175 protein-coding genes, 1 tRNA gene and 2 pseudogenes (2 of these 178 only partly in view) are annotated in these 230,686 nt (G+C 65.4%); 90 read left to right on the forward strand and 88 right to left on the reverse strand.

All coding sequences use genetic code 11. From position 1 onward, the window contains the following. The 4 genes and pseudogenes from ACQR1B_RS01075 to ACQR1B_RS01090 form a co-directional block, all read right to left on the reverse strand. A protein-coding gene (locus ACQR1B_RS01075; RefSeq protein ID WP_434832698.1) for a CHAT domain-containing protein crosses the window boundary here: on the reverse strand, positions 1 to 3,380 show its 5' portion. Its footprint begins 295 nt before the window's first position; the window shows 3,380 of its 3,675 coding nt (coding positions 1-3,380); its start codon is at positions 3,378 to 3,380; its stop codon lies off the left edge, out of view. Between the two features lie 94 nt (positions 3,381 to 3,474). After that, positions 3,475 to 4,668 carry a S8 family peptidase gene (locus tag ACQR1B_RS01080; RefSeq protein ID WP_434832697.1) on the reverse strand — a complete coding sequence of 398 codons (1,194 nt, stop codon included), beginning with the start codon at positions 4,666 to 4,668 and terminating at the stop codon, positions 3,475 to 3,477. Positions 4,669 to 5,703: 1,035 nt separating this feature from the next. Further along, positions 5,704 to 5,811, reverse strand: a pseudogene (locus tag ACQR1B_RS01085) (Ku protein); the annotation flags it as partial. A 32-nt stretch (positions 5,812 to 5,843) separates the two neighbouring features. After that, complete coding sequence (locus ACQR1B_RS01090) at positions 5,844 to 7,769, reverse strand: hypothetical protein (RefSeq protein WP_434832696.1); 1,926 nt, start codon at positions 7,767 to 7,769, stop codon at positions 5,844 to 5,846. A 161-nt stretch (positions 7,770 to 7,930) separates the two neighbouring features. On the opposite strand from ACQR1B_RS01090, the gene ACQR1B_RS01095 reads away from it, so the two are divergent. The 6 genes from ACQR1B_RS01095 to ACQR1B_RS01120 all read left to right on the forward strand — a co-directional run bounded on the left by ACQR1B_RS01095 (position 7,931) and on the right by ACQR1B_RS01120 (position 30,515). Continuing rightward, on the forward strand, positions 7,931 to 19,663 hold the full coding sequence (locus ACQR1B_RS01095; protein WP_434832695.1) for a hypothetical protein: 11,733 nt from the start codon (positions 7,931 to 7,933) through the stop codon (positions 19,661 to 19,663). Positions 19,664 to 19,667: 4 nt separating this feature from the next. After that, a complete protein-coding gene (locus tag ACQR1B_RS01100) occupies positions 19,668 to 27,248 on the forward strand; it encodes a hypothetical protein (RefSeq protein ID WP_434832694.1) in 7,581 nt (2,526 codons plus the stop codon). A gap of 55 nt (positions 27,249 to 27,303) precedes the next feature. Then, positions 27,304 to 28,173 (forward strand): hypothetical protein, encoded by an 870-nt coding sequence (locus ACQR1B_RS01105; protein ID WP_434832693.1) that lies wholly within the window; start codon positions 27,304 to 27,306, stop codon positions 28,171 to 28,173. Positions 28,174 to 28,189: 16 nt separating this feature from the next. Continuing rightward, positions 28,190 to 28,387: a hypothetical protein gene (locus tag ACQR1B_RS01110; RefSeq protein ID WP_434832692.1), complete on the forward strand. Its 198-nt coding sequence runs from the start codon at positions 28,190 to 28,192 to the stop codon at positions 28,385 to 28,387. Positions 28,388 to 28,754: 367 nt separating this feature from the next. After that, positions 28,755 to 29,834 (forward strand): IS5 family transposase, encoded by a 1,080-nt coding sequence (locus ACQR1B_RS01115; protein ID WP_434832691.1) that lies wholly within the window; start codon positions 28,755 to 28,757, stop codon positions 29,832 to 29,834. Between the two features lie 249 nt (positions 29,835 to 30,083). Beyond that, complete coding sequence (locus ACQR1B_RS01120) at positions 30,084 to 30,515, forward strand: dCTP deaminase domain-containing protein (RefSeq protein ID WP_434871468.1); 432 nt, start codon at positions 30,084 to 30,086, stop codon at positions 30,513 to 30,515. A 474-nt stretch (positions 30,516 to 30,989) separates the two neighbouring features. On the opposite strand, the gene ACQR1B_RS01125 is transcribed toward ACQR1B_RS01120, so the two are convergent. Together ACQR1B_RS01125 and ACQR1B_RS01130 are read right to left on the reverse strand one after the other, a co-directional pair. After that, on the reverse strand, positions 30,990 to 31,160 hold the full coding sequence (locus ACQR1B_RS01125) for a hypothetical protein (RefSeq protein WP_434832690.1): 171 nt from the start codon (positions 31,158 to 31,160) through the stop codon (positions 30,990 to 30,992). Positions 31,161 to 31,220: 60 nt separating this feature from the next. Beyond that, on the reverse strand, positions 31,221 to 31,733 hold the full coding sequence (locus ACQR1B_RS01130) for a hypothetical protein (protein WP_434832689.1): 513 nt from the start codon (positions 31,731 to 31,733) through the stop codon (positions 31,221 to 31,223). A gap of 810 nt (positions 31,734 to 32,543) precedes the next feature. On the opposite strand from ACQR1B_RS01130, the gene ACQR1B_RS01135 reads away from it, so the two are divergent. Continuing rightward, the gene (locus ACQR1B_RS01135; protein WP_434832688.1) at positions 32,544 to 33,689 is read left to right on the forward strand and encodes a hypothetical protein; all 1,146 of its coding nucleotides are present in this window, start codon (positions 32,544 to 32,546) and stop codon (positions 33,687 to 33,689) included. Here the strand turns inward: ACQR1B_RS01135 and ACQR1B_RS01140 are convergent. Further along, positions 33,652 to 34,224: a CDP-alcohol phosphatidyltransferase family protein gene (locus ACQR1B_RS01140; protein ID WP_434832687.1), complete on the reverse strand. Its 573-nt coding sequence runs from the start codon at positions 34,222 to 34,224 to the stop codon at positions 33,652 to 33,654. The two genes, ACQR1B_RS01135 and ACQR1B_RS01140, sit on opposite strands and share 38 nt — an antisense overlap. 188 nt (positions 34,225 to 34,412) lie before the next feature. Here ACQR1B_RS01140 and ACQR1B_RS01145 point away from each other — a divergent pair, with 188 nt between their 5' ends. The 3 genes from ACQR1B_RS01145 (at position 34,413) to ACQR1B_RS01155 (ending at position 37,917) form a co-directional block, all read left to right on the forward strand. Further along, positions 34,413 to 35,324 (forward strand): tyrosine-type recombinase/integrase, encoded by a 912-nt coding sequence (locus tag ACQR1B_RS01145; protein ID WP_434871467.1) that lies wholly within the window; start codon positions 34,413 to 34,415, stop codon positions 35,322 to 35,324. Positions 35,325 to 35,386: 62 nt separating this feature from the next. After that, positions 35,387 to 36,223 carry a 2OG-Fe(II) oxygenase family protein gene (locus tag ACQR1B_RS01150; RefSeq protein WP_434832685.1) on the forward strand — a complete coding sequence of 279 codons (837 nt, stop codon included), beginning with the start codon at positions 35,387 to 35,389 and terminating at the stop codon, positions 36,221 to 36,223. Between the two features lie 5 nt (positions 36,224 to 36,228). After that, a complete protein-coding gene (locus tag ACQR1B_RS01155) occupies positions 36,229 to 37,917 on the forward strand; it encodes a carbamoyltransferase C-terminal domain-containing protein (RefSeq protein ID WP_434832684.1) in 1,689 nt (562 codons plus the stop codon). Here ACQR1B_RS01155 and ACQR1B_RS01160 read toward each other — a convergent pair. From ACQR1B_RS01160 to ACQR1B_RS01210, 11 genes are all read right to left on the reverse strand, one after another. Further along, the gene (locus ACQR1B_RS01160; protein WP_434832683.1) at positions 37,914 to 41,639 is read right to left on the reverse strand and encodes an SIR2 family protein; all 3,726 of its coding nucleotides are present in this window, start codon (positions 41,637 to 41,639) and stop codon (positions 37,914 to 37,916) included. The genes ACQR1B_RS01155 and ACQR1B_RS01160 overlap by 4 nt on opposite strands. 420 nt (positions 41,640 to 42,059) lie before the next feature. Further along, positions 42,060 to 42,136, reverse strand: a tRNA-Arg gene (locus tag ACQR1B_RS01165). Positions 42,137 to 42,449: 313 nt separating this feature from the next. Further along, positions 42,450 to 42,854: a YccF domain-containing protein gene (locus ACQR1B_RS01170; protein ID WP_434832682.1), complete on the reverse strand. Its 405-nt coding sequence runs from the start codon at positions 42,852 to 42,854 to the stop codon at positions 42,450 to 42,452. A gap of 127 nt (positions 42,855 to 42,981) precedes the next feature. After that, a complete protein-coding gene (locus tag ACQR1B_RS01175) occupies positions 42,982 to 46,089 on the reverse strand; it encodes a bifunctional diguanylate cyclase/phosphodiesterase (protein WP_434832681.1) in 3,108 nt (1,035 codons plus the stop codon). Positions 46,090 to 46,291: 202 nt separating this feature from the next. After that, positions 46,292 to 47,362 (reverse strand): branched-chain amino acid ABC transporter permease, encoded by a 1,071-nt coding sequence (locus tag ACQR1B_RS01180; protein WP_434832680.1) that lies wholly within the window; start codon positions 47,360 to 47,362, stop codon positions 46,292 to 46,294. Further along, positions 47,359 to 48,369, reverse strand: coding sequence for a branched-chain amino acid ABC transporter permease (locus ACQR1B_RS01185; RefSeq protein WP_434832679.1), 1,011 nt, complete (start codon positions 48,367 to 48,369; stop codon positions 47,359 to 47,361). Before ACQR1B_RS01185 ends, ACQR1B_RS01180 begins: the two co-directional genes overlap by 4 nt. Next, positions 48,366 to 49,088 carry an ABC transporter ATP-binding protein gene (locus ACQR1B_RS01190; RefSeq protein ID WP_434832678.1) on the reverse strand — a complete coding sequence of 241 codons (723 nt, stop codon included), beginning with the start codon at positions 49,086 to 49,088 and terminating at the stop codon, positions 48,366 to 48,368. The genes ACQR1B_RS01185 and ACQR1B_RS01190 overlap by 4 nt, the downstream gene beginning before the upstream one ends. Further along, positions 49,085 to 49,849: an ABC transporter ATP-binding protein gene (locus ACQR1B_RS01195; RefSeq protein WP_434832677.1), complete on the reverse strand. Its 765-nt coding sequence runs from the start codon at positions 49,847 to 49,849 to the stop codon at positions 49,085 to 49,087. Before ACQR1B_RS01195 ends, ACQR1B_RS01190 begins: the two co-directional genes overlap by 4 nt. Positions 49,850 to 49,912: 63 nt before the next feature. Continuing rightward, the gene (locus ACQR1B_RS01200) at positions 49,913 to 51,121 is read right to left on the reverse strand and encodes a substrate-binding domain-containing protein (RefSeq protein WP_434832676.1); all 1,209 of its coding nucleotides are present in this window, start codon (positions 51,119 to 51,121) and stop codon (positions 49,913 to 49,915) included. A gap of 140 nt (positions 51,122 to 51,261) precedes the next feature. Next, positions 51,262 to 53,040: a putative bifunctional diguanylate cyclase/phosphodiesterase gene (locus ACQR1B_RS01205; protein WP_434832675.1), complete on the reverse strand. Its 1,779-nt coding sequence runs from the start codon at positions 53,038 to 53,040 to the stop codon at positions 51,262 to 51,264. A 189-nt stretch (positions 53,041 to 53,229) separates the two neighbouring features. After that, entirely contained in the window at positions 53,230 to 54,198 is a 969-nt protein-coding gene (locus ACQR1B_RS01210) for a sensor histidine kinase (protein WP_434832674.1), read from the reverse strand. Between the two features lie 157 nt (positions 54,199 to 54,355). On the opposite strand from ACQR1B_RS01210, the gene ACQR1B_RS01215 reads away from it, so the two are divergent. Beyond that, positions 54,356 to 55,198: an SDR family NAD(P)-dependent oxidoreductase gene (locus ACQR1B_RS01215; RefSeq protein WP_434832673.1), complete on the forward strand. Its 843-nt coding sequence runs from the start codon at positions 54,356 to 54,358 to the stop codon at positions 55,196 to 55,198. Positions 55,199 to 55,392: 194 nt separating this feature from the next. Here the strand turns inward: ACQR1B_RS01215 and ACQR1B_RS01220 are convergent, their stop codons facing one another. Further along, positions 55,393 to 56,769 carry a cytochrome P450 gene (locus ACQR1B_RS01220; RefSeq protein ID WP_434832672.1) on the reverse strand — a complete coding sequence of 459 codons (1,377 nt, stop codon included), beginning with the start codon at positions 56,767 to 56,769 and terminating at the stop codon, positions 55,393 to 55,395. 936 nt (positions 56,770 to 57,705) lie between these two features. Further along, positions 57,706 to 57,864 carry a hypothetical protein gene (locus ACQR1B_RS01225; protein ID WP_011923716.1) on the reverse strand — a complete coding sequence of 53 codons (159 nt, stop codon included), beginning with the start codon at positions 57,862 to 57,864 and terminating at the stop codon, positions 57,706 to 57,708. Between the two features lie 685 nt (positions 57,865 to 58,549). Between ACQR1B_RS01225 and ACQR1B_RS01230 the strand changes: the two genes are divergently transcribed. Together ACQR1B_RS01230 and ACQR1B_RS01235 are read left to right on the forward strand one after the other, a co-directional pair. Further along, positions 58,550 to 59,938, forward strand: coding sequence for an aminotransferase class V-fold PLP-dependent enzyme (locus ACQR1B_RS01230; protein WP_434832671.1), 1,389 nt, complete (start codon positions 58,550 to 58,552; stop codon positions 59,936 to 59,938). A 330-nt stretch (positions 59,939 to 60,268) separates the two neighbouring features. Then, positions 60,269 to 60,679, forward strand: coding sequence for a response regulator (locus ACQR1B_RS01235; RefSeq protein ID WP_434832670.1), 411 nt, complete (start codon positions 60,269 to 60,271; stop codon positions 60,677 to 60,679). Positions 60,680 to 60,954: 275 nt separating this feature from the next. On the opposite strand, the gene ACQR1B_RS01240 is transcribed toward ACQR1B_RS01235, so the two are convergent. Then, positions 60,955 to 62,193 (reverse strand): LLM class flavin-dependent oxidoreductase, encoded by a 1,239-nt coding sequence (locus tag ACQR1B_RS01240; RefSeq protein WP_434832669.1) that lies wholly within the window; start codon positions 62,191 to 62,193, stop codon positions 60,955 to 60,957. Positions 62,194 to 62,655: 462 nt separating this feature from the next. Between ACQR1B_RS01240 and ACQR1B_RS01245 the strand changes: the two genes are divergently transcribed. Then, complete coding sequence (locus ACQR1B_RS01245) at positions 62,656 to 64,197, forward strand: extracellular catalytic domain type 1 short-chain-length polyhydroxyalkanoate depolymerase (protein ID WP_434832668.1); 1,542 nt, start codon at positions 62,656 to 62,658, stop codon at positions 64,195 to 64,197. Positions 64,198 to 64,307: 110 nt separating this feature from the next. On the opposite strand, the gene ACQR1B_RS01250 is transcribed toward ACQR1B_RS01245, so the two are convergent. Beyond that, on the reverse strand, positions 64,308 to 64,976 hold the full coding sequence (locus ACQR1B_RS01250) for an MBL fold metallo-hydrolase (RefSeq protein WP_434832667.1): 669 nt from the start codon (positions 64,974 to 64,976) through the stop codon (positions 64,308 to 64,310). Positions 64,977 to 65,129: 153 nt separating this feature from the next. Here ACQR1B_RS01250 and ACQR1B_RS01255 point away from each other — a divergent pair, with 153 nt between their 5' ends. Continuing rightward, positions 65,130 to 66,728, forward strand: coding sequence for an alpha-amylase family glycosyl hydrolase (locus ACQR1B_RS01255; RefSeq protein WP_434832666.1), 1,599 nt, complete (start codon positions 65,130 to 65,132; stop codon positions 66,726 to 66,728). A 29-nt stretch (positions 66,729 to 66,757) separates the two neighbouring features. On the opposite strand, the gene ACQR1B_RS01260 is transcribed toward ACQR1B_RS01255, so the two are convergent. Both ACQR1B_RS01260 and ACQR1B_RS01265 read right to left on the reverse strand, forming a co-directional pair. Next, the gene (locus ACQR1B_RS01260; protein ID WP_434832665.1) at positions 66,758 to 67,087 is read right to left on the reverse strand and encodes a hypothetical protein; all 330 of its coding nucleotides are present in this window, start codon (positions 67,085 to 67,087) and stop codon (positions 66,758 to 66,760) included. Between the two features lie 51 nt (positions 67,088 to 67,138). After that, positions 67,139 to 68,860 (reverse strand): alpha-amylase family protein, encoded by a 1,722-nt coding sequence (locus ACQR1B_RS01265; RefSeq protein ID WP_434832664.1) that lies wholly within the window; start codon positions 68,858 to 68,860, stop codon positions 67,139 to 67,141. Positions 68,861 to 68,984: 124 nt separating this feature from the next. Between ACQR1B_RS01265 and ACQR1B_RS01270 the strand changes: the two genes are divergently transcribed. From ACQR1B_RS01270 to ACQR1B_RS01285, 4 genes are all read left to right on the forward strand, one after another. Further along, complete coding sequence (locus ACQR1B_RS01270; RefSeq protein ID WP_434832890.1) at positions 68,985 to 69,467, forward strand: MmcB family DNA repair protein; 483 nt, start codon at positions 68,985 to 68,987, stop codon at positions 69,465 to 69,467. A gap of 213 nt (positions 69,468 to 69,680) precedes the next feature. Further along, on the forward strand, positions 69,681 to 69,950 hold the full coding sequence (locus ACQR1B_RS01275) for a hypothetical protein (protein WP_434832663.1): 270 nt from the start codon (positions 69,681 to 69,683) through the stop codon (positions 69,948 to 69,950). Then, positions 69,943 to 70,239, forward strand: a complete 297-nt coding sequence (locus ACQR1B_RS01280) for a hypothetical protein (RefSeq protein ID WP_434832662.1) — start codon at positions 69,943 to 69,945, stop codon at positions 70,237 to 70,239. Before ACQR1B_RS01275 ends, ACQR1B_RS01280 begins: the two co-directional genes overlap by 8 nt. A 209-nt stretch (positions 70,240 to 70,448) precedes the next feature. Next, a complete protein-coding gene (locus tag ACQR1B_RS01285; protein ID WP_434832661.1) occupies positions 70,449 to 70,826 on the forward strand; it encodes a hypothetical protein in 378 nt (125 codons plus the stop codon). Between the two features lie 22 nt (positions 70,827 to 70,848). Here ACQR1B_RS01285 and ACQR1B_RS01290 read toward each other — a convergent pair whose 3' ends face one another. Both ACQR1B_RS01290 and ACQR1B_RS01295 read right to left on the reverse strand, forming a co-directional pair. After that, positions 70,849 to 71,403, reverse strand: coding sequence for an ActR/PrrA/RegA family redox response regulator transcription factor (locus ACQR1B_RS01290; protein WP_434832660.1), 555 nt, complete (start codon positions 71,401 to 71,403; stop codon positions 70,849 to 70,851). 168 nt (positions 71,404 to 71,571) lie between these two features. Next, positions 71,572 to 72,933 (reverse strand): ActS/PrrB/RegB family redox-sensitive histidine kinase, encoded by a 1,362-nt coding sequence (locus ACQR1B_RS01295; RefSeq protein WP_434832659.1) that lies wholly within the window; start codon positions 72,931 to 72,933, stop codon positions 71,572 to 71,574. 98 nt (positions 72,934 to 73,031) lie between these two features. Here ACQR1B_RS01295 and ACQR1B_RS01300 point away from each other — a divergent pair, with 98 nt between their 5' ends. From ACQR1B_RS01300 to ACQR1B_RS01320, 5 genes are all read left to right on the forward strand, one after another. Beyond that, positions 73,032 to 73,823 (forward strand): ABC transporter ATP-binding protein, encoded by a 792-nt coding sequence (locus ACQR1B_RS01300; RefSeq protein ID WP_434832658.1) that lies wholly within the window; start codon positions 73,032 to 73,034, stop codon positions 73,821 to 73,823. Then, complete coding sequence (locus ACQR1B_RS01305) at positions 73,820 to 74,632, forward strand: ABC transporter permease (protein WP_434832657.1); 813 nt, start codon at positions 73,820 to 73,822, stop codon at positions 74,630 to 74,632. Before ACQR1B_RS01300 ends, ACQR1B_RS01305 begins: the two co-directional genes overlap by 4 nt. Positions 74,633 to 74,756: 124 nt before the next feature. After that, positions 74,757 to 76,085, forward strand: a complete 1,329-nt coding sequence (locus ACQR1B_RS01310) for a polyhydroxyalkanoate depolymerase (RefSeq protein ID WP_434832656.1) — start codon at positions 74,757 to 74,759, stop codon at positions 76,083 to 76,085. A 208-nt stretch (positions 76,086 to 76,293) separates the two neighbouring features. Then, the gene (locus ACQR1B_RS01315; protein ID WP_434832655.1) at positions 76,294 to 77,133 is read left to right on the forward strand and encodes a M48 family metallopeptidase; all 840 of its coding nucleotides are present in this window, start codon (positions 76,294 to 76,296) and stop codon (positions 77,131 to 77,133) included. 324 nt (positions 77,134 to 77,457) lie between these two features. Further along, positions 77,458 to 80,118, forward strand: a complete 2,661-nt coding sequence (locus ACQR1B_RS01320) for an EAL domain-containing protein (RefSeq protein WP_434832654.1) — start codon at positions 77,458 to 77,460, stop codon at positions 80,116 to 80,118. Between the two features lie 47 nt (positions 80,119 to 80,165). Here ACQR1B_RS01320 and ACQR1B_RS01325 read toward each other — a convergent pair whose 3' ends face one another. Next, positions 80,166 to 82,364 carry a transglycosylase domain-containing protein gene (locus ACQR1B_RS01325; protein WP_434832653.1) on the reverse strand — a complete coding sequence of 733 codons (2,199 nt, stop codon included), beginning with the start codon at positions 82,362 to 82,364 and terminating at the stop codon, positions 80,166 to 80,168. Between the two features lie 155 nt (positions 82,365 to 82,519). On the opposite strand from ACQR1B_RS01325, the gene ACQR1B_RS01330 reads away from it, so the two are divergent. The 4 genes from ACQR1B_RS01330 to ACQR1B_RS01345 all read left to right on the forward strand — a co-directional run bounded on the left by ACQR1B_RS01330 (position 82,520) and on the right by ACQR1B_RS01345 (position 84,630). Then, entirely contained in the window at positions 82,520 to 82,945 is a 426-nt protein-coding gene (locus ACQR1B_RS01330; protein ID WP_434832652.1) for a DUF1330 domain-containing protein, read from the forward strand. 355 nt (positions 82,946 to 83,300) lie between these two features. Further along, on the forward strand, positions 83,301 to 83,615 hold the full coding sequence (locus ACQR1B_RS01335) for an ArsR/SmtB family transcription factor (protein WP_434832889.1): 315 nt from the start codon (positions 83,301 to 83,303) through the stop codon (positions 83,613 to 83,615). Continuing rightward, positions 83,612 to 83,971 (forward strand): SRPBCC family protein, encoded by a 360-nt coding sequence (locus ACQR1B_RS01340; protein WP_434832651.1) that lies wholly within the window; start codon positions 83,612 to 83,614, stop codon positions 83,969 to 83,971. The genes ACQR1B_RS01335 and ACQR1B_RS01340 overlap by 4 nt, the downstream gene beginning before the upstream one ends. A 41-nt stretch (positions 83,972 to 84,012) precedes the next feature. Further along, positions 84,013 to 84,630: an ATP-dependent Clp protease proteolytic subunit gene (locus ACQR1B_RS01345; protein ID WP_284422061.1), complete on the forward strand. Its 618-nt coding sequence runs from the start codon at positions 84,013 to 84,015 to the stop codon at positions 84,628 to 84,630. 183 nt (positions 84,631 to 84,813) lie between these two features. Here ACQR1B_RS01345 and ACQR1B_RS01350 read toward each other — a convergent pair. The 4 genes and pseudogenes from ACQR1B_RS01350 to ACQR1B_RS01365 all read right to left on the reverse strand — a co-directional run. Beyond that, a pseudogene (locus ACQR1B_RS01350) lies at positions 84,814 to 85,008 on the reverse strand (ABC transporter substrate-binding protein); the annotation flags it as partial. A gap of 234 nt (positions 85,009 to 85,242) precedes the next feature. Further along, complete coding sequence (locus ACQR1B_RS01355; protein ID WP_434832650.1) at positions 85,243 to 86,466, reverse strand: ABC transporter substrate-binding protein; 1,224 nt, start codon at positions 86,464 to 86,466, stop codon at positions 85,243 to 85,245. 371 nt (positions 86,467 to 86,837) lie between these two features. Continuing rightward, positions 86,838 to 87,203, reverse strand: coding sequence for a DUF1304 domain-containing protein (locus ACQR1B_RS01360; RefSeq protein ID WP_434832649.1), 366 nt, complete (start codon positions 87,201 to 87,203; stop codon positions 86,838 to 86,840). A 97-nt stretch (positions 87,204 to 87,300) separates the two neighbouring features. Next, positions 87,301 to 90,096, reverse strand: a complete 2,796-nt coding sequence (locus ACQR1B_RS01365; RefSeq protein ID WP_434832648.1) for a [protein-PII] uridylyltransferase — start codon at positions 90,094 to 90,096, stop codon at positions 87,301 to 87,303. Between the two features lie 195 nt (positions 90,097 to 90,291). On the opposite strand from ACQR1B_RS01365, the gene ACQR1B_RS01370 reads away from it, so the two are divergent. The 6 genes from ACQR1B_RS01370 to ACQR1B_RS01395 all read left to right on the forward strand — a co-directional run bounded on the left by ACQR1B_RS01370 (position 90,292) and on the right by ACQR1B_RS01395 (position 95,472). Beyond that, on the forward strand, positions 90,292 to 91,266 hold the full coding sequence (locus ACQR1B_RS01370) for an aliphatic sulfonate ABC transporter substrate-binding protein (RefSeq protein ID WP_434832647.1): 975 nt from the start codon (positions 90,292 to 90,294) through the stop codon (positions 91,264 to 91,266). A 370-nt stretch (positions 91,267 to 91,636) separates the two neighbouring features. Next, positions 91,637 to 92,485, forward strand: coding sequence for an ABC transporter permease (locus ACQR1B_RS01375; protein ID WP_434832646.1), 849 nt, complete (start codon positions 91,637 to 91,639; stop codon positions 92,483 to 92,485). Continuing rightward, positions 92,485 to 93,270, forward strand: coding sequence for an ABC transporter ATP-binding protein (locus ACQR1B_RS01380; RefSeq protein ID WP_434832645.1), 786 nt, complete (start codon positions 92,485 to 92,487; stop codon positions 93,268 to 93,270). Before ACQR1B_RS01375 ends, ACQR1B_RS01380 begins: the two co-directional genes overlap by 1 nt. Before the next feature lie 56 nt (positions 93,271 to 93,326). Continuing rightward, on the forward strand, positions 93,327 to 93,839 hold the full coding sequence (locus ACQR1B_RS01385; protein ID WP_434832644.1) for an OsmC family protein: 513 nt from the start codon (positions 93,327 to 93,329) through the stop codon (positions 93,837 to 93,839). Between the two features lie 213 nt (positions 93,840 to 94,052). Beyond that, a complete protein-coding gene (locus ACQR1B_RS01390; protein ID WP_434832643.1) occupies positions 94,053 to 94,847 on the forward strand; it encodes a hypothetical protein in 795 nt (264 codons plus the stop codon). Between the two features lie 115 nt (positions 94,848 to 94,962). Next, entirely contained in the window at positions 94,963 to 95,472 is a 510-nt protein-coding gene (locus ACQR1B_RS01395; RefSeq protein ID WP_434832642.1) for a TIGR02594 family protein, read from the forward strand. A 16-nt stretch (positions 95,473 to 95,488) separates the two neighbouring features. On the opposite strand, the gene mutS is transcribed toward ACQR1B_RS01395, so the two are convergent. Next, positions 95,489 to 98,221, reverse strand: a complete 2,733-nt coding sequence (gene mutS / locus ACQR1B_RS01400) for a DNA mismatch repair protein MutS (protein WP_434832641.1) — start codon at positions 98,219 to 98,221, stop codon at positions 95,489 to 95,491. 560 nt (positions 98,222 to 98,781) lie between these two features. Here mutS and pcaF point away from each other — a divergent pair. From pcaF to ACQR1B_RS01415, 3 genes are all read left to right on the forward strand, one after another. Continuing rightward, positions 98,782 to 99,990: a 3-oxoadipyl-CoA thiolase gene (gene pcaF / locus ACQR1B_RS01405; RefSeq protein ID WP_434832640.1), complete on the forward strand. Its 1,209-nt coding sequence runs from the start codon at positions 98,782 to 98,784 to the stop codon at positions 99,988 to 99,990. A 106-nt stretch (positions 99,991 to 100,096) separates the two neighbouring features. Beyond that, positions 100,097 to 101,437 (forward strand): IS1182 family transposase, encoded by a 1,341-nt coding sequence (locus ACQR1B_RS01410; RefSeq protein WP_434831192.1) that lies wholly within the window; start codon positions 100,097 to 100,099, stop codon positions 101,435 to 101,437. Positions 101,438 to 101,763: 326 nt separating this feature from the next. Continuing rightward, on the forward strand, positions 101,764 to 102,657 hold the full coding sequence (locus ACQR1B_RS01415; RefSeq protein ID WP_434831597.1) for a dioxygenase: 894 nt from the start codon (positions 101,764 to 101,766) through the stop codon (positions 102,655 to 102,657). Positions 102,658 to 102,705: 48 nt separating this feature from the next. Here ACQR1B_RS01415 and ACQR1B_RS01420 read toward each other — a convergent pair whose 3' ends face one another. Further along, the gene (locus ACQR1B_RS01420) at positions 102,706 to 103,770 is read right to left on the reverse strand and encodes an SDR family oxidoreductase (RefSeq protein ID WP_434831596.1); all 1,065 of its coding nucleotides are present in this window, start codon (positions 103,768 to 103,770) and stop codon (positions 102,706 to 102,708) included. A gap of 180 nt (positions 103,771 to 103,950) precedes the next feature. Between ACQR1B_RS01420 and ACQR1B_RS01425 the strand changes: the two genes are divergently transcribed. The 4 genes from ACQR1B_RS01425 (at position 103,951) to ACQR1B_RS01440 (ending at position 108,950) form a co-directional block, all read left to right on the forward strand. After that, positions 103,951 to 105,012 carry a phosphotransferase gene (locus tag ACQR1B_RS01425; RefSeq protein ID WP_434831595.1) on the forward strand — a complete coding sequence of 354 codons (1,062 nt, stop codon included), beginning with the start codon at positions 103,951 to 103,953 and terminating at the stop codon, positions 105,010 to 105,012. Positions 105,013 to 105,362: 350 nt separating this feature from the next. Beyond that, the gene (locus tag ACQR1B_RS01430) at positions 105,363 to 106,544 is read left to right on the forward strand and encodes a PspA/IM30 family protein (RefSeq protein ID WP_434831594.1); all 1,182 of its coding nucleotides are present in this window, start codon (positions 105,363 to 105,365) and stop codon (positions 106,542 to 106,544) included. A gap of 22 nt (positions 106,545 to 106,566) precedes the next feature. After that, on the forward strand, positions 106,567 to 107,232 hold the full coding sequence (locus ACQR1B_RS01435) for an OB-fold-containig protein (protein ID WP_434831593.1): 666 nt from the start codon (positions 106,567 to 106,569) through the stop codon (positions 107,230 to 107,232). Positions 107,233 to 107,240: 8 nt separating this feature from the next. Continuing rightward, entirely contained in the window at positions 107,241 to 108,950 is a 1,710-nt protein-coding gene (locus tag ACQR1B_RS01440) for a flotillin family protein (RefSeq protein ID WP_434831592.1), read from the forward strand. 51 nt (positions 108,951 to 109,001) lie between these two features. On the opposite strand, the gene ACQR1B_RS01445 is transcribed toward ACQR1B_RS01440, so the two are convergent. Together ACQR1B_RS01445 and ACQR1B_RS01450 are read right to left on the reverse strand one after the other, a co-directional pair. Beyond that, positions 109,002 to 110,339 (reverse strand): dynamin family protein, encoded by a 1,338-nt coding sequence (locus ACQR1B_RS01445; protein ID WP_434831591.1) that lies wholly within the window; start codon positions 110,337 to 110,339, stop codon positions 109,002 to 109,004. 137 nt (positions 110,340 to 110,476) lie between these two features. Continuing rightward, positions 110,477 to 110,854 (reverse strand): hypothetical protein, encoded by a 378-nt coding sequence (locus tag ACQR1B_RS01450; protein ID WP_434831590.1) that lies wholly within the window; start codon positions 110,852 to 110,854, stop codon positions 110,477 to 110,479. A gap of 313 nt (positions 110,855 to 111,167) precedes the next feature. Here ACQR1B_RS01450 and ACQR1B_RS01455 point away from each other — a divergent pair, with 313 nt between their 5' ends. Beyond that, complete coding sequence (locus ACQR1B_RS01455; protein WP_434831589.1) at positions 111,168 to 113,252, forward strand: dynamin family protein; 2,085 nt, start codon at positions 111,168 to 111,170, stop codon at positions 113,250 to 113,252. Positions 113,253 to 113,646: 394 nt separating this feature from the next. On the opposite strand, the gene ACQR1B_RS01460 is transcribed toward ACQR1B_RS01455, so the two are convergent. The 3 genes from ACQR1B_RS01460 to ACQR1B_RS01470 are packed head-to-tail and all read right to left on the reverse strand — an operon-like array spanning position 113,647 to position 116,833. Further along, complete coding sequence (locus ACQR1B_RS01460) at positions 113,647 to 115,206, reverse strand: DHA2 family efflux MFS transporter permease subunit (protein ID WP_434831588.1); 1,560 nt, start codon at positions 115,204 to 115,206, stop codon at positions 113,647 to 113,649. A 6-nt stretch (positions 115,207 to 115,212) separates the two neighbouring features. Continuing rightward, positions 115,213 to 116,361: an HlyD family secretion protein gene (locus ACQR1B_RS01465; protein WP_434831587.1), complete on the reverse strand. Its 1,149-nt coding sequence runs from the start codon at positions 116,359 to 116,361 to the stop codon at positions 115,213 to 115,215. Beyond that, complete coding sequence (locus ACQR1B_RS01470) at positions 116,354 to 116,833, reverse strand: MarR family winged helix-turn-helix transcriptional regulator (RefSeq protein WP_434831586.1); 480 nt, start codon at positions 116,831 to 116,833, stop codon at positions 116,354 to 116,356. Before ACQR1B_RS01470 ends, ACQR1B_RS01465 begins: the two co-directional genes overlap by 8 nt. 172 nt (positions 116,834 to 117,005) lie before the next feature. On the opposite strand from ACQR1B_RS01470, the gene ACQR1B_RS01475 reads away from it, so the two are divergent. The 4 genes from ACQR1B_RS01475 to ACQR1B_RS01490 all read left to right on the forward strand — a co-directional run bounded on the left by ACQR1B_RS01475 (position 117,006) and on the right by ACQR1B_RS01490 (position 121,131). Then, the gene (locus ACQR1B_RS01475; protein ID WP_434831585.1) at positions 117,006 to 117,497 is read left to right on the forward strand and encodes a Fur family transcriptional regulator; all 492 of its coding nucleotides are present in this window, start codon (positions 117,006 to 117,008) and stop codon (positions 117,495 to 117,497) included. 317 nt (positions 117,498 to 117,814) lie between these two features. Beyond that, positions 117,815 to 118,768, forward strand: coding sequence for a DMT family transporter (locus tag ACQR1B_RS01480; protein ID WP_434831584.1), 954 nt, complete (start codon positions 117,815 to 117,817; stop codon positions 118,766 to 118,768). A 13-nt stretch (positions 118,769 to 118,781) separates the two neighbouring features. Next, the gene (gene ispG, locus ACQR1B_RS01485) at positions 118,782 to 120,071 is read left to right on the forward strand and encodes a flavodoxin-dependent (E)-4-hydroxy-3-methylbut-2-enyl-diphosphate synthase (RefSeq protein ID WP_434831583.1); all 1,290 of its coding nucleotides are present in this window, start codon (positions 118,782 to 118,784) and stop codon (positions 120,069 to 120,071) included. A 547-nt stretch (positions 120,072 to 120,618) separates the two neighbouring features. After that, positions 120,619 to 121,131 (forward strand): GNAT family N-acetyltransferase, encoded by a 513-nt coding sequence (locus tag ACQR1B_RS01490; RefSeq protein WP_434831582.1) that lies wholly within the window; start codon positions 120,619 to 120,621, stop codon positions 121,129 to 121,131. Between the two features lie 1,305 nt (positions 121,132 to 122,436). On the opposite strand, the gene ACQR1B_RS01495 is transcribed toward ACQR1B_RS01490, so the two are convergent. Further along, positions 122,437 to 124,044, reverse strand: a complete 1,608-nt coding sequence (locus ACQR1B_RS01495; RefSeq protein ID WP_434831581.1) for a Na+/H+ antiporter — start codon at positions 124,042 to 124,044, stop codon at positions 122,437 to 122,439. Between the two features lie 29 nt (positions 124,045 to 124,073). Beyond that, positions 124,074 to 124,448: a nuclear transport factor 2 family protein gene (locus ACQR1B_RS01500; protein ID WP_434831580.1), complete on the reverse strand. Its 375-nt coding sequence runs from the start codon at positions 124,446 to 124,448 to the stop codon at positions 124,074 to 124,076. A gap of 238 nt (positions 124,449 to 124,686) precedes the next feature. Here ACQR1B_RS01500 and ACQR1B_RS01505 point away from each other — a divergent pair, with 238 nt between their 5' ends. Next, positions 124,687 to 126,597: a caspase family protein gene (locus tag ACQR1B_RS01505; RefSeq protein WP_434831579.1), complete on the forward strand. Its 1,911-nt coding sequence runs from the start codon at positions 124,687 to 124,689 to the stop codon at positions 126,595 to 126,597. Here ACQR1B_RS01505 and ACQR1B_RS01510 read toward each other — a convergent pair whose 3' ends face one another. Both ACQR1B_RS01510 and ACQR1B_RS01515 read right to left on the reverse strand, forming a co-directional pair. After that, positions 126,598 to 127,290: a DUF1345 domain-containing protein gene (locus ACQR1B_RS01510; RefSeq protein WP_434831578.1), complete on the reverse strand. Its 693-nt coding sequence runs from the start codon at positions 127,288 to 127,290 to the stop codon at positions 126,598 to 126,600. A 9-nt stretch (positions 127,291 to 127,299) separates the two neighbouring features. Next, complete coding sequence (locus ACQR1B_RS01515) at positions 127,300 to 128,223, reverse strand: polyprenyl synthetase family protein (protein WP_434831577.1); 924 nt, start codon at positions 128,221 to 128,223, stop codon at positions 127,300 to 127,302. Positions 128,224 to 128,340: 117 nt separating this feature from the next. On the opposite strand from ACQR1B_RS01515, the gene ACQR1B_RS01520 reads away from it, so the two are divergent. From ACQR1B_RS01520 to ACQR1B_RS01530, 3 genes are all read left to right on the forward strand, one after another. Continuing rightward, on the forward strand, positions 128,341 to 129,081 hold the full coding sequence (locus ACQR1B_RS01520) for a transglycosylase domain-containing protein (RefSeq protein ID WP_434831576.1): 741 nt from the start codon (positions 128,341 to 128,343) through the stop codon (positions 129,079 to 129,081). A gap of 186 nt (positions 129,082 to 129,267) precedes the next feature. Further along, positions 129,268 to 129,450 (forward strand): 50S ribosomal protein L32, encoded by a 183-nt coding sequence (gene rpmF, locus ACQR1B_RS01525; RefSeq protein ID WP_006610266.1) that lies wholly within the window; start codon positions 129,268 to 129,270, stop codon positions 129,448 to 129,450. A 217-nt stretch (positions 129,451 to 129,667) separates the two neighbouring features. Beyond that, the gene (locus tag ACQR1B_RS01530) at positions 129,668 to 130,375 is read left to right on the forward strand and encodes a hypothetical protein (protein WP_434831575.1); all 708 of its coding nucleotides are present in this window, start codon (positions 129,668 to 129,670) and stop codon (positions 130,373 to 130,375) included. Between the two features lie 21 nt (positions 130,376 to 130,396). Here the strand turns inward: ACQR1B_RS01530 and ACQR1B_RS01535 are convergent, their stop codons facing one another. After that, on the reverse strand, positions 130,397 to 130,675 hold the full coding sequence (locus ACQR1B_RS01535) for a hypothetical protein (RefSeq protein WP_434831574.1): 279 nt from the start codon (positions 130,673 to 130,675) through the stop codon (positions 130,397 to 130,399). Between the two features lie 309 nt (positions 130,676 to 130,984). On the opposite strand from ACQR1B_RS01535, the gene ACQR1B_RS01540 reads away from it, so the two are divergent. Next, a complete protein-coding gene (locus tag ACQR1B_RS01540; RefSeq protein ID WP_434831620.1) occupies positions 130,985 to 132,652 on the forward strand; it encodes an EAL domain-containing protein in 1,668 nt (555 codons plus the stop codon). Positions 132,653 to 132,692: 40 nt separating this feature from the next. On the opposite strand, the gene phaR is transcribed toward ACQR1B_RS01540, so the two are convergent. Beyond that, complete coding sequence (phaR, locus tag ACQR1B_RS01545; RefSeq protein WP_434831573.1) at positions 132,693 to 133,286, reverse strand: polyhydroxyalkanoate synthesis repressor PhaR; 594 nt, start codon at positions 133,284 to 133,286, stop codon at positions 132,693 to 132,695. A 424-nt stretch (positions 133,287 to 133,710) separates the two neighbouring features. On the opposite strand from phaR, the gene ACQR1B_RS01550 reads away from it, so the two are divergent. From ACQR1B_RS01550 to ACQR1B_RS01565, 4 genes are all read left to right on the forward strand, one after another. Then, positions 133,711 to 134,889 carry an acetyl-CoA C-acetyltransferase gene (locus ACQR1B_RS01550; protein WP_434831572.1) on the forward strand — a complete coding sequence of 393 codons (1,179 nt, stop codon included), beginning with the start codon at positions 133,711 to 133,713 and terminating at the stop codon, positions 134,887 to 134,889. A gap of 271 nt (positions 134,890 to 135,160) precedes the next feature. Further along, positions 135,161 to 135,886 carry an acetoacetyl-CoA reductase gene (gene phbB / locus ACQR1B_RS01555; protein ID WP_434831571.1) on the forward strand — a complete coding sequence of 242 codons (726 nt, stop codon included), beginning with the start codon at positions 135,161 to 135,163 and terminating at the stop codon, positions 135,884 to 135,886. 149 nt (positions 135,887 to 136,035) lie between these two features. Further along, positions 136,036 to 136,908 carry an aromatic amino acid exporter YddG gene (gene yddG, locus ACQR1B_RS01560; RefSeq protein ID WP_434831570.1) on the forward strand — a complete coding sequence of 291 codons (873 nt, stop codon included), beginning with the start codon at positions 136,036 to 136,038 and terminating at the stop codon, positions 136,906 to 136,908. A 217-nt stretch (positions 136,909 to 137,125) separates the two neighbouring features. Further along, a complete protein-coding gene (locus ACQR1B_RS01565; protein WP_434831569.1) occupies positions 137,126 to 139,138 on the forward strand; it encodes a putative bifunctional diguanylate cyclase/phosphodiesterase in 2,013 nt (670 codons plus the stop codon). Here the strand turns inward: ACQR1B_RS01565 and ACQR1B_RS01570 are convergent. Beyond that, positions 139,135 to 139,569: a cupin domain-containing protein gene (locus ACQR1B_RS01570; protein ID WP_434831568.1), complete on the reverse strand. Its 435-nt coding sequence runs from the start codon at positions 139,567 to 139,569 to the stop codon at positions 139,135 to 139,137. The two genes, ACQR1B_RS01565 and ACQR1B_RS01570, sit on opposite strands and share 4 nt — an antisense overlap. Before the next feature lie 16 nt (positions 139,570 to 139,585). Next, positions 139,586 to 140,353 (reverse strand): hydroxyacylglutathione hydrolase, encoded by a 768-nt coding sequence (gloB, locus tag ACQR1B_RS01575; RefSeq protein WP_434831567.1) that lies wholly within the window; start codon positions 140,351 to 140,353, stop codon positions 139,586 to 139,588. A gap of 185 nt (positions 140,354 to 140,538) precedes the next feature. Between gloB and ACQR1B_RS01580 the strand changes: the two genes are divergently transcribed. After that, positions 140,539 to 141,300: a class I SAM-dependent methyltransferase gene (locus tag ACQR1B_RS01580; RefSeq protein WP_434831566.1), complete on the forward strand. Its 762-nt coding sequence runs from the start codon at positions 140,539 to 140,541 to the stop codon at positions 141,298 to 141,300. An 85-nt stretch (positions 141,301 to 141,385) separates the two neighbouring features. Here ACQR1B_RS01580 and ACQR1B_RS01585 read toward each other — a convergent pair whose 3' ends face one another. The 5 genes from ACQR1B_RS01585 to ACQR1B_RS01605 all read right to left on the reverse strand — a co-directional run bounded on the left by ACQR1B_RS01585 (position 141,386) and on the right by ACQR1B_RS01605 (position 148,879). Further along, a complete protein-coding gene (locus ACQR1B_RS01585) occupies positions 141,386 to 142,234 on the reverse strand; it encodes a DUF4167 domain-containing protein (RefSeq protein ID WP_434831565.1) in 849 nt (282 codons plus the stop codon). Between the two features lie 585 nt (positions 142,235 to 142,819). Then, positions 142,820 to 143,707, reverse strand: coding sequence for a peptide chain release factor N(5)-glutamine methyltransferase (gene prmC, locus ACQR1B_RS01590; RefSeq protein WP_434831564.1), 888 nt, complete (start codon positions 143,705 to 143,707; stop codon positions 142,820 to 142,822). Between the two features lie 193 nt (positions 143,708 to 143,900). After that, complete coding sequence (gene prfA / locus ACQR1B_RS01595; RefSeq protein ID WP_434831563.1) at positions 143,901 to 144,986, reverse strand: peptide chain release factor 1; 1,086 nt, start codon at positions 144,984 to 144,986, stop codon at positions 143,901 to 143,903. 63 nt (positions 144,987 to 145,049) lie between these two features. Next, a complete protein-coding gene (gene ptsP, locus ACQR1B_RS01600) occupies positions 145,050 to 147,317 on the reverse strand; it encodes a phosphoenolpyruvate--protein phosphotransferase (protein ID WP_434831562.1) in 2,268 nt (755 codons plus the stop codon). 305 nt (positions 147,318 to 147,622) lie between these two features. Beyond that, positions 147,623 to 148,879: an aspartate kinase gene (locus ACQR1B_RS01605; RefSeq protein WP_434831561.1), complete on the reverse strand. Its 1,257-nt coding sequence runs from the start codon at positions 148,877 to 148,879 to the stop codon at positions 147,623 to 147,625. Positions 148,880 to 149,025: 146 nt separating this feature from the next. Here ACQR1B_RS01605 and ACQR1B_RS01610 point away from each other — a divergent pair, with 146 nt between their 5' ends. Together ACQR1B_RS01610 and ubiG are read left to right on the forward strand one after the other, a co-directional pair. Continuing rightward, complete coding sequence (locus ACQR1B_RS01610) at positions 149,026 to 149,493, forward strand: PH domain-containing protein (protein WP_434831560.1); 468 nt, start codon at positions 149,026 to 149,028, stop codon at positions 149,491 to 149,493. Between the two features lie 30 nt (positions 149,494 to 149,523). Continuing rightward, positions 149,524 to 150,288, forward strand: a complete 765-nt coding sequence (ubiG, locus tag ACQR1B_RS01615; RefSeq protein WP_434831619.1) for a bifunctional 2-polyprenyl-6-hydroxyphenol methylase/3-demethylubiquinol 3-O-methyltransferase UbiG — start codon at positions 149,524 to 149,526, stop codon at positions 150,286 to 150,288. Positions 150,289 to 150,646: 358 nt separating this feature from the next. Here ubiG and ACQR1B_RS01620 read toward each other — a convergent pair whose 3' ends face one another. Continuing rightward, positions 150,647 to 150,928 (reverse strand): GIY-YIG nuclease family protein, encoded by a 282-nt coding sequence (locus ACQR1B_RS01620; protein ID WP_434831559.1) that lies wholly within the window; start codon positions 150,926 to 150,928, stop codon positions 150,647 to 150,649. A 239-nt stretch (positions 150,929 to 151,167) separates the two neighbouring features. On the opposite strand from ACQR1B_RS01620, the gene ACQR1B_RS01625 reads away from it, so the two are divergent. Continuing rightward, positions 151,168 to 152,067: an EamA family transporter gene (locus ACQR1B_RS01625; protein ID WP_434831558.1), complete on the forward strand. Its 900-nt coding sequence runs from the start codon at positions 151,168 to 151,170 to the stop codon at positions 152,065 to 152,067. Here ACQR1B_RS01625 and ACQR1B_RS01630 read toward each other — a convergent pair whose 3' ends face one another. The 5 genes from ACQR1B_RS01630 to ACQR1B_RS01650 all read right to left on the reverse strand — a co-directional run bounded on the left by ACQR1B_RS01630 (position 152,068) and on the right by ACQR1B_RS01650 (position 155,190). Beyond that, positions 152,068 to 152,505 (reverse strand): EamA family transporter, encoded by a 438-nt coding sequence (locus ACQR1B_RS01630; RefSeq protein ID WP_434831557.1) that lies wholly within the window; start codon positions 152,503 to 152,505, stop codon positions 152,068 to 152,070. A 200-nt stretch (positions 152,506 to 152,705) separates the two neighbouring features. Then, complete coding sequence (locus ACQR1B_RS01635) at positions 152,706 to 153,191, reverse strand: DUF1178 family protein (RefSeq protein WP_434831556.1); 486 nt, start codon at positions 153,189 to 153,191, stop codon at positions 152,706 to 152,708. Next, positions 153,188 to 154,066, reverse strand: a complete 879-nt coding sequence (locus ACQR1B_RS01640) for a carbon-nitrogen hydrolase family protein (protein ID WP_434831555.1) — start codon at positions 154,064 to 154,066, stop codon at positions 153,188 to 153,190. Before ACQR1B_RS01640 ends, ACQR1B_RS01635 begins: the two co-directional genes overlap by 4 nt. Next, positions 154,063 to 154,356 carry a glutaredoxin 3 gene (grxC, locus tag ACQR1B_RS01645; RefSeq protein ID WP_434831554.1) on the reverse strand — a complete coding sequence of 98 codons (294 nt, stop codon included), beginning with the start codon at positions 154,354 to 154,356 and terminating at the stop codon, positions 154,063 to 154,065. Before grxC ends, ACQR1B_RS01640 begins: the two co-directional genes overlap by 4 nt. Positions 154,357 to 154,386: 30 nt before the next feature. After that, the gene (locus ACQR1B_RS01650) at positions 154,387 to 155,190 is read right to left on the reverse strand and encodes a ComF family protein (RefSeq protein ID WP_434831553.1); all 804 of its coding nucleotides are present in this window, start codon (positions 155,188 to 155,190) and stop codon (positions 154,387 to 154,389) included. A gap of 79 nt (positions 155,191 to 155,269) precedes the next feature. Here ACQR1B_RS01650 and ACQR1B_RS01655 point away from each other — a divergent pair, with 79 nt between their 5' ends. After that, a complete protein-coding gene (locus ACQR1B_RS01655; protein WP_434831552.1) occupies positions 155,270 to 156,127 on the forward strand; it encodes a methyltransferase domain-containing protein in 858 nt (285 codons plus the stop codon). Between the two features lie 31 nt (positions 156,128 to 156,158). Here the strand turns inward: ACQR1B_RS01655 and ACQR1B_RS01660 are convergent, their stop codons facing one another. Beyond that, positions 156,159 to 156,569, reverse strand: a complete 411-nt coding sequence (locus ACQR1B_RS01660; protein WP_434831551.1) for a (deoxy)nucleoside triphosphate pyrophosphohydrolase — start codon at positions 156,567 to 156,569, stop codon at positions 156,159 to 156,161. Between the two features lie 197 nt (positions 156,570 to 156,766). Between ACQR1B_RS01660 and ACQR1B_RS01665 the strand changes: the two genes are divergently transcribed. Then, positions 156,767 to 158,095, forward strand: a complete 1,329-nt coding sequence (locus ACQR1B_RS01665) for a TadE/TadG family type IV pilus assembly protein (protein ID WP_434831550.1) — start codon at positions 156,767 to 156,769, stop codon at positions 158,093 to 158,095. A gap of 66 nt (positions 158,096 to 158,161) precedes the next feature. Here the strand turns inward: ACQR1B_RS01665 and argJ are convergent, their stop codons facing one another. Together argJ and ACQR1B_RS01675 are read right to left on the reverse strand one after the other, a co-directional pair. Next, positions 158,162 to 159,403: a bifunctional glutamate N-acetyltransferase/amino-acid acetyltransferase ArgJ gene (argJ, locus tag ACQR1B_RS01670; RefSeq protein ID WP_434831549.1), complete on the reverse strand. Its 1,242-nt coding sequence runs from the start codon at positions 159,401 to 159,403 to the stop codon at positions 158,162 to 158,164. A 280-nt stretch (positions 159,404 to 159,683) separates the two neighbouring features. Next, positions 159,684 to 160,586: a peptidylprolyl isomerase gene (locus tag ACQR1B_RS01675; protein WP_434831548.1), complete on the reverse strand. Its 903-nt coding sequence runs from the start codon at positions 160,584 to 160,586 to the stop codon at positions 159,684 to 159,686. Between the two features lie 395 nt (positions 160,587 to 160,981). Here ACQR1B_RS01675 and secA point away from each other — a divergent pair, with 395 nt between their 5' ends. Further along, positions 160,982 to 163,834, forward strand: coding sequence for a preprotein translocase subunit SecA (gene secA, locus ACQR1B_RS01680; protein WP_434831547.1), 2,853 nt, complete (start codon positions 160,982 to 160,984; stop codon positions 163,832 to 163,834). Positions 163,835 to 164,203: 369 nt separating this feature from the next. On the opposite strand, the gene ACQR1B_RS01685 is transcribed toward secA, so the two are convergent. From ACQR1B_RS01685 to ACQR1B_RS01725, 9 genes are all read right to left on the reverse strand, one after another. Continuing rightward, on the reverse strand, positions 164,204 to 165,271 hold the full coding sequence (locus ACQR1B_RS01685) for a glycoside hydrolase family 3 N-terminal domain-containing protein (RefSeq protein ID WP_434831546.1): 1,068 nt from the start codon (positions 165,269 to 165,271) through the stop codon (positions 164,204 to 164,206). 196 nt (positions 165,272 to 165,467) lie between these two features. Beyond that, positions 165,468 to 166,766: a flavin-dependent oxidoreductase gene (locus tag ACQR1B_RS01690; protein ID WP_434831545.1), complete on the reverse strand. Its 1,299-nt coding sequence runs from the start codon at positions 166,764 to 166,766 to the stop codon at positions 165,468 to 165,470. Between the two features lie 200 nt (positions 166,767 to 166,966). After that, complete coding sequence (locus tag ACQR1B_RS01695; protein WP_434831544.1) at positions 166,967 to 167,497, reverse strand: GNAT family N-acetyltransferase; 531 nt, start codon at positions 167,495 to 167,497, stop codon at positions 166,967 to 166,969. Between the two features lie 41 nt (positions 167,498 to 167,538). After that, complete coding sequence (locus tag ACQR1B_RS01700; protein ID WP_434831543.1) at positions 167,539 to 169,455, reverse strand: acyl-CoA synthetase; 1,917 nt, start codon at positions 169,453 to 169,455, stop codon at positions 167,539 to 167,541. Between the two features lie 227 nt (positions 169,456 to 169,682). Next, a complete protein-coding gene (locus ACQR1B_RS01705) occupies positions 169,683 to 170,543 on the reverse strand; it encodes an aKG-HExxH-type peptide beta-hydroxylase (RefSeq protein WP_434831542.1) in 861 nt (286 codons plus the stop codon). Further along, a complete protein-coding gene (locus ACQR1B_RS01710; protein WP_434831541.1) occupies positions 170,540 to 171,382 on the reverse strand; it encodes a hypothetical protein in 843 nt (280 codons plus the stop codon). The genes ACQR1B_RS01705 and ACQR1B_RS01710 overlap by 4 nt, the downstream gene beginning before the upstream one ends. Beyond that, a complete protein-coding gene (locus ACQR1B_RS01715; RefSeq protein WP_434831540.1) occupies positions 171,379 to 172,515 on the reverse strand; it encodes a radical SAM protein in 1,137 nt (378 codons plus the stop codon). Before ACQR1B_RS01715 ends, ACQR1B_RS01710 begins: the two co-directional genes overlap by 4 nt. Before the next feature lie 57 nt (positions 172,516 to 172,572). Then, on the reverse strand, positions 172,573 to 176,541 hold the full coding sequence (locus ACQR1B_RS01720; protein ID WP_434831539.1) for a hypothetical protein: 3,969 nt from the start codon (positions 176,539 to 176,541) through the stop codon (positions 172,573 to 172,575). Between the two features lie 512 nt (positions 176,542 to 177,053). Continuing rightward, complete coding sequence (locus tag ACQR1B_RS01725; RefSeq protein ID WP_434831538.1) at positions 177,054 to 177,497, reverse strand: MarR family winged helix-turn-helix transcriptional regulator; 444 nt, start codon at positions 177,495 to 177,497, stop codon at positions 177,054 to 177,056. Between the two features lie 186 nt (positions 177,498 to 177,683). Here ACQR1B_RS01725 and ACQR1B_RS01730 point away from each other — a divergent pair, with 186 nt between their 5' ends. Next, positions 177,684 to 178,865, forward strand: a complete 1,182-nt coding sequence (locus tag ACQR1B_RS01730; RefSeq protein WP_434831537.1) for a substrate-binding domain-containing protein — start codon at positions 177,684 to 177,686, stop codon at positions 178,863 to 178,865. A 12-nt stretch (positions 178,866 to 178,877) separates the two neighbouring features. Here ACQR1B_RS01730 and ACQR1B_RS01735 read toward each other — a convergent pair whose 3' ends face one another. Both ACQR1B_RS01735 and ACQR1B_RS01740 read right to left on the reverse strand, forming a co-directional pair. Then, the gene (locus tag ACQR1B_RS01735) at positions 178,878 to 180,971 is read right to left on the reverse strand and encodes a putative bifunctional diguanylate cyclase/phosphodiesterase (RefSeq protein ID WP_434831536.1); all 2,094 of its coding nucleotides are present in this window, start codon (positions 180,969 to 180,971) and stop codon (positions 178,878 to 178,880) included. Positions 180,972 to 181,214: 243 nt separating this feature from the next. Then, entirely contained in the window at positions 181,215 to 181,352 is a 138-nt protein-coding gene (locus tag ACQR1B_RS01740) for a hypothetical protein (protein WP_434831621.1), read from the reverse strand. 292 nt (positions 181,353 to 181,644) lie between these two features. Between ACQR1B_RS01740 and ACQR1B_RS01745 the strand changes: the two genes are divergently transcribed. Further along, positions 181,645 to 182,538 (forward strand): hypothetical protein, encoded by an 894-nt coding sequence (locus ACQR1B_RS01745; RefSeq protein WP_434831535.1) that lies wholly within the window; start codon positions 181,645 to 181,647, stop codon positions 182,536 to 182,538. A 79-nt stretch (positions 182,539 to 182,617) separates the two neighbouring features. Here the strand turns inward: ACQR1B_RS01745 and ACQR1B_RS01750 are convergent, their stop codons facing one another. The 8 genes from ACQR1B_RS01750 to ACQR1B_RS01785 all read right to left on the reverse strand — a co-directional run bounded on the left by ACQR1B_RS01750 (position 182,618) and on the right by ACQR1B_RS01785 (position 190,929). Beyond that, the gene (locus ACQR1B_RS01750) at positions 182,618 to 183,946 is read right to left on the reverse strand and encodes a hypothetical protein (protein ID WP_434831534.1); all 1,329 of its coding nucleotides are present in this window, start codon (positions 183,944 to 183,946) and stop codon (positions 182,618 to 182,620) included. 99 nt (positions 183,947 to 184,045) lie between these two features. Beyond that, the gene (locus ACQR1B_RS01755; protein ID WP_434831533.1) at positions 184,046 to 184,753 is read right to left on the reverse strand and encodes a class I SAM-dependent methyltransferase; all 708 of its coding nucleotides are present in this window, start codon (positions 184,751 to 184,753) and stop codon (positions 184,046 to 184,048) included. Beyond that, positions 184,743 to 185,207, reverse strand: coding sequence for an Rrf2 family transcriptional regulator (locus ACQR1B_RS01760; RefSeq protein WP_434831532.1), 465 nt, complete (start codon positions 185,205 to 185,207; stop codon positions 184,743 to 184,745). Before ACQR1B_RS01760 ends, ACQR1B_RS01755 begins: the two co-directional genes overlap by 11 nt. A gap of 72 nt (positions 185,208 to 185,279) precedes the next feature. Next, positions 185,280 to 185,798, reverse strand: coding sequence for a hypothetical protein (locus ACQR1B_RS01765; RefSeq protein WP_434831531.1), 519 nt, complete (start codon positions 185,796 to 185,798; stop codon positions 185,280 to 185,282). A 907-nt stretch (positions 185,799 to 186,705) separates the two neighbouring features. Further along, positions 186,706 to 188,175, reverse strand: a complete 1,470-nt coding sequence (locus tag ACQR1B_RS01770; protein ID WP_434831530.1) for a L,D-transpeptidase family protein — start codon at positions 188,173 to 188,175, stop codon at positions 186,706 to 186,708. Between the two features lie 291 nt (positions 188,176 to 188,466). Further along, positions 188,467 to 189,429, reverse strand: a complete 963-nt coding sequence (locus tag ACQR1B_RS01775; RefSeq protein ID WP_434831529.1) for an acetyl-CoA carboxylase carboxyltransferase subunit alpha — start codon at positions 189,427 to 189,429, stop codon at positions 188,467 to 188,469. A gap of 225 nt (positions 189,430 to 189,654) precedes the next feature. After that, entirely contained in the window at positions 189,655 to 190,611 is a 957-nt protein-coding gene (xerD, locus tag ACQR1B_RS01780) for a site-specific tyrosine recombinase XerD (RefSeq protein ID WP_434831528.1), read from the reverse strand. A gap of 171 nt (positions 190,612 to 190,782) precedes the next feature. Next, positions 190,783 to 190,929 (reverse strand): histidine kinase, encoded by a 147-nt coding sequence (locus tag ACQR1B_RS01785; protein WP_434831618.1) that lies wholly within the window; start codon positions 190,927 to 190,929, stop codon positions 190,783 to 190,785. Positions 190,930 to 191,106: 177 nt separating this feature from the next. On the opposite strand from ACQR1B_RS01785, the gene ACQR1B_RS01790 reads away from it, so the two are divergent. The 3 genes from ACQR1B_RS01790 to ACQR1B_RS01800 all read left to right on the forward strand — a co-directional run bounded on the left by ACQR1B_RS01790 (position 191,107) and on the right by ACQR1B_RS01800 (position 194,295). Continuing rightward, on the forward strand, positions 191,107 to 191,772 hold the full coding sequence (locus ACQR1B_RS01790; RefSeq protein ID WP_434831527.1) for a shikimate kinase: 666 nt from the start codon (positions 191,107 to 191,109) through the stop codon (positions 191,770 to 191,772). Then, on the forward strand, positions 191,769 to 192,917 hold the full coding sequence (gene aroB / locus ACQR1B_RS01795) for a 3-dehydroquinate synthase (RefSeq protein ID WP_434831526.1): 1,149 nt from the start codon (positions 191,769 to 191,771) through the stop codon (positions 192,915 to 192,917). The genes ACQR1B_RS01790 and aroB overlap by 4 nt, the downstream gene beginning before the upstream one ends. 73 nt (positions 192,918 to 192,990) lie before the next feature. Continuing rightward, complete coding sequence (locus ACQR1B_RS01800) at positions 192,991 to 194,295, forward strand: HlyC/CorC family transporter (protein WP_434831525.1); 1,305 nt, start codon at positions 192,991 to 192,993, stop codon at positions 194,293 to 194,295. 67 nt (positions 194,296 to 194,362) lie between these two features. Here ACQR1B_RS01800 and ACQR1B_RS01805 read toward each other — a convergent pair whose 3' ends face one another. Continuing rightward, a complete protein-coding gene (locus tag ACQR1B_RS01805) occupies positions 194,363 to 194,632 on the reverse strand; it encodes a BolA family protein (RefSeq protein ID WP_434831524.1) in 270 nt (89 codons plus the stop codon). A 110-nt stretch (positions 194,633 to 194,742) separates the two neighbouring features. On the opposite strand from ACQR1B_RS01805, the gene ACQR1B_RS01810 reads away from it, so the two are divergent. Next, positions 194,743 to 195,384, forward strand: coding sequence for a J domain-containing protein (locus ACQR1B_RS01810; protein WP_434831523.1), 642 nt, complete (start codon positions 194,743 to 194,745; stop codon positions 195,382 to 195,384). A gap of 44 nt (positions 195,385 to 195,428) precedes the next feature. On the opposite strand, the gene ACQR1B_RS01815 is transcribed toward ACQR1B_RS01810, so the two are convergent. Then, positions 195,429 to 196,514, reverse strand: a complete 1,086-nt coding sequence (locus tag ACQR1B_RS01815; RefSeq protein ID WP_434831522.1) for a citrate synthase/methylcitrate synthase — start codon at positions 196,512 to 196,514, stop codon at positions 195,429 to 195,431. Positions 196,515 to 196,596: 82 nt separating this feature from the next. On the opposite strand from ACQR1B_RS01815, the gene ACQR1B_RS01820 reads away from it, so the two are divergent. Beyond that, positions 196,597 to 197,820, forward strand: coding sequence for a citrate synthase family protein (locus tag ACQR1B_RS01820; protein WP_434831521.1), 1,224 nt, complete (start codon positions 196,597 to 196,599; stop codon positions 197,818 to 197,820). A gap of 5 nt (positions 197,821 to 197,825) precedes the next feature. Here ACQR1B_RS01820 and ACQR1B_RS01825 read toward each other — a convergent pair whose 3' ends face one another. After that, positions 197,826 to 198,482, reverse strand: coding sequence for a DedA family protein (locus ACQR1B_RS01825; RefSeq protein WP_434831520.1), 657 nt, complete (start codon positions 198,480 to 198,482; stop codon positions 197,826 to 197,828). A 309-nt stretch (positions 198,483 to 198,791) separates the two neighbouring features. On the opposite strand from ACQR1B_RS01825, the gene cobS reads away from it, so the two are divergent. The 11 genes from cobS to ACQR1B_RS01880 all read left to right on the forward strand — a co-directional run bounded on the left by cobS (position 198,792) and on the right by ACQR1B_RS01880 (position 213,771). After that, positions 198,792 to 199,790, forward strand: a complete 999-nt coding sequence (gene cobS / locus ACQR1B_RS01830) for a cobaltochelatase subunit CobS (protein ID WP_434831519.1) — start codon at positions 198,792 to 198,794, stop codon at positions 199,788 to 199,790. Positions 199,791 to 199,893: 103 nt separating this feature from the next. After that, on the forward strand, positions 199,894 to 201,795 hold the full coding sequence (cobT, locus tag ACQR1B_RS01835; RefSeq protein ID WP_434831518.1) for a cobaltochelatase subunit CobT: 1,902 nt from the start codon (positions 199,894 to 199,896) through the stop codon (positions 201,793 to 201,795). 60 nt (positions 201,796 to 201,855) lie between these two features. Next, positions 201,856 to 202,932, forward strand: a complete 1,077-nt coding sequence (locus tag ACQR1B_RS01840) for an esterase-like activity of phytase family protein (protein ID WP_434831517.1) — start codon at positions 201,856 to 201,858, stop codon at positions 202,930 to 202,932. Between the two features lie 102 nt (positions 202,933 to 203,034). Beyond that, the gene (locus tag ACQR1B_RS01845; protein ID WP_434831516.1) at positions 203,035 to 204,147 is read left to right on the forward strand and encodes an NADH:flavin oxidoreductase/NADH oxidase; all 1,113 of its coding nucleotides are present in this window, start codon (positions 203,035 to 203,037) and stop codon (positions 204,145 to 204,147) included. A gap of 243 nt (positions 204,148 to 204,390) precedes the next feature. After that, on the forward strand, positions 204,391 to 206,178 hold the full coding sequence (locus ACQR1B_RS01850) for an RDD family protein (RefSeq protein WP_434831515.1): 1,788 nt from the start codon (positions 204,391 to 204,393) through the stop codon (positions 206,176 to 206,178). Positions 206,179 to 206,322: 144 nt separating this feature from the next. Beyond that, positions 206,323 to 207,423 carry an LLM class flavin-dependent oxidoreductase gene (locus ACQR1B_RS01855; protein WP_434831514.1) on the forward strand — a complete coding sequence of 367 codons (1,101 nt, stop codon included), beginning with the start codon at positions 206,323 to 206,325 and terminating at the stop codon, positions 207,421 to 207,423. Between the two features lie 211 nt (positions 207,424 to 207,634). Continuing rightward, on the forward strand, positions 207,635 to 208,060 hold the full coding sequence (locus ACQR1B_RS01860) for a hypothetical protein (RefSeq protein WP_434831513.1): 426 nt from the start codon (positions 207,635 to 207,637) through the stop codon (positions 208,058 to 208,060). Between the two features lie 325 nt (positions 208,061 to 208,385). Beyond that, the gene (locus ACQR1B_RS01865; protein WP_434831512.1) at positions 208,386 to 209,933 is read left to right on the forward strand and encodes an ABC transporter substrate-binding protein; all 1,548 of its coding nucleotides are present in this window, start codon (positions 208,386 to 208,388) and stop codon (positions 209,931 to 209,933) included. A gap of 251 nt (positions 209,934 to 210,184) precedes the next feature. Then, entirely contained in the window at positions 210,185 to 211,156 is a 972-nt protein-coding gene (locus ACQR1B_RS01870; protein WP_434831511.1) for an ABC transporter permease, read from the forward strand. Further along, on the forward strand, positions 211,153 to 211,992 hold the full coding sequence (locus ACQR1B_RS01875) for an ABC transporter permease (RefSeq protein WP_434831510.1): 840 nt from the start codon (positions 211,153 to 211,155) through the stop codon (positions 211,990 to 211,992). Before ACQR1B_RS01870 ends, ACQR1B_RS01875 begins: the two co-directional genes overlap by 4 nt. 168 nt (positions 211,993 to 212,160) lie before the next feature. Beyond that, on the forward strand, positions 212,161 to 213,771 hold the full coding sequence (locus tag ACQR1B_RS01880; protein ID WP_434831509.1) for an ABC transporter ATP-binding protein: 1,611 nt from the start codon (positions 212,161 to 212,163) through the stop codon (positions 213,769 to 213,771). A gap of 30 nt (positions 213,772 to 213,801) precedes the next feature. On the opposite strand, the gene rpsU is transcribed toward ACQR1B_RS01880, so the two are convergent. After that, complete coding sequence (gene rpsU / locus ACQR1B_RS01885; protein WP_434831508.1) at positions 213,802 to 214,122, reverse strand: 30S ribosomal protein S21; 321 nt, start codon at positions 214,120 to 214,122, stop codon at positions 213,802 to 213,804. 438 nt (positions 214,123 to 214,560) lie between these two features. Between rpsU and ACQR1B_RS01890 the strand changes: the two genes are divergently transcribed. Next, the gene (locus tag ACQR1B_RS01890; RefSeq protein ID WP_434831507.1) at positions 214,561 to 214,770 is read left to right on the forward strand and encodes a cold-shock protein; all 210 of its coding nucleotides are present in this window, start codon (positions 214,561 to 214,563) and stop codon (positions 214,768 to 214,770) included. A gap of 211 nt (positions 214,771 to 214,981) precedes the next feature. Further along, on the forward strand, positions 214,982 to 215,224 hold the full coding sequence (locus ACQR1B_RS01895; RefSeq protein WP_434831506.1) for a transcriptional regulator: 243 nt from the start codon (positions 214,982 to 214,984) through the stop codon (positions 215,222 to 215,224). A 143-nt stretch (positions 215,225 to 215,367) separates the two neighbouring features. Here ACQR1B_RS01895 and ACQR1B_RS01900 read toward each other — a convergent pair whose 3' ends face one another. The 3 genes from ACQR1B_RS01900 to rpmB all read right to left on the reverse strand — a co-directional run bounded on the left by ACQR1B_RS01900 (position 215,368) and on the right by rpmB (position 217,724). Then, positions 215,368 to 215,556: a hypothetical protein gene (locus ACQR1B_RS01900; protein ID WP_434831505.1), complete on the reverse strand. Its 189-nt coding sequence runs from the start codon at positions 215,554 to 215,556 to the stop codon at positions 215,368 to 215,370. An 81-nt stretch (positions 215,557 to 215,637) separates the two neighbouring features. Beyond that, positions 215,638 to 216,900 carry a DUF2235 domain-containing protein gene (locus ACQR1B_RS01905; RefSeq protein WP_434831504.1) on the reverse strand — a complete coding sequence of 421 codons (1,263 nt, stop codon included), beginning with the start codon at positions 216,898 to 216,900 and terminating at the stop codon, positions 215,638 to 215,640. A gap of 515 nt (positions 216,901 to 217,415) precedes the next feature. Further along, positions 217,416 to 217,724, reverse strand: a complete 309-nt coding sequence (rpmB, locus tag ACQR1B_RS01910; protein WP_434831503.1) for a 50S ribosomal protein L28 — start codon at positions 217,722 to 217,724, stop codon at positions 217,416 to 217,418. A 648-nt stretch (positions 217,725 to 218,372) separates the two neighbouring features. On the opposite strand from rpmB, the gene ACQR1B_RS01915 reads away from it, so the two are divergent. The 5 genes from ACQR1B_RS01915 to ACQR1B_RS01935 all read left to right on the forward strand — a co-directional run bounded on the left by ACQR1B_RS01915 (position 218,373) and on the right by ACQR1B_RS01935 (position 225,233). Next, positions 218,373 to 219,149: a DUF3108 domain-containing protein gene (locus ACQR1B_RS01915; RefSeq protein ID WP_434831617.1), complete on the forward strand. Its 777-nt coding sequence runs from the start codon at positions 218,373 to 218,375 to the stop codon at positions 219,147 to 219,149. Positions 219,150 to 219,564: 415 nt separating this feature from the next. Beyond that, on the forward strand, positions 219,565 to 223,137 hold the full coding sequence (locus tag ACQR1B_RS01920) for a helicase-related protein (protein WP_434831502.1): 3,573 nt from the start codon (positions 219,565 to 219,567) through the stop codon (positions 223,135 to 223,137). Next, positions 223,138 to 223,455 (forward strand): RNA-binding S4 domain-containing protein, encoded by a 318-nt coding sequence (locus ACQR1B_RS01925; protein WP_434831501.1) that lies wholly within the window; start codon positions 223,138 to 223,140, stop codon positions 223,453 to 223,455. A gap of 113 nt (positions 223,456 to 223,568) precedes the next feature. Next, positions 223,569 to 223,907 carry a ferredoxin FdxA gene (gene fdxA, locus ACQR1B_RS01930; protein ID WP_434831500.1) on the forward strand — a complete coding sequence of 113 codons (339 nt, stop codon included), beginning with the start codon at positions 223,569 to 223,571 and terminating at the stop codon, positions 223,905 to 223,907. A gap of 501 nt (positions 223,908 to 224,408) precedes the next feature. Next, positions 224,409 to 225,233, forward strand: coding sequence for a CarD family transcriptional regulator (locus tag ACQR1B_RS01935; RefSeq protein ID WP_434831499.1), 825 nt, complete (start codon positions 224,409 to 224,411; stop codon positions 225,231 to 225,233). A gap of 279 nt (positions 225,234 to 225,512) precedes the next feature. Here the strand turns inward: ACQR1B_RS01935 and ACQR1B_RS01940 are convergent, their stop codons facing one another. Both ACQR1B_RS01940 and ACQR1B_RS01945 read right to left on the reverse strand, forming a co-directional pair. Continuing rightward, complete coding sequence (locus ACQR1B_RS01940; RefSeq protein WP_434831616.1) at positions 225,513 to 226,979, reverse strand: M48 family metalloprotease; 1,467 nt, start codon at positions 226,977 to 226,979, stop codon at positions 225,513 to 225,515. A 41-nt stretch (positions 226,980 to 227,020) separates the two neighbouring features. After that, entirely contained in the window at positions 227,021 to 227,773 is a 753-nt protein-coding gene (locus ACQR1B_RS01945) for a thermonuclease family protein (RefSeq protein ID WP_434831498.1), read from the reverse strand. A 246-nt stretch (positions 227,774 to 228,019) separates the two neighbouring features. On the opposite strand from ACQR1B_RS01945, the gene ACQR1B_RS01950 reads away from it, so the two are divergent. From ACQR1B_RS01950 to ACQR1B_RS01960, 3 genes are all read left to right on the forward strand, one after another. After that, positions 228,020 to 229,204, forward strand: coding sequence for an ABC transporter substrate-binding protein (locus ACQR1B_RS01950; RefSeq protein WP_434831615.1), 1,185 nt, complete (start codon positions 228,020 to 228,022; stop codon positions 229,202 to 229,204). Positions 229,205 to 229,389: 185 nt separating this feature from the next. After that, positions 229,390 to 230,184: an enoyl-CoA hydratase gene (locus ACQR1B_RS01955; RefSeq protein WP_434831497.1), complete on the forward strand. Its 795-nt coding sequence runs from the start codon at positions 229,390 to 229,392 to the stop codon at positions 230,182 to 230,184. 415 nt (positions 230,185 to 230,599) lie between these two features. Then, on the forward strand, positions 230,600 to 230,686 hold the 5' portion of the coding sequence (locus ACQR1B_RS01960; RefSeq protein WP_434831496.1) for a Shedu anti-phage system protein SduA domain-containing protein. Its footprint extends 549 nt past the window's final position; only the first 87 of its 636 coding nucleotides appear in the window; its start codon is at positions 230,600 to 230,602; the stop codon falls past the right edge of the window.

Genomic DNA, 230,686 nt, shown 5'->3' on the forward strand with positions numbered 1-230,686 from the left:
TTGCCTCCGGCCCGGTGGATTTTACCGAGGATCTGATGCGTGCTCGCAAGCGAGCCGATGTTTGAAGCGTCGATCACCTTAAGCGCTTCGTAGGCTGCCTCGAACGCCGCTTGCAGTTGTTTTTGCTGCGTGCCTATCGGTCGACCGGCTTCCCGGCCTTGCTTGAATCTCTCGTAGAGAATGCTGGAGAGCTGATAGGCGCAGGCGCTCTTTCCCTCAGAATCCAAATGGTCCATGCTGTCCCAAGCTTCGCGTATCCAGCGTTCCGCGCTTTCAAGATTGCGTTCCGCCGAGAGTCGATAGTACGCTTTTCCGAGATTAAACATGCAGGTGCTGGTTTCTCTGTGTGCCCCGAGCAGACGTGAGAGCCGCAGCGCCTCAGCGAATTCCTCGAGGCAGGCGACGTCGTCTTGTTCGAGCAGAGCTCTGCCGAGATTGAGATGCAGGCTCGATTGCGAGCGGATATCGTTGTATTGGCTCCGACTAGACGTATGAGGTTCGGTTAGAGCGGCCTCGCCACGGCGCTGCTCTCGAGCGATCGCCAAGCGGTACAGCCTTTCGGCTCGGCTCCAGTCCTGCTGATCCATGGCAAGCTCGGCGCGGTAGAAGGTCAACTTAGCCCAGGTCTCATCGCGGCCCTTCAGAGGTTCATCTGTGATTGGGTTAATGAGGTGCGGCAAGGTCTCCTCGACGAGCCGGCGCCACTGGGCACGCCAGCCGCGGCCGCTATAGAGCGGCTGAAGCGCTTGCATCGCCAATATAACATTCCAATGAAAACTGGGATCTTTCGGATGTGCGAGCGCCCAATTGTACGCCGCGAGCAGATTTTCTTCTTCTAGTGCGATTAGGCCGAGGCTGACGGGAGAACTAATTTGGCCGGTTAGGTACAAACTGACATATTCATGTGCCATGCGTCCCATCGCCGCCGCGAACGCACCATGCGCGCGTTCGCCCGCGTCTCCTGGGAAATTGCGTTCAAATATGCCCCGGAAGTGCCACGGGAGCGCGGGATGCGCCGCATAGGCGAATGCGGGGAAGCCGATCGGAGCTGTTAACAGGCCCAAAGCGGCGGCACGATCGAGCAGTTCAGCTGCATGTTCATAGGATAGTCCGCTGATGGCATCGACATGCAGATCACCTCGAAGCTGGCCCATGAAGAACAGGGTTCCAGCGGACACGAAGCCGTGAAAGAGATGCAGGACGCTCAGGATCTTGCGATCCTTCTCATTGAAGGTCTCCTCAAAGCCATAGGCGAGCGAAGCACGAAGCGACTTGCTTAAGCCCTCCCGTGGTTGGTTCCCGATCGCGCCAGATCCGGTGCGCAGCTTCCCTAGATATTCCTGGAGCTTCTCGCGGGTGTCGATGCCGCTTTTCAGCGCTTGATCAATTGCCCACCGGATGGTCAGCGGGTTACCACGGGTGAAGCGGAGAAGCTCGTGCACGTCGCGCAGCCTCAATCCTTGCGGACCGCTATCGCGCGCGATCTTTGCGGCAAGAGCGACCCTTTCGTGCCAGGGCATTGGCAACATCCATGTTCGAGCGGGCATTTCGCCCAGCCAGCCTCTTTCCTCTCGGCGTGATGTGAGCAGGAATTTTGCCTTGGTCGCGCGTGCCTCTTCGAGGAAGGCGCGCAATTGTTGCTGCTCCTCCGCCGTCCAATTTGGAAGCACTCCTGTCGGAAAGCCGGTGATCGGCTCGACATTGTCCCAGATCCAGAGCACTGGAACACGAGCCAATTGAGCTAGAGCGAATTCTTGGCGCTCACCCTCGCTCTCGATGGCTCTGAAGCACCGGCCGCTAAGACTACGTACATCAGGAAAGGCGTCCCCGATCTTGTCGAGGACGCGAGCAAGCGGACGATGCCGCCCGAAGCTGGTGAATAGCAATGGACCGTCGATGCCGCCGGTCGCCGCGTACCACCGCGCAAACTCGGCCGCCATCGCGGTTTTCCCGCTTCCGGCATAGCCGTGCAGCAGAACTACTTGGCTTTGCTCAAACGCCCGCTCGAGATCGTAAAAAATCCAGTCCTGACCTTCAAAGCCAACGGTGGGCGGCGGCGGCAGGTCGCGATCGATATAGTGGCACGATTTATCTCTGCCGTGAACGCTATGCTGTTGCGCTGCTGGAGCTTCGGGCCAAAGTCTAACCGGCTCCGACTCCCATACCACGGGCACGCACCAATCCTGCATTGGTCTTGATCCAAGGCCAACCTGACGTTCTGGCTGCTTGGCGAGGTGTCGGCGGGCTCCACTTGTCGCTTCGCCAAGGGTCAAGCCACGCGCTAGCCCGGCGTAGAGCTCGGAAACGAGCCCCGCCGCCGTCGTCACAGAGATCACATAACGCATAGCGACGACACCAGCGGCACCGGCATGTAGCACGGCTTGCGCGAACGAGCCGTAAGATTCCAGCTCTTCGCGGATTTGCGCGGTGCTTCGTGTCAGTGGCTCTACGGGCGGTTCGGCGTACGCGGACTGACACGCGTTCAACACCAGCAGCGGAACGCCCGCGTCCTGCATCAGCTTTCCAACGGCGAATCCATCAACGAGTGCCTCGTTGCTTGGATGATCCGAATTTTCGAACACGACAAAGCCACGCCGGCCGCCGATCGTTTGTGGGTCAGCCGCAAGTCCACTAACCACGCATTGGCCAAGCGGATCGGGATTGGCGTAGGTTCCGTGCCCGTCGAAGTGGACGATGTGGTAAGGCTTCCCGCGGTCCTTCGCCCAAAGGAGCTTCCAGACCAGACGCTCGTATGTCGGCGGTCGCAGGACGTCGATGTCGAACGCGGTACCGCCAAGCTGATCAACGATGCGGCTCGCCACCGAGCGGAACGGAACATCTTCGCCGCCGCGGGGGCGGCAGATCACAAGAAGGACCCGCACTAGACCAGCCTCTGCTGCAACAGAGATTGACGCTGGACCCGTAGATGGCAGTGCTCCTCGTGGGTTGCGGACGAACGCTCGCGCAGCAAGGGCCAACTTCACCCCTGAGGCTGGATCGCAAAGAAATTCCCACGGCGTGGCGGTGGCCTCCGCGATGGAGGCGGTTACCTCGATCCGCGTACCAGCAAGGTGCCGCTCAAGGGCTCCCCATATGCCGCGGGCCTCGTCGGAGGCGCTGAAGATTGCCGAAAAAAGCTGCCTGCCGATATCCTCCATACGCTGTTCGACGCGATTTGCGATCCGGGGCGCAGGATCCTCATCGAAATGCAGAAAATCCTCTAGGTACCAGCGGATGTCCTCGCGGTCTCGGACAGAAAGCGCGAAAGGAAACTCCGCGCTTGCTGCTCGAGCCGGCTCGCCTTCAATGGTGAAATGCAAAGTCACTTTGTGAACATTCGGAGATGTCCCCGGCTGGTCATCGATCCGCAGCAGGCTCACGTCCTGGCTCCGTTAATTCAAGCTTTCAGCCTGTATCCGGCTCCGAAGATCCAATCCAGTTCTGACCAATATGGCGGCCGTTGGCTTGCGCGATTTATCTGGGTGCGGCCACGATGCCCCAGCCGCGATCGACAAAGTCGACATCGGGTCCGAATCCGTCGGTGCGCGCGGTGGCGAATAGCTTAGTGCGAACCGTGACCGCCGTCGCCGGGACTATTCCATCGTCCTTGAGATCTTCCCACCACAGGCATGCGACGCCGGCGACATGCGGAGTGGCCATGCTGGTGCCGCTCAGCGCCAGTAGGCCGCCTCCAAGTCCTGCGGACAAGATATTGACGCCGGGCGCGCTGATTTGTGGGAAAGTGTTCGAGAAGTTCGCGATCTCGAAACCGCCGACGCGTCGATTGAGCGCTGCCACCGAGATCACATCGGTCGCGGCGGCTGGGAGCGAGGCGGCAATCTCCAGAGGCGGCTCGCGGGCGCGATTGCTCTCGTTCCCAGTTGCTGCGACGATCAGGGTGCCGCCGCCCATTGCGGCCCCTCGGGCTGCGGCCATTTGGGTTAGCGAGTCGAAAATGCGGACGTTGGCGCGGTAGTCCTCCAATGCGCGCGAGGTTGCCTGCTCGATGGGCCATTCCAGTCTCTCGACCAAGTTCTTGACGTGACCGGGAAAATCGATGCCGAGCGACATCGAGATAACTTGCGCACCTCCGTCCATGGCCCAGGTGACGGCCTTCAGGATCATCTCCGAAGTATTCGACGCTTTCTTGTCTAAGACTTTGCCGATCATTGCTTTCGTCACGCCTGCAGCGACTCCAATACGGACACCGTGTACGGCGCGGCCGAAGATGGTCCCGGCGCAGTGCGTCCCATGACCGTCGTTGTCGCCGTCGCCTGTGCCGGTGAAGTCCCGTTGCTTGATCTTCACGCCTGCGAACGCCGGATGATTGCTTTCAATGCCGGTGTCGAGAACAGCGACCACAATGCCCTCGCCGGTGCGGGCGGATTTGTCCGCACCTACCGCGCTAACGCCCCACGCATCGCCCGCAACCGGGGCAGTGACAATAAACGGTTTGACAAGCTCAACGGGCATAGGACGCGCGACCCCAAAAACCTTTGGGTTGCGGGCAGCGTCGCGCAGATCCTTCTTGCTTAGTTCGTACGCGTCAATTCTGGGATCTGAATTTTCAAGTCCAGGCGCGCCTGCTCTGGCCCCACCGAAAACGGCGCCAACGGGTGCCGCATTGGCAGGCCTGCCTTCGTCTCGAAGAATGATAAATCTCTCCATTTCCGTCCTCCCAAGACCTGTTGCCGTGTAGCGCGACTTCAGTGATCGCGTTCAGCTCCAAGAGCCTATAGACGCTCTGGAATTATCGATCCGACCATGTCGCTATTGCCTGAGCTCAGTTCGGTCGAGACGGCGGTGTGGCATGGAGAAAAACGTAATGGTCGGCGTACATTTTCAATAGATATTTCGAGCAAAATGCAATCAGAGGTTATCTGGCGGAACTCGCGCGGGCAAATCAACACGAGGTCATTGAACGTTGGGTTGGCCGCGGCAGTCGTCACGAACACGTCAAAATTCGTTTGATATTTTTGCGGGTATCAATCTGGTTGAGACCTCTGCCTCCGACGTCGCCATGCAATCCTCTCGCAGATCGGAAAGCACCCGATTTCATCGAGGCCATCCCGTTCGCCGAAAGTTCTGGCGCGGTTTTGTGACCTTCGCCAAAGTGCCCAGGACAAAGCAGAAGAAGCACCCGGGTGCCTCTTGTTTGTGCGGGTACTGCGCAGCTGCCCTAGATCCCTTTTCTCACCGACTTCTTGATCAATGCGAACTTTGAGTCTGGGAAAAGCTGTCCGCAATGCTCGCGTCAACGAGTGTGGCAATCATCGACGCACGAGACACAGCGAAGCTCGCACCATACCCCGATCAGGCCCCGTTATCCGGCTGCAGTTTGCCGTTATCGTTCGTCGTTTTCCGCTACAATCCGCGGTTCCGATGCGGGTGAGACTATGGGCAGCTAGCACGAAGATCTAGCTAACATACTGAGTTAAAATGATAATTTTAACGGCGAGTGCGGACTCCCTCTCCGCCACTTTAAAACGGTTTCGAGAAAGCCCCGTAAAATCAGGTCTTACTGCACGCCAGAAGGGTCTGGTGTAGCCCCTGGGGTGGCTCAGAATGTCATGCATCCAGGCCAAAGGCAACTTCGGTGGAGCGAGGCCGCAAAGTCGCGACTTGATTGCAGGCCTCGGCTGCCGAATCTGGCGACTGGCTGATTTTCGCGCTTAAACCTTGATGTTCGTGATTCGATCGAGATTTGCGGTTGGTGAGCACCACCTGTCCGGTCGCGACCTTGTCCATCTCGCGGATCGTTTCGCGGAACACGGCGAAGGCGTCATGGCCGACATTGCCAAACATCCGTAGACCGAATCGCTGCGTGCAATCTATTGATGCCCTTACTTTTTTGGATCCTGCGAGGAGCTTGAATCGGCGGCCTTTGCCACGAGATAAGTCGCATGCGAGATCGCGAGCATGACGGCCATCGTTGCGCCGACAGGAGGGATCGCGGCGATCAGGACGTCGGTGTGCTTGATTGCGAGCAAAATCTCCGGGAGCGAGAGGTCGCGGACCTCCGCGAAAAGCGCGTTGCCATAGGTCACCAGCAGGCCCGCCGTGATCAGCACCATCTGCACGCGGGAAATGTCGATCCGGTCCTTGTTGCCTTCGTCCTCGCCGAGGAACCAGTCGGCGACGGACGCCTTGTGCGACGGGTCGGCGCGGGCGATCGGCGCATTGAAGAAGCCGACGCCACCGGTCTGCTTGGTGTTGCCGGCGGCAACGTCGGCGGCGGAGATGTCGTCGGCGGTGCCCTTGATCGATTTGATCAGGACCGACAGCATTGTCGAGCCGAACGTGATGCCAAGCACGGCCCAGATCTGATCGGGGATCGACGGGAAGAAGCCGTTGACCACGGCCACCGGCGTGGTCGCGCCCTTCGGCAGCGTCGGATAGTGCCGGATCATCTCCGAAACCAGGCCGCCGTTAAAGATCGAGATTGCCATCACGCTGGTCAGCACCAGCACGGTCCAGAATGTGACCTGCGCGAGTGACAGGGAGTAGCGGCCATTCGGACTTGTCAGCGCGCCGAACGGCGTGCCGTTGACGCCGAGACCCAATCCGACGAGCACGGCGATGACGCCGAGCATCATCAGCGTGGTCGGGGTTCCCAGCGAGACGGTCTGAGCGCCGCTGGTGGGCACTAGCCAGCCTAACAGTCCACGGGTCAGATGCTGAAGACCCGACGTCAGGGCCAGGACAAATCCGTTCTCGCCCTCCTGTTTGACGACGAGGTTCGCCGAGGCATAGCTGATCGCCTCGCCCAGTAGAGTCTGGCATCGGAGGGCGTCAGGGTTCTCGATGTCGACCGAATTGCCTTGCTTGCGTGCCTCCTTGATGTTGCCGGCCCAAGTCGTCAGGTTGCCGACGCAGAAAGGAGCGAGTTTCAAATAATAGTCCTGCAGCTTTTTGTCGCGATCGTCTCGCGAAGATTGGCGCTCTGCGACCGACGTCCCCGCGACCGTGTTGTCCTGAACGCTAATGCAGTGGTCATTCGGCGGATCGGCACAAGGCGTTACAATTTTCAGCGTCGCGTCTTTAGTAAGACAGGCGCTCTCCTTGGCATCCTGCGTGTTCGCACAGCTTGCGCTGAGTGCTGCGACTTTCTGCTTTGCGAAGTCCTCGCTGAAGCCGCCCTGCTGATGCGTGAGCAGGTTGTAGGACTGCGTGATGCTGCTCGCCGTCCATAGCAGGTTGAAGGCGGCAAGGAAGAACAGGACGCCGCCGCCATAGCCGATCACGCGGCTCCAGGTCGGATAGTAGCGCCTGGTAGAGAGCGGCGCATTGGTGCCTGTTACCCCCGAGACGTAAGCCGCGCCCTGCGGCGATTGGTCCGAGGTCCAGAGCGCGTAGTACGGTCCTATCTTCTCATTGCCCTTGGCAACGTAGATGCCCTGAATCGGCGCGCCAGTCTGCTTGATCCATTGTGCGGCCGCGGGCAGCGGACGTTCCTTGGTCTCGACGGGCGCGTTGTCGCTGATTGGCCACAGCACAGCGCGCTTCGGGAGCGCCTGGCCATTGTACTGACCGCCTTTGACCTCAGGCCCGATGATCGTGTCGAGGCTTTTGTAGAGTTCGACGTTGGGATCGCTCAGTCGAGGCGGTTCTGCCGTTCCCCCGAATGCATTCTCGCCATGCGTGTTGGCGAGATTGCCGAGCACGGCGATCAAGTAGTTCGGGTTGCTGCCGTCCTGTGCAACCAACGGCATCGTCGTCCAGCCGCGCAATTCGTACCAGACGATCCCAAGCAGCTTCGACTGATCCACGTTCGCCCCCCCCCGACGACAATGTCCTTGGCCTCAACGCTAGATTGTGCTTTCTTGCGCGTCAAGCCAATGCCGCCGTCGAGGCATTTCAAGCATTGGTTGAGTGGGCGCGGGGGCGCTTCGTGGTCGATTTTCTTCTGGCTCATCGCAGCCAAGACCAGTTGGTTTTCGATCTGGGCGTCGCGGCCGGGGACGCGCGACACGGATTGCCGCCGCCGTTCGACAGTGCCCTGCCCGTGACGCACGTCACGCTTAAGGTGACGGGAACGGTCGACGGCGCTGCCGTGAATGTCGACGAGCGATACCAGCTCGCGACAGAGTTGCTCGTCCCCGAGCTGTTGTTTGACCAGGAAACCAAGCGCATCCGCTCTTGGGACAGCATCGAGCATGAAGCCGGCGTCCCGGTGCGGCGGTTGCGCCATCAGGCGCTTGATGCACTGCGCTCGGCGCTGCGCTCGCAATCGATCGATATCATGAGCTTTGCGCTTTTCAGGGCCAATAAGATCGCCGGCCAGGCCGTCGCCGCGGCCCATATCGAGATCAATCTGGACGAGTTGCTGCCGCCCGATCCCGCGCAGGGCGGACGCATGTCCGTCGCCATCTACGCCGGCGCCGTCCTGAACGCCCAAGTCTACAATCGTACGGTGCAGGGCACGCTGTTCGCGGCAGTCGTCTTCGATGCGACCTTGCACGCTGAGCTTGAATTTTCCTTCGACGCGCCGCGTCTTCCCGACCTCGACTTCCGCCTCCCGCGCATCAAAATCCCAAAGCTCGACTTCTCGGCCTTGCAGCCGGATCTCGATTTCTTATCCAAACTGTTACCTGCGCGGATACCGCTGCCGCAGTTGGCGATCGAGATGGTGTGGGCGGATCCCAAGCCCAGCTGCGCCGTCGCATTCGCCAATGGCGATCTCACGCTCAAGGTCGAGAACGGCAACGGCGCGATCCGGATGCGCGAGCCGCCCAAGAGCGACATCGCAACCGTCTCCGGCTTCGGACTGTCGATCGACGCCGGTGCGTTCCGGACCGTCGGCACGCTGGCGTCGCATGCGCCTCCGGTCCCGATTGCGGACGTCGTGCTGGACGGCAAGCTCACCGGGCCGGTCACGATACGCGCGACCGGTCTTACGGTCATGCCGAGCCTGCAATTCACGGCCACGCCCGCCGATCCGGTCGTCAGTGGAGCATTGATATTCGAAGCCAAGCGCGTCGAGATCAGGGCCAAGGAGGATCCGGATGTCGTCCTCGCCTTCACCGCAACGGTCGAGCTCACCTACACCGCCGACACGCCGCAAGACGGCAAGCCCGAGATCAAGCTGACCAAGCTCAGCCTGATCGATCCTTATCCGATCGAGCTCATTCGCAAGACGCTCGCCGCGATCGGCACCGGCGCGGACAAGCTGTACCGCCTGCTCCAGCAGATCGAGATGCCGCCGCATCCCGATATCCTGTCGCCGCCAAAGCTTCCCGATCCGAGCGCCTTGATCGAGCGCGTCGAGCGCATGCTGGCGGCGATCCTGAAGTGGATCGCGCGGCAGGCCGGCGCCGGCGGCCGTGCATTGGCGGATCTCGGCAAGGCCGTCGCCGATCTCATGACGAAGCTCATTCGCGCGATTCGGGACACAGCCTCCGACGCGACGCATGCGCTCAGCGGTCTGAGCATCGAAATCCGCCTCGAAGCGAGAACCTACGCGCTGCGGCAAATTGTCGTCATGCCGGCCTATCCGAGCGGAGGATCGCTCGGCACCAAGCCAGTCGACCTCTCCGTTCTCGGACTGCATCTCAGCGTCCCGACCACCTATCGCCCCTTCATCATCCTGGATTTCAGGGATCATTGGGGCGCACTCGCGCTCGGCAGCTCTACGGACAATGTGTCGCTCTGGACCGATCTGTGGCTCGACCGTGCGCCCAGTGACGGCAAGGCCGGCGTCACCGAAGCCGCGCCGGATGCCAAGGCCGCCGACGGCGACAAGCCGGATGCCCCGTTGATCAGCGTGACGTCCGGGCTCAAGGCGAGCCTGGCCCTCGTTGCGATCGAGGGCGGTGAAGCGAAGTTCTTTCGGGCGCTGCGCGAGGGCGCCGGCGGCGCGGCGACGACGGCCGTCTCGTTCGACAACGGCAACGAAAGCCTGACGATCGGCGCGGTCACGCAGCTCGAGGATTTCAACTTCGGCAACGATCTCGATGCGCCGAAGGTGAGCTTCAACAGCGACAAGGCCGAGCGGCTGCTGCCGTTCCTGAAGAAGCCGAGCACCAGTCCGGGCAACGCGTTCACGGACAAGTTGTCCCAGTTCATCAAGGTCAAGAAGGTCGAGACGTCCCGCCCTGTCACTCAAGACGGCGTCGCGAGCGTACCGCTCGAGGTCGAGGTCCATCTCGGCGACCTCGTCACGCAGACCACGCTCGAGCTGCAATTCAGCCTCCGCACGTTCAAGACCAGGATCGAGGGCGAGGGCACCTTCACGGTCAGCGGGCCGCAGACGACGCTGCCCTTCCTCGGCATGGAAGCAACGATCAAGCCGATCGATTCGTCCGTCGCCGGCACCAAGCCGTTCCCGCAATTCCTGCTCGATCTGTCCACGGGCGATCCCCGCCTCTCGCTCGCGAAGGGGGCGCAGATCGAGCTCGCCTTCAACAAGGTTTCGACCACCGGGCGCGGCATTGTCTTCCGCAGCACCGACCTGCTCGTCTCCGGTGACGGCATCGATTTCACGGCGACGACCGATCCGAACGAACCGGTGACGCTCGCCGGCGTCAATACCGCGTTCCGGTTTCGGGCCGGCACGCTTGCGGTCAAGCGCAGCGAAATCCAGTCGTTCTCGCTCCAGGGCTCAGGCCAGCTTCCGCCCGACCTGATCGGCGAGGCGAGCGCCGACGTGCACATCATGATGGGTCCCGACGCGGCGGGACGGCTCAGCGTGTCCAGCGCCGGCGGCGACATTGACAAGAGCGAAGATCCGATCACATGCGAGTCGACGCGGTTTCGCTTTTCGCTCACCCATATCGGCTTCGAATTCGTCCAGAGCGACGGCAGCTATCACTTCTACTTCACACTGACTGGCACTGCGGAATTCCGGCCGCGCCCCGGCGAATTCGACGCCGGCCTGCTCAAGTTCCTCAGCCGCACCAAGATCATCCTGCACAAGGTGCCGCTCGCCGGTGATCCCAGGGTGCTGGCGCGCTATATCGAGTTTCAGGTGCCGGTGGATCCGCCGGTCCGCGCCTCGCTGTTCGACATCTTCTCCTTCGAGCTGCGCGGCATCGGCTTTCATCCGTCATCCGCTGCGTTCGGCGGTGCGCCGGCGATGTCGATTTCCGGGCAGGTCAACTTCGCCGAGTTCGGCGATATTCCGAGTCCGGAGTTCGACTTCCACGAGATGTGGATCGCGCCGCCGCCGCCCGGCGGCAGTTTGCCGCGGGTCCGCTTCGACGGCCTCACCGTCGGATTGTCGCTCGGCAGCATGGCGCGCGTCCGCGGTACGGCGATCGCGGTCGATGACAAGCTGCCGTCGATCTACCCTCCCGATGTGCTGCCGGCCAACGTGACGGCGCAAGGCTTTCTCGCGTCAGGCGAGCTGGCGATCTCGGGCTGGGCCGACATGTCGGCGGCGATGGGCTTCCTGGAGCTGAGGCGGGCCGACGCGGATATCCGCCACGCGTTCTTCCTCTACGCGCAGCTCAACCGCATGTCGCAACCGATTCCGACGCCGATCGGGACTTTCTATCTGCGCGAGGCCGGCTTCGGCTTCGGCTTTCGCTATACTCTGGCGGGCCTCCAGCGTGCTGATACCGTCAGCAAACCGGCGCAGCTGGTGGCGCTGCTCGACGAAGTCTCGAAGTACCAGGGCGACCTCGCCAATGTGAAGGCCTGGCTGCCGGAGCCCGAAGGCAACCGGCTGACGCTGGCCCTGCGCGCGCTGTTCACCGTCAACACGGCCTCGGCGCCGGGCACCTACGACAAGGCTGCCGAGGATCCGCCGGAGGGCGGTCCGGCCAATCCGGTGCTCTTCGATTTCATCGCCGCGCTGCGCTCGGATCTCACCTTCCTGATGTCGGGCCGGGCCTGGATCGCGGTGAACTACGCCGACTGGCTCAAGGGCGAGTCGTGGCACGACAAGCCGATCATGCGCGGCTATCTCTACATCTCGGTTCCGCGCAAGCAGTTTTTGGCGCGGCTGATCGCGGATCCGTCCGGTCACATCGGCGAGCATCCGAAACTGCCCGCGCCGCTCGTGCTGGCGATGAAGAGCGTGCGCTGGTCGTCGACGCTGTACATCGACGAGACCATGTTCCACCAGGAGTTCGGCTGGCCCTACGAGCTCGGCTTCACCCTGAAGGACGACGAGCACGACAGTTTCGCGGTCACGGTCGAAGGCGGCAATGTTCTGCGCATCACCGACGGCGCGGTGCTGTACGGCATCGCCTTCCGTGCCCGCGGCTTCTCGCGCTTCTCGGGCCAGATCGGCGGCAGCAGCCTCGGCGCATCGGTGGAGGCGAGGGCAGATTTTGCGCTCGAGGCCAAGTTCATCGCCTATCTGTCGGTGGCGCATCCGTCTGAAACATTCTTCTACGGCGCCGTGCAGCTCGACATCACGATCAGCTTCTCGGTGCGGGTGTGGATCTCCTTCACGATATTCCGTCACGAGATCAGGCTTGAGGCGGGCTTCTCGATCTCGCTGACGATTTCCGTCGGTGTCGAGCTGGTGGTTGCGGCGCGCTCTCCGGCGCTCGGCGGCCGCCTGCATGCCTCTATCAGCGTCGGCGCATTCGGCCGCACGCTGCGCCTCGGCGTCGGCCTTTCCTTCAACGATGGCCTCCTGGACGACACGCGCGCGCGCGTCGCGCGTTTCATGCAGCTCGGCCTCGGTGCCCAATATCCGGATCCGGAGGCGGGCACACCGGTCCCGCCGCCGGCGCCGCCGCGCAACCAGGTGCAGGACAAGGGCGACCAGATCGTCGATACCGCGGCACAGACCAACGACGCGCTGGCCAACCCGCCGCGGCCGGCGCCGGCTCCCGGTACGCCACCGGATGCGATCGTCGGCGAAACGCTCGACAATGCGGCGTTCTGGGCGATGCTGTTCCCGACCCGGGTCGGCAGCGAGACGTGGTACCTGTTGCAGTTCGTGCCGCGCGATCATTCGGCGCCGGGCGCCGAGATTCCGCCGAGCAGCGCCACGTTCTACGCGCCGCCCGACGTGGCATGGCGCGATCTGCCGGCGAGCGACGACCCCACGCCGCGCGCCTGGGATCATCGCCTGCTGTTCGGCGACGGCTGGAGTCTTCCGGCGGCTGCGAAGTTGGTCGTGCTGACGCCGGACGGCAAAGGCAGCGCGGCCGGATTCGTCGGCCAGACCCTTCCCACCCATGTCGTCTGGGACACGGTGGTCGCGCAGGGCGATGATGCCTCGCTCAAGCTGCACCGTTTCATGCCGGCCTGCTTCCTCGATCCACCTCCGCCGGCGCAAGCTCAGTTCTATACCGAACCCGCGCGACAGCCGCTCGACGGGACCCAGTCGCTGCCATCCGATCCGGATGAAGCCGCAAAGATGCTCGCCGAGGCATCGCGCCATCGCAGCCTGCTCGACCCCAGAGGCGCGCGCGAGGCGGACATTCACGAGCGGCGCTCGGCGGTCATTGCCACGATCTGCGAGTCGGCGGTGCGGATTGCCGCGGCGGGCGCGCCGGCGGATCCCGCCGACGGGTGGCCGACGGCGCCGAAACCGGGCATCGACGCCAGGCAACTCGGCATGACCTTCGCCGTCAACGAGGCAGCCCTCGATGCGTTGTTTCCGACATGGCGAAACCAGGACCAGCCGCCCGAGGGCGCGTTCACGATCGCGACTGCGGGACATGCGGGCAGCGACATCGTTCCCGTACCGGCGCCGACAAACTGTGTGCGCCTGTTCAATCCGCCGGATCGTTTCTTTGCGGCGGCGCAGCCGCGCCTCGCGGGCGCAGTCGGGAGCCGCGCCGACGCCACCATCACGCTCGACTGGGATCTGGAGCCGACATGGGGCAGGTCGAACAGCGTCTATCACGACCCCGAATTCCATCTGAAGCATTACGAGATCGAGCGGCGGATCATCGGCCTGTCGGCACGGCCGCGCTTCCAGACGGTGAAGGCCGGTGCGCCGATCCGTTACGACGCCGCACACGGGAAATGGGTGATCCTGCGCAGCAAGTACCAGTTCGTGGACGATCTGACCGATCTTCCCGAGGATTTCCGCCGTGCGCTCCAAAAGAAGCCGCCGCAAGGCGACGGCGCGGCACCCGTCGATCCCCTGACGTTCTGGAAGCAGAACCGTGAGCTGCAAGGCCTCCAGTCGGTCCAGCTGAGCTACACGGTGGTGGCGGTCGACATCGCCGGAACTCGCGCCGATCCGGAAGTCGTCGTCGTCGAAATCAAGCGCCCGCCGGACGAGGCCGTGCCGCTCAGGCGCGCCAGCATCACGTTCGCTTATCCGCGGCTTCCCAACTTGCAGGATGCCAAACCGGTGGCCCCGGCGCTCGAGCTCGTGGTCGAAGATTCCGAGGTCGATCGTCTGCTGAATGCGAAACCTGCGGATGATCTGAAGCGGCGGCGGACCCGCTACACGATGCGGATTGCGACCGAGCGGGCTGTCGGCGCCGGCCTGTTCGGCATCGACGCCATTACCGAGGCGCTCGGCCGTCCGTCAGTCCCGGCAGCCGGCGACAGGCCGCGCGCCAACGAACAGGATTTCACGCTGATCCAGGACGATGCCAGCCATGATAGCGTGTCGATCACGCACCGCGTCGCCGACAAGACGAGGCCCGACGGCTTCAAGGATCTGCCGCCGCTGAACTACCGTATCGACAAGGCCGGCTTGAACGGACTTGCCAAATATCTCGGCATCGACAGCGATCCGGAGGTCAAGGCCTCGCGCATTTATCTGCGGCCGCAGCTGAACGTCAACGGCAGCGACATCGGCAAGTCGCGCTGGATCGCCGCCGATCTCGTCATCCGCATCCTGTCGGACAAGCAACCGGTCGTCGATGCCGCGGTCGAACGTTTCGAGCATCCGCTCGAGGTCCGCTTCGGCGCGTTGGGTTTCGGTGACATGAAGGTCGAGGCAGGACGGCTGCTGGTGCGTTACCCGCATCCGGACAGCACGCTCGACCAAATGGTTCATCAGCCGCAGGCCCAGGTGGTGTTGCGGCGCGACGGCGACAGGCGCGTCGCCACCCGATTGTTCTGGAACGCGCGGCCGCAACAGCTGCGGCTTGCCGACGCGTTCGCCGGCAAAAAGGGGCTCGCAGCCCTGGTCGGCGGCTTCGACGTCTTCAGCATCGACTACGACACCATGACCCGCGGCATGGTCGATGATGCCAAGGCAAATGATGCCGAGGTGTCGCGCATCGCACGCTACGCCGGGCGTGTGCAGTTGCTGCCGCGACGGCTGGCCGGGCTGGAGCCGTCCGAGACCGGCGATTTCAGCAAGGTCGAGGCGTTCTATCCCAGCGACACGATCCGCGAAGGCGGCACCAACGGCAGCGCGCCACCGCTATCGGGGCGCGATCACCCGTTCTATTCGAGGGCGGAATCGCTCGTGGTGTGGCCGCAGCGGATTCTCCGCCGCATGCTGCTGCCAAATCCGCCGGATGAGGCGATCGACGTCATGTTCGCCCTCGGGCGCCCGCGCACGGTCCGCGCGACGCTCGAGGGATTTCCGAAGCTGCATGCCGGGACCGCCATCACCACTTGCCTCGTGACCCAGGGCGTCCAGTCCGCCCCAGACGCCCCGCTGGAGCTACCGCGGCCGGTGGCCGGCTGGACCGTCGGCGAGTTGCGGCGCGCGCTCCAGGACATGTACTGGAAGCCGACCGGCGGCGATCCCGACCAACTTCTGCGCGACAGCCCCGCGGCGTTCGCGGGCGTCAAGCTGACGCTGGAGGCCTTCAACGCGGATGGCATCAGCGTCGGCACGACGTCGATCCCGCTCGCGCTCGCCGCCAAGCTTCATGCCATCCTCGCCGATGTCCTCGAGCTGCTGCGCTACGCGCCCGGGCCGCGCCCGTATCGCCGCTATGAGCCGGTGCTGGAGAACGCGCCGATGCCGAAGGCGACGACGGTCTCCGGCTATATAGACGAGACCTTGCCGGACCGCGATCCCTACGGCTGGGGTGTCCTGCGCACGGCGGGACTGGCGCTGTCGCTGCGCCTGTTCGATACCGCCGACCGCACCTATCTCAAGGCGCCTGCCGCGCTGGATCGCATCAACGAGACGCTGAAGATCGTATCCGCCGTGTACGCCGCGGCGGCGCCGCAAGCGACGGCCGCCTTGGTGCCATTTGTTGATCTCATTGCGCGTCCGAACGGGCTGTTGGACATCGCCTCGTTCGACGGCGGCACGCCGAACGCCGCCGGCATCGGCGTCGGCGATGACCTGCTCGACAATGAAGCGCTGGCGTTGACGCAGGTGTCGCTGCGCCCGGCCGCCGACCGCCTGGCTCGCGCGCAGCCATCGGTGCACTACGTCCTGATCAGGATGAAGACGTCGCAAGCCGAGCGGATCAAGGCGGTGCAGGAGGCGATCGCAACCGACGCGGCCCTCGACAATCTGCGCAAGGACGCCAGCGTCAAGGACGAGGCGACCGCCAAGGCGAGGGACGATCTCGCTACCGCTCCGGACGATCAGGCGAAGGTCGCTGCGCTCGGGAACGCCGAAGGTCAATCGGCTGCCGCGTGGGACGCGGTGACGAAGCAAGAGGAACTGATCAGGATCAAATTCAACGTGCTTACCGTCAAGCTTCAGCCGTCCGAGCACAACGTCGTGTTTGACGTGATGGATGTGACGCGGTCGGTCACAAGCCCCGTGGTCAGCGTGCTCGCCAGCCCGAGCCTGCTGCCTGCGCAGCAGAACGATCCTTCGCCGCTCGAAGAGACGGTCGCGGCCGAGGTGAAGCTCGATGCCGGGATGGTCGATCGCATCGTCGGCGTTGTGCGCGTCATGGCCTGGAAGAAGGATGGCGGCGGGTTCAGCGAGGACGAAGCGAAGCTCCTGATCGGCATCGAGATCGATTCCCCCCACGCGGTCGAACTCGAATTGGTCGCGGGTCCGCTGTTCGAGGCCGGTGCCGGCACGCTCGATCCGTTCGGTCGTTTCGGCGCCATGCCGGCCCGACGCCTCGCATTGCTCGTGCATGGCTGGCCCGACAAGGACGGCAAGCTGCTCGTTCGGCCTTCGAAGGCCTGCGCCGCCGCACTCGCGAACTTCCTGGGCTATTTCAGCGAGCTCGAGCCGACCAAGCTCGGGGACATCGTTCAGCAGAGCGAATTCTGGACGCGGGTCGCGTCCTGGACCGCACGCTTTATCGACCACGGACCAGCAAAGCCAATTGCGCCGCCGGCGCCTTCTGCACTCGAGCCGTTGATCGCGTTTGCGACGATCACGCGTCCGGATCCGTGGCGTGTCGCGCCGGGGCCCGACGGCAGGGTCGAGATCATGCTGGTCGAGAAGGACCGCTTCGGTCACGTGCGTCGCTATGCTATACGGCCGTTCGGCCGTTACGATAATTTCGTCGAGGCCGTGCACGGCGAGAGCGGTGCGAAGCGTTCGCAGCCGACCCTGGCGGGCGCGTTGCTCGACGATGCCGGCAACTTCACGGCCAATGCGTTTGCCGACGCGGTGCTGCATCGTACCGAGCCGATGGCGCCGCCGGTCGTGCTGCTGGCCCGCCGCGTCGAGGACTTCCTGCCGGACAGCGAGAGCCTGAAGGATATCGCCAGGGCCGACCGATTGGCGCGGCAGCGGCAGCCGGGGCGCGTGCTCGAGCTGACGATCGCGCGTCATGACGAGGAGGTGCTGTCGGATGCCAACCGCCTGACCGAAGGTGCGCTGGGTTTCCGCGAGATCGGCGTCGGCTTCTGGCGTCAGTTCACCTACAAGGCATGGGGCCGGGTGCTCGAGCACAGCACCGATGGTGAGGCCATCGACTACGACGAGCCGTTCGGCCCGTTCAAGGCGACGGGCGATTTGCCGCCGGTACTGCCTACCGCTCCGCCCCTGACGGTCGACTCCAACGCGTTGCTCCCGATCCAGAAGCTTTTGCCCGACATCTGGCGCGGTGCCCATGCGCTGCGACTGACGACGTTGCCCTTCGGCTTCCGCACCCACGCGCTGGCCTATGCGGCGTCCGGCGTGGTCGTCTCCAAGCCGGCCGGCGCGACGCTCGAGGAAACCTATTACGAACTGCACCTGCCATGGGCGAAGTCGGCGGACGAAGAGGCCTTTGACAAGGCTGGCACGGCGCGGCATCGGCGCGAGCTATCGTCCGCACCCACATGGGGCGTGACAAAGGCGGCGGGCAAGCTCGAGGTCGTCGTCAGGCTGCCGCTGGTCCGTGTCATCGACTGCATGGATATCGATGCGCGCAATCTCTGGTTCGGCACCGGACACGAGCCGGACCTGTTCGATGTACCCGATCCCGGCGCGCGCTATCGGGTCTCGATCGAGGCCTCGGGGCGCTCCGTCGAGCCGCAGCTCGAGATTCTCGCATCGCCGCCCGACCCGCTCGCGCCACCCCCGGGCTCGGCGGACGCAAAGCAGGGGCACTATATCGTTCAGTATGTCGGCTCCAGCCTGGAGTCGCCTCAGCATGGACCTGTCGTCAACCGCCGCGGGCGGGTTTGGGAGCTCAACGTCCATGCCTCCGTCAAGGGCGTGACGAAGCAGGAGCTGAAAGGGCTCAACTTCGGCGCCATGATCGCGGCGGCGCTGGACTCGGCTGCGCCGTCATGGCCACCGCGCGGTGCGATCGCGAGTTTCCGGATTCACGACACCGCGATTTCGGCGTGGCTGAAGATCCACAACGGCGCCGCCCACGCGCTGACCATTACGCCCTATCGCAACGGCTCGGATGCGGCGGGCAATCCCGTCTACGACTGGGCCCGGCTTCGCGCCAGCGCCACGGCGTGGCGTCAGGAGATCGAACCCTACGGTGCCGCGGCGACGCAGGCGCTGGACGATGAGCTCGCCAAAATCCTCAACGTCAATACGAATGCGGATTGGCAGACCATCTTCCACACCGCGCCGGACCAGCCGGCGACGGTTCAGGTCGCCAAATGGCTGCTCGGAATTCCGCTGTCGGATGCGCAGCCCGGGTTGCGTCTTGCCGACAGCGAGGTTTGGACGTGGCATTGGAGCTGGGCCGACTTCAAGGATACCGACCGCGCGAACCGCGAGATTCTCGAGGCGGCGTTCGATCGCGCGCAATGGCCAGGCGCTAATCCGAATCTCGACATGGCAGCGCTGTTGCGGCCGCGGCTGCGGGCGCATGCCTTGCAGGCCAAGCGCAACGGCGAGCTCAATCCCTACGACATCCCGAGCTGGACGATGCCGGTTGCTCCCGGGATCGCGCCGCTGTTCGACAAGCTGGCGGACCCGCTGCTCCCGATCCCGGACTGCTTCATGCTGACGCATACGCATGTGCTGAGCGTGCAGGGGACCATGACGGCCGACGAGCGCCGCGATCGGTTGAGCGCGGCCTTTGCCGCATTGGAAAGTCTTCGCGGTGGCGCCGGTGCGATCGAGGCGCTCGGTGCGATTGAGGACGCGACACCCGGCCAGCCGCTCGACATCCGGGTCACCCTGGTCCTGCCGGCGCGCACATCGGCCGCGGCATTGACGGCGCTGGCCGAACTGGGAGCGATTGGTTCGGTCGTTGACGGCACGGCGGTGGTGCTGACGGAGCCGCCGGGCGATGACGATTTCGCCGCCCTCCAATCCGCAGCGATCCAGCTGCCTACGGACGCGGTGGTCTATTTGCGCAGCGCCGCGCAAGACCAATTGCTCGGCGCGGGCAGGCGCCTGATGCTGGATCTGTACCGGGGCCTCGCCGTACCGGCGCAGGCTTTCATCCACCGGAGCTGAAGGCATGGCAGACTGGGGAGTCAGACTTCGCAGGGTCGTCCTCGTTGGACCGAGGACCGGAAAGGACAGCTTTCTGTGGACGGCCCGGCTGTCGACGGCGTTCAGTCGCGGCTCCGTGCCGGCGCCGACCGCCGGCGTGCGCGTGTTGTTGCAGTCGGACCGGACAGCCAAGCTTAGCCCGGCGGCGCTCTGGGCGAGCGGCGGTAACGATCAGGTCGATTTCCACGTGCCCCAATTGCTCCAGTTCACGCTGCGTGGCGAATACAACGAGCCGGATCACAACTCGGACGAACCGTTCGACCGCGACAGGCTCAGTCTCATCAATGCCGCGCCACAGCGCCTCAAGACGTTGTCCTCGGCCGGGCTGAAGCCGTTTGCGACGCCGACCGCCGTTCCGGTCTTCCGCGGTGATGCCGGTTCTGCAGACTGGCCGTCGCAACATCTGTGGGAGCCCGACAGTCACGGCGAAATCGAAGTGCCGCCGTTCCAGCTGACGGACGGCCGCATTCCGGTCTGCATCACCGGCGAGCGCAACGACAGTCCGGGCTCAGCGTCGCAATGGCTGGACGTCGCCAACAAGCTCGCCTTCGGCACGGTGGGCATAAACGTCGACCAGGGCGGCCTCGTCGCCGACCTCGTACCTGACGGCCTTGAGTTCGATGCCGAGATCCGCAACCCGCTCGCACCCTTCATGCGCAAGAGTGGGGCATCCGCTGACGAACTGAAAAAGCTGGAGCGGGTGCAGGTTCGCCTGCGGCTGGTCTATGCCGGCTACAAGGTCGGGACCGGGCTCGACGACTTTGCCGGCGGCCCCTATGCGCTCGACCTGGTTGGCCCGTCCGCCAGGGATGCCACTGCGCTGCCGAGGCTTTGCGCGGCCCTGTCGAGCATGGCCGAGATGCTGCGCCGGGAGGACGACGGGCGTAGTCCGCTCATAATGCGGCCGGATACGACCGATGGCATTCCGCGGTTGCGATGGTGGCTGAAGGACAATATGCGGCTGGCCGGACCGGCAAATGTGTATGGCGCGGATCTGGCCGCGTCCACCGCGCGGCCGTCGATCATCTCGGATCAGGTCGAAGGCGGGACGTTGCAATCCACCGCAGCGGTCGCCGCGCGCCGCGTCCGTTTCGAGCGCAAGGCGCTCGATCGCGACATGGAGATGCGGCTGATCGTGGCCGCGGATGAGCCAAACATCTCGGTCGACGAAGCGTTGCGCATCGCGCGCGAGCCGGTGATCGACATGACCTGGAACCGGCCGGGTGGGGGCGGCACGCCGGGCTTTACCGTCGCCATGCGCGGCGCCGCCGGTGCGGACATTCCGCTCGGCATCGAGCGCGCCGCCTTGCAGGACCGTCTCGGCACGCTCTATCGCACCGCCAAGGCGCTGCCGACGGATGTCGACCAAGCCCCGTTCGTCTTCATCCTGGTTCAGCGCGGCCTGCTCCAGCTCCCGCTGCCGCCGGCCGATGCGGACATCGGGACCGGCAACGACACGCAATCGTCGCAGATCGGCCGCGGCGCATTGATCGGCAGCATCGTCGCGCGCGTGGCCGGCGCAAACGCCGTGCCGCGATGGGCCGAGATCGATTCGGCAGCTTCGGTCGCCGTCACGGCCAGCTGGAAATACATGCAGGCAACGGGGCTCGGCCCGGTCGAAACGGTCGCGATCCAGGCCAAGGCGCCACGCGGCGGTTTGCGCGGGTTCGTTTGGGCCGCGGATTCGAGCCCCACGCCGACCGAGATCGTCCCGACCCTGCGCGGCGGGCCGGCCGCGGTCCGCGATGTCGAATTGCGCTTCGGCGAGGATGCCGATGCCGGGTTCGGCGTCTCGCTCGGCGCGTTTCGGACCGACGCGCCGGACACGCCCGTGACCGTCAAGTTTCAAGGGCCGATCCCAAAACAGACGCCGGTCGGCTGGCCGGCCATTGTGGCGACAGCCTGGCTTGGCCACGAGACGCTGCCGCTGGCGGCGTCGACCGACATGACGCGCACGGCGGCCTCCTCAACCGAGCCGTCACTCTCGCGCGAGCTCGTCGCCCACCGTCTTCGCAACGAAGAGGCCGGCGGCGAGCTGCGCTGGAGCGCCACGGCGAAGCTGTGGCTGCGGCAGTCGCGGCTGTCGTTCGATCCCGGCAGCGCGTTGGACGACAGCGGCTGGCCGTGGCCGCAGAGCGGCGCCGGCAAGCCCGGCTGGTCCGAGACGCCGTCCGTCACCATGGTGATGCCGACATTGCCGGGCACCGAGTTCGCGGCGGCGTCCCTCAGGGCGCTCAACCTCGCCGATATGCGCATGGCGCTGCGCTTCGATCTGCCGATCCTCGACGGCTATTTCGCAGCGGTCGCGCCGCGGCGTTCGACCGAAGCCGATTCCGATTCGACGGACAAGACCGCGCCGCAACCGCCCACCTCGCTCGATCCGGCTGCGCTGACGGCGGCCTGGATGGCCGCCGCCGACAGGCTGGCCTTGACGCGGACGCAGCTGGCCTACGCGACGCCATGGATCAGCGCCTCGGCCACCCCGGTCAATGTCGCGATCACGGGGTTGTACGAGCCCTACACATGGTCGCCGGCATTCGGGTTCGACCCTCGCGTCGAGATTGCGACGTTCTTCGCGCCGATCGGCATGTACAGCCTGTGGCAGGGCGCGGTTGGCGAGAAGGCGTGGGGCAAATCGGCGCTGCGGGGCGTGTCGGGCGTGTTCAAGATCAGCGGCGAGGCGCTGCAATGGTCGGGCCTGATCGAGAAGCCGAAACCCGACAGCGGTGAAGTCAATGCCACGGGATTTGCGATCGCCGCGCGCAGCGCCGACGGCAAATCGATCGACACACGCAATTTCGGACTAGCGTTCGCGCCATGGGACATGCCGAAGCCGCTCGTCTCGGGCGGACGGCTAGCGCTGCGGGCGGCGACGGTCAACAAGGCCGATTGGCAGTTCGCGACGCCCACGGAAGCGTTCGCGGTGAGCCTGCTCGGGGCGCACGGCAAATTCTGGTTCAGCAACTTGCCGCTCAAGGGGCTGAAATTCGCTGGCGCCGACAATCCGCTCGAGAGTGCGTCGGGGCCGGCCGCCAATTTGTTCGACGGCGATACGCTGCCGCTGTCGAACTATGAGTGGCGATTTTTCTGCGACGAGGGCGGCGCACGCGCTTTCGATGTTCCGCTCGGGCCGTATCGGTTCCGGCCGTTGCGGCTGTGGGCGGTGGAGTTCGAAAACCCTGCGGACGACAAGGTCGCGCTGAAGCGTGTCGTCATCGTCGGGCGGCTCGCGATGTGGTCGCCGACCACGACGGACGGCCCTTACGGCTTCGACGGCAATGACGAGCTCGGCAACATAGTCGAGCTGGGCCTCGAAGCGGGCGCCGGCGGCATGGCGGCGAAGACGCTGCGCCGGATCAGCGTGACGCGGGACAAGCTCGGCAAGATGTCGTTCGTCCCGGCGCCGGCGGCGCCGCTGGAATTCGAGCTGCGACCACCAGTCCATTGGGGCGTGTTTGGCAGCGGCGCCATCGACCCGAACAATCCGCAAGATGTGCGCGCGAGGCTCTCGACCGTGCTCCAACTCACGCTGGAGCAGGCCGCCGGCATCGATGCCAACGGGATCGTCTTCAGCGATGCGAGTTTGCGCGCGACGCTATTTGGAAGCGCGATCAAGCTGTCGGGCGGCGCCATCAGCGCCGACGGGCATACGCTGACCTGGACAGCACCGAAGGTGCCATTGGTGAAGGCCGGCATCACGCTGTGGCAGGTCGTCGTGAGCTGGCTGGCCAACCAGGCGCCGGAGATCCGCACGACCGCGTGCGCCACCGTCGCAGTTCGCGGCCATGAGGGCTCGGCCATTCGCGCGGTCGACTGGAGCATCGGCGATGCCGTCCGCTGGTTCGGGCTCGCGCTTCCGGTCGAAGAGCTGAAGATCGATCACGGGCGCGGCGCGCTGCTGGCCAGCATCGCCAAAACGACGCCGAGCGGAACGTTTATCGACGGGCTTGCGCTCGGAGACACCGTGACCGCCGGGTCTGTCGCGCTGGTTGCGCAGTTGCGGCCGGAAGAAGCCTGGCCGAGCTGGACATTCTCGGCGGGCCACGCCCGGTTTCGGGCCGAGGATAGGCACCTCGGCTTCACACTGTGCCAGCGGCTCGATCCGGTCGGAAACGCGCCTTTCGACATCTGGCGCTCTCGGCTCACGGTCGACCTTGCCGTTCGGCAAGCGCCGAGTCCAAGCGGGATCAAATGGCCGACCTCGATCACGGCGTCGCGGTCCGATGGCACGGCAGTTCCCATGGCGAGCGGTGGCATGATCGCCAATCTCAACGGCAAGAACGTCAGCCTCGCCGTCGCGAACGACATGACGCTCACGCACGAGGTCGCATTGCGGTTGCGCGGCCATCTGCTGCCGGCTGAGCTGCTGGCCGAGAATGCGACCAGCAAGACTTTCGCGCTTGCGGGCCCGTGGCGGGTCTTCGCCCTTGCGCTTCACACGCTGTCCGCGGCTGACGGCAGGCGGCTGGAGTGGAAGTCGCTGGATCATGTGGCGATCTTCGACCTGCGCCGGACGATGATGGATGCGCGGGCGTCCAACGGTGGCAAGCCTGAATACGCTTTCGCGGCGCGCTACCTCGGTATTCCACCGGCCGCAGGTGTCAAGCATCCGGGAATTGTCGAGCGTGCGCTGGCCAATGCCGGCTTCCCGATGAAGATGATCGCCCAGGCATTTCACGACGAGACGCTGCCCGTCCAGCCGGTCCTGTTCGCAGTGGGCGCCGGTGTCACCCGCAGCCGGATCGGCAAGATGGAGGGGGGAGTCGTGCTGGCAATGCCATGGGTTTACGGTATTGTCGGCGCCGCGCTTCCGGACCTCCTGAGCTTCGACCAAAGCGGCAGCGGTCCATGGGAGGTGTCAGACGTCGACTATGCGGCCGGCCTGCCCGCAGGGCTCGGCGGCCGCACGCAGGCCCACACGCTCGAGAACGAGAGCGAGGCGAGCATTCATGCCATGCTTGCGGCCGGCTTTGCGCAATCCGGCCCGGACGCGACGTGGCACTGGAAGGCGCTGGTGCCGGTCGACCAGTCGTTCGCCAAGGCCTTGCCCGGCACGGCACTAAGCAAGACGCCGCTGTGGATTCACGCGATGATCGCGGTTCGCGAATTGTGGCAGAGCGCGGCGCCTCTGTTCGCGGCAAGCCGGGTCCAGCTGCTGCGGCCCGATGTCGTCAACCTGATCCCGTCGGGCGACACCGACGGACGCGCGGTGGCGCTGGCGCTCGCTGACCCGCCGGACGCCGCGCCAAGCGCGCTGCCGCAGGCGATCCGCATGCTGGCCGTCGGCCGGTCCGCGTCGATCCGCCCGAAACTGCGCGACTTCAGCAGCCAGAGCGCGGACTGGTCGCAATTGCCCGGGCGGGCACGCGACGGGCTGCTCGATCCGCTGATGGTGGTCGCGCAGCTGAGCGCGTCGCCCGAAGCGCAGACCGCCGCGGCGCGTGCCCGCACGGCGACTGCCGACGAATTCGAGGGCGCCGACGAGTTCGATCTTGATTGGCCCTATGGCGACATCATCAGTGCGGCGGACGATTTTGGCGTTGCTGCGGTGACATCGCTGCGGCGCCTTGACGATGTCGTCTATCCCTCCGGCGCGCTGGGCTGGCCGTCGGCGGCCCGCATCGCCGAGCTTTCCCGACTCGCGCCCGGCATCGGCGATGAGGCGATTGTCCGCAATGAGAAGGCCGGCGTCAGCGGCCGCGTCCGCAGCCACGCCTGGCCGCCGCGCGCGCTCGGTGGGGAGGCGTCCGCACCCGATGCGATCTTCCTGACCATGAATGAACGTCCCGTGTTCGAGCGTCCCAAACTGTCGCAGCTGGTCTCGCAGGCGGCCTTGCATCTGCTGCCGGCTCCGCCGCGTCGGCGCGTGCCGTTGAAGAGCGATCTCGACGACGTCCTCAAGACGCGTGCGCCGGTCTATCCGGGGCAGGTGACCCCGGTACATGACGCGCTGCCGATCATTCCTCCCGGCGTCGAGCATCTCACCGTCGGACAGCGGCCAGGCACGCTCTATGCGACGCGCGACGACGCGACGATTGCGCTGACTGACGATGCGGGCGCCTTCGATCCGCAGTTCTCGCGCTTCGGCCGCCCGGCCGCCGCGGGACCAGCCGTATTGCGTCAAGGCCGCACGCCGCGCTCAAGCGCATTCCCGCGGACCAACAAATTGCCCGAGCGCCGCCGCACCTTCGTCGCGCAAGACGAGACGTTCGGGACGCCGCCATCGGACGAACTGTCTCCATTCCGCTGGATGGCCGGAACGGCCGCGCTGTTGCGCGATGAGAGCCAGATTTCCGAACGCAGCCTGCTGTTCCGGATGAGCACGCCGACGGGCGGCATAATCGACGCCAACTGGAACGGGCGGATCACGATCGATGTCACCTCGGCCTCGGCCGACGACTATGCTGGGCTGCTCGCTCTCGTAACCGCTCTCGCCGCGCGCCCAAGTCTCGACGGGCTGATGCCGATCCTGTCGATCGGACCGGCGGTCTATCGGCTCACGCTCACGTTGCCGACGCAGACGGACCCGCCGCTCAAGTTTGTTGCCGATCTCGCCTCGGCCGATGCCGATTCCGTGCGCAGCGCGTTGCGAACGGCGACGGCCGACACCCGCATTGCGCTTGCAATCACCTTTGCCGCGCCGCCGGGCGCCGGCGAGCTCGAATCGTGGCGACCGACCGTGTCGCTGCCGATGGCGCTCGCGCCGCACGACCGTCCGGCCTTCCCGGTCGCGCTTGCGACATTGCTGTTTGCGGATCCCGCATACGACCGCGAGTTGGCCGGACCGGCGCTGCAAAAGCACAGCAACGAGGGCAGCACGCCCTGGCTGATCGCGATCGACCGCTTCCAGTACGACCGCGCGACGCGTGTGAACTTTGCGTTCGGCGAGATTGATCCCAAGAGCGGCCTGTTCATTCCGCCGAATTCCGTCACTCGCAGTGTCGCCTTCAAGATCAAGCCCGCAGCCGCCCGCTCCGACCTTTCGCCGCCGCCGCGCCTGATCGCGATCCGGGGCAGGCCAGGCGTAGGTTCGCCGAAGACGATCAGCTACACGGCGATGACGGCCCAACATTACAGCGTTTCGCTCGAGCAGTTCGTCGAAACGCGGTCCGACGGCACCAACATCGTGGCCGATGAGACGACGATGGTCGTCTTCAATCCGGGAGATCAGCTGGAGATCTTCGTGCTGGATAGCGAGCTGACCGTCAGCGCGCTGGTCGTTGCCGAGCCGGTTCTGGTGCCGCCGCCGGCCGTCTACGCATTGGTGGTGATCGACGGCTACGAGACGCAGACTCGGCGCTATGCTCACGGCGGAGTGCCGCTGTTTGCGTCGGGGCCCCTGCCGCAGGTGCTCGAATATCCGGACATGGTCGGCGATCTCGCGCGCGGCTTGGTAAAGCGTCGTGCGATCTTCCAATGGAATTACGGTCTCGAGGGCACGCCCGCGCAAGGCGACGGCGCTCCCCGCGCCACGCTCGTCAAGATCGACCGGTCGGGTGGGGGGCAGGTGCCGGAAAGCGCCATCGACTTTTTCTTCATGACGTGATGGCGGGAGTTGAGGCCGATAGTTTGGCGCCATGACCAAACCGGAGAGGGGTTCTATGAAGAAGGCGAAGGCGGTGACGAAGAACGCGGTCAAGTCCAAGCGGCAGACCGGAGCGAAGCGGCCGGGCAAGCCGAAGCAATCGTCCAGTGCCGCGGCGAAGGGGAGACAGGCAAGACTGCAAGCGAGCGGACAAGACCTGTCGATGCGCGCGCTGCTCCGCCGCATCGAGATGCTGGAGGAGGCGGTCGACAGGCTGCGCGGGAGCCAGATCCATCAGGATGCGCATAAACGCCTGCAGCAACACGAGCTGTCGGCGCTTCTCATCGCCCAGGACAAGTTCGTCCGGACCACCGCCGACGGCTGGCTGTTGGTGATGATATCGGGCGCGCGCTCGTCGCTGCCGTCGGGGTTGAAGGTCTCGCTGACGAGCACCTCGGGCGGGCGGGACGCCGGCACAGTGCTCGAAGGCGTCTTGGCGGGGGCCGCCTTCGACGTCTCCTCCGGAAATCTCGATGCGAGCTCCAGGCGGCTCGCCAATCTCAAAATGGACGTCAAGCGCAGGGCGGCCGGTCCGGTCAAGATCGACGGGATCAGCTACGAGCTTGAATTGAACATCTCGTTCAGCGAGGGCGGGACGCCAAAGAGTATCGGGCCGTTTGCCGCGAAGACCGACCAGACCAATCCCCTTCCAGTGGGCAGTCATGATGTCGAGATCGCCGACTTTCCACACGATCTTGGCGAAGGCTATGGGCCGCACGGCAAGGTATGGTTTCGTATCGGACATCACGGCGACCGCTATGTACACCCGGGCCGTGTATCCGAGGGATGCCTCACCTGCGCGCCAACGCAATGGGAGCAGATCTATCCGGTGTTGAACAACTCGCGCAGCGACAATATCAGTATCGGAACGCTGGTCGTGCACTGATGGTCGGAGACGTGCGATGAGGCACGTGTCTATCGCCGTGCATGCCAGCGCGCTGAGCGGGATGCCACCATCTTTGACGGCAGCCGCGTTCGCGGACTATCTTGAGGACGATGTCGGGCTGGAGTCCGGTCTTCCCGCGCTGCAGGAAGTCGTCTCCCGCATCGATGCGGTCGAGTTCGGCAGGTCCGGCCTCGATATCGACATTCCGATGTGACCCGAACGCCGCTGAAGGCGCGCGACTTTGTCAAGCGCGACGGCATCTGGCTGATACGGATCAGGGGCGCCAACGCGAAGAGCAGCAGCTGCCGCGACGTCCCGCTGCACAGCCACCTGATCGAGACGGGGCTGCTCGACTACGCGAAGTCGCGCGGACAAAACCGCTGTCCTACGACCCCGAGCGCAGCCGCGGAGGCAAGGATTCGTCTCCCCACTACAAGACGGTCGGCGAGCGCCTCGCGGAGTGGCCCGACGCCTCTCGCGAACGAAGAATTCTCCCTCTAAGCTCTAGCAGTCCGCTGAAAAACTACCGTTTTTGTCGGATTTTCGTGATTCACTGATCTTAGCGAGTCTCGGAGGCGCGGATGCGGGGCAAGTTCGAGGATCAGGGCGGGCTGTTTTCGTACGTTTCGCCGGAGGCGCGTGTTCCAAAGGATCATCCGCTGCGCAAGATCCGGGAGCTGGTGCGAGACGTTCTTCGCGACCTGAACCGCGCATTGGGCGCGCTCTACTCGAAGGAACGCCGCCCCTCGATCCCGCCCGAGCAATTGCTCAGCGCTCTGCTGCTGCAGGTTTTCTACGGCATCCGCTCTGAGCGTCAGCTCATGGAGCAGTTGGACTACAATCTGCTCTACCGCTGGTTCGTGGGGTTGGCGCCGGACGATCGGGTGTGGGACCCGACGACATTCACGAAGAACCGTACCCGGCTGGAAAACGGCGAGGTGTTCGCCAAGTTCATGGCGAAGCTACTGAACCATCCCGAGGTGAAGCCGCTGTTGTCGAGCGAGCACTTCTCGGTGGACGGCACGCTGATCGAGGCCTGGGCCTCGCATAAAAGTTTCCGGCCGAAGGATGGCTCGGACGACGGCAACGATGGTGCGAACTTCCACGGCCAGAAGCGCAAGAACGACACCCATGCCAGCGTGACCGATCCCGACAGCCGACTGTATCGGAAGGCGCAGGGCAAGGAAGCCCGACTCTGCTACATGGGCCACGTCACCATGGAGAACCGGAACGGCTTGGCGGTCGATGGGCGGGTCACCCATGCCAACGGAACCGCCGAACGCTCCGCGTCGGAAGCCATGCTCAAATCCAAAGCCAACAAGGATGGCCGCCGCATCACCGTGGGCGAGGACAAGGCCTATGACACCGCCGAGCACGTCGCCAAGCTGCGGAAGATGAATGTCACGCCGCACGTCGCCCAATACAACAGTGGCAATCCCAACGGGCGCCAGAGTGCCATCGACGATCGCACCACCCGGCACGCCGGTTACGGCATGTCTCAGACATGCCGGGCCATGGTCGAATGCATCTTCGGGTGGGGCAAGCAGCACGGAACCATGCGCAAGACCAAGCACCGTGGTCGCGAACGCGTCCTCGGCGACTTCCTGCTCAACCTGATCGGCTATAACCTCGTTCGGATACCCAAGCTGATCGCCGCATAACACCGTCCCTCGCGGGCGGACGGTCTTGCGATCCTCGCAACGCCCCCGTCGGCTCAGACTTCAAAAGTCAAACCGTCGGCCTCATGTCGGTTCTTCAGCGGACTGCTAGCGTTGTCGAGCGTAGTGGCGGCCTGGTAGAATGCTTCGTTTCAACATACTGCCGGAAGGACCACGCATGCGAGCCTCGGTAAGGGCCCGTCCGATCGTCAATTTTACGGACGATCGGCTTGTCGCCTGGATGCTGACCCGCTGCGGGTCCAGCTTTGGCCGATTTCCGACGACAAGCAGGGCAATGCCTCGCTGGACATTCGCCTGGGCCGATGGTTCCTCACGCTGCATTCCACAAAGTTGAACGAGCTCAATTTCAATGAGGGGGCTCAGGAGGAGGAGCAACGATACGCCCAGAAGCGCTTCGTTCGGTTCGACGGCCAGTTCTATCTGCACCCGGGGCGGCTTCTGCTCGGAGCGATGCTGGAATGGATCTGGATGCCGAACCAATGCTGCGGAGCCATCGTCGGAAAGTCGTCGTTCGGTCGTCACGGTTCTCATCATCGAGACCCGCGCCGGTCGTCCATTCCGGCTTCTCCGGATGTCTCACTCTGGAACTGGCCAACGTCGGCGAGATTCCGGTCGCGCTTTGGCCTCGCATCCCCAATCGGCTATCCTGCCACCCCGCCGTAAGAAGTTGCACGCAAATTCCAATAGATCTGCTGCACCAACTCGGACTAACGGCACATCAGCCTCAAAGATTCGATGTGCAAGTCGCCCGGGATCGTTCGCCGTTTTCCGCTACAATCCGCCGCTCTGATGTGGGTGAAGCAACGGGTAGCCAGTACGAAAGGCCGACTAAGCAACTGAAACAGTATGGTAATTTCAATTGCGTATGCGGACACTCTCTCCTCTGGATTGGAGATGCTGGTCGGTAACCCTTCAAAGGTCGACTTGGCTCGTGAATCAGGTGAGGTCAGGGCCTTTTCTCATCACGAGAGCTGGCACGAGGGCGTACAGCCATTGGTCCGGGCTCTTTCCACTACTGTCACTGGCCTAATCGCCGCCATCAGTTCACCTGGTCGCCTGGGAGCATCAGCCAGCCCTAGATGTGGGTCTCTTCGGAGAACGCCCAACTATAACTGGATTTTAGAGAATACTACTCGGCTAAGACCGCTTGGGGTCTGTCGCCGACGTGCAGTTCGGATCGCTGCGATATAATGGCGTCTCAAGTTCAGCCGTGCGTTCGATAATGCTGTGGACCATTGTCTCGCAGTCGAGCTGCGTCAGCTCAAGAATGCCGCGTTTGCGCAGTTCATCTTCGAGGATCGCAGCCATGATAGATAAGATGTGCAATCGCGTTCTCCCATTCCAAGTGCGCCTTAATGCGTGGTGTGACTATTCGCCGTCGTCCCAATTGCGAACTGGCAACGGAGTGCGGGCAACGTGGCAGACTGCTTCGATCAGGAGGCGAACCGCTCGGGCATCCCAGTCGATCTGGTCAATGGGGTGCTCCCACCACTGGGACATCACATAGGCCGCATGGCGCGCCTTTACGCCTAATCCGGCAATCGTGCACGCTTGTGTCTGCATGATTGCCCTTTCGATGGGATCGAGACGGGTCAGAACCATCTCGATCTGACTCGTTATGGCCTCATCGCAGGTGTTCGACCGGCTGCTTGGCTTTTTCAGTAACGATCCAGGCCCCTCAAGGGCGGACTCACGACATTTCGTCCGATTGCCGCGCAACTGCTCCAGCGACAGCAGCTCTGCCGAAATAGCGTTGAACTGCCGCTCAAGGGCGATGAGTGCGGCATCGGAAGCGGAAGACGCCGGCTCATCGAGAGACACGGACTTGGCGCCCTCACAATCATTTTCAAGCGGACGGATATCGGCGCGGGTTTCACTCATCGGATCATTCCGCGTGCTTGCGCCTTGCGCCATCCGTGAAGTATGGCTGCCCAAGCGATATTGGGGCGACGATGATTCTCGCGGCCGTCCTCGTCGTTCCGAGGGCTGCGGAGCGATTGCTCGTCACCCAAGCCGTCCGCCTGCCGTTTCCGACGTGGTGGGGCTTGGTTCCGAATGTAAGCCCTGAGGTACTACGGTCCGGGAGCCATGTCAATACCTGAGGCATCAAATGATGATAAAGGTATCGATGCGGTCGAGTTGACCAGCGAGCTCGTTAGGGCAGCCCGCGCACTCCTTCGATGGGAGCAGCGACATCTCGCCGAGACTTCTGGCGTCTCTCTCCCGACGATCAAACGGTTAGAGAGCCAGCGTGGTGCTCTACGCGCACATGGTGTAACTGCCACGGCCATCCGCCGTGCCCTGGAAGCAGCAGGGATCGAGTTCATGAACGGCGGTAAGCCGGGCGTTCGTTTGACGGCTAAAGCACCGCTAAACCCCTCGGAGTGAGCGGAGGAGCGAATCCGGGCGGCAACGCATCTCAGGCGAGACCGTCGCGCTTGGCCGCCCCTTACAGCAGGATCAACTCTCGGTTCACAGGCCGCTCGCATGCTCGGCTACGCCCAATCCCCGTAGTGAAAGCTCCGTTTCGATCTACGTCGCTCACTCGCCGACACGGAGAGCTGTGGGCCTCCAGGTAACCCTCCATCTTCCCGAAATCAAGGGTTGCCAGATTGCGTTTTTCTACCGTGAAGATAGTATCTGAACTATTGAGCGGCTCGTGGGGAGCCAGAAAACACATAACTAGGAATTATGAGCGGTGCAGGAAGAATCGCCGGCGTCCTAAGAACCGGAGGCTTCTCAATCCACTATCTCGTTGGGCGCTGGACCACGTTTGGCTTTGTGGGCCAATGTTGCACGCTGGCGGCGACCGCCGCAGTTGCCATTATTGCCGCTGCCACGTTAGATCACACCTTGTTGCTCCCTGGTCGAGATGTGGGGCTGCTTCAACATCCGGCCATCTGGGCGTTCATTGCTCTGCAAATTGCCCTTCCGCTGTCTATTCGGACGTCCTTGAACAAGGTCGGCACCGATCGAGCGGCGCGAAATGAACTACCGGATCCAGAGTTTGCGAGAGAGTTGCAGGACCAGCTTGTGCGCTGGATGGGACGAAAGGACCCGCTCAGCTTAACAACCGCAAGCCTGTTCTACACGGTAGGATTGGCCGCATTCGCTTGGAACACTTATCAAAATCAGCTTCCCGGCGTCCTATTGCCATATGATTTTTGGGACTCGTCAAACCATCCTTGGGGGTACTGGGTCACGAGGATCTACAAGCTCTATCTGTTTGTATGGTTGTTTCCGTACATAGCTTTCGTGCACGCTGGCATGCTGGCTACGGTGCTTGAAGTGCTCCGCAGACGTCGGCTGGCAGGAACGTTCCTGCTACAGCCCTTCCATGACGACCGCGCCGGTGGACTTGGATTCATACCTGGTCTGGTTACGACACCGATAGTTGTTACGCTCTTCATCACATCAATACCCGTCGGCGCTGCGTTTGCCGTGCATCGCGCGCTCGATGTCACTCCAATAATCGGAGCCGCAATCGTCGTGGTCGGCGCCCTACTCGCTTACGCCATTCCAATCCTCCGTCTTCGTACCGACATCGTTGCAATGAAGCGAACCGCAATAGAAAAGATACGAAAGCTTCAGCAGAATTACTATCATCGGATCGTCAGTGACGAAGAAATCCAGATCGAGACCCTTAGACAGGGAAATGAGGCCCTCGACTATTTCGAGAAAATCTGCACGCAAATTGGAAAGATCTCAAACTATCCTCACTTGATCCGGATCTTGAAGTACTTGGGGCTGGCGATGACGCCTTCTTTCCTTTCACTCGGGCTCAAGTTGTACGACAAATTTAGTCCGGCTCTGCTTCCTCTGCTAAAGCTCTCGTGATGTGTCTCCTGATGGAGAACAGTCGCCTAGCCAAGTCGAGAAAAGAAACTACAGCACACCCCCAAAAAATACCGACTGCGATCGATGTTACCGCTTTGTCGGGTCCGCGCAGAATCACCACGAATGTGTTTCCCCACAACACGGCCGTCATGGTGCCACCAAACCATCGGCTTGTGGGCCACAACGCGCGACCGTCGACCATCACCATACGCAGACCGAGCGAGATAAGCTCGCGGGTGCCGATAATAGCAAGCGGGAAGAGCGGCACCCCTTTCGCTGCTGCGTACAAAAGCGATACGACCGTCAATGATTTATCGCTGATAAGATCCAGAATGCCGCCCGCGAAACTCGTGGCCGCCAGCTTTCGGGCAACAAAGCCGTCAAGCAAGTCACTAATGGCGGCGACGACGTACACTCCGCACAGAAGAGCAGGCGGAACGTTCTGGAAGGCAAGGGCCGTGAATAAGACCGCGCCTAGCAACCTAAAGATGCTAATCGCTTGAATAGCTGCGAGCGTCCGAAGAGAACGGCTCATAATTCCTATTTATGGTCGCTGCCGCTGTTGGCTTCCTCACTGAGATCAAGCTGCGCAATCCACAAGTGGAAGGAGAGCATCGACCCAATTGCAATCGCTAACTAGTTGTAAAGAGTGCCAACCACCAGCGCTAGCTACAATCGGTCGATATGCGGCACATAACCTCCCGATACCTTTCGGAGAGGAAAATGAGCATTGGGAAGTACGCTAAGCTGTTCGTGGATTATTGCGCGATAGAAAGACAACTGTCCGAGAACACACTTCAAGCCTACATGCAGGATCTAACCGACTTCGGCCGATGGTGTCCTGCAACGTGCGACCCGCTCAGGATTCAAACAGATACTTTGAGGGAATACCTCGAAGATATGAAAGGTCGGCGCGCGCTTTCGCCGGCTACAATTAGGCGAAGGATCGCGTGCCTACGCGCGTTTTTTCGATTCTTAGCGGACCAGGGCCAGATGGCCGATCCATTTGTGGGATGGCGCCTCAAATTGCCTCGCCGCAAACGTCTACCTAGAGCGTTGTCTCGTGACGAGACTTCAACCTTGCTAGCGTCAACCCGAGACTTAGAGCGCGCTAAGGCGCTCGAAGTCACCCGACTTCTGCGTACCGAAGTGAGCTTAATGGTCGCAACAGGCATTCGGGTTGGCGAGCTGTGTAAGATACAGACTGGAGATGTATCACACGATGGCTCGACTTTGCGCATTCACGGCAAGGGGTCCCGTGACCGCATCGTGTATGTTGCCAATCCCGACCTCCGCGTTGAACTGACGAAGTTAGTCGCGCTGCGACAGCGCATGCTCGACGGTCCGGGCCCACTTTTTGTTAACCGACACGGCGCCAGCTTGCGGCCTCATGCCTTTCGTTCGAAGCTCCATAGTTTTGTCGGCAAGGTCGGAATAAAGCGACGAGTGACGCCTCATATGCTGCGGCATACCGCGGCGACACTGCTTATCGAGAGCGGAGTCGATATCAGAGTTGTTCAGCGGCTGCTCGGGCATTCGAGTATCGCGACTACCGAAATATACACTCACGTGTCCGATCAGGCTCTACGGACCATGCTTGATCGAGCGAATGTCTTAGGGGGGCTGAGGGCTTAGCTGAAGTCGGCTGCGAGCAGCTCGACCGAGACAGGCGTACGATAACCCTGGATTATCGATCATTGCCGATTGCGCCTGGAATCGAAGCATGCGTCGCCGACATCTCTGACAAGGGCTGGTCCCTATTTGCACTCGGTGACGATCTCCAAAGGCAGGTGTCAACCGCCTATGAGGCCGCCAAGGCCTTCTTTGATCTCGACCAAAAGTCGAAGCAGGCATGTGTATTGCCCTACGGATGCGGTTACACGCCATTTGGCCGGGAGCATTCCGGAAATCCGGCTCTACCAGACCGGGTCGAGATTTTCGCCGCGAGCGCGCGCACACAAAACGTCGCCCTTGATCTGCCTTGCGGCGCCGGATGCGACCTACATGCGCGCATGATGGAGGTCTTTCACTCGCTCGAAATGATAGCCGAGGACATCATGCGCGGTGTGGCGCGAACGGTTGCACTAGATGCTTCGGAGCAAAAGCTAGCGGGTGGTCTACATCGCTGGTCCCAGCTGCAATTCAACCGGACGATCCTCACTGAACCCGGTCAATTCATTAATACCGCGCACGAAGATGGTCACCTCCTGACGTTCGCCCACGCGAATGGTCGCGGACTAGAGATCATGACCGGCTCGTCCGTTCTTGAACCTGATCGCACAAGCACAGCATTCACAGTGATGCCGGGAGCTATCCTGAGCCTTCTCACCGGGGGCGAGATACCGCCGCTCTACCATCAAGTTCGTGCCCATAGCCGATCCGAACATCGCTTGTCCCTGCTTTTCTTTGCAGACCTTGATCCACAGCTCTGCGAACCTTGGAAAAAAACGTCCGCCAATCGCGACATCGACATCGCATCGCGTGTCCTCGGCAACGCAAGGCGATTCGGGATGGACGGATTTCCGCCGGATTGAGGACGATGTTGCGCAAGCAAGGCATATGGCGCTTGGGCCTCGGCGGGTCGGACCACGACTTCTCGGCCGCTCTTGCTCATGACTGTGACATCAAAGTTGCCATCGAGCAGGAGCGGATCACCAGGGTCAAGAACGGTCTATCTGTCTGGTATCGCGAGCCGATGGCGCCCGCCGTCGATTACTGCCTTCGCGCGGAGGATCTGACATTCGAGGACATCGACGCCATCGTCGCGAGCGACACCATCCCGGCCCGAACGCGAGCCGCGTATGGCGGGAAGCGCATGCAGTTATTCTCGCATCATCTCTGCCACGCCGCTTCGGCCTACATAATGATGCCGCCTAACTGCACTGCGGCGTTGCTCGTCTACGACGGATATGGCTCGATCGTCGAGAGCGGCGATCAAGCTGGCGACCGCTCGCGCCGCGAAACTATCTCATTTCATGTGTTCGGCCCCGACGGCGCTCAGACGCTTGGAACGACCACAGGAAGCGGTTATCTCGAGCAAGATGACTTTCCAATCGGGATCAGCAACTCGGTCGGAATGCTCTACGAAATCGCGACCTGCGTCCTTGGGTATGGTCCCATGGACAGCGGCAAGACGATGGGCCTTGCAGCATATGGACAGCCAGACTACGCCGGCCTCCTTCAGGGTTTCGTCACACTTGGCGACGACATGTCCGATTGCTTCCGCTGTCCGACGGATGGTGACGAGATCGTCGACTGTATGGAAAGGATCCTCACGCAGGGAAAGGGAAGCTTTTCGGCCCGGGCGGACCTTGCTGCAAGCATCCAGGCGGTGACGGAAAACGCGCTTTTGCATTGTATGTCGCTGCTCGCGCCGGTGGAGGCCGATTACGTTGCCATCAGCGGCGGTTGTGGCTTGAATACCGTCGCGAACGCGAAGGTCACAGCCAGCCTCGCGGGCGCTCGAAAAGTCTTTATTCCACCTCATTGCGGCGACGCGGGCCTCGGACTTGGCGCCCTTTGGCTCGCGGCGTCGTCCGAGCGAAACGGGCGCGCGCCGTCATTTACGTTCCATTCCGGGCAGATCGCTCCGGCGATCGCCCGTCCCGGCCGCCATTATGCAGACCAAGAGGTCGCCCGGGCCGCCCAGCAATACTATCCCCGTCTGGTCCTCGACCCTAGCGTTTCAACACCCGGTGACCTGGCAAGGATCCTTGCAAAAGGCGACATCGTCGGTGTCTTCAATGGGCGCTCCGAAATCGGACCGCGCGCGCTCGGAGGGCGAAGTCTCCTAGCCGATCCCCGCAATGTGCAGACCCGAGAGCGGATCAACCGTTCGATCAAGGGGCGGGAGCCGTTTAGGCCACTTGCACCACTGGTGCTGGCGTCCGAGTTCGACAACTATTTCCACGACCCCGCTTGTGCCGATGCTTACATGCTGAAGGTGGCCCGCGCGCGCGAGCGTTGCCTTCGTGAAGCTCCAGCGGCTGTCCATGTTGACGGCACTGCGCGGGTCCAAACCGTCGGCAGCGACGGCGATCCATTCCTGATCACTATCTTGCAAGCGTTCGGCGCACTGACAAACGTCCCGATCTTGCTCAATACATCCTTCAACCGGCGTGGCGAACCGATCGTGGAGACGCCAGAGGATGCAATCGACGTTTTTCTCGGGGTGGACCTCGACGGCCTCTATATGAACGGCAAGTATTTCAGGAAGCCGCTCGCCTAAAATGTCTGCTGGGTCAAGCCAAGCCGCCCAAAGATCATCTCTACAGCCTGTTCGAACGTGTCCGCAGACAAAAGGCTGTACAGGCAATCGTACAAAGCCTCTCTTGCGCCGTCTACGGTCAGGAGCAAGTGGCCGACGCGCGCCCATTCTTCCTCGCTGACCTGGCGGCGGCCAAGTCGCGCGTCATTTCGGACCTTGATCTCCAGCAATTCGTCGTCGCTGATGGCGACGCCCGCGACCCGAAGGAAGCGAAGCGTCGCGCTAGGATGCCTGTTGTAAGCCTCAGCAAGAACCCGAACGACGGCGCGCCGTATCCGTTGATCCGCGTGTCCTATGGCCGGTCGAAGCGCGGTCAAACCCTCCATGGGCCATGTGATGATCACGCCGGCGATGGCCTGGAGGAGCTGAAGGGCTTCCTCGATACGATTGTCAGCGAGGAATGTTTCGAGCCATCGTATGTACATTGGAAGCCGATCCGCTTCGAGGTCTGCGGAGGCCTTGGCGTATTCCGCAAACGGCATCGAGCGGCGCCGCGTTGCTGGGAGCAGGATACCGTAGGGATAAATGACGCCAAAACCGTCTTCGAAATTGCGGTCAAAGGGATCGGTAAAACCACGACGTTCGCCTCTCAGCAAACCGGGCCGGTGAAGCAGAATACCGCGCCAGCTTCGCAAAATCGTTTCTTCCCAGACGCCAAACCGGTGTTCGTCGTAATCCAGCCCGTGGAGCACGTGCAGATAGACGATGACTTCCTCAAGGAAGTCGATCTGGACCGGATTTGCGTTTTCGTCGAAACGCGCAAAAAGGTGCTCGGCCAAAATCAGCGTTCCGGGCAAATCATTGAGGCTGCTCATCACAAACAGGGCCGCCGACAGATGGTATTCAATGTCGAACTCGATCGACTGCGTGTAGGCTTCGATCCTCGCGAAGTCCTCGGCATTCAGGGTGGTTCCGGATTGAATGGCCCGGAAAATCTCGAGAAAATCGGCCCTCCTGCTGTTTGAAAAGAAGCGCCGTATTCCGTCGCCCGTCGAATTGAAGAGAAGCCGGTCACAGTTGCGGAGAAAATGATCCGCAAAGGCGAGAGCTCCCGACGGCCTTGGGTCCGCGGCGGCCATCAGCTCTTCCAAAGTGGAGCGCAACGCGGCGCTCGCGGCCTCGTATTCGGGAGCATGCGTATTGTCCGGGCCCAGTTGCGTGGCGAATGCAATGAGACGCCCGATCTTTTGCCACTTGGGAAGCGACGGGTCCGCGAAGAAGGCGCCATAGGGCGCATCAGATATTAAATTCTTTGGCTTGGCCGGAACCTCAAGAAAATGTCTTACGAGCCGGTCTATCGCGTAGATCTGCGCTTCGGTGCGCGGAAGAATGGACGTGGGATGACGTACGCGGCTGAGCAGTTCGACAGACGCCGTATCGGGCAGATAGGCGGCGGCCTGTACCACAGCTCGCAAATGCATTTCGCCAATCTCTGCCTTTGCAGCGGCAGCAATCGCATCGGAAAGATAGGTGATAGCTTTCGGCTCCCCATATTCAGCAAGCTGAACGAGAAGGTCGCGCGCAAATTCGTACAGATGCTGGATGTCACTTGACCCAGACGCTTGGTCAGCCCGGTCGACGAGCAGCATCGCTTCGGAAATCAAGCGAAGTCCCATCTCGGGGTGAAGCGCGAAGTGAAGGCGGGCCGCCGCAAGAGAACGGCCGTCGTTTCGATAATTGCGAAGATAGGTCTGGAGGTCGGTGAGCGTCTCCAGCGGTGGGCCTAGGCCGTTCGCTAGGGCGACAGCCAGAAAATACTCGAATGTTCGGTCGTGATCGAATTGATAGAAGCCCTGTTGCGCTTCCCGCACGAGATCGAGATCGCGGGCTATACGCAGGATGTCGAGACGAAGCGCGGCCGGCTCGATGTCGATTTCGCGGAACCTTTGACGTCCCCCTTCAAGGCTCTGCATGGCTGCCTTGGCCATCGCGTGCTGCATCGTGCTTGAGCTGCCAAGCATGCCGGCCGCGCGCAACTTGGCTTCGATCATGGTCCGCAATTGAGCGGCACTTGGGACGATCTGCAGGCTGCGCGCTGGGCTTTCGGCCACGATGCGCAACATGTAAGGGTCCCTCAGTCGCTCGAACGAGCCCAGAGATACTTGATCGAGATCAGCCGTAGTGAGCGCTTTCGATCCCATGCGCCGGACGGCATCGTAGACTTCGTCCCGGCTGAAGATGTCACACGAAAGCGTCTCAAAACCGTGTTCCGGCGCTGCGGGAGACCAGACCGTCTTCTGCAGTTGTGCCGCGTCCAGTTGCGGCAGCATCGCATTCCACGTCTCTTGCCTGACGGTAGCGATCACCCGGAGCGCGCTGTGTTCCTCGGGGAGAAAGTAGCAGAATCGCAGGATACCGCGCAGAAAGCCGACGCAACGGCTGAGGTCGTCCGCGAATTCGTTGATTCCTTCGATAAATATGACCAGCTGGAGATTATTGTTGGTGAGCCACCGCTCGAACCGGAATAGCGAAAAAGGCGAACGAAATCCAAGGCCGCCCAATTGCTCGCCGACATATTGTTCGACGTCACCGCTTTCGGGAAACGACCGGGCTCTCAACAGGAGTATCCTAGTGGATTCGCGCAGCGACCAGGCTTTCTGCAAACGGAGGCCCAAAGTGGTCTTGCCATAGCCCGACGGACCGGTGACCAGCGCGAGCGGCTTGTTCGGTCGCAGGAAGCGAGTGAGGCCCTCCTCAAGGCGCACCCGGCGGGCGAATGTGTCCACAATGTTCTTGTGCGCGCGGGTACCATAGAGCGTCGCGTACTCCCTGTTGCAATATTCGGTCCGCCACGCAAACAGGCTTTTGATGAATGTTGGTTCGGTCGGAATAAGGGACGGCTTTTCCAGGACAGGACGCGAAATTTCCGAAACCAGCCGATCGAACGAGATCGTTATGTAATCGGCGCGGTCGCGCAACGCAGCTGACAGGGGAGCGGATTCGCTCGGTCTGGTTGGACCACACCAGTAGATCCGCGTTCGGGAGGATTCGATTGCATCGGAGATAATTTTCGAAAGTGCCGTATCCCAACCGCCGTATCCAGCGATGATGAGATCATGCGAGTTTACAATCGACGCGAATAGCTGGGCGATATCTTGGTCATATCGGACGTCGTCGAGTTCCGCGCGCACCAGCGCCACAACCGCGCGGGACGCGAGATCACCGTGCAGCTTGATGTAGGGAACTTTGGGTAGATTGTAGCGATCGTGTACGCCGGGATAGGGCCGGGCAAAGCCCGGTGAAAATACCTGGATCAGATCGCGCCCAAGCACCTGCTGGGCGCGCTCGAGCATGAGATCGAAGTTCGTCGTCACGACAGCATCGATCCCCCCGGCCTCGATCAGCAGGACAACAAGCTTGTAAGCTTCGGAGGGCTCCAGTTCACCGAGCTGCCGGAAGATCGCTTCGACCATCAGCGCCCGCTCGTCGGGCTCGAGTTTCAAAAACAAGCGGTCGAATTCACGGTCGATGGTGTCGGCGGGGGTTAGCTCATACAGCTGGCGCTGAGCGAAGCGCTCCAGAGCTCGGTGTTTCAGCTCGGCAAAAGTCAGGCCTCCCGAACTGATATCGGCGCCAGCTCCCAGGAACAGGCAAATTTTGCGCCGGTGCTCAATCGGATTCGCGGCACGATCAGCAATGACCCTAGTGAGGGATCCCAGCTTCTCAGGGTCTTCGTTCAGCAATGGCTCTTACCCGATCCTGCGCTGCTGACGGTCGGCTCGTTGAGTCCGAAAGGGACACATAATCCAGGGTTATGTGATGTTTCGAGCAATGGTGGAATGTCTCAAAAAATATCGCGGTGAGTGTATCGCTGGATTTATGGTTTGAACAGCCCGCAAAGATGCAGATGCGGGCGTCAACGTCAAAATCATCCACATCGTCTGCCAATCGCAACGGATAGGATCCACGTCGCTCAGCGAGATCGCTTCTGCAGCGCATTGCGCTGTGTGGCCTAGCGGCCTACCGACGAAGCGCGGGATGCGCCACCCGGCTCGCCAGCGAGCTGAAGCGCGATGGCCTCGGATGCCGCGACGTCGGTCCGCGAAAGCTGGCCGACGCCGGCCTACCGCCAAAGGCGGGCCAATCGAAGAATGAGGGAGAGATGGCGCACCCGACACGATTCGAACGTGTGGCCTTCGCCTTCGGAGGGCGACGCTCTATCCAGCTGAGCTACGGGTGCCTGCCTGCTTACGCAGTGCTTACGCGGAAACTTCGTGGCTGTGAAGCGATCCGCGCCGATTTCTCAAGTGTCTGAAATCAAAGTCTCTTTTTACTCTCACACTCCCGGAAAACAGCTTGACATCTGCCTTCGGAGGGCAACGCTCTATCCAGCTGAGCTACGGGTGCGTGCCGCATCCGTTTAGCCGATTGGCCCGTGGTCGGCAACGGCCTTGAACGCTCGATTGGGCCTGGCGGCTTGAGCCTGCCGCCCTGGGCGGCGCCCCGAACGAGGTGGGTGGGCCGGCAGCAGCGGGCTCCACGGCGCCCCGGCGTCAGGCCGGCACGATGGTCTTGCCGATCGGCCACAGCGCGAGGCCGGCCAGCTTCAGATGGGCCCAGGCGAACGGCAGGCCGATGATCGTCACGGCCAGTGCGATTGCGGTCAGGAGGTGGCCGAGCGCGAGCCACCAGCCGGCCAGCACGAACCAGATGATGTTGCCGAGCAGGCCCAGGACCCCGGTTCCGACGTCCTCCATGCCGGTGACCTCGTCGCGGCGCACCGCCCGCGAACCGAACGGCAGCAGCGTATAGGCCGCGATGTTGAACGCGGCGCGTGCCCAGGGCAGGCCGACGATGGTGATCGCCATCACCACTGCGGCGACCAGCCAGCCGAACGCCATGTAGGCGCCGCCGAACACGATCCAGAGAACGTTCAGAAGGAAGGAAACCGGCTGCATGGCGACCTGCTCGACTCCGTTGTGGCCGCCCCGATATAGGAAGGCGGCCCCTCGGCCGGAAGCCGGTCGATCGGCAAAAAGCGCGACGCTCAGCCGCATCGGGTCGGGAGCCTTACGGCGGCCGGAGTCAGCCGGCGGCCTGCAGATCCTCCACCGCCGGCACCGCGCCCGGAGCGAACAGCTTGCGCAACTCGGCCGCCGGCTTGGGCGCGCTGAACAGGTAGCCCTGCATCTCGGTGCAGCCGAGCTGGCGCAGCGCCGTCTGCTGTGCGCCGGTCTCGACGCCCTCGGCGGTCGTCGTCATGTTGCTGGCCGCCGCGATGCTCACCACCGCCTGGACGATCGCCGAGGAGCTGCCGGCGCCGAGATCGCTGACGAAGCAGCGGTCGATCTTGATCTTGTCGAACGGGAACCGCTTCAGGTAGCTGAGCGATGAATAGCCGGTGCCGAAATCGTCCAGCGCGATGCGCACGCCCATGTCGTGCAATCGATGCAGGACGCCGAGCGCGACGTCGTCGTCGCTGATCAGCACCGCCTCGGTGATCTCGATCTCCAGCCGCTGAGGCGAGAGACCGGCCGCCGACAGGGCGCTCGCGATCCGCAGCGCCAAGGTCGGCGATTTCAGCTGCACCGGCGAGACGTTCACGGCGATGCGGATGTCGGCCGGCCAGCCGGCGGCCTCGGCGCAGGCCGTGCGCATCACCCAGTCGCCGATCTCGTTGATGAGGCCGGTGTCCTCGGCGAGCGGAATGAAGTCGAGCGGCGGCACCATGCCGCGCTCCGGATGCCGCCAGCGCAGCAGCGCTTCGCAACCGGTCATGATGTTCTCGCTGAAGCCGAGCAGCGGCTGATAGTGCAGCTCGAACTGGTCTTCCGCGATCGCGCGACGCAGATCCTGCTGCAGCTGCAGCCTCGCGCGCGCACTTTCGTCCATCGACGGTTCGAAGAAGCGGAAGGTGTGGCGACCGCCGGCCTTGGCGGCGTACATCGCGAGGTCGGCATTCTTGGTCAACTGGTCGCGCTCGGTGCCGTCCTGCGGCGCCAGCGCGATGCCGATGCTGGCATCGGTCGACAATTGGTGGCCGAGGCAGCGATAGGGCTTGCGGATCGCCTCGAGGATGCCCGTTGCGGCCACGATGACCTCGTCCTGGTCCGCCACCGTGGTCAGCAGCACTGCAAACTCGTCACCGCCGAGCCTGGCCACCATGTCCTCCGGCGCGAGGCAGCTCCTGATGCGCTGCGCGATCGTCTTCAGCAGCTCGTCGCCGACATGGTGCCCGAGTGAATCGTTGATGCCCTTGAATTCATCGACGTCGATATAGAGCAGCGCAAAGAAGGTGCCGTGACGCGCACGCTCCAGTTCCTGATCGATTCGTTCGCGGAACAGCACGCGGTTCGGCAACTCCGTCAGCGCATCGAAATGGGCGAGATGCGCGATCTTCTCGTCGGCCAGGCGCCGCTCGGTGGTGTCCTCGATCACGTTGATCAGATAGCGCGGCTGGTGGGCGTCGTCCTCGACGGCGATGCGGCGCGAGGTGATGTAGCGCAGACCCAGCGCCGGCGCCTGCCAGGGATGTTCGCCGAGGAACAGCCCGCCCGATTGCTCCAGGGCGCGGTCGTCGTCGGCCGTCACTTTTTCGGCCGCGGATTTCGGCAGCAGGTCGAACACCGTCCTGCCGAGGATGTTCTCGCGTGGCAGGCCAAAACCCTGCTCGGTGGAGCGGTTGATCAGCACGTAGCGGCGATCGCGAGCATCCTTGACCATGATGCGCGACGGGATGTGGTCGATGATCTCGCGCAGGAACGCATAGTTGCGATCACGGTCCTGCTCGAGCCTGCGCTGCTCGCTGATGTCCTCGATCGTCGTGACCCACCCGCCGGACGCCAGCGGCTTGTCGATGACGTTGAAGAAGCGGCCCGAGTTGCCCTCCGCGACCATCTGCGACGTGCCGCCCGTCGCGGCCCTGTCGATGAGGTCTGCGCAGAAATCGACGACGTCGCCATTGAAGGCGCCGCATGCCTTGCAATGCTGGACGACGTCGCTGAGATGAAGACCCGGCCTGATCACGTCGGCGGAGAGGCCGAGCAAATCGATGAAGCGCCGATTGAACATCACGACGCAGGCGTTGGCGTCGAACGAGATCAGCCCCTGCGTCATGTTGTCGAGCGCCGTTTCGACCCGCTGTTTCTCGTTTTCGAGCTGGTACCTCGCGAGCCTGTTCTGCCGGACGATCTGCCGGATCATCAGGCTGAACATGACGGCGATGACGATCACGGCGAGCATTGCAGCTCCGACCAGCAGCACCATTTGTGATCGCCAGTCCGCCAGCGCATCGTTGACCGTCCTGTTGGCCGAGATGACCAGCGGGAAGCGTCCGACCTTGGCGTCCGCCGCGATCTTCTCCAGATTGTCGATGGGACTCGTGATGAGGGCGGTGCCAGCTCCTGCGGCGGGGGTACCCCGCAGGCTCCCGTCGTTGCCGATCCTGGCGCCCATCAGCGATTCAATGTGGGGGTAGTGCGCGAGCATGGCGCCGTCGGCATGGAACAGCGCGATCGACGCGCCCTTGCCGAGGGCCATCGACACCAGGAATTTCTCGTAGCTGTGTGGATCGACCCGCCGGGTCAGCACGCCGAGGAATTCGCCGTTCGCGCCGCTCAGGCGATGGGCGACGATGGTCGCCCATCCGCCGGTGACGCGGCTCACCACCGGCGCGACCACGAAGGCGTCCGTGCGGGAGGCCGATTGCAGATCCCTGAAGTAGGAGCGGTCGATGACGTTGATCGCCGGCAGCGGGTCGTTGGACGACCAGTTGACGAAATTGCCGTCGGAGCCGATGATCGTGAGGTCACCCATGTAGGACAGGCCGTTGACCTGTGACTGCAGCATGTCGCGGATGTCGGGCTGTGACATCCGGGCTCGAAACGCCGCCGGCGATTCGATCGACCCGAGCTGCATCCGGCGGATCGCCTGCGACACTACGGTTTCGGCATCCTCGAACTGCTGCGCGAAATGCCGGCTCAGCAGCATGACGGTATTCTCGAGCTCCCGCGCGGTGTTTGCGATCGCGCGGGCCCGAAAGCCGCTCGCCATGACGATCGTGCCGACGACGATGGCTGCGATCAGCATCGCGCCGCAGACGATCAGCCACGGCACAGGACCGCGCCAGAGGGACGTGGCAACCCGTTCCGGCTCGATTGCGCCGGTCCCCGACGTGTCTGCTGCGCCTTGCATGCCCTGATCGACCCGAAAGGAAATGTCTCGTTGCAAGCAGGCTTGATAGCAAGGCACTGGTGCCGGGGCGGTTAGGAAACGCGGTTATCCGTCGCTTAAGCGAATGACGAAATGTCGTCGAAAGCCGGAATGTCCGCACGGGAATACCGCGCCGTCCTGCCGTGGCGGCAGCTGCGCGGAGTCTCAGGGGGGTGACTGCAGCTCAGCGTGTCGTGCCCGGCCTGTTGCGCAGTCGGCCGACGACGCCGGTCGGGAAGAAATAGACGCTGGCGATGAAAAGCAGGCCGAGCCACAGCAGCCAGCGGTCGGGGTGCAGCAGGCCTGGCAGCAGCGGCAGCCCGGCATCGGCTGCGGCGGTCGAGGCGACGCTCATCAGGGCCTGCAGATAGTTCTGCGCCAGGATGAAGATCGACGCCCCGATAATCGCGCCGTAGATGGTGCCCATGCCGCCGATCACGACCATCAGCAGGATGTCCAGCATGATGGAAAATGAGAGCGAGGTGTCAGGCCCGGCATAGCGCAGCCACAGCGCGTTCAGCATGCCGGCACCGGCAGCGATCATGGCCGCGATGCAGTTGGCGTAGGTGAGATGGAACACGGTGCGATAGCCGAGCGCCTCGGCGCGGAAGCGGTTCTCGCGGATCGCCTGCAGCACGCGGCCGAACGGCGAGTTCACGACGCGCAGCAGAGCCAGGATCATCAGCGCGCAGGCCGACAGCACCAGGTAATAGGTCAGGATGCGGCCGTTGATGGGAAAGCCGAACCACTCCTTGCCGATGAACACCGTGCCGGGGCGCAGCAGTTCGGGCAGCTGGAAGCTGCGGCCGTCCTCGCCGCCGGTGAGCCAGGACAATTGCGAGGCCAGCACGAGGAAGGCCGAGGCGACGGCGAGCGTGATCATGGCAAAGAAGATCGCCTCGACCCGCAGCGAGAACAGGCCGATCGCCAGCGCCAGCAACAAGGCGAGCGGCAATCCCGCCGCAACCGCCACTGCGACCGACGTCCAGCTGGGGCCGAGGCCGTAGAGTGCGATGGCAATCGCGTAGGATCCGATGCCATAGAACATCGTATGCGCGAACGACACCGAGCCGGTGTAGCCGAGCAGCAGGTCATACGATGCCACCAGTGCGGCGAAGATGCAGATCTTGGCGGCGACGTTGAGCGCCTTGGCGCCAGGGAAGACGAAGGGTGTCGCCAGCAGCGCAAGGACGATGACGACGAGCAGGACGGACAACGCGCGGCTGCGGGGCGGATCGCCGGACAGGATCATCATCGGCTGGTCACCGCATAGAGGCCGCGCGGCCGCCACATCAGCACGGCGACCATCAACAGGATGTTGGAGACGAGGGCGAGCTTCGGCACCAGGAAGCCGCCATAATTGGCGACCATTGCGACCAGGATCGCGCCGACGAAGCAGCCGGTGATCGAGCCGAGCCCGCCGATGATCACGACGATGAAGACGAGCACGGTGAGCTCGTCGCCGATCGAGGCGTGGACCTGCTCGCGATAGAGCCCCCACATCACGCCGCCGAGCCCGGCCAGCGCCGATCCCGTCATGAACACGCCGAGGAACAGGCGGCGGATGCGATAGCCGAGCGCCTCGACCATCTCGCGATTCTCGACGCCGGCACGGATCAGCAGTCCGATCTTGGTGCGATTCAGCACCAGCTCGATGGCGACGAAGATCGCGAATCCCACCAGCATCGCCAACAGCCGGTATTTCGAGATCGCGACGTCGCCGATGATGAAGGAGCCGCGCAACGTGGTCGGCAGCGGCAGCGGAATGATCTGAGGCCCGAACAGCGCGTACAGCGTCTGCTCGGCCACGATCAGCCCGCCCGTCGTCATCAGGATCTGCTTCAGGTGCTGGCCATAGACCGGCAGCACCAGCACGCGTTCGACGACGAGTCCGAGCGCGCCGGTCACGCCCATCGACAGCAGCGCGGCCGGAACGAGCACCGCGAGATTGGTCAGCAGCGAATCGGCCTGCGCCCAGCTCGCCAGCGGCAGCAGCACCAGCGTCGCGACATAGGCGCCGACGGCGATGAAGGCGCCGTGGCCGAAATTGAGCACGTCCATCAGCCCGAACACCAGCGTCAGGCCCGAGGCCATGATGAAGATCATCATGCCCATCGCCAGGCTCGCGACCGTCAGCGTCACCCATGAGCTCGCCGAGCCGACCAGCGGGATCATGAGGAGCGCGAGCAAGACAGGAAGCAACAGCGGCGCGATATCGCGCTTCGGCTTCGGCAGCGCATCGGTTGCGGCGATTTCGCTCATTGATGGGTCTCCAGGCTGAGGCCCAGCAGGCGCTCCTGCAGCGGCACGTCGGCCGCGAGCACGGCCATCTCGCCGCGATGGACGATGGTGCCGTTGTCCATCACCAGCACCTGGTCGCCGAGTTCGCGCGCGGCATGGAAGTTCTGCTCGACCAAGAGGATGGTGGCGCCACGTCGCTTGATCTCCTTGAGGCATTCGATCAGCGACATTACGATCGCCGGCGCCAGGCCCTTGGTCGGCTCGTCGATCAGCAGTAGCTTGCGCGGCTCAACGATCGCGCGCGCGATCGACAGCATCTGCTTCTGCCCGCCGGACAGGCTGCCGGCGCGCGATAGCCAGAACTTCTTGAGGGCCGGGAAGAAGCCGAAGATCCAGGCGAGCTGGGCATCGTCGAGTGGCCCGTTGCGCGCCGCCAGCACCAGGTTCTCCTTTACGGTCAGGTCGGAGAACACCGCCATGCTCTCGGGCACGTAGCCGACGCCGCGCTGGGCGATGTCCGGCGTGGCCAGCTTTTCGATCGCCTCGCCGGCGAGCGAGATGGTGCCGGTCTTCGCCTGCCACAGCCCCATGATCGTGCGCAGGGTCGTGGTCTTGCCGGCGCCGTTGCGGCCGAGCAGCATCGTGGTCTGGCCCTCCGGCACCTCGAAGTCGACGCCCTGCAGGATGTGATAGCGGCCGATATCGGTCTCGACGCCGGCAAGTTTCAGCAGCGCGCTCATGCGGCGCTCCGCGGCGCCACGCCCAGATAGGCTTCCTGCACGATCGGCGAGGCGATGACCTCCGCGGGCGGGCCGTCGGCGACCAGCTGTCCGTTGTGAAGCACGATGATGCGGTCGGCCAGCGAGCGCACGACGTCCATCTTGTGTTCGACCAGCAGGATGATCCGGCTCTTGTCCTGTTTGAGCCTGCCGATCAGGTCGAGCACGACCGGCACCTCGTCGATGCTCATGCCGGCGGTCGGCTCGTCGAACATGAAGACCTTTGGCTCCAGCGCCATCATCAGCGCGACCTCGAGCTTGCGCTGGTCACCATGTGACAGCGTCGTCGCCGTGACGCTGCGCCGGCTGCCGAGCGCGACCTGGTCGAGGATCGCATCGGCGCGCGCTATCAGGTCGCGCCGCGCCATCCAAGGCCGGAAAAGGTCGTAATGCACGCCACTCTGCGCCTGGACGGCGAGGCGAACGTTCTCCTCGACACTGAGATTGGGAAACAGATTGGTGAGCTGGAAGGCGCGGCCTAAGCCCGCGCGCGTGCGCAAGGGGGCGGAGAGGCTGGTGATGTCCTTGCCGTCGAAGACGATGGAGCCGGACGACGCCCGCAACTGGCCGGAGATCAGGTTGAAATAGGTGGTCTTGCCGGCGCCGTTGGGGCCGACGATGGCGGTCAGCTCGCCCGGTCGGAAGCTGCAGCTGACGCGGTTGACCGCGACATGGCCGCCGAAGCGGATGGTGAGGTCGCGGGTTTCGAGAGTAAGAGACATATCGCCAGCATGACTTCCAAAGTGGACGTGCCCGGCGCGAGAGCCGGGCACGGATTCGATGGTCTAGCGCTTGTTGCGGATCGGGATGCTCATCTCTTCGATCTTGATCTCGCGCACCGGCTCGTTGACGGCCCAGGCGAGGTTCGGATCGACCTTGACCCGGAAGTGATACATGCTCTGCAGCGCCTGGTGATCTTCTTTCCGGAAGATCATCTTGCCCTTCGGCGTGTCGAACTCCATGCCCTCCATCGCCGCGATCAGTTTCTCGGTGTCGGTCGATTTGGCCTTGGTGACGGCGGCGACGACGGCCATCGCGGCCGAGAAGCCGCCGGCGGTGAACAGGTCGGGCGGCGCATTGAAGCGCTTCTGGTGCTCGGCCACCAGCCAGTCGTTCACGGGGTTCTTGGGAATGTCATAGTAGTAATAGGTGGCGCCTTCCATGCCGGGCAGCCGCTTGTAGGCCGCGAGCGCTGCCAGGATGTTGCCGCCGGTCGACAGCTCGATGCCGTAGCGCTTGGGGTCCATGTCCTGCAGCTTGCCTGGCGGATCGCCCGCACCGGCCCACAGAATCCAGATGATCTTCCGTCCGGGCTTGTCCTTGAGCGTATCGAACAGACGCTGGGCCACGGCCGTGAAGTCGGTCGTCGTGGTCGGCACATATTCCTCCGCGGCCAGCGTCGCGCCGGTCTTGGCCAGCGCCTCCTTGAAGGCGGCGACCCCGTCGCGGCCGAACGCGTAGTCCTGCGCCAGCGTGGCGACTGTGACGCCGGGCTTGCCGATCGCGACGGCGTTGGAGATCGCGTCCTGCGAGGAGTTGCGGCCGGTACGGAAGATGTAGCGGTTCCACTTTTCGCCGGTGATCTGGTCGGCGACCGCCGGCTCGACGATCAGGATCTTCTTGTTCTCCTCGGCGACCGGCAGGTCGGCGAGCGCCGCGGCCGAGGAGGTGGTGCCGATCGCGATGTCGGCACCGTCGTCCTGATAGGCCTCGGACAGTGCCGCCTTCGACAGATCGGGCTTGCCCTGGTCATCCTTGGTGATGATGACGATCTTGCGGCCGTCGATCGTGTTGGTGCCCTTGGTGGCGTATTCGAAACCGAGGCGCAGGCCGGCTTCGGTCTGCTTGGCGTAGGCCTCGAGCGGGCCGGTCTTGCCGTAGATGAGAGCGATTTTCAGATCGTCGGCCTGGGCGGCGGTGGCCAGCAGGGCGGCGGTCAGTGATGAAACGATACCTTTGAAAACAGAGCCTTTGAAAATATGCGACGTATTCACGAGCCTTCCTCCCAGCTACCGGCGGCTGTTGCCTGCAACTGATAGTGTGCAGGCTCGGGCCGGGTCAAGGCGCTTTCGGAGGCAGCCCGGGATCGGTCGGTCCTTGTGCTGACGAACGTGCTTTCTCGTCGTGACGAAGATCAGCGCCGATATCGGCTGCTGCGCGCGTAAGCCTGGCGATTTTCCTGCACCGCGCGACTGCCGAGGCTCATGCGCGCTTCGCTTGCAAGCGGCGCGGCGGGCTTCAGTTCCTCCAGGAAGATGGGGCGCGAGAAGTAGTAGCCCTGGGCGTAGCGGATCCTGGTCGCGGCCTGCAGATAGGCGAGCTCCTCGAACGATTCGATGCCCTCCGCGATCACGGTCATGCCGAGCGCTTCGCTGAGCGATTCGATCGCGCGCAGGATGCCCTGGCTGCGCGGCCGCTTGTGGATGTCGGTGATGAAGGAGCGGTCGATCTTGATCTCGTCGGCGGTGATGTCGGCGAGCGCCGACAGCGACGAATAGCCGATGCCGAAATCGTCGATCGAGATACCGACGCCGATGCCGCGCAGCAGCGGCACGATCTCGTCCTGGAAATGGCTGCGGGTCACGAACGCGTCCTCGGTGACCTCGACCATGAACCGCTCGGGAAAACCGGTCGCTTCGAGCGCGCGGGCAAAAGGCTGCATGAAATCCGGGTTCGACGCCTGCTTGGCCGCGACGTTGATGCTGATCGTCGCCCCGGGGCCGAACGTGTCGTTGATCAGGTCGATCGACTTGACGATCTCGCCCAGCACGAGATGCGCCAGCTCGTCGATCAGCCCGAGCTCGACCGCGAGATTGATGAAGGAGCCCGGCGCCTGGATCACGCCTTCATTGTCGCGCAGCCGCACCAGCGCCTCGATGCCCTTGATCTCCTCGGTGCGGATGTCGACCTTGGCCTGGAACGCGCAGCAGAAGCGCTTTTCGAGAATGGCGAGCCGCAGCGATTGCTCGACCTTCATGCGCGCCAGCGCCTCATGCTCCATCGTGCTGGAGAAGAAGGCCATCGCGCCCTTGCTGCTGTTCTTGACGCGGTACATCGCCAGATCGGCGTTCTGCCGCAGCACGTCGTAGTTCGCCCCGTGCTCCGGGAACAGGCTGACGCCGACCGAGGCGGAGGCGAACACCTCGGCGCCGTCGATGAAGAACGGCGCATTCAGGCGGTCCAGCATGGCTTGAAGGAATTCGGCGACCTCCTCGGTGCGCTCGATCGGATGCAGCAGCAGCAGGAATTCGTCGCCGCTGATGCGCGACAGCAGATCGGATTCGCGCAGGTCCCGGCTGATGCGCTTGGCGAACTCCACCAGCAGCGCGTCGCCGGTGGCGTGGCCGTAATAGTCGTTGATGTATTTGAAATTGTCGAGATCGAGGAAGGCCAGCGCAAAGCGTCCCTCGACCCGGCCGCGCCGGATCAGACGGTCGGCGCGATGCTCGACGACGCGGCGCATCGGCAGGCCGGTCAGTTCGTCGTAATAGGCGGCGCGAAACAGCTGGTCCTCGAACTCCTTCTGCTCGCTGATGTCGGCCGAGCTCGAAATCAGGACGTGGCGGTCGCCGATGCGAGCCGGGTGATGGGCGGTCAGCAGGGTCTGCGCCCCGCGCTCGCCGGCGACCTTTTCCTCGGCGATCACGGTCCGCCCCCGGCCGATGATCTCGGCGCAAGCCGTCCGCCTGACATCGAGATGCGGGGCCGAGACGCCGTCGACGCTGTTGGCGGCGGCGCCGAGCTGAAGTGCGGCGGTGTCGTTAACCAGCAGAAAGCGACCGTGCTCGTCCTGAACCGTGACGCCCGCCGGCAGCTGGCTGAGAACGCCTCGCAGAAAGCGCAGCTCGGCCTCGGTCGCGCCCAACCCGTCGTTCGTGTCGGGGGAAAAGTTGAATCGGTCGCTGCTGTACATGCGCCGATTGTGCAAAGTTCCCGCTTCATTTTAGTTAACCGCCACGTAGAAACACGGAATGCGCTCGCCGGTCGCGGAGAGAGCAGCGCTTCGTGCGCGGTGTCATTAACGGATTCTCAATCAGCTCCGAGACCCTGTCCACGCAGATGCGGCGAAAGTCGTAGGCCAGGACGGCGGTGCGCGGGCGATTCAGCTCGGCGGGACGCGACACTGCATGGTGCAGTGGATACCGGTCTCGAGAAACGCGGTCTCGGTCCTGCCGTCGAACGACGACAGGGCGGCGGCGAGCAGCTTGGTGCCGAAGCCGGGCTTGCCGGTCTGACCGATCGGCGGACCCTCGGCCTCGTCCCAGGTCAGCCTGAGGCGGTCGCCCTGCATCGTCCACGACACCTGGAGGAAGCCGCGCGGCGAGGCGAAGGCGCCGTATTTTCCGGCATTGGTGGCAAGCTCGTGAAAGATCAGCGCGAGGCTGACCGCGAGCTTGGCGGGCAGAAACAGCGGATCGCCATTGAGCTCGAAGCGGACATGGCCGTACGGCCCGAGCTCCGACATCAGCAGATCCTTCAGGTCGCAGCCCTGTCCCTCGGCGCGCGCGATCAGATCGTCGGCGGTCGCGAGCGCGCGGATGCGCTGGTCGATGCGGCTCCAGATCTGCGGCTGGTCGTGCAGCACCTGGTGCAGCACCGCGTGGATGGTCGAGGTCTTGTTCTTCAACCGGTGATGCAACTCGTCGACCAGCAGCTTGCGATACTGCTCCTCCTCGATCAGTCGCCTGGCGACCGCGCGCTGCTTGCCGGCAAGGCAACGATAGTGATCGACGCCCCAGATCACCAGCGCCGACACCGCGAGATACATCAGCATCAGCGTCAGCCGTGCCCCATCGACCGGGCCGCCGCCGAAGTCGATCATGAGGCCGAGTGCGGCGCCGAGGATCGCGGTGGCGAGCCCGATGGCCGATCCGCTCATCGCCGTCGCGAAGAACACTGCCGCCGTGTAGGGCGTGAAGAACACGTCCGGCCGGAGCTGCGCCATGCCGTAGCGGACCGCAGTGGTGACGAGCAGGCACATCGTCGCAAAGATGCAGCTCCACGCCAGCGATGGCTGCAGTTCGCCACGCCAGATCCGGTCGATGTCGTCGATGAGTCGCGTCATGGACATCCATGAGCCTCAATCGCGCAACGAAATTAAGGCCGACGTGGCGGTAATTTGTCCAGCAGATGGATGCAGCTTCGCTTGTGTTGGCATTCGCGGCACGGGATGATGGTTCCGTGTCAGGAACTGGCAGCGTGCAGACGAGCAAGGAGAGGATCAGGGGATGGGACGACTTGATGGCAAGGTGGCCGTGATCACCGGCGCGACCAGCGGGATCGGCTTGCGAACCGCGGAGATCTTCGTCGCCGAAGGCGCGACGGTGATTGCCGCGGGGCGCCGGGCTGCCGAGGGCGAAGCCCTTGCAAACCGGCTCGGCGCGAACTGCATATTCCACCGCACGGACGTCACCGTCGACGAGCAGATGCGCGCGCTGATCGATCTCGCTATCACGCGCTATGGTCGGCTCGACTGCCTGTTCAACAATGCCGGCGGCCCGGCGCAGACCGGCGGCATCGAAGGGCTCGATGCCGATCGTTTCGACCAGGCGATGGCGGTGCTGGTGCGCAGCGTGATGCTGGGGATGAAATATGCCGCGCCTCACATGAAGCGGCAGGGCGCCGGCAGCATCATCAATAACGGCTCGATCGCCGGGCGGCTGGCGGGCTATTCCACCTCGGTGGTGTACAGCACGGCGAAGGCGGCCGTGATCCATCTGACGAAATGCGTGGCGATGGAGCTCGGCGAATCCGGCGTGCGCGTCAACTCGATCTCGCCGGGGCTGATCGCCACCGGCATCTTCGGCAAGGCGCTGGGCCTGTCGACCGAGGCGGCCGAGAAGACGCCGGAGACGATCCGCAACGCCTACGCGACCGCGCAGCCGATTCCACGCGCAGGCCTGCCCGACGACATCGCCTATGCCGCAGTGTTCCTGGCCAGCGACGAGTCCGGCTTCATCAACGGCCACGACCTCGTCATCGACGGCGCCATCACCGGCGGTCGCAACTGGAGCCAGCAGCAGCAGGGCTATCAGGCGATGCGCAAGCTGCTCGGGGATGCGGTGGAGTAGGGGGCGGCGTCTTTCGGCATCAGCTGACGATCTACGAGGACTGCGACATTTGCCCGGATGTCTCCACGCCGTCATGGCCGGGCTTCGACCGCGCAGGCGGAACAAGCCCGGGCATGACAAGTAACTAATGATGAGTGCTCCTTGACGCGATGCGCTGGTCTCACGCAGATGGACCGCGCCAGCGTCATCTCCCATCACACCGCCTTCACCATCACCTTCAGCCCGTCGCGCGGCTTCGGGATCGGCCAGACCTGCCAGTCCGGCCGATAGCCGGGCGCGAACGAGACTTCGATGTTGCTGAGGAAGTGCCGCGCGAAACACTTCGCCTGCATGTAGGCGAAGTGTAAGCCGAGACACATGTGCGCGCCGCCGCCGAACGGCACCCAGGCGAAGCGGTGGCGGCCGCGCTGGGCCTCGTCGGTGAAGCGCATCGGATCGAACCGCTCGGGCTCGGGCCAGATCTCCGGCATGTGATGGGTGAACATCGGATTGATGCCGACGCCGGTGCCGGCCGGGATCGCATAGCCTTTGAAGGTGAAATCGCGGACCGGGCGGCGCGGCAGCGACGGCACCGGCGGCATCAGCCGCAGGGTCTCCTGGAACGCCATCTCGGTCAGCTTCATCTTCTCCAGATGCTCCGAGCTCATCGCCTGGTCCGGGGCGAGGCCGAGGCTCTCGACTTCCGCGCGCAGCCGCTGCTGCCATTCGGGATGCGCCGCGAGCTGGGCGACGAAGGAGGTCAGCGACGAGGTCAGCGTGTCGTGCGCCGCCATCATCAGGAAGCTCATGTGGTCGACGATGTCCTGCGTCGACAGCAGCGCGCCCTGATCGTCGGTGGCGCGGCACAGATGCGAGAACAGGTCGTCGCCGTCGCCCTTGGCGCGGCGCAGCGGAATCTGCACGGAGAAATAGGCGACGATGCGCTGGCGGCCTCTGACGCCGCGCGCCATCTGCGTGCCGGGCAAGGGCTTGCGGATCGGCGCCACGGCGGCGGCGACCATGTCGATGAAGGCGCGGTTGATGGCGTCGACCTCCGGGCCGATCTCGGTGCCCAGGAACGACGTCGCCGCGAGGTCGAGCGTGAGCTGCTTGATCTGCGGATAGAACAGCATCTCGCCCGGACGCTGCTTCCACTGCGCGATGCGCGCGGCGATGCCGCGATCGAGGCCTGCGAGATAGGACTTCATCGGCCCGGCCTTGAAGGCGACCGACAGCGCCTTGCGGTGCATCCGGTGCTCCTCGAAATCGAGCAGCATCAGGCCACGCGGGAATAACAGATTGAGGATGTGGCCCCAGCCATGCGCCGACGAGAACAGCTTGGCCTGGTCGAACAGCACCAGCTCGTTGGCTTCCGGTCCGAGCAGCACCACGTTGACGTCGCCGAACATGTGGCTGCGATAGACGTGGCCATATTTCTTCGCATTGCGCTCGACATGCCCTTTGGGATCGGCGAGCACCTCGAACGTCTTGCCGATGATGGGCCAGCCTTCGTCGCCGGGAATATGGGTCAGGGAATTGCGCCGGGGCGAGGTCAGTCTGATCGTGTCAGAGACCACTTGCTGCATCGACATCGCAGGGTTTCCTCTCGTCTGAACGCCGGTGTATCGCATCCGAATTCGCTTCGGTTCGCGGCGTGCCGCAGACACCGTGACCTGCATTGTTGGGTGGTTGCAGGCCTGATGCAATACGCTCCGGTGTCTCGTGTTCCGTCAATCGTGTTGCAGTGCAAATAATCGCGATCTCGCGGCGTGTTGCTGCGCCCGAGGGATGGAATATTCCGCCCTCTTCCAGATAGAGGGCACGGGGAATGCCGGGCGCTGGCCGCACCCATGGCCCGCCTGCGAAAAGAAATGCAGGCGGCAGGTACCACAGGTTCAGCCGAGGCATCCCGGCATTCCCCGCGCGATGGTTTTGACGGCTGCTTCGCGATCTCCCCGGTGCGCCGGGCTTGTTGGCCACCGTGTGCAACAACGCGCTCACGCACGTTGCGCAGGACACCAGCATCGGGGTGCCAGGACCACGCGACTTGACCGTGCGCATCGATGCCGTTCGTCGGCGTGAGGATCACCCCACGCTGCAACATCGACACGCCCACCGCATCCCGCCTCGACGTTCGTGACGACCGCGAAGCGCCCCTCTTGTGAAACGGGACGGCGACAGAAGATCATGATTTCGGTGAAAAAGAAATTGGATTATTTTTGCCGAGAGGACTGGACAGAGGTGATGTGATTGAGGCGCTTCGCGAAATGAGTTTTTCGGTGCGCGCGTTGAGCGGTGATCGACCCGTCGTCGGCAGGTCGGCGCGACGGAGTTTCGCAATCTCAAAGGCGTTCTATTGAAAGCGATTTGCCCGTCGGCCGGACAGTCCCGGCAGCTGTCGGCTGTCGCTGGCGAGCGACGCCGCGCTATCGGCGATCGCTTGCAGGGGGATCAGCGGGTCATCTGTCGGGCCGAGCAAGCCTCGCCGCAAGAAGCCGCCGCGCGTTCCGACGCGAACGCCCAGATCCTCAGCCGGCCGATTTGTTGATCTTTTTCACCTTGGCGTCGGTAGCCTCGATCGAGGCCGCCAGCTCCAGGATCGCCTTTGCCAGGAGGTCGGCGGCCTCCTTGGGATCCTGCGACCGTTCGGCGCGCAGCGCGTAGTTCTTGGCGGAGGAGAGTGACATTGGCGACCTTTCCCATGGAAAAGCCCGCCGGGTCGAGACGGCGGGCTGCCTGACGCATCACGCGCGCGAGCGGCTCTTGCAGGCCGTGTGCGATTAACCACGAGCATGGCAGGGCCGGGTTAAGAAAATCCTCGTGACGCGCGATCGCTGATGTCCGCCATGTGGCCGCCAGAGTGTCAAGGTGCGGAGATCGGACCGCGATCACATGCCGGCGAGTCGTCGACCGGCGTCCGCAGACGATCCTGGACGTTGCCGGCGATCGACCCGTGCTCTGCTTGCGTGACACGTCTGGATCTCGGATCATTTGGCATCCGTCATGAACGCCTTGAACTCGGCGGTGCTCATGCGAATCGGCGATGCTTCCATCAGCGCGTCCTCGGCCGCGCGCACGATGTCGGTGCCCCAAGGCGTCGATTTTTAGCGGCGCCATCTACCGATTGGTGACTATCTGGGCCAGCAACGCAAAAGTGTATTGTGGCTATAGGCATACTTATGCGAGATTGGCTTTCTTCACTGAGTTGGACCCACGTAGAGAACGCCGCGAGATCAACCTGACCGGCGGCGCCAACCACTCAGATCCGAAAGCCGGCCCTGGCAATCGCGCCACTTCGAATGGTCGCGCAGCGAGGCAACGCGCCTTCCGCGCATTCGACGTCCGCTCCCTCCCAGCGATGAGGAGAAGCCCATGTTCGACGCCGTCGACTACAGCTCCGCCCCGGCCGCCGAGACGGCCCTCCATGCCCTGTTCGATCCGGTCTGTGAGGCGGGGATCCTGACGAAGGATGAGCTGGCGCATCTCAGCGACGAGATCGAGCAGCTCCTGGAGGTCATCCGAAACCGCAACCGTCCGGTCGAGGAGTACTGGAACGCGTTCAGGGGGCAGTTCGGCTTCGCGCAGCAGACGGGCGAGCCATTCCCGATGAATGCCGCCAATCTGTGCCCGGAACCCACCGCGCTGCTCAATGCGGCGAACATGCTGCGGCTGCAATACAACGACAACGTCGCGCAGCAGACGCGAATGGCCAGGGGACTGCGCGTTCAACAATTGGAGCGGGCACGCGCGTTCATTGCCGCCGGACTAGGTGTCGGCCGCCCAGACGATGTCGCGCTGCTGCGCAATGCCAGCGAGGCCAACAACGCGGTCAATTGCGGTTATCGCGGATGGAGAGCGGGACAGCCGGCTGAGAACGTGGTGCTGTGGACGGAGAACCATCCGACCAACCTCGCAGCGTGGGAATTGCGGCGGCGAGGGGCGCCGTTCGAGATCAGGATGGTGAATTTTCAGTACGGCGAGAGCGATGACCAAATCGCTGATGCGTTCATCCGCAACATCGATGTCAACACCCGCTTCGTGTCCTACTCCGCGATCTCGAATGGAAAGGGTTTTCGCATTCCCGACAGGGTGATGAAGAGGATCTGGGATCACGCCGCTGGCTTTGACCATTGCCACGTTCATGTCGATGGCACGATGGTCTGGGGAGCTCGCCCGGTCAATCTCGAGCACGAGCCGCTTTGCCACAGCTTCGTATCGAGCTGTCACAAATGGTTCCTCGGCCCGAAGGAGACCGGCATCCTGTATATGCATCCGAGCAAGGTCCAGAACTTCACGCCGAGCATCTTCGCCTACGACTACAAGATCGAAATTCCGGAACAGCTTCCGAACACCGCGCTGCGCTTCGAATTGCTCGGCCAGCGCGACGACGTGAACATCATCACGCTGGCGTTGACGCAAATCGTGTGGCGGGAGCTGGCCCTGGGCGTGGGGTCCTACAATCCTTATCAGCGCGTCCAAGAGCTCGGCAATTACCTGGTCGACAAACTAACGGGCCGACAGCCGCCGGAGCGGCCCTGGGAGTTGCTCACGCCCGCATCGCCGGATCGACGATGGGGTATCGTCCGCGTCAGCGCTCCCCGCGGCAGCAAGCCGCCGCTCGAGCAATGGTTGTTCGACAACAAGATCGTCGGTGGCGGTGGCGCGGGCGATGAATTTCGACTTTGTCCGCACATCTACAACACCAGGGCGGATATCGACAGGGTCGTGGGCGAGATGGACGCGTGGCGCAACAGCCGCTGATCCCGGGCTCTCGAACCGACATCGTGTTTGGTTTCGATCTTGGCCGGATCGCTGCTGCGCATGTTCAGGACACATTCGGCGGTGCTTTCGAGAATCGGCGACAAGGGTGGATGAAGCACGATCTTCGCCGGTGTCGTCGATTGGCACCCGGCCATTCTCCAGGCGGAGACCCAGTCGCTGCCCGGACCATCGCGGGGCAATCGACGTCGTATTCCGTATAGAGATTGTAATCCGTGAATCTACGGACCCAAATCTTTACCTTGCGGCCATCGGCGCCAGCTAGCAACGTCCAGACCTGACGGCTGGCCAACGGGCAACGAGGGCAAGGGCATGAGCAATCAGTTGCTGGTGATCGAGGATGCCGAGGTTCATCTCTCGATCCTGCGCAAGATCGCCGTACAGTGCGGCTATGAGGCGACCTGCGTGGCCTCGGTCGAGGCCGCCTCCGAGGTGCTGCGCGAGCGGACGTTCGACTGCATCACGCTGGATCTGTCGCTCGGTGAGCGGTGCGGGGCCGACGTCCTGCTGCTGCTCAACGAGATGAAATCGCGCACCCCGGTGATCTTCATCAGCGGGGCCGAGGACGGCACACGCGAGGAGCACGTGCGGCTCGCGACCGTGCTGGGGCTCGTCGTCCATCCGCAATTCCAGAAGCCGGTCGACCTGCCGGCGCTGCGCGAGACTCTGAAGCAGATCGCGACGCTCGCCGACTGCGAGAGGCTGGTCGCGGCGGTGAGGTAGAGACGCCTCTCGGCGTCCAGCCGCGGATATACTGCGTTCGTAATCGATGCCCGCGATCTACGTTGCCGGCGCGGGCCTCATGGTTCGAGACGCGCCGCGTGCGGCGCTCCTCACCATGAGGGTTGAGATCTCGCTCCGACAACCGCCCTCGTCCTGAGGAGCCCGCCGGAGGCGGGCGTCTCGAAGGACGGTGGAAGGCGAGCTGTATGCTATGCGCATTTCAAGTGCGATTGGCCTGCGACCGATGGAAGCCGGCATAGTCCCGTATACTCAACTCATCCCCGCCGCTTCGCCGCCTCCTGCAGGTCCGGCGCATTCACCGCGGGAATCGCGATCCGTCCTGGTCCGGTCTGCGACAGCGCGGCGGCGGCCTTGTCGTTGTCCATGATCTTGGCCATCACGGCCTGGCCTGCGCGCTCGAAGATGGCGCGGTTCTCGATGACGAATTTCTGCGAGCGGCGCAGGCCGTCGATGTAGCCGTTGATCTCCGGCACGACGTAGCGCGCGACCATGTCCCAGCTGCGCCGCGTATTCTCCGGATTGGCCCAGTCGTGCACGAAGCCGATGATGTGGCCGACGCCGCCCGACACCTGAATCAGATTCTTGATCGTCTTGACGAGATCGTCGGGCGTGCCGATCGTCGATGCCGCGCCCTCGACGAAGGCGGTCTTGTCGACGGCTTCATCCGGAGATGAGAACGCCTGCAGGCCGGGACGCTGGAGCGTGCCGACGATATATTCGTTGTGCCAGCGCATCAGTCCGGCGCCGGCCTCGCGGCGCGCCTGCTCGCGCGTCTCGGCGATGTGCCAGGACAGCAGCACGCGCCAGTCGGCGCGGCTCACAGTGGTGCCGTGCTTCTTCGCCGCGTCCTCGGCGAACTCCCATTGCTGCGGCAAAGCCATCAGCCCCTGCGTCGACATCGAGCCGAGCGAGATGATGCCGATGCCGTATTTGCCCGCGAGCGTCATGCCGGACGGTGAGATCTGCGACGCCACCACGAACGGCATCTCCTCCTGCAGCGGCAGGATCTGCAGCGCCGCGTCGTTCATCGTGAACCAGTCGCTCTTTGCGGTCACGCGCTCGCCGTTGAACAGGCGGCGGATGATGGCGATCGCCTCGTCCTGGCGGTCGCGCTGCGTCATCGGATCGATGCCGAGCGTATGCGCATCGGAGGCGAGCGCGCCGGGGCCCGAGCCGAAGATGGCGCGGCCGCCGGTCATGTGGTCGAGCTGCACCATGCGCTGCGCGACGTTGTAGGGATGATGGTACGGGAGTGAGATCACGCCGGTGCCGAGCCTGATGCGCTTGGTGCGTTCGCCGGCGGCGGCGAGAAACATTTCGGGCGAGGCGATCGTCTCCCAGCCGCTCGAATGATGCTCGCCGCACCAGAACTCGTCATAACCGAGCTCGTCGAGCTGCGACACGAGATCGAGGTCGCGGCGGAATTGCAGCATCGGATGCTCGCCGATCGGATGATGCGGAGGGAGGAAGGCTCCGAATTTGAGTCGCGCCATTTTGTTTCTCGCAGCGGAATGTCGTTGTTGCTCGTCGATCAGGCTACGTGGCGCCTCGTTGCGAGGCAATCATGTTGGCGCCCATGTGACGGCAGTGCATGCCTGCCATTTGTTGTTTACTGATCGTCGATCGCTGCGCACAGTTCGAAGCGGATTGGTGCGATTCGCGACCGGATTGCGAAGGGCGTCATCCTGTCGTCATCGTTGCAGCGATCCGCATGAACAGATGTGTGGTCAATTTTGCTCACTTTCTCAGCGATGCCTGGCGTGTTCGGATCGCGTGTCGGTGAGCCCCGCGTGATGCGCCGCGATGGCGTGACATTTAAATCGCAGCAAGAACGAAATTCGCGATCAAATTGACGACGTTAGCGGCCCCGAATGCTTTTCTTTTGCACTGCAGCAACCATATGGGTGATGGTGGGATTGATCCTCGCCTGCCTGACCGTGACTGTGAAGACGTGAATGCCCAAGGAGCTGCCGTTGTCCCTCGCCGAAAATGTTGAGTATTTGCGACGGCTGCGCGAGCTGAACGGTATGAACGCATTCGCGGACTTCCATCGCGCCCCGCGTCCCGCGCCCGAATGTCCGCTGATCGAGGTCGAGAATTTCGGCAGCAATCCCGGCCGCCTGAAAATGTTCGCCCATGTGCCGGCGCAGCGTCAGCCGCTGCTGCCGCTCGTGGTCGTGCTGCATGGCTGCGGGCAGGGCGCCGCCGACTACGATCTCGGCGCCGGCTGGTCGACCCTCGCCAAGCATTTCGGCTTCGCGCTGCTGCTGCCGGAGCAGCAGCGAATCAACAATCCGCAGCGCTGCTTCAACTGGTTTCAGTCCGAGGACATCACGCGCGGCCAGGGCGAGGTTGCCTCGATCCGCGAGATGATCGCGCGCATGGTGGCCGACTACGCGATCGATCACAGGCGCATCTTCATCACCGGCCTGTCGGCGGGCGGCGCGATGACCATGGCGATGCTGGCGGCGCATCCGGAGCTGTTTGCCGCCGGCGCCGTCATCGCCGGCCTGCCGTTCGGTACGGCGCGCTCGATGCGCGATGCCATCATGCAGATGCGGATGCCGCCGGCGCGGCCCGCGGGCGAACTCGGCGATCTCGTGCGCCGCGCCTCGGCCCATCGCGGCAAATGGCCGAAACTGTCGGTGTGGCACGGTACTGCCGACTACACGGTGCATCCGGACAATGCGGGCGAGATCGTCAAGCAGTGGCTCGACCTGCATCATCTGCCGCTGGCGCCGATGGCGGCGGCCAACGTTGACGGCTATCCGCATGAGCAATGGTGGAATGCCGACGGCGAGACCGTCGTGGAGTCCTTCACCATCACCAACATGGCGCATGGCACGCCGCTCGGGATCGCGGCCAACGACAAGCGTTATGGCAAGGCCGGGCCGTTCCTGCTCGAGGCCGGCATCTCCTCATCCTATCACATCGCGAAATTCTTCGGCGTCACCGACTGGATTCGCCAGCCGAAGCCGGCCGTGACCTCGCCGAGCACGAAGCTGATCCCGGAGGTCTCGCCGATCTCGGCGCTTCCGGCCCTGACCCGGATGCTGCGGCGGCCGGAGCCGGCCGCAGAGGTCGCCGCCGCGCCGGAGCCGCCCGCCAGGGCAGCCAAGCCGGCGCAGGCGAGGCCCGCACGAGCAAAGCCGGTTCGGCCGATGCCGGTCGCGGCGCCGAACAAGCCGCCCAAGCCGGCGGCCGAGCCGCTCGCTTCCGCTCAGCCGGCGCCGGTCGTTTCGCGTGCAGCCGAGCCGAAACCGATCGAGCGTGCGCTGCTCGATCCGCAAATGGCCGCTGCAATATCGGTCGACACGCCGGTCGAGGTGAAGCGCCCGGTCGCGAAAGCGGTCGACATGACGCCGGCCGACACGCCCTTCACCGATGCGAAACCGGCGGCCGCGGCCCCTTCACCGCCGGCACCGAAGCCGCGCCGCCGCGTGATCGACGTCGCCGCCGTCATCGATCGCGCCCTGCATGCGGCCGGCCTGAAGTAGAACGTTGCCGCAGAGCGTGGCGGATCGGGCCGCGCGCCGCGATCTCCTTCACCTGTCCCCGTCGGGGAGAGGTGATCGACCTTTGCCCGGTCGACCAACAGATCAGGGCCTCAGGCCATGCCGGTGAGGAACGGGTTCGTCATCCGCTCCTGGCCGAAGCTCGAGCCGGCGCCGTGCCCGCAGATGAAGCCGACGTCGTCGCCGAGCGGCAGCAGCTTGTCCCTGATCGAGCGGAGCAGCGTCTCGTGGCTGCCGCCGGGCAGGTCGGTACGGCCGACCGAGCCGTTGAAAAGCACGTCGCCGACATGGGCGAAGCGCATCTGCTTGTTGAAGAACACCACGCTGCCCGGCGAGTGTCCCGGGCAATGCAGGATGTCGAAGCTGAGCTCGCCGATCTCGACGGTGTCGCCTTCCTTGAGCCAGCGGTCCGGCGTGACGTCGCGAACGCCCGTGATGCCGAAGCGCGCGCCGCTGGCGACCACATTGTCGAGCAGGAACTTGTCGGCGATATCAGGCCCCTCGATCGGCACCTTCAGCGCATCGCGTAGCTCGGCTGCGCCGCCGACATGATCGATATGGCCATGCGTCAGCCAGATCTTCTCCACGGTGACATTGGCCTTCGCGATCGCCGCCTGGATGTTCGGCACGTCGCCGCCGGGGTCGATCACGATCGCCTTCCTGGTCGCCTCACACCACAGGATGGTGCAGTTCTGCTCGAACGGCGTCACCGGCACGATCATCGCGCCGGCCTTCGCCTTGCTGTTGTCTGCGTCTGTCATGGCGCCAGCATGCCGATTTTTCGCACTGCGCCAAGCGAAAAACATCATGTCCCCGGGCCCGCCGCCCGCGTCCGGGCAGCCTGGCGTCGCGGCTTTCTGAACTTGCCGCCGGTTCCTGCGTTGGGCCGGCACAATGGCAGGAAAGCGGTCGAGATGGCGGAGCAGGGCGCGTGGTGGCGCGAGGGGATTTTCTACCAGATCTATCCGCGCTCGTTCCAGGACAGCGATGGCGACGGCGTCGGCGATCTCACCGGCATCATCCATCGCCTGCCGCATCTTCTGACGCTCGGCGTCGATGCGATCTGGCTGTCGCCGATCTTCACCTCGCCGATGGCCGATTTCGGCTACGACATCGCCGACTACACCGGCATTGATCCGTTGTTCGGGACGATGGATGATTTCGACGCGCTGGTGAAGGCCGCGCATGACGGCGGGCTCAAGGTCATCCTCGATCTGGTGCCGAACCACACCTCCGACCAGCATCCGTGGTTTCGAGAGGCGCGCCGGTCGCGCGACGACCCGCGCCGCGACTGGTACATCTGGCGCGATCCCGCCGCTGGCGGCGGCCCGCCCAACAACTGGCTGTCGGAGTTCGGCGGCAGCGCCTGGGCGTTCGATTCGAAGGCCGGGCAGTACTATTACCACGCCTTCCTGGCGCAGCAGCCCGACCTGAACTGGCGCAACCCGGCGGTACGCGCCGCGATCGCCAACGTGATGCGGTTCTGGCTGCGCAAGGGCGTCGACGGCTTTCGCGTCGACGTGATCTGGCACCTGATCAAGGATGCCGCGTTTCGCGACAATCCCGTCAACCCGGACCATCACGCCGGACGGCCGCCGCATGAGCAGCTGCTGCCGCGCTATTCCGCCGATCAGCCGGAGGTGCACGAGGTCGTGGCCGAGTTGCGCGCCGTGATCGACGAGTTCGACGATCGCGTGCTGATCGGCGAGATCTATCTGCCGCTGGAGCGGCTCATGACCTATTACGGCAAGGATCTGACCGGCGCGCATCTGCCGTTCAATTTCGCGCTGCTGTCGGCGCCCTGGCATGCGCGCGACATCGAGACCATCATCGCCGACTATGACGCGGCGCTGCCGCCCGGCGCCTGGCCGAACTGGGTGCTCGGCAATCACGACCGGCCGCGGGTGGCGAGCCGGGTCGGGACGGAGCAGGCGCGGGTCGCGGCGATGCTGCTGCTCACCCTGCGCGGTACGCCGACGCTGTATTACGGCGACGAGATCGCCATGCATCAGGTCGCGGTGTCGCCGGAGCAGGTGTGCGATCCGTTCGAGAAGAACGTGCCGGGCATCGGCGTCGGCCGCGACGGCTGCCGCACCCCGATGCAATGGAGCGCGCTGCCCCAGGCCGGCTTCACCCATGCATCGCCGTGGCTGCCGATCGCGGACGATTTCACCCATGAGAACGTCGTCAATCTGAGCGCCGACCGGCGGTCCATCCTCAATCTCTACCGCGCGCTGATCCGGCTGCGGAAGCAGCATCGGGCGCTGGTCACCGGCAGCTATCGGCCGGTCGCGACGGAAGGTGATCTGCTGCTGTATCGCCGGGACGGAGATGGCGAGGTGATCACGGTCGCGCTCAATCTCGGCGGCGAACCGGTGTCGCTCGCGACCGCGGGAAGCGGCCTGAACGGCGAAATCCTGCTCTCCACCTCGCTCGACCGCCATCATGAGCGCATCGCCGGCACGCTCGATCTGCGCGGCAATGAGGGCGTGGTGATCGGGCGGGCGACGTAGCGGAGTCGAAATGGAGATGTCGCTGTTCGTCACATCCGGTGTCGTCGCGGGCAAGGACGCCGTCGCAACGCGCCCTTGTCCGCCGACCGGGACCCATCATCCCGCAGGGCCATCGCATATGACAATCTGAGAATGCCGAACGACGTGGATGGCCGGGCTTCGGTGCGATCGCGCAGTCGCCGGCGATCACCCGCGATGTCATTTCGGCTGCGCAAAGTCGATTGGATTTGGCGAGATACCAGTTCCAGGCCGACATGCGCAATGTCATCAATTTGACGAATCGCGGAGAGCAATTCGTCGACACCTCCTGCGACATGGCCATGGCAGCTCTGGCGGACCTCACCAAGTTCGTCCACCACCGAGACGCTCAGCCGAACGGCTGATTCATCGCCTCTGGCGCAAAGGCTGTCTCAGTTGCGCCGCGAGGGTCGCGCCGTCTTCCTTCTCCGCTTCACCGGGCTCTCCGTGTCGATGTCGCTGCGACGGAGCAGATAGTCCAGCCCGCCGACGCGGTACCAGCGATAGCCGTAGGGTTCCAGCACCAGCGTATGGCGGCCGCGGTCGTCGGCATGGCTGTGATCCTCCGACAGCAGATTGATCAACAGCTTGCCGGCGTCGTCCGGCAGGCCGGCATCGAACGTGATCTCGCGCGGCTTCTCGTCGAGATTGTGGACGAACAGCACCGAATTGTTGCGCCAGTCGTAGCGCATGATCAGCACGGCGGGGTCCTTGGTGGCGATCACGGCGAAGTCGCCCCAGCCGATCTCGGGCACCTCCTTGCGCATGCGGATGACGCGCTCGGTCCAGTTCAGCATCGAATTCGGATCGCGCCGCTGCCTGGCGGCGTTGACGTGATCATAGCCATAGGGGCCGTGACCGATCACCGGCGAGGCCGAGGTGTCGCTCTTGGTGAAGCCGCCCTGCGGCTCGGTCGACCACTGCATCGTCGTGCGCGCGCAGTTGCGCTCCGGCAGGCTGAGGTCGTCGCCCATCGCAAGCTCGTCGCCATAGCGGATGACCGGGGTGCCGGGGAGCGTGAACATCAGGCTGTAGGCGAGCTCGATGCGGCGGCGGTCGCCGCCGAGCATCGGCGCCAGCCGCCGCCTGATGCCGCGATCATAGAGCTGCATGCTCTTGTCCGGACCGAAGGCTGCGAACACCGCCTCGCGCTGCGGCTTGGTCAGGCGACCGAGGTCGAGCTCGTCGTGATTGCGCAGGAACAGGCCCCATTGGGCCGACGCCGGGCGCGGCTTGGTCGCTTCCAGCGCCTTGGCGAGCGGGCGCGTATCGGACGCCGCCAGCGCATAGAACAGGTGTTGATTGACGTGGAAGTTGAACATCATGTGCATGCGGTCGCCGTCGTCGCCGAAATACTCCATGTCGGTTTCCGGCAGCACGTTGGCTTCGGCCAGGATGATCGCTTCGCCCCGCCGCCATTGCAGGAATTCGCGGAACGTCCTCAGCATGTCGTACTGCTCGACCGGCTTCTTGACCTGCGGCCCCTTGGTCGCGATCACGAACGGCACCGCATCCATGCGGAAGCCGGAGACGCCGAGCTGGATCCAGAAGCCCATGATCTTCAGGATCTCGGCCTGCACCTCGGGATTGGAGGTGTTGAGGTCGGGCTGGAAATCGTAGAAGCGATGGAAGTACCAGGCGCCCGACTGCTTGTCGCGCGTCCATGTCGATTTCTGCACGCCGGGAAACACCATGCCGGTGTCGGCGTTGGCCGGCTTCTTGTCCGCCCACACGTACCAGTCCCGATAGCGCGAGCTCTTGGAGCTTCGCGCCTCGACGAACCAGGGATGCTGGTCCGAGGTGTGGTTGACGACGAGGTCGATGATGACGCGGATGCCGCGCTGCTTGCAGCCGTGGGTGAACTGGACGAAATCGCCGAGCGTGCCGTAGCGCGGGTCGACCCCATAATAATCGGCAACGTCATAACCGTCGTCACGCTGCGGCGACGGCTGGAAAGGCATCAGCCAGATTGCGGTGATACCGAGTCCGTGGAGATAGTCGAGCCGGCGCGTCAGCCCCTTGAAATCACCGATGCCGTCGCCGTCGGCATCCATGTAGGTGCCGACCGATAGGCAGTAGAACACCGCGTTCTTGTACCAGAGATCGTCGATCATGGACGGCGCGCTCCTTGCGCCGCCCCGATGGCGGCCGCTTGATAAGCGGAAGGCCGGCATCGGGTTCCGGTTCCGCGATGGCCGGGTTTGGGACGGCGGGCCGGAATCGGCTATGCTGTGGCTGATGGACTCGTCAGCCGCCCGGATCAGCCTCGTTCCCGTCGACCGCCGCCAGTCGGAGACGGCGTTGGCGATCGCGCGCGGCACCTCGCGCCTGCTGCGCTCGCTCGGCTTCGCCACCATCAGCGAACTGCCGCTGCCATCGGGACGGCGTGCCGATCTGGTGGCGCTCAACGAGCGCGGTGAGATCTGGATCGTCGAGATTAAGTCGTCGGTCGAAGATCTGCGTGCCGACCACAAATGGGAGGACTACCGGGCGCATTGCGACCGGCTGTTCTTTGCCTTCACGCAGGATCTGCCGTGCGAGATCTTTCCGCGGGACACCGGCCTGATCGTGGCCGATGCCTATGGCGCCCATCTCCACTGCGAGGCGCCCGAGCACAAACTGCCGGCGCCGACGCGCAAGCTGATGACGGTGCGCTTCGCGCTGGCAGCGGCGCAGCGGATCAACCGGCTGATCGACCCGCAGGGCCACGCGGAAACCTAGCGCGCCGTCGGAATGGCGGTGATCAGCATTGGTACACCCTGGCTCCTGCAATAGCGAGCACCAAAGCGCGGCGACGCGGTGCGTGAAGGTCCGCCGCTGATCGCGCGTGCCGATGAGAAAGCGGTGGCTATTGCCGATCGTAAGGCGCATGCTTGCAATGAGTTCCGAGTTTACGACAGCGACGGCAGAGGCCGTTGCGAAAGGCAGGCGCAGATGAGCTTCCGCTCGCGGCGCGAATTCGTCACCTTCAGACATCCGTTCCGCATCAGGAGCATCGAGCGTCTCTTGCCCGAAGGAACCTACGAGGTGGTCACGGACGAGGAGATGATCGAGGGCCTGTCGTTTGCGGCCTACCGCCGGGTTGCGACGATGATGATGTTGCCGGTCGCCGGCTCGCGCGCGGCTGCCATGGAGATGGTCTCCATCAGCTCGGTCGATCTTGCAGACGCGCAGCGCGTCGACGCGAGTGCATCGGATGACTGACGAACCGCTCGATCTCGACCGGCGCCGCGGGATGAGCGAGCAGAAGGCCGTGGACCTGCGCCGTGCGTTGGCGGAAGCCGAAAGTCATGCGCAGGAACTGCGCGAGCGGCAGGCGGTTATCGAGCAGCAACTGCTCGCCAATCCGGCGGCATCGTGGCCGGAAGCGGCCGCGAAGGCGCGCTACCTCCTGAACATCTATGCTGCAAGCCTCGCGGAACAGGATACCAGGCACCGGGAGCTGGTCGCCGCCGTGCTGGCCGACTTCTCCCGGCTGACGGAGGAGAGCTGACGCCGGACCGTGCATCGTGGCGCCTCGTGGTCTGGAAACGGCCCGCGCCCGATCCGGACTGTTGCCGGCGCGCGACAGCTTCCGGTTTGTCCGGCCTTCCTGCCAAATTCCTGCGCCTGCCTGATAATTGCCCCGCATGGCGCCCAGCATGTCGTAACATTTTAAGGCTTGAACGTTATCCAGCCCAGGGGTGCAGACAGGGACGGCAGATGCGACGGGTGGTCTCGGCTTTGACGCTGGCGTTGACACTGCTGTTCGCGACCGCAGTCCGCGCGGAGGAGGTGGCATTCTACGTGCTGGGCGTCGGCGCCGATTCCTGCGAGCGGTTCATCACGGCGGCGGAGGAGCAGCCGCCAGGTACCTACAAGGCGATCGGCAATGCCGACGGCCCCTACGTCAACAGCATCTCCAAATATCAGCAATGGATGATGGGCTACGTCTCGGCCGTGAACGCCGCGCGCGGCGATGACGGCCGGCAGATCAAGCTCGACCTGACCGAGCTCGACAGCTGGATGCGCAACTGGTGCAGCCGCAACCAGCGTCGCACGGTGTTTCACGCGCTGCAGGCGTTCGTGAAGTCACATTGACGGAAAGCCCACGGCGGGCTTGCTATTTCGGCGCGCGCTTGGCGAGGATGCGCTGCAAAGTACGTCGGTGCATGTTCAGCCGCCGCGCCGTTTCCGAGACGTTGCGGTTGCACATCTCGTAGATGCGCTGGATGTGCTCCCAGCGCACGCGGTCCGCCGACATCGGGTTCTGCGGCAGCTCGGACTTCTCGCTGGTGGTCGCCAGCAGCGCGGCCATCACGTCGTCGGCATCAGCAGGTTTCGCGAGGTAGTCGACCGCGCCCATCTTCACAGCCGTCACGGCGGTGGCGATGTTGCCGTAGCCGGTCAACACGATGGCCCGGGCCTCGGGGCGCTTGCGCTTCAGCGCCGACACCACGTCGAGGCCGTTACCGTCGCCGAGCCGGAGGTCGACCACGGCGAAGGCCGGGGCAGCCTTGCCGATCTGGGAAATGCCCTCGGCCACGCTCTCACAGGAGGTCACGGTGAAGCCGCGGGTTTCCATCGCGCGCGACAGCCGTTCCAGAAACGGCTTGTCGTCCTCGACGATCAGAAGAGAGCGGTCCGGGTGGTTCGTCAGTTCGGCGATGGCGCCCACGGTCATGTCCTCAAGAAGGCTCGGGATAACGAGACGATCTGTCTTGGTACCATATGGTCCGTCGGCGAGCCGCTGCCAAGATCGCGGCGGCGCCGCAGGCTGCCCGCAATCTGCGGCGTGACGCCGCGCAAGGCTGGCCGTTCCCGTATACCAGCGACGACGCGGCGCCTATTGGGGGTCTGCGTCGGCGCCGTCCTCGCTGGCTTCGAAGCGCCGCCGGGGCCAGGCGATCTGGACCACGGCGCCATGGTCGGGGAAGGTGCGGTTGGAAAACGAAACCTTGGCGCCGGTCCGTTCCAGCAGGGTGCGGGCGATGAACACGCCGAGGCCAAGGCCGCCGGCCTGGTTGCCGCCCTCACTGCCGCCCTGGGCCTCCTCGGCACTGCGCCGGCGCGACAGATAGGGCTCGCCGATTCGCTTGAGGATGTCGGGCGCGAAGCCGGGGCCGTCGTCGGAGATCACGAGCTCGACCGTCTCGTTGTTCCACCAGGCGTTCACCTCGACGGCATTGCGCGCGAAGTCGACCGCATTCTCCAGAATGTTGCCGACGCCGTAGAGGATCGCGGGATTGCGGGTGCCGACTGGCTCCTTGGCTGCGGTCACTGCGACGCGCACCTTGATGTCGACGCCGAAGTCGCGGTGCGGCGCGACGGTCTCCTCGATCAGCGTCGACAGCTTCATCCGGTCGAACATCGATCCGGTCGACGACAGCTGCGTGATCTTGCCGAGAATGTCGCGGCAGCGCTGCGCCTGCTCGCGCAAGGTCTTGATGTCGGACGTGACCTGGCTGTTGTCCTGCAGCGCCCGCTCCAATTCGCGCGAGATCAGCACGATGGTCGCGAGCGGGGTGCCGAGTTCGTGCGCCGCGGCCGCGGCGAGGCCGTCGAGCTGGGTGAGGTGCTGCTCGCGCGCCAGCACCAGCTCGGTCGCCGCCAGCGCGTCGGACAGCTTGCGTGCCTCCTCGGTGACCTGGAACGCATAGAGGCTGGTGACGCCGATCGCGAGCGTGATCGAGAGCCAGACGCCGAACAGGTAGATCGGCGGAAAGATCAGCGGTTCCTCGCCCTCCCAGGGCAGCGGCAGATGCATGAAGAACAGCGCGGTGGAGCAGGTCACGGCGAGCAGGCCGAGCGTGACGGTGTGGCGCACCGGCAGGGCGGTGGCGGAGATCAGCACCGGCGCCAGGAACATGTAGGAGAACGGGTTTTCCAGCCCGCCGGTGAGATACAGCAGCACCGTCAACTCGATGATGTTGAGCGCGAGCAGGCCGCCGGCATGGGCCGGCTCCAGCAGCTGCATCGGGTTGAAGGCGATCTGCAGGCCGAGGTTCAGCAGCGCCGACACGCTGATCACGGCGAGGCAGGGCACGACCGGCAGATCGAACTCCAGCCCCTGCACCACGATGAAGATGGCGCTGAGCTGTCCCAGGGCCGCCAGCCAGCGCAGCCGCAGGATGGTGTCGAGCCGGACACGCTGGCGCGGATGGCGATAGTCCGTGTCGGGCGTGTCGATGATCAGGGCGTCGGTCATGGTGAGGAACTTAATGCCGCGGGGGCGCGGCGACAAATCGGGCCGGCCGTTGGTGACCTGTTGCGATTTGCAGCACAATGCCTCAATGAACGCTCGCCATGACGCAAGATGACGCAGCGCCGACCTCGTCGTCGGCTTCTCCCTCCGGGTCGCCCGCGATCGCAGTGTCGCGCCTGACCAAGATTTACAAGGCGACCGCCGCGGTCGACGGCATCTCGTTTGCGATCCGCCGCGGCAGCATCACCGGGCTGCTCGGCGGCAACGGCGCCGGCAAGACGACGACGATCGCGATGATCATGGGGCTGGTGCAGCCGACCTCGGGCGAGGTCGAGGTGCTCGGTCACAGGATGCCGGACGAGAGCGCCGCGGTGCTCGGGCGGATGAATTTCGAGAGCCCCTATGTCGACATGCCGATGCGGCTCACGGTGCGGCAGAACCTCACCATCTTCGGCCGGCTCTATGCCGTCGATCATCTGAGGGAGCGCATCGCCGAACTCGCCGCCCAGCTCGACCTGACCGATTTCATCGATCGCGCCAACGGCAAGCTCTCGGCCGGGCAGAAGACGCGCGTGGCGCTGGCCAAGGCGCTGATCAACGATCCCGAGCTGCTGCTGTTGGATGAACCGACGGCCTCGCTCGATCCGGACACCGCCGATTGGGTGCGCGGCCATCTCGAGCGCTACCGCCAGCGCCGCGGCGCCACCATCCTGCTCGCCTCGCACAACATGCTCGAGGTCGAACGTTTGTGCGACCGCGTCGTGATCATGAAGCGCGGCCGCATCGAGGACGACGACAGTCCCGCGCAGATCATGGCGCGCTACAACCGCTCGACGCTCGAAGAGGTGTTCCTCGACGTCGCCCGCGGCCGCGACCGGGAGGCGGCACAATGAACGACCTGTCCTTGGCGATCGCCCCGCACCGCATCGGCGCGATGGTCCTGCGCTACTGGTATCTGCTGCTGTCGTCGTGGCCGCGGCTGCTGGAGCTGATGTACTGGCCGACCTTGCAGATCATCACCTGGGGCTTCCTGCAGACCTACATCGCCAGCAATGCCGGGTTCTTCGCCCGCGCCGGCGGCACGCTGATCGGCGCGGTCATCCTCTGGGACATCCTGTTCCGCGGCCAGCTCGGCTTCTCGATCTCCTTCCTGGAGGAGATGTGGGCGCGCAACATCGGCAACCTGATGATGAGCCCGCTGACGCCGCTCGAGTTCCTGCTGGCGCTGATGACGATGAGCCTGATCCGGCTTGCCATCGGCATCATTCCGATGACCCTGATCGCGGTCTGGTTCTTCGATTTCAACTTCTACAGCCTCGGCCTGCCGCTGATCGCGTTCTTCTGCAACCTGATCTTCACCTCCTGGGCGGTCGGCATCTTCGTGTCGGGCCTGGTGCTGCGCAATGGGCTCGGCGCCGAGAGCATCGTCTGGACGCTGATGTTCGCGCTGATGCCGCTGGCCTGCGTTTACTATCCGGTGCAGGTGCTGCCGCATTGGCTGCAGTGGGTGGCCTGGTCGCTGCCGCCGACCTACGTGTTCGAGGGGATGCGCGCGCTGCTGAGCGATCAGGTCTTCCGCTCGGACCTGATGCTGACGGCGTTCGGGCTCAATGCCGCCCTGCTGCTGGCGTCGTTTGCAGCATTCATTGCCCTTTTGCGCAGCGCGCGCCGCGCCGGCTCGCTGCTGTCGTCGGGGGAATAATTGCGCTTTCCCGTGGATTTTCGGGCTCATTTCGCCACTTTGAGGCACCAACTCGTAACACACCGCATTGACGCTTAATTACGCATTCGGCAGTATGCTGCGCTGCAGAGAGGGTTGAACGAGAATGCCGATTGGTGAGTTTGGCGGTGCACCGCCCCTGGCGTCGGAAGGCAGTCCGGTCCTGACGACGCCGATGTACTGGATGTACGAGATGGCGCATGCCTCGCTCAATCCGGCGCGCGCCGTCACGGATGCCACCAAGATCCTGTTTCAGAACCCGCTCAATCCCTGGGCGCACACCGAAATGGGCAAGTCGATCGCGGCGGCCTGCGAGCTGTTCGAGCGCACCACGCGCCGCTACGGCAAGCCCGAATGGGGCCTCGACGAGACCGAGGTCAACGGCGTCAAGACGCCGGTCGAGGTCCGCGTCATCTGGGAAAAGCCGTTCTGCCGGCTGCTCCATTTCGACCGCAAGCACATCCGCCCGCTGCGCAGCCCGCAGCCGCGGCTGCTGATCGTGGCGCCGATGTCCGGGCATTACGCGACGTTGCTGCGCGGCACGGTCGAGGCGTTTCTGCCGACCCACGAGGTCTACATCACCGACTGGGCCGATGCCCGCATGGTGCCACTGGCCGAGGGCCGCTTCGATCTCGACGACTACATCGATTACGTCATCGAGATGCTGCGCTTCCTCGGCACCAACATGCACGTGATGGCGGTATGCCAGCCGGCGGTGCCGGTGCTCGCTGCGGTCTCCGTCATGGAGGCTGAGCGCGATCCATTCGCGCCTGTTTCGATGACCCTGATGGGCGGCCCGATCGATACGCGCCGCAATCCGACCGGCGTCAACAATTTGGCCCAGGAACGCGGCATCGACTGGTTCCGCAACCACGTCATCACCAAGGTGCCGTTCCCGCATCCCGGCGTCATGCGCGACGTCTATCCGGGCTTCCTGCAGCTGAACGGCTTCATCAGCATGAACCTCGACCGCCACGTCGACGCCCACAAGGCGCTGTTCGCCAATCTGGTGAAGGGCGATGGCGACCAGGTCGACAAGCATCGCGACTTCTACGACGAGTATCTCGCCGTCATGGACCTCGCTGCGGAATATTATTTGCAGACGGTGGAGACGGTGTTCATCAAGCACGCGCTGCCGAAGGGCGAGATGACCCATCGCGGCACGCTCGTGGAGCCGTCGAAGATCACGCGCGTCGCCCTGATGACGGTCGAAGGTGAGAAGGACGACATCTCCGGTCTCGGCCAGACCGAAGCGACGCATGGACTGTGCTCGTCGATCCCGGATCATCGCCGGGTTCACTACGTGCAACCGGGCGTCGGACATTACGGCGTGTTCAACGGATCGCGATTCAAGTCGGAGATCGTGCCGCGCATCAACGATTTCATGCTGTCGGCGGCGGATCCCAAGTCGCTGCTCTCGATTGCGGCCGAATGAGCGAAGACGGCGTTCACTGCGCATCCGAATCCGGCTGCGCGGTAACTCTTTGAAGAGACGTTGAAAACCTGGATTCCAGACTGACTCAAGCAGTGAATGTGGCGTCGCTACTTGAGCGACGCTTCTGAATCAAGCTTCATTCTTTGGCGCGCGCTGGAGCCCCAACGCCTAGGGTGCAGAACCCGCCGAGCCCCTGTATGTTGGGCAAATGATTTGTTTTTGCGCCGAGCGCTTTCCCTGGCGCTGGATATGGCAAAATCCGGGCGAGCTCTTACCCCCCGGACTGACAGAAATGGCCACTCGCGCGCTACTCTATCGGCGGCCCGCCGAACCATCGCGTCTCCTCGTCAAGCACGGCTCGCAAATCTACTCGATTAGATTGCGGCGTCACCGTCGTGCGCGACGTTATACCCTGAGAATTCATCCGTCGGATCGCGAAGCGATCCTGACGATGCCGCCGCGCGGCACCATCATCGAGGCGAAGGACTTTGCGCAGCGTCACGGCGCTTGGATCGCCGCGCGTCTCGGCCGTCTGCCGAAGGCGGCGCCATTCCTGCCGGGCACCTTGGTGCCGTTGCGCGGCGTGCCGCACAAGATCGTGCATCGCGCTGGCGAACGCGGCACGGTGTGGAGCGAGACGCGGGACAGCGGCGAGAAAATCCTCTGCGTGGCCGGCGCGATCGAGCACACCGAGCGCCGTGTGCTCGACTTCCTCAAGCGCGAAGCGCGCCGCGACCTGCAGAAGGCGGCCGACGCCTATGCCGAGCAGCTCGGCGTCAAGGTGAAGCGGCTGTCGATCCGCGACCAGTCGAGCCGCTGGGGGTCGTGCACCTCGGCCGGCTCGCTGTCGTTCTCGTGGCGGCTGATCCTCGCGCCGCCCTTCGTGCTCGACTATCTGGCGGCGCACGAGGTCGCACATCTCATCGAGATGAACCACTCGGCGCGGTTCTGGAAGGTCTGCGGCAAGATCTGTTCCTCGGTCGAGCGCGCCAAGAAATGGCTCGACACCTGCGGCAACGATTTGCATCGCTATGGCGTCGACGATTGAGCTGCACTCGCAAGCTCCGACCCTCGCACTGGCCCGGCCTCATGGTCCGGGCCATTTTCCTGCGTCCGCCTCCTGCATCCGCATGCGCGTGTTCCCCACGACCGCGAGAACGTTGCCCGCAGCTATCGAATTCTTAAGCCTTACCGTCTGCAACCAGAGGATATCGGCCATTTCGGCGGCGCTTTAACGTGGCTGTAACGCTGCGCTCGCAGATTTACCTCGATCATCCCGAGGTGACGTTCCGGCCGAGTGTGCCGGGCCGTTCGCTGCAACCCAAGCGCAGATCGTTTCACGCGAAACGTGCGGCGCGCCTTGAATCGAACGATGCTCGCAAGCGAGTTCCAGACGGCCGCATCGGCGCAACTGCTCTCGGCCGCACTTGATCGTGCCTCCGAAGCGATCCTCTTTCTCGGCATGGATGGCCGTGTCCATCACGCCAACCGGTTTGCCTCGATCCTGTTGAGGCGCGAGCCGGCCGCGTTGGTCGGCGCCGATCTCGCAAGCCTGGGCCTGCCCGCAGACCTCGTGCCCGCGATGCCGCGCGACGAAGCCGGCGAGCAGGTCGCCGATGCGGCTGGCGGGCCCCCGTGCCGCGACCTGACGATGCGCCACGACGACGGCTCGCGGACCCGGCTGCGCCTGACCTTGCGCGATCTGCCGTCCGACCATGCGCCCGTCCGGATGCTGCTGCTGATCCGCGACGTGACCGCCGAAATCGAGATGCGCGATCGCAATGCGCTGCTGACGTCGGTGGCTGACCACAGCAATCGCGCCGTCATCGTCACCGATCCCGAGCTGAACATCCTTTACACCAACGCGGCCTTCACCGGCCTGTTCGGCTACCCGCCCGAGGCCGCGCTCGGCCAGCAGGTGGAGAAGCTGCTGGTCGGCCCATGTACCGACCTCGGCACGGTCGAGCGATTGAAGCAGTGCCTGGAGGACGAGCACGGCCTCGATGATGACCTGCTGATTTATGACAAGGATGGCGACGAGATCTGGACCGCGGCCTATGTCAAGGCGCACCGGAACGGGCAGGGTAAGGTCAAGTACCTGTTCGGCCTGCTCACCGACATCCGGGAGACCAAGCAGCTGCGCTCGCTGCAGCAACTGATCATGTCGGCGCTGGCCTCCGATCTGTCGATCACGACGATCGCCGATCAGATGTGCCGCCGCGTCGAGGAACTGGCGCCGGACGTGGTCTGCTCCATCCTGCACGTCGATTCCGGCGGGCTGCTCCATCCGCTCGGCGGTCCCAGCCTGCCGCCGGCCTATTCCGCCGGCCTGGACGGCGTGGCGATTGGCCCCGACATCGGCTCCTGCGGCACCGCGGCCCATCTGGGCGAGCCGGTGCTGGCACAGGACATCGAGAACGATCCGCGCTGGCAGCCCTACAAGGCCGGACCGCTGGGGGCGGGTCTTCGCGCCTGCTGGTCGACTCCGATCCGGGGCAAGGACGGCCGCGTCATCGGCACCTTTGCCTTCTACTTCCGCGAATGCCGCGGCCCCAGTCACTGGCACGAGCAGATCGTCGCGTCCTGCGTCCAGCTCGGTGCGCTCGCCATCGAGCGCCAGGAAGTCCGCTCGACGATCTCGCAGGTCGCCTATCACGACATGCTGACCGGCCTGCCCAACCGCGCCCGCATCCCGTCGCTGATCGACGAGGCCATCAAGGCCTGCCCCCAGGGCAGCCACGTCGCCGTGGCTTTTCTCGACGCCGACAATTTCAAGGACGTCAACGACACGCTGGGCCATGCCGCCGGCGACGAGTTCCTGGTCGGCTTCGCCAATCGCCTGCGGGCGCAGATCCGCCCCGGCGATATGCTGGGCCGGCTCGGCGGCGACGAGTTCGTGATCGTGCTGCAGAACCGCGACGCGCTCGAGGCGTCGCTGGCCGCGGCGCGGATCACGGCTGCGCTGGCGATGCCGCTCACCATCGGCAAGCGGCAGGTGCCGATGTCGGCGAGCATGGGGCTCAGCCTCTATCCCGACAACGCCAAGGACATCGAGACCCTGATCAAGCAGGCCGACGCGGCGATGTACAAGGCCAAGCGGGCTGGCCGCGCCACCTATCGCTTCTTCAGCGCCGACATCGACAAGCTCGCCGAAGAACGGCTGATGCATTCGACCGCGCTGCGCCAGGCGATCGCGAGCGAGGCGCTGACCCTGCACTATCAGCCGCAGATCTGCACCAAGAACGGCGCCATTCATGGCGTGGAGGCGCTGGCGCGCTGGCACGACCCGGTGCTGGGCGACGTCTCGCCCGCCAAGTTCATTCCGCTCGCCGAGGAATGCGGCCTGATCGAGCAGATCGGCGTGTGGTCGATCAAGCTGGCCTGCAAGCAGATGGCGGCATGGCGGCGCGCCGGTCTCGACATCCCCTGCATCTCGGTGAACCTGTCACCGATCAACTTCCAGAACATCAATCTGGCGGCGATGGTGGCGCAGATCCTGGCGGCCAACGACCTGCCGGCGAAGATGCTGATGCTGGAGATCACCGAAGGCGTCATCCTCAACGAGCGCGCCGCGGTCATCGCCACGATGAACGAGCTGCGCAACATGGGCGTCGGCCTGTCGCTGGACGATTTCGGCACCGGATATTCGAGCCTGAGCCGCCTGGCCCACCTTCCGATCAACGAGCTCAAGATCGACCGCAGCTTCATGCGCGACTTCGCCAACGACAGCGGCACGCGGGCGATCGTGACGGCGGTCGTGCGGGTCGGCCAGAGCCTCGATGTGGCCGTCGTCGCCGAAGGCGTCGAGACCGAGGCGCAGCGCAAGCTGCTCGCCGAACTCGGTTGCGACGCGATGCAGGGCTTCCTGTTCGCGCGTCCGATGGCCGCCAGCGCCTTCAGCCGCTGGCTGCTCGACTACAGCGCCCACCGCGCGAGCCTGATGCTGCGGCAGGTCGGGCGCAAGCTGGCCCAGTCTTCCGGCGCGGCAGCGGTCGAGCCGGACACGGGTCCCATCGCCGCGGCCGCCGGCTGATCGGGCGCATCCTCTCGCGGATGCGCCTCTACTCCCATTTCAAGAGCTCAGCGCTGACCGCCGAACAGTCGGTCCACCAGCCAGCCGTCGAGACCGGCGGCGGCTTCCGGCCGCGCGTTGCTGCGGCTCGGCTGAGCGGCGCGGGCGGTGGTGGCAGGATTCGGTGCCGGCGCCGATGGCGCCGTGATCTGCGAGGCGATCTGCGCCAGGGTCGGCACCAGGCCAGCGCCTTGCGCATTCGGCAGTGCCGCGACCGGCACGCCCTGATGAGCTGCGCGCATGAAGCGGGTCCAGACCTCGACCGGCAGGCCGCCGCCGGTCGCCTTCTTGGTCGGTGAATTGTCGTCATTGCCGAGCCAGACCCCGGTGACGAGGCGGGCGGTGTAGCCGATGAACCAGGCGTCGCGGAAATCCTGGCTGGTGCCGGTCTTGCCGGCGGCGACCCAGCCCGGAATCTCGGCCTTCTTCGCCGTGCCGGAGACCAGCGTCTCCTGCATCATCTGGTTCATCATCGCTACGTTGCGCGGCTCGATCACCTGCGCCGGCTGCTCGGCCTGGCGCATGTAGAGCAGCTTGCCGTCGAGCGTCTTGATCCGCGTGACGACATGCGGCGAGACCGCGAGCCCGCCATTGGAGAACGGCGCATAGGCGCCGACCAGCTCGATCATCGACACCTCGGAGGTGCCGAGCGCGATCGACGGATTGGGATCGAGCTTGGAGGCGATGCCGAGCCGGTGCGCGGTGCGCACCACGTTCTTCGGCCCGACCTCGAGGCCGACGCGCACCGCGACCGTGTTCAGAGAATGCGCCAGCGCCTGGGTCAGCGTCACCGGCCCGAAATACTCCTTGGTGTAGTTCTCCGGCCGCCATCCCTTCAGATCGAGCGGCGCGTCCTGGCGCACCGTGTCGGGCGTCAGGCCCTGCTCGATCGCGGTGAGATAGACGAACGGCTTGAACGCCGAGCCGGGCTGGCGCTTGGCGGTGACGGCGCGGTTGAACTGGCTGTCGGCATAGTTGCGGCCGCCGACCATCGCGCGCACGGCGCCATCTGGCGTCATCGCGACCAGCGCGCCCTGGCTGACATTGAACTTCACGCTCTTGGCCGCGAGCTCGTCGATGATGGCGGCTTCCGCCACGCTCTGCAGCTTCGGATCGATCGTGGTCTCGACCACGATCGACTCCTCGACCTGGCCGACGAGATCGTCGAGCACCTCGCCGATCCAGTCGGCGACGTAGTTCACGGTGCCGGCGCCGGCGGGCTTCACCGCCACGCTGGGATGGGCGATCTGGGCCTGCGCCTGGGCCTCGGTGATGAACTTGGCATCGGCCATCGCCGCCAGCACGGTCTGCGCCCGCTTCTCGGCGCCCTCCGGATTGCGGTTTGGCGCCAGCCGCGACGGCGACTTGACGAGGCCGGCGAGCATCGCCGCCTCGCCGACCGTCACCTGGCGCGCCGATTTGCCGAAATAGCGCTGCGCGGCCGCCTCGACGCCATAGGCGCCGGAGCCGAAATAGACGCGGTTCAGATACAGTTCGAGAATCTCGCGCTTGGAATATTTGCGCTCCAGCCACAGCGCGAGTTCGGCCTCCTGCAGCTTGCGGGCGAGCGTGCGCTCCTGGGTCAGGAACAGGTTCTTGGCCAGCTGCTGCGTCAGGGTCGAGCCGCCCTGCGACACGCCGCGATGGAGGATGTTGGCGACCACGGCGCGCGCAATGCCGATCGGGTCGATGCCGTAATGCTGATAGAAGCGGCGGTCCTCGATGGCGATGAACGCTTTCGGCAGATAGGGCGGTAGATCCTTCAGCGCGACATTGGCGCCGGCCATCTCGCCGCGCTGCGCCAGCATGGTGCCGTCGAAGCCGACGATCTCGATCGTGGGGGGCCGCTTTGGGATCTCCAGCGACTGGATCGGCGGCAGATGCGCGCCGGCCCAGATCACGACGCCGACCAGCGCGATCACGCCCCACAGGCCGCACACCAGGCCCCAATAGGCGAGGCGTCCGATCGAAACGCCCCAGCGCGACTTGCCGCGGGCAGGCTTTGGTTTGGTTGGGGTCTTCGGCTCGCGCGCCGGCACATCGTCCTCGTCGTCGGGCTGGACCGGCTTGCGCCTGGCGGATTTCTTCGGAGCGTCCTCGCCGGCCGGAATGCGGTCCTTGGGATCGAGACGCAGATCGGCCATCGCAGCCGCAAGGCCGAATCGCGGCTCCTTGCGCCCGCCGCTCTGTTTCCGTCCCCGCGCCATCCGCAACCCGAGCCCGCGACCCCGCCGTCCGACCACGCTAATGGGCGGAGTTTAAGGGGCAGTTAGGAAGAGATTAACGCGCGATTAGGAGTTTCGCGCTGCTAACGCCGCGCTATGGTTAAGCGGAGGTAAACAACGAACAAGCGAGGGAGCTCATGGGCCATATCGATCCCACCAAGGAGGTGTTCGCGCAGTTCCGGGAGAACGATCGCCCCGGGCCGATCCACATGCTGAACCTGGTGCGGCTGCGCAAGGAGGCCACCTATCCGGACGGGCGGAAGGTCAGCGGAGCGGAAGCCTATGCGGCCTATGGCCGCGAGAGCGGCCCCGTGTTCGAGCGCCTCGGCGGCCGCATCGTCTGGCAGGGCCGCTTCGAGCTGATGCTGATCGGCCCCCAGGAGGAGCGCTGGGACCATTGCTTCATCGCCGAATATCCGAGCGTGCAGGCCTTCGTCGACATGATCCGCGACCCCGTCTATCGCGAAGCGGTGAAGCACAGGCAGGCGGCAGTGGAGGATTCGCGGCTGATTCGCCACGCGGTGCTGCCGGCGGGGAAGAATTTTGGCGAGGTGCCGGAGTGATACTCCTACATGAAAGGACAAGCCGCCTCGGCAGCAACTGCATCCTCGACGACCCGCCGTGACGCTCGCGATCATGGCAAGCTGTCGTCCCGGACAAGCCCGCTGACGCAGCGCGTCAGCGGGCGCAGATCCGGGACCCATACCGCGTGATCCATCGTGGGGCAGGTCGCACGTTGAACCTGTCGTGCCCCAATCTCCTCCGGGGTTATGGGTCCCTGCGGTCGCAGGGACGACACCGGTGGTGGAGCGGCGTCGGGGCAGACCCGGATGGAGATGTCGATAACGGATCTCCCATCGCGGGCCTGTTCGGAATGTCCGCTTGAACATCACATAAGTATGTGCTTATGTCTTGTCCATGATCGAGAGCGACATCTTCAAGGCCCTGGCCGATCCGACGCGATGCGCGATCTTCGAGAAGCTGGCGGACGGCCGCATGAACGCCAGCGCGCTGCGCGAGGGCATGACGATCAGCCAGCCGGCGATGTCGCAGCACCTCGCGGTGCTGCGCAACGCCGGCCTGGTGCGGGAAGAACGTCAGGGCCGTTTCGTCAACTACGAGGTCGATCCCGCGGGCCTGGCGCTGATCGCCCGCTGGCTGGCGAAATATCGCGCCTACTGGCCGTCACGCGTCGATGCGTTGAAAACCCTGCTGAAGGACATGGACCAATGACCGACACCAAGGCTGCGCAACAGGGCGAAGAGTTCGTTCTCGACTACGACCTCGAGGCGCCGCCGGAGAAGGTCTGGCGTGCCATCAGCGTTCCCGAGCTGCGGGACAGCTGGCTGCCGCGCGGCGACCTGGCCGATGCCGCGCCGATCTCGTCGATATCAGGCGAAGAGGTCCGCTATCGGATGCGCGACGACGAACCGCCCTATCTCGAAAGCATCGTGACGTTCCAGGTCATGCCCAATGCCACCGGCGGCACGCGGCTCCGGATCATTCACGGACTGGCCGCCACGAACCTCATGCGGCATTCGCCACCGGCGGCGAACAGCAACACGCGCAGCCTCATGCGCGCGGCCTGACGCTTCACTCATCGACAACCTGCTGAGCCGGGAGCTCGCGCATGCGCGACACGATGCAACTCGTCCCTATGGTCATCGAGCAATCCAGTCGGGGAGAACGATCCTTCGACATCTATTCACGGCTGCTGCGTGAGCGCATCGTGTTCCTCAACGGCGAGGTCAACGACACCGTGTCCGCTTTGGTCTGCGCGCAACTGCTGTTCCTCGAAGCGGACAACCCGAAACGGCCGATCCATCTCTATATCAACTCACCCGGCGGCGTCGTCACCAGCGGGCTCGCGATGTACGACACGATGCAATTCGTCAAGGCGCCGGTGCATACGCTGTGCATGGGAACGGCGCGCTCGATGGGGTCGTTTCTGCTGATGGCGGGCGAGCCGGGCGAACGAACGGCGCTGCCCAATGCGAGCCTCCATGTCCATCAACCGCTCGGTGGCTTTCAGGGCCAAGCGTCCGACATCATGATCCACGCCAAGGAGATGGAGCAGACCAAGCGCCGCATGATCCGGCTTTATGCCGAGCATTGCGGGCGCAGCTACGAAGATGTCGAACGAACGCTCGACCGCGATCACTTCATGACGGCGGACGAGGCGCTTGAATGGGGGCTGATCGACCGGGTCGTGAAGCAGAGAGATCTGGGCAGCGTGAGTAGCGACTGACCGTCTGCCGGTCACCGCATTCGAATGTCTGAGTTTTGCGCATGTTTCACGCCAAGCCGTCATGGCCGGGCCTGTCCCGGCCATCCACGTCGTTCGGCATCCTCAGAGCGACGTGGATGCCCGGGACAAGCCCGGGCATGACGATGGTGTGTGCAGAACCAGCTTGGCCTCAAGCAGCGCGGCCTACCCTGCCGCTCCCGTATCTTCGATGATCGGGCCGAACAGCTCCCACCGCTCGCCGTTGCAGCGCATCATCTGCATCTGCTTGTTGATGCGGAAGTCGGTGGGTGAGGTGTTGATCGAGAGGCCTGGCAGCGCAAGGCTGGGCACGTAGCCCTTGATGTTGGCGGCCTGGCGCATGACGTTCTCGCGCGTCAGTTATGTCGCCATCGCTGCACGCGAGTGTGGAGGAAGCAAGTCGACAACGCAGTCTTTCAGGGAGCGGCGAGAGCGCGCAACCTGTGCCGCAATGCAAACGGGGCCGCGCCATCGCGCAGCCCCGCACCAGTGTTGTTGATCGCGTCATTCCGGGGCGATGGTCAGCATCGAACCCGGCCTCTCGAGGTTCCGGATTCGTCGCTGCGCGACGCCCCGGAACGACGGTTTCTCGAACTAGCCCGCCGCGCCCTTGTCCTCCAGGATCGGGCCGAACAGCTCCCAGCGCTCGCCGTTGAACTTCATCATCTGCAGCTGCTTGTTGACGCGGTAGTCGGTGGGCGAGGTATTGATCTTCATGCCCGGCAGCGAGAGGTCGCCGACGACGTCCTTCAGCGACGTCGCCTGCTTCATGACGTTCTCGCGCGTGAGATTGTCGCCGCACATCCGCAGGATGGTCACCAGCAGTTCCGCGTTGCCGTAGCCATAGGTGTTGAAGTTCGAGTTCTTGTCGCCGTCCGGATAGTACTTGGCCATGAAGTCGAGATAGCGCTTCATGCCGGGATCGTCCTTCCAGGTCGGATCGAGCGGGTCCTTGCCGTAGTTGACCGAGATCACGCCCTTGGAGGCTTCGAGGCCCGCCGGCTGCAGCACGGCGCCGACGGAGGTCGCGTTGATGTCGACGATGTGTACGGGCTTCCAGTCGAGCTCATGCAGCTTCTTGATCGCCTGTGCGGCCTGCTTCGGCGTCGCGGCCGAGAACAACAGGTCGGCGCCCGCCGATTTGATCTTGAGGATCTGCGAATCGATCGTCGGGTCCGCGACCTCGTAGGAGGCTTCGGAGACGATCATCGAGGCCTTGTCGCCGAGGCCGGCCTTGATGCCGTTGAGGTAGTCCTTGCCGAGATCGTCGTTCTGATAGAGCACGCCGATCTTGGCGTTGGGATACTCCTTCAGAATGTACTGGCCGTAGATGCGGCCTTCCGTGAAGTAGTTGGGATTGTATCCCATGGTCCAGGGGAAGTTCTTCGGATCGGTGAACTTGGTGGCGCCGGTCGCCGCGAACAGCTGCGGCACCTTCTTGCCGTTGAGGTATTTCTGGACCGCGGCGTTGGAGGGCGTGCCGATGATCTGGAAGGTCAGCAGCACCTCGTCGTCCTCGACCAGCTTGCGCACCTGCTCGACCGCCTTGGGCGGCGAATAGGCGTCGTCATACTGGACGAGCTTGATCTTGCGGCCGTTGATGCCGCCCTGCTCGTTGATCATGTTGAAATAGGCGGCCTGGGTCTTGCCGATCGAGGCATAGGCCGAGGCGGGACCCGAGAACGGCACGGTCTGGCCGATCTTGATCTCGGTGTCGGATGCGCCGGGATCGTACTTCTTCTGGGCCGAGGCAGCCGTGGCGGAGAGGGTGACGGCCAATGCGGCCGCTCCCGCGAGACGGAAAAATCCCTGTCGCATGGGGTGAACGTTCCTCCTGATTTGTTATGCGGCTGGTCTGCCCGGACGGGCGCCAGCGCTTTCGGCAGTGTGGAGGAAGGGCTTGGCGGACGCAAGGCGAGGGGAGCACGGGCGGCGGTTCCGTCGATGTCGCTACGACGGGCCCAGCTGGCTCAACACGTTCGGTGTCGTCCCGGCCAAGCCCGGCGTCGCGCAGCGACGTCGTGCGCAGAGCCGGGATCCATAGCCACAGGCCGTTGTGTGGCGACGGCTCGGAGTGGCGATCCTGCCCCAAACGCTGCCCGGGATTGGGCCCCGGATCGGCGCCGCGACGCGCTTGTGCGCGTCACGGCTTGTCCGGGACGCCGCCGCGGATGGAAATACGGCCCGCCTCAGCCGGCCAGCCAGACCAGCACCAGGCCGATCGCGGCCGGCACGCTCTGGATGAACAGGATCTTGCGGCCCGCGGTGGCGGCGCCGTAGAGGCCGGCGACCAGCACGCAGAGCAGGAAGAACACCTCGATCTGGACGCCGAACGCCGGCGTCGGGTGCGCCAGGCCCCAGAACAGGCCGGCGGCGAGGAAGCCGTTGTAGAGGCCCTGGTTGGCGGCGAGCACGGCGGTCTCCGCGGCGCGCTCCGGCGTATTCCTGAAGGCTTTCAAGCCGGCCGGCTTGGTCCAGAGAAACATCTCGAGCACGAGAATGTAGACGTGAAGCAGGCCGATCAGTCCGACGACGATGTTCGCGATCAATGCCATGATGTGGCTCCCCCAAGCCTGTCTGGACCGCGGTGGCGCCGCGCCCCTTCGTCAAATCTGCGCCATGCGACGGCACCGTCTGCCGGACGCGCGCCCCTCACGCAGCCGGCTGCGCCGCCGCCTCGTCCGTTGCCAACAGATGCAGCAGCGCGCTCTTGATCGCCGCCTGCCGGGTCGGCGCGTTGATCTGCGCGCCCAACAGATCGGTGACGTAGAACACGTCGCGGGCGCGCTCGCCGAAGGTGGCGACATGGGCCGAGGCGATGTTCAGGTTGAGCTTCGAGATCGCCGTCGTCAGCTCATACAGCAAGCCGGGGCGATCGAGGCCGGAGACCTCGATCACGGTGTAGAGCTCCGACCATTGGTTGTTGATGGTGACTTCCGGCTCGACCGAGAACGCCTTGTGCTGCTTGCCGCGGGTGGTGCGCCGCGCCACCGCGTCCGGCAGCCGCAGCTTGCCTTCCAGCACCTGCTCGATGGTCTCGCCGATCCGCGTCGCGCGGCGGCCCTCGTCCTCGTCGCGCTCGTACTCGCGGGAGATCGCGATGGTGTCGAGCGCGCGGCCGTCGGTGGTGGTGTAGATCTGGGCGTCGACGATGTTGGCACCCGCCGATGCGCAGGCGCCGGCGATGATCGACAGCAGCCACGGATGGTCCATGGCGAAGATCGTCAGCTCGGTGACGCCGCGCGCCGGATCGAAGCCGACATTGATTGCCAGCTTGTGCCCGGCATCCTCGCTCGACCGCACGAAGCGGGCATGGCGGATCTTGCGCGGCAGTTCGACCTTGAGCCAGTAGGCCGGATAATGACGGCCGATGTAGGTGTTGAGTTCGTCTTCGGGCCAGTCGGTGAAGGCGATGCGGAATTCGGCCTGCGCCGCGGTGATGCGCTTGGCGCGGTTGACCTCGGAGAAGCCGCCGGTCAGCACCGGCTCGGTCTCGTAGTACAGCGTGCGCAGGAGCTGCGCCTTCCAGCCGTTCCAGACGCCCGGGCCGACGCCGCGGATGTCGGCGGTGGTCAGGATCGTCAGCAGCTTCATCTGCTCGACCGACTGCACCACGGCGGCGAAATTCTCGATCGTCTTGCGGTCGGACAGATCGCGCGACTGCGCCACCGTCGACATCGTCAGGTGCTCCTCGATCAGCCAAGCGATCAGTTCGGTGTCGGCATTGCTGAAGCCGAGCCGCGGACACAGCCGGCGCGCGATCTTGGCGCCGGCGACCGAATGGTCTTCGGGCCGGCCCTTGGCGACGTCGTGCAGCAGCACGGTGATGTAGATGACGGCACGGTGCTCGGGCCGGATCTTGCGCATCAGGTCGGAGGCCAGCACGAACTCGTCGTGGCCACCGCGCTCGATCTCCTGCAGGAAGCCGATGCAGCGGATCAGGTGCTCGTCGACCGTGTAGTGATGATACATGTTGAACTGCATCATCGACACGATGCGGCCGAAAGCGCGGATAAAGTGGCCGAGCACGCCGGTCTCGTTCATCCGCCGCAGCACGACCTCGGCATCGTTGGAGGTCAGAATCTCCATGAACAGCCGGTTGGCCTCGGGATCGTCGCGCAGCTCGGTGTTGATCAGATTGAGCGAGCGCGTCACCGCGCGCATCGCGTCGGGATGGAAGGCGAGGTTGTTCTTCTGCGCGAGACGGAAGATGCGGATCAGATTGACCGGATCGTGCTTGAAGACGTCGGGCGCGGCGAGGTTGATGCGGTTGTTGTCGACGATGAAGTCGTCGCTCTCGGGCACCCGCCGCCAGGTGTTGCCGGTCTTCAACCGCGAGATCACGCGGCTCAGCACCGGCGCCGGCTTGGCCTGCTGGTCCTCGAGCTTGGCGCACAGGATCGCGGTGAGATTGCCGACCTGCTTGGCGACCAGGAAGTAGTGCTTCATGAAGCGCTCGACGTCCTGCAGCCCGGGATGGCTGGTATAGCCGAGCCGGACCGCGATCTCGCGCTGCAGGTCGAACGACAGCCGCTCCTCCGGCCTTCCGCTGACGAAATGCAGGTTGCAGCGCACCGACCACAGGAAGTCCGAGCAGCGCCGGAAGGTGCGGTATTCATGCGCGTCGAACACGCCGCGCTCGACCAGCTCGGCGGTCTCGCGCACGCGGTAGACATATTTGGCGATCCAGAACAGCGTGTGCAGGTCGCGCAGGCCGCCCTTGCCGTCCTTGACGTTGGGCTCGACCAAATAGCGCGACTGGCCGCCGCGGCGGTGCCGCTCCTCGCGCTCGGCGAGCTTGGCGGCGACGAACTCGGCCGCCGTGCCCTGGACCACCTCGGTGTCGAAGCGCTGGACCAACTCGTCATAGAGCGGCCGGTCGCCGGCGAGGTAGCGCGTCTCCAGGATGGCAGTGCGGATGGTCATGTCGCCGCGCGCCTGGCGGATCGATTCATCGACCGAGCGGGTGGCGTGGCCGACCTTCAGCCCCATGTCCCACAGCGAATACAGGATGGCTTCGGCGACCTGCTCACCCCAGGCGGTCTGCTTGTAGGGCAGGATGAACAGGAGATCGATGTCGGACTCCGGCGCCATCAGGCCGCGGCCATAGCCGCCGGTCGCGACCACCGCCATGCGCTCGGCGCCGCTTGGCACGTCCGAACGGTAGAGATGCTCGGTCGCTGCCGCGTAGAGAATGCGGATGATCTCGTCCTGCACGAAGCAGAGCTGTTCGGCGCAGCGCCGGCCGTGGCGGTCCTTCAGGAGCTGGTCCTGGGCGGCCGCGCGCGCCTTGACCAGCTCGGCCTTGAGGAACTGCACCACGGCGGCACGAAACATGTCCTCCCGGCCGGAGTGCTGCTTTGCCAGCGCATCGACGGCTGCCGCGATGCCGGCGCTGTCGAAATCGGCCGGGTCTGCGAATCTGGAGTCTGTGGTGACGTTGTCCATGGATGCAACCGGATATCGAACAAGGCGCGTGCTGTCACGAAACTTCCGATGCAGCAATCGTTCCGTGCTGTCACTGGCCGCCGTCGGATGATGATCGTGTTGGAGGGCCCGGTCGAAAGGAAAAACAATTCTCGTTGAGCCCTGGCATAACCCGTTGAAACAACGCTGGTGTTTTTAAACTCAGGAGGGTTGACGATGGGTGGATTGTCGAGGCGGGGATTGGCGGGACTTGCTGCCGTGTTTCTACTGGGATGCGGCGTTGCAGCAGCCGCGGAACAGCCCAAGGAAATCCGGATCGATTGGGCGACCTACAATCCGGTGTCGCTGGTCCTGAAGCAGAAGGGGCTCCTGGAGAAGGAGTTCGCGAAGGACGGCATCAGCATCGTCTGGGTGCAGTCGGCCGGCTCCAACAAGGCGCTCGAATTCCTCAACGCCGGCTCGCTCGATTTCGGCTCGACCGCAGGCTCCGCGGCGCTGGTCGCGAGGATCAACGGCAACCCGATCAAGTCGATCTACGTCTATTCGCGCCCCGAATGGACCGCGCTGGTTACGGGCAAGGACTCCAAGATTGCCTCCGTGGCCGACCTCAAGGGCAAGCGCGTCGCGGTGACACGCGGCACCGATCCGCACATCTTCCTGGTGCGGGCGCTGCTGTCGGCCGGCCTCACCGACAAGGACATCACGCCGGTGCTGCTGCAGCATGCCGACGGCAAGGCGGCCTTGATCCGTGGCGACGTCGACGCCTGGGCCGGACTCGATCCGATGATGGCGCAGGCCGAAATCGAGGAGGGCGCAAAACTGTTCTACCGCAAGGCCGACGCCAACACCTGGGGCATCCTCAACGTCCGCGAGCCGTTCCTGAAGGACAATCCCGACATCGTCCGCCGCGTGCTCGCGACCTATGAAGTCGCCCGCAAGGACGCGCTGGCCAATTACGACGACCTGAAGAAGACCTTCATCACGGTGACCAAGTTGCCGGAAACCGTGGTCGACAAGCAGCTCAAGGAGCGCACCGAACTGACCCACAGCCGCATCGGCGCGCCGCAACGCGAGTCGATCCTGGCTGCGGGCCTGGCGCTGCAGCAGGCTGGCGTGGTGGATGCGAAGGTCGACGTGAAGGCCACGCTGGATGCCCTGATCGACGACCAGGTGCCGCTGCCGACGAACTGATGTCAGCCCACGCCTACGCAAGCGCTTCTGCTCGCGCGTGCCGCAACTCGCGCTCCCCCGCAAGGTGAGCGCAACAAAACCGGTGGCGCGATAAACAACCGGTGTCGTCCCGGACAAGCCCGGCAACGCGCCAGCGTTGGCGGGCGCCGATCCGGGACCCATACGCCGCGAAGGTGTTTGAGGCATGCTGGAGCGGCATCTCGCCTCGCCACGACGGCCGCGGAGTATGGGTCCCGGCGCGGAGGCCGGGACGACACCGAATTTGTGGCGCCGCTGTTGGCTCAACCCTGACAGGTGTGCGCTCACAACCGTCAGCGACATCCGCAGCCCACCCCCGACTTGCATTCCCACGCGAGACGCTGTTCTCACTATGGTCATGACCGTCGAATTGCAGGCCCCCGCCGCGGCGGCCACACCGCAGACCGCCAGCCAGCCATGGGCCACCCGCTTGGCGCGGCCGCTGCTCGGCCTGCTGTTGCCGCTGTCCCTCGCGCTGGCCTGGGAGTTCGCGGTCTGGGCCGGCTGGTCGAACGGCCGGCTGGTGCCGCCGCCGTCGAAGGTCTTCACCACCATTGCCGAGCTCGCCCGCTCCGGCGAGTTGACCCGCCACGTCGCCACGACGCTCTCCCGCGTTGGCGTCGGCTTCGGCCTCGGCGTGGCCGCTGGCACCTTGCTCGGCGGCATCTGCGGCTATTGGGGCCTCGCCCGCCGGCTGGTCGACCCCACCATCCAGGCGCTGCGCGCGATCCCGTCGATTGCCTGGGTGCCGCTGTTCATCCTCTGGCTCGGCATTTTCGAGACCTCGAAGGTGGCGCTGATCGCGGTCGGCGTGTTCTTCCCGGTCTATCTCGGCTTGACCGGCGCTATTCTCTCGGTCGACCGCAAGATCGTTGAGGTCGGCCGCATCTTCCGCCTGTCCGGGCCGGCGATGATCCGCCGCATCCTGTTGCCCGCCGTGCTGCCGGCCTATGTCGTGTCGCTGCGCGTCGGCCTCGGCCTCGGCTGGATGTTCGTCGTCGCTGCCGAATTCATGGGCGCATCCGAAGGCCTCGGCTATCTCCTGATCGACGGCCAGCAGCTCGGCAAGCCGGCGCAGATCGTCGCTGCGATCGTGATCTTCGCCATCATCGGCAAGGCCACCGACTGGCTGCTGGAGATCGCCACCGCGCCAATGCTGCGCTGGCAGGACAGCTTTGCGCGCCAGAGCGGGGCCGCCTGATGCTGCAGCTCGCCTCCGTCAGCAAGGTCTATCCCAACGGGGTCCACGCGCTGGAGCGGTTCTCGGCCGAGATCCAGCTCGGCGAGATCATCGCCATCATCGGCGGCTCCGGCTGCGGCAAGTCGACCTTGCTGCGCGCCGTCGCCGGGCTCGACCGCGCCAGCGCCGGCAGCGTGACGCTCGACGGCGAGGCGATCACGGCGCCGCATGCGAAGGTCGGCATCATCTTCCAGGAGCCGCGGCTGCTGCCCTGGCTGACGGTCGCCGACAATATCGGCTTCGGCCTCTCCGAACTGCCCGCCGCCGAGCGCCGCGACCGCGTGGCGCGGTCGCTCGAACGTGTGGGTCTCACTGAGAAGGCCAGGGTCTGGCCGCGCGAATTGTCCGGCGGCCAGGCGCAGCGGGTCGCGATCGCCCGCGCGCTGGTGGCGCAGCCCGAGGTGCTCTTGCTCGACGAGCCGTTCTCGGCGCTCGACGCCTTCACCCGCAAGGACCTGCAGGACCATCTGCTCAATCTCTGGGCCGATACGCGGCCAACCCTCGTTCTGGTGACGCACGACGTCGAGGAGGCGGTGGTGCTGGCCGACCGCGTGCTGGTGATGCGGCCGCATCCTGGCCGGCTGTTCGAGGAGATCACCATCAATCTGTCGCGGCCGCGCGACCGCACTGCGCCGTTGTTCGAGCAGTTCAAGCGGCACGTGCTGACCGCGCTGGACCGCTCGCTCGACCGGACGATGCCGGACATGCAGGGCAGGCGTGAGCCCGGCGGCGGCCTATGGTGGTGACAGCGGCGGCGCGGCCCGGTACACGTCTTGCGAAATGACTCCGGGAGAGAACGACGATGGATGCTGCCGAACTGCGCGCCATGCAGGCGCCGATCAAGGAACGCTACAAGGCCGACCCGTCGGCCGCCGTGATCACGCTGAAGGCCAAGGGCGAGGTCGGCGGTGACGGCCTGACCTGCAAGCTCGAGACCGGCCGCGCGCTGGCGGTGGCCGGCCTGCATCCTGCCACCGGTGGCTCCGGCCTCGAACTGTGCTCCGGCGACATGCTTTTGGAGGCGCTGGTCGCCTGCGCCGGCGTCACCCTGAAATCGGTCGCGACCGCGGTCGAAGTGCCGCTGCGCAGCGGACGCGTTCTCGCCGAAGGCGATCTCGATTTCCGCGGCACGCTCGGCGTCGACAAGGAGGCCCCGGTCGGCTTTCAGGAAATCCGCCTGCGCTTCGAGATCGACACCGACGCCCCGCAGGACAAGCTCGATCTGCTGCTCAAGCTCACCGAGCGCTATTGCGTGGTGTATCAGACCATCAAGAACGGCCCGAAGGTGTCGGTCAGCCTGAAGCGGGTGGCGTAGCGCTCGCTCTCTTGCTGTTGACGACGAGCTGTTGAGGCTTGCTCGGTCAGCGCCTCCCCCGCGTGCGGGGGAGGTCGCCGCGCATCGCAGATGCGCGGCGGGTGGGGGCCTCTCTCCACACGACGCACTCATCAATCACCACCCGAACCGCGCCCCCACCCCAGCCCCCCCGCAAGCGGGGGAGGGAGCACACCGCCCGCGCAGCATGAGCTGATGTCCCTCGATCCCTCCTTCCTGCTGCTGCTCGGCCTGCGCATGGCAATCGCGGCTTCGTTCGTGGTGTCGGCGTCAATGATCGCCGAGCGCACCGGTCCCGTGATCGGCGCGCTGGTCGCGACCCTGCCGATCTCGGCGGGACCGACCTACGTCTTCCTGGCGCTCGACCACGACGCGGCTTTCATCGCGGAAGGCGCCCTGACCAGCCTGCCGATCAACGCCGCGACGATCTTCCTCAGCCTCGCCTACGCAGTCCTGGCGCAGCGCCACAGCGTGTGGGTGGCGAGCGCTACCGCGGTCGCGGTCTGGCTCGGCCTCGCATCGCTGATCAAGAGCGTGCAGTGGACGCTCCTGATGGGCGTCGTCGCCAACGTCGTCACCTTCGCGATCTGCCTGCCGCTGCTGCAGCGCTATCGCCACGCCAGGATGCCGCTGATCACGCGGCGCTGGTACGACGTGCCCTTGCGCGCCTCGCTGGTCGCAACCCTCGTCGCCACCGTCACCTCGGTCTCGGGCTGGGCCGGCCCCAGTGTGTCCGGTATCCTGGCGCTGTTTCCGATCGTCTTCAGCTCGATGATGCTGATTCTGCAGCCGCGCATCGGCGGGCCTGCCACCGCCGCCGTGCTGGCCAACGGCGCCTACGGCCTGATCGGCTTCTCGCTTGCGGTGGTCGTGCTGCATCTCGGCAGCCTGCATCTCGGCGCGGCGGCGGGCCTCGGCGGCGCGCTCGCGACCTGCGTCGGATGGAATATCGGCCTGTGGTGGCTGGGACGGCGGCGCCGACCGGCCTGACATCGACCAACTAGATCCCGGTTGCAAGTTGATCCGCGTTGAACCTGTGCGCGGGGCGCGAAGACAATGCAACTGTGAGGTGGATCATCGGTCGAAATGCAGCAGGAGGTGCGATATGCCGACCGCAAATGGGACTACCAATGAGCAGCCGAAATGGATCGCGAACGGCTTGAAGGATCTCGGCTTTCACGAGACCGGCAACAACCGCGGCATCAAGAAGTTCATCGATCAGGCGCATTGCGGCTCGGAAGGCGATCCGTGGTGCGCGATCTGGACCAACGCCAAGCTCGAGCAGAGCGGTGTGCCCGGCACCCGCAGCGCCTCGTCGCAATCCTTCCGCACCAACAAGAATTTCGTGAAGCTCGACAAGCCGGCGCTCGGAGCGATCGCGGTCTATACGCGGGGCAAGCCGAATTCGGGCCTCGGTCACGTCGGCTTCTACATGGGCGAGACCAAGAATCAGGTGTTGACGCTGGGCGGCAATGAAAGCGATGCCGTTCGTGAGCAGTTCGAGCCGAAGACCCGCCTGGTCGGCTATTTCTGGCCGAAATCGGTCGAGCTGCCGAAGCTCGGCGCCGTGAAGGTCGCGTCCGAGGATGGCCACCCGGTGGGCTCGAACGATTGAAGCACCGGCCGGCCGCTCAGGTCGGCCGCAGCTTCGCCTTCAGCGCATAGAGCGCGTCCATGGCCTCGCGCGGGGTCATCTCGTCCGGATGCAGCGCCTTGACGGCGGCGATCAGCTCGTCCGCCTCCTTCGACATCGCGGGCTCCGCGGCCGCGCGCGAGGGCACGGCGAACAGCGGGAGATCGTCGACCAGAACGCGCGCGCTCTGGCCGCGGTCCTGGGCTTCCAGCTTCGCCAGCACCGATTTGGCGCGGCTGATCACCGCTGGCGGGAGCCCCGCGAGCTTCGCCACCTGGATGCCGTAGGAGCGGTCGGCGGAGCCGGGCAGCACCTCGTGCAGGAACACGACGTCGCCCTGCCATTCCTTGACGCGCACCGTGGCGTTGAACAGCCGCGGCAGCTTGGCTGCGAGCGCGGTCAGCTCGTGATAATGCGTCGCGAACAAGGTGCGGCAGCGGTTGCTCTCGTGCAGGTGCTCGATCGCCGCCCAGGCGATCGACAGGCCGTCGAACGTCGCGGTGCCGCGCCCGATCTCGTCGAGGATGACCAGCGCGCGCTCGCCGGCCTGGTTGAGGATCGCCGCGGTCTCGACCATCTCGACCATGAAGGTCGAGCGTCCGCGCGCGAGATCGTCGGCGGCGCCGACGCGCGAGAACAGCCGGTCGACGATGCCGATCCGCGCGCGGCTCGCCGGCACGAACGAGCCGATCTGGGCCAGCAGAGCGATCAGCGCGTTCTGGCGCAGAAAGGTCGATTTGCCGGCCATGTTCGGACCGGTCAGCAGCCACAGCTGGCCGCTCTTGTGCCCCGGCGTCGGCGACAGATCACACGAATTGGCGATGAACGGCTGGCCCTCGCGCTTCAGCGCCTGCTCGACCACCGGATGGCGGCCGCCTTCGATGGCGAAACCGAGCGAGCCGTCGACCTCCGGCCTCACATAGTTGTCTTCGACCGCGAGCTTGGCCAGCGCGGTCGCGACATCCAGCATCGCAAAGCCGTGCGCGGCCGCGCGCAGATCGTCGCCGATCGCCAGCGCCTGGGCGCAGAGCCGGTCGAAGATCTCCAGCTCGAGATTGAGCGCGCGCTCGCCGGCGTTCGCAATCTTCGCCTCGATCTCGCCGAGCTCGGATGTCGTGAAGCGCACTTGTCCCGCGAGCGTCTGGCGATGGATGAAGGTCGCGTTCAGCGGCGCCGACATCAATTTGTCGCCGTGCTGCGCGGTGACCTCGACGAAATAGCCGAGCACGTTGTTGTGCCGGATCTTCAAGCCCTTGACGCCGGTCTGGTCGGCGTAGCGCGCCTGCATCGAGGCGACGACGAGCCGCGAGGCGTCGCGCAGATTGCGCGTCTCGTCGAGCGTCGCGTCATAGCCGGATCGAACGAAGCCGCCGTCGCGCTTGATCAGCGGCAGCTGCTCGTCGAGCGCGCGGGCGAATTCCTCGGCGAGCGCGCGCGTCGGCCGCGCCAGCGCGGCCATCACCGAGGCGATTTCCTGCGGCGGCTGGTCGAGTACGGACAGCCGCGCCAGCGCCTGGTCGGCGGCGAGGATGCCGTCGCGCAGTGCGGCGAGATCGCGCGGGCCGCCGCGGCCGACCGACAGCCGCGCCATCGCGCGCGTCATGTCCGGCGCGCCGCGCAGGATGGAGCGGATGTCCTCACGCGCGGCGCTATCGGCGACGAACGTCGCGACCGCATCGAGGCGGCGTCCGATCTGCGCGGCCTCCGTGAGCGGCGCGGCGAGCCGCTGTGCCAGCAGCCGCGAGCCGGCCGAGGTCACCGTGCAGTCGATGGCATCGAGCAGCGAGCCGCGGCGCTCGCCGGCGAGCGTGCGCGTCAATTCGAGATTGGCCCGGGTCGCCGGATCGATCGCCATGGTGCTGCCGGTCGCCTCGCGCGCCGGCGGCGCCAGCGGCGGACGCTGGCCGACCTGCGTGCGCTCGACATAGGTGACGCAGGCGGCCGCCGCCGTCGCCTCCAGCCGCGACAGCACGGCAAGGCCGTCCATGGTCGCGACCGCGAAATAGTCGCACAGCCGGCGCTCGGCGGTGGCGCCGTCGAACACGTCGCGCGTCAGCGGCGTGATCGCGGCGAGTTCGCGCAGCACCGGCTCGAACGCATTATCCGAATACAGCGCATCCGAGATGATGACCTCATTCGGATTGATGCGCGCGAGCGTTGCAGTCAGCTCTGCGAACGCACACTCCGTGACGATGAAGTCCGAGGTCGAGATGTCGATCCACGCGAGCCCGAGCCGGTCGCCGCCGGACGAGCCGCGGCTGCGCGCGATCGACAGCAGATAGTTGTTGGCGCGCGCATCGAGCAGATTGTCTTCCGTCAGCGTGCCCGGCGTCACCACGCGCACCACGCCGCGCTTGACCACGCTCTTGTTGCCGCGGGCGCGTGCCGCCGCCGGATCCTCCATCTGCTCGCACACGGCGACGCGGATGCCTTGCGCGATCAGCCGGTGTAGATAGTCCTCCGAGCGCTCGACCGGCACGCCGCACATCGGAATGTCCTGGCCGAGATGCTTGCCGCGCTTGGTCAGCACGATGCCGAGCGCCTTCGAGGCGATCTCCGCGTCCTCGAAGAACAGCTCGTAGAAATCGCCCATCCGGTAGAACAGCATCAGCCCCGGATGGGCCGCCTTGATCTCCAGATACTGCTCCATCATCGGCGTGAGCTTGGCCGGCGCCTCGGCGGGCGCGGTGTCCTGGGGAACCGGGGCGGAGATGGGCTGCTGGATCGTCATGGCGCGGAAACTAGCCAATTTGCCCGGACGGTCCTACCGCTTTGCAGCCGATGTCCCGGTTTTCCACGATGGCAATGTTGCCCCAAGTCGACCCGGAGATGATCGATTGCGTGTCGCTGCTCTCTCGGCTCGTCATTCCGGGGCGTGCGCAGCACGAACCCGGAATCCATCGTGCGGCAGGTCGTGCAGCCCAATGGATTCCGGGTCGCCGCGCTTGCACGCGCCGCCCCGGAATGATGGAGAGTTTGACGCGGGGCCTGTGGCAAACCTGGGACGGTGGCAGCTTTTGCACCTCCCCCGCGTGCGGGGGAGGTCGCATCGCATCGGAGATGCGATGCGGGTGGGGGAATTCTCTCCGCTCGAAAGATCTCGCTTGGGGCTGCCCCCACCCCGACCCTCCCCCGCAAGCGGGGGAGGGGGCGCACCGGCCGCGCCGAGATCGCGCGCATCCGCCTTTGCCACGCATACCTCCCCGCGTCTCCGTCATTTGACCTGCCTTCGGCGCACTCCTAAAACCGCCGTCAATTCTGACCAGAAGCAGTGAGATCCGGGAGAGCGCGATGCGAGACGTCTACATTTGTGATGCGGTGCGGACCCCGATCGGGCGCTTTGGCGGCGCGCTGGCGAAAGTGCGCACAGACGATCTCGCCGCGACGCCGTTGAAGGCGCTCAAGGCCAAGCATCCGAATCTCGACTGGGCCGCGGTGGATGAAGTGTTTTTCGGCTGCGCCAACCAGGCCGGCGAGGACAATCGCAACGTCGCGCGCATGGCGCTGCTGCTCGCGGGCCTGCCCGAGTCCATTCCCGGCCAGACCTTGAACCGTCTCTGCGCCTCCGGCCTCGACGCCGTCGGCGCGGCGGGCCGCGCGATCCGCGCCGGCGAGGTCGATCTCGCGATCGCCGGCGGCGTCGAATCGATGACGCGCGCGCCGTTCGTGCAGGGCAAGGCGACCGAGGCCTTCTCGCGCGCGGCCGAGATCTTCGACACCACGATCGGCTGGCGCTTCATCAATCCCTTGATGAAGAGCCAATACGGCGTCGATTCGATGCCGGAGACCGGCGAGAACGTCGCCGAGGAATTCCAGGTGTCGCGCGCCGACCAGGACGCGTTCGCAATCCGCTCCCAGCAGCGCGCCGGCAAGGCCATCGCGTCCGGCTATTTCGCCGCCGAGATCACGCAGGTGTCCGTGCCGGGCGGCAAGGCCGGACCCGTCATCGTCGACAAGGACGAGCATCCGCGCCCCGAGACCACGCTGGAAGGTCTCGCCAAGCTGAAGCCGATCGTCCGCAATCCCGGCACGGTGACTGCCGGCAATGCGTCCGGCGTCAATGATGGCGCGGCCGCGATGATCCTGGCCTCGGAAGCCGCGGTGAAGAAGCACGGCCTGACGCCGCGCGCGCGCGTGCTTGGCCTTGCCTCCGCCGGCGTGCCGCCGCGCATCATGGGCATCGGCCCGGTGCCCGCCGTGCGCAAGCTGATGGAGCGGCTCGGCCTCAAGATCACCGATTTCGACCTCATCGAGCTGAACGAGGCGTTCGCGTCGCAAGGCATTGCCTGCCTGCGCCAGCTCGGCGTCGCGGATGATGCCGATTTCGTCAACCCGCACGGCGGCGCGATTGCGTTGGGACATCCGCTCGGCATGAGCGGCGCGCGCATCGCGATGACGGCCGTGCACGGCCTCGAAGTGCGCGGCGGCAAGCGCGCGCTCGCCACCATGTGCGTCGGCGTCGGCCAGGGCGTCGCGCTCGCGGTCGAGACGATCAACTGACGCCACCCCTCGTCCTGAGAGGGTGTGAATCTTTCTCAAAGATTTCGGGTTTGCCAGGGGATGACCGGTGTGATTCGCTGTCAATCGTAGCGGTGGTGGGCGGGCCATGGGTGACGAGCAATTGTTCGAGAACTTGCCTGAGCAGGATAAGTCTCAGCCCGGCGGGCGCGGTTCGGTTCGGCTGCGGGTGCCGGAGCGTAGCCAGATCGCCATGCAGGTAGCGGCATTGGATGATCTGATTGCAGAGGATCATCCGGTGCGTTCGGTCTGGGCGTTCGTCGAGGGTCTGGACCTGTCGCATCTGTACGACCTCGTCAAAGCCCGGGAAGGTCACCCCGGACATCCTCCGGCAGCGCCGGAACTGATGGTTGCGCTTTGGCTGTGGGCGACGGTCGAAGGTGTGGGCAGCGCCCGTCAGTTGGATCGGCTGTGCCGCGATCACTTGGTCTACCGCTGGCTCTGCGGCGGCGTATCGATGAACTACCATACGCTGTCGAGCTTCCGGATTGCCCACATGGCGGTTCTGGAGCGGCTCCTGGCGCAGGGCGTCGCCGCGATGGTCCAGGCAGGATTGGTGTCGGCCGACACTCTGGCGCAGGATGGCTTGCGGGTTCGCGCGGGTGCTGGCGCCGGATCGTTCCGGCGGCATGAGCGACTTGATAAGCTGCTCGCCGCGGCACAGGAGCGTGTGGAACGCCTGCGTGCGGAGGTCGAGACGGATCCAGCTGCCGGGGATCGGCGACAGCGCGCGGCAAAGGAGCGGGGCGCTCGCGAGCGCGAGGCGCGGATCAAAGCGGCCCAAGAGCGAATGAAGGAGCTGGAGGCCGAACGGGAGCGGCGGGAAAAGACCAACAAGAAGGAAGTGGCCAAGCAAAAGGAGCCACGCGCTTCCACCACCGACGCCGAGGCACGGGTCATCAAGATGGCGGATGGCGGCTGGCGCCCCTCCTACAATATGCAGATCATATCGGCGCCCGCGTATCAGGTAATCGTCGCCGTCGACATCGACACCACCGGTTCGGATCGAGGTCTGGGCCGGCCAGGGATCGAGACCGTGCAGGCCCAGGGTTACAATCCCCGCAACTATCTGGTCGACGGCGGCTTCACCAAAAAGGACGACATCGAGTGGGCACATGCCAACGGCATAAAAATGTGGTGCCCGCCGGGGCAGACTAAGCACGGAAGCGACCCTTATGCTCCGAAGAAGGATGATGGTGTCGGCGTTGCGGACTGGCGAGAACGCATGAAGGCCGAGCAAGGGAAGAAAGACGAGGCGCTCTATCGGCTGCGTGCTCAGCACGAATGCATCAACGCCCAAGCCCGCCGCATGGGCCTTCGGCAGCTGTCCCTCCGCGGCCGGGTCAAGGCTCGGATACAGTTGCTCTGGTTTGCGATCGCTCACAACATGATGCGTCTCTTTGCCTTGAGCGCGGAAGCAACGGCATGACAGCGGAAACGAATGCCAAAAGCGCAAACCAAGCATCCCACCACCTCGTTCCACGAGGCATGCTGCCTCGCAACCCGCTTGACCGAGAGTTTCTTGGAAAACCCCACCCAACAGTCGCAAACTGGTGGAAACGACAAAACATTCTCACACTCTGAGGAGCCCGCCCCTTGGCGGGCGTCTCGAAGGACGAGGCCCCCGCAGTGGCCTCATGGTTCGAGACGGCGCTTCGCGCCTCCTCACCATGAGGGTCCGGCTCCGACATCGGAGCTGCACGTTGACCATGAGCAGCGTGCTCATGGAGAGGAGAAGCAGTGGAGTGCGCTGCCATGACCATCTCTCGCGAACAGGACGTCACGCCGGCGGTGCTGGCGGTGATGGAGCAGACCACCAATCCACGGCTGCGCGAGATCATGATCTCGCTGATCAAGCACCTGCACGGCTTCGTCCGCGATGTCCGTCTCACCGAGGCCGAATTCCGCGAGGCCGCGGCCATCATCGCCGAGCTCGGCCAGCGCACCAACGACACCCACAACGAAGTCGTGCTGATGGCCGGCTCGCTCGGCGTCTCGCCGCTGGTCTGCCTGCTCAACAATGGCGACGGCGGCAACACCGAGACCGCGCAGTCGTTGCTCGGCCCGTTCTGGCGGCTGAACTCGCCGCGCACCGACAACGGCGGCTCGATCGTGCGCTCAGCCACGCCAGGTCCTGCGCTGTTTGTGCACGGTCGCGTCGTCGATCCCAAGGGGGCGCCCGTCGCCGGCGCCGAGGTCGATGTCTGGCACGCTTCACCCGTGGGCTATTACGAGAACCAGGACCCCGAGCAGGCCGACATGAACCTGCGCGGCAAGCTCACCACCGATGAAGACGGCCGGTTCTGGTTTCGCTCGGTGATGATGGTCGGCTATCCGATCCCGACCGACGGCGTCGTCGGCCGTCTCCTGAAGGCGCAGGGCCGCCATCCCTATCGCCCGGCGCATCTCCATGCGCTGATCGTCAAGCAAGGCTTCAAGGTGCTGATCTCGCAGGTCTACGATCCCAACGACCCGCACATCGACAGTGACGTGCAGTTCGGCGTCACGAAAGCGCTGCTCGGCAACTTCATTCGTCACGACGCGCCGCATCCGACCGCCGCCGATGTGGGCGCGCCGTGGTACTCGCTCGATCACGTCTACCGAATGGAAGCCGGCGAGACCGTGCTGCCGCGCGCACCGATCAGGTAGCAGGGCTCTGCCGTCACGGTTTCTGGAATGACCGGGAGCGAACGCGGCTCACGGGATGATCCTGGTCTTACGCAGTCTCTCGAACAGATCGAAGAAGCTGTCGTCGGTCGCCTGATAGTCCAGGAAGCCGAGCTTGCGGCTGCGGGTCATGTCGGTGACCACCTCGATCGGACGCCCGAGATCGGCGTCCGTGTGCCAGGCGGATGCGAGTATGCCGAGATCCGGCTCGATCAGCTGCTGCCTGCGCGCGATGTCGGCCCAGATCGGGGCGGCATCGGCGAGCTGCCGGGCCAGCGGCGTGCCTTCGCCCGGGAACGGCGCCAGCTGCAGCCCGAACCACTCGGCCAGCCGGCCCCACATCCAGCTCCAGCGGAAAACGTCGCCATTGACGACGTTGAAGGCGAGATTGCGGGCGCTGTCGGTGGTGGCCGCCCATTCCAGGTGCCGCGCCAGCAGCCGCGCATCCGTCATGTCGGTGAGGCCGTTCCACTGCGCAGCCGATCCCGGGAACAGGAAGGGGCGGCCGGTCTCGCGGCAGATCGTGGCGTAGACCGCCAGCGTCGTCCCCATGTTCATCGCATTGCCGACCGCATAGCCGACGATGGTATGCGGCCGGTGCACGCTCCAGGAAAAGCCGTCGCGCTCGGCGGCCGCAAACAGCTCGTCCTCCTGGGCGTAATAGAAATTGTCGACGTCGAGCCGCGGCTGCGCCTCGCGAAACGGCGTCGCCGGCAGGCTGCCTTTGCCGTAGGCCTCGAACGGGCCGAGATAGTGCTTGAGCCCGGTGACCAGGGCGGCATGCTTCACCGAGCGCGCCTCCGACAGTGCGTGCAGCACGTTGCGCACCATCGCGCCGTTGACGCGGATGTTCTCGGCCTCGGTCGGCTGGCGCAGCCAGGTCGCGAGAAAGACGTGGCTCGGCGTCACGCCCTGCAGTCCGTTGCGCAGCGCGCCGGGATCGAGCAGGTCGGCAGCGATGGGGCGCAGGCCTTCAACGTCGGTGGGCGGCCGGCGTGCCAGGCCCAGCACGTCCCAGCCGCGCTCGCGCAGCCGGCGCGCCAGCGTGTTGCCGACAATGCCGCTGGCGCCGACCACAAGGGCGGTGTTCGTCATGATGATGTCTTTCTGTATCTGCCGTCTGCTCCCAGCCGGGGCCGCGCCTCGGGGGACAAGGCATTATGTTCGAGATGTCACTTGGTTCCGAAATGGCCGCGTGCCGTCCCACCGCGATCGCCCGCGAGGCCGGACCTCATGCTATCTTGCTGCGTGCCGTAACCGGGTTGGACGAGGGCCATGACAATCGCGCTGCCGCCAGGCGTAGATCCATCGTCGCTCGGCACGGCGTTGCGCGCCTCCGGTCTGCTCGGTGAGAGCGCTGTGAGAGATGTGACCGTGCTGAGCGCGCGTGACATCATCGTGTCGCGCATCATCAGGCTCGGCCTCAGCTATGACGGTCCGGCCCCCGCTGCGCCGCGGACGCTGATCCTGAAGATCGCGCAGGAGAATTTCGCCACGACGCTGTGGCAGGCCGGCCGGCAGGAGGTCGCGTTCTATACCGACATCGCGCCGCATCTTCCGGCGCAACTGGTGCCGCGCTGTTTCGGCGCGCATTGGGACGACGACAGCCATGACTGGCATTTGCTACTGGAGGACTTGACCGACACGCACGAGATCGCGACCGAATGGCCGCTGCCGCCGACATCGGCGCAAGCCGGAGCCATCGTCGAGGCGCTGGCGCGGCTGCACGCGGCGTGGTGGGATCATCCGTCTCTCGGTCGGACGATCGGTCGGTTCATCGCGCCCGCGGCCATGGCGCAGGTGATGGTGCAACTCGACGGCCATCTCGAACGTTTCGCCGCGCTGCTCGGTGATCGCCTCAGCGCAGAACGGCGCGATGTCTACCGGCGCTTCATGGCGGCCACGCCAAGACTGCTCGCGCGCTATCATTCGCGGCGTCACCTCACGATCGCCCATGGCGACGCACATAGCTGGAATTTCCTGCTGCCCAAGCCGGGCGTGGCGGATCGCGCGCGGGTATTCGACTTCGACCAATGGCGGGTCAATGTCGGCGCCAACGATCTCGCTTATCTGATGGGCTTGCAATGGTATCCGGACCGCCGGCAGCAGGTCGAGCGGGAGCTGCTCGACCGCTACCACGCCGTTCTCGTCAGCCACGGCGTGACCGGCTACAGCCGCGCCGCGCTCGATGATGATTATCGCTATGGCGTACTCTGGCAGATCACCAAGCCGGTGTGGCAATGGACCGCGAACATTCCCCCCATCATCTGGTGGAATAATCTCGAGCGGATCTTCCTCGCCGTCGACGATCTCGGCTGCCGAGACTTGCTGGACTGATTGCGCGTCGTCCTGCCGGAATTGACCTGCTCATCTCGCGGCGAACCTCAGTAAATCTCTTCCCCGCTTGCAGCCTCGTCGCAACGGGTAGACGGAGCGCGCCCTGCAGTCTGAACGCGAGTGCGCGCGGTTGGCGAAAATCATGGCGTCGTTCCGTGCGAGCGCATCGCATTTGCTATCCAGCCTCCCAGTGTCCTTAACGATCACCAGAGATTGTTCGCCTGACACCAAACCGCCCGGTGGGGTCAGCGCGACCAATCGGCATGGGCATGGCGTTCGGCGTGGTCACGGCAAAGTGCGGCGTCCTCGGCTGGGAGGATCGCTTGCTAAAGTACATAAATCGTGCTTTCATGTTCCCCATGGCCGGAAGTCCGTACGATCAGGCTGTTCGCTACCGTCTCCTTCTCACGACGGAGGCGCGGGACGCGATTGAGGCGACCTTCGCCGACTATGCCCGGATGATGGACATGCTCGACGAGATCGCCGTGGCGAAGGGCGTCGGCGCTAACCTCGTCGTCCTCCATGGCCTCGCCTATGAGCCGATCCGCAAGGCCACGCGGCTGCCGTCGCGTCTCGTGACGCTCGGCCTGCGCGATCGCGCCGCCTATCGCGCCGCTTCGAACCCGCGGCTGCCTCTCGACGACCGATTGGTGAATGTCAGGGACGCCGGCACCTTGTCGCTCGGCACCGCGCTCGGCCGCGTCACGATCCGGTTCGAGGTCACCGGCTACACCGCGGGCTGGACGCATGCCACGCCGGCGCAGCTCGTGCGCTCCGACAACGGCGACGTCGAGGTCCACTTCGGCGTCACTGCAACTTCACACGCTCATGTCAGCCCAACAGTCAGCTCACGAAAGGACCACGTCATGCTCGCCGAACACGCGCCGGCTCCCGACACGCTCCTGTCACGCGCCGGGCGACTCATCGCCGGCATCGCCTATGGCGCGATCGAGAAGGCCGAGGACAAGAATCGGGTCGCGCTGGTCAGCCAGGCGATCCGCGAGATCGAGCAGGCGGAGCGCGAGGCGCGCGACAGCCTCTCGCACGCCCGTGCCGAGGAGTACCGGCTCAACGCGCGCCGCGCCGAGATCGAGCGCGAGACCACCGTGCTGGCCGAGCAGATCCACGTCGCCATCGCCGAGAACCGCGACGATCTCGCCCGCGCCGGCATCGCCCGGCAGATGGATCTCGAAGCCCAGTTCGAGGTGCTGTCGAAGGCGATCGACGAGAATGCCGAGCGCATCGACGCGGTGCTGACGACCCTGCGCGCGATCCTGTCGAGCCTGCAGGACGCGCAGACGCGTCTCGCCGAGCTCGAACGCAGCGAGGCGCTGGCCGATCAGCCGAAGGCGGGATCGCGCAAGGGACATGATGCCGGCCTCGCCAAGGCGGCGCGCGCCTCGCGCGTCGTCGCCCGCGCGACCGGCGTGCCGCAAGGCATCGCGCCGTCACCGGATATCGATGAACTATCGAAGCTGAAGCGCGACAAGGACATTGCCGAGCGGCTGGCGCGACTGAAGTCGCAGAACTGAGCGGGCAGGGGCGCATCGTCCCATGACCATTGTCGACCATTTCATGCAACCCGAGGTGCGGCCGTTCGCCGTCGCCGCCATGATGATCGTGCTGGTCGGCGGCGTCGAAATCAGCTCGATGCTGCTCGGCCTGTCGATCAGCGAGCTGCTCGGCCAGAGCGTCGATCTCGGGCATGACGGCAACGGCAGTTCGCTCAGCCATGTGCTGTCCTGGATCAATGTCGGCGGCGTGCCGCTGATGATCTGCATCCTGCTCGGGCTCGGCATCTTCTCGATCACAGGCTTCCTCATCCACGATGTCGCCCGGCTGGTCGCCCTGCCGCTGCCGGCCTCGGCCGCGGGCGTGCTCGCGGCCATCGCCACCGTGCCGCTGCTGCGCAGTTCGACGCGCTACGCGGCACGCCTGATCCCGCAGGATGAGAGCTACGCGGTCGGCCTGTCCGATCTCGTCGGCCGCACCGGCGAGGTCGCGGTCGGCCCGCTCGATGACGGGCTGCCGGGCCGCGTCCGCGTCAAGGACGTGCACGGCAATTGGCACACGGTGACGGCCACGGCCGCACCCGGCTCGCCACCACTGCCGGTGGGTGCCTCGGTTCTTCTCGTCGACCGCAAGGAGGGACGCTTCATCGCGATCGCCGCGGCCGACGAACTCGTCTCGTCACAACCGGACTGTCAGTCCAGAAAGTGATCTCTTCCATGATCGATCTCATCGTCCCCGCCACGATCGGCGTCGTCCTGCTGGTCGTCCTCGGCACGGTGTTCGCCGTGCTCTATCACCGCTCCACCCGCGACGAGGCGTTCGTGCGCACCGGTCTCGGCGGCAAGAAGGTGGTGCTCGACGGCGGCGCTGTGGTGCTGCCGATCTTCCACTCGATCGCGCGCGTGAACTTGAAAACCTTGCGGCTGCGCGTCGAGCGCTCCAAGAAGGATTCGCTGATCACCAAGGACCGCATGCGCGTCGACATCGATGCCGAGTTCTATGTCCGGGTGAAGCCGGACGTCGATTCGATCGCGCTCGCGGCGCAGACGCTGGGTGCCGTCACCAACAATGCCGAATTGCTGCGCGACCAGGTCGAGGCCAAGTTCGTCGACGGCCTGCGCTCGGTCGCGGCGACGATGGAGCTTTTGGACCTGCAGGAGAAGCGCTCGGATTTCGTCAAGCACGTGCAGGCTGCGGTCGAGGCCGACGTGCAGTCGAACGGACTGGAGCTGGAATCGGTGTCGCTGACCAAGCTCGACCAGACCGACATCTCGTTCTTCAACGCCGAGAACTTCTTCGACGCCGAAGGCCTGACCCTCTTGAAGACGGTGACCGAGACCAGGCGGCGCGACCGCAACGCCATCGTGCGCGACAACGAGGTGGCGATCGCGCAGAAGGATCTCGAAGCGCGCCAGCTCACCTTGACGATCGAGCGCACCAAGAAGGAGGCCGAACTCAGCCAGGAGCGCGACATCGCCAACAAGACCGCGAGCACCCGCGCGGAGGTGGCGAGCGCGACGCAGACGGCGTGGCAGACCGAGGAGAATGCCCGCATCGAGGCGCAGCAGAAGATCGCGCAGCGCGAGGCCGAAGCGCTGAAAGTACGCGAGACCGCCGCGATCGAATCCAGCCTCGCGATCAACCGCCGCAAGACCGACGCCGACCGCGAGATCCAGATCGCAACGCAAGACAACGACATCCAGATCGCGACCAAGAGCAAGGAGACCTCCGAGGCGCGCGCGGTCGCCAAAGCGGCCGAGGCGCTGGCAGTGTCCGCGGAGGAAAAGGTGACGACGGCCCGCGCGATCGAGATCGCCGACCGCGAACGGCAGACCGCGGTGATGGCGGCGCGCAAGGAAGCCGAGCAGCGCTCGACGGGAATCACCGTGGCGGCGGAGGCCGAGAAGCGCGCGGCAGTCGATCGCGGCGAGGCGGCGCGGACGCTGGCGACGGCCGAGGCCGATGCCAACAAGATCAAGGCGGTCGGCGTGCGCCAGATCGGCGAAGCCGAGGCCGCCGTCATCCTGATGAAGAACGAGGCCCAGAACAAGCTCGGCAGCAACGTGATCGACTTCGAACTCGCCAAGCAGCGCATCGCGACCATGCCGGCCGCGCTCGGCGAGATGGTGAAGCCGATCGCGAACCTGAAGGACGTGCGCATCCTGCACACCGGAGGCGCCTTCGGTGGCAGCGGCAATGGGAGCGGCGGCGGCAATGTCGGCTTCGGCGAAGGCCTCGCCGGCGAGCTCCTGCGTGTGCATGCGCTCAAGCCGTTGATCGACGAGATCCTCGTGCAGTCGGGCTTCAAGCCGGGCGACGATCCGGTCAAGGCGCTGACCAGCGTGATCCTGCCGCATGCAGAGCCGAGGAGCGCCACGGGTGGCGCAAAGATCGAGCCGCTCGCGGTTACGAATCCGCAGGTTTGATCGCTGGAGGTGATCGGATCTGCGTCATCGACAGCGACGGGGTGCGCCGCGCTACGGCCCAAACTCCGTCGCCGTCGAATTGATGAGATTGCGTGCGATCGAGAGCAGCGGGCCAAGGTTTTTGCTCTCGCTGACGATCAGCAGGGCATGGTCGCTCTCTCGCGGGCTCCTCAGCATGAGGCACTGCCAATCTGAACCGCTCACCACGATCTCCCTCAGGCCGCCGCGATCCGCGGCCGCCGTGGTCGAAGATGTATCGAGAATGCCGGCTTCGAAACGAAGTAGCCGCTCGCCCCGAAGAAAATCGGCGATGGCCGCTCCCGCCGCCGCTTCGATCGCTTCGTTTCCGCTGGCGCTGACGGAGTTCTGGACGCGGCCTCCGTCGAGATCGATCCAGGCCGCCAACAGACAGGATGGTACCGCCGCCACCACCTTGAGAAGAAAAGCGTGTACGTCGATCTGGCGAGCCGCCGCCGCTGCAGATGTGATTTCGGGCGCGGCAGGGACGGCGATCGATACGACGTCCGCCGATGCCGGTGTCGACGCCGCCACCGCCGGTGCGGCGAGGAGGTCGACGACTTTGGAGATCATCTCCCGATCCGCGCTGACCTCGTCTTCTGTGATGATCCTTCTCACAGTGCCCTGAGAGATGGCCCGTCGTATCGCCGCCAGCAGAGGGCCTCCGCCGCTGCTCGCCCACAGGACCGGATCGACGATGACATCTCCTGGGCCGCGCGCCCTCATCGCGTCCGGCGCGGAGAGCAGTACGATAGTATGGAAGAGCCCTTCGGTCTCGCGTTGCAGACGCGCCTCGAGACGACGAAAGTCTTTGCCGTTCACAATATTGTCAATGTGAGTGACGACGAGGATGCTGTTGGCGCGGAGGTGATCCGGCAGGCTGTGCCAGGTTTTCCGTTCGCTCTCGCGCCATGCTTGCGTCGCAAGGGTGCACCAGACGCAGGCGTCGACCTCGTCGGCGACCAGAAGTGTCTGGCTCGTATCGTGATGGGGATCGGCAAAACCCGCCGTGTCGAGCAACTCGAAGCTGCGCAGAAGTTCACTGGGCAGGCCGATGTCGATGCAGCTGATATTCTCGCGATCGAGCGAATCCAGCGTGTCGTGCGACAGCTCAACGCGGGAGCCGTCCTCTCTGATGGCTCGAATTTCGAGTTGCTGTGCGAAGCGAGCTATCGTCGGCCGTCGCGTGCTTGCGAGTACGGCCGTCGGCAGCATTTCGCTACCGAGCAGAACGTTCGCCAACGACGACTTTCCGGAGCTGAATTCGCCGAACAGGCCGAACCGAAGCAGCGGCCGCGACGGCGGATGCGGAAAATCATCCGTCAGTCGCGGCGAGGTCATTTCCGGTGCACCGGATTCAGGCTGCTCCACGTCGCCTTCCCGCGTCCGCGACGCTCGATTGAACTTCGAGTACAGGAGTCTGCCAATGCGCTCCATGATACCGCGCCCGCCTGCTTGCTGGGTAGTGCGCCGGTTCCGTCACACGGTGGTCGGCAAATCTGGCCTCACTAGAGTGCCGCCTCCACGCTTGGAACGGCCATTCGCGATCTTGCTATGACCATTCCGATGTTGGCGTTCTTCCGGGTTACGAACGCCAAGACGTGATTGCTGTGTTTCTTACATCTCAAGAAGAGATGAATCATATTGTCGCTGAAGACCACGATCTCCTGAAAATAATGGTCATCACCCCCTCCCTTCGTACCTCTGAGGCGTCTGAAACTACCTTCGAGAGTCGTAACGTTGCTGCCCTGAAAAAGGTCGGCCGTTGCTGCCGAGAAGAGGTCGACGACTTCCTGTGGAAGCGAGTTCAACATCTTGGCAGATAGCAGCATTCCAGTATCGAGATCGATGTAGCCGGCAGCGACGCACTGCGGCACCTGGTTCATCGCTTCCTGCAGTGCGTTATCCAAAGCTTGTGGCATACCGTACAACCTCACTTGTGGTACCAGACTGATACCTTCGCCAAAAACCGTCGCAATTCATGTTAGTCACAGATGCTACTAATTATGTCAAAAATCCGACGCGGAGTTTCGTCGTATTCGGAATTTGGTTATCGCCTCAATTACTGGTTGGTTGCCGAGCTTTCCCGACTTACAACAAATAGGGCAGTCGTTTGCAGGCGGCGCGCCGGTTCCGATCCTAACGAGCGGTGTCGTGGTGAGGAGCGATTCGAAATTACGGCCGGAGGCTCTGGGCACCGTGATTGGCAACATCTATTCCAAACGTGGTCACGATCTTGAAGCAATTTTGACCGCTACTCTCCAGAGAGCGACACGGCTGCGGCCGTTGCTCGACGAGCGCAACGCCGACATGGTCGATGCGTTGATGGCCGAAGCGAAAGCGAATGCGTGCCGTATCGCCGTGGTAGGCCAGGTCAAGGCGGGCAAGAGTTCCCTGATCAATGCGTTGATCCGCCGGCCACGGTTCCTGCCGACCGACGTCAATCCGTGGACCTCCGTCGTAACCAAACTCCATTTCGGGACCGCGCATGAGTTTGGCGCGGTCTTCCAATTCTTCGACGAGGGAGATTGGGACCGCCTCGCATCCGGCGGCAGGTTGCTCGAGCTCAGCCGGCGCCTCGGTGTCACGCTCGACGCCGACACGTTGGGCCGTCAAGTCCGGGCGATGCGCGAAAGCGCCGAACTCCGCCTCGGCAAGGAGTTCCGGAAGCTGCTTGGCCGACAGCATTGTTTTGAGACTGCGTCAGCCGAAGTTCTGGCGCGCTACGTGTGCGTCGGCGAAACCTTCGAAGGCCAGGAGTTGGCTCGGTCGCGCGGATTCGTGGGGCGCTTCGCCGACATCACGAAATCCGCGGATCTGTATTTCGATCAGGCTCCGTTCGCCTTGCCGACCGTCGTCATCGACACGCCGGGAACGAACGACCCGTTTCTGGTCCGCGATCAATTGTCACGCGAATCCCTCGACCACACGGACGCATGCATCGTCGTTCTGAACGCGCAGCAGGCGTTGTCCTCGAGCGACCTGGATCTGCTCAGACTCCTGCGCGGGCTGCAGAAGGAAAAGCTCGTGGTCTTCGTCAATCGCGTCGATCTGCTCGGCCGGCCGATCGAGGAGGGGCAGATCGTCATGAGGCACGTTCGCGACAAGCTCGCCGACGAATTTCCCGGCCATGAAATCCCGATCATCATCGGAAGCGCGCTGCAGGCAGAGCGTGCGATTGCCGCGGAGCTCGGGCTCGCGGATCCGATGGAACAAGGCACGCCGGGCGTGGCGCGCAGTGCCGCGGGCGATCTGACGGACGAGGCGCGCAGTCTCGGGCCCACGGGACTCGAGGAGTTGTCCGAGGTGCTCTCGGGTCTCATCGTGCGCGGGCCCGCGCAGCGCCGACTGACGCGCATCCAGCTCGAGCTGATCGAATTGATCGCCGGCGTCGACCTCGCCGCGCGCGACGAGATGGCTCTGCTCGATCAGCGTATCGCTGCCGCGCGCGAGGACGTTGCGACGACGATCGCGCGGCAAGAGAACGCCGCGCGGGCGCTCAAGCAACTGGAGGCGCTGGCCGTCAGCATCGGCACGGACATTCGGGAGGGCTTCGACGCGATCCAAGGCATGAAGGACGCCGGCATCGCACGTCTCGACGAGTCCCTGCGCGACGTGGTCGCGGAGGAGGCGGCTGCCGCGCGCGAAAAACTGCTGCAGACGAGCGCCAAACGCGAACAGGTCGTGCAATTTGACACGGCCGATCTCCGGCTCCGGTTGGAGGGTCAATTCAAGTCGCTCTATGACGAATTGGCCCGCCAAGTGCAGGAGGCGGAGATTGAGATGCACGCCCGGTTGCTCGATCGCATCAATCCTGTCCTGCCCGACGAGGCGCTTCTTGCGCGCTACTCGCGGGTGGAGCCGATCGATCCGTCGCCTTCGATCGCGGCGCTCGGTTCCACCATTGCGCTCGAGCTCGACGATCAATGGCGATCATGGTGGCGGCTCTGGACCAATCAAAAGCAGCGGTCGCGCCGGCTCGAGGAACTCATCGTGCAGGAATTCCAGCCGCTGCTCGATTCGCTCGTCGCCAGCGCTGCCGGGGCGCTCGACGACCATCTTGCGCGGGTGATGGCCGGGCTGACGAATTTCAGCGAGGAGCTGGGTGGGGTGCTGCGCCGTCACAAGACGCATGCCGTGGCCCAGCGCGGATTAGGCGTCGCGCCGTCGGCCGCACAGATCCAGACCCTTCAGAAGCGTCGCGCCGTGCTGGAAGACCGCGTGAATTTCTGCGTCGAGGCTGCGACCGATCTCGACTATATGAGCCGCCGCGTCAACTCGTAGTCCAGCCGCCTCGTTCGGTGCAGGCAAGAACGAGTCACGCGTGGACGTCATCGAAGGTCGGCACCGGGGCGTCTCGCTGCCGCTGCGTGGATCGCGGCGCGCCGTCTCGACCGCCAGCCGGACGATCTCAAAATCGGGGGCTGGGGGCGGCGCTGGAGGAGCCACCGCCCCCGCCCGGCACATCACGAGTGGGGCGCTCGTGACGCGCAGTCCCTGCGCGCAACTCATACGCAGAGAACCGAGTGGGGTAACAACAACATAGTCGGAAACAGACAAAATTGAAGTTACAAATTCATCACGGGGCGGTCACCTTTTTGCTATCCTTGTCCCCTGCGTCCGAATGGCGCAAGTCGTTGTCAGCCGCGCCACCCAAAATTAATCCGAGGTTAAGAGGCTACTCGATGACCGCGTGATCGGCGGGAGCGGCTTGCGCGCGCAGCGCCTTTTTGGTGGATCCGATCATGACCGCGAGCGGGATCGACACCAGGATGAACGTCATCACCAGTTGGTAGTCGTGCGAGAAGGCGAGGATCTGCGCCTGCACCGTGATCATCGCATCGGCCATCGCGCGGCCGGCATCGGTCGAGAGATTCAGGAGCCCGGAGACGTTGGGCATCTGCAGGGCCTGGTTGAACGGATTGATGTGCTCGGCCAGGATGGCGTGGTTCCGCCGGGTTCCCTCGGTGAGCTGCGCGATCGCAATGGAAATGCCGATCGAGCTGGCGACGTTGCGCACCAATGTCAGCATCGATGTTCCGTCGGTGCGCAAGTGGCCGGGTAGAGTGAGGAACGCCACCGTCGACAGCGGCACGAACACGAGGCCGAAGCCAAAACCCTGCATGATGCTGATGGTGATGATCTCGGGGGCGCCGGTCTGGTCGGTCCATGCCGTCATCTGAAACAGCGACAGCGCCGTCAGCGCCAAACCGACGATGATCAAGGTGCGCGCCTCGATATAGCGCAGCATCCGCCCGACCAGCATCATCGCCACGAAGGTGCCGCAGCCGCGCGTGGCGAGCAGCACGCCGGCGGTGATGATGGGATAGCCGATGACGTTCTGCAGATAGGGCGAGGACAGCGCCATGGTCGAGAACAGCACCAGCCCCATCACGGTCATGAACACGCAGCCGCCGACGAAATTGCGGTCCTTGAACAGCGCGAACTGGATGAACGGCCGCTTGGTGGTCAGCGAATGCGCCAGGAAATAGTAGAAGCCGACGGCGGCGACGATGAACTCGATGATGATCTCGTTGCTCTCGAACCAGCCTTGATCCTCGCCGCGGTCGAGCGCGATCTGCAGCGAGCCGATGCCGATGGCGAGCGCCATGAAGCCGAACCAGTCGAAGGTCAGCGCGCTGTTCGGCTTGGTCTCCTCCATGAACGCCATCAGGCCGAGCACGGTGACCGCGCCGAACGGCAGATTGACGAAGAACACCCAGTGCCAGGAATAGGTCTCGGTCAGCCACGCGCCCAGCGACGGCCCCATGATCGGGCCCAGCATCACGCCCATGCCCCAGATCGCCATTGCCTTGGCGCGCTCGTGCAGCGCGTAGGAGTCGAGCATCACGGCCTGCGACAGCGGCACCAGCGAGGCGCCGAACACGCCCTGCAAAAGCCGGAACAGAACCATCTGGGTGATGTCCTGGGCAAGCCCGCACATCACAGACGCAATGGTGAAGCCGGCCGAGCAGACGATGAAGGTGCGCTTGCGGCCGAAGCGGTTGGCGATCCAGCCGACCGGCGCGGTCATGATCGCGGCCGCCACGATGTAGGACGTCAGCACCCAGTTGATCTGGTCGGTCGAGGCCGACAGCGTGCCCTGCATGTAGGGCAACGCGACGTTGGCGATGGTGGTATCGAGCGCCTGCATGATCGTCGCCGTCATGGCGCAGATCGTCACCATGTTGCGGCGGAATCCGGGAGCCGCCGATGATGAGGCTGCGGGCGCGGTCATGACGGCCTACTCGCCCTTGTCGGCCGCATGCGCCGACCCGAACAGTCCGGCCAGCGTCCGCTCGTGCCCGGTGTCGATCGCGACGTTGACGCTCATGCCGGCCTTGAGCTTCGCGACGAACTTGTCGGTCTTGTCGAAATAGATCCGCACGGGCACGCGCTGCACGACCTTGACGAAATTGCCGCTGGCGTTCTGCGGCGGGATGATCGCGAACTGCGCGCCGGTGCCCGGCGACAGCGACCCGATCGTGCCCTTGAAGCGGTGGTTCGGAAACGCGTCGACGTCGAGCTCGACGCTCTGGCCGACCGCGACATAGGTGAAGTCGCTCTCCTTCGGATTGGCGTCGACCCAGGGATTGGCGACGTCGATCACCGAGAACACCGGCGTGCCCGCGGCGACGAAGCGGCCGAGCTGAATCTGGTCGACCTGGGTCGCGACACCCGGCATCGGCGCGCGCAAGGTGGTGTGGTCGAGGTCGCGCTGGGCGTCGTCGAGCTTGGCCTTGGCCTGGATGTAGGGCGGGAACTGCTCCAACGGCAGCTCGGGATTGCCGAGCAGCTGCGTCCGGGCGTTCGACAGCTGCTGCTTGATGAACTGCGCCTGCGCGCTCGCCGTCACCAGCGCATTCGCGGCATTGTCGAGATCGAGCTGCGAGCCGAAATTGTTCTTGGCGAGCGTCTGCTTGCGCTCGACATCCTTCTGCTTCAGGTCGATGCCCTGGTTGGCAAGGTCCAGCATCTGGCCGTAGATCTTGATGTTGGCGACCAGATTGTCATAGCTGGTGCGCGCCTGCTCCAGCGCCGCCTTGGCCTGGTCGACGGCGAGGCGATAGGGCACAGGATCGATCTCGAACAGCTCGTCGCCCTTCTGCACCTGCTGGCCTTCCTTCACGACGACCTTGATGATCTTTCCCGAGATGTCCGGGGTGATCAGCACCTTCTGCGCGCCGACATAGGCGTCGTCAGTGGTCACGTAGCGGCCGCCGTTGAGGTAGAAGACGAAGCCGCCGACAGCGGCCAGGACGGGCAGCGCCACCAGCAGCAAAGTGCGGCGGTAGCGGCGCAGGACGCCGGCGCGCGCGGGCTTCGCGGCCGCCGCAGCGGCGTCGGGGCTGGCCTTCTGGTCGGGGGCGAGTTTCAGGGCTGGCTCAGCCATAGCGCTGCTCCTTTCGCTGCTCGTCGCACAGGGACTGCAGGGCGTTTCTCACGTTTTCTTTGATGGTTTCGAGTTGGGCCGTCAGTCGCTCGGCATCGGCGGGACTGATGCCGTCCAGCGCAGTCTCGGTGATCTCGCCGCGCAGCACCGCGAGCTTCGCGAGCAGCGGGCGTGCCGCCTTCTTCAGATACAGCCGGTTGACGCGCCGGTCGGTATCGTCGCCGCGACGCTCGATCAGCCCGGCATCCGCGATCTTGTCGATCAGCCGGGTCAGCGTGATCGGCTGCATCTCCAACTGCTCGGCGAGCTCGGACTGCTTCATGCCCTCGTTGCGCTCGACCTTGGCCAGCACGGCCCATTGCGCGCGGGTCATGCCGAAGCGCGCGGCCTCCTTGTCGGCATAGGCGCGCATCAGGCGCTGCAGCTCGCCGAGGGTAAACAGAAAGTTGGCGTCCGCGGAGGTGCGGCTCATGCGGGTCTCGATTCGGGAGCGGAGGAGCTAAGCTTTGGCTGTAATGAGCCTAGGATATGATAAGCAAGCTTATGAATATTTCATGTCCTTTCGAAGCGGGTCCATTCCGCGAAAATGCATGGCTCGGCCGCGGCCTTTGGCGAGACCGGTCCGAGATGCTAGATTGCAGGCAATGACCCTCGCGAAACCCACCTTTCCGGCGCCCGACCACGATCATGGCCGCTGCACAGCCGATGCCCTCGATCATGCCGAGCGCGTTTGCGCCCAGCGCGGCCAGAAGTTCACGCCACAGCGCCGTCAGGTGCTGGAGGCGCTGCTGTCCAGCCACCGGCCGCTCGGCGCCTATGAGATCATCGAGGAACTCGCCAAGGTGGCGCCGCGGCCGGCGCCGATCACGGTGTATCGCGCGCTCGAGTTCCTGATGGCCAACGGCCTGGTGCACCGCATCGAGAGCCGTAACGCCTTTCTCGCCTGCGCCCACGACCACGAGCATACCGCGCTGGTGGCATTCCTGATCTGCGAGAGTTGCGGCGCGGTCGGCGAGGTTCCGGCGGCGCCGATCGCCGAGAGTCTGAAGCTCGCCGCGGCCGCATCGGGCTTCACGCCGAAATTGTCGGTCGTCGAGATCACGGGGCTCTGCGCCCATTGCCAGAAGGCGGCGTGAGATTCGTCACGGCAGGGTCGGCTGTACACGCGCTAAGCAGCGTCGTATCCGAGGGGCTCACTGCGATGGCGGTGCGCTCCCTCGCCCCGCTTGCGGGGAGAGGGTTGGGGTGAGGGGGGCTCTCCACGCGCACCGTGCTCGCGGAGAGCCCCCCTCACCCGGATTGCATCTGGCGATGCAATCCGACCTCTCCCCGCAAGCGGGGAGAGGTGAACACCGCTGCCGCTGATCCGTTCGCCTGATTTGGCTCGTCGAATCGAGCCGCTCGCACGCCATGGCGATCCAAAAACAAAACGCTTCCGGGAGCCAACGTCCTCGTGTCCGCAACGTCCAACTCATCCGCCGCCACCCGGCCGCTCGGCCCGGGCGCGATTGCCGTGACCCTCGTGCTCTGCCTGTCCTGGGCGTTCAACCAGATCGCGGTGAAGCTGGCCCTGCCGGAAATTCCGCCGCTGCTGCAGGCGACCTTCCGCTCGCTCGGCGCGCTGCCGGTGCTGCTGGTGTTCGCGCAGCTGCGCGGCGTGAAGATGTTCGAGCGCGACGGCACGCTGGGTCTCGGCCTGATCGCGGGCGCGCTGTTTGGTTTCGAGTTCGTGCTGATCTACCAGGGCCTGCTCTTGACCTCGGCGTCGCGCGCGGTGGTGTTCCTGTACACGGCGCCGTTCTTCGTCGCGCTCGGCTCGTTCCGTTTCCTCGGCGAGCGTCTCGGGCCTGCGCAATGGGGCGGGCTGGCGCTCAGCTTCGCCGGCGTGGCGCTGGCGATCGGCGTGCCCCAGGCCAATGTCGACGGCCGGGTGCTGCTCGGCGACCTCCTGGTGGTCGGCGGCGGCCTGCTGTGGGGCGTGACCACCGTGTTCGTCAAAGGCACCCGCCTGCGGTTCGTCGCTCCGGAGCGGGCGTTGGGGTATCAGGTCGCGGTGTCGGTCCCGATCATGGCGGCGGCGGCCCTGATCGCCGGCGAGCGGATGGCCCAGGTTCCGAGCCTGTTCGTGCTCGGGCTCCTGGCCTACCAGTCGATCTGGGTGGTCGGGACCACGTTCACGATCTGGTTTGCGCTGATCAAGGCCTATTCGGCCAGCAAATTGTCGGCATTTACCTTCATCACCCCTTTATTCGGGGTCGTGGCGAGCTATTTCATCCTGCATGACGCCCTGACGCTGGCCTTTGGCCTTGCCGCCGTGCTTGTGATCGTTGGGCTTTTTCTCGTCAACCGCCCGAACCGCGTGGCCCTGGCTGCGACTGATCCATTGCTGAACGTCACCAAAACCTGATATCCGAGCCCCCATGAACAAGCCCGAGATCCTGACCCCAACCGATGTCGCCGGACCCGCTCCCCGGCATCAGACCACCCGCGTCATGGTCGGCAACGTCGCCGTGGGCGGCGGTGCCCCGATCGTGGTGCAGTCGATGACCAACACCGACACCGCCGATGTCGACGGCACGGTGGCCCAGGTCGCAGCGCTGGCGCGCGCCGGGTCCGAGATGGTCCGCATCACGGTGGACCGCGAGGAGGCCGCCGCGGCCGTCCCGCACATCCGCGAGCAGCTCGACAAGCGCGGCATCACCACGCCGCTGATCGGCGACTTCCACTATATCGGCCACAAGCTGCTGACGGATTATCCGGCCTGCGCCGAGGCGCTGGCGAAGTACCGCATCAATCCCGGCAATGTCGGCTTCAAGGACAAGCGGGATACCCAGTTCTCGACCATCATCGAGCTCGCCAACAAATACGGCAAGCCGGTGCGCATCGGCGCCAATTGGGGCTCGCTCGACCAGGAGCTCTTGACCAAGCTGATGGAGGAGAACGCCGTCTCGGAGACGCCGCGCGAGGCGCGCGCCGTGACGCGCGAGGCCATGGTGCAGTCGGCGCTGCTGTCGGCCGCCCGGGCCCAGGAGCTCGGCATGCCCAAGGACCGCATCATCCTGTCGGCCAAGGTTTCGGCCGTGCAGGACCTGATCGCGGTGTACCAGGATCTCGCCGCACGCTCGGACTACGCCATCCATCTCGGCCTCACCGAGGCCGGCATGGGCTCCAAGGGCATCGTCGCGTCTTCGGCCGCGCTCGGCATCCTCTTGCAGCAGGGCATCGGCGACACCATCCGCATCTCGCTGACCCCCGAGCCCGGCGGCGACCGCACCCTCGAGGTGCAGGTTGCGCAGGAGCTGCTGCAGACCATGGGCTTCCGCACCTTCGTGCCGCTGGTCGCGGCCTGCCCGGGCTGCGGCCGCACCACCTCGACCACGTTCCAGGAACTGGCGCGCTCGATCCAGGATTTCATCCGGGTGGAGATGCCGGGCTGGAAGTCGAAATATCCAGGGGTCGAGGAGCTGAACGTCGCGGTCATGGGCTGCATCGTCAACGGCCCCGGCGAATCCAAGCACGCCAATATCGGCATCTCGCTGCCGGGCACCGGCGAGGCCCCGGCCGCCCCGGTGTTCGTCGACGGCAAGAAGTTCCGCACCCTGCGCGGGCCCACGATCGCCGCCGACTTCCGGGCGCTCGTCATCGACTACATCGACCAGCGCTACGGCAACGGTGCGAAAGCGCCGGAGAGCGTGACCGCGGCGGAGTAGGGCTGCGCGGCTATACTTGAACCTGCGGCGACTTCCGCGCCGCAGATGTTCGCCTGTGCATGCGAGCGTTGATCGAAAGTGTCTTAGAAAGCCTTCAGGCCGAGAGGGATCTGCGCCTGCGCGCAGGCAAATCGGACTCGATCTGCCCTTGGAATGACAGCGCGCTCCCTCGTCCGTTCTTCACGGCCGCCGCGACGAGCTCGCGCTGAGAGGGCCGGGGTGAGGGCAGCCGCGAGGGTGGTGTGTGTCGTGAGACCAGCACCCCCTCACCCCGATCGCATCGTCGACGCAATTCGATCTCTCCCGAACGGAGAGGTGAGCAGCGCCCCAGCCGCAACATGTGTCATCGAGCCGACTCCGCTCGGCGAGAACAGACGGGCTTTCTGCAACTCATAGCTGCTTGTGTGATACTACTCATTCTGGAATTGTCCGGCGACGCGCCGCGGTTGCGACATCTACCGCCATCGTGACCACACGATCCGTCTCCTGGCGCCCCACTGCTGCCTGCATGATCGGCACCTTGAGGCCTGCTGAAGAGGACGCCTCGATGAAACTCGACGTCAGTGAAATGGAACTCGCCGAGACCGCTGTTGTCATCGACTACTTCTATTCGTCGAGCATCGAGCAGCTCGATCTGATGGGCATCGATCCGACCCGAATGCCGACCAAACCGGTGTGGGCCGGGCTGTTCGAGACGCTCTACGCGACGCCGCTGGCCGAGCGCGCGGCGCTGCTGGTGACCTGGCGGCTCGACGGCCGGCCGATCGGCTTCTCCAGTTGCGACCGCATCGTGTTCGGCAATCGCGCCCACATGCACCTGCACGTCACCGAGCCGGAGCTGCGCGGCCGCGGCCTCGGCACCGAATACGTCCGCCGCAGCATCGATTTCTATTTCGAGCGGCTGCGGCTCAAGCAGCTGTTCTGCGAGCCGCACGCCTACAACATCGCCCCCAACCGCGCGCTGCAAAAGGCCGGCTTCCGCTATTTGAAGACCTACAAGACCGTGCCCGGCCCGATGAACTACCACCAGGCGGTGACGCGCTGGATGATCGAGCGGTGAGGTGAGAGCCGGGGCAAGTCCAGCCCTGACGCACCTAGATCCGTCGGCGCCTTCGCTTTAGATTCAGATTACGTCGTTGCCTGTTCCGGAATGAGAGGCAGAGGCTTCACTTGTGCGGAGGCAATGGCGTCGCGGCGCGGTAGCGGTCGAATACGGCAGAGACCGCGGCCTCGTCGGCAAACTTCCGTTCGCGCATCTCCTGCAAGCCGCGCCCGATGGCCTTGCGCTCGTCATCGCTCAGGCAATACGCCCTCAAAGACCGTGTCTCGATATCGTTCCGGATCATGCCATGGTGTTAGCATAAACCGAGATCCCTGCATCAAGCGGCTCGAACCGTTCGGCGCGACGTCCCGATTTTGCCCGTCGCGTTACCATGTCGCATCTCATCAGCCTTGTGTCGTCGGGCAAATCAGATCGATCTTTCCGCCCGTCCCGCCTCGCTCACGAGGGGCGCTTCGCGGTCGTCACGAACGTGGAGGCGGGATGCGGTGGACGCGACGTGGCGCAGTGGGCCCTTGGGCTCGCGGACGAACGTCATGGCGCGGACGGTCAAGTCGCATGGTCCTGACATCCCGATGCTGATGCCAAGCTGGCGGTGATGATCCGCTGGTGACGGGGGCAAGAAAGCCCGGTCCCCGGGGAGAGTGCGAAGCAGCTGTTAAAACCATCGCGCAGGGAGGGCCGGGTCTTGTCCGGCTGAACCTGTGGTTCCTGCCGCCTGCATTTTTTTCCGCAGGCGGGCCACGGGCCTCAGCCGAGGCTCGGCCTTCCCTGCGCCCTCCGATGAGAGAGGGCGACATCGGGATCAATGCTCGGACGCGAGATGCGGGCGCGAGGATGAGAACGCTTGCCACGAATTCAGCTGTCGTCCCCGGCAAGCGATGCCAACGCGCATGCGTTGGCGTCGCGCCGACCCAGGACCCTAACTCCCGCAGGGCTATCGCATTTGACGATCGAAGTGTGCGCTCGTCTGTTTCCACGCCGTCATGGCCGGGCTCGTCCCGGCCATCCACGTCGCCCGGCATGCTGGGAACGACGTGGATGCCCGGGCCTTCGCCGCGCCGAAGGGGCTACGGCCCCGCAGGCGGGACGGAGCCCGGGCATGACGATGTGGAGACGGTTTCGCGAAAAACTCAGATTGGCCATATGCGATAGCCCTGCATGATCCCAGGAGGGAATGTGAGGCACGCTGGAGCTGCCAGCCTTCGTCGCCATGACGGCCGGTGGTTATGGATCCCGGCGTGCGCCGGGACGACACTGAATGTGGAGAGGCAGACTCCCAACTCACTCCTGCCAACGGTCACCCTACAGGGGCACTTCGCCATATTCCCTGTTGGCGAGGCTCGCTTCCTCCAGATCGAGATCGCGCTCGATGCGGCGGCGGGTCTCGTCGGTGATCTTGCCGTCGCGCAGCATCACGTGGATGAATTTGCGTTCCACCGTGATCAGTTCGCGGGTCAGCTCGATGCCGAGCGCGGAGGCGTCGTTGTCGTCGGGCCTGAGACCCTCCGGCAGCTGGTTGGTGCGCACCTCGTGGCGGGCCCGCAGCAGCCGTACCACCTCGTCGGAGAGTTCGCGATCGCTCGTCATCATCTCCAGCGACTGCAAGGCGCTGTCGAGCGCCTCGCGCCGCGCCGCGATCTCCTGCTCGTGCTCGACCTGATGTTCGGCACGGCCCTGGTTTCCGACCCCGAGCCAGCGCACGACGAGCGGCAGCGTCAGGCCGAGACCGATCAGGGTGAAGAAGATCACGCCGAAGGCGATGAACAGGATCTGGTCGCGATAGGGAAACGCCTCGCCGGTCGAGAGCGTCAGCGGCAGCGCCAGCGCGGTGGCGAGCGAGACCGTGCCGCGCACGCCGGTGAAGCCGATGATGAAGGTCTGCCGCCATGGTGGCAGCGGATCGCGGGCGCGCAGCGAACTGCTCAAGAGGCGCGGCAGGATCGTCGCCGGAAAGGTCCAGGCGAAGCGCGCGATCGCCACGATGGCGACCACCAGCACGGTCGCGATGATGATCTCACCGAGCGGAAAGACCTTCGACTTCTCGTAGATCAGCCGCATCTGGAGGCCGGTCAGCAGGAACAGCATGCCCTCGATCAGATAGATCATGAGGTCCCAGAAGAAGACGCCCTGCAGGCGGGTCGCCGAGGAGATCCACAGCGGTCCGTTCCAGCTCATGTAGAGGCCGCAGGCCACCGTCGCGATCACGCCGGAGCCGCCGACATGCTCGGGGATCCAGAATGCGAGATAGGGCGTCAGCACCGACAGGGTGATCTCGACCTGCGGATCGCGCGAATAGTGACGGGCGCGCAGCATCAGCCAGCCGACGCCGATGCCGAAGGCGATCTCGCCGACCACGATCGCCACGAATTCGCCGGCCGCGACCGGCAGCGAGAAAGCGCCGGTGGTGATCGCCGCGACTGCGAAGCGATAGAGGATCAGCGCGGTCGCGTCATTGGCGAGGCCCTCGCCCTCGAGGATCACCATGACCCGGCGCGGCAGATGCAGGCGGCGGGCGATGGCGAGCGGCGCCACCACGTCGGGCGGTGCCACGATGGCGCCGAGCAGAAAGCCGATGCTCCAGGGCAGGCCGAGCAGGACGTGAGTGGCGATGGCCACCATCGCGGCAGTGAACAGCACGCAGCCGACTGCCAGAAACACGATCGGCCGCAGATTGCGCTTGAACTCCCGCCAACTCATCGCGACGCTGGAGGAGTAGATCAGCGGCGGCAGCACCATGAGCAGCACGAGCTCCGGCGGCAGCGCGAACGCGGGCATGGTCGGCACGAAGGCCAGCGCGATGCCGGCCAGCATCAGGAGGATCGCCGGCGCGAGGTTGGTCCGCCGCGCGATCAGGGCGGTTCCCGCCAGCACGGCCAGCAGGATCAGGAATATCTGAAATTGGGCTTCCATCGGGGCTTGCCGGCGTCGACGCGCCGGACTCAGTCCCGCAGGTCGTAGCGGTAGGATTTGGAGACGATCTGCCAGCCGTCTTTGAGCCTCATCGCGACGAGATAATCGGTGAAATAGCGCGGCGGCAGCTGGCAGCGGACCTTGATGAAGGCGGTCTTGTCGTCCGAGCGGTCGATGGTGACGATGAAATCCTCGCGCGGCTTGCCCTCGCCCTTCGCCGAGGGCCGCTTGCGCACCCAGGCGAGCCAATCCGGCACGGTCAGGATCTTGAGTTCGCCGTTCTCGACCCAGCGCAGGTCGGCGCTGGGGTGGAACACGGCCCCGAGCTTGTCGGCATCGCCCTCGTAGAGCGCGTCGAAATAGCCCTGGACGACGGCTTCGACGGTCGAACGATCTGTGCTCACGGCCAACTCTCCCTGGGAACCCCGGACAAACAAGGATCGCATTTTCGATGCAAAACCGAGCTTGGCAAGCCATGAACTGCGGCAGATGCTTCGTCGACATAAATATAGTGGCCGAAGCGGGATCGTTCGGGAATGAAGGCTGCGTGATTCCGATCACAAGGCGAAGGGCCCGCGATCTGATACGCAGAGCCAGCAGGTCTCCAAGGCTGCAGGTCTCCAAGGCTATGGGGTAGTTTCGATGTCGTGGTCAGTTCGATTGGGCGGTTTCATTCTGGCGGCAGCGCTGCTGCTGGCGGGCCACCCTGCGCTCGCTGAGAAGCGGGTGGCGCTGGTCATCGGCAACTCCGCCTACCAGAACGTGCCGCCGCTGACGAACCCCGCCAATGACGGGGCAGTCATGACCGCGACCTTCAAGAATGCCGGCTTCGACGTCGTCGACTACCGGCGTGACCTGACCGCGCGGGAGACCCGTCGGGCGCTGCGCGATTTCGCCGACGCCGCCCGCGATGCCGACATCGCCGTGGTCTATTATGCCGGCCACGGCATGGAGGTCGAAGGCTCCAATTACCTGATCCCGATCGATGCCCGGCTCGAGCGCGACACCGACGTCTATGACGAGACGCTGTCGCTCGACCGCATTCTGGTCGCCGTCGAGCCGGCCAAGAAGCTGCGGCTGGTCATTCTCGATGCCTGCCGCGACAATCCCTTTACCCGCAGCATGCAGCGGACGGTGGCGACCCGCAGCCTCGGCCGCGGCCTCGCCAAGGTCGAACCGACCAGCCCCAACACCCTGGTCGCCTATTCCGCCAAGGCCGGCTCCACCGCGCAGGACGGCGACGGCAAGAACTCGCCGTTCACCCTGGCGCTGTCGCGGCACATCGCGACCCCCGGCCTCGACGTCCGCAAGGCGTTCGGCTTCGTGCGCGACGAGGTGCTGAAATCGACCGGCAACCGCCAGGAGCCGTTCGTCTATGGTTCGCTGGGCGGCGAGGACGTGCCGCTGGTGCCCGGCGTGCCGCGCGTCGTGACGCAGATGCCGGCGGCCCCCGCGGCGAACCCTCAGGCCGACATGCGGCGCGACTACGAGCTCGCGATGCAGGTCGGCAACAAGGGCGCGCTGAACGCCTTCCTGGCGCAGTATCCCGACGGCTTCTATGCGAGCCTGGCCAAGCTGCAGCTCGAAAAGCTCAGTGCCGAGGAGAATCGCGCCGCGGCGGCCGAGAAGGCGCGCGCGACCGAGGCCGAGCGGGCACGGCTTGCCGCGGAGGGCGCGCGCAAGGACACCCTCGCCAAGGCGGAGGCCGAAGCCAAGGCGGCCGAGCAGGCGCGTCTGGCGGCTGAAAAGGCCAATCAGCTGGCGCAGCAGCAGGCGGCCGACGCCGAGAAGAAGCGCCAGGAGCAGCAGCTCGCGGCCGTCGACAATCCGCGCGCGGCGACCTCGCCGGGCGCGCCGGTGGCCGCAGCCCCGCCGCAGGGGCCGCAGGTCGCCTCGCTCACCCCGCCGTCGCAGCCCGCCGACCTCGCCAAATCGGTGCAGCTCGAGCTGCGCCGCGTCGGTTGCCTCACCGAGGATGCCGACGGCGATTGGGGCTCGGCCTCGCGCCGCTCGCTGTCGCAGTTCAACCGCTATGCCGGCACCCGGCTCGACACCCAGGCCGCGTCCGCCGATGCGCTTGCTGCGATCAAGCTCAAGCAGGCGCGGGTCTGCCCGCTGGTCTGCCAGCACGGCTACAAGTCGGACGGCGACCGCTGCACCCGCATCGTCTGTGCCGAGGGCGCGTTCGTGAACGACGACAATGAATGCGAGAAGCGGCGCGAGAAGAAGCCGGTGGCCAAGCGAGACGGCCGCGACGACGAGGACGCGCCGTCTCGCCGCCGTGCCCGCGCGGCTCCCGAGCCCGGCATGCCGTTGCCGGCTCCCGGCGTGGGCGTCGGGATCGGTGTTGGCGGTGGCGGCGTCGGTGCCGGCATCGGAATGGCGCCCAGCATCGCCCCTCCGAAGCCGCAGGCGCAGGCCCGTCCCAAGCCGTCGTCGGGCCAGATCTATTGCGACGCCTATCTGTGCCGCGCCGTCAGGCCCGGCTGCCGCCTCGAATATCGCGGCGGCGGCGGCCCGGGCGTCAACGCCAACTCCGAGGTGTGCAACTGATCAGGACGAGATCGCGCTAGCGGCGATGTTGACCATCAGGGCGACGAGCGCGGTGTTGTAGATGAACGAGATGATGCCGTGGACGGTCGCGGTGCGGCGGATGACCTTGTCGGTGATGCCGACGTCGGAGACCTGGGCGGTCATGCCGATGATGAAGGAGAAGTAGACGAAGTCCCAGTAGTCGGCGTGCTCGTCCTTGTCGCCGCTCGGGAATTGCAGGCCTCCCGGCTTGGCGCCGCGGTAGTAGTCATGGGCGTAGTGCAGCGCGAAGGTCGTATGCACCGCGGCCCAGGACAGCGAGACGGTGAGCAGCGCCAGCGTCAGCGCCGGGGCGTCGCGCTTGGAGGCGCCGAGTTCGAGCACGATCGCGGCGATGCTGGCGAAGGCGCCGAGCGCGGTCACCAGCAGGATCACGAAGCGGCCGTCGTCCTGCTTGATGGCGTCGCGGCGAATGTGATGATGCTCGCATCTGAGCATCATCAGCGCGACCAGAACGAGGTAGATCGCGGTGAAGATGTCCCAGCTGATCAGGAGCCGCGTGATCAGCCGCAGCGCCGGCGGCAGCAGGAAGAACGCGACGATCGCGATCCCCAGCGAGACGAAGGTGCGCGGCCGCGCATAGATAACGCGCAGCGCAGCCGGCAGCCTTGCGAAACGGGCGAGGTCCGGATCGTCGGGATGGAGTCCGGCCAACGCCTCGCCTCAGCTCTTGCGCTCGGCGACGAAATGCGCGGCGGCGCGCAGCACGTCGCCCTTGGCGCCGAAGATCGACAGCGCGGCGTCTCCCCGGGCGAGCAGGTCGCGCACGCGCTGCCTGGCGCCTTCGATGCCGAGCTGGGTGACGAAGGTGGTCTTGCCGAGCTCGGCGTCGGCGCCGGCCGGCTTGCCGAGCGTCGCGGCATCGCCCTCGACGTCGAGCAGGTCGTCGGCGATCTGGAACGCTTCGCCGAGCGCGCGGCCGTAATCGTCCAGCGCCTGGTACTCGGCGGCCGAGGCCTGGCCGAGCAGGGCGCCGGCGATGCAGCCGAAGCGGAGCAGGGCGCCGGTCTTCATCTGCTGCACCCGGGCGACGTCGACCGGGTCGCGGTCGCCGAACCGGCCCTCGCCGGCGAGATCGAGGATCTGGCCGCCGGCCATGCCGCCAACACCGGCGCAGCGGGCGAGCGCCCGGGTCAACGCCAGGCGGACGCCGGCGTCGGGATGGATCTCGTCGCGGGTGATGATGTCGAAGGCGATGGTCAGCAGCGCGTCGCCGGCGAGGATCGCGGTGGCGTCGTCATAGGCCTTGTGCAGCGTCGGACGTCCGCGGCGGAGATCCGAATTGTCCATCGCCGGCAGGTCGTCATGGATGAGGGAGTAGCAGTGGATGCATTCCAGCGCCGCGCCCGCCATCAGCGCGCCGCGGCGGGGCACGCCGAACACGGCGGCGCTCTCGACCACCAGGAATGGCCGCAGCCGCTTGCCGCCGCCGAGGCTGGAATAGCGCATCGACTCGATCAGCCGTTTCGGCCGGGCAATCTCGTCGGCCATCGGCGCGTCGGACAGGAGCTCGCCGAGCAGGGCTTCGGTCTCTTCCGCGGTCTTGTCCAGGCGATGGGTGAAGTCGGTGAGGGCCGTCGCAGTCATTTAAGAAGAGCTCCAGGGGGCGAAATTCGCCGGACAATCGTTGATGGCGGCGACTTCGTCAATTGCGGGGACGGCGGCGGCTTTCGGCCGCAATCGCGGAAAAAAGCAGGAAACCTCATGGAGATGTCGGATAATCCCGGCCAATCGTCCGCCCCCGTGGCCGTCCAACCCGAGCGACGCCTGCCTTTGCGTACCGTCAGACTCATCCTGCTGATCGTGGTGCTGGTGCTGCTCGTGCCCTACGCGCTGACGCCGTTCTATGCCGTGGGTCACCCGGGCTCGGCCCTGATGCTGTGGCGGACGGTCACCGGCCGTCCGGTCGAGCGGCGCTGGATCGACCTCGCGGCGATGTCGCCCTATCTCCTTCGTTCGGTGGTTGCGGCCGAGGATGCCAAGTTCTGCAGCCATCATGGCATCGACTGGGGCGCGCTGCGCGAGGTCATGGATGATGCCGAGGATGGCGATGTCGCGCGCGGCGGCTCGACCATCACCCAGCAGGTCGCCAAGAACCTGTTCCTGTGGCCGGGCCGCAGCTATGTCCGCAAGGCGCTGGAACTGCCGCTGGCGCTGTGGATCGACCTCGTGCTGAGCAAGCGTCGCATTCTGGAGATCTATCTCAACATCGCCGAGCTCGGCCCCTCCGGCCAGTTCGGGGTCGAGGCGGGTGCGAATTACGCTTTCAACCGCTCGGCGGCCGGCTTGGGTCCACGCGAGGCGGCGCTGATGGCCTCGATCCTGCCGAACCCCGTCCGGCGCAGCGCCCGCAGTCCGGGTCCCGGCGTTCGCCGGCTGTCCGCCACCTACATGGTGCGGGCGCAGTCCAGCGGCCTGCAGACCTGCTGGGGAGAGCGACGTTGAGGATCGTGCCACGGGCGCCCTGGCAGGCGCAAATTTTGGCCAAAATGCCTCCGAGAGGCCTAGCCATACCAGACCCCTTCCTCTATAAGCGCGGCCTTGATCGGCATCCGGGCTCGCCAGCTGCATGGCTGCAGCCGCCTCCCTTTGTGGACGATGCCTTCCGAAATACCCCTAGAGGATACCGATATGGCCGTCCCCAGAAGAAAAACTTCGCCGTCGCGCCGCGGCATGCGCCGTTCGGCTGACGCCATCAAGAAGCCGACCTATGTCGAGGACAAGGACTCCGGCGAGCTGCGTCGTCCGCACCACCTGGACCTGAAGACCGGCATGTACAAGGGCCGCCAGGTCCTGAAGAAGAAGGACGCCTGATCGTCCTCCAGGCAGCTTTCGAAAAGGCCGCTTTCCAAGCCGCCCGAATTCGGCCATCGATGGGGTTGAAATCGGTCCTGCGCGAATTGATTCGCCGGGACCGACGCGCATGCGTCGTACGTGATCGGGGTGCTGCGTGATCCCATCTCGCCGACGCATCTTCGGACCAATTGTCTTCGCGCCGGGCAGCCGCCTGCGCCACCCAAGGCTATGACCGATGTCCATGGTCGGTTTCCCGCTGCTGCTGATCCCCCTGGCGATCTACAACATGATCGTCTTCCTGATGCCGGGGGTCGCGTTCAGCGAGACGCTGCTGCGCCTTCAGCTTCCGTCCGGCGAGGTCTGGACGGTCTCGCTCGGCGACATGCTGCTGGCGCTCGGCGTGTTGCTGCTGCTGCTCGAGGTCATCAAGGCAGCCAAGCCGAACGGCAAGTACCTGACCGATCACCTGCTGTCGCTGCTGGTGTTCGGCGGCGCTGCGGCCGAATTCGTGATGTGGCCGAAATTCGGGAACTCGACCTTCCTGCTGCTGACCCTGTTGGCGATGGTCGATTTCTTCAGCGGCATCGCGCTGCGCACCAAGCGTCGCGCCCGCGCGGTCGTTGCGGCGCCCGCTCCCGCTCCCGCCGAAGAGCCGATCACTCATCTCGAGCCTGAACCGATCGAAGAGCCGGCCAAGGCGGAGGTCGAGGAGCCGGTTGCGCCCGCCGCACCCGCTCCGCTCGTCGAAGAGCCCGCCGACGCCGTTCCGGCCGCGGCCTCGGTCGCCGAATCCGTGCTGCTCGATCGTTCGGTGCCCCGGCCTGCTCCTGTCGAGGCGCCGGCTCCTGCCGAGCCGAAGCTCACGACCCCGGCGGCGGAAGAGCCCGAGCCGGCCGGCCCGAGCGCTCAAGAGCCCCATAAAGCCGACATCCCGAAAGCCTGACGCGCCCCGGCGAACGTTGGATCACACCACTTGCCGGGTGCGTTCTCCGGACGTCGTGGACGGCTGAAGCCGCGCCGCATAGGCGCTGTGGACGTCTGCCGGCGCGGCGCGCCGGAGCGTGCGGGTCTGCGGCAGCTGCTCGGCGGTGGCGATCAGATGGGTCACGAACCCGGCGTCGGGACGGGCAGGAACGACGCGCGCGCGCCGGTCGTAGGCCGTGCCGTCCGGCAGCCGCACGACGGCGTGGGACCTCTCCTCGCCCCCGTCGGGACCGCTCTCGTCCTGTTCGATCGTTAACATCGTCCCACCACACCCGGCGCAATTGTCACATTATGGCACACCGGAGCCTTTCGCCATTCCAACTCGCAAGGGCAATGCCGCGCCGGGCCCCTGGGTGCCTATCCGGTGGAAAGATGGTTGATGCTCGTCCCGACACGCGTCCGTCGTCGCTTCATGCTCTCCGTTAACCAGAGATGCGTAGTCTGATTCGCGAAGTCTGCTGTCGCCGCTCGCGTGGGTGGGTGGCGGCTGTCCTTGAAATCGACGCCGGGCCGCACCGGCTTGTTCCAGAACGAGGCGATCTTGACATCCGATTTGCCGCAGACCTCGATGATCCTCGCATCCCTGGGCCAAGCCGCCTTCGTCTGGGATCTGGCGAGCGACGTGATTGTCTGGAGCGATCACGTCGGTGCCGTATTTGCCGACGTGCCGCTGCCGCAGCTCTGCAACGGCACCGAATTCGGCAAGCTCATCGAGCCGGATCGCGGCGTCCGCTCCGAGGTGATGTGTCAGGCCGCGCCGCTGCACGGCGCCGGCGGCACGCCCTACCGGATCGAATATGGCGTGCGAACCCATGCCGGTGCGCCGCTGATCTGGGTCGAGGAGACCGGTTGCTGGTTCGTCGGCCCCGATGGACGGCCGTCGCGGGCCCAGGGCATCGTGCGAATCAATAATGAGCGCCACGCCCGCGAGGAGCAGCTGCTCAAGCTGTCGCGTCACGACCCGCTGACCGGCGAATTGAACCGCACGCATTTGTTGGCCACGCTCGCCGAGGTGATCGAGGAATCGCAGCGCTTCCGCTTCTCCTGCGCCTTCATGCTGATTGGCATCGACCATCTCGCGCGCATCAACGATGCGTTCGGCTTCGACGTTGCCGATGGCGTGGTGCTGGAGATCGCGCAGCGCATAAGGGCGCGACTGCGCGGCGGCGACGCGCTCGGGCGATTCTCGGGCAACAAGTTCGGGCTGATCCTGAAGAATTGCACGATGGACGACATGACGATTGCGGCCGAACGCTTCCTCGCTGCCGTTCGCGAAGAGGTGGTGCCGACCAAGTCCGGGCCGGTCGCCGTCACCGCGACGGTCGGGGCGGTCAGCGTGCCGCGCCATGCCCGTTCGGTCGAGGAGGCGGTCAATCGCGCCCACGAGACGCTCGATGCCGCCAAGCGGCGGCGCATCGGTTCATTCTCGACCTGGCGGCCGAACGTCGAGCGTGAAGCGCAGCGCAAGGTCAACATCCGCGTCACCGACGAGATCGTCACCGCGCTCAACGAGCGACGCATCGTCACGGCGTTCGAACCGGTGGTGAATGCCCACACCCTCGCGCCGGCCTTCTACGAATGCCTGGTGCGGATGGGGCAGGATGACGGCCGTGCCCTGCTGGCGCCGGATGTCGTGCCGGTCGCCGAGCGTCTCGGCCTGATCCGGCTGGTCGATCACCGCGTTCTGGAATTGGTCGTTGCCGAACTGGCGAGCACGCCGGGCGTGACCCTGAGCCTCAACATCTCGCCGGAAACGACGATGGATCCGGACTGGTGGGCCTCGATGGAATCCATGATGCGCGCCCATTCCGGGGTTGCCGAGCGGCTGATCGTCGAGATCACCGAGACGGTCGAAATCCAGGACATCGACGATCTCCGTGGCTTCGTGACGCGGCTAAAGGATCTGGGCAGCCGGATCGCGATCGACGATTTCGGCGCCGGCCACACCTCGTTCCGCAACCTGCGCAAACTCGGCGTCGATATCGTCAAGATCGACGGCGCCTTCGTGCAGAATCTCGTGCGCTCGGCCGATGACCGCGCCTTCGTGCAGACGCTGGTCGAGCTGGCGCGCCGGTTGCGGATCAAGACCGTGGCGGAATGGGTGCAGGACGAGGCATCGGTTGCGCTGCTGCGCGATTGGGGCTGCGACTACATCCAGGGCCGGGTGATCGGCCTCGCCTCGGTCGAGCGGCCGTGGATCGGACACAGCAGGAAAGAAATGCCGGCGGCGAGCTGATGCCGCCGGCCTTCTCCGGAAAGGGTCCCCACGGCGGGTCTCAGCCTTGCTGCTCGTCCTTCTTCGGCTCCGACAGGCGGTCGAGCCGGTCCTGCATGTCCCGCATCTGACGGCGCAGATCGTCGATGTTGTCGTCGACGGCGGCAGCTGGCTCCGCAGCCTTCTCCTCGGTGCGCGCGGCCGGCGCGAACGGCTTGAACATCGAGAAGGTCTGCTGGAACAGCTCCATGTTGCGGCGCACCTGCTCCTCCAGTGGCGCGAACGGCGTCCCGCTGAACGTGTCGGCGATCTGCTTGCGGAATTTCTCCTGCTCGCGGGTCAGCGTATCGATCGACTGTTCCAGGTACTTCGGCACCACCATCTGCATGCTGTCGCCGTAAAAGCGGATCAGCTGGCGGAGGAAAGTGGTCGGGAGCAGGTTCTGGCCGGCCTTGTTCTCCTGCTCGAAGATGATCTGCGCGAGCACCGACCGGGTGATGTCGTCGCCAGTCTTGGCGTCGTAGACCAGGAAATCCTCGCCGTTCTTAACCATCGAGGCCAGGTCTTCCAGCGTCACGTATGTACTCGTCCCGGTATTGTAGAGCCGCCGGTTCGCGTATTTCTTGATGGTCGTGGGTTGATCAGATTTCGCCATGGAGCTCACACATGCAAACCGAGAATAGGGAACCCTGCGACGCTGCCGCAGAGCAAACGAGCTGCGCAATGCAATAACGTAATCACTTTCGAGCGAGTTCGGCTACGGTTTTGTGCGGAACGGTTAATCCCGCAGCAGAAATCTTGCTCACGAAACGGCCATGCGCGCCAATTTGAGTGCGCCGCAACAGGGATTGCGCATGGCGGCAATTGACATGTCGCAACGACGTTAACAGGATGACGGGCGAAGGTTGCGCACTTGCCAATCCGGGGCTTGCGGACGGCCGGCACGACCGTGAACGGAATTTTTCGCTTTCGTTTAAAAATTCTCGCAAGATCTCAAGCCCTCGCTTCACGCCCAAGATCCACGCAAAAGATCCACGCAAAAGATCCACGCCCAAGATCAAGAACCTCAGGAGATGCCCATGTCAGACGATGTCGTCATCGTCAGCGCCGCCCGCACCCCGGTTGGAAGCTTCAACGGTGCCTTTGCCAGCGTTCCGGCTCACGAGCTGGGCGCGATCGCCATCAAGACCGCGCTGGAACGCGCCGGCGTCGAGCCGGGCCGCGTCTCCGAGGTCATCATGGGCCAGATCCTGACCGCGGCGCAGGGCCAGAACCCGGCGCGCCAGGCCTCGATCGCGGCCGGCCTGTCGGTGGAAACTCCGGCCTGGGGCATCAATCAGCTGTGCGGCTCCGGCCTCCGTTCGGTGGCCCTGGGCTATCAGGCGCTCGTCAACGGCGACTCCGACATCGTGGTCGCCGGCGGCCAGGAGTCGATGAGCATGGCCGCGCACGCGCAATATCTGCGCGCCGGCGTCAAGATGGGCTCGCTCGACCTGGTCGATACGATGATCAAGGATGGCCTGTGGGACGCCTTCAACGGCTATCACATGGGCAACACCGCCGAGAACGTTGCGAAGCAATATCAGATCACGCGCGCGCAGCAGGATGAGTTCGCGGTCGCCTCGCAGAACAAGGCCGAGGCCGCGCAGAAGTCCGGCAAGTTCAAGGACGAGATCGCGCCGGTCACGGTCAAGAGCCGCAAGGGCGACACCGTCGTCGACACTGACGAATATCCGCGTCACGGCGCGACGATCGAGGCCATGGCCAAGCTGCGTGCCGCGTTCGAGAAGGACGGCACGGTGACGGCCGGCAACGCGTCGGGCATCAATGACGGCGCCGCGGCCGTGGTGCTGATGACCGCCAAGCAGGCGGCCAAGGAAGGCAAGACGCCGCTGGCGCGGATCGTGTCCTGGGGCCAGGCCGGCGTCGATCCGAAGATCATGGGCACCGGCCCGATCCCGGCCTCGCGCACCGCACTGAAGAAGGCGGGCTGGAATATCGCCGACCTCGATCTGATCGAAGCCAACGAGGCGTTCGCGGCGCAGGCCTGCGCCGTCAACAAGGATCTCGGCTGGGATCCGGCCAAGGTCAACGTCAACGGCGGCGCCATCGCCATCGGCCATCCGATCGGTGCGTCGGGTGCGCGCGTGCTGGTCACGCTGCTGCACGAGATGCAGAAGCGCGACGCCAAGAAAGGTCTTGCCACGCTGTGCATCGGCGGCGGCATGGGCATCGCGCTGTGCGTCGCACGCGACTAAAAAGACGGCACCGACTGCGAACCATTCGGCCTTCGCAATCGCGTCCGGTTCAACTAAAGACCAACGCCCGGCGATTTCGCCGGGCGTTTTGTTCTTGATGTCCGTCAAACACATCGCATAATCGATCGTTAAAAAAGTAGTTGAACGAACATGGACGTCTCGGCGGCGACGTGATTGCCGCAACGACGGACGTGAACCAAAAAACAATGGGTATGCACGTCGGCATCCACAAATTGTCGTCGTGCGACGGTCATCCAGGGAAGGATTCGACATGGCACGTGTGGCATTGGTGACGGGCGGAACGCGCGGGATCGGCGCTGCGATCAGCAAGGCGCTGAAGGCGGCGGGATACAAGGTCGCGGCGAATTATGGCGGCAACGATGCCGCGGCGGAGAAGTTCAAGAGCGAGACCGACATTCCCGTCTACAAATGGGACGTCAGCTCGTTCGAGGCCTGTGCCGAGGGGATCAAGAAGGTCGAAGGCGACCTCGGCCCGATCGACGTGCTGATCAACAATGCCGGCATCACCCGCGACGGCGCCTTCCACAAGATGACGCTCGAGCAGTGGAGCGCGGTCATCAACACCAATCTCGGCTCGCTGTTCAACATGACCCGTCCGGTCATCGAGGGCATGCGCGCGCGCAAGTTCGGCCGCATCATCAACATCTCCTCCATCAATGGTCAGAAGGGCCAGTTCGGTCAGGTCAACTACTCCGCGGCGAAGGCGGGCGACATCGGCTTCACCAAGGCGCTGGCGCTCGAGACTGCGAAGGCCGGCATCACCGTCAACGCGATCTGCCCGGGTTACATCAACACCGAAATGGTGCAGGCGGTGCCGAAGGATGTGCTCGAGAAGTCCATCCTGCCGCTCATCCCCGTCGGCCGCCTCGGCGAGCCCGAGGAAATCGCGCGCACCGTCGTGTTTCTTGCGGCCGACGAGGCGGGGGCCATCACCGGCTCGACCCTGTCCGTCAACGGCGGCCAGTACATGGCGTGATCCGCCGGCGGCGTTGCCACCGGGTGTGGTGTGCGGTTAAGACAACGCAGTGCCCGCGTTTGCCGCGGGCATTCACGTCTTTGGAATTGCCCGACGCGGGCGCAGGCGTGAATGGCCGATGAGCCGGCCGCCACGGAGCCTGCCGCCTGATGTCCCAGCGAACTGCGACCCTGATCGGCCTCATTGCGATCATGATGTGGTCGCTGCTTGCTTTGTTGACGGTGGCGAACGGCAAGATCCCGGCCTTCCAGCTTGCCGCGATGACGTTTGCAGTCGGCGGCTTCGTCGGCATGCTGACCTGGATCGGCCGGCCCGAGGCCATGCGCGCCCTGCGCCAGCCGGCCGTTGCCTGGGTGGTCGGGGTCGGCGGCCTGTTCGGCTATCACGCACTGTATTTCCTGGCGCTGCGCTTCGCGCCGCCGGCGGAAGCCGGGCTGTTGAACTATCTCTGGCCGCTACTGATCGTGCTGTTCTCGGCCTTCCTGCCCGGCGAGCGCCTCGCGACCCATCACGTCATCGGGGCCGCGCTCGGGCTCATCGGCACGGCGCTGCTGTTCGTCGGCAATGGCGCCAGCTTTGCCGCGAGCCAATTGCCGGGACTTGCCGCCGCCTTCGTCGCGGCGTTCGTGTGGGCGATCTATTCGGTGCTCTCGCGCCGGCTGAAGGCGGTGCCCACGGATGCCGTCGCCGGCTTCTGTCTGGCGACGGCCCTGCTGGCCGGCGTGGCTCATGCCGCGATCGAGCCGACGATCTGGCCGGAGGACGCGATCCAATGGCTCGCGGTCGCCGCGCTGGGTATCGGTCCGGTGGGCGCTGCGTTCTATGCCTGGGACATCGGCATGAAGCGCGGCGACATTCGCGTGCTCGGTGCGGCGTCCTATGCGACGCCGCTGCTGTCGACCGCCTTCCTGATTCTCGCCGGTTATGCCCGACCCAGTGCCGCCATCGCGCTCGCCGCGCTGCTGATCGCCGGCGGCGGCCTGGTTGCGGCCAAGGACATGTTCCTGGCGCGTCGCCGCTGACCCGATCGGGCCCGGGGGTCGGCGGCGCGCGGGCCGACGCCGCCGCTGGAGGAGTTCCCCTGTTATCCTTGATGCGCACTTAACCACGAGGCGAAAATGTTCGCCTGCCGGTCGTCTGCAACCGCCGATTTGGGCTCGGCGCCATATGCACCTAACTTGGCCTTTACCCGGGCTGGGCGAGAATTCCTCCGAATTGGTGCTGACAACGGGGCGGCGGATGCCGGACGTGAGACGTTACATTTCTCGCGCGGGAGGGTTGTTTCGCGTTCCCGCCGACAATCCCGAACTGACGCGCGCGCAATTCAAGGCCTTCTCCAAGCAGGTGCCGCTGCTCTATTTCATTCTGATCACCAACAGCCTTGCGCTCACCTACACGTTCCTGCCGCTGGCGCCGACATGGCTGACGATGGCCGTGCCGGCGCTGCTGTCGACGATCACCGGCCTGCGCATGCTGTGGTGGTTGCGGCAGCGAGACGTCGACCCCAGCAGTGAAGAAGCGCTGCAGAATCTGCGCCTCACCAACCGGATCGCCGGACCGATCGGCGCGCTGTTCGTCGTGTGGTCGTTCGCGCTGTTTCCCTATGGCGATCCCTTCGCCAAGGGGCAGGTCGCGTTCTACATGGCGGTCACGGTCATCGGCATCATCTTCTGCCTGATGCATCTGCGGTCCGCGGCCCTGATCGTCACCCTGGTGGTGATCGTTCCCTACGTGATCTTCTTCGTGTCCACGGGCGTCCCTGCACTGCGTGCGATCGCGGTCAATCAGCTGCTCGTCTCCGGCGCCATGGTCACGGTGCTGTTCATCTACTATCGCGACTTCGCGGCGCTCGTCGCCAGCCGCAAGTCGCTGCTGGCCGAGCAGGCCGCGACCCAGGCGCTCTCGGACGAGAACCTCCGGCTCGCGAATCTGGATTCGCTGACCGATCTTCCCAACCGCCGCCGGTTCTTCTCCGAGCTCACGCAGGCCTTCGCCGATGCCGAGCGCGACGGCACGCGGCTGGCCGTCGGCATCATCGATCTCGACGGCTTCAAGCCCATCAACGACACCTATGGACACACCGTCGGCGACCGCGTCCTGATGGAAGCCGCGCGCCGGATCCGTGATGTCTGCGAGAGCCGTGGCTCCCAGGTGCATCTGGCGCGCCTCGGCGGCGATGAGTTCGGTCTGATCGTCTTCGGCGCTCCGAGCGATGACGATCTCCTCACGCTCGGGCGCGAGATCACCGATTTCATCAAGCTGCCGTATCAGTTCGACACGACGCATACCGGTCTGTCGTGTTCGACCGGTTTCGCGCTCTATCCGCGTTCGGCCACGGCGGCGGATGCGCTCTATGAATGCGCCGACTACGCGCTCTATCACGCCAAGCGCCACGCGCGCGGCCAGGTCATCATCTTCTCGACGGAGCTGGAAGCGGAGATCCGCAGCCGCGGCGTGATCGAGCATCTGTTGCGCACGGCGGACTTCGAGGCCGAGATGGAGCTGGTGTTCCAGCCGATCATGGCTGCCGCGAATGCGCGCACCACCGGCTTCGAGGTCCTGGCGCGCTGGCACAGCCCCAGGCTCGGCCTGGTGTCGCCGGCCAGTTTCATCCCGGCCGCCGAGCGGATCGGCGTCATCCGCAGCCTCACCCGCGTCCTCCTGGTGAAGGCGCTGGCGGCGGCACGGACCTGGCCGGACGACATCCGGATGTCGTTCAATCTCTCGGCGCACGACATCTGCGCGCCGGAAGGCATCCTGCCGCTGATTCCCATCATCCAGGGCAGCGGCGTTCCGCCTCGCCGCATCGAGTTCGAGATCACCGAGACCGCCGTCACCTTCGATTTCGCCCGCGCCGAGCAGTCGATCTCGACGTTGAAGGCGATCGGCTGCGGCATCTCGCTGGATGATTTCGGCACCGGCTATTCGTCGCTCAGCCATGTCCACCGGCTGCCGCTGGACAAGCTCAAGGTCGACCGCAGCTTCGTGCGCGACATCAATGTGAACCCGATCAGCCACAAGATCATCAAGTCGTTGACCGGCCTGTGCGCCGACATGGAGATTGCCTGCGTCGTCGAGGGCGTCGAGACCAAGGAACAGCTCGACAGCCTGCGCCGCGTGGGCGCCGACTACATCCAGGGCTACTACTTCGCCCAGCCGATGCCGGCCGATGCGATCTTCGGCTTTCTCGCCAAGGAGCGTCAGCGCTTCGCCGAGCCGGCCGGCGTCAAGGTCGCCGGCGCAGGCGGCTAGGCTCCCGGCTCCCAGCCCACGGGCGCCAGTTCGAATCCCTCGAACCTGAATCCGGGCGCGACCGTGCAGCCGACAAGGGTCCAGTCGCCGGTGCTCTCGGCGGCCTGCCAGGCATGGGCGGGGACCACCGCCTGAGGCTGCTGGCCGGCCGCGAGGTCGATGCCGAGCGTCGTCGTCTGCGGCGTCTGGCCCGTCCCGGCGATCCGCAGGACCAGCGGCGCACCGGCATAGTAGTGCCAGGTCTCGACCGCATCGACCCTGTGCCAATGCGAGCGTTCACCTCGAGCGAGCAGGAAATAGATCAGCGTCGATGCGGCGCGTCCGGAGGCATCGACGGCCGGATCGCGAAAGGTCTCGCGAAAATGTCCGCCCTCCGGATGCGGCTGCAGCCCGAGACGCGCGATGATGTCGGCGGCGGAGAGCGCGGTCATCGTCGTGCTCCGCCCTTCAAGACTTGTTCTTGCGCTCGCGCAGCTCGCCGAACACCTCTTCCGCGCTTGCGCCCTTCATGCGCAGCCGGGCCGCGACGGCGGGATCGTCGGCGCGCAGGAACACGTTGGCCATCTTCTCATCGCCGAGCAGCACCGGAATGGTCGGCTGGTTGGCGGCCCGCAGCCGCGTCACCTCGGTGGCCCGCGCCTTCAGCGCGTCATTGTCCGGATCGACCATCAGCGCGAACTTGACGTTCGATGCGGTGTATTCGTGGCCGCAATACAGCCTGAAATCGTCCGGCAGCGCGCGCAGCTTCAGCAGCGAATCCCACATCATCGGGTAGCTGCCTTCGAACACCCGGCCGCAGCCGATCGAGAACAGCGTGTCGGCGGCGAACACGGCCTTGTCGGCATCGAACACGTAGGACACGTGGTCGAGCGTGTGACCGGGCGTCTCCAGCACGCGGGCGAGCAACTCGCCGATCTTGACCACGTCGCCATGGGCCACGCGCAGGTCGACATTGGCGATCGCCGCCGTCTTGTCGTGCGGCGCTACGACGCGGCAGCCATATTTCTGCTTCAGCTCGGCGACCGCGCCGACATGATCGTGGTGATGATGGGTGATCAGGATGTCGGTGAGGGTCCATCCCGCAGCCTCGAGCTGCCGCACGATCGGACCGGCCTCCGGCGCATCGATCGACGCGGTGGCGCCGGTGGCGGGATCATGGATCAGGTAGCCGAAATTGTCGGACAGGCAGGTGAAGACGCGGATGTCGGCGGCCATGATGTCTCCGTCGGCGGTGCCTGGCGAGGCGCGGTCGTGCTGCTCGCGATGTCGGAAAGTCGAAAGGGCCGGGCGCGGACGCAGCGTTGCGGGCGACCCCTCGCGCAGAGATATGGCGTTAACGCTGCAGGCGCAACGCTATATTGGGCGCGCGGTGGGCCGTGTCCGCATGGTAGGTTGACGTCATGGACGTGATTGATCTGCGGAATTTCTATTCGGGTCGCCTCGGGATCGTCGCGCGGCTCCTGATCAACCGCGGCATCCGTGCGCGCTGGCCGAGCGCGACCGGGCAGCGCGTGCTCGGCATCGGATATCCGACGCCCTATCTCGGCCTGTTCCGTGAAGATTCGGAACGTTGCATCGCCTTCATGCCGGCCGCGCAGGGGGTGTTGAAATGGCCGACGGCGCGGCCGACACTGGCCTCGCTGGTGGACGAGTTCTCGCTGCCGCTGCCGGATTCGGCGGTCGATCGGATCCTGGTCGTCCATGCGCTCGAAATGTCGGACGATCCGGCCGGGCTGCTGCGTGAAGTCTGGCGCGTGCTGGCGCCGGCGGGGCGCATGATCATCGTCATTCCGAACCGGCGCGGCGTCTGGACGCGGACCGACAACACCCCGTTCGGCCATGGCCGGCCCTATTCGCGCTCGCAGATCACGCAGCTCCTGCGGCAGACCTGGTTCACGCCGAGCGCCTGGGGGGAGGCGCTGTTCATGCCCCCGGTGGGCGGCTGGTTCCTGAAATCGGCGATGGCCTGGGAGCGCGTCGGCGCGGCGCTGTCGCTGCCCTTCGCAGGCGTCCACATCGTCGAGGCGACCAAGCAGGTCTACCGCGTGATCCCCGCGCGTCGCGAGCGCATCAGGCTGATCCCACGGCTCGAGCCGGTGCTGGCGCCGGCACCGTCGGCTCAAGGTTCGCGTTTCGGCGCTGAGAGCGCCTCGGATGATTGATCCTACACCCGCGGACGAGAACAGGACGAAACGAAAACGGGCGGGCATGATTGCCCGCCCGTTTCGCTAACCGGGATGGTACCGGCTACTCGCCGGGATTGATGTCCTCGCTCGGCGCCGGGGCGGCAGCCGCGGCTTCCGGACGCGGACCGTGCGGACGGCGGCGGCGGCGCGGATAGCGCTCGGCCGCGCCCTCGAAGGCGGCGGGCGCATTGGCGATCTGCGGCTGCGGACCGGTGATGAAGGAGGGCAGGCGATCCACGCTGCTGTCGGCGATGACCGGCTGCGGTTGCGGCTGCGGCTGATACTGCACCGGCTGCGGACGCTCGCGATGTTCGCGCGGCTCCCGCTCGCGGTGCTCACGCGGTTCGCGCTGCTCACGAGGTTCGCGCTGCTCACGAGGTTCGCGGTGTTCACGCGGCTCGCGATGCTCTCGAGCTTCGCGGTGCTCGCGCGGTTGTTGCTGCTCGCGCTGATAAGGCTGGTTGTCGCCACGCTCGCGCTGGCCGCCTTCGCGGTCGCGCATGAACGGCTGAGGCTGCGGCTGTGGCTGGGCCGGAACGAAACCGGGCTCCTGGCCGAAATTCGAGAAGCTCTCGCCCTCGTCGTCGAGGTCGTCGACGGTCAGGTCATCGGTGTTGCGCGGCTGCGGCTGGTTCTGACGGAACTGTTCCTGGGCAGCGGCGATCAGGCGGAAATAATGCTCGGCATGCTGATAGTAGTTCTCAGCGGCCACGGGGTCGCCCGAGGAGCGGGCGTCGCGGGCAAGCTGGACATATTTCTCGGCCACATGGGAGGCGGTGCCGCGGATCTTGATGTCCGGCCCGTTGGACTCGAACACCCTGGTCAGCGGGTTCTGGCCGCGCCGGTTATTATTGTTGTTGTTACCGCTGTTACGGTTGCGCATCCGCTTGTTATTTTGACCGTTTCTCATGTCCTGCCTTTATTCCAACCCTGCGTGAGGAGCACTGATTGTCAGAGCACTGATTGCCGTGGGACTACCGATGCCGTATTGAAATACCGTCGTTTGGCCCGGGCGCATTGCGCGCGGCCTGATGGCCCATTGTCCGATCCATGTCGGCTCCGATCCATGTCGGCTCCGATCCATGGCGGTTCCGACCCACGCCGGCCCGACCCATGTCGATATGTTCGACAGCCGATTTTCTCGACAAAAGCGCGTTCAAAACGCGTTCCCCACCCACCGGCCCTTTCGGCCAGCGAACCACGTCATTCAGCCAGCCCGGGCGACATGCGCCACGACCGACTCAGTTTGCTTAGCGTAAGACGTCAAGTGCAAAGTCAGGCTTTCGTTCGCTTTGCAGTCGCGGGCCGCGCAGCCATCCGGCTCTCGCGCTCAACAGATCTGCGTTCTGGAACCAATCGCCCGGCGCGGCTCTCTGGCATCTCTCCGCCGCGGTATTCCGTGAATACCGCTCAGCGGGGCCTGCGCCGATGCTATGGATGGAACGTAGTCGCTCCCGGAGGATATTCCAAGAGCTTTTTCTGGGTCTGCCGGCCTTTACCGGCGCTTTTTTAGGGCCATCACGGCCCTCGGAATACCGGCCAGATCGGCCCTGATCACCACCGAATCGGCCATCAGGCCAGCCTGCGTCATCAGCGCGGCGACGTCGCCGCTCTGGCCGAGACCCACCTCCAGGATGAGTGCCGCGCCGGGCTGCAGCAGGGCTGCGGCCTGCGGGATCAGCGTGCGATAGGCGTCGAGCCCGTCAGGGCCGCCATCGAGGGCGCGGAGCGGGTCGTGGTCGCGCACCTCGGCTGCGAGGCGCGCGATGTCCGCCGCGGGGATGTAGGGCGGGTTCGACACGATCAGGTCGAACGAGGCCGCGAGCGCGGTCGCATAGGAGCAGGCGACGAAGCCGGCGCGGTCGCCGAGCCCGAGGTCGCGCGCATTGTCCCGCGCAGTCCGCAGCGCGACGATGCTGATGTCGGTGCCGATGCCGGAGGCCTGCGGCAGCTCGGACAGCAGGGCGAGCAGGATGGCCCCCGAGCCGGTGCCGAGATCGGCGATGCGCAGGCTGCGTTTCAGGTCGCCGACGGCCGCGAGATGCTGCAGCGCCAGCTCGACCACCGTCTCGGTGTCCGGCCGCGGCACCAGCGTGTCGGCGGACAACTGCAGCTCCAGGCCCCAGAACTCCTTGGCTCCGAGGATGCGGGCGACCGGCTCGCCGGCGAGCCGGCGCTGCACCAGCGTCTCCAACCGCGCGGCGTCCGAAGCCGAGAGCGCGCGTCCGCCATGCATCACGAGGCCGGTCAGGTCGAGCTGCAGCGCGTGACCGACCAAGAGCCGCGCGTCGAGCTCGGGCGAGTCGAGACCTTCGGCGGCAAAACGCGCTGCCACCATGCGGCGTGCCGTGTCGATGGTCACGCCGGCGATGATCTCCGTCATCGCGCAGACTCTCTCCACGGGTCATCCCCGCGAAAGCGGGGATCCATACGCCGTGGAAGCGCGGGACGGGCGGTCGGAGTGACCGTTCGTGAAAACCACGGATGTCTGTGGTTTTGGGTCCCGGCGTTCGCCGGGACGACACCGCGGGTGTCGCGGCTGCGCCGCATCGCCTCGCGCAATGTGCGCAGGTTCATCACGCCGCCGCACCTTGGGCCGCGAGTTGCGCCGCCTGGTGCTCCGTCGTCAGCGCGTCGATCAGTTCGCCGAGCGCCTCGCCGGCGATCACCTGGGGCAGCTTGTAGAGCGTCAGATTGATGCGGTGGTCGGTGACGCGCCCTTGCGGGAAATTGTAGGTGCGGATGCGCTCCGAGCGGTCGCCCGATCCGACCTTCTCCTTGCGCTCGGCGGAGCGCGCCGCGTCCAGCTTCTGCTGCTCGGCGTCGTAGATGCGCGAGCGCAGGATGTTCATCGCCGAGGCGCGGTTCTTATGCTGCGAGCGGCTGTCCTGCATCATCACGACGATCCCGGTCGGGATATGGGTGATGCGGATCGCCGATTCGGTCTTGTTGACGTGCTGGCCGCCGGCGCCCTGCGCCCGCATGGTCTCGATCCGCAAATCGTCCTGCTTGATGTCGACGTCGACGTCCTCGACCTCGGGCAGCACCGCGACCGTGGCGGCGGACGTATGAATGCGCCCTTGCGTCTCGGTGTCGGGAACGCGCTGCACCCGGTGCACGCCGGATTCGAATTTCAGCTTGGCGAAGGCGCCGCGGCCCTGCACCTCGGCGATGATTTCCTTGTAGCCGCCGACGGTGCCTTCGGACGCCGAGATCACCTCGACCTTCCAGCCCTGCAGGGCGGCGAAGCGCTCATACATCCGGAACAGGTCGCCGGCGAACAGCGAGGCCTCGTCGCCGCCGGTGCCGGCGCGGATTTCCAGCACGACGTTGCGGTCGTCCATCGCATCCTTGGGCAGCAGCGCGACGCGGATCTTCTGCTCCAGCTCGCCGCGGCGCGCGATCAGCTCGTCGCGCTCGGTCTCGGCCATCGCGCGCATCTCCGCATCGGTCTCGGGATCCGCGATCAATGCCTCGGTGTCGGCGAGTTCCTTCACGCCGGCGCGATAGGCCTTCACGGCCTCGATCAGCGGATTGAGCTCGGCCAATTCGCGGGTGATCTGCACGTAGCGCTCGGAATTGACCTGGCCGAGCAACTCCGCCTCCAGCGCGGCGTGATGTGCCAGCAGAACATCCAGTTTGGCTTCGGGAAGCGACGACATCGGGCGATCTCAGGGCGTGCGAATTTCAGGACAAGGGCTCGGCGGGCAGGCGCGACGGGCCCGCTACAGCGCCAGGCCTTCGCTCTCGGCGAACTCGGTCAGCTTCTGCCGCATCGAGAAACTGCCGGCCGGCGCCGCCAGCCATTCGGCCATCTTCGCCTCGGCCTTGGCGGCGTCGAGCTCCAGGATCATCGCCTTCACCGGGCCGTGCGCGGTGGCCGAGAGCGACAGCGAGCGGTAGCCGAGCGCGATCAGCGCCAGCGCGCCGATCGGCTTGGACGCCATCTCGCCGCACAGCGACACCGAGCGCTTGGCCGCCTTGGCCTTGCGCACGATCTCCTGCAGCGCCCGGAGAATCGGGGTCGACAGCGTGTCGAAGCGCTCGGACACCTTGGCATTGCCGCGGTCGACCGCGAACAGGAACTGGAACAGGTCGTTCGAGCCGACCGAGATGAAATCCACTTTCGAAAGCAGCTCGTCGAGCTGGTAGAGCAGCGCCGGCACCTCCAGCATGGTGCCGACGTCGACGCGTTCCGGCAGCGTGTGGCCGTGCTGGCGCAGATAGGTCAGCTCGCGCTCGACGATCGCCTTGGCGGTGTCGAATTCGGCGACCTCCGAAATCATCGGGAACATGATGCGCAGCGAGCGGCCGCCGCCGGCGCGCAGCAGCGCCCGGATCTGGCCGCGCAGCAGGCCGGGACGATCCAGCCCGAGGCGGATCGCGCGCCAGCCGAGCGCGGGATTCTCCTCGATCACGGTCTCCATGTAGGGCAGCGCCTTGTCGCCGCCGATGTCGAGCGTCCGGAACGTGACCGGCTTGTTGCCGGCGGCATCGAGCACCGAGCGGTACAGCGCGAGCTGGTCGCTGGAGCGCGGCAGGCTGGCGGAGACCATGAACTGCAGCTCGGTGCGGAACAGGCCGATGCCGGCGCTGCCGGTGTCCTCGATGTGCGGCAGGTCGATCACCAGGCCGGCATTGATCATCAGCTCGACCGGCTGGCCGTCCTTGGTGACGCAGGGCTTGCTGCGCAGCTCGCTGTATTGCGCCTGGCGGCGGGCGCGGAAGCGCACCCGCTCGGCATAGGCGGATTCGATCTCGGCCGACGGCCGCACATAGATCGAGCCGGAGGTGCCGTCGACGATGATGGCGTCGCCAGGATCGGCGATGCCGGGCGCGTTCGGCACCTCGCCGACCGCGGGAATGCCGAGCGCGCGGGCCACGATCGCGACGTGAGAATTGGCCGTGCCCTCCTCGAGCACGAGGCCGCGCAGCCGCTTGCGGTCGTAGTCGAGCAGCGCCGCCGGACCCATCGCGCGCGCGATCAGGATGGCGTTGTCGGGCAGATGCTCGCGGCTCGGCGCGTGGTCCTGGCCGACCAGCTGGCGCAGCAGCCGGTAGCCGAGGTCTTCGAGGTCGTGCAGGCGCTCGCGCAGGTAAGGATCGGTCGAGCGCAGCATGCGGGCGCGGGTGTCGGACTGCACGCGCTCGACGGCGGCCTCCGCGGTGAGGCCGGTCGCCACCGCCTCGTGCAGCTTGTGCGACCAGCCCTGGTCGTTGGCGAACATGCGGTAGGCTTCGAGCACCTCGCGATGCTCGCCGCCGTCGGCGACGTCGCCGCGCTCCAGCATGCGGTCGAGATCGGCGCGCAGCTTGACCAGCGCGGCGTCGAGCCGCTTGATCTCCTTCGGCAGATCCTCGGCGATGTAGTTGTTGACGACGACGCGCGGCTCGTGGAGCACGACATGGCCGAGCGCGATGCCGTCCGACAGCACCGCGCCGGTCTTGTGCACCGAATGGCGGACCGCCGGCTCGGCGCCGGGCTGGGCCAGGGCTGCGAGCTCTCCCGAGGCGATCATCTCGGCGAGCACCATCGCGGTGGTCTGCAGCGCCTCGACCTCTTCCTCGACATAGGTGCGCTTGGCGCGGTTCTGCACCACCAGCACGCCGAGCGTGTTGCCGGCGCGCAGGATCGGCACGCCGAGGAAGGAATGGTAGATTTCTTCGCCCGTTTCCGGACGGTAGGAGAAGGCGGGGTGGCTGTGTGCGTCGCTCAGGTTGAGCGGGGTGGCTTCGCTGGCGACGAGGCCGACCAGACCCTCATGCGCGCTCATCACCGTAATATGGACAGCGTCGCGGTTCAGACCTTCGGTGGCATAGAGCTCCAGCGTATTGTCGACGCGCAGCACATAGACCGAACAGACCTCCGCGACCATGTTGGCCGCGATCAGGACCACGATCTTGTCGAGCCGCTCCTGTGCCGAGACCTGCTCCGCCATGGTCTCGCGAAGCCGTCTGAGCAAGACGCGGGGGCCTCCCGACGTGCTTCGCATGTGGCACAATCCCCCTTCCTGGGTCCAGCCCCGGCGCGTGGCCGAAACTGGCGGTAAACTCGCGAAATCGATCAGCTTTCTTGATTCGTCACCACAGCACGCTGGGGGTGCCGGCCCGAATCAGGACAATCATCACTGGAGCACACTTCGCGGCAGCCATCCTGCGAGGCGTATAGCGAATTAGGGCTTGTTTTGCCAAGCAAAACGCCTGCCACGGGGGACGGCGTCAACGGCTTTCGCGCGCGTCGGCGCGATGTCCTGCTGTTGCAAAACGGGACATCGGGCCTCGGCGGGGGGAGATTTTTCTAGGCTTGGTCCAATCCGTAGAGCGTATGCAGCGTGCGGACGGCCAGTTCGGTATAGGCGGCGTCGATCAGCACCGAGAATTTGATCTCGGAGGTCGTGATCGCGCGAATATTGATGTTGCGGGCGGCCAGGGCCGTAAAGCCCTTGGCGGCCACGCCGGCATGGCTGCGCATGCCGGAGCCGATCACCGACACCTTGGCGACGTCGGTGGCGGTGTCCAGGCGCTGGTAGCCGATTTTGTCCTTGGCCGCCGTGATGGTTTCGCGCGCCCGATTGTAGTCGGTCGCCGGCACCGTGAAGGTGAGATCGGTGGTCTTGCCGTCCTCGGAGACGTTCTGGACGATCATGTCGACATTGATGTTGGCGTCCGCCAGCGGCCCGAAGATCGAGGCAGCGACCCCCGGCTTGTCTTCGATCTGGCGCACCGAGATCTGGGCCTCGTCCTTGGAGAAGGCGATGCCGGTCACGACGTGATTTTCCATGATTTGTTCCTCGCTGCAGATCAGCGTCCCGGGCGGCTGGTTGGCGTGCGGGTCGATATCCTCGGGCTTGTCGAAGCTGGAGCGCACGAAGATCGGCATGTTGTGCACCATGCCGAGTTCCACCGAGCGAACCTGCAGGACCTTGGCGCCCTGGGAGGCCAGCTCCAGCATGTCCTCGAAGGCGATCTTGTCGAGCCGCTTGGCCTTCGGCACGACCCGCGGGTCGGTGGTGTAGACGCCGTCGACGTCGGTATAGATGTCGCAGCGGTCCGCCTTGATGGCGGCGGCGATCGCCACCGCCGATGTATCCGAGCCGCCGCGGCCGAGCGTGGTGATTCGGCCGGTCTCGGCATTGATGCCCTGGAAACCGGCGATGACCGCCACTTCCTTGCGCTCCTGGAAGCGCCGGATCAGTTCGGAGCCGTCGATGTCGACGATGCGGGCCGAGGCATGCGCGTCGCTGGTCAGAATCGGGATCTGCCATCCCTGCCAGGAGCGTGCCTGGATACCCATGCCCTGCAGCACGATCGCAAGCAGGCCCGATGTGACCTGCTCGCCGGAGGCGACCACAGCGTCGTATTCGCGAGCGTCATGCATGGCTGATGCTTCGGTGCACCAGGCCACCAGCTCGTTCGTCTTGCCGGACATCGCCGACACCACGACGGCGACCTCGTGACCGGCATCGACCTCGCGCTTGACGTGGCGCGCGACGTTGCGGATGCGGTCGATGTTGGCGACGGATGTGCCGCCGAATTTCAGCACGAGGCGACCCATGACGACGCGCTCATTCCCATCAGGAGGATAAGTTGACCGGCCCGCGCGGAAACCGGAGGCGCGCCAGCCGAAACGCGCGTATACATAGCGCCGCGGCTTCGGGCAAGCCGGTTCCTTGTGGTGATGGAGTGGGGTAGAGGATTGGTATGGCGCGTTATATCGACGAAATCCTGCAACCCGGCGAGAAGGTGCTGTATTCGACCAATGCGCATTGGATTTTTTATCTGCCGGCGATCGGGGCCTGGATCGTCGTGTTCGGCCTGCTCGTTCTCTCCCGCATGACCTTGAACGACAACCTCGTGATGCTGTGCCTGGCAACGGCGGCCGTCATGGCCCTGGTGGCGTTGTATTGGACGGTCCGCGCCTGGTTCCACCGTCTCACCACCGAGACCGACGTCACCAATCGCCGGGTCGTTCACAAAACCGGCTTCATCCGGCGCCGTACCTTCGAGATGGCCCTCGACAAGGTCGAGAGCGTGGACGTCAACCAGACCATCATGGGACGGCTTCTCAATTACGGTGACGTCACCATCAAGGGTGTAGGCGAAGGTCACGAGAAGATCCCGACGATCGCGGAGCCGTTGGCGTTTCGTAACGCCATCACTGTGCGCTAGATTCGATCATTTGAGTATTCAGCAATGACAATGCCTCAGGATTCTCGCAGCACCCCTGGTTCTCCGGGCTCCACGGTCGATCCGGCCGAGATCGCCAAGTTCTCGAAGCTGTCAGAGACCTGGTGGGATCCCAAGGGCAAGATGGCGCCCTTGCACAAGATCAACCCGCTGCGCCTGACCTACATCCGCGACGCCGCCTGCCGGAAGTTCGAGCGCAACGCCAAGAGCCTCAATTGCCTGGCGGGGCTGCGCATGCTCGACATCGGTTGCGGCGCCGGCCTGCTGTGCGAGCCGTTCACGCGGCTGGGCGCGCAGGTCGTCGGCGTCGATCCCTCGGCCAGCAACATCGCCGCCGCCAGGCTGCATGCCGAAAAGGGCCATCTGTCGATCGACTATCGCTGCACCACGATCGAGGAGATGGACCCGCGCGAGCGCTTCGACATCGTATTGGCGATGGAGGTCGTCGAGCACGTCACCGACGTCGGCGCCTTTCTCGGTCGCTGCGCCGCGGTGCTGAAGCCGGGCGGGATGATGGTGGTCTCGACCCTGAACCGCAATTGGAAGAGTTTTGCGCTCGCCATCGTCGGCGCCGAATACGTGCTGCGCTGGCTGCCGCGTGGCACCCATGAATGGAGCAAGTTCGTCACTCCTGACGAACTGACGAAGTACCTGCTCGACAACCGCCTCGTCATCACCGAGCAGAGCGGTGTCGTCTACAGCCCGTTCGCCGACCGCTGGAGCCTGTCGACCGACATGGACGTGAACTACATGATGGTCGCGGAACAGATGGTGTGAGGCCAGATTTATTCTGGTCAGCCCGGATGTTGCTCCACCAATAGTGTCGTCCCTGCGAACGCAGGGACCCATAACCCCAGGGAGGGGTTTGGGGCACGCTGGGAGATTGGTCGCTAGCGGGCTTTCCCTGGCGCGACAAGTTCAATGTTCATCCCGCCTCAAGACAGATCACGCGGTATGGGTCCCGGGTCTGCGCCCGCTGACGCTTCGCGTCACCGGGCTTGCCCGGGACGACAGCTTTGTTTCTTGCGCGAGCTTCGCTTTCGGTGTCGCCGGCCCAGTCCGCATGTTGCTCCACAACCGGTGTCGTCCCTGCGAACGCAGGGACCCATAACCCCAGGGAGGAGTTTGGGGCACGCTAGGAGATCAGATCGCTGAGATCTCGCCATTCGAGATTGTCGCGCTCGATCAACTCGATCTTCCAGTCGCGCTTCCAGCGCTTCAGTTGTTTCTCGCGGGTGATCGCCTCTTCGGCGACAGCATGGGGTTCGACGTAGACGAGGCGAAAGACCGCGTACTTCTTGACGAACTGCGAGCCTTCGCCTTTGCGATGCTGCTCGAGCCGTGTCTGCAACGAGTTGGTCACGCCGATATACAAGGTGCCGTGACGGCCGCTTGCGAGAATGTAGACATAATACATAGCCGCGCCATCGCTTGGATGGATTGTCCAACCCAACTGAAGCCGGTGGTTATGGGTCCCTGCGTTCGCAGGGACGACACCGGTTGTGCGGCGAGAGTGTACCACAAGCCTTGGAAATGCGCCGACCGGTCTGCCGCGATCTGCAATCCTGACATGCGGCTGAATCTCCGCCTGCACGGTTGACCCGGCGCGCCGCGATGGTCACGGTGGCCGGCCCTCACAGCCGCACCGTGCCCCGCATGTTTTCCATCGCCTCGCTCTGGATTCCCTTCACGCTGGTGGCCGCGGCCGGTCAGGTCGCGCGCAATGCGATGCAGCGGTCGCTGACGGCGAAGCTCGGCACCTGGGGCGCGACCAACATCCGCTTCCTGTTCGGGTTTCCGTTCTCGCTCGTGTTCCTGACCGCGGTGTTGCTGGCCACCGGCGATCGCCTGCCATGGCCCTCGGCCGCGTTCTGGCCGTGGCTGCTGCTCGGCGCGCTCAGCCAGATCATTGCCACCGGTTTGATGCTGCTGGCGATGACCGACCGCTCCTTCGTGGTCACGACGGCCTATCTGAAAACGGAAGCGATCCAGACCGCGATCTTCGGCTTCATCTTCCTTGGCGATCCGCTGTCGGTGCCGAAGGTGATCGCCATCCTGATCGCCACCATCGGCGTCGTCATCACCGCGCTCAGGCCCGGCGGCGAAAAGAGCTTTGCCGAGTTGAAGCCGACCGTCATGGGGCTCGTCGCAGCGGCCGCGTTCGCGCTGTCGGCCGTCGGCTTCCGCGGCGCCATCATCACTGTCGACGGCGTATCTTTCGTCACCGCCGCGTCCACCACGCTGGTCTGGGGGCTGTTCGTGCAGACGGCCATCCTCACCGTCTATCTGCTGGCGCGCGCTCCGGACGTCTTGCGCGGCATCCTGTCGCTATGGCGACCGTCCATGATGGCCGGCTTCGTCGGCGCCTTCGCCTCGCAGTTCTGGTTCCTGGCGTTTGCGTTGACCGCGGCGGCCAACGTCCGCACCCTGGCGCTGGTCGAGGTGCTGTTCGCGCAGGGCGTCTCGTACTATTCGTTCAAGCAGCCGGTGTCGCTGCGCGAGGTCTGCGGCATCGTGCTGATCGTCGCCGGCGTGGCGCTGCTGATCGCAGTGTGATCAGCCCTTGATCGCGATCAGCACGGCGCCGCCGGCGATCAGGGCGATGCCGATCCAGCCCTGCGGCGAGGGCCGTTCGCCGAGAAACACGACGCCGAACAGCGCCACCAGGACGACGCTGAGCTTGTCGATCGGCGCGACCAATGTCGCCGGTCCGAGCTTGAGCGCGCGAAAGTAGCACAGCCAGGAGGCGCCGGTGCCGAGCGCCGACAGCGTCAGGAACACCCAGCTTCGTGGCGAGATCGGTCCGGGGCTCGTGAGCTGCCCCGTCGCAAACAGGATCATGGCCAGCGTCACCAGCACGATCGTTGTACGGATGAGGGTGGCGAGATCGGAGTTGATGCCCTCGACGCCCACCTTGGCGAAGATCGCGGTCAGCGCCGCGAACAGCGCGGACAGGAGAGCCCAGAGTTGCCAGGAGGAGGAGAGAGGGGACATCAATGTCGCTCTGACGGATGTGTTGCTCAGACGACGGAAGGAGGAGAGAGGCTGAGCTCTTCCTCCGTCACTGCGAGCGAAGCAATCCGGAGTGTTCGCTTGGCTGCTGGATTGCGTCGCTTCGCTCGCAATGACGCAGAGTCATCGAGAGTTGCGCTTGGTTCGCGCGCGAGCGCTGCGGAACTGGCCGGCTCTAACCCTCAATTCCGGTCGTCCGGCAGCACCGGGATCGGGGCGACCTCGATGCCTTCATCGATCAGTTCGCGGGCCTCGTCGAGCGAGGCCTCGCCATAGATCGGCCGGTGTTCGGTCTCGCCGTAATGCATCTTGCGCGCTTCGGTCGGAAAGCGCTCGCCGACGTCGTCGGCGTTCTTGACGATGTGGTCGCGCAGCTCCTTGAGCTTGGCGCGCAGCTCGCGCTCCTGCGCCATCATGAGCGACGTCGATCCCGGCGGGATCACCTCCTGCGTCGGCGGCGCGGACGCAGGCACGGCAGCCGCCGGCGCGACATCGCGGCCCTTCTTGCTGACGATGCGCGGTGCCATGATCGCCTTTTCGACCTTGGTCGAGCCGCAGGTCGGGCATTCCACCAGCTTTCGCTTCACCTGCTGGTCGTAGGCCGACGAGCTCTGAAACCAGCTTTCGAAGGTGTGATCACGCTCGCAGCGCAGCGCGTAGCGGATCATGCCGAACCCCGCACCAGGTGCAGATAATCCGGACCCGCGTTGGGATCGGCGAGGCCGAACCGGCGGCCGTGCTGCAGCGAGGGAATGGTCTGGCGCACGCTCTCGACCCGCGCCGGATCGATGCGCGCCAGGATCACGCCGGGCTCGACGCCGCCCTCGGCGAGAATCTCGCCCCAGGGGTCGATGATCAGCGAATGACCGAAGGTCTCGCGCTTGTTCTCGTGCAGCCCGCACTGGGCGGCTGCGAACACGAAGCAGCCGGTCTCGATGGCACGGGCGCGCAGTAACGTGTGCCAATGCGCCTCGCCGGTCTTGCGGGTGAAGGCGGAGGGCACGCTGATGAAGGAGGCGCCGCTTTCGGCCAGCGCACGGTACAACGCCGGAAAGCGCACGTCGTAGCAGATCGTCAGCCCGAGCCGGCCCCAGGGCAGGTCCGAGATCACGGCCGTCTCGCCGGGCTGATAGTTGGCGGATTCGCGATAGCTCTCGCCGCCCGGCAGGTCGATGTCGAACATGTGGATCTTGTCGTAGCTCGCCAGCACCTGGCCGTCGGGCCCGATCAGGAACGAGCGGTTCACCGCCTTCTCTGCGGAGAAGCGCAGCGCCAGTGACCCGATGTGCAGATGGATATTCAGCTCCTTGGCCAGCGCGCGGTAGGCCCTGAGCGAGGGATCGTCCTCCTCGCTCTTGAGCTGCTCGAACAGCGCCGTGCGGTTGAGCTGCATCATGTTGCTCACTTCCGGCGTCTGGACGTATTGCGCGCCCTGCGCGACCGCTTCCCGGATCAGCCTGGTGCCCTGCTCGAGGCTCGGCTCGGGCAGCAGCGCGGTCCGCATCTGCACCATGGCGGCGGTAAAGCTGCGGTCGTTGCTCATGATGTCGCCTTGTCTTCGGCCAGTTTGTCTCCCGTCAGCATGGCGTCGAGCCTGCCCTCGCGATCGAGCGCATAGAGATCGTCGCAGCCGCCGATATGGGTCTGGCCGATGAAGATTTGCGGAAAGGTCGAGCCCGGGCCGACACGATCATACATCTTTTGCCGGACCGTCGGATCCTTGCCCGCGTCGTGCTCGGTGAAGGGGACGTTCTTGCGGGTCAGGAGCGATTTCGCGGCCGTGCAGTAGCCGCATCCGGGCCGGGTGTAGATTTCGATCGCAGCAGTGGTCATGTCGCGCTCAGCTGTTACGGAATTGTCAGATTATATGGGAGCGCGGGGCGCATCGACAACCCGGGCGAAGACCAGCACGCGGACCTCGGTCGCCTTGGCGCGCAGCAGAGCGCGGGCGCAGGCATCCACCGTGGCGCCGGTGGTCAGGACATCGTCGACGATCACGACGCGGCGCCCCTGCACATCGTGCAGGCGGTCCGCCGATACCTGGAATGCGCCCTGCACATTGCTGGCACGCTGGGAGCGCGACAGGCCGATTTGCTGCTCGGTGGCGCGCACGCGGCGCAGCGCGTCGCCCTGCAGCCTGACGCCGCTCGCGCGCGCGACCACCCGCGCCAGCGCGCCGGACTGGTTGTAGCGGCGGGAAAAGCCGCGCCGCCAATGCAGCGGCACCGGCACCAGCAGGTCGGCATCGGCCAGCAGCTCGCGGCCGGCGCGCGCCATCCAGCGGCCCATGATCGGCGCCAGATCGGTGCGGTCCTGATATTTCAGCTGATGCACCAGGGTCTGCGCGACCTCGTCATAGCGCACCGCGGCGCGCGCCTTGGCATAGGCCGGGGGCGCCGCGATCGCCTCCATCGACAGCAGCTCGGGACCGGGATCGTAGACGAAGGGGATGCCGAGCTTCGGGCAGTAGGGCCGCTCGATGAACGACAATTTGCCCCAGCAGGCTGCGCAGACGCCCTCGCCGTCGACCGGCTCCCGGCAGGCGATGCAAAGGGTCGGCAGCGCGATGTCGAGCGCGAGCTTGGCCATATGAGCAAGGCCGCCATGCAGCGCGCTGGCGGCTGCACGGAGTCGTCCGACGCTGATGGGGGCAAACGTGACGTACATCCGTCGAGGCTACCGCCGCAGCCAGCACGGCTCAAGCGGCGCATTGCCCGGCCGCGAGGATCGTCGTAACCAGCCCCGCATGACTCAGCCCGCTTCTGCGCCCATTGTGTTCGATCGAAACCTGCTTGCGCGCCGGCAGCGGCGGGCTGCAATTGCGCCGGAGACGTTCCTGCTGGACCGCGTGGCCGAGGATCTTGCGGATCGCCTCGCCGCCGTGAACCGGTCCTTCACGCAGGCGGCCGACGTCTGGACGCCGGGCACGGGCTTGCAGCCGTATCTCGCGGGACGCCTCTCGCAGCTCGCGCCTATCGCTGCGCCCGACACGGGGGACGAAACGCTGCCGCTGGCGCCGCAGTCGCTCGAACTGGCGCTGTCGGCGCTGGCGTTCCAGTTCGTCAACGATCTGCCTGGACTGCTGGTGCAAATCCGCCGCGCCCTGCGCCCCGATGGCCTGCTGCTCGCAGCCATGATCGGCGGCGACACGCTGACCGAGCTGCGGCAGAGCTTCGCGGCCGCCGAGGCCGAAATCGAGGGCGGCGTGTCGCCGCGCGTCGCGCCGTTCGCCGATCTGCGCGATGTCGGCGGGCTGCTGCAGCGGGCCGGCTTTGCGCTGCCCGTCGCCGACGTCGACCGCGTCGTGGTGCGCTATGCCAGTGCGTTCGCCCTGATGCAGGATCTCCGCCGCATGGGCGCGACCAACAGTCTGGTCGAACGCCGCCGCATGCCGCTGCGCCGCGCCACCTTGCTGCGCATGGCCGCGATCTATGCCGAGCGCTTTGCCGATCCCGACGGCCGCATCCGCGCCACCTTCGACATCATCTGGATGTCCGGCTGGGCCCCGCATGACAGCCAGCAGAAGCCGCTGAAGCCGGGGTCCGCGACGGTGAGCCTGGAGGCGGCGGTGAAGCGCAGCCCAAGCATGGGGAACGACGAGTAGCGAAACTCGTCATCGCCGGGCGCGGCGCGCCTCACATCAGTAGATCGATCAGGTGCGGCAGCAGCGGAATGTCCGCGGGCGGCATCGGATAGTCGCGCAGTTTGTTGGGCCGCACCCAGGCCAGTTGCTGACCCTCGCGTGCCGTGGCCAGTCCCTCCCAGCGCCGGCAGATGTACAGCGGCATCAGCAGATGGAACGTCTCATAGGCGTGGCTGGCGAAGGTTAGCGGCGCGAGACAAGCCTCGCGCACGGTGATGCCGAGTTCCTCGTCGAGTTCGCGGATCAGGCTGGCTTCCGGGCGTTCGCCCGGCTCGAGCTTGCCGCCGGGAAATTCCCAGAGCCCCGCAAGCGTCTTGCCGGGCGGCCGCTGCGCCAGCAGCACGCGATTATCGGCGTCGACGAGCGCGCAGGCGACCACGAGGGTAAGTTTCAAGTCGGGCATGATCCGGTCGGTCGAGCCTGGAATGTGCGCTGTCCGCTCGATCGAACCGAAACAGCCGGACGCGCCTGTTGAGGGATTCTTAACCTAGGCTGTTTCGAGCCCTGATTCCACGATGGAAATAAGCCAACCTTAATGGGCCTGGACGTATTTTCACGGGTGTCCGCCGTGACACCCTCATGGTTCTCTAGGCATATTTCATGCGCATTCTTTTTGGTCTGCTCGCCCGCCTGCGTCGCGACGTCAGCGGCAACGTCGCGGTGACGTTCGCCATCGTCTGCGTCCCGCTGATCACGGCGGTCGGCTGCGGCATCGATTACAGCCGCACCAACCAGATGCGCGCCAAGCTGCAGTCGGCGGTGGACGCCGCCTCGGTCGGCGCCGTGTCGAGGACCTCGCCGGCCTTCATCGCGGCGGGCTCGATGACGACCGACGGCGTCATCCCCGCCGGAAATGACGACGCCAGGAAGATCTTCAACGGCAACATGTCCGGCACCACGGGCTATACGCTGAACAGCATCACGCCCGAGGTGAAAAAGTCGGGCTCCGTCGTGACCGCCACGGTATCGTTCTCGGCCACCGTGCCGACGATGTTCATGAGCATCGTCGGCTTCAAGACCATGTCGCTGCAGGGCTCATCGACGGCGAAGGCCTCGATGCCGAAATACATCGACTTCTATCTGTTGCTCGACAATTCGCCGTCGATGGGCGTCGCGGCGACGCCGGCCGACGTGACCAGGATGATCAACGCGACCTCCGACAAGTGTGCCTTCGCCTGCCACGACTACAACGATTCCAACAACTACTACAATCTCGCCAAGACGCTCGGCGTCACCACGCGGATCGACGTGCTGCGCAGCGCCACCCAGCAACTGATGGACACGGCGCAGCAGATGCAGACCTATTCCAGCCAGTTCCGGATGGCGATCTACGATTTCGGCGCGGCGTCGAAGACGATCGGCCTGCGTGCGCTGTTTTCGCTGTCTTCGAGCCTGTCCAGCGCCAAGAGCGCCGCCGGCAACATCGACCTGATGGGGGTCTACGGCAACAACGATTCCTATACGGCCGACAAGGACACGCCGTTCACCACCGTCTTTCCCGCGATCAACAACGATATCTCGACCCCGGGCGACGGCACGTCGGGCTCGCCGCTGAAATATCTGTTCTTCGTCTCGGACGGCGTCGCCGACGAGAGCAATGCCGCCTGCCTGAAGGCCAAGGCCAGCGGCAACCGCTGCCAGTCGCCGATCAATCCGGCACTCTGCACCGCGTTGAAGAACCGCGGCATCAAGATCGCCGTGCTCTACACCACCTATCTGCAACTGCCGACCAACAGCTGGTACATGACCTGGATCGACCCCTTCAACAAGGGCCCGTTCGGTCCGTCGCCGAACAGCGAGATCGCGCAGAAGATGCAGGCCTGTGCCTCGGACGGGTTCTACTTCGAGGTGTCGCCGACCCAGGGCATTGCGGATGCGATGAACGCGCTGTTCAAGAAGGCGGTCGCGGACGCCCGCATCGCGAGCTAAGCGGAACCAGTATCCCCGGAGAGCGCAACGGCGCCGACCGGGGTCTCAATCCGGATGCGGCAACGTTTAGGACCTGTAGTCGCCGTTGATCGCGACATATTCCTTGGTCAGGTCGCAGGTCAGCACGCGGTCGCGGCCCTTGCCGAGGCCGAGTGCGACCTTGATCTGGATGGTCTGCGCCTTCATCGCCTCCGAGACCTCCTTCTCGTCATAGGACGGATCGCGCGCGCCCTTCGACGCCACGCGGATGCCGTTGAAGGAGATCGAGAGCTTGTCGCGGTCGGCCGGCTCGCCGGCCTTGCCCACGGCCATGACGACGCGGCCCCAATTGGCGTCCTCGCCGGCGATCGCGGTCTTCACCAGCGGCGAGTTGGCGATCGACATCGCGATTCTGCGGGCGGACGGCTTGTTCTTGGCGCCCTCGACGATGATCTCGACCAGCTTGCGAGCGCCCTCGCCGTCGCGCGCGACCTGCTCGGCGAGGTCGGCCAGGACGGCGTTGAACGCCTTGACGAAGGCTTTCGCACGGGGATCGCCGGCGCGGCTGATCTTCGGCGCACCCTTGGCCGCGGCGGCGCCGGTGGCGAAGGCGAGCAGCGTGTCGGAGGTCGAGGTGTCGCCGTCGATCGTCACCGCGTTGAACGTGTCCTCGACGCCGGCCTTGAGCAGCGCCTGCAGGGCAGGGGCCGTGATCGGCGCGTCGGTGAAGATGAAGGACAGCATCGTCGCCATGTCGGGCGCGATCATGCCGGCGCCCTTGGCCATGCCGTTGATCGTCACCTTGGCCTTGCCGAGCTTGACGGTGGCGGTCGCGACCTTCGGGAAGGTGTCGGTGGTCATGATGGCGCGCGCCGCGCCCATCCAGTCCTCGGGCGCCGCGGTGCCGGCGAGGCCCTCCAGCACGCCGTCGAACTTGGTGGCGTCGAGCGGCTCGCCGATGACGCCGGTCGAGGCGAGGAAGATCTCGTCCTGCTTGCAGCCGACTGCCTTGGCCGCGATCGATGCCGTCAGCGCCGTCGACTGCTTGCCGGTCTTGCCGGTGAACGCGTTGGCGTTGCCGGAATTGACCACCAGCGCGCGGGCCTTGCCGCCCTTGAGCTTCGCCCGGCACCATTCGACCGGGGCCGATGGGCATTTCGACAGCGTGAACACGCCGGCCACCGTGGTGCCGGGATCGAGCAGCGCCAGCAGCACGTCGGTGCGGTTCTTGTAGCGGATGCCGGCCGCCGCGGTCGCCAGCTTGACGCCCGCAACGGCGGGCATGTCGGGGATTTCGGTCGGGGCGAGCGGGGAGACGGCTGAGGACATCGAGAAGCTTCCGGCAGGGATGAGCGGGAAGCGCTCTGTATCATCTCGGTCAATGATACGGGAGAGGCTTGCAACACCCACAGTGTCATCCCCGCGAACGCGGGGATCCATAACCACAGGATTTAGTCGTGATCCGCGGTATTGGCCGCGTGCCCATTCCACACATCACGCGGTATGGGTCCCGGCGCGGAGGCCGGGACGACACCCTTTGTGACGCGACGGTCACGGCTGTCTGACAACTCTGTTTCGAGCCGACGACGTCGCGTTAGAAGCGAACCGCTTACTTCTTCGCCGGCTCGGCCGGCTTCGCGTCGGCCGGCTTGGCAGCGTCGGTGGCAGCCGGCTTGTCCAGGCGCTCGATCTTGGCGGCCTCGCGCAGCTTGCCGACGTAGTCGGCCTGGGCCTTGCGGGTGACGTAGGTCTCGATCTGGCCCTTGACCTGGTCGAACTCCGGCGGCTTGCGGCTGCGCTTCTCTTCGACCTTGATGACGTGCCAGCCGAACTGGGTCTTGACCGGATCGGAAATCTTGCCCGGCTCCAGCGCGAAGGCGACGTTGGCGAATTCCGGCACCATCTGCTCCTTGGTGAAGAAGCCGAGGTCGCCGCCGTCGGAGGCGCCGGGGTCCTTGGACTTCTTCTTGGCGAGCTCGGCGAAATCGGCGCCCTTGGCGAGCTCGGCCTTGACGGCCTTGGCCTCGTCCTCGGTCTCGACCAGGATGTGGCGCGCATGCACCTCCTGCTCGCCGCCGATCTGCTTGGAGGCCTCCTCATAGACCTTCTTCATCGCGTCCGGCGTGGTCGCGGCCTTGCCCTCGCTGGCGAGCAGGCTGTCCATCAGCAGGCGGCTACGGGTGAAGGCGAGGCGCTTCTTGAAGTCCTCGCTGTCGGCGACCTTCTTGTCCTCGGCCGCCTTGGACACGAGCTTCATGTCGATCAGGAACGACAGCACGTTCTCGTCCTTGGTCGCCGGATCCATCTGCGCAAGGCTCGGCCCGAGTTCCTCCTCGGCGAGCGCGACGTCGCTCTTGCGGATCTCGGCCCCGTTCACCTTGGCCAGCACCGGGTTGGCATCGTCGGCCGCGCGCACCGGGCTGACGAGCAGGGACAACGCGAGACTGCCGGCAAGAGCGGTGGCAAGTCCGAAGCGCAGGCCGGTTTTCGTAACCGGGAACGACGTGGTCATGGAAAATCCTTGTCTTGAAGAAGGGGGCTCCAGGGGGCGAGGCCTTTGGGGCGGCGGCGACACTCGCCCAATCGCCGTGCCTTGGCAACGCGAAAAGTCTGTCAATTTCGTGAAATCGGGGCCATGTTCGCGGGCGCCGTCGCGGCGCCGGGCGCCGTTGACAACGTTCCCCCCCAGCCATATCTCTGCCCGATCGCTTCAAGGGCGATAGCGCTTATTTTGCTGCGTTTTTGGCCGTTGACCCTGGTTTGCTCGTCTCCCACTCATCTGACGGCCGCCCGATGGCGCCGACGTTCGAGCCTGGCGCGGGTGCTGCGGTGCATCATGCCGGGAACAGCAAACCCAAACCATGAGTTACGGCTGCAACGCAGACCTACAGAGGCAGGATTTCAGCAATGATCGGCGCGCTCGCCCGTAAGCTTTTCGGCTCCGCCAACGACCGTCGTGTCAAGGGCTACCAGGCCCGTGTCAACGCCATCAATGCGCTGGAGCCGGAGCTTGCCAAGCTGTCGGACGAGGCGCTGAAGGCGCGCACCGCGGAGTTCAGGACGCAGCTCGCCGACGGCAAGACGCTCGACGACATTCTGGTGCCGGCCTTCGCCACCGTCCGCGAGGCCTCCAAGCGCACCCTCGGCCAGCGCCATTTCGACGTCCAGCTGATCGGCGGCATGGTGCTGCACGAGGGCGACATCGCCGAGATGAAGACCGGCGAAGGCAAGACCCTGGTGGCGACCCTCGCGGTCTACCTCAACGCGCTGGCCGGCAAGGGCGTCCATGTCGTGACGGTGAACGATTACCTCGCCCGTCGCGACGCCGGCTGGATGAGCCAGATCTACGGCTTCCTCGGTCTGACCACCGGCGTCATCGTCCACGGCCTCGACGACGCCGAGCGCAAGCAGGCCTATGCCTGTGACATCACCTACGGCACCAACAACGAATACGGCTTCGACTATCTGCGCGACAACATGAAGTACCGGCTGGAGGACATGGTCCAGCGCGGGCACTACTTCGCGATCGTCGACGAGGTCGACTCCATCCTGATCGACGAGGCGCGCACGCCGCTGATCATCTCCGGGCCGCTCGACGACCGCTCCGACTTCTACAACACCATCGACACCTTCGTGCCGCAGCTCGACAAGTCCGACTACGATGTCGACGAGAAGCAGCGCACGGTCACGTTGACCGAAGCCGGCATGGAGAAGATCGAGACCCTGCTGCGCGACGCCGGCCAGCTCAAGGGCGAATCGCTGTACGACGTCGAGAACGTCTCCGTCGTGCACCACATCAACCAGGCGCTGCGCGCCCACACGCTGTTCACCCGCGACAAGGACTACATCGTCCGCGACGGCGAGGTCGTCATCATCGACGAGTTCACCGGCCGCATGATGCCGGGCCGGCGCTATTCGGAAGGCCTGCACCAGGCGCTCGAGGCCAAGGAGCACCAGCCGGTGCAGCCCGAGAACCAGACCCTGGCCTCGATCACCTTCCAGAACTACTTCCGCATGTATTCCAAGCTCGCCGGCATGACCGGCACGGCCGCGACCGAGGCCGACGAGCTGTTCGACATCTACAAGCTCGAGGTGCTGGAGATCCCGACCAACCTGCCGGTGGCGCGTCTCGACGAGGACGACGAGGTCTACCGCACCCAGCAGGAGAAATACGCCGCGATCCTGGCCGAGATCGAGCGCGCCAACTCGCGGCTGCAGCCGGTGCTGGTCGGCACCGCCTCGATCGAGAAGTCGGAAGTGCTCGCCGCCTATCTCAAGCAGCACGGCTACAAGCAGATCGATTTCGGCAGCGAGCGGGCGCTCGACAAGCTCTATGCGGCGGCCCGCGCCGGCAAGCCGGCCAAGCTGTTCGCGGTCCTGAACGCGCGCTTCCACGAGCAGGAAGCCTATATCGTGGCCGAGGCCGGCGTGCCCGGCGCGATCACGATCGCGACCAACATGGCGGGACGCGGTACCGACATCAAGCTCGGCGGCTCGCTGGACATGCGTCTGCAGCAGGAGACGGCCAGCATCACCGACGAGGCCGAGAAGGCCGCCAAGATCGAGCAGCTCAAGGCCGAGATCGCCAGCTTCCGCGAGATCGTGCTGAAGGCCGAGGAGACGGTCGAGATCGAGCCCGCCAAGGGCTCGCGTCCGGCCAAGACCGTGACCAAGCCCGGCGGCCTCTACATCATCGGCTCGGAGCGCCACGAATCCCGCCGCATCGACAACCAGCTGCGCGGCCGCTCCGGCCGCCAGGGCGATCCTGGCCGCTCGAAGTTCTTCCTGTCGCTGGAAGACGACCTGATGCGCATCTTCGGCTCCGACCGGCTCGACAGCATGCTGACCCGGCTCGGCCTCAAGGAAGGCGAGGCCATCATCCATCCCTGGATCAACAAGGCGCTGGAGAAGGCACAGCAGAAGGTCGAGGCGCGCAACTTCGACATCCGCAAGAACCTCTTGAAGTTCGACAACGTCCAGAACGACCAGCGCAAGGTGATCTTCGACCAGCGCGTCGAGCTGATGCAGGACGAGAGCGTGGTCGAGACCATCACCGACATGCGCCATGCCTTCATCGACGACCTCGTCGCCAAGCACGTTCCGGAGCATGCCTATGCCGAGCAGTGGGACGTGGCCGGCCTGAAGGAAGAGCTGAAGCGCGTGCTCGACGTCGAACTGCCTGTCGACGACTGGGCCAAGGAAGAGGGCATCGCCGACGAGGAGCTGCTCAAGCGCATCGAGACCCACGCCGACGAGCGCATGGCCGCCAAGGTCGCGCAATGGGGCCCGGACGTGATGCGCTACGTCGAGAAGACGATCCTGCTGCAGACGCTCGACCACCTCTGGCGCGAGCACCTGATCATGCTCGACCATCTGCGCCAGGTCATCGGCCTGCGTGGTTATGGCCAGCGCGATCCGCTGCAGGAGTACAAGTCGGAAGCGTTCACGCTGTTCGAGGCGATGATCGCGCATCTGCGCGAAGCGGTCACCGCGCAGCTGATGCGGGTCGAGATCGTGCCGCCGGAGGAGCAGCAGCCCACGCTGCCGCCGATGCAGGCGCACCATGCCGACCCGACCACCGGCGAGGACGAACTGGCGTATGCCAACGTCTCCCTGGCGCCGTCCTCGGCCGCCGCCCCGGTCCCGGCCGAGGCGCGCAACCCGAACGACCCCACCACCTGGGGCAAGATCGGCCGCAACGAGGACTGCCCCTGCGGCTCCGGCAAGAAGTACAAGCACTGCCACGGCAGGTACGCGTAAGCGCGGGCCGGGTCGTCTCTCCGTCGTCATTGCGAGCGTAAGCGAAGCAATCCAGAATCCCATCGGGACTCTGGATTGCTCTGGCCTGCGCTCTCCGAGCTTAGGTGGACAAGTCGCTACGCTCGCAATGACACTGTTGGTCGAGCTGTCCGCCAAATCATCACTGTCGTCCCTGCGAACGCAGGGACCCATAACCACAGGGCGACATAGTGAGGCACACTGGTAGCTCCAGTGTGCTCATTCAAATTGGCCGGTGGTTATGGGTCACCGCGTTCGCGGGGACGACCCTGTGAGTTCGGCACGATCCGGGCAAACCTTCCAATGTCCTCCCGGCGAACGCCGGGATCCATAGCTACAGACTCCAGCGTGCTACTTCAGGTCCGCTTGCGAATATGGGAAGCCGGTTCTACGCCCAACGGCGTTGGCGTGGCGCTGGGAATGTTTGCGGCCGTGCTGCGCCCAGCCTAATCTCCATTTTCGAATGCGCGCGGCGGAGCGCTGCAGCGCGGCGGTCTCGAGTTCGCCGGAGCAGACGGCCGCGGTCAGCGCGCCGTTGATCTCACGGCCGACATCGGAGGTCTGGTCCTCGTCGCTGAATTTCGTGAACATGATGATGTCGACCCCGGCCTTGACCGCATCGATGGCGGCGGCGGCCGGCGACTTCGCGTCGAGGATGGCCTTCATGGCGAGGTCATCCGTCATGACCACGCCGTCATAGTGGAGGTCGTGGCGCAGCAGACGATCGACCGCATGCGCGCCGCTCTGGGTTGCGACATCGCCCCATCGCCGGGCGTTGGCGAGATGTCCGACCATGACCGCCTCGGCCAGCCCTCGCCGGATCAGGCGCCTGTAAGGCTTCAACTCGGCTGATGACCAAGTGGTGGTGACGTCGGCAATGCCGGCGTGGCTGTCGGCGGTCGACGATCCATGCCCCGGAAAATGCTTGAGCACCGTCAGGACGCCCTGCTGGCGGTGCGCCTGGATGAAGGCCGCCGCATAGCGGACGACGGTGGCAGCGTCGCTGCCATAGCTGCGTTGCCGCTGTCCGATGATCGGGTTCGACGGGTTGGTGTTGAGGTCGACCACCGGCGCGAGGTTCACGTTGATGTGCAGCGCCGCGAGCTTCTCGGCAAGAGCTGCATAAGCCGCGCGCGCCGCCGGAACCGAGCCGTGGGCGATCTCCGCGGCCGAAGGCGTTGCCGCAAGGCCAATGTTGGGGCCGAGGCGCTCGACGGTGCCGCCTTCATCGTCGATGGCGATGAAGGGAGGAGCCGCGCATTTGCAGGATCGGATCCGGTCGATCATCGCGATGAGATCATCTCGCGTTTCGACATTGCGGCCGAGGATGACGACCCCGCCGATCAGCCCCTCTTCCAAATCGGCCAGGACCTGATGAAATCCAGGATCCGATGCCTTGGTCCCGAAGAAGCCGGCCATGATCATTGGCCCGACCAGCTGTGAGGTTGCCCGCCTGTTGCTGCAGTCGGCGGCAACCCCGGACTGATCCGACAGGATCAGGGACGCGAAGACCAGGGAAAGTCGGCCCCATCGTCGAATCATCGCGGTCTCTGGCTGCCGTTTCGGCGACTGGCTCGTATGCACCGCTTCAGATCACGCCGCTGACGGAAGCGGCTCAGATCGTGGCCAGGCTGTCGACGCGCGCCCCTTCCGCAATCGTCCGCGGCGCCGCGTTGAGCTGCTCGATCGCAAAGCCAGCGGCCTTCTTGTAGCCGGCCATGAAGGCGTCGCGCTCGGCCGGCGGGATGACGTCGTCGATATCGGTGAACGTGCCGCCGCAGCGTTCGTCGACCATGTTGAGGAGGCCGAACGGGCCGGCGCCGCGGTTGCGCAGGATGACCTGCGAGATCGGGCCGCACAGCTTGTCGTCATAGGCCGCGAGCGCGGCCGGCGTCACGCCGTGGGCCAGCAGCATGGTGCCGAGCACGCGGGCGTCAACGATGGCCTGACTCGCGCCGTTGCTGCCGGTCGGATACATCGCATGCGCGGCGTCGCCCATCAGCGCCACCGGGCCGTCGACCCAGGTCGGCACCGGATCGCGGTCGATCATCGGGTTCTCATAGGCGCCGTCGGCACCCGCAATCAGTGCGGGCACGTCGAGCCAGTCATAGGTCCAGCCGGCAAAATGATGCGCGAATTCGCTGACAGGCACCTGCCGGAACCAGCCGGTCTGCTTCCAGCCCTCGGTGTTGTCCATCGTCACTTCGGCGATCCAGTTGATCAGCGCCAGCCCCGTCTTCGGGTCGGGATGCGAGATCGGATACACCACGACGCGGTGGCGATGGGTGCCGAGGCCGACGAACGACGAGCCGGTGCGCATCGGCTTCGCCCGGGTGACACCGCGCCACATCACCGCGCCGCCCCAATGGATCGGCGGCTGCGCCGGGTGCATCTGGGCGCGGATCGCCGAATGAATGCCGTCGGCGCCGATCAGCAGCCGGCCGCGCTGCTCTGACCGCGAGCCATCGGCATGCTCGACGCGCGCCGTCACGCTGCCGTCGGCGTTCTTCTGATAGCCGCTCACGCGGCTGCCGAGCCGCACGGTCTGTGCGCCCGCGCGCTGCACCAGCCGGCTGTACAGCAGCATGTGCAGCTTGCCGCGATGCACGGCATATTGCGGCCAGTTGTAGCCGGCAAGCAGCCCGCGCGACTCGGAGTAGATGTCGTTGCCGTTCAAGCCGACGAGCGCCCATTCCTGCGCGGGCACGCCGACCTGGTCGAGATCATCAGGCCCGATGCCGAGATCGTAGAGCTCGCGCACCGCATTGGGCTGCAGATTGATGCCGACCCCGAGCGGCCGCATCTCGCGCACGCTCTCATAGACGATGCAGGGCACGCCGATCTGCTGCAGGGTGAGTGCGGTTGCGAGACCGCCGATGCCGCCGCCGGCGATGAGGACAGGAAGGTCGGTCATGGGCATGGGTCCGTCACGCGTGAACTCGAAAGCAGGTCAAGGGAATGCGGGCACGGCGCTACGCGTGCGGATCGCCTCCCCTTCGATCCCCGGCCAGCATTGTCGGCTGGTCTGATGGTTAAGGCCTAGTTCAGAAGGCCAGCCGAGACAAGGGGGATGGGCTGCTCGCAACCCTTCGGTAGCTTAGTGCCATTCGGCATTCACACCGATTGTTCAATCGCGAGATCAAGCCGCAGCCGTTTCGTCATGAAGAGGCTGAGCGGATCGGCTCTGTATTGGCCAAAAGGCCCGCAATCCTGATAGCCGGAGCTGCGATAGAGCTCCATCGCTTGCGGCTGTCTGATGCCGACTTCGAGACTGACGCGGTCGATCCCGCGAGTTCGGGCTTCGTCTTCCAGAGCCGTGACCAGCTTGCGTCCGAGCCCACATCCGCGTGCCGTTTCGCGCACGAACAGCCGCTTGATCTCTGCATGTCCCGGAGCAATCGGCCGAAGAGCGACCGAGCCGAGCAGCGATCCGTCGCGACGCGCCGCGAGGAAGACAACGCCGGGCGGCGCAAGGGCGTTGGCGTCGACAGGGTGTCGCTTTTGGGCAGGGTAAAGCGTCTGCAGATAGCCGTCGGCCTCCGCCATGAGGGCCGCCACGCCAGGCTGCCTGGCATCTTCGACCGCGATGGTGATGTCGGTTTCGTTCATCTGCGTGGAGCCGAGCGGAGCAAATCCCGTCGCCATGATGTCAGAACGCGACCGCCGCGATCAACGCCGGGCAGGCCTCACCCCATCACCACCTCATGCCGGATCACGAACGGCGCCAGCAGCGTGTGCACTTCGTTCTCGATCGCCTCGCGTTGTTCCGCCGGCACGTTGCGCAGGGTCACCGTGGCGAGGCTGCCATGGCTGCCGTGGGCGCCGACCTTGACGCTGCAATCGATGCCGCGGTCGGTGAGCTGTGACAGCACCTTGGTGAACACGCGCGTCGCCGCGTCCCAGCGCAATTGCGGCTTGAACACCTTGCCGACACCGGTCACCGGCATCGGGTCGATTGGAATGATCTGCACCGGCACCGCGGCGCGCTCGGGGGTGCGCGCGCGCACCCAGTCCTCGAGTTCGCCCGGCTGCACGGCAGCGCCCGGCTTGAGCTGGACGTAGCCGATCGGCAGCTCGCCGGCATAGGCGTCGGGCTGGCCGACCACCGCGGCGAAGCCGACCGCCGGATGCTGGAACAGGATCTCCTCGATCGGCGCCGGATCGATGTTGTGGCCGCCGCGGATCACGAGGTCCTTGGCGCGGCCGGTGATCCAGAGGAAGCCGTCGGCGTCGAGCCGGCCGAGGTCGCCGGAATTGACCCAGTGGCCGTCGATGAAGGCGCCCTTGTTGTGGGCGTCGTCGAGATAGCCTGAGAACACGCCGGGCCCGGCCATGATGACGACGCCGATCTCATCCGCCGCGCAGTCGCGCTCGTAGCGCCCGTCGGCATCGAGCTTGACGATGCGCACTTTCGCGTAAGGCACGGGCAGGCCGACCGAGCCGAGCCGGATCGGCTGGTCCGGATAGGCCATGGTGTGGACGCTCGCCGTCTCCGTCATGCCGTAGACCTCGACCACCGGCAGCTTCAGCTTGTCCATGATCGCCTGGCCCACCGCGACCGGAATCGCGGAGCCGCCGCCGGCGGCGTAGCGCAGGCTGGAAATGTCGGCGTTGCCGCGGGGCACCGCGAGCGTCGCCGCCAGCACCGTCGGCACGCTCGACAGCGTCTCCGGCTTGAAGCGTTCGACCAGGCCCCAGATGTTGCGCACCGCATTCGGATTGCGCCAGCCGGCGCCCGACAGCACCACGAGCGAACCCCCGGCGGAGAGCGTCTGCAGCGCCTGGGTCAGCGATCCCCCGACATGGAACAGCGGCATGCCGAACAGCAAGGTGCCGCCGGGCTTGGCCTTCAGCACCAGGTTGATCGCCCAGGCCTGATAGACTTGGTTGCCATGACTGTGACGCACCAGCTTCGGCGTGCCGGTGGTGCCGCCGGTGTGGAAATAGGCGGCGGTGTCGCCGGCCTTGATCTGCCGGCCGCTGACGAGATGATCGCTCGGCTGCGGCCCGATCAGGTCGTTGAAGGCGTGGATGCCGTTGCCCGGGTCGCCGCCACCATGTACCTGCACGATCGCCGTGAGGTGTTTCAGGCGGCCGCGCACCTTCTCGACCTTCTGCCAGATGTCGGTGCCGGGCAGGGGGCCGAGCGTCACCAGCACTTTGGTCTTGGCAGCATCCAGAATCTCGGCGATCTGGTGCGGCTCCAGCAGCGGATTCACCGGGTTGGCGATCCCCGCGGCCTCGGCGCCGAACAGCGTGACGAAGGCGTCGGGCACCAGCGGCAGCATGAAGCTGACGACGTCGCCGGGGCCTATGCCGAGCGCATGAAACATGTTGGCGGCCTGCGTCACCCGCGCGACGAAGTCGCGATAGGAGATCACGACCGGCGTGTCGGCCGGGTCGGCGTTGGGAAGAAACTGGATCGCCGGCGCATCCGGATTGGCCGAGGCGCCGCACTTGAGCGCCTCATAGGTGCTCTGTGCGGCGATGCGCTCGTTGTACGGCGTCTGCTCGAAGGCGCGGATGTCAGCCGTGCTGGCGAATGTCGGATAGTCGCTGCCGATGCCGCGATCGAGCAGATGAATGCCCATAGGAATCCGCATGGCCTGTCCTCCCTGTGTCGTGTCCTCGTCCGGCCGATGCGGCCGCCGATCGCGCGCAGGCTCTCGGGCCCGTTCGTCGCGATCATCAACTGGCAGGATGAGGGAGGATTCGTCTTGCGTCCATCCCGGCGTTGCCGGTCTCAAGGGCACATTTGCCGCAGGTGGGCAGCGCCGCGCTGAGGCCGCCCTGTTGTTCGATCCGTCAGTCGGATCTCGTTGTTGGTCGGTCACAGGGCCGGCGTGCCGAAGCCGTTGACCTCGAGGATGGCGCGGGCGCGGGTCAGGACCTGGCTCGACCAGGTCATGAAGGCGTCGATGAAGACCGCGCCGTTCGCGTCGGTCTGCACGTGCGCCCTGATTTCCTCGAACCCGGCTTCCATGCGGGGGACGTTGCGGGCGAGCAGGAACAGGGCGAGGCGCTTCTGATCCGCGGGCGTGGCGGTCGCATCGTGGATGGCGACGTCGAGTGCGGTGACGTGGATGAACGAATATTGCGCGTGCAGCACCGCGGTCATCGGCCGCCTGCGGGTGGTGATGATCGGGCTGCGATAGAGCGCGGCGGGGTCGTTGGTGATCAGCCGCTGCGCCTGCTCCAACGAGACCCCGAGCGCGCGCAGCTTGTGATGAGCCATCTCGTGGACGATGGCCTGGGCCAGCGCGATCGGGCTGTCGATCGTGACCATGATGGTGCCGAACTCAGCTTCCAGCGAATGGCTGGAGGAGCCGGGCACGCGCAGCCAGATGTCCGGTGGCATGCTGGTGTCGGTGTAGACCTCGATCGTGTCGAGCAGCCGCGGCACCTGCGCCGCCGCTTCGGGCCAGGCGTCGAGCAACGCTTCGGCGATGGCGAGATGCGGATGATCGGGCGCAGCCGGAGCGTAGCGCGGCGGGGCCAGACCCGGCTCGGCGCGGTTGCGGATGGCGACCCTGCCGCCGAACAACGTCGGTGCGCCGTCGGGGGCCCGCCGCTGCCAGGGCATCGGCCGCAGCAGCGACGGGCCGGAGCTGGCCAGGGCCACCACGATATCGGTGTCGTAGCCGTCGGCCTGCGGCGCGGCGATACGGCGCCAGTCGATGTTCGTGCTCATGCCCGGCTCCCGGCGCGGGTGCGGAAGGGATGGCCCAGGCCCCGTGCGGCATGGTCGGGCATCGCGCCGCCATCATGGTCGACGCGCAGCAACTCGCCGGTCGCAACGGTGTCGCGAACGAGACGGAACACCGGGGTCTTGATCTCGGCAATCCCGTGCAGAGCGGTCCAGCTCATCGGCCAGGACAGAATGTGCTCCAGCAGGGCCATGGTGTCGGCATGGCCGTGGGCGCTGCCGAGCGCGATCAGCGCGCGCGCGTCGGCGGCTGCCGTGGGGCAGCCGAAGCAGCACGGCCAGCGCAGCGAGAGCATCAGGCCGAGCGGGGCGAGCAGCGGGTTGGCGAGCGGCGTGCAGGGAATGTGAAGGGTGTGCGAGGCGGCACAGTCGGTCGGTGTTGCGGTTGCAGTCTGCCAAATCGGGTCGGGGCTGCTCCAGCCGGCGGCGGGATGGCCGCAGCAGGGGTCGCGCATGCCGCCGTCGACCTCGCCCTGCTGCGGGCTGCAGGCCGGGCGGAGTTGCACCAGCATCCGGCCGGAGAGGCCGCGGGCGGTGGCGTGCGGGATCAGAGCCGGATTGATCGGCCGGGTCGTGAGACCCACGGCGTGGTGCGCTGCGAGGTCGCGCAGCCGATCGAGCGAGCAGGGGCGCACGGCGGCGGTGAGGCCCGCAGGGGCATCGCGGGCCGCGAGCACGGCGAGATCCTCCAGCGAAGTCTCGATGGCCGCGAGCTTCGGTTGCCACTGGGCGCGCGCGGCGTCGCTGACCCAGGCGGTGCGGCAGAACGGCGACAGCCGGAAGCCGAGCGGCACGCCGTCGGCGCGCGCTGGGAGCGCATTCATGCTCGAACCTCCACGCGGGTCTGCGTGCCCCAGCGCGACAGCGCCGCGATCTCGCGCTGTTCGCGCAGCGGGTGGATCGACAGCGGCGTCTCGCCGGCACGGATCAGCTGATTCTCGATCGTGGCGAACAGCGCCATCCAGATCGCGCAATGCTCGGTCCTGTTGCGCCAGTCGCCGCCGATCGCGGTGCCCGGGCACTGGCCTTTGCACATCAGGAAGAATCGGCAGCCGTGGCAGCCGCCATAGGCTTGCGGCGTGTGATAGAGCGCGATGCTGCGCTCATAGCCGCTGCTGTCCGCCTTGAGGTAATCGACGCCATCCTTGTTGGTGCGGCCGCAATTGCTCGACTGGCCATTGCCTTCGATGCCGCGCACCGCCGCCGTCGCCAGCGGATCGCAGGCGCGCCACACGCAGGAGACGCCGCGCTCGTCGCCGGACAGCAACCGCTTCATCTCCTCGATCAGATCGAAGCGAAGACCCTTCAGTTCGTCCTGCAGCCGCGCAAAGCCCAGGATCGCCGCGACATTCTCGCGCACGGACAGCGCCAGCGTGTCGCGGGTGGTGGCGTCGTCGACCTCGAGCAGATGCAGCCGCGCGCTGCGCACGCCGGCCGCATCGAGTTCGCGCATCCAGTCGAACATGCGCGGCAGCATCGCGGCGGAGGCGTTGCCGCGATGCAGCGTGACGATCAGCCCCGGCGGCTGGTGCTCGCGGCACAACCGCTCGATCGCCGCCTGCACCGCCGCGGTGCTGTGGCGGGTGCCCGCGCGCTTGCGGTCGGCGCGGGCATCGTTGAGTTCGTCTGGGCCGTCGATCGAGATGCCGACCTGCACGTTGTAGCGCTTGAACAGCGCGACATGCGCGTCATTGATGAGGACGCCGTTGGTCTGGACGCCGCTGCCGCCATGGCGCGCGTGGCCATAGGCCAACAGCTCCTCGAGATCGGCGAGCTTCATCAGCAGCGGCTCACCGCCGAACAGGATGAAGCGCGATCCCTCGCGATCGAGGGCGGCCTTCATCTTCGCCATGTCATAGCTTTGGCGCAGATTGCCGGCTTCACGCAGAGGGTTCTGATAGCAGTAGGTGCAGGCGAGGTTGCACGCCACCCCGAACGGCCGCAGCTCGACGCCCATGGTCAGTCTCCCCGGCCGCTGATCATGGACTGGCGATGCATGATGGAATCTCCGCGCTCACGTTCGGACATCGACATGGCCGACATCGCCGTGCGGTGGCACCGCACCATCGGTATGCGGCCCTGCCGGCGTATCGATATGCGGACGGGTGTCGACATGCGGCGGCACCGCCGAATCACCGTGGCCGGTGTCGACATGGATGCCGAAATGCGAGGTATCGCCATGGGCGTCGACATGCGGGCCTGCCGGCGTATCGGCATGGGGCGCGGTGTCGCCATGCGGCGGCGTCGCGGTGTCCACATGCGGGCCGCCAGGCGTATCGAGATGCAGGCCGATGTCGATGTGGACGCCCTTGAAGATGCTCTCCACCGCGCTGACGGCGTCCTTTGCGAGATAGCCTGCCTGAGTCATCGCGCGGATCGCGTCGTCGGCGCCGACATTGGCGGCATGCAGCGCGGTGGCGGTGGCATCGGCGGGATAGTTCAGCACATTGCGCGTCTCGCTGGCGATGTTGTCGGCGCCCTGCTTGAACACACCGCCAAGAACCGCGCCGACCTGCTGGGCATTCTGCTTCACCGACGGGATGACGGCGCTGTTGACCCAGTTCAGCCACCGGCTCGGATCGAGATTGGCGGTGAGCCAGTTGGTGATCGCGGTCGAGGCGGCGGCCGCGACGGTCTCGGCGAGATTTTTCAGCGACGCGCCGTCGATGTCGAGCTTGACCGGACCCACGCTGAAGCCCTGCGACTGGAAGGTGAAGTTGCCGGAGAATCCCGCACTGGCATCGCTGCCGTTCAGCGCCGCCGTGATGCTGCCGCCGACATGGGTGTCGATCGTGACGCTGCCGAGCGGCCCGAGATTGAGCATGCGGTTCAGGCCCACCGACGCAGTGCCGCCGGCATTCATGGTGGTCGGCCCCGTGATCGCGCCCTTGATGTCGTAGCTGTAGACGGGCGCGTTGGAGGCCAGCTCGAATGCCGCTCCGCTCGGCGAGATGGTGATGTCGACGGAGGCGCCGACGAGGCCGAGCAGATCGATCTTGCCGTGGGCGACCGCGTGCGGCGGCCTGCCGTTCTTCGTGTAGCTGCACAGCGACAGGAACGGCCCCTTGCCGGCGTCGCGATCGTCGGTGACCGACAGCAGCTTGCCGCCGGCAAGCTTGATCGGCGACAGGCTGGCCTCGATGCTGAGGCCGGTCTTCGGCTCGATGTCGATGTCGACGATGCCGGTGATGCCGTAGACATCAAGTTCGCCGGACATCGCATAGCCCATCGCGACCGGTGGCAGATTGCCGATCTGCGTGGTCTGCGGCACGAACTTCACCTGGGCTTCCCTGGTCACGGTGATGGTGTCGCCGGACTTGGCGAGATGGTAGTGCGTCAGCGACGCGAGGTCGGTGAGCGACCAGCTTGTCTCCGAGCCGCCGCTCAGGATCGAGATGTTGCGCGGGTCTGAATTGAGGATGACCGGCGGATTGGCCTCGGCAAACGCCTTGATCAGCGCCGCGCCGTCGCGGTCCTTCAGCGCCGACGACAACGCGCCGTCGATGGAAAACCGCGCGGTGCCCTTGAGCGCGAACAGCTTGAGCAGATCCTGGACCTGCGGCGGCACGCTCTGACGGGCGAGGCCGGCGATCGGCTCGATGACCTCGAGCAGATCGACGTCGCTGATCGATCCCGCCAGCAGGCTCTGGGCTGGATTCTGCGAGTTGAAGAAGATCGCGATCGAGCTGTCGAAATCCGCGACCTTGATGCTGCCGGCGACGCCGATGCTGGGAATGCCCTCGTCGTCGACGCCGAGCTCGATCGCCAGTGCGCCCAGGCTCACCACCACGAAGGTGATGCTGTCGGGCGTGCTGCCGGAGATGAACAAGCCGTTCGCCTCGAAGTCGGCTTCGACCGTGAAGGTGAGCTTCTGCTCGGCGATCGTGGTCGGGATCGTCGCCTGCAGGCCGAGCGTGAGATTGCCGGCATTGAGCTTGGCCACGAGCTTGGCGCCGGCGAGCGCCATGTTGGAATTGATGCTGCCCGCCAGCGCGACGCTGAGCTGGCTGGTCGATGGGTCGGTCGGCACCCACAGCGTCGCCGCGAAGGTGCCGGAGAAGTCGACGAGCTTGCACAGCGCGCCCAGCGCCTTGCTCTCGGCCGGGTTCATCAGGGCGTAGATGTTGAGGCCGGCCACGACGCCGCTGGTCCAGGCCGGCGAGGTGATCGCCTTGGACTTGATCGCGGGGTTGTCGAATTCCGACAACGCCGGAAACGAGAAGCCGCTGTCGGTGACGCTGCCGACGATCAGCAGGATCTCGGTCAGGCCGAAGGCATCGTCGATCAGCTTCAGCACCGACAGCGCCGGCAGCTGGTCGAGCTTGCCGAGCGCGAGGTCGATGCCGAAGGCATAGCCCCAGCCGGCATTGTCCTGCACGACGAAGGCGGCGCTGCCATAGGATGCCAGCTGGGTGCCGAGCAGCAGCTTGAACTCGTCCTTGGTCTTCTGCAGCAGCACGGAGCTGTCGGTCAGCGTAAAATCGAAGCCGTGCGGCGAGACGTCGAGTGGCTTGCACAAGGCTGCGACCACGGTCGAGAGCGCGATCGTGGGGATCTGCGCCGAGATCGAGAAGCTGCCCGGCAGCGTATAGGTCGCCTCGAACTGATTGTTGCTGTCGAGCACCAGCGTGCCCTGGACCTGGCCGGTGATGCCGTCGCCGTCGTTGCCGAGCTGGATGGAGGCGCCGGTGATCGCAAGGCCGTGCGCGCCGATCTGCAGGCTCCAGGTCGAGGTGAAGGAGGCGGAGAGGGAGTAAGTGCGGGTCTTCGGCGTGGCCGAGAAGGCGAGGGCGCTGAGGTCGATCTCCGGCAGGCCGGCATCGCCGATGAAATAGCCGGCCAGCGCTGCGACGTTGGGCGTCCTGCTCGCGGCATCGAGGCTGCCGCTGAAGGTGCCGTCCGGCAGCGCGGCGCTGGCGTCGAGCGTGCAGATGTTGCCTTGATTGCCGATCGCAATGACGCCGTCGATCGTACCCGATGGCTGCGGCTGCCCGGAGCTGGCGTCCACCTTGAGCGTCATCCCGATGCCGCTCACCGCGACCTTGCTGTCGAAGTTCCAGGTCTTGCCGGTCGCGAGCTCGAACGTCGCCTCGTTGAGTTTCGGCACGGTCGGGTCGATGGTGAAGGCGAGGCTTTGAAGCGTCAGCGCGCCGGTCGGGTCGAACTGGTCCGGCGGCGGCAGCAGCGCGTGCAGATTGCCGCCGAGCGCCCACGGCAGCAGATTCTCGATCGACACCGCGGAGGCGCTGGGTGCAGTGATCACCAGATCGACCGGGCCATTCCCGGTGACGTTCAGGGACGCAGGCAGCGTCACCTGGCCGCCGGCGAGATCGATCGCGATCGTGGTCTCGAGCGCGATCGTCGCGGCGGCGCTGCCCGCCGTCAGCAGCGCGGTGAAGCCGAGCTGGTGCAGCGGGCCGAGCGTGAACGGCGCGGCCACTGGCGCCTTCAGCACAAAGGCCGGCGTGCCGGACGCGTAGGTGATCGGCCCGCCGAAGGTGAGGCTGGCAACGGATCCGACCAGCTTCGCCACCTGGGACAGCCCGCCCGCCACATTGACCGCGCCGTCGAACACGAGCGCGCCAGTCGCGCCGTCAGGCGGGATCGTTGTCAGCACCAGGCTTGCGCCGCGCGGCACGATGAGACTGCCGAGCGGAGAATCCTTCAGGCTCGGAAACGCCGACGCGAAGTCCCAACCGCCGGTGCTGCGGCCGGTCACGACCACCGCGACGTCGTCGTCGCCGCTCGGGGTGAAGGTTGCCGTGACCGCCATCGTGGCGAACGGACCCTGTCCGACCCCGGTGATGCTCACCGAATCGCTGCTCTCCGCCAGCATGGCCTCGCCGATCACCAGCCGGCCGTCCGGCAGCGACGCATCGAACACCGCCTGCAGCGTCGCGGATCCGAACAGCGTGTCCGGCCCCGTGAACGTCTTGCCGACGACACACGCCGTCAGCGCCTGTTTGATCTCATCAGGAGTCATCGCGTCAGCTCCGCGGCGGACGAAAAGGAGGGGCCGTCGATCAGCCCGTGACCGCAGCCCTTGTGAAATCAGTTCGTATCGAAGTGGGTCGAAGCAGCTCGTGACGAACCGGCCCGATTGGATCGGCTGTGTGAGCAGTATCAACTCTTACGTCTTGGCCGGTTGTCGGCCAGTTCACAATCTCAAGATTATAATTGAGAGATCGCATCCTCTGGATGCTGGCTGCACCGCTCCCTTGGCATCGAGATGGTGGGCATGGCGGGAGGCGCGAATTCGCATGCGGAGGCAGCACGGCTCGGTCGGCCTGCCACCCTCGTCCTCATCGAGAATTCCGGAGGTCCAATCTCGCTTGACCGATCGAGCCCGGCTTGTCGAGGCGCCATCGAGCCGAGCTCACCAACAGCTCGGCGCGCGCCGCACCGATGCGGGCGCCTGCGCCGCAGAGTCTCCGCGTCGCGACCATCCACACCATCGATCGGTCGTGATCGCCGCCGTCTACGGCAGGTTGCCGCTCAACTGGCGGCGTCGATCAGGTTTTCCAGCAGCCGCTTCAGCTCGCCGGTGGCCTTGTCGCCGTAGTTCTCCAGGATGTGCGCCTCCTGGCTGGCCGCCAGCGAGTTCAGCCGCTTGCACAGCGCCTTGCCGCGGTCGCTGATGAACATCAGCACCTTGCGGCGGTCGTGGGCATCCTGGCGGCGGTAGACCAGCGAGTCCGACACCATGCGGTCGATCATCTTGGTCAGGGTCGGATGGTTCAAGAGCACCGCGTCGGCGAGATCGCCCATCGAATGCCCCTCGCCGTCGGACAGCACTTTGAGGATGCGCCATTGCTCGACGGGCACGCCCTCCGTGCTCAGGCGCGTCTCCAACTGCCGGTTGATCTCCCGGTTGGCCTGCGCGAGCAGATAGGCGAGATGTTCGGTGAGGGGGGTGTTGGGATGGTGCGGTTTGGCCACGATGAACTTCGCTTGCGGGTCCCGAATTGAATGATTGTCCGGCAGTTGCTGCCCGATCTATATGCATCCCAATTCTTGAACATTCAATATTTTCGAATAGGATATTTGCCGGCCCCATGCCGATTTTGACGGCGGGTGACCGCCGGCCCACAGTGGGTCAACCCCGGGTGCGGCCAAGGAGTGGGTGTGCTCTCGACAGGATTCGTCACGGCCGGACGCTTCGGCCTGCCGCCATCGCTGCTGTTGCGGAGCCCGCCGAGTCGGGGCGTCACCCCGTTCCCGTCAGCCTTCGATCCCGATCGCGCCGAGCGGCGGGGCGCGCGCAGCAAGCTGCGCATCGGCAACTTCCTCACCTTCTCCGGCTCGCCCGGCATCTGGGGCCCGGCCGCGGCCAACAGCGCGCTGCTCGCGGTGGCCGAGATCAACCGCCGCGGCGGCATTCTCGGCCGCGAGATCGAATTGTCGTTCTATGATTCGGGCGGGCCGGTCGAGGACGTCGTCGCCCGCGCGCGGGATGCGCTCGCCTTCGACGACATCGACGTCCTGGCGGGCTCCCATATCAGCGCGGTCAGGCTGGCGCTGCGCCGGCTGACACGCGGCCGCATCCCGTATGTCTACACCCCGGTCTATGAAGGCGGCGAGCGCACGCCCGGCGTGATGGCGATCGGCGAGACGCCGCACAGCCAGACCCGGCCCGCCATTCACTGGCTGTCGGACAACAAGCGCGCCCGGCGCTGGTACCTGATCGGCAGCGACTATGTCTGGCCGTGGCAGGCGCACCGTTCGACCAAGACCTACATCACCGAGGCCGGCGGCCAGGTCGTCGGTGAGGAATTCGTCCCCGTGGGCTGTGACGATCACGAGGCGCATCTGGCGCGCATCCGCGCCGCCCGGCCGGACGTCGTGCTGATCTCGCTGATCGGCACCGACGGCATCATCTTCAACCGGGCGTTCGGCGAATCGGGTCTTGCCGCGACCACCCTGCGACTCGCCGGCGCGATGGACGAGACCGTGCTGCTCGGCATCGGCGCCGACAATACCGAGAACCTGTACTCGGCCTCGGGCTATTTCAACTGCATCGGCTCCGCCGCCAACGACGACTTCATGAGCCGCTATGCTGCGATGTTCGGCGCGGACGCGCCGCCGGTCGGCTCGGTCGGGCAGTCGAACCATGAGGGCCTGAGCTTCCTGAAGGCCGCCGCAGAGCGCGCCGGCTCGCTGGCGCTGCGCCCGCTTGCCGCCGCCGGCCGCAACCTCGTCTATTCCGGTGCGCGCGGCGACGTGACGATCCGCCAGGGCCGCGCCGACATGGCGATACATCTCGCCGCCGCCGACGGGCTGGATTTCAAGATCATCAGGACATTCTGATCGCTCGGCGCGTCACGCGGCTGCCGCCTTGTTGGTCGGCTTGCCCGGCGCAGTCGCCTTGTTCGGTGCAGGCGTCTTGGCCTCCGGCGCGTCGCGGATCAACCGGCTGGTCGCCTCCTGCGGCATCGGCTTGCCGAACAGATAGCCCTGCACGCTGGTGCAGCCTTCCTTGCGCAGGAAGGCGAGGTGCTGTTCGGTCTCGACGCCCTCGGCCAATACGGGAATGTTGAGGCTGCGTCCGAGCAGCAGGGTCGCCTTGACGATGGCGGCGGCGTGCACGCTGGTCTCGACCGACTGGATGAAGCTCTTGTCGATCTTGATCTTGTCGAAGGGAAACACCTGCAGGGTCGACAGCGACGAATAGCCGGTGCCGAAATCGTCCATCGCCACGGTGACGCCCTGTGCCTTCAGCGCCAGCACGACCTGCAGCGCATGCTGGCGGTCGGCGATGATGCCGGTCTCGGTCAGCTCGATCTCGAGTCGCTCGGGCGCCAATCCGGTCTCGCGCAGCACCTCGGAGACGCGCCGCGGCAGATCGTGGTTGAGCTGCATCGGCGCGACGTTGACGGACACCTTGAACGGTTTGCTCCAGCTTGCCGCGGTGGTGCAGGCGGTGCGCAGCACCCAGTCGCCGATGTCGACGATCACGCCGGTCTGCTCGGCCAGCGGGATGAAATCGTTCGGCGGCACGCGGCCCTTCACCGGATGGTTCCAGCGCAGCAGCGCCTCGAAGCCGATGATGTCGCCGCTCTGCGTGTCGTTCTGCACCTGGTAGTGCAGCTCGAACTCGTCGCGCGCCAATGCGTGCTTGAGGTCGATCGCGAGTTCGGCGCGGCGCCGGCTGGTCTCGTCCATCGACGTCTCGTAGCTGCAGATCCTGTCCTGGCCGAGACGCTTGGCGCGATCCATCGCCAGATCGGCCCGGGTGCAGAGTTCGTCGGCGGTGAGGCCGTGATCGGGATAGAGCGCGATGCCGATGCTGCAGCCGACCGAGAAACTGCGCTCCTCCCACTCGACCGGGCTGAGCACCAGCGCGCGCATGCGCTCGGCGAAGGCCGTCACCTCGGTGCGCGCGAAGATCCTGCTCTTGACGGCCACGATTTCGTTGCCGCCGATCCGCGCCAGGAATTCATCGGGCTGCAGCGTGGCGCAAATCCGTTCCGAGATCGTCGTCAGCACGGCATCGCCGGCACACCGGCCGTGCGCGTCGTTGATGTCCTTGAAGCCGTCGAGGTCGATGGCCAGCACGGCGAGCTGCGCAGCCTCGTCGCCGTCGCCGGACGTCAGTGGCGCCAGCCGCTGGCCGAGACCGTTGCGGTTGGGCAGGCCGGTGAGCGGATCCTGCAGTGCCAGCTGCCGATAGCCCTCGACCGCTTCCTGCGTCGCCTGCAGGTCGATCGCATAGGCGGAGGCCGCCATCGCCATGATCAGGCCGATGCCGGTGACGACTGCGACCAGCATGACGCTGTCCGACAGCGACGGCGCCGCTGCGGCAGGGCCCGCCATCGGCGCCAAGGTCAGCGCGACCATGCCGGTGAAATGCAGGCTGAAGATCGCGAGCACCATCGCGAGCGAACCGGCATATTGGCAGAAGCGCGTCACCGGACGCGCGATGCGGTTGGCGGCGAGAGCTCCGAAGCCCACGGCAAGGGCGACCGACAGCCATACCAGCGGCATGTTCCAGGTCAGCACGCCCTGGAGATTGAGCGCACTCATGCCGGTGTAGTGCATGGCGGCGATGCCGAAGCCGAACACCGCGCCGCCGGCTTCGATCTGCAGGCCGCGTTGCGTCCGTGTCGTGATGAAGAAGCCGAGCCACGCGAACACGACCGCAAGGCCGAGGGAGATGAACGTCATGCCCGGTTCGAACGAACGTTGTCCCGGCGCCTCATAGCCGAGGATGGCGGCGAAGTGCGTGGTCCAGACCGTGCCGCCGGCGACGAGCCCGGTCAGAAACAGCAGATGGAAGCGGCGCAGGCCGGTGTTGCGGCGGACCCGCGCCAGCAGCCGCATCGCCAGCAGCGAGCCGAGCACGCACACCAGCAGCGCAGCGGCGACGATGCGCAGATCGTGATCTGCAGGCAGGCAGGACAGGATCGTCAACATCAAACCAGACCTCTCTTTCGGGCGAGCCGCGCGCTGCGATGCCGCCCCCGCTACCGTCGCGATAGCCGAAGCGTCCATCCGCGCCGAAGTTGCGCCCGGAGTCGTGATGCACGAGGTCGGACGATCTCCAGATTAATGCGTCTGCCCGGGCCGGGGGATGCGTTCACAGAACCGAAAACAGCGTGACGAAAGTCCCAACGGCGAACGGCGAATACCGCGCGTATCGCAAGCCGCGCTACCGATCTACCGGCTCGCGACGTTGCCCGGCAGCGCATAGGCGCGGACGTAGTCGCCGAGCCTGGTGCCGAACGAGCCGTGGCCGCCATCGACGGTGACGACATACTGCCTGCCTATGGTCGGCGAGCCAGCCGCCTCCGGCAAAATAGCGCCAGGCCCATCAGGCCTGCGGTGACAGTGGTGACGGTGAGCAGCAACGTTGCTGGTGGCAGGCGGCGGCCATGCGAGGCTCCACGCTGCAGGGGACGAGGCGTGGCGGGACGCCGCAATCGCGTCATGAACGGCGCGGCGGGACGGAAGTTCCGTGTCGCCCCGGCCGTCATGGCTCGCTGGCGGGGACACGGCCTTTTGTCACCCTCCGTGCCCGCAACGGGTTGCCGTTGCGTGACGGAATTAATACGCTCGAATGTCATTCACATGAAATTTGGAGTGCCGGATGCGTGCGCAGTCGCGAGCCTTGTCGAACCCGGTCAGCCTGTGGTGGGCGATGCTGACCCTGGTCAGCCTCGCCAACATCGTGTTCTGGTTCATCCTGTACCGGCAGCTCAACGGCGGCAGCAGCGGCACGCTCGGCCAATCCTCCGACACCGGATCGATGCTGATGCTGTCGGCGGCCTATGTGTTCGGCTGCGCCTTCCGCTCGGTGCTGCCGCGCGCCGACGTGCAGCGCATCTGCCTGGTCGACAGCTGGCTGTCGAGCATCTTCGTCGGCCGCAGCGTCGCGACCATCGCCGAGATCGCCTTCGCGGCGCAATGGGCCATCATCCTGGCGCAGCTCGGCGCGATCGCCGATGCCGAGACGGCGGTCAACATGGCCCGCATCATCGTGCCGCTGATCGTGGTCGCCGAGATCTGCTCCTGGTACGCCGTGGTGACCAGGAACTTCCTGTACAACGCGATCGAGAACTCGCTGTGGGCGGTGGCCTTCCTGTTCGTCGGCATAGGGCTCGGCCGGCTGCTGCCGGAGTTCGACGGCCTGGTGCGCTGGCTGCTGCTCGCTGGCCTCGTCGGCATCGCCTGCTATCTCGCCTTCCTGATCGTGGTCGACGTGCCGATGTATGTGAAGCGCTGGCGGATCGAACACGCGGCCGGCACGCCGCTGCTGCATCCGCTCGACGGCCTGCGTGACTCGGCGACGCGCTGGATCGTCACCCACGAGTTCGATCATTGGAAGGAGGAGATCGCCTGGATGTCGCTGTATTTCAGTGCGGCCGTCTGGGGCTCGCTCGCGCTGTGCGCATTGTCGGCGATGAACGATCGTCTGCCGCAGGATCGCGCCCAGGTCTCGGTCACGCCGCCCGCGATCGTGCAGTCCGCCACCGTGCGATGAGGTCCGGCGTCTCGCCATAACATCCGGACGATGAACAACCCGCGGTGACCTGCACCGCGGGTTTTTCGTGTCGGCCACCTTAGCCGTGCATCGCGAAGTGATGCGAGTCGTCCATCTGGGCGACGACGTGGCTGTAGTCGGCATGCGGCGCGTCGTGGCTGACCGGGCCGTGCTCGAAGGCCGGCGGAACGATGCCGGTATTGCCGCCGTGATCGCCGAGGCCGTGGTCGCCGAAATTGTCGACCATGATCGGGTTGTGCGACGAGCCCTCGCCATGCAGCGGGGTATCGAAACCGAGGCCCGATGCGACGTTGCCCTGGCCGTTGTCGCCGGCCTGGTGGATCGCCTGCGCGATCGAGTCCCAGAACCCGCCATGGCTGCCGCCGTCCGGCCCTGCATGGGCGATCTGGATGCTGCCGTCGCTCCGCAGGCCGTCCTGCGCCAGCTTGAAGATGTCGCCGATCGCAGCGCCGAGATCGCCATGGCTGAGATCGTTCACCAGCGCGCCGAGATCGTGGCCGATCGCCGCGACCTGGTGCCCGATGGTCTGGGTCATGTCGCCCGCCGTCTCCATCAGCCCGCTGGCGCCCTCGCCGACGAAATGACCGACGCCGTCGACGATGCCGGTGCCGACCGCATCGACGCCGTGCGCGACACCGGAGATCGCCTCGCCGATCGGCCCGCCGATCAGGTGGCCGGCGGCGGAGGCGGTGTCGGTGACGACGCCGATCGCGCCATCGGCGATCGCCACGCCGGCATCGAAGCCGCCCTTGATGACCGCGCCTGCGGCATCCAGCGCATCGGTGCCGACATCGGCCGCGGTGCCGACGATCGTGCCGGCCATGTCGAGTGCACCTTGGCCGACGGCACCGGCCGCCTCCAGTCCAGCCTCGCCGAGGCCGACGGCGGCGTGGGCGGCATCACCGGCGACATCGAGCGCGCCATGCGCCACGTCGCCCGCGACGTGCAGTCCGCCGTCGACGATGTCACTACCGATGTGCTTGACGTCGTTGACGACGCCGTCGAGGTCACCATGCACGAGATGGCCGACACCCGACGCGACGTCGCTGACGACGTGGATGCCGGTGTTGAGCACGTCACCGCCGACATTGACCACGGTCGACGCCACGTCTCCGACCGTATGCAGCAGGCCGCCGCCGATCGCCTCGGCACCGTGCTCGATCGCGCCCAGGACGCCACCGACGGTGTGAATGGCCTCGCCACCGAGGGCGCCGATCCCATGCACCACGCTGCCCACGGCGTGCACCGCATCGCCGGCCACGTGCTCCACCGTGTCGACCACGGCGCCCGCGGCGCCGCCCACCGCACCAGCCACGTCGCTGGCCACATCCTTGACGTCATCCACGACCGAACTGACGGCATCGGTCACGCTGTCCCAAAAGCCCATTGCTCTGCTCCTTGTTGCGTCACCTCGCCTCGGGTGACGGCGCCGTTGTCGCAGATGCCGGGCGCGCGCTCCGTGCGCGACGTCACGCAAGGCTCTCGCTCAGGCGTGACCGATCCAGCCATGCCACGTCAGCGCGGCGAAGAACGGGCTGCTGTCCCGAAAGCCGCCATCACGCAGAAGGGTTCTGTCCTCATCGGGACTGAGCATGTTGACGCTGCTCTCGACTGCCGTGCGCATCGCGTTGGCCTGCGCAGGATCAGCCCCGGACACGACGGCATAGGCTACATAACGATCCAGCCATAGGTCCCTCTCGATCTGCTCCCTGGGCAGGCAGCCATGGGCAACGACGAAAGGCGCTCCCGGGTGGAGCCGGTCGTGCACGGCGCGCACCGTCCTCAAGCGCTCTGGAGCCCGAAGGAAGTGGAGCGTCAGCAGGCAGGTCGCTGCGTCGAACGGGCCGGCGGGCGCATCGTCGATGGTGCCTTCGATCAGTTCGACCCGGCTCATCCGCTCGCCGAGCGTGCGTTCCGCGAGTTGCAGCATCTGCGGCGCCGGATCGACGCCGACGAATGTCCAGGATGGCTGGGCGTCGGCCAATGCGCTCAGTTCGAGCCCTCCGCCCGCGCCCAGCACCAGCACCCGCGCATGCTCGGGTGCCCGTTCGGCCAGCAGGATGGCCGTCATCCGATGCAGCCCATCCAGGCCCGGGACGAAGCGCCGTGGTCCATCGGTGTAGCGCGCGACGAATTCGGGATCGGAAAACGCGCGCATGAATTGTTGCGCGCCGTCAGCGATGTCAGCCGTCATGACAAACGTCTCCTTTGCGAGGCCGCTTTCGTCGTTCGAGACGAGCGTGGAAATCAGCGCTGAGGGCCGCCAGCGTGATGGCGCCGAGGCGGGACAACAGCAGCGTCTCTGCAGCCTGCAGGGAGGTGTCGAGCGCTGCGTTGACGGCCTGCTCGACAAGGCAATCCGGATTCTCGGTTCGATTGGCGATGGCGAACAGCGATGGCCGCCCGAGTGAATCGTAGACGTCGCGCAGGGTGACGGTCGCCAGATCGCGGGCGAGCGTCCATCCGCCGCCATGGCCTTTCTCGGAGCGCACATGGCCGCTGTCGCGGAGGCCGGCCATGATTCTGCGGATCACGACCGGATTGGTCTGCATCATCGATGCGAGGGCCTCGGACGTGACCGGACCGTCGTGCTCCGCCATGTGGAGCAGGACGTGCAGGATGCCGGACAGCTGGCTGTTGGATCTCATGTAACTTTTAGTATTGCATGATATCCCTGCGGTCAACCCGGCAGCCGGGGCGCGGCGGCGGCGCATTGCACGTCAGGGTTCGATGGGCGGATTGACTTTGACGACGCGTGCATCGACGACACGCGTGCCCTCGAGCTCGCGCACGATACGGTCGTCGGGGCCGAGCTCGCCGAGATCGAAGTCGCGCTCGGGCGTGATCAGGATCACGCGGCGGCCGGTGATGACGATGACGGTGACGTCGTGCTGCTCGCCGGAGATCGCCCATTCGCGGATCTCGGCCTGGTAGGGCGCGCGGCGCCATGCGTCGGGATAGCCGGGATCACAGCGCACCTCGATGCCGTCCTCCGACATCGTCAGCACGAACTTCGCCTTGCTCGGCTGCCAGTCCGCGTCGAGCCGATCGTTCACCAGCCACAGGCAGCTGAAATCCCGGCATTCGGCGTGGCGATCCTGATAGATCGTGCAGCCTTGCCGGGGTCGGCAATGCGGGCACCAGGCATGCGCGGGTTTCGCGAGCTGCTCGATCTCCATGACCTTGCAGCACAGCGTGCAATCGCCGCAGCGTTTCGAACTGTCGATCGAGGACCTCATGCCGACATCGTCTCGCCGATGCGGCCGCGCATCAAGGGCGTGCCCGTCGGGCGACTCGGGTCCCGCGCCTCACCGCGGCGGGCGTGTCCATGCCTCGCCACGATGAGAAACGTCGTGCGCGGAAAAACTGATTTCGCCAGCGCATTCAAGCTGATTTGGGTTGTCCAGTCCCGCCGGCGAAAATATTGCGCTTCGCTTTTTCGGAATTATATGGTTTTCTCCCTTCGTCCCGCCTCATCGACGAGGGGCGCTGCGCGGTCGTCACGAAGCGTGGAGTGCGGGATGTGATGGGCGTATCGGGTCGCAGTGTGTTTCGCACCGACGAACGATCCCGATGCGCACGGTCAAGTCGCGTGGTCCTGATACTCCGATGCCAGTATCAAGCCTGCGATGGCGCTGATGGCGCCGCGCGGGTGACGGTGACCAGAAAGCCCGGCGCACCGGGGAGAACGCGAAGCAGCCGTAAAGCCGTCGCGCAGGGAGGGCCGGGTCGTCCGGCTGGACCTGTGGTACCTGCCGCCTGCATTTTTTCCGCAGGCGGGCCACGGGCCTCAGTCGAGGCCTGGCCTTCCCTGCACCCTCGCTTCGAGAGGGTGAGATCGATGCATCACTCGGACGCCAGGGGCGCCGCGAGACTGCAGATGCACATCCCGATATGCGGCTCGAGATCGTTGATGATCATATTGCCACGAGCTCCCCGCCCACCCTCCCCTGGAGGGGGAGGGTCGATCGCCCGCGCAGCGGGCGAGCGGGGTGGGGTGAAGCCGCGGGCGATGGTGCTGATGGAGAGATCACCCCACCCCGCCTCACGTGTCGCTTTGCTCCCCGCGAGGCGACCCTCCCCCTCCAGGGGAGGGGGGCACCGAGCGTACGGCGCGCAAGAACGCTTCGCGCCGTGGATGGGGTCCTACTTGAACCCGGCGAACCGGCTGTCGAACGAGTTCGACTGCAGCACCGGGGCGGCGCCGGAGACCAGCGCGGCCTGGGTCTGGACGGGGGCCGAGGCCGTGGTCGCCGGGGCGTCGCTGGCGGACTTGAATGGCGGCCGTGCGGCGGCCTGCCTGGTCTCGGCGGGCTTGGTGGCGGCGACCGGCTTCGGCGCGGGCCTTGTCTCTGCCGGCTTGGCCTCCGCGGTCCTGCCGTCGGGCTTCGCCGTGGCCGTGGCGTCGGCCGACGCGGTGGCGCCGACGCCGACCTTGCGGGCGAGGCTCGAGATGAAGCTCGCCTTCTCCGGGGCAGACACCGCAGCCACGCGGGGCGGTGATGCTGCGGCGGGCGCCGGAGCCGCACTGGCTGGGGCCGCCGCGATTTCGTCGGCTGAGAGCGCCCGCGGCGGGTTGACATGACCCGGGATCGTGCCCGGCGCCGGCGAGAAGTTGGCGAGCGACAGGCCCGGCGCTTCGCCGGCATCGGACAGGCCGGTGGAGGCGCCCGGGACGCGGCTGGCGAAGATCGGATTCATGCCGCCGTCGATGCCGGTGTTGAGCTTGGCGACCGGCGTGCCCTTGGCGACGAGCTTGGCGTATTCGGCCTCGTCGGATCGCTGCTTGTCGCGCACCGCGGCGGTGATGTCGTCGGGCACCACATAGGCCGGGCACTTGGCCGATGCGTCGAACACCGGATCATGCGTCGCGCCCGGCGGCTTCTGGGCGTTGAAGACGTATTTCTTCTCGCAGAAATCGACCTTCGGCTCCTGGCGAGTGACCTCGAACTGGTCGTAGCCTTCCTTGATCATGCGCCAGAACGGCATGTTCGGATTGTTGCGGTGACGCGCCATGTTCACGGGCGTCATCTTGAAGGGGAACGCCTGGAACTGGAAGGCGCGCTGGCCACCGAAGAACGACTCGCGTCCGAGCGCATAGATCTCGGCGATCTGCTCGTCGGTCATCGCGAAGCAGCCGCGCGAGGAGCAGTCGCCATGCACCATCAGCTGCGAGCCGGTGCGGCCCAGCGCCTTGTCGAACGCGTTGGGATAGCCGGTATTGAAGGAGAGATAATAGGCCGATTGCGGGTTCATCTGGCTCGGATTGATCGAGTAGAAGCCCTCCGGCGCCTGGCGGTCGCCCTCGCGCACCTTCGGTCCGAGATCGCCCGACCAGCGGCAGATCGGATAGGTCTTCAGCAGCGCGAACTTGCCGGAGCGGTCCTGCTTCCAGACCTCGAGCTCGGCTTCCTGCTTGAACACGCGCACCAGGATTGGCGACTGCGTGTCCATGTCCTTCTCGGCGATGGCCGCCACGAGCTTGGGCGGAACGGGCTGGTTGGCCTTGGCGCTGGTGGCGAGCGCGACCTGATCGCTGTTGCAACCGGTCAGCAGCGCACCGGCGGCCAATGCGGCCGAGGTCATGAGAACCCGGACGAAAGCGCGGTTGATCAAAGCAAAGCTCCCCGCAAACCCGGCATGCCGCAACACCCCAGTCTCATCTCACCAGATCGGCCCGAAAGCTGGAAAAAACACGGGCCGACCCTGCGTCATGCCGTCAAACCATTCATTAAAACTGTAGCCTTTGGCCCCGAGCGCCGCAACCCGCGGTGCGGAGCTGCCACGGCCCCCCGGCCGCCTTGGTCAACAAGTCCTAAACAGCAGACCCCGCCGGCGGGGCCGAAATGCGGCCAAACGGCTGGAAAGACTCACAAAACCGCGAGCCGCGCGGCGCCCTCCGGCGGTTCAGCCGAGCTTGCGGCCGATATCGATGAATTTCTGCCGGCGCTGCTTGCGAATGGCGGCGCCGTCGAGCTCCTTCAGCTCGTCGAGCGCCTGGGCGATGGCCTCGCCGGTCGCCGCGATCATGGCGGCGGGATCGCGGTGGGCGCCGCCGACCGGCTCCTTGAGGATGGTGTCGACCACGCCGAAGCGGAGCATGTCCTGGGCGGTGATCTTCATGCTGGTGGCGGCTTCCTGGGCCTTGGTGCCGTCGCGCCAGAGGATCGAAGACGCCGCTTCCGGCGAGATCACGCTGTAGATCGCGTGCTCCAGCATCAGCACGCGGTTGGCGGTGGTCAGCGCGATGGCGCCGCCCGACATGCCCTCGCCGGTGATGATCGCAACGTTCGGCACACCGAGCGCCAGGCAGGCATCGGTCGAGCGGGCGATCGCCTCGGCCTGGCCGCGCTCCTCGGCGCCGATGCCCGGATAGGCGCCTGCGGAATCGACCAGCGACAGCACGGGGATGCCGAAGCGTTCGGCCATTTCCATCAGCCGGACCGCCTTGCGGTAGCCCTCGGGGCGGGCCATGCCGAAATTGTGCTTCAGGCGGGACTCGGTGGTGGCGCCCTTTTCCTGGCCCATCACGCAGATCGGCTCGCCGCGGAAGCGGCCGAAGCCGCCGACCAGGGCGGCGTCCTCGCCGAACTTGCGGTCGCCGGCGAGCGGCGTGAACTCGGTGATCAGCCCGTTGACGAAGTCGGTGAAGTGCGGCCGCTGCGGATGGCGCGCGACCATGGTCTTCTGCCATGGCGACAGATTGGCGTAGAGATCGGCCAGCGCCTGCCCGGCCTTCTCCTCGATCCGGCCGACCTCCTCGCCGATATCGGTGCCGGAGGCGGCCATCGCCCGGAGTTCGTCGACCTTGGAATCGAGTTCGGCAACGGGCTTTTCGAAATCGAGGTAGCTGCGCATGGGATCCGGCATGGGGAAGCTGAAGGAAGAGCGCTGGGTAACGAGATCGGTTCGGCCTTCGGACCTGAAGATGAAGCGCTTCAGGAGCGTGGGGTGGGATCGGTGTCCGGCCTCCAGACATCACGCCTGGATTGCGGACAGGATGGCGCTCTTTCGGGGCAGACGGGCACGAAGTCAAGCGGGCGGGGCGTCGCGCCGGGGGATTTGGTTTCGAGACGGTGTGCCGGCGAGGCGGGTTCAGGTCTCGGCCAGGGGATGCAGGTCGCGCACCAGGCTCTTGAGGCGCTCCTCGACCACATGGGTGTAGATCTGGGTGGTCGAGATGTCGGTGTGGCCGAGCAGGGTCTGGACGATGCGCAGGTCGGCGCCATTGTGCAGCAGGTGACTTGCAAAGGCGTGCCGCAGCACGTGGGGCGAGACGAGCCGGGCTGGCAGGCCGCTCGCCGCCGCGAGCTCCTTGAGGTCGCGGGCGAAGTGCTGCCGGGTCAGATGACCGCTCTCGCCGAACGACGGAAACAGCCATTTGCCGAAGGTGGCGCTGGCCTTCTTCTCCGGCTTCTGCACATCCAGCGCGGCGAGATAATCCGCCATCGCCTGGCGCGAGGCCTGGTTGAGCGGCACCAGCCGCTCCTTGTTGCCCTTGCCGCGCACCACGATCATCCGGGCGTCGTTGCGCGCCGCCGTGCGCGGCAGCGCCACCAGCTCGGAGACGCGCAAGCCCGTCGCGTAGAGCACCTCCAGCAGGCAGTACAACCGCAGCGCGCGCAGCCGCTGCGCCGGCGAGGCGTCGGCCGTCTCCGTCAGGTCCTTGGCGCGCGTCAGCATGCGGTCGACGTCGGCGATCGACAGCACCTTGGGCAAGGGACGGCCGCGCTTCGGGCCGGACAGGATCGCGGCGGGATCGTCGCTGCGGATGCGCTCGCTCAGCAGGAAGCGAAACAGGTGCCGCATCGCCGACAGCCGCCGCGCCACGCTGGAGGACTTGAAGCCCCTGGTGTCGAGATCGGCGAGATATTCACGCAGCGCCTGGGTGTCGGCAGTGGCCAGGCCGCTGGCCTTGCCGCCGAGAAACTCGGAGAGATCGGAGAGGTCGCGGCGATAGGCATCCAGCGTGTTCTGGCCGGCGCCCTGTTCGGCGGCCATCATGTCCAGGAACAGGCTCATCAGCCGGGCGTCGGAGGCCTTGACCTTCATGTCGTGAAATCCGCTGCGTCCGAGGCGATCGAATCAGTTCGAGGAAGTCGCGCCGGTGCATCGAGCGGTGGCCGCAAATCTGGCCGATATCGCGGCACCGGGCCGCTTCAGACAATCGCAAAAATCTTAATCAATGCCCTGTGGCTTTTCGGTACGCCGCAGCGACGCCGATCACTTCTTCTGGAACCTGTCGGGCGGGATCGACACCGTCATCTCCCGCTGTTTCGGGGTGACGAAATTGGCCAGCGCGTAGATCGCGCCATAGACCACGCCGACGATGACGGCGATTGCGGTCAGGAAGCGGAACAGGCTGGGCATCAGGCTCGCGCAGGCCACCAGGGAGGGAACGGTTTCATCCAACATGTTCGCACCCGGCTGGCAAGTCCGGCTGAGAGTCCGTCCCGCACGTCCGCCTCGTGGGTCAGGCAGCCGCAGTTGCGCGTCGTGGAACGGGATGCCTTTGAAAGCAGCAGGGCCTGGGTTAGAAACCTGGAGATGACGGATATGACGCAACCCGCACCCAGCCCGGCCGCGCCGGAGGCCGCGATTCTCGCAGGCCTCGGCAAGCGGCTGATCGTGCTGGTCGGGATGATGGGTGTCGGCAAGTCGACCGTGGGCCGGCGGCTCGCCGCCCGGCTGCGGCTGCCTTTCGTCGATGCGGACACCGAGATCGAGACCGCAGCCGGCATGACCATACCGGAAATCTTCGAATCCCGCGGCGAGGACTACTTCCGCAACGGCGAGGCCCGGGTGATCGCCCGCCTGCTCGAAAGCGGCCCAGCGGTGCTGGCGACCGGCGGCGGGGCCTTCATGCGCGAGGAGACGCGGCGGCGCATCCACGACAAGGCGGTGTCGGTGTGGCTGAAGGCCGATGCCGACGTGATCATGCGCCGGGTCCGGCGCCGGGCCGATCGGCCGCTGCTGCAGACCGCCGATCCCGAAGGCACGGTGGCGCGCCTGATCGCCGAGCGCGAGCCGGTCTATCAGCTCGCGGACCTGACGATCTGCTCGCGCGACGTGCCGCACGACCGGGTCGTCGAGGACTGCATGGAGGCGCTGCGGACGTTCTTCCCTTCGCCGCAGGCGGAGCCGCCGCAGTCTGACCCGCCGGCCGATCCCATTCAACCAGATCCCCCGCAGGCGATGGGCGCGTTCCGATGACGGCACCACTGAAGCATTCCGATCCCATCATCGTCGACGTTGCGCTGGGCGAGCGCGCCTATGACATCGTCATCGGCCGCGGCGTATTGGCCTCGCTCGGCCAGCGCATCGCGGCACTGCGTCCCGGCGTGCGCACGGCCATCGTCACCGATCACACCGTGGCCGCGCACTGGCTGAAGCCGGCCGAGGCAATCCTGGCCGAGGCGGGAATCCCGACCTCGGCGATCGTGGTCGAGGAAGGCGAGGTCTCCAAGACCTATGCCGGCCTGCAGAAGGTCAGCGAGGCGCTGATCGCGGCGAAGATCGAGCGCAACGATCTGGTGATCGCGCTCGGTGGCGGCGTGGTCGGCGATCTCGCCGGCTTTGCGGCCGCCATCCTGCGCCGCGGCGTCGATTTCGTGCAGGTGCCGACCTCGCTGCTGGCGCAGGTCGATTCCTCCGTCGGCGGCAAGACGGGCATCAACTCGCCGCAGGGCAAGAACCTGCTCGGCGCCTTCCACCAGCCGGTGCTGGTGATCGCCGACACCGCGGTGCTCGACACGCTGTCGCCGCGCCAGTTCCGCGCCGGCTATGCCGAGGTCGCCAAATACGGCCTGCTCGGCGATGCCAGCTTCTTCAGCTGGCTGGAGGCCAACCACGCCGACATCGTCAAGGGAGGAGCGGCCCGCGAGCACGCGGTGGCGACCTCCTGCCGCGCCAAAGCGGCGGTCGTCGCCCGCGACGAGCGCGAGACCGGCGACCGGGCGCTGCTCAATCTCGGCCACACCTTCGGCCACGCGCTGGAGGCCATCACCGGCTTCTCCGACCGGCTGTTCCACGGCGAGGGCGTCGCGGTCGGCATGGTGCTGGCGGCGCAGTTCTCCGCCGAGCTCGGCATGCTGCCGCCCGACGACGTCACGCGGATCGAGCGTCACCTTGCCGCGGTTGGTCTGCCGACCCATCTGCAGGACATCGCCGGCTTCGCTCAGGAAGGCATCGGCGACGCCGACCGGCTTTTGGCCCTGATGGCGCAGGACAAGAAGGTCAAGCGCGGCAAACTCACCTTCATCCTGATGGAAGCCATCGGCCGCGCCGTGATCGCCAACGACGTCGATCCGTCGCGGGTGCGCGACTTCCTGCACGCCAAATTGCGAGGCCGCGGCTGATCTCGGCCTTTACGCCGTGTTGAGCGGTGCCAGCGCATCATCGGCGGCTTCCATCGAGAGCGACATCGGCATCATGGACTGGATCACACTCACCGTCGTCATCGCCTGTCTCGCTGCCTCCGCGTTCTTTGCGCTGAGCGAGACCGCCCTGACCGGCGCCTCCCGCGCCAGCATGTTGCGGTTGTCCAAGCAGGGCAATCGCGAGGCCGACGTGGTGTCGAGCCTGTTCGACATGCGCGAGCGGCTGATCGGCGCGCTGCTGCTCGGCAACAACATCGCCAATATCGGTGCGTCTGCGCTGGCGACCGGGATTTTCACGGCCTGGTTCGGCGAGGTCGGCGTGCTCTATGCGACCGGCGTCATGACCGCGCTGGTCGTGATCTTTGCCGAAGTGCTGCCGAAGACGATCGCGATCAACGCGCCGGATCGGGTCTCGCTCGCGGTGGCGCGGCCGATGCGGGGGACCGTGATCGTGCTCGGTCCGGTTCTCGCGGTCATCGAAGCGATCGTGCGCTTTTTGATGCGGCTGATCGGCTTCAAGGTCGGTGCCAACCAGCCGATCCTGTCGCCGACCGAGCGGCTGCGCGGCGCCGTCGATCTCCTGCACCATGAAGGCAAGGTCGAGAAGCTCGATCGCGACATGCTGGGTGGCCTGCTCGACCTGAGCGAGCTGCAGGTCTCCGACGTCATGATCCACCGCACCGAAATGGTGATGGTGAACGCGGACCTGCCGCAGGAGGACCTGGTGCGCGAGGTGCTGGCCTCGGAGTACACGCGCATCCCGCTGTGGCGCGGTACGCCGGAGAACATCATCGGCGTGCTGCATGCGAAGGATCTGCTGCGCGCCATCCGCGCCGCCGAGGGCGATGTGACGCATATCGACGTCGCATCGCTGGCATTGCCGCCGTGGTTCGTTCCCGAGATGCGTTCGGTGTCGGAGCAGCTCAAGGCGTTCCGCCGCCGCAAGACGCATTTCGCGCTCGTCGTCGACGAGTATGGCGAGGTCGAAGGCATCGTCACGCTCGAAGACATCCTGGAGGAAATCGTCGGCGACATTTCCGACGAGCAGGACGTGCAGGTCGCCGGCGTGCGCGTGCAGCCGGATGGATCGGTCGTCGTCGATGGCTCGGTGCCGATCCGCGATCTCAATCGTGCGATGGACTGGACGCTGCCTGATGAGGAGGCAACGACGGTCGCGGGGCTCGTGATCCACGAGGCGCGCTCGATCCCGGAGCGTGGCCAGAGCTTCACGTTCCACGGCTTCCGCTTTCGCGTGCTGCGCCGGGAACGCAACCGCATCACCGCACTCCGTATCGTGCCGGTGCCGCGCGGCGAGATCGAGGAGACGAGGCCGCGCCGTGCGGGCACGGCGTTCTAATTGGTATCAGGCTGCTTGAGTATGGGCTGCCTGAGTATAGACTGCTCGAGTATCAGGCTGCTCGGGGTCAGGATTCGCCCGGCGCCTTCGCATGCAGCGCCAGCGCATGCACCGAGCCCGCAAGTTCCGCCGACAATGCGGCGTTGATCAGGCGATGGCGATCGATCCGGCTCTTGCCGGTGAAGGCCTGCGACACGATATAGACGCGGAAATGGGTCTCGCCGCTCGGCTGATGACCCATGTGGCCTTCATGCAGATGTGATTCGTCCTGCACATCGAGGCTTTCCGGCGAGAAAGCTTCGCGCAACTTTTCGATGATAGCATCTCGTGTTCGCATGGTCTCTGGAAATACGCATCAAATTATTTTTCGTCAATCGGCGGTCCCCGCCCGAGGTATTCGGAATGTCAAGACTTGAAGCTTTCGGCGTTGCGTAGTCAAAGTCCGCCATGCCGATCGATTCCTCCAAATTCTTCGACTCCATCCGCATCAAGCCCAAGAAGCAGGCTGCGCGGCAGCCGGTGCGCGAAGAGGTCCAGCCCTGCCAATGGCCGGACTGCACCAACCGGGGCTCGCACCGCGCGCCCAAGGGACGCGAGAACGCGCGTGAATATTGGCACTTCTGCCTCGACCACGTGCGCGAGTACAACCAGTCCTATAATTTCTTCTCGGGCATGAACGCCGAGGCGGTCGCGCGCTATCAGAAGGATGCGCTGACCGGACATCGTCCGACCTGGAAGATGGGCGCGAATACGTCAGCCAAGCGCGGCGCCGGCACGCCCGAGGGCGAGCTCGGTGACGCCTCGGATCCGTTCAGCGTGTTCGCCGAGATCAATGGTCGCGGCAGCTGGCGCCCGAATCCGCAGGCGGCGCCGAAGGCCGAGACGCGCAAGGTCTTCAACGCCGAGCGCAAGGCGCTGCAGGTGATGGGCCTCGGCCCCGACGTCACGCTGGAAGATGTGAAGGCCAAATACAAGGCGCTGGTGAAGCAGCATCATCCCGACGCCAATGGCGGCGACCGCTCCACCGAGGATCGCCTGATCGAGATCATCAAGGCCTACAACTACCTGAAGACGGTGGTGAAGGGCTGACGCGCGGCAGCTTGTGAGGCTGCCGCACCGCTCGTTAATAAAGGTCAGGGCTTCGGTCCGATATAGGCCGAACTCGGCCGGATCAAACGTCCCGTGCGCTGCTGCTCCCGTGCATGCGCAGTCCAGCCCGCGGCACGCGCCACCGCGAAGATCGGCGTGAACGCCTGGCGCGGAATCTTCAGCGCATCGAGCAGGATGGCGGTGAAGAACTCGACATTGGTGTCGAGCACCCGCTCCGGATTCTTCTGCCGCAGCGCGTCGCGAATATAGGCTTCCACCTCGCTCGCGAACGGCAGATCGGCGCCGCTGCCCGCCAGCCGCTCGATCGCACTCCTCAGCACGTCGGCGCGCGGATCGCGCACCCGGTAGATGCGATGACCGAAGCCCATCAGCCGCTCGCCGCGGCCGAGCGCCGCATCCACCCAGGGCTTGATATTGTCGCGTGTGCCGATCGCATTCAGCATCTCCAGCACCGGCTCCGGCGCGCCGCCGTGCAGCGGGCCGGTCAGGGCGCAATAGCCGGCGGTGATGGATGCGAACAGGTCGGCCTGGGTCGAGGCGACGACGCGTGCGGCAAAGGTCGAGGCGTTCATGCCGTGGTCGCTGACCGTCACGAGATAGGTGTCGAGGGCGGCGACCTCGCCGCTGTCGGGCGTGCCGCCGCGCACCATGCGCAAAGTGTCGGCGGCGTGGCTGGCAGCAGGGTCGGGCGCGACCGGCTGTGCCCCGCGGGCGCGCTGGACCAGTGCGCCGGCGATCACCGGGCAGGCGCCGACGATGGTGGCCTCGTCGTCGAGCCCGGCCTCGGGCCGCAGGGCCGCGACGGCGGCGCGGAAGCCGTCGATGATCGACAGGCCGGCGGTCGCGGCGAGCAGTTCGGGCAGCCGGGCAAAGGCGCGCTGACGAGCAAGGCCCAGCCTGGCGCGGACGTCGGCTTCGCTGACGGCGCGCTTCGTCGCCGCGCTCCATAGCCGGGCCGTCACGCCCTCGAAGCCGATCGAGGCGAGATCGGCCACCCTTGCGCCGGCGATGATGAGCTCGCCCTGCTGGCCGTCGACATGGCTGAGCACGGTCTCGGCCGCGGCGATGCCATCGAGGCCGACGGGGGTCTTGCCGAGGTGAATGGTCATGGCTTGATCTCCTGCGTGAATAGTCACGCCGGCAAGATCCGCCCGCTCGACAGATTGATCAATCTTGATTAGGCTGATCAATATGAAAAAAGACAGCGGCCTTTACCTTTCCGCCCGTGAAGCGTCCGCCGAGCTGGCGATCTCGCCTGCCACTCTCTATGCCTATGTCAGTCGCGGCCTGATCCGCTCCGAGCCGGCGCCGGATTCGCGCAGCCATCGCTATCGGGCCGAGGACATCAGGACCTTGAAGGAGCGGCGGGTGACGTCGCCGGAGCCGCGCCCCTTCCGCAGCTTCGACGCCGAGCTGCCGGTGTTCGATTCCGCGGTGTCGACGATCACGGAAGCCGGTCCGATCTATCGCGGTGTCAACTGCGTCGATCTGGCCGAGCAGGATGCGCTGGAACACGCCGCAACCCTGTTGTGGGACGTGACCGCCATCGACCCGTTCGCGCCCGACAATCTTCCGCGTGTCTCGGACGAGATGCGCCTGATCGCCGAGGCGGCGCGCCGCGCGGCACCGATCGATCGCGCCATCGCCGTGCTGGCGTTGGCGGCGAATGCCGATCCCGCCGCCTTCAACCGCGCGCCGGATGGTCGCGCGCTGGTCGGCGCGCGCATCATCCGCCTCGTCGTCGCGACCATGCTGAACACCGCGCCGTCGACGGAGCCGCTTCACATCCAGGTCGCCAAGGCCTGGGCGCCGGACCACAAGCATGCGCCGGATCTGATCCGCCGCACCCTGGTGCTGCTGGCCGACCACGAGCTGAATGCGTCGACCTTCACCGTCCGCTGCGCGGCCTCGACCGGTCTCAGCCTCTATGACGCCGTCATCGCCGGACTGGCGGCGCTGAAAGGACCGCAGCATGGCGGCGCCGGCGTGCTCGCCTCGCAATTGGTGAAGACGCTGATCGACCGCGACGTCGCGCCGCTGATCCGCGAGCGGGTGGCGCTCGGCGAGCGTTTCGCCGGCTTCGGTCATGGCATCTACAGGCGCGGCGACCCGCGCGCGGTCTCGCTGCTGGAGGCGCTGACGCGGGCCGGCGCGCCGCGTAAATTCACCCGCGAGGTGCCCGAGCGGATCGCGGAGGCGACCGGCGAGTTCGTCAACATCGACTACGCGCTGGCCGTGCTGGTGCACAGCCTGCGGCTGCCTGCCGGCAGCGAGCTGGCGCTGTTTGCGATGTCGCGCTGCGTCGGCTGGATCGCCCATGCCTGCGAACAGCTGCAGTTCGGCCGCCTGATCCGGCCGCGCGCGCGCTATACCGGACCCTCGCCCGGCCGCGGCGCCATGCTGGACTCGCTCTAGCGGTCTCAATCCGCCGGGCTGGTCGTGAGCTGGGCTTCGCGCCGCTTCCGCCACAGGTGCAGCGCCAGCCAGACCACGATCGTGCCCGCAACCGCCGCAAGGATCCAGGTCGACTTGGCGATGTGGCTGTGGTGCGGGATGCCGCCGTAGCGATGCAGCAACTGCACCGCGAATACGCCCGGCAGCACGTGGGCGCAGGCCCACAGCACGATGGCAGGAATGTTCACGGCGTAGAACCGGGCGGGCGGGATGTCGAGCGCGCCCGCCGTGATCGGGACCACGGCGCGGATCGGCGCCACGAACCTGGCGAAGAAGATCGCGAGCGTGCCGAAGCGGTGGAAGAAGGCTTCGCTCTGCGCCACCAGGCGCGGATAGTTCGAGAACGGCCAGGCCGTCAGGATCTCGCGCTGCTGGCGATGGCCGACCCAGAAGGCCGTGCCGTCGCCCAGGACCGCGCCGAGGATCGCCGCCGCGAGCATCCATGGCAGCGTCAATTCGCCGCCCGGGATCAGCGCGCTCAGCGCCAGGATGATGGTCGTGCCCGGAACCACCGAGCCCACGATCGGGACGGCCTCCAGCAGCGCCGCCATGAACAAGGTGAGATAGGCCAGTCCCGCATGATCCGAGACGAAGGCGATGAGGGGGTCGAGCAGATGGGTCACTTGGGTCCTGCTGGTGAAGAGGGGGAGTGACGAGCTTGTCGATAAGTAGGAACCCCGGCCCCGAGTGCCACTTGGACCGCGGAAGACCGGGTGGGGCGAAAAGGTGGCGCTTTCCGCAGGGCAGCCTTTCGAAAACGGCCACCCAGGCCTATCTCGATGATATAACGACGGAACTTTGATCAAGGCTTAGGCTTCTGCCCGCGCGAGCTCTCTGCTAGGCTGGCGGTAAGCCCTTCAACCGCAGCCACCCTTCAACCGCAGCCACACGTGAAATCTGGTTTCGGGAATGCCCGGAACCTCGGAGGATGAATGACGACCGCCGCTACGACCAATGCGCAGGAGATCACCGGTGTGCCCGACATGAAGGTGTCGGTGCGTCAGGTGTTCGGGATCGACAGCGACCTTGAGGTGCCGGCCTTTTCCGCAACCGACCCTCATGTCCCAGAAGTCGACGCCGACTACCGCTTCGACCGCGCCACCACCCTTGCGATCCTGGCCGGCTTCGCCAAGAACCGTCGCGTGATGGTGACCGGTTACCATGGCACCGGCAAGTCGACCCATATCGAGCAGGTCGCGGCCCGCCTCAACTGGCCCTGCGTGCGCGTCAACCTCGACAGCCACATCAGCCGTATCGACCTCGTCGGCAAGGACGCGATCGTGGTCAAGGACGGCAAGCAGGTCACCGAGTTCCGTGACGGCATCCTGCCCTGGGCGCTGCAGCACAACGTCGCGCTGGTGTTCGACGAATACGACGCCGGCCGCCCGGACGTGATGTTCGTGATCCAGCGCGTGCTGGAGGTCTCGGGTCGGCTGACCTTGCTCGACCAGAACAAGGTCATCAAGCCGCACCCGTCGTTCCGCCTGTTCGCGACCGCCAACACCATCGGTCTCGGCGACACCTCGGGCCTCTATCACGGCACCCAGCAGATCAACCAGGGCCAGATGGACCGCTGGTCGATCGTCACGACGCTGAACTACCTCGCCCATGACGAGGAGGTCGAGATCGTGCTGGCGAAGGCCAAGCATTACCAGAACGCGCAGGGCCGTGACACCGTCAACAAGATGGTGCGGCTCGCCGACCTCACGCGCAACGCCTTCGCCAATGGCGATCTGTCGACGGTGATGAGCCCGCGCACGGTGATCACCTGGGCCGAGAACGCCGAGATCTTCGGCGACATCGGCTTCGCCTTCCGCGTGACGTTCCTCAACAAGTGCGATGAGCTCGAGCGTCCCCTGGTCGCGGAGTTCTATCAGCGCTGCTTCAATGCGGAGCTGCCGGAATCCTCCATCAACGTGGCGCTGAGCTGACACCCGCGCCGTCCCGGCCTCGCGCCGGGGCCGCGAGTGCGAACAAATGAACGCCGGTGGTTGAGCGTCCGGCGTTCGCCGGGACGATAGCCGCAGGGATCAGATGACCACACCGAGCAACAAGCCCCGTCCTGGAGTGAAGGAAGCGCCGACCGAGCCCTTCAAGAGGTCGGTCACGGGGTGCCTGCGCGCCATTGCCAGGGCCCCTGAGCTCGAAGTCTCCTTCGCCGCCGAACGGCCGGGCCTTGCACCGGGCAAGGCGCGGCTGCCGGAGCCGGCGCGCAAGATGACCAAGCGTGACGCGGCCGTGGTGCGCGGCCATGCCGACTCCATCGCGCTCAAGATCGCCTGTCACGACCCGAAGATTCACCGCAAGCTGATGCCGGGCAACCCGCAGGCGCGCGGCGTGTTCGAGGCGGTCGAGCAGGCCCGCGTCGAGGCGATCGGCGCCAAGCGCATGGCCGGCGTCGCCAAGAATCTCACGGCGATGCTCGACGATCACTTCCACCGCGGCAAGTATGACGAGATCACCGACCGCGCCGACGCGCCGCTGTCGGATGCGCTGGCGATGATGGTCCGCGAGCGCCTCACCGGCATGGCGCCGCCGAATGCGGCGCGCAAGGTGGTCGATCTCTGGCGTCCGTTCCTCGAGGACAGGATCGGGCAGCGGCTCGATGAGCTCAACCGCTTCACCGAGGACCAGGCCAAGTTCGGCGATCTCGTGCACGATTTGCTGTCGGCGCTCGATCTCGGCGACGAGCGCAACGCCGACACGGAAGAGGACGAGGACAACGACGACAACCGCGACGGCGACAACGACCAGTCCGGCGCCGAAGGCTCGCCCGATTCCGACGCCGCTCAGGAGATGAGCGCCGACCAGGCGCAGACGACCTCGGACGAGATGTCCGAGAGCGCAATGGAGGCGGCGCAGGCCTCGGCGTCCGATACGCTCGACGACGGCGAACTCGGCGACGACGAGACGCCGGGCGAGGCGACGCGTCCGAACCGCGGTGGCGCCAACGAGCCACGCGGGCCGGAATATCACGCCTTCGCGCCGAAATTCGACGAGATCATCGCGGCCGAGGACCTCTGCGACCATGACGAGCTGGAGCGGCTGCGCTCCTATCTCGACAAGCAGCTCGCGCATCTGCAAGGCATCGTGGCGCGGCTCGCCAACCGGCTGCAGCGCCGGCTGATGGCGCAGCAGAATCGCGCCTGGGAGTTCGATCTCGAAGAGGGCATCCTCGATCCGGCGCGGCTGTCGCGCGTCGTCATCGATCCCTACCAGCCGCTGTCGTTCATGCGTGAGAAGGAGGCGACCTTCCGCGACACCGTCGTCACGCTGCTGCTCGACAATTCCGGCTCGATGCGCGGACGGCCGATCACGGTGGCTGCGACCTGCGCCGACATTCTCGCGCGCACCTTGGAACGTTGCGGCGTCAAGGTCGAGATCCTCGGCTTCACGACGCGGGCCTGGAAGGGCGGGCAGTCGCGCGAGGCGTGGCTCGCCGCCGGCAAGCCGGCCAATCCCGGCCGCCTCAACGATCTCCGCCACATCATCTACAAGGCGGCCGATGCGCCCTGGCGTCGTGCGCGGAAAAATCTCGGGCTGATGATGCGCGAGGGGCTCCTGAAGGAGAACATCGACGGCGAGGCGCTGGACTGGGCGCACAAGCGCCTGCTCGGCCGGCCCGAGCAGCGCAAGATCCTGATGATGATCTCGGACGGCGCGCCGGTCGACGACTCCACGCTGTCGGTCAATCCGGGCAACTATCTCGAGCGCCATCTGCGCCACATCATCGAGGAGATCGAGACCCGCTCGCCGGTCGAGCTGATCGCGATCGGCATCGGCCACGACGTCACGCGCTACTACCGCCGCGCCGTGACGATCGTCGACGCCGAGGAGCTTGGCGGCGCCATCACGGAGAAACTCGCCGAATTGTTCACGGAGACCCACGCGGCGCCGCAGCCTGCGCCCGGACAGAAGCGCAGGCTGCATTCGTAAGTGGCCATCGGCCGTGCCCTCCTCCGCCCGGAGGAGGTGGGGGAGGGGGCTTCGCTGACGATGTCGCTGCAGGCGATCGCCGACCGCAGGCGCTTTTTCGCGCTGACCCTCGGCGGAGTGTCGGCATTCGCTGGGGCTAGGACGGCGCGTGCGCAGCTTGCGCCGACGCCCGTCCGCAGGCGCGTCACCATTGACGGGCACTCCGCCACATCGGCGGTCGAGATCGAGGTCAGGGCGCGACCGTTACCCTCGTTCGACCTCCGCGATCGGACGCATCTGCGCTTCGGGATGCTGCAATATCGCAGCGGCGTGGCGCTGACCTCGTCCTTTCCCGGCTTCGGCGGCCTGTCCGGCATCCGGCTCGATGCCAAGGGCGAACGCTTCCTCGCGATCAGCGACAAGGGCGGCTGGTTCACCGGCCGCATCGCCTATTCCGGCAGCGAGATTGCAGGACTCGCCGATGTCGAAGCGGCGCCGCTGCTTGGCCCGGACGGCCGGCCCATCACCGATCGCGGCTGGTACGATTCCGAGTCGCTCGCGCGCGACGGCGACATCGTGTTTGTCGGCCTCGAGCGCGTCAACCAGATCTTGCGCTACGACTTCGCCAAGGGCGGAACCGGCGCGCGCAGCGAGATCGTGCCGCTGCCGCCGGCCGCCAAGCGGCTGCCCTACAACAAGGGACTGGAAGCGCTTGTGGCGGTGCCGAAGGGCCTGCCACTTGCCGGCACCCTGATCGCGCTGTCCGAGCGCGGTCTGGATGCGAACGGCAATCTGCTGGGCTTCCTGATCGGCGGACCAGCGGCGGGACAGTTCAGCATCGTCCGCAGCAACGATTTCGACGTCAGCGATGCCGTGCTGCTGCCATCAGGCGATCTGCTGGTGCTCGAACGCAAGTTCTCCCTGTTCAGCGGGGTCGGCATTCGAATCCGCCGGCTGAAGCTTGCGCAGATCGCGCCGGGCGCGCTGGTCGATGGTCCGGCGATCTTCGCCGCCGATCTCGGCCAGGAGATCGACAATCTCGAAGGCATCGATGCGCATGTCACGCCCGAGGGCGAGACGGTGCTGACCCTGGTGTCCGACGACAATTTCTCGATGATCCAGCGGACCCTGCTGCTGCAGTTCACATTGCTGGAATGAGGCCTGCCGTCGCCATGTCGCCGCGTTGACCGCGGCTTCTCCATCGCCGACACTTGCGGCCGTCAGACCATCGCCATCAACCGCCCAGCCTGGAATTCAGCCATGAGCGCCCTGTTCAGTCCGATCAAGCTGCGCAATCTCGCGCTGGCCAACCGCATCATGGTGTCGCCGATGTGCCAGTACTCGGCCGAGGAGGGCGTCGCCACCGACTGGCATTTCACGCACATCAACATGCTGGCGCTGTCGGGCGCGGCGATGGTCTGTATCGAGGCGACCCATGTGGAGCCGATCGGCCGCATCACGCCCGGCTGTCTCGGGCTGTGGGACGACGCGACCGAAGCGGCGCTGAAGCCGATCCTGGCGTCGGTGCGCAAACATTCGCACACGGCGGTCGCGATGCAACTCGCCCACGCCGGACGTAAGGGATCGAGTCACAAACCGTGGGATGGCGGCCAGCAGATTCCCCTGGCCGAGGGCGGGTGGCAGACGGTCGCCCCGTCGGCCATTGCGCACAAGGATGGCGAGCTGGCGCCCGAGGCGCTCGATGCCGCGGGCCTGGCCCGCATCCGCGCCGCGTTCGTTTCCGCAGCGCAACGCGCCGACCGCCTCGGCATCGACGCGATCGAGCTTCACGGCGCGCATGGCTATCTGCTGCATCAATTCCTGTCGCCGATCGCCAACCAGCGCAGCGACGCCTATGGCGGCTCGCTGGAGAACCGCATGCGGTTTCCGCTCGAAGTGTTCGATGCCGTTCGCGGCGCATTCCCGGCCGACAAGCCGGTCGGTATGCGTGTCTCGGCGACCGACTGGGTCGACGGCGGCTGGGATCTCGACCAGACCATTGCCTTTGCGCAGGAGTTGAAACGCCGCGGCGTGGATTGGATCGACGTGTCGTCGGGCGGCGTCTCGCCGTTGCAGAAGATCACGCTCGGCCCCGGCTATCAGGTGCCGTTCGCGGAAGCCGTCAAGCAGGCGACGGGACTTCCCACCATGGCGGTCGGTCTCATCACCGAGGCGCGGCAAGCCGAGGAGATCGTCGCCTCAGGGAAGGCCGACATGGTCGCGCTCGCCCGCGGCATGCTCTACGATCCGCGCTGGGGCTGGCATGCCGCGGCCGAACTCGGCGGCCAGGTCTCCGTGCCTCCGCAATATTGGCGCTCGCAGCCGTCGACGCAGAAGGAGCTGTTCGGCAAGACGACGTTCGGCGCACGCTAGGTCACGACGCGCTGCTTCGGATCGCATCGCGTGATCGCATCATCCTTTGCGACACGATCATTTCGGAAAGCGAGTAGTTGCTTTCCGGATCCTGTCCGGCCGACCTGCAACATCTTGTAACGATCCTCGAGTCCAGGTAATACATAGCGACCTGCACAACCGCACTGTCCGGCGCAACTCTCAGCAGTCCTTCGGCGTAACGTGTCGAACCCGAGTCTCCAGGACGAATTCGAGCGCGCTGGCGTGTGGCGTCGGGCAGCGGCGCTGTTCATCGATGCGCTGCTGGTCGCGATCCTCCTGCAGGCCGCCGCGATCGTTCTGTTCCCGCTGACCCATGGCAGGGTGCAGTTTGCCGACGGCATCTACGCGACGACCTGCAGCAAGCGCGAGGCCGTGCCGGATGGCGTGGCGATCCCGCCGCAGTTCAATCCCAACGTGATCCTCGACTGCCAGCAGCACCTGTTCGGATTGCCGTCGGCAAGGATCCTGCGCGTGGCGCGGGTCACCAAGGATGGGGCGATCACCAAGGAAATTCATGTCGACAGCATGCTCGATGCGGACGGCGTGCCGGTCAAGGGGCTGTCGCTCGGGATCGTTCTGCTGCCCCTGCTGCTCGGCTGGCGCTTCATGCTCGATGGCCGGCGCGGGACCCCGGGCCGCCGGATCTGCCGCATCCGGCTGGTCTCGGACAACGGGGCCGGTCCGCCGTCCGCGCGCGCCGCCCGGCGACGCTATGCGATGCTGCTGCTGATCTTCGCTCCGGTGATCGTCTGGGCACTGGCGCAGTCCTTCACGGCGGTCACCGCGCTTCCTGAGAATCTCCTGGTCGGGATGGCGGTCGCCGTCCTTTGTCCGCCTCTGATCGTGGGTCTGGCCGCTTTGCGGCAGGTCTATGTGCGGACGGAGACGTGGTACGATCGCTTTGCCGGCACGCGCGTGGTTCGCGTCGGACGGGATCGCCTGCCGATGACGGCGGTGACCGGCGTCATGGCGCCGGCGACGGGCCCCCTGCGGCAGAGCTACATCATGCGGCATTGGCGTGGCCAGTTGTCGCTGCCGCTGTCGTACTGGGTCAACGGGATGCTGCTCGGGTGTCTCGCCGGTTTCGCGATCGCCGCCGCGGGCGCCTTGCTGTTCGATGGCGAACTCGATGGCCGCCCGGTCGCCGGGCTGATTGGGGCCCTGGCGATTTGGCTCACCCTGGCGCTGCTGATGCTCTGGCAGAACGTCGGCATCTGGCGATCGGCGAAGGCCTATCGCGCGTCCGGGGGACGCGGCTGGGACGTCGTCGCCAAAGGGATGGTCGTGCTCGCCATTGGCGCAGGGCTCTGGAATTTCGTCAGCTACGGCCTGCCGCAGATCGCCGAAATCGAGGACGTCGCAACGGGCGACCAGCGCATGGGTCCGCATCGATTCCAGGTGCTGGCCTATGGCGAGATGCTGGAATTTGCCGGCGGCATCAAGTTTGGCGTCGCCCGAGAGATGGCGGACCTGCTCGATGCGATGCCCGACGTGAAGACGGTACGCCTCAATTCGCAGGGCGGCCGGATCCGCGAGGCGCAGCGCATGTCGGACCTCATCAAGGCGCGGGGACTGTCCACGCTGGTCGAGCAGAACTGCCTCTCGGCCTGCACGATCGTCTTCCTTGGCGGCACCGATCGGGCGATCATGTGGAATGCGCGACTAGGTTTCCATCAACCGTTTTATCGCGGGCTGAGGGCCGCCGATCGCCGCGCCGCGATCGAACTGGAGGAGAGCCGACTTCAGAAGTTCGGCCTCAGCCGCGACTTCGCAGTCCGCGCCAACCAGGCTGAGCCGAGCTCGATGTGGTATCCCGAGACGCGTGAGCTGCTGCGCGAGAACGTTGCCACGCGCATCGTGGGAGGCCCGCCGAGTCCGGCCGCGACGACGCCATCTTCGCCCTTTACGTCGATGCAGCAAGGCGCGGCGCCTCGGGCCGCCGTGATTCCCGCGGACGTGCTGGATCGTTTTCGCACCAAGCCTGCATCCTCCTCCGCGGACGTCAAGTAAGCCCACGGCCGCGCAGGCCCGTCCATGACGTTGTTAGTCATGCGCGGCTGGGCGATGATCATGCGCGCATCGCGTGCTATGCTTGGTGGCGCGCAACGATGCGTGCAGCGCAATGGAAAACAATAACAGCGAGAGGAAAGCGCCATGGAGATCGGATATTTCACGATGCCCTCGCATCCGCCGGAGTGCGGATTGAAGGAGGGCCACGATTGGGACCTGCAGGTCCTGCGCTGGCTCGATGAGCTCGGTTATCAGGAAGCCTGGATCGGCGAGCATCACACCGCGCCCTGGGAACCGCACCCGTCACCCGATCTGCTGCTCGCGCAGGCCTTTCGCGAAACCAGGAACATCCGCCTGGGGCCCGGCGGCTTCCTGCTGCCCTATCATCATCCGGCCGAACTCGCCAACCGCGTCGCGATGCTCGATCATCTGTCCGAAGGCCGGCTCAATTTCGGCATTGCCGCATCCGGCCTGCCGAGCGACTGGGCGATGTTCAACGTCGACGGCATGAGCGGCCAGAACCGCGAGATGACGCGCGAGGCGCTGGAGATCATCCTGCGGCTGTGGAGCGAGCCGGCGCCGTTCACCCATAAGGGCAAATACTGGACGGTGACCAAGCCGGAAGTGATGTTCGATTTCCTCAAGCCGCACCTCAAGCCGATCCAGGCGCCGCATCCGCCGATCGGCGTCGCCGGGCTGTCGAAGAACTCCGACACGCTGAAGCTCGCCGGGGAGCGCGGCTTCATTCCGATGAGCCTCAACCTCAACCCGGCCTATGTGTCGTCGCACTGGGACTCGGTCGAGGCCGGCGCCGCCAAGTCCGGCCGCACGCCCAATCGCAACGATTGGCGGCTGGTACGCGAGGTGTTCGTTGCCGACACCGACGAGGAAGCCTGGCGTCTGTCTTCCGGCGACATGATGGGGCGGATGATGGGCGAATACTTCCTGCCCCTGCTCGGCCATTTCGGCTTCAAGGACTATCTGAAGCATGCTCCCGACGTGCCGGACTCCGACGTCACCGTGGACTATTGCGCCAAGCGCAACTGGATCATCGGCTCGCCGGCCACGGTGACCGAGAAGATCGAGAAGATCTGGCACGAGGTCGGCGGCTTCGGAACGCTCTGCGTGTTCGGCTTCGACTACAAGCACAAGCCGGAAGCCTGGCACAACTCGTTGCGCCTGTTGAAGCAGGAGGTGCTGCCGAGGTTGCGCCATCTCAATGTCGGCATGACCAAGGCTGCTTAACAAGGCTGCCTAACAAGGCGACCTAATATTCCGCTCGCCGACATTCGCTGGCCCGGACAAGGTCAGCGGATGCAGGCGCCGCGGAAAACTAGCTAAAATTTTCGTGCGAGTGGAGCTTCGGATTTGACGCCCGGGTGACGGTCTTGCCGTTAGAGGACCCGGGTGCCAAATCCGCCGCACGGTGTGGCGGATCCGACTTCGGGGGCAGGTCATGCGGTTTCGCGTCCGGAAGTTTGCCCATATTCTCGAACGCTCGGGGCTCGCCTTGGCCGGCGCGGCCTGCGGCGTCTTCGTCGGAGCCCATGTCGGCTCCAGCGTGCCGTTGCTGACCACCCAGGGCTTCCTGGTCGCGATGATGTTGTCCGGCGCGTTGGGATTCTACCTCGGCATCGACACGCCGCAGCTTCCGTTTCATCCGCCCGATCACGACGCGCAGGGGACGAACAAGATCGATACGGCCGAGTTTCTGAGTGCCGTCGGAACCTTTCTCGCCACGCTCACCGCGTTCTTTTCCGTCAGCATCATCATTCTCCGCGACGATCCGCATATCCTCTGGACCTCGCTGATCATGGTCGGCTGGATCATCGGCGTGATCATGCAGATCGTCGCCGGCGCGATCGCTCGCATGCGGCAATGACGACACTGTCCATATTTTGGGCGGTGCTTGTCGTCTCTTTCAGCTTGCGACGGCAATCGCGACCATGTGAGCCTTCGCCTTAAGGGGGCTCGACCTGCGACGATCATCGGCTGCGGCGCAATGCACGGCCGATACAGGTCCTGATGGCGTTTCCAACGCGTCGTCAGTGCGACAATCGGAGCCCGTTTTCATGACGCTGCGCGTGGGGTGATCCAACAATCCATGCGCCCAGAGCAAGCGTCACGTCAGAGGCCGCATGGCGATGGCGTGCGCGTTGGCGCGCTAGATGCATTGCGGTCGGCACTCACATTTTGGGAAGTTCATCATGTTGAAACGGGTGTTGCTGGGTATTCTCGTCGGGTGCGGCCTGTCTGCGGCGCAAGCCGAGGAGCCGAAGATGGGCGGGGTCGTCAATGCGGTGATCCAGCCCGAGCCGCCCGGCCTGATGCTGGCGATGGTGCAGAACGGCCCGACCCAGATGGTATCGGGCAACATCTTCGAAGGCCTGCTGCGCTACAGCCCGAAGCTCGAGCCGCTGCCCGGCCTGGCCGAGAGCTGGACCATCAGCCCGGACGCCAAGGTCTACACCTTCAAGCTGAAGAAGGGCGTGACCTGGCATGACGGCAAGCCGTTCACCTCGGCCGACGTGCTGTTCTCGATCGAGATGCTGAAGCAGACGCATGCGCGCGCCCGCAACAATCTCGTGATGGTCGAGAAGGTCGAGGCGCCCGATGATCTCACGGTGGTGTTCACCCTGAAGGAGCCGTTCGGCCCCTTCCTCGGCATCTTCGAGGTCGGCTCGCTGCCGATGGTGCCGAAGCATCTCTACGAGGGCACCGACTACAAGACCAATCCGAACAACAACGCGCCCATCGGCACCGGCCCCTTCATGTTCAAGGAGTGGCAGAAGGGCTCGTTCATCCGCATGGTGAAAAATCCGAACTACCATGAGAAGGGCAAGCCCTATCTCGACGAGGTCTACTGGCAGATCATTCCGGACGCGGCGGCGCGCGCCGTCGCCTTCGAGACCGGCAAGGTCGACGTGCTGCCGGGCGGCTCGATCGAGAATTTCGACGTGCCGCGCGTCTCGAAGCTGCCGGGCGCCTGCGTCACCGGCGCCGGCTGGGAATTCTTCTCGCCGCTGTCGTTTATGTGGCTCAACAACCGCAATCCGGTCCTGGCCAACAAGAAGGTCCGGCAGGCGATCATGTACGCGATCGATCGCGACTTCGCCAAGGACGTGATCTGGAACGGCCTCGGCAAGGTCGCGACCGGCCCGTCGGCCTCGACCATCAAGTTCTACACCGACGACGTGCCGAAATATCCGTATGATCCGGCCAAGGCCAAGGCGCTGCTCAAGGAGGCCGGCTACAAGGGCGAGAAGATCCGCATGCTGCCGCTGGCCTATGGCGAGACCTGGCAGCGCTGGGGCGAGGCGGTGAAGCAGAACCTGCAGGATGTCGGCATGACGATCGAGACGATCGCGACCGATGTGCCCGGCGGCAACCAGAAGATCATGGACTGGGACTACGACCTCGCGTTCACCTACGTCTACCAGTATGGCGATCCCGCGCTCGGCGTCTCCCGCAACTACCTGACCTCGGCGATCGCCAAGGGCCAGCTGTTCAACAACGTCGAGGGGTACTCCAACCCGGAGGTCGACAAGCTGTTCGCCGAAGGCGCGACCGCGCCGACCGACGCCCAGCGCAAGGCGGCCTATGACAAGGTGCAGAAGATCCTGGTCGAGGATGTCCCCGTGGCCTGGCTGCTCGAGCTGCAGTTCCCGACCATCACCAAATGCAAGGTCAAGAACCTGATCACGACCGGCGTCGGCGTCAACGACGGCTTCCGCGACGCCTGGCTCGACAAATGATTGAGGTGCTGGGCTGTTGCGACGTCTGATCCTGAAGTTCGTTACTCCGTCATGCCCGGGCTTGTCCCGGGCATCCACGTGGTTCTCAGCATGCCGGACGACGTGGATGGCCGGGACACGCCCGGCCATGACGACGTTGAGGCAGACGAGCGCAAAAATCCGATGATAAACGATAGCCCTGTGTCCGCAGCGGTGTGCGCTGTGCCCCAGGTGCTCCACCTGCTTCTTGAGCTGACCATCACGGGCCCTCTATGCTCTCCTTCATCGCCCAGCGCGTCGCGAAGGGCGTCATCGTCCTTCTCGCCATCATCGTGCTGAACTTCTTCCTGATCCGGCTGGCGCCGGGCGATCCCGCCGTCGTCATGGCCGGCGAAGCCGGCGCCTCCGATGAGATGTTCGTCGCGCAATTGCGCGAGAAGTTCGGCCTCGACCGGCCCCTGCCGGAGCAGCTTCTCATCTACGTCAAGGGCATCGCCACGCTCGATCTCGGCTTCTCGTTTCGCCAGCAGGCGCCGGTCGCCAAGCTGATCGGCGAGCGGCTGCCCGCGACCCTGCTGCTGACGCTGTCCGCATTCGCGATCTCGCTCGCGCTCGGCGTGCTGTTCGGCGCGTTGGCGGCGCGCTTCGCCGGCACCTTCCTCGATACGGCCATTACCGTGCTCGCGCTGGTGTTCTATGCGACGCCGCTGTTCTGGATCGCGCTGATCGCGATCCTGCTGTTCTCCGTCTGGGTCGATTGGCTGCCGAGCTTCGGCTACGAGACGGTCGGCGCCGGCTATACGGGCCTGCGCCACGCGCTCGACGTCGGCGCGCATCTGGTGATGCCGGCGGCCACGCTCGGGCTGTTCTTCATGGCCACCTACACCCGCATGACCCGCGCCTCGATGCTCGAGGTCAAGCGGCTCGACTTTGTCAAGACCGCCCGCGCCAAGGGCTTGCGTGACGGTGTCATCCTGCGCCGCCACGTGCTGCGCAATGCGCTGCTGCCGGTGGTGACGCTCGCGGGCGTCCACGCCGGCACGCTGGTCGGCGGCGCGGTGCTGACCGAGACGGTGTTCGCCTGGCCGGGCATCGGCCGGCTGATGTATGACGCGCTGATCCAGCGCGACTACAACCTGTTGCTCGGCGTGTTCGTGGTGTCCTCGGCGATGGTGCTGATCTTCAATCTCGTCACCGACCTCGTCTACCGCCTGGTCGACCCGCGCATCGAGTTCGCGTCATGAAGCAGTTCTGGCGCACCATGCTGCGCAGCCCCAGCGGAATCATCGGGCTCGTCATTCTCGTCCTGGCAATCCTGATCGCCGTCGCCGGGCCTTTGTACTTCCCCAATTCGCCCTGGCGCATGGTGCAGCGGCCGTTCGTGCCGCCCTTCACCTTGGCAAAGGTTCCGCTCGGCACCGACGCGCTCGGCCGTGACGTGCTCGCGGGCCTGATTTTCGGCGCGCGCGTCTCGCTGCTGGTCGGCCTGGTCTCGACGCTCATGGCGCTGGTCGTGGGCGTGCCGCTCGGCGCCATCGCCGGCTATTTCGGCGGCCGTGTCGACGACGCCCTGATGCGCTTCACCGAGTTCTTCCAGACCATTCCGAGCTTTGCGCTCGCGATCGTGCTGGTCGCGATCCTGCAGCCCTCGATCTATTCGATCGTCGCCGCCATCGGCCTCGTCAGCTGGCCGCCGGTGGCGCGTCTGGTGCGCGGCGAGGTGCTGTCCTTGCGCACCCGCGAATATGTCCAGGCGGCGATCGTGACCGGCCAGAGCAATTCATGGATCATCTGGCGCGAGATCCTGCCCAATGCGCTGTCGCCGGTGATCGTGCTGGCCTCGCTGATGGTCGCGACCGCGATCCTCTTGGAGTCCTCGCTGTCGTTTCTCGGCCTCGGCGATCCCAATCTGATCTCCTGGGGCTACATGGTCGGCGCCGGCCGCACGGTCATCCGCCAGGCGTGGTGGATCACGGTGTTTCCCGGCGTTGCCATCCTGCTGTCGGTGCTCGGCCTCAATCTGATCGGCGAGGGATTGAACGACGCCCTCAATCCGCGCCTGTCGCGCGAGGGCAGGTGAGAATGGCTGATCAAGGGTCTCGTATGGTGGGCAAAGGCGCAACGCGCCGTGCCCACCGATTGTCGTTCTCGTTTGCTGATGGTGGGCACGGTGCGGCAGCGAGCAGTGCAAACAAGGCGCAGCATCGGCGCGCCTTTGCCGACCCTACGGTGCCGGCGGTGGTTAGCAATGTCTGATCCTGTGGTCGCGATCAAGAACCTGCGCATCGCCTTGCCCCAGAGCGGCGAGCGCGCGCATGCGGTCGATGGCGTGTCGTTCGATCTCACGGCCGGCAAGATCGTCTGCGTGGTCGGCGAGTCCGGCTCGGGCAAGTCGATGTGCGCACATGCGCTGCTCGGGCTGCTGCCCGACACGGTGAAGGTCGAAGGCGGCGAAATTCGTTTCGAGGGCCGCGACCTGCTCACCGTCGACGAGGACGGCTGGCGCGATTTGCGCGGGCGGCGCATCGCGATGGTGTTCCAGGAGCCGATGACCGCGCTCAATCCGCTGATGCGCATCGGCGATCAGCTGATGGAGGTGTTCGAGGCGCACGATCTGCTGACGCCCAGGGAGCGCCGCGCCAAGGCGCTGGCGCTGGTGCGCGAGGTCGGACTGCCGGATCCCGAACGCATCATCCGCGCCTATCCGCATCAGCTCTCCGGCGGCCAGCGCCAACGTGCGATGATCGCGATGGCGCTCGCGCTCGAGCCGGCCGTGCTCGTCGCCGACGAGCCGACCACGGCGCTCGACGTCACCACGCAGGCGCAGATCCTCAAGCTGATCCGCAACCTGCAGGCCAGCCACAACATGGCGGTGATGTTCATCACCCATGATTTCGGCGTCGTCGCCGATATCGCCGATCAGGTCGTGGTGTTGCGTCACGGCAAGGTGGTGGAGGAGGGCACGGCGGCGACCGTGCTCGGTAACCCGCAGCACGACTACACCAAGGCGCTGCTTGCCGCGGTGCCGTCCTTCGATCCGCCGCCGCGCGCGACGCGCGAGGATGCACCAAGGGCGGTCGAGGTGATCGGCCTCGACAAGACCTATGTGACGCCGACCGGCTGGTTCCGTCCGAAGCGCGAGACGCGCGCTGCGCATGCGGTGAATTTCGCGATCCATCAAGGCGAGACGCTCGGCCTCGTCGGCGAATCCGGCTCGGGCAAATCGTCGGTGGCGCGGCTCGTGATGCGGCTGATCGAGGCCGATCGCGGCACGGTGCGGATCGGCGACGTCGATCTCACGGCGCTGGAGGGCCGCGCACTACGCGCGCAACGCCATCGCATCCAGATGATCTTCCAGGATCCGTTCGCCTCGCTCAATCCGCGCCGCAAGGTCGGTCGCATCATCGCCGACGGCATGGTCGCGCGCGGCACGCCGCTCGAGGCCGCGCTGAAGCGCGCGCAGGAATTGTTGGGTCTGGTCGGGCTCGATGCGGGGGCCATCGGCCGCTACCCGCATGAATTCTCGGGCGGTCAACGCCAGCGCATCGGCATTGCCCGCGCGCTGGCGCTGGATCCCGAAATCATCGTCGCCGACGAGGCGGTGTCGGCGCTCGACGTCTCCGTGCAGGCGCAGGTGCTGCGCCTGCTGGAAGACCTGAAGGCGGGGCTCGGCCTGTCGATGCTGTTCATCACGCATGATCTGCGCGTCGCCGCGCAGATCTGCGATCGCATCGCCGTGATGCAGAGGGGCGAGATCGTCGAGCTCAAGCCGACCGCCGCCCTGTTCGCCAATCCGGAGCACGCCTATACGCGCGAGTTGCTCGCGGCCGTGCCCGGACGACGCCATGAGGTGGCGTAGTTGCGTGGCACGACGTGGTGCCGTGAACGATCAGCGGTCCTGGATCGAACTCGCCGTGCGCGCGGGAGCAGCACTCGCGGCGCCGGCGGACGTCGCCGGCAACCCGGCGCGGGACCGCGGCGGCAGCACCTTCTTGACGGGCGCGGGCAGCAGACCTTCGCGGATGGCCTGCTTGCGCGCGACCTTGCGGTGGCGGCGGATGGCGTCGGATTTTTCGCGGGTCTTGCGTTCCGACGGCTTCTCATAGGATCGGCGGCGCTTCATCTCGCGGAAGACACCCTCACGCTGCATCTTCCGTTTCAGGATGCGCAACGCCTTCTCGACGTCGTTGTCACGAACAAGAACCTGCAAAAGCTTCCTCCTATTCTTCATCTCGATCGATGAAATCATACGGGCGAAGTCGATCGTGCGGCGCTCACGCGGCGCTGCGTGTCACGAGCGGGGCGGCTTCAGTGGAATGAGCTGCGCGCTTGAGACATCGTGATCTCCTTCGCGGGAAGGCGGGAGCGCGACATGTCTCTCAGCCATCGATGGCCGGGCCTTTACCGATGGTCCGGCCAAGATAGGACGTGGCGGCGGGGAACGCCAGCGTGTTGGTCGCGAGGCTCGCCCGGCAAAACAAATTCCCCCTCGGCCTTGTATTTTCGCGAAAAGTCTCTACCTTGCGGTTGTTCGATTAGCCGCTGTGCCTTTCTGAATGTGCCCGCGGGCTATTTCCCAAAGTCATCGCTCAGTCTTAGTTGAATGAGATCGCGTGATGGTCGCGCGATGATTGCTTTGGAGAAAGACATGCCGCAGGGTACCGTTAAGTGGTTCAATGGCCAGAAGGGCTTTGGCTTCATTCAGCCGCAGGACGGCGGAACTGACGTGTTCGTTCACATCAGCGCCGTCGAGCGTGCTGGTCTGGGTGGCCTGGCCGAAGGTCAGAAGGTCAATTACGACGTCAAGACCGACAAGATGCGCGGCAAGACCAGCGCAGAAAATCTCTCGCTGATCTGATCAGCTTGATACAATCGCATTGGGCCATTTCACGGATGTACTGAAATGGCTGGACTGCCCGCTCGATCTGATGATTGGGCGGGCTGCTCGCGTTTCTGCACTGACTTGGTACTCGACTGACTTGGTACTCGACTGGCCCGGTACGCGAGCGGATTCGTGCTCGCGTGGCTTGGTGCTTTAATCATGTGATGCTTTGCACGGGGATCGGTCAATGGCAGTGAAGAGAGCGTCGGCGCCTTCGGCTGAAAGCATCGCCCGCGCGCAGCGCCGGCAGGTCGCCCAGGAAGAGGGCGCCAAGGCGATGGTGGACGCGGATCAGCGCGCGGCCGCGGTCCGCAAGAACATGGAGCGGCTGCGCGCGCTGAGGCTCGCCAAGGAGGCCGAGGATGCAGAGGCCGACCGCCTTGCGCCGCCCGCACCGACCCCCAGGCGGCGGAAGAAGGTGGCGCGATAGCGTGACCCGGCGGCGGTGTCGCCCGTCGTCATTCTCTGCGTTTGCACTTGAGATCCGCGTTTAGCGTACAGATTCACCGTCTTGCCGAGGAGGCTGACGTGGCCCCATCCACCGCGCCAAACGTTCGTATCGCAAAGGATGATTCAGGCGACGGAGGAAAGACGATCGCGTTCGCACTCGCGATCGGTTCCACGCGGCAGGTCTGTCATCTCGAAACCAGCTTCTGCACCCGCAATCAGGCGCTCGCCTATCTGCAGCGAAATCGGACGGCGTTCGAGCAGCGTGCCCGTGAGCTGTTCGCGCGCGGCGAACTCACTGACGGCGTGATTCATCTGAAGATGATCTGAAATCTGCTGCAAAGCGGTTCGGGGCGGTGCGGTTTCGCTGCTCTCCGCGCGCAATTCCGTCCTTCGCTATTCCGCCTTCGGCTTCACCGGCAACGGTACTCGCTCATACGAAGCCGGCAGATTGACCGGCCGGTAGTCCGTGGATTCCGCGATCCGCATCAGCACGCTTTCGTGGATGAAGGCGCCGTCGGGAATGAACCGCGGCTCGCAATCGGGAATGTAGAACCCGAAATGCGCCTTGCGTTCCGGCCATTCCTTGTACGTCGCGCTCTTGGGCAGCCATTCGAGCAGCCGCCAGGCTGGCGTCATCGAGTTGTGCAGGGGCCCTTGGATGCCCGGCGGAACATATTTGAACGGGCTGTTCTTGCGCTGGATGCCCCAGCCGAGTTGATTCACTGTTCGTGGGTTGACCGCGAGCCCGGCCTCGACCGCTTCGTCGATCATCCACAGCAGCGGATATTTGGAGGCCGCCGACTGCGCCTCGGGATAGCCGCCGCCGACGTCGCAATGCACGCCTGCGAACCACACCTGCTTGGCGTCCTGCGGCCTTGCCTGCGCCTTGTTGAAGCGGTTCGGCGTGAACATCTGCGGCATGTTCCAGGGCTTGAGCCGAAACATGCAGCGCCGCTCGTCCATCGCCGCGGCCTGGCGGAAGATCCTCACGCTCGGATTCTGGATCGTGAAGGCGAGCTCTTCGAGGCTCGGCAGCGCGAACAGGCGGTCGGTCCGCGGCACGATCACGCTCGCCACCGTGTCCCACACGCCGACGAAATGGATCGTCGGCCAGCGCGTCGAGGTGATGCGCGCGAACTGCGCGGCCTGATCGTCGCGGCTTTCCGGGACCGGTCCCTCCTCCTCGGTGCTCTCGACCTCGTGGGTGACGCCTCGCCCGGCCTGCGGATTGTCGGAGGAGTATTTCTTGTAAGCGATGACGCCGGAGCCTGCGAGATTGACCTGCTCGGGGGAGATCAGTCCGACCTTGTGGATCAGGCCTGCCAGGACGCGCACGGTATAGGCGCCGCGCGAGAAGCCGAACAGGAAGATGCGGTCGCCGTCCTGATAGTGCGTGGCGAGAAAGCAGTAGGCGTTGATGACGTTGTCGTCGAGGCCGTAGCCGGTCGCGAGCCCGAGCACGAGATTGAAGTTCGCCTTGAAGCGATGCCAGCTGTCGGGCTGCGTCAGCGTGCCGACGCCAGGATCATAGAAGACGGCCTGATGCGGCGTGGTCTTGTCAGTCTTGCGCAGACAGCGATAGAGCTTGAGGACATTCGAGATGTTTTCGCTGATCTCGTTACCGGTGCCGTCGCAACAGATGACAATATTCTTCATGGCAAAGGAATGTCCGGGATAATGCTACCAGAGCGAGTGTAGAGCATCCGGTTGGGATTGGGGAGTAGACTTTCGCCGCTCGGGGCCGGCTCCGCATGATGCCGATGGATGTCGGCTCGAATTCGTGCGGAGCTTGAACGCACCGCGCGAGCGCTGCCGTCGATGACCTTCTATCACTCCGGAATTTTGTACGGCGCCTTCGCTGTGACGAGAATACGGCTCGCTTGGCTGCGCGCTGCGGCATCGCCGGAGAAGAGAACCAAAGCGCATGGGATTTCACCTTGGTTGCGGTTGAAGCTGCAGATTGACCAGGATGGTGAGCGACGGCGCGGGCCGGACACTGCGGAGAGCTGCCGCCAGATCATGCCGTTCGATGGGCGCGCGGAAGGCTGCGGCACGGCTGGAGACGATGACGTTTCGCCAAACGAAAACGGCCGGGTCCTGCGACCCGGCCGTTCCGTTAGCTCACGTCGCCGAAAGCTGCGCGCGATGCGCACAGCTTCAGCGCAAGACGCTCAGCTCGCCTTGGCGGCCGGCGCTGTGTCCGCCGCCTTCTTCTCGATGGCGCGCTTCAACTCGAGGGCGCGCGGCGACAGCACCGCGGCGTTGGCCTTGCGCAGATAGGCGTCGAGGCCGCCATTGTGGTCGACGCTCTTGATCGCGTTGGTCGAGACGCGCAGGCGCACGTTGCGGCCGAGTGCATCCGAGATGAAGGTCACGTTGCACAGGTTCGGCAGGAAGCGCCGCTTGGTCTTGATGTTCGAATGGCTCACCTTGTGGCCAACCTGGGGGCCCTTGGCCGTCAGTTCACAGCGCCGCGACATGGCAATAAATCCTCTCTCATCCCCGCACCCTTCGTCCACCTGTGTGTTGGTGGGCCGTGTCGGTGGGCCGCGGGGGTCCAAAACTCGTCCAGCTCGTCTCTGGGAGATGCGGTCCTATAGGGGGGATGCGGCTTTTCGTCAAGGTTTTGAAGGCCGCAGCAAATCGCTGGTGTGCCGGGGCGCCAAAGCCGGTGACCGGCGCCGTTGCGCGGCCGATACTGCCTCCGCATGGTGTCCGAGCGGCCGATGGGCGTAAAAGCGGGCGTATAATCAAGGGTATAGCCCCCCGCTTAGACCATATAAACGGCGTATTCGGGCGAGATGGATGATGGTAACCCGTGAACGATCCCCAGTGCCGGACAGACGGCGTGCTTGGCGGGGTGCCGGAGATTTGTGCGTGACTCCGGGCGGGGCTGATAATGGTCGTTCAGGTGCCGTCCAGGCGCAAAGTGCTGGACAAACCGACATTGACGGACGGTTCGCGTTGTTCGAAGGCGTTTTTGGCTTAAGTAGCAAGGACGGCGCGCCGGATCGGTCCGGTGCTGAGGCAGGCGGATCGGCAGGATCATCCCTCACGTGACCAACATTTCGTCTTCCCTTCTCTCCTCCCGGCGCCTGATCGCGGCCGCCTCGGCCCTTTGCCTGGTGCTGCTGGTGCAGACCGCTCAGGCCCAGGCCCGGCTCGACGCGCAATACGAGGCGTCGCTGGCCGGCATTCCCATCGGCAAGGGCACCTGGGCGGTCGAGATCGGTGACGATCAGTATGGCGCGTCGGCCCAGGGCGGCACCGCCGGCCTGCTGAAGAGCTTCTCGCAAGGTTCGGGCAACGGTTCGGTGCAGGGCCGTGTCGTCAATGGCGCGCTGGTCGGCCAGAGCTACCAGGCCTCCACCACCGCCGGAAAGAAGTCCGAGCAGATCCGCATCAATCTGCTGAATGGCAACGTCAAGGATTCCACCATCGAGCCGGCACCGCCGGTCGATCCCGATCGCATTCCGGTGACGGACGCGCACAAGCGCGGCGTGCTCGATCCGATGACGGCCTCGCTGCTGCGCGTGCCCGGCAATGGCGAATTGCTGTCGCCGGAGTCGTGCCGCGGCGCCGCGCCGGTGTTCGACGGCCGCATGCGCTACGAGCTCAAGCTCGACTACAAGCGCATGGAGAACGTCAAGGCGGAGAAGGGCTATCGCGGCCCGGCGCTGGTGTGCGCGGTCTACTTCACGCCGGTCGCGGGCTACATCCCGGACCGGCCGGTCGTGAAATACCTGGCGCAGGCCCGCAACATGGAAATCTTCTTCGTGCCGATCGCGGGCACGCGCGTCCTGGTGCCTTTCCGGGTCGTGATCCCGACCTCGTTCGGCACCGCGATGCTGGAGGCGACCTCCTTCATCACGCAGCCGACGCCGCACGTCGCCAAGACGCAATAGCGCGCGGCAATTACCTCGCTGCAGGCCTCGTGCATGTCGCTCCCGGCAGCCTTTGCCAGGAGCTCGCATGAATCCGTTTGACTCTGTGCCGATTCTGATTCGACTCCGGACCAGCAGAGAACGCGCCGGTTCCATCGCAAAAGCGTTGCTTGTCGAGCCCGGCAAAACTTGATCTAGTGCCGGCCTTATTGCAGGGCGCGAGATGTTGCGGTGAACGAAGCCGGAAGGACGACAGAGTCAGCGATTCCTTCGCGATTCGTTCTCAAGGCGTTCCGAAGCTTAAGCTGCGTCACCATATGCGTCACAATGTGAGACAGGAGTGGGGATCGCAGCCTCCTTGAAAACCGAGAACTCCGCATTCATCGCGCTTGAACGGCGCGCCTTCAACGCCGGCTTCGAGACCCAAATTTAACGAATGGCTTTTTCGTCTTCTTCGGCTGGCTCGCCTTTCGAGCGCATGTCCGACCGTGCTCCTGGAAGCGGCGTCACTGCCGTGCTCGGTCCCACCAACACCGGCAAGACCCATCTTGCGATCGAGCGCATGCTCGCGCATTCCTCCGGCATCATCGGTCTGCCGCTGCGGCTGCTCGCGCGCGAGGTCTATAACAAGATCGTCGATCGCGTCGGCAGTGAGGCCGTGGCGCTAATCACCGGCGAGGAGAAGATCAAGCCGAAGAACCCGCGCTACTGGGTCTCGACCGTCGAGGCGATGCCGCGGGATATCGACGTCTCGTTCCTCGCCGTCGACGAGATCCAGATCGCTGCCGATCTGGAACGCGGGCACGTCTTCACCGATCGCATTCTCAACCGGCGTGGCCGCGACGAGACGCTGCTGCTGGGGGCTGCGACGATGCGCCCCATCATCGAACGGCTGCTGCCGGGCGTCTCCACGGTGACGCGGCCGCGGCTCTCGCAGCTCGAATTCGCCGGCGACCGCAAGATCACGCGACAGCCGCGCCGGACTGCGATCGTCGCCTTCTCCGCCGACGAGGTCTATGCGATCGCGGAATTGATCCGCCGCCAGCATGGCGGAGCAGCCGTCGTGCTGGGCTCGCTGTCGCCGCGCACCCGCAACGCCCAGGTTGCGATGTTCCAGAACGGCGACGTCGACTATCTCGTTGCCACCGATGCCATCGGCATGGGCCTCAATCTCGACGTCGACCATGTCGCTTTTGCCTCCGACCGCAAATATGACGGCTATCAATTCCGCCGGCTGACGCCGTCGGAATTTGCCCAGATTGCAGGCCGCGCCGGGCGTGCCACACGCAACGGCACCTTCGGCACCACCGGGCGTTGTGCGCCGTTCGAGCCCGAACTCGTCAACGCGCTGCAGAACCACACCTTCGATACAGTGAAGGTGCTGCAATGGCGCAATTCGAAGCTGGATTTCTCCTCGCTGAGCGCGCTGCAGGTGTCGCTGGCGCTCGCGCCGGGGCATGAGGCACTGACGCGCGCGCCGGCCGCGGAGGATCTGCGCGTGCTCGACCACGCCGCCCGCGACGCCGAGGTCCGCGATATGGCGCATGGCGCTGCCGCGGTCGAGCGTCTATGGGAAACCTGCCAGATTCCCGACTATCGCCGGCTGTCGCCGGCCGCGCATGCGGAGCTGGTGACCACCCTGTTCGGCTTCCTGATGCAGAAGGGACGCATTCCCGATGCCTGGTACGCCGCCCAGGTCGATCAGGCCGACCGCGTCGATGGCGATATCGACACGCTGTCGGGGCGAATTGCCCAAATTCGCACCTGGACCTTCGTCGCCAACCGGCCGGATTGGCTGCGGGACCCCGATCATTGGCAGGGGATTGCCCGCGAACTTGAAAATAAATTGTCAGACGCCCTTCATGAACGGCTCACGGAGCGTTTCGTTGATCGTCGTACCAGTGTATTGATGCGGCGCCTGCGGGAGAACAGTGTTTTGAATACGGAAATCGGCAAGACCGGCGAAGTGATCGTTGAAGGGCACGCGATCGGCCGCCTCGATGGATTCACCTTTGCGCCCGACGCCGCCGAAGCCGGCTCCGAGGCCAAGGCCTTGCAGGCTGCTGCCCAGAAGGCATTGGCCGGCGAGATAGAGGCGCGTGCCGAGAAGCTGTCCAATGCGCCGGACGAGCACATCGTGCTCACGGCCGACGGCACCATCCGCTGGACCGGCGACGCCGTGGCCAAGCTGGTCGCGGCGGACGACGCCCTGCATCCGCGACTGCGCATCATTGCCGACGAGCGCCTCACCGGGGCCGCGCGGGACAAGGTCCAGGCGCGGCTCGATCTGTGGCTGAAGACGCATATCGAGAAATTGCTCGGCCCGCTGTTCGAACTGTCCAAGGCCGAGGACATCACCGGCATCGCGCGCGGCATCGCCTTCCAGCTGGTCGAGGCGCTCGGCGTCATCGAGCGCACCAGGATCGCGGCCGAGATGAAGGATCTCGACCAGCCTTCGCGGGCCGTGCTGAGGAAATATGGCGTGCGCTTCGGCGCCTATCACATCTACGTTCCGGCGCTGCTCAAGCCCGCCGCGCGCGCCCTGGCGGCGCTGTTGTGGGCGGAGAAGCAGGGCAATGTCGACATGTCGGCGCTGACCGGCGCGCAGCATCTGGCGAGCTCCGGGCGCACCTCGTTCCCGGTCGACAAGGCGCTGCCGCGCGACGCCTATCGCGTGCTCGGCTACAAGCAGGCGGGCGAGCGCGCAGTCCGCGTCGACATCCTGGAGCGGCTTGCTGATCTGATTCGTCCCGCTCTGGCCTGGCGCGAAAACGCGCAGGGCGAGAAGCCGGCCGGCGCCTTCGACGGCCGTGGCTTCGTGGTGACGCAGGCGATGACCTCACTCACCGGCTCGGCCGGCGAGGATTTCGCCTCGATCCTGCGCGCCCTCGGCTACCGCATGGAGAAGCGCGCGCCGCTGCCGCCCAAGGTCGTGGAGAAGCCGGCGGAGGCCTCCGCTCCTGAAGCGGCGTCCGCCGAAGCGGTTCCGGCCGATGCCAGCATGACCGATGCCAGCACGGCCGATTCCAGCGCGAGCGAGCAGGCGCCGACCGTGGCGGAAGCGGCCGTTGCGCCGGTCACCGAGCAGATCGTCGCGGCGCCGGATGTCGTTCCGGAGCCAGCCGCCGAGCCGGCGCCGATCTCGGCATTGTCCTCGCTGCCGACCGTCGAATTCGTCACCCCGACGCCGGCCGATGCAGCGCCTGCGGTCGAAGCCGTCGAGGCGGAAGCCGCGGTCGCCGAAACTTCCGACGGCGAGACGTCGAGCGTCGAGACTTCCAGCGTCGAGACGGTCAACGAAACGGCGTCCGAAACCGTCGCGGCCGAGATGCTGCAGTCCGACATACCGCAGTCCGAGGCCGTTACGGCATCGCCTGCTGACGCAGGCGAGCCGGTCGCTGCGGCCGAGCCCGTTGCCGCGGCCGACTCTGCGCCGGCTGGCGAGCCCGTCCTGGTCGAAGTCTGGCGGCCCGGCGGACGGTCGGAGGAGCGCCGTCCCCGCCACGAGCACCATCAGCGCAATCGGCACCAGCGTCCGCAGCACGAGCGCGGGCAGGCCGCGGGTGGCGGCGAAGCGGCGGCGGCTGGTACCGCACCGGCCGAGGGCGAGGGGCGCGAGCGTCACCATCGCGGCCATGGCCGTCGCGACCGGGTCAAGGAGTTCGGCAAGGATTTCCGCAAGGGCCCGCCGCGGGAAGGCGGCGAGGCTGCCGCCGCGGCTGCGCCGGCGCGCGAGGATCGTGGACCGCGCCGCGATCAGGACGGCAAGGGGCGCGACCAGAATCGCGATCGCAACAAGGGCAAGTTCGGCGGCGACCGCGAGGGACGCGGCGGCCGTGACTTCGGCAAGGGCGGCCGCGACAAGCGCGACGGCGGTCCGGCGCTGCGGCCCTATGCGTCGAGCGGTGGCGGTGGCCGTGATCGCGACCGACCGGTCGACCCGAACTCTCCCTTCGCCAAGCTCGCTGCGCTGAAGGAGCAGCTCGCCGCGAACAACCGCAAAGACTGATTGCAGAATCGGTTTGGAAGGACTGCGCCGACGTCCGAAGCCCCGTCAGAGCGACAGCGTCTCGACAAATGGCTGTGGCACGCGCGGCTGGTCAAAGCCCGCACCAGCGCTGCGGCGCTGGTGTCGTCCGGCCACGTCCGTGTCAACGGCGTGCGCGAGACCTCGCCCGGACACGGCGTGAAGACGGGCGACGTCCTGACCATCGCGCTCGACCGCAGCGTCCGCGTGCTCAAGGTGACGGGGTTTGCCGCGCGGCGCGGCGACGCTGCCTCGGCGCGTGGACTGTATGATGATCTTGATGGCGAGGGGCGGACATGATGGGTTGCGCGGGCGCAACTCCTGCCCTGTTCTTCACCCTGCTTCACTTGCGGCACATCACGTCCTGCGCTAGTGCAGGCCTGCCGAATTGTTGATCCGTTCCGGAGCGCTGGATGACTTACGTCGTCACCGAAAACTGCATTAAATGCAAATATACCGACTGCGTTGAGGTCTGCCCGGTAGACTGCTTCTACGAGGGCGACAACATGCTCGTCATTCATCCGGACGAATGCATCGATTGCGGCGTGTGCGAGCCCGAATGCCCGGCCGACGCGATCAAGCCCGATACCGAGCCGGGGCTCGAGAAGTGGCTCGGCGTCAACGCCGAATACGCCAAGTCCTGGCCCAACATCACCCAGAAGAAAGATCCGCCCGGCGACGCCAAGGCGCACGACGGCGAGAACGGAAAATTCGAGAAATATTTTTCGTCGAAGCCCGGCGCCGGAGACTGAGGCGCCACGCAGGTACCGGCGCCGGAGCAGCGCCGGCGGACTGGCCGCAACGCGTCGGCTGATCGGAATCGTTGCGCGGAAACAACGGCCTAGGACACATCTTGCGGTGCGGAAGCGAACGCTGCGGAAGTGTTCGCTTCTGGGACGCTTCACTTAACCCTAACTTCGCGGATCCGTCACAATACCGACCGGGAGGCCTCTAAATCATTGATTTTTGCGGGAAATGTGCTATATATGGCACATTCTCAGAGCCGAACCCGGCCATGCGTCTATTTTGTTGGCCGCCCTTTTAGGTTCCCGCAACATCAAACAGGGGCGTGGCAGTTCCGCGCGCAGGCTGTGTCACAGAAAACGCGTAAAAAGAGTGCTTCCAAGAGTACAAAAAAAGCCGCCGCGGCGAGCCGCAGCGTTTCCAAGGGCCGTGCTCGCGCTCCTGTAAAGGAGATTCGGGCTGCCGCAAAGGCCTCGGCTGCCAAGTCCACCAAGAACAAAAGAAGCGCAATGCCTGAAAAGACTGCCAAGACTGCCGCGAAAGCATCCGCCGCAAAGACCACTCTTGCAAAGGACTCGGTTGGCAAGGACTCTGTTGCGAAGACCGTGACTGCCAAGGCGGCAGTGGCGCCCAAGGCCACCAAGACGGCCATGCCGGCTGCTGCAGCTCCCGTCGCCAAGCCGGCGGCTCCCGCTGCCCCCGCGCCGCGCGTCGAGGAAAAGAAGCTGCCGACCCAGCGCCAGGGCTTCAAGACCAACGAATTCGTCGTCTATCCGGCTCACGGCGTCGGCCAGATCCTGGCCATCGAGGAGCAGGAGATCGCGGGCGCCAAGCTCGAGCTGTTCGTCATCAATTTCATCAAGGACAAGATGACGCTGCGCGTGCCGACCGCCAAGGTCGCCAATGTCGGCATGCGCAAGCTGTCGGACCCGACGCTGGTCAAGAAGGCGCTGGAGACGCTCAAGGGTCGTGCCCGCGTCAAGCGCACGATGTGGTCGCGCCGCGCCCAGGAATACGAAGCCAAGATCAATTCGGGCGATATCGTCGCGATCGCCGAGGTCGTGCGCGATCTCTACCGCTCGGAGTCGCAGCCGGAGCAGTCCTACAGCGAACGCCAGCTCTACGAAGCGGCGCTCGATCGCCTGTCGCGCGAGATCGCCGTCGTGCAGCACTCGACCGAGACCGAGGCCGTCAAGGAGATCGAGACGCAGCTCGCCAAGAGCCCGCGCCGCGGTGCCAAAACCGAAGCCGACGCGGTCGCCGAGGGTGATGCCGAAGGCGAGGCGGATGACATCGACGGCGACGACACCGCCGTGGCAGATGAAGCGGCCTGATCGATCTTTAGCGCGTTTTCGAATTAGTTGCTTCTTCCAAAAGCCCGGCCGCGAGGTCGGGCTTTTTGCTTGTGCTTTCGGTGGTTCTCGCCTCGCGTCCTGTTGGACTCGGCCCTGGTGCGATCTGGCGTCAAGAACGCCGCTCCAGCGTGTCCATCGAGATTGGTTATGGGTCCTCGCCTTCGCGGGGACGACACCAAGTGCGGCGCGTGGCCTCACACGCATCTGGCGGGGTTGGGGAGAGAAGAGCTACTGCGAGCAGGGCCACCGCCCCGCCGCTCACTCCACCACGATCTTCACCCGGTCACGCACCCTGACCTGGGCGCGGGCATCCAGGCCGTTCAGCACGCGGAAGCGCTCGATCGGGCGGTCGACGCCGATCATGCGGTGCGCCAGCGATTCGACCGTATCGCCCGGCTGCACGGTGATGACCTTGATGCGCAGCGGCCGCGCCGACTGGATCTCTTCCAGGCTGAGGCGGCGGAACGAGTTGACGGTCTCGCGCGCGTTGCGCTCGCTCTCCGTGGTCTTCTGGCGGGAGGCGAAGATGAAGCGGTACACGTCGGTCCCGACCCGCAGCGCATAGACCTTGAATTGCCAGGGATCGCCGCTCGCCGTCGTCGCCGCCGCCGGGAAGCCGTTGATGGTCATCTCCTCGGTCGCGGACTTGTCGACGTTCTCCATCCAGCCGGAATTGAGATAGTCGCCCAGCGTCTGCTGGGCGGGCACGCGGACCACGTCGAAGCGCATTGCCTGGGCGCCGCCCTCGCGCACGCCGATCACGGCCTGCGCGGTGTTGTCGAGCGTGAAACTCTCGGGCGCCTGGAAGGTGAAGCCGAGCTTCGGATGCAGGAAGCGCCGGCCGCGGACGAAGCCCTCGCTCGGGTCCTCGCCGTAGACGATGTTGTCGACCGCGGCGAGATAAGTCTCGCGATCGTGCTCCTTCGCCTCCGGCGACATGTATTGCTTGGCGATCGCCGCGGCGTTCTGCACCCGCTCCGGCGTCGCCGGATGCGACGACAGGAAGTCCTGCGCCCGCGGGTCGAGCGCGACCTTGCCGGCCTTCAGCTCGGCGTTGCGCTCCATCGACGCCAGGAAGCGCGCCGCACCGTAAGGGTCGAACTTGGCCTTGGCCGAGATGCCGACGCCGATCCCGTCCGCCTCGAACTCCTGGGTGCGCGAGAAGCTCGCCATCGTCAGCTTGGTCTTGGCCAGCGCCAGCGCCGTCAGGTCGGGATCGTTGCCCATGTCGGACACGACGCGGGTCACCACCGCGGCCTGGCGGGCCTGGTCCTCGCGGATCGCCGCATGACGCGCCAGTACGTGAGCCATCTCGTGGCTCAGCACCGAGGACAATTCCGAGGTGTCGTTGGCCAGCGCGATCAGGCCGCGGGTGACGTAGAGCTGCCCGGTCGGCAGCGCGAAGGCGTTGACCGCACCGGAGTTCAGGATCGTGACCTTGTAGCCCTGGTCGGGACGGTCGGAGACCGCCACCAACCGATCGACGATCTTTCCGATCAGCCCTTCGAGCTGCGGGTCCTCGTAGGCCCCGCCATAGGTTGCGAGAATTCGTTCATGCTCGCGATCGCTGGCCGGCGTCGACTGCACCATCGCCGGCTTCGGCCGCGGCGTCGGCATCGGCGCCGTCGCCTGCTGCAACTTGCCCATGTCGCTGCAGCCGGACAGCGCCAGCCCCAGGCACAACAAGGCCGGTGCGATCCGCGAACCGCAGTTCATCGTCACCATGCGCCTTCGAACAGACAGGTTCACGTCGCTACTCACGTACCTTAGCGGTCATTTCCGCTCAAAATCTCGATCTGCGCAGTCCGCGTCAGTTCCAGTCTCGGACCCGCATGCGCCTCGATCCAACCGCGCACGCGAACCTTCCGATTCGCAAGTGATTTGACGTCGATACCGGCACCTTCCAATACCGCCATCATACGCTTTGGAATAATCACAGCGAAGCCCCGTGTCCAGCTACGAGCGAAGTTCAAATAAGTTGTCGTCCCTGTCTGTCGTACGGACAACACCTTCCCTTCGACAACCGTAAATTGCCCTAGGCCAGCCAAAATATCGTCTGGACTTTCCGCGTTTTTTATGACGGCCCCGCTCTTCCAGAGACCGCGCCGTTCGGCCCGCGCTTCGGCCTCCGCCGCACCCAGGCTGACGGCGCACTCCCGGTCCGGCACATCGATTCCCCGGAGAACGGCGCCCTGCCTGAGCAGTTCGCTCTGCGCCGGCTGCTCGGTACCGGCGACGAAGGCAAAGGCCCGCTGCCGGCCGTAGCGGTCGGGCCCGTCGTCCTCGCCGCGCAGCACGACGTCGCGGTCGCGCAGGACGGCGCCGAGGGTCTCGACGGCAGCGGGCGACAATTCCGGCGGCGGCGCCTCGATGCCCGCGAGCCGGACCTCGCGCCCGTCGCCGAGGCGGACGCTGCGCGCATCGATGATCTCGGTAACGCGGCCCTCGCCGAGTTCGGCGAACATGCAGGGCGCGGCACGGCACGGCGTCACGGCCGCGCCGATCGCGATCAGCGTCATGACCTGGAATCGGCGCCGCGCTCTGCAGCGGATCATACGTGCATTCGCCATGACGCATCATTGCATGTTTTCTCCATTCCACTGAGCGGAAAACAGCGGCTTCCGATGTCTTTGCTACATGCTTGCCGCTGACCTGCGCGTGCGTCATGATGCGAACTATCAACGAGGCCCCGCCATGTAGCGGCTCGCCCGCAGGGAGAAATATCGATGAGCAGATCCGTCTGCGGCGCGGCGGCGTCGCTGTTCATGCTGGCTCTAGCGCTGACGCTGTCTGCGGACGCCGCGCATGCGCAGAGCAAGCCGCCGCTGAAGATCGGCGGCATCCTCGACATGTCGAGCCTCTATGCCGACATCACCGGGCCCGGCAGCGAGACTGCTGCGAAGATGGCGGTCGAGGATTTCGGCGGCGAGGTGCTGGGACGCAAGATCGAGGTGCTCGCGGCCGACCATCTCAACAAGGCCGATCTCGCCGCCAACATCGCCCGCGACATGCTCGACAACCAGGGTGTCGAGATGATCTGGGACGTCGCGGCTTCGGCCACGGCGCTGGCCGCCGGCGAGATCGCCAAGGCCCGCAACAAGATCATCATCTTCAACGGACCGGGCTCGGTCCGTCTCTCCAACGAGGCCTGCGGCCCGTACACCGTGCACTACGTGTTCGACACCTTCGCGCAGGCCAACGTCACCGGGCTGGCGGCGGTGAAGTCCGGCCTCGACAGCTGGTTCTTTCTGACGGCCGACTACGCCTTCGGCCAGGACCTGGAAAAGGACACCAGCGCGGTCGTGGTGAAATCCGGCGGCAGGGTGCTGGGCAGCGTGCGTCATCCGCTCAACACCTCGGACTTCTCGTCCTTTCTGCTGCAGGCTCAGGCCTCCAAGGCCAAGGTGATCGGCCTCGCCAATGCCGGCGGCGACACCATCAACGCGATCAAGCAGGCGGCGGAATTCGGTCTGACCAAGGGCGGGCAGAAGCTGTCGCCGCTGCTCGCCTTCGTCTCGGACATCGACAGTGTCGGGCTGGAGACCGCGCAGGGGCTGCTCGTTGCCGAAGCGTTCTACTGGGATCTCAACGACGACACGCGCGCCTTCACCAAACGCTTCATGGCGCGCACCAAGCGGGTGCCGACCTCGGCGCAGGCCGGCGTCTACTCCTCGGTCACGCACTATCTGACGGCCGTCAAGGCCGCGGGCACGACCGATGCGGACGCCGTCATGAAGCTGATGCGTGCGACGCCCATCGACGACATGTTCGCTCGCGGCGGCCGCATTCGCGACGATGGCCGCATGGTGCACGACATGTATCTGTTCGAGGTCAAGAAGCCTGGAGAGTCGAAGGCGAAGTCCGACGACTACAAGCTGCTTGCGACAGTATCGGGCAACGAGGCGTTCCAGTCGCTGGAGGCGTCGCGCTGCCCGCTGGTGAAGAAGTGACGGCCGCAAGGGCGCCAATGCAGGCAGCGGTACGGAGGCATCCGCGACCTCGGTCGTTCCGGGGCAACGCGCAGCGTTGAACCCGGAACCTCGACATGAGTCCATCATCTCCGGATTCCGGGTTCGACGCTGACGCGTCGCCCCGGAATGACGCGGACGCAATCACGACAAAAGGAGCACCGGCCATGACCACCGACACCACCGTCCTGCAGCATCTCGAGTCCGGCCTGCTCACGATCGCCATGAACCGCCCCGAGCGGCGCAACGCGCTCAACAGCGACATGACCAAGGGGCTGGTCGAGGCGGCGCAGCGCGCCGCCGATGACCCGGAGGTGCGCGCCGTGCTGCTCAAGGGCGCCGGCGGCACGTTCTGCGTCGGCGGCGACGTCAAGGCGATGGCGGAAGCCAGGACCGCGCCGTCGTTCGAGACCAAGGTGTCGACCTTGCGCGCGCGCATGGAGGTGTCGCGGCTGTTGCACCAGATGCAGAAGCCGGTGGTGGCGCAGATCGACGGCGCGGCCGCCGGCGCCGGCCTGTCGATCGCGCTGGCGTGCGACCTGCGCGTCGCCGCCGCATCCGCCAAGATCACGACGGCCTTCGCCAAGGTGGGGTTGTCAGGCGATTTCGGCGGCACCTATTTCCTGACCCAGCTGCTCGGCAGCGCCAAGGCGCGCGAGCTCTATCTGACCTCGCCGATCCTGACCGCGCAGGAGGCGCTCGCGCTGGGCATGGTGACGAAGGTCGTGCCCGACGCCGAGGTCGAATCCGCCACACGCGAGCTTGCCATGTCGCTGGCGCAGGGGCCGAGCGTCACGCTCGGCTACATCAAGCGCAACATCAACAACGCCGAGACGATGACGCTGGAGGCCTGCTTCGATGCCGAAGCCGTGCACCACTCGCGCTGTAGCGACACCGAGGATCACAAGGAGGCGGCGAAGGCTTTCGTGGAGAAACGCGCGCCGGCGTTCCAGGGCAGGTAGTTTCGTCGAACCTCTCTGGTCCGAGGGTTCAAATCTTGCTCCCCTCTTGTGTCGGCGAGGGCGCGAGAATAGCTTTGGCAACAGTACTGCGGCGGCTCGCCGCGAGAAAATCGGCTGGTTGCTCATGGAATGCCCAATGCGCCCATCTGGTGCCGCATCAACTTGGTGAGAGAAATGGCTGAAGGAAAAGTTGTCGTTTCAGCTAACTCCGCTGTGACCATAAACTCCTCGTCCCATGGCACGCAGGACGTCATTTCGGCTGCTTTGAAATCGTTGCGGGAAGGTGATCCGAATACGCTTTCGGCTGAGAACGGCCTCTATGTCACTCGGGTAGATGACACGCGGATTGTCTGGAGGCGAGGGCAGGACGGAACGATCGTCGTCCAGTCAATCTTCGTCCCCAACGGATGATCCGATGCCTTCGATATTGCAGCCGATCCGCTTGGATTTTGCCAAGGCTGAGAAGGAGTGTGCGGAGTTTCGGCGCTTTCTCGACAAGAAT

The sequence above is a fragment of the Bradyrhizobium oligotrophicum genome, from assembly GCF_051168495.1.
Classification (GTDB): Bacteria; Pseudomonadota; Alphaproteobacteria; order Rhizobiales; family Xanthobacteraceae; genus Bradyrhizobium; species Bradyrhizobium oligotrophicum_A.

Excerpts from the sequence above, each read along its gene's own strand:
- ACQR1B_RS01080 (WP_434832697.1), bottom strand. The coding sequence starts at position 4,668 with ATGGAGAGATTTATCATTCTTCGAGACGAAGGCAGGCCTGCCAATGCG.
- ACQR1B_RS01100 (WP_434832694.1), top strand. The coding sequence starts at position 19,668 with ATGGCAGACTGGGGAGTCAGACTTCGCAGGGTCGTCCTCGTTGGACCG.
- ACQR1B_RS01105 (WP_434832693.1), top strand. The coding sequence starts at position 27,304 with ATGAAGAAGGCGAAGGCGGTGACGAAGAACGCGGTCAAGTCCAAGCGG.
- ACQR1B_RS01110 (WP_434832692.1), top strand. The coding sequence starts at position 28,190 with ATGAGGCACGTGTCTATCGCCGTGCATGCCAGCGCGCTGAGCGGGATG.
- ACQR1B_RS01115 (WP_434832691.1), top strand. The coding sequence starts at position 28,755 with ATGCGGGGCAAGTTCGAGGATCAGGGCGGGCTGTTTTCGTACGTTTCG.
- ACQR1B_RS01125 (WP_434832690.1), bottom strand. The coding sequence starts at position 31,160 with ATGGCTGCGATCCTCGAAGATGAACTGCGCAAACGCGGCATTCTTGAG.
- ACQR1B_RS01130 (WP_434832689.1), bottom strand. The coding sequence starts at position 31,733 with ATGAGTGAAACCCGCGCCGATATCCGTCCGCTTGAAAATGATTGTGAG.
- ACQR1B_RS01135 (WP_434832688.1), top strand. The coding sequence starts at position 32,544 with ATGAGCGGTGCAGGAAGAATCGCCGGCGTCCTAAGAACCGGAGGCTTC.
- ACQR1B_RS01140 (WP_434832687.1), bottom strand. The coding sequence starts at position 34,224 with ATGAGCCGTTCTCTTCGGACGCTCGCAGCTATTCAAGCGATTAGCATC.
- ACQR1B_RS01145 (WP_434871467.1), top strand. The coding sequence starts at position 34,413 with ATGAGCATTGGGAAGTACGCTAAGCTGTTCGTGGATTATTGCGCGATA.
- ACQR1B_RS01155 (WP_434832684.1), top strand. The coding sequence starts at position 36,229 with ATGTTGCGCAAGCAAGGCATATGGCGCTTGGGCCTCGGCGGGTCGGAC.
- ACQR1B_RS01170 (WP_434832682.1), bottom strand. The coding sequence starts at position 42,854 with ATGCAGCCGGTTTCCTTCCTTCTGAACGTTCTCTGGATCGTGTTCGGC.
- ACQR1B_RS01175 (WP_434832681.1), bottom strand. The coding sequence starts at position 46,089 with ATGCAAGGCGCAGCAGACACGTCGGGGACCGGCGCAATCGAGCCGGAA.
- ACQR1B_RS01180 (WP_434832680.1), bottom strand. The coding sequence starts at position 47,362 with ATGATGATCCTGTCCGGCGATCCGCCCCGCAGCCGCGCGTTGTCCGTC.
- ACQR1B_RS01185 (WP_434832679.1), bottom strand. The coding sequence starts at position 48,369 with ATGAGCGAAATCGCCGCAACCGATGCGCTGCCGAAGCCGAAGCGCGAT.
- ACQR1B_RS01190 (WP_434832678.1), bottom strand. The coding sequence starts at position 49,088 with ATGAGCGCGCTGCTGAAACTTGCCGGCGTCGAGACCGATATCGGCCGC.
- ACQR1B_RS01195 (WP_434832677.1), bottom strand. The coding sequence starts at position 49,849 with ATGTCTCTTACTCTCGAAACCCGCGACCTCACCATCCGCTTCGGCGGC.
- ACQR1B_RS01205 (WP_434832675.1), bottom strand. The coding sequence starts at position 53,040 with ATGTACAGCAGCGACCGATTCAACTTTTCCCCCGACACGAACGACGGG.
- ACQR1B_RS01210 (WP_434832674.1), bottom strand. The coding sequence starts at position 54,198 with ATGTCCATGACGCGACTCATCGACGACATCGACCGGATCTGGCGTGGC.
- ACQR1B_RS01215 (WP_434832673.1), top strand. The coding sequence starts at position 54,356 with ATGGGACGACTTGATGGCAAGGTGGCCGTGATCACCGGCGCGACCAGC.
- ACQR1B_RS01220 (WP_434832672.1), bottom strand. The coding sequence starts at position 56,769 with ATGTCGATGCAGCAAGTGGTCTCTGACACGATCAGACTGACCTCGCCC.
- ACQR1B_RS01225 (WP_011923716.1), bottom strand. The coding sequence starts at position 57,864 with ATGTCACTCTCCTCCGCCAAGAACTACGCGCTGCGCGCCGAACGGTCG.
- ACQR1B_RS01230 (WP_434832671.1), top strand. The coding sequence starts at position 58,550 with ATGTTCGACGCCGTCGACTACAGCTCCGCCCCGGCCGCCGAGACGGCC.
- ACQR1B_RS01235 (WP_434832670.1), top strand. The coding sequence starts at position 60,269 with ATGAGCAATCAGTTGCTGGTGATCGAGGATGCCGAGGTTCATCTCTCG.
- ACQR1B_RS01240 (WP_434832669.1), bottom strand. The coding sequence starts at position 62,193 with ATGGCGCGACTCAAATTCGGAGCCTTCCTCCCTCCGCATCATCCGATC.
- ACQR1B_RS01245 (WP_434832668.1), top strand. The coding sequence starts at position 62,656 with ATGCCCAAGGAGCTGCCGTTGTCCCTCGCCGAAAATGTTGAGTATTTG.
- ACQR1B_RS01250 (WP_434832667.1), bottom strand. The coding sequence starts at position 64,976 with ATGACAGACGCAGACAACAGCAAGGCGAAGGCCGGCGCGATGATCGTG.
- ACQR1B_RS01255 (WP_434832666.1), top strand. The coding sequence starts at position 65,130 with ATGGCGGAGCAGGGCGCGTGGTGGCGCGAGGGGATTTTCTACCAGATC.
- ACQR1B_RS01265 (WP_434832664.1), bottom strand. The coding sequence starts at position 68,860 with ATGATCGACGATCTCTGGTACAAGAACGCGGTGTTCTACTGCCTATCG.
- ACQR1B_RS01270 (WP_434832890.1), top strand. The coding sequence starts at position 68,985 with ATGGACTCGTCAGCCGCCCGGATCAGCCTCGTTCCCGTCGACCGCCGC.
- ACQR1B_RS01275 (WP_434832663.1), top strand. The coding sequence starts at position 69,681 with ATGAGCTTCCGCTCGCGGCGCGAATTCGTCACCTTCAGACATCCGTTC.
- ACQR1B_RS01280 (WP_434832662.1), top strand. The coding sequence starts at position 69,943 with ATGACTGACGAACCGCTCGATCTCGACCGGCGCCGCGGGATGAGCGAG.
- ACQR1B_RS01285 (WP_434832661.1), top strand. The coding sequence starts at position 70,449 with ATGCGACGGGTGGTCTCGGCTTTGACGCTGGCGTTGACACTGCTGTTC.
- ACQR1B_RS01295 (WP_434832659.1), bottom strand. The coding sequence starts at position 72,933 with ATGACCGACGCCCTGATCATCGACACGCCCGACACGGACTATCGCCAT.
- ACQR1B_RS01300 (WP_434832658.1), top strand. The coding sequence starts at position 73,032 with ATGACGCAAGATGACGCAGCGCCGACCTCGTCGTCGGCTTCTCCCTCC.
- ACQR1B_RS01305 (WP_434832657.1), top strand. The coding sequence starts at position 73,820 with ATGAACGACCTGTCCTTGGCGATCGCCCCGCACCGCATCGGCGCGATG.
- ACQR1B_RS01310 (WP_434832656.1), top strand. The coding sequence starts at position 74,757 with ATGCCGATTGGTGAGTTTGGCGGTGCACCGCCCCTGGCGTCGGAAGGC.
- ACQR1B_RS01315 (WP_434832655.1), top strand. The coding sequence starts at position 76,294 with ATGATTTGTTTTTGCGCCGAGCGCTTTCCCTGGCGCTGGATATGGCAA.
- ACQR1B_RS01320 (WP_434832654.1), top strand. The coding sequence starts at position 77,458 with ATGCTCGCAAGCGAGTTCCAGACGGCCGCATCGGCGCAACTGCTCTCG.
- ACQR1B_RS01325 (WP_434832653.1), bottom strand. The coding sequence starts at position 82,364 with ATGGCGCGGGGACGGAAACAGAGCGGCGGGCGCAAGGAGCCGCGATTC.
- ACQR1B_RS01330 (WP_434832652.1), top strand. The coding sequence starts at position 82,520 with ATGGGCCATATCGATCCCACCAAGGAGGTGTTCGCGCAGTTCCGGGAG.
- ACQR1B_RS01335 (WP_434832889.1), top strand. The coding sequence starts at position 83,301 with ATGATCGAGAGCGACATCTTCAAGGCCCTGGCCGATCCGACGCGATGC.
- ACQR1B_RS01340 (WP_434832651.1), top strand. The coding sequence starts at position 83,612 with ATGACCGACACCAAGGCTGCGCAACAGGGCGAAGAGTTCGTTCTCGAC.
- ACQR1B_RS01345 (WP_284422061.1), top strand. The coding sequence starts at position 84,013 with ATGCGCGACACGATGCAACTCGTCCCTATGGTCATCGAGCAATCCAGT.
- ACQR1B_RS01355 (WP_434832650.1), bottom strand. The coding sequence starts at position 86,466 with ATGCGACAGGGATTTTTCCGTCTCGCGGGAGCGGCCGCATTGGCCGTC.
- ACQR1B_RS01360 (WP_434832649.1), bottom strand. The coding sequence starts at position 87,203 with ATGGCATTGATCGCGAACATCGTCGTCGGACTGATCGGCCTGCTTCAC.
- ACQR1B_RS01365 (WP_434832648.1), bottom strand. The coding sequence starts at position 90,096 with ATGGACAACGTCACCACAGACTCCAGATTCGCAGACCCGGCCGATTTC.
- ACQR1B_RS01370 (WP_434832647.1), top strand. The coding sequence starts at position 90,292 with ATGGGTGGATTGTCGAGGCGGGGATTGGCGGGACTTGCTGCCGTGTTT.
- ACQR1B_RS01375 (WP_434832646.1), top strand. The coding sequence starts at position 91,637 with ATGGTCATGACCGTCGAATTGCAGGCCCCCGCCGCGGCGGCCACACCG.
- ACQR1B_RS01380 (WP_434832645.1), top strand. The coding sequence starts at position 92,485 with ATGCTGCAGCTCGCCTCCGTCAGCAAGGTCTATCCCAACGGGGTCCAC.
- ACQR1B_RS01385 (WP_434832644.1), top strand. The coding sequence starts at position 93,327 with ATGGATGCTGCCGAACTGCGCGCCATGCAGGCGCCGATCAAGGAACGC.
- ACQR1B_RS01390 (WP_434832643.1), top strand. The coding sequence starts at position 94,053 with ATGTCCCTCGATCCCTCCTTCCTGCTGCTGCTCGGCCTGCGCATGGCA.
- ACQR1B_RS01395 (WP_434832642.1), top strand. The coding sequence starts at position 94,963 with ATGCCGACCGCAAATGGGACTACCAATGAGCAGCCGAAATGGATCGCG.
- mutS (WP_434832641.1), bottom strand. The coding sequence starts at position 98,221 with ATGACGATCCAGCAGCCCATCTCCGCCCCGGTTCCCCAGGACACCGCG.
- pcaF (WP_434832640.1), top strand. The coding sequence starts at position 98,782 with ATGCGAGACGTCTACATTTGTGATGCGGTGCGGACCCCGATCGGGCGC.
- ACQR1B_RS01410 (WP_434831192.1), top strand. The coding sequence starts at position 100,097 with ATGGGTGACGAGCAATTGTTCGAGAACTTGCCTGAGCAGGATAAGTCT.
- ACQR1B_RS01415 (WP_434831597.1), top strand. The coding sequence starts at position 101,764 with ATGACCATCTCTCGCGAACAGGACGTCACGCCGGCGGTGCTGGCGGTG.
- ACQR1B_RS01420 (WP_434831596.1), bottom strand. The coding sequence starts at position 103,770 with ATGACGAACACCGCCCTTGTGGTCGGCGCCAGCGGCATTGTCGGCAAC.
- ACQR1B_RS01425 (WP_434831595.1), top strand. The coding sequence starts at position 103,951 with ATGACAATCGCGCTGCCGCCAGGCGTAGATCCATCGTCGCTCGGCACG.
- ACQR1B_RS01430 (WP_434831594.1), top strand. The coding sequence starts at position 105,363 with ATGTTCCCCATGGCCGGAAGTCCGTACGATCAGGCTGTTCGCTACCGT.
- ACQR1B_RS01435 (WP_434831593.1), top strand. The coding sequence starts at position 106,567 with ATGACCATTGTCGACCATTTCATGCAACCCGAGGTGCGGCCGTTCGCC.
- ACQR1B_RS01440 (WP_434831592.1), top strand. The coding sequence starts at position 107,241 with ATGATCGATCTCATCGTCCCCGCCACGATCGGCGTCGTCCTGCTGGTC.
- ACQR1B_RS01450 (WP_434831590.1), bottom strand. The coding sequence starts at position 110,854 with ATGAACCAGGTGCCGCAGTGCGTCGCTGCCGGCTACATCGATCTCGAT.
- ACQR1B_RS01460 (WP_434831588.1), bottom strand. The coding sequence starts at position 115,206 with ATGACCGCGCCCGCAGCCTCATCATCGGCGGCTCCCGGATTCCGCCGC.
- ACQR1B_RS01465 (WP_434831587.1), bottom strand. The coding sequence starts at position 116,361 with ATGGCTGAGCCAGCCCTGAAACTCGCCCCCGACCAGAAGGCCAGCCCC.
- ACQR1B_RS01470 (WP_434831586.1), bottom strand. The coding sequence starts at position 116,833 with ATGAGCCGCACCTCCGCGGACGCCAACTTTCTGTTTACCCTCGGCGAG.
- ACQR1B_RS01475 (WP_434831585.1), top strand. The coding sequence starts at position 117,006 with ATGACCCTCGCGAAACCCACCTTTCCGGCGCCCGACCACGATCATGGC.
- ispG (WP_434831583.1), top strand. The coding sequence starts at position 118,782 with ATGAACAAGCCCGAGATCCTGACCCCAACCGATGTCGCCGGACCCGCT.
- ACQR1B_RS01490 (WP_434831582.1), top strand. The coding sequence starts at position 120,619 with ATGAAACTCGACGTCAGTGAAATGGAACTCGCCGAGACCGCTGTTGTC.
- ACQR1B_RS01495 (WP_434831581.1), bottom strand. The coding sequence starts at position 124,044 with ATGGAAGCCCAATTTCAGATATTCCTGATCCTGCTGGCCGTGCTGGCG.
- ACQR1B_RS01505 (WP_434831579.1), top strand. The coding sequence starts at position 124,687 with ATGTCGTGGTCAGTTCGATTGGGCGGTTTCATTCTGGCGGCAGCGCTG.
- ACQR1B_RS01515 (WP_434831577.1), bottom strand. The coding sequence starts at position 128,223 with ATGACTGCGACGGCCCTCACCGACTTCACCCATCGCCTGGACAAGACC.
- ACQR1B_RS01520 (WP_434831576.1), top strand. The coding sequence starts at position 128,341 with ATGGAGATGTCGGATAATCCCGGCCAATCGTCCGCCCCCGTGGCCGTC.
- rpmF (WP_006610266.1), top strand. The coding sequence starts at position 129,268 with ATGGCCGTCCCCAGAAGAAAAACTTCGCCGTCGCGCCGCGGCATGCGC.
- ACQR1B_RS01530 (WP_434831575.1), top strand. The coding sequence starts at position 129,668 with ATGTCCATGGTCGGTTTCCCGCTGCTGCTGATCCCCCTGGCGATCTAC.
- ACQR1B_RS01535 (WP_434831574.1), bottom strand. The coding sequence starts at position 130,675 with ATGTTAACGATCGAACAGGACGAGAGCGGTCCCGACGGGGGCGAGGAG.
- ACQR1B_RS01540 (WP_434831620.1), top strand. The coding sequence starts at position 130,985 with ATGATCCTCGCATCCCTGGGCCAAGCCGCCTTCGTCTGGGATCTGGCG.
- phaR (WP_434831573.1), bottom strand. The coding sequence starts at position 133,286 with ATGGCGAAATCTGATCAACCCACGACCATCAAGAAATACGCGAACCGG.
- ACQR1B_RS01550 (WP_434831572.1), top strand. The coding sequence starts at position 133,711 with ATGTCAGACGATGTCGTCATCGTCAGCGCCGCCCGCACCCCGGTTGGA.
- phbB (WP_434831571.1), top strand. The coding sequence starts at position 135,161 with ATGGCACGTGTGGCATTGGTGACGGGCGGAACGCGCGGGATCGGCGCT.
- yddG (WP_434831570.1), top strand. The coding sequence starts at position 136,036 with ATGTCCCAGCGAACTGCGACCCTGATCGGCCTCATTGCGATCATGATG.
- ACQR1B_RS01565 (WP_434831569.1), top strand. The coding sequence starts at position 137,126 with ATGCCGGACGTGAGACGTTACATTTCTCGCGCGGGAGGGTTGTTTCGC.
- ACQR1B_RS01570 (WP_434831568.1), bottom strand. The coding sequence starts at position 139,569 with ATGACCGCGCTCTCCGCCGCCGACATCATCGCGCGTCTCGGGCTGCAG.
- gloB (WP_434831567.1), bottom strand. The coding sequence starts at position 140,353 with ATGGCCGCCGACATCCGCGTCTTCACCTGCCTGTCCGACAATTTCGGC.
- ACQR1B_RS01580 (WP_434831566.1), top strand. The coding sequence starts at position 140,539 with ATGGACGTGATTGATCTGCGGAATTTCTATTCGGGTCGCCTCGGGATC.
- ACQR1B_RS01585 (WP_434831565.1), bottom strand. The coding sequence starts at position 142,234 with ATGAGAAACGGTCAAAATAACAAGCGGATGCGCAACCGTAACAGCGGT.
- prmC (WP_434831564.1), bottom strand. The coding sequence starts at position 143,707 with ATGACGGAGATCATCGCCGGCGTGACCATCGACACGGCACGCCGCATG.
- prfA (WP_434831563.1), bottom strand. The coding sequence starts at position 144,986 with ATGTCGTCGCTTCCCGAAGCCAAACTGGATGTTCTGCTGGCACATCAC.
- ptsP (WP_434831562.1), bottom strand. The coding sequence starts at position 147,317 with ATGCGAAGCACGTCGGGAGGCCCCCGCGTCTTGCTCAGACGGCTTCGC.
- ACQR1B_RS01605 (WP_434831561.1), bottom strand. The coding sequence starts at position 148,879 with ATGGGTCGCCTCGTGCTGAAATTCGGCGGCACATCCGTCGCCAACATC.
- ACQR1B_RS01610 (WP_434831560.1), top strand. The coding sequence starts at position 149,026 with ATGGCGCGTTATATCGACGAAATCCTGCAACCCGGCGAGAAGGTGCTG.
- ubiG (WP_434831619.1), top strand. The coding sequence starts at position 149,524 with ATGCCTCAGGATTCTCGCAGCACCCCTGGTTCTCCGGGCTCCACGGTC.
- ACQR1B_RS01620 (WP_434831559.1), bottom strand. The coding sequence starts at position 150,928 with ATGTATTATGTCTACATTCTCGCAAGCGGCCGTCACGGCACCTTGTAT.
- ACQR1B_RS01625 (WP_434831558.1), top strand. The coding sequence starts at position 151,168 with ATGTTTTCCATCGCCTCGCTCTGGATTCCCTTCACGCTGGTGGCCGCG.
- ACQR1B_RS01630 (WP_434831557.1), bottom strand. The coding sequence starts at position 152,505 with ATGTCCCCTCTCTCCTCCTCCTGGCAACTCTGGGCTCTCCTGTCCGCG.
- ACQR1B_RS01635 (WP_434831556.1), bottom strand. The coding sequence starts at position 153,191 with ATGATCCGCTACGCGCTGCGCTGCGAGCGTGATCACACCTTCGAAAGC.
- ACQR1B_RS01640 (WP_434831555.1), bottom strand. The coding sequence starts at position 154,066 with ATGAGCAACGACCGCAGCTTTACCGCCGCCATGGTGCAGATGCGGACC.
- grxC (WP_434831554.1), bottom strand. The coding sequence starts at position 154,356 with ATGACCACTGCTGCGATCGAAATCTACACCCGGCCCGGATGCGGCTAC.
- ACQR1B_RS01650 (WP_434831553.1), bottom strand. The coding sequence starts at position 155,190 with ATGTACGTCACGTTTGCCCCCATCAGCGTCGGACGACTCCGTGCAGCC.
- ACQR1B_RS01655 (WP_434831552.1), top strand. The coding sequence starts at position 155,270 with ATGACTCAGCCCGCTTCTGCGCCCATTGTGTTCGATCGAAACCTGCTT.
- ACQR1B_RS01660 (WP_434831551.1), bottom strand. The coding sequence starts at position 156,569 with ATGCCCGACTTGAAACTTACCCTCGTGGTCGCCTGCGCGCTCGTCGAC.
- ACQR1B_RS01665 (WP_434831550.1), top strand. The coding sequence starts at position 156,767 with ATGCGCATTCTTTTTGGTCTGCTCGCCCGCCTGCGTCGCGACGTCAGC.
- argJ (WP_434831549.1), bottom strand. The coding sequence starts at position 159,403 with ATGTCCTCAGCCGTCTCCCCGCTCGCCCCGACCGAAATCCCCGACATG.
- ACQR1B_RS01675 (WP_434831548.1), bottom strand. The coding sequence starts at position 160,586 with ATGACCACGTCGTTCCCGGTTACGAAAACCGGCCTGCGCTTCGGACTT.
- secA (WP_434831547.1), top strand. The coding sequence starts at position 160,982 with ATGATCGGCGCGCTCGCCCGTAAGCTTTTCGGCTCCGCCAACGACCGT.
- ACQR1B_RS01685 (WP_434831546.1), bottom strand. The coding sequence starts at position 165,271 with ATGGCCGGCTTCTTCGGGACCAAGGCATCGGATCCTGGATTTCATCAG.
- ACQR1B_RS01690 (WP_434831545.1), bottom strand. The coding sequence starts at position 166,766 with ATGACCGACCTTCCTGTCCTCATCGCCGGCGGCGGCATCGGCGGTCTC.
- ACQR1B_RS01695 (WP_434831544.1), bottom strand. The coding sequence starts at position 167,497 with ATGGCGACGGGATTTGCTCCGCTCGGCTCCACGCAGATGAACGAAACC.
- ACQR1B_RS01700 (WP_434831543.1), bottom strand. The coding sequence starts at position 169,455 with ATGCGGATTCCTATGGGCATTCATCTGCTCGATCGCGGCATCGGCAGC.
- ACQR1B_RS01705 (WP_434831542.1), bottom strand. The coding sequence starts at position 170,543 with ATGAGCACGAACATCGACTGGCGCCGTATCGCCGCGCCGCAGGCCGAC.
- ACQR1B_RS01710 (WP_434831541.1), bottom strand. The coding sequence starts at position 171,382 with ATGAATGCGCTCCCAGCGCGCGCCGACGGCGTGCCGCTCGGCTTCCGG.
- ACQR1B_RS01715 (WP_434831540.1), bottom strand. The coding sequence starts at position 172,515 with ATGGGCGTCGAGCTGCGGCCGTTCGGGGTGGCGTGCAACCTCGCCTGC.
- ACQR1B_RS01720 (WP_434831539.1), bottom strand. The coding sequence starts at position 176,541 with ATGACTCCTGATGAGATCAAACAGGCGCTGACGGCGTGTGTCGTCGGC.
- ACQR1B_RS01735 (WP_434831536.1), bottom strand. The coding sequence starts at position 180,971 with ATGTTGACGATCCTGTCCTGCCTGCCTGCAGATCACGATCTGCGCATC.
- ACQR1B_RS01745 (WP_434831535.1), top strand. The coding sequence starts at position 181,645 with ATGCGTGCGCAGTCGCGAGCCTTGTCGAACCCGGTCAGCCTGTGGTGG.
- ACQR1B_RS01750 (WP_434831534.1), bottom strand. The coding sequence starts at position 183,946 with ATGGGCTTTTGGGACAGCGTGACCGATGCCGTCAGTTCGGTCGTGGAT.
- ACQR1B_RS01755 (WP_434831533.1), bottom strand. The coding sequence starts at position 184,753 with ATGACGGCTGACATCGCTGACGGCGCGCAACAATTCATGCGCGCGTTT.
- ACQR1B_RS01760 (WP_434831532.1), bottom strand. The coding sequence starts at position 185,207 with ATGAGATCCAACAGCCAGCTGTCCGGCATCCTGCACGTCCTGCTCCAC.
- ACQR1B_RS01765 (WP_434831531.1), bottom strand. The coding sequence starts at position 185,798 with ATGAGGTCCTCGATCGACAGTTCGAAACGCTGCGGCGATTGCACGCTG.
- ACQR1B_RS01775 (WP_434831529.1), bottom strand. The coding sequence starts at position 189,429 with ATGCCGGATCCCATGCGCAGCTACCTCGATTTCGAAAAGCCCGTTGCC.
- xerD (WP_434831528.1), bottom strand. The coding sequence starts at position 190,611 with ATGAAGGTCAAGGCCTCCGACGCCCGGCTGATGAGCCTGTTCCTGGAC.
- ACQR1B_RS01785 (WP_434831618.1), bottom strand. The coding sequence starts at position 190,929 with ATGCCCAGCCTGTTCCGCTTCCTGACCGCAATCGCCGTCATCGTCGGC.
- ACQR1B_RS01790 (WP_434831527.1), top strand. The coding sequence starts at position 191,107 with ATGACGGATATGACGCAACCCGCACCCAGCCCGGCCGCGCCGGAGGCC.
- aroB (WP_434831526.1), top strand. The coding sequence starts at position 191,769 with ATGACGGCACCACTGAAGCATTCCGATCCCATCATCGTCGACGTTGCG.
- ACQR1B_RS01800 (WP_434831525.1), top strand. The coding sequence starts at position 192,991 with ATGGACTGGATCACACTCACCGTCGTCATCGCCTGTCTCGCTGCCTCC.
- ACQR1B_RS01805 (WP_434831524.1), bottom strand. The coding sequence starts at position 194,632 with ATGCGAACACGAGATGCTATCATCGAAAAGTTGCGCGAAGCTTTCTCG.
- ACQR1B_RS01810 (WP_434831523.1), top strand. The coding sequence starts at position 194,743 with ATGCCGATCGATTCCTCCAAATTCTTCGACTCCATCCGCATCAAGCCC.
- ACQR1B_RS01815 (WP_434831522.1), bottom strand. The coding sequence starts at position 196,514 with ATGACCATTCACCTCGGCAAGACCCCCGTCGGCCTCGATGGCATCGCC.
- ACQR1B_RS01820 (WP_434831521.1), top strand. The coding sequence starts at position 196,597 with ATGAAAAAAGACAGCGGCCTTTACCTTTCCGCCCGTGAAGCGTCCGCC.
- cobS (WP_434831519.1), top strand. The coding sequence starts at position 198,792 with ATGACGACCGCCGCTACGACCAATGCGCAGGAGATCACCGGTGTGCCC.
- cobT (WP_434831518.1), top strand. The coding sequence starts at position 199,894 with ATGACCACACCGAGCAACAAGCCCCGTCCTGGAGTGAAGGAAGCGCCG.
- ACQR1B_RS01840 (WP_434831517.1), top strand. The coding sequence starts at position 201,856 with ATGTCGCTGCAGGCGATCGCCGACCGCAGGCGCTTTTTCGCGCTGACC.
- ACQR1B_RS01845 (WP_434831516.1), top strand. The coding sequence starts at position 203,035 with ATGAGCGCCCTGTTCAGTCCGATCAAGCTGCGCAATCTCGCGCTGGCC.
- ACQR1B_RS01855 (WP_434831514.1), top strand. The coding sequence starts at position 206,323 with ATGGAGATCGGATATTTCACGATGCCCTCGCATCCGCCGGAGTGCGGA.
- ACQR1B_RS01860 (WP_434831513.1), top strand. The coding sequence starts at position 207,635 with ATGCGGTTTCGCGTCCGGAAGTTTGCCCATATTCTCGAACGCTCGGGG.
- ACQR1B_RS01865 (WP_434831512.1), top strand. The coding sequence starts at position 208,386 with ATGTTGAAACGGGTGTTGCTGGGTATTCTCGTCGGGTGCGGCCTGTCT.
- ACQR1B_RS01870 (WP_434831511.1), top strand. The coding sequence starts at position 210,185 with ATGCTCTCCTTCATCGCCCAGCGCGTCGCGAAGGGCGTCATCGTCCTT.
- ACQR1B_RS01875 (WP_434831510.1), top strand. The coding sequence starts at position 211,153 with ATGAAGCAGTTCTGGCGCACCATGCTGCGCAGCCCCAGCGGAATCATC.
- ACQR1B_RS01880 (WP_434831509.1), top strand. The coding sequence starts at position 212,161 with ATGTCTGATCCTGTGGTCGCGATCAAGAACCTGCGCATCGCCTTGCCC.
- ACQR1B_RS01890 (WP_434831507.1), top strand. The coding sequence starts at position 214,561 with ATGCCGCAGGGTACCGTTAAGTGGTTCAATGGCCAGAAGGGCTTTGGC.
- ACQR1B_RS01895 (WP_434831506.1), top strand. The coding sequence starts at position 214,982 with ATGGCAGTGAAGAGAGCGTCGGCGCCTTCGGCTGAAAGCATCGCCCGC.
- ACQR1B_RS01900 (WP_434831505.1), bottom strand. The coding sequence starts at position 215,556 with ATGAATCACGCCGTCAGTGAGTTCGCCGCGCGCGAACAGCTCACGGGC.
- ACQR1B_RS01905 (WP_434831504.1), bottom strand. The coding sequence starts at position 216,900 with ATGAAGAATATTGTCATCTGTTGCGACGGCACCGGTAACGAGATCAGC.
- rpmB (WP_434831503.1), bottom strand. The coding sequence starts at position 217,724 with ATGTCGCGGCGCTGTGAACTGACGGCCAAGGGCCCCCAGGTTGGCCAC.
- ACQR1B_RS01920 (WP_434831502.1), top strand. The coding sequence starts at position 219,565 with ATGGCTTTTTCGTCTTCTTCGGCTGGCTCGCCTTTCGAGCGCATGTCC.
- fdxA (WP_434831500.1), top strand. The coding sequence starts at position 223,569 with ATGACTTACGTCGTCACCGAAAACTGCATTAAATGCAAATATACCGAC.
- ACQR1B_RS01935 (WP_434831499.1), top strand. The coding sequence starts at position 224,409 with ATGCCTGAAAAGACTGCCAAGACTGCCGCGAAAGCATCCGCCGCAAAG.
- ACQR1B_RS01940 (WP_434831616.1), bottom strand. The coding sequence starts at position 226,979 with ATGGTGACGATGAACTGCGGTTCGCGGATCGCACCGGCCTTGTTGTGC.
- ACQR1B_RS01945 (WP_434831498.1), bottom strand. The coding sequence starts at position 227,773 with ATGACGCTGATCGCGATCGGCGCGGCCGTGACGCCGTGCCGTGCCGCG.
- ACQR1B_RS01950 (WP_434831615.1), top strand. The coding sequence starts at position 228,020 with ATGCTGGCTCTAGCGCTGACGCTGTCTGCGGACGCCGCGCATGCGCAG.
- ACQR1B_RS01955 (WP_434831497.1), top strand. The coding sequence starts at position 229,390 with ATGACCACCGACACCACCGTCCTGCAGCATCTCGAGTCCGGCCTGCTC.